General features: G+C 68.1%; 219 protein-coding genes, 2 tRNA genes and 5 pseudogenes (2 of these 226 only partly in view). 109 read left to right on the top strand and 117 right to left on the bottom strand.

What is annotated here, in order from left to right:
- Window positions 1-1,502, top strand: partial view of an aldehyde dehydrogenase family protein gene (locus tag B5V46_RS02000; protein WP_080615035.1) — the 3' portion only. It extends 7 nt beyond the left edge of the window; the window shows 1,502 of its 1,509 coding nt (coding positions 8-1,509); its start codon lies off the left edge, out of view; its stop codon occupies window positions 1,500-1,502.
- Between the two features lie 27 nt (window positions 1,503-1,529).
- On the opposite strand, the gene B5V46_RS01995 is transcribed toward B5V46_RS02000, so the two are convergent.
- From B5V46_RS01995 to B5V46_RS01960, 8 genes are all read right to left on the bottom strand, one after another.
- Window positions 1,530-2,570: an HlyD family secretion protein gene (locus B5V46_RS01995; RefSeq protein WP_080615034.1), complete on the bottom strand. Its 1,041-nt coding sequence runs from the start codon at window positions 2,568-2,570 to the stop codon at window positions 1,530-1,532.
- A gap of 10 nt (window positions 2,571-2,580) precedes the next feature.
- On the bottom strand, window positions 2,581-4,212 hold the full coding sequence (locus tag B5V46_RS01990; protein ID WP_231119198.1) for an MFS transporter: 1,632 nt from the start codon (window positions 4,210-4,212) through the stop codon (window positions 2,581-2,583).
- The gene (locus tag B5V46_RS01985; RefSeq protein ID WP_080615033.1) at window positions 4,212-4,646 is read right to left on the bottom strand and encodes a MarR family winged helix-turn-helix transcriptional regulator; all 435 of its coding nucleotides are present in this window, start codon (window positions 4,644-4,646) and stop codon (window positions 4,212-4,214) included. Before B5V46_RS01985 ends, B5V46_RS01990 begins: the two co-directional genes overlap by 1 nt.
- 104 nt (window positions 4,647-4,750) lie before the next feature.
- Window positions 4,751-5,026 carry a DUF6525 family protein gene (locus B5V46_RS01980; RefSeq protein ID WP_369822803.1) on the bottom strand — a complete coding sequence of 92 codons (276 nt, stop codon included), beginning with the start codon at window positions 5,024-5,026 and terminating at the stop codon, window positions 4,751-4,753.
- Window positions 5,008-6,204 carry a GTP-binding protein gene (locus tag B5V46_RS01975; RefSeq protein WP_080615031.1) on the bottom strand — a complete coding sequence of 399 codons (1,197 nt, stop codon included), beginning with the start codon at window positions 6,202-6,204 and terminating at the stop codon, window positions 5,008-5,010. The genes B5V46_RS01980 and B5V46_RS01975 overlap by 19 nt, the downstream gene beginning before the upstream one ends.
- 131 nt (window positions 6,205-6,335) lie before the next feature.
- Window positions 6,336-6,989, bottom strand: a complete 654-nt coding sequence (locus B5V46_RS01970; protein ID WP_080615030.1) for a YggS family pyridoxal phosphate-dependent enzyme — start codon at window positions 6,987-6,989, stop codon at window positions 6,336-6,338.
- Window positions 6,979-9,162, bottom strand: a complete 2,184-nt coding sequence (locus B5V46_RS01965; RefSeq protein WP_080615029.1) for a tetratricopeptide repeat-containing sulfotransferase family protein — start codon at window positions 9,160-9,162, stop codon at window positions 6,979-6,981. Before B5V46_RS01965 ends, B5V46_RS01970 begins: the two co-directional genes overlap by 11 nt.
- Window positions 9,163-9,337: 175 nt before the next feature.
- Window positions 9,338-10,411 (bottom strand): porin, encoded by a 1,074-nt coding sequence (locus B5V46_RS01960; RefSeq protein WP_080615028.1) that lies wholly within the window; start codon window positions 10,409-10,411, stop codon window positions 9,338-9,340.
- Between the two features lie 270 nt (window positions 10,412-10,681).
- Between B5V46_RS01960 and B5V46_RS01955 the strand changes: the two genes are divergently transcribed.
- The 5 genes from B5V46_RS01955 (at window position 10,682) to B5V46_RS01935 (ending at window position 16,091) form a co-directional block, all read left to right on the top strand.
- Window positions 10,682-11,197 carry a DUF3576 domain-containing protein gene (locus tag B5V46_RS01955; RefSeq protein ID WP_080617912.1) on the top strand — a complete coding sequence of 172 codons (516 nt, stop codon included), beginning with the start codon at window positions 10,682-10,684 and terminating at the stop codon, window positions 11,195-11,197.
- Between the two features lie 116 nt (window positions 11,198-11,313).
- Window positions 11,314-13,935, top strand: a complete 2,622-nt coding sequence (gene leuS, locus B5V46_RS01950; RefSeq protein WP_080615027.1) for a leucine--tRNA ligase — start codon at window positions 11,314-11,316, stop codon at window positions 13,933-13,935.
- The gene (gene lptE, locus B5V46_RS01945) at window positions 13,922-14,425 is read left to right on the top strand and encodes an LPS assembly lipoprotein LptE (RefSeq protein WP_080615026.1); all 504 of its coding nucleotides are present in this window, start codon (window positions 13,922-13,924) and stop codon (window positions 14,423-14,425) included. Before leuS ends, lptE begins: the two co-directional genes overlap by 14 nt.
- Entirely contained in the window at window positions 14,422-15,450 is a 1,029-nt protein-coding gene (gene holA / locus B5V46_RS01940) for a DNA polymerase III subunit delta (RefSeq protein ID WP_080615025.1), read from the top strand. Before lptE ends, holA begins: the two co-directional genes overlap by 4 nt.
- A gap of 53 nt (window positions 15,451-15,503) precedes the next feature.
- Window positions 15,504-16,091, top strand: a complete 588-nt coding sequence (locus B5V46_RS01935; RefSeq protein WP_080617911.1) for a glutathione S-transferase family protein — start codon at window positions 15,504-15,506, stop codon at window positions 16,089-16,091.
- A gap of 67 nt (window positions 16,092-16,158) precedes the next feature.
- Here B5V46_RS01935 and B5V46_RS01930 read toward each other — a convergent pair whose 3' ends face one another.
- Window positions 16,159-17,391, bottom strand: a complete 1,233-nt coding sequence (locus B5V46_RS01930; protein ID WP_080615024.1) for a TIGR03862 family flavoprotein — start codon at window positions 17,389-17,391, stop codon at window positions 16,159-16,161.
- Between B5V46_RS01930 and B5V46_RS01925 the strand changes: the two genes are divergently transcribed.
- On the top strand, window positions 17,390-17,686 hold the full coding sequence (locus B5V46_RS01925; RefSeq protein ID WP_080615023.1) for an HNH endonuclease: 297 nt from the start codon (window positions 17,390-17,392) through the stop codon (window positions 17,684-17,686). The two genes, B5V46_RS01930 and B5V46_RS01925, sit on opposite strands and share 2 nt — an antisense overlap.
- Here the strand turns inward: B5V46_RS01925 and B5V46_RS01920 are convergent.
- The gene (locus tag B5V46_RS01920; protein WP_080615022.1) at window positions 17,683-18,315 is read right to left on the bottom strand and encodes an enoyl-CoA hydratase/isomerase family protein; all 633 of its coding nucleotides are present in this window, start codon (window positions 18,313-18,315) and stop codon (window positions 17,683-17,685) included. The genes B5V46_RS01925 and B5V46_RS01920 overlap by 4 nt on opposite strands.
- Window positions 18,312-19,076 carry an SDR family oxidoreductase gene (locus B5V46_RS01915; protein WP_080615021.1) on the bottom strand — a complete coding sequence of 255 codons (765 nt, stop codon included), beginning with the start codon at window positions 19,074-19,076 and terminating at the stop codon, window positions 18,312-18,314. The genes B5V46_RS01920 and B5V46_RS01915 overlap by 4 nt, the downstream gene beginning before the upstream one ends.
- Before the next feature lie 134 nt (window positions 19,077-19,210).
- Here B5V46_RS01915 and B5V46_RS01910 point away from each other — a divergent pair, with 134 nt between their 5' ends.
- The 6 genes from B5V46_RS01910 (at window position 19,211) to lpxK (ending at window position 25,589) form a co-directional block, all read left to right on the top strand.
- Window positions 19,211-20,728, top strand: coding sequence for a DUF2125 domain-containing protein (locus B5V46_RS01910; RefSeq protein WP_080615020.1), 1,518 nt, complete (start codon window positions 19,211-19,213; stop codon window positions 20,726-20,728).
- Window positions 20,729-20,890: 162 nt separating this feature from the next.
- The gene (locus B5V46_RS01905) at window positions 20,891-22,240 is read left to right on the top strand and encodes a TldD/PmbA family protein (protein WP_080615019.1); all 1,350 of its coding nucleotides are present in this window, start codon (window positions 20,891-20,893) and stop codon (window positions 22,238-22,240) included.
- Window positions 22,227-23,000 carry a 3'(2'),5'-bisphosphate nucleotidase CysQ gene (locus B5V46_RS01900; RefSeq protein ID WP_080615018.1) on the top strand — a complete coding sequence of 258 codons (774 nt, stop codon included), beginning with the start codon at window positions 22,227-22,229 and terminating at the stop codon, window positions 22,998-23,000. The genes B5V46_RS01905 and B5V46_RS01900 overlap by 14 nt, the downstream gene beginning before the upstream one ends.
- 93 nt (window positions 23,001-23,093) lie before the next feature.
- On the top strand, window positions 23,094-23,339 hold the full coding sequence (locus B5V46_RS01895) for a DUF4170 domain-containing protein (protein WP_080615017.1): 246 nt from the start codon (window positions 23,094-23,096) through the stop codon (window positions 23,337-23,339).
- A 43-nt stretch (window positions 23,340-23,382) separates the two neighbouring features.
- A complete protein-coding gene (locus B5V46_RS01890; protein ID WP_080615016.1) occupies window positions 23,383-24,585 on the top strand; it encodes a 3-deoxy-D-manno-octulosonic acid transferase in 1,203 nt (400 codons plus the stop codon).
- Entirely contained in the window at window positions 24,585-25,589 is a 1,005-nt protein-coding gene (gene lpxK / locus B5V46_RS01885) for a tetraacyldisaccharide 4'-kinase (RefSeq protein ID WP_080615015.1), read from the top strand. The genes B5V46_RS01890 and lpxK overlap by 1 nt, the downstream gene beginning before the upstream one ends.
- On the opposite strand, the gene B5V46_RS01880 is transcribed toward lpxK, so the two are convergent.
- The 3 genes from B5V46_RS01880 to B5V46_RS01870 are packed head-to-tail and all read right to left on the bottom strand — an operon-like array spanning window position 25,543 to window position 27,881.
- Complete coding sequence (locus tag B5V46_RS01880; RefSeq protein WP_080615014.1) at window positions 25,543-26,733, bottom strand: CaiB/BaiF CoA-transferase family protein; 1,191 nt, start codon at window positions 26,731-26,733, stop codon at window positions 25,543-25,545. The two genes, lpxK and B5V46_RS01880, sit on opposite strands and share 47 nt — an antisense overlap.
- Before the next feature lie 4 nt (window positions 26,734-26,737).
- Window positions 26,738-27,379, bottom strand: coding sequence for a DsbA family protein (locus tag B5V46_RS01875; RefSeq protein ID WP_080615013.1), 642 nt, complete (start codon window positions 27,377-27,379; stop codon window positions 26,738-26,740).
- Window positions 27,380-27,392: 13 nt separating this feature from the next.
- Window positions 27,393-27,881, bottom strand: coding sequence for a DUF721 domain-containing protein (locus B5V46_RS01870; protein ID WP_080617910.1), 489 nt, complete (start codon window positions 27,879-27,881; stop codon window positions 27,393-27,395).
- Window positions 27,882-27,998: 117 nt separating this feature from the next.
- Here B5V46_RS01870 and mutY point away from each other — a divergent pair, with 117 nt between their 5' ends.
- The gene (mutY, locus tag B5V46_RS01865) at window positions 27,999-29,060 is read left to right on the top strand and encodes an A/G-specific adenine glycosylase (protein ID WP_080615012.1); all 1,062 of its coding nucleotides are present in this window, start codon (window positions 27,999-28,001) and stop codon (window positions 29,058-29,060) included.
- A 27-nt stretch (window positions 29,061-29,087) separates the two neighbouring features.
- On the opposite strand, the gene B5V46_RS01860 is transcribed toward mutY, so the two are convergent.
- From B5V46_RS01860 to B5V46_RS20110, 4 genes and pseudogenes are all read right to left on the bottom strand, one after another.
- Complete coding sequence (locus tag B5V46_RS01860) at window positions 29,088-29,726, bottom strand: NAD(P)-dependent oxidoreductase (RefSeq protein WP_080615011.1); 639 nt, start codon at window positions 29,724-29,726, stop codon at window positions 29,088-29,090.
- 191 nt (window positions 29,727-29,917) lie between these two features.
- Window positions 29,918-31,012, bottom strand: coding sequence for a site-specific DNA-methyltransferase (locus B5V46_RS01855; RefSeq protein ID WP_080615010.1), 1,095 nt, complete (start codon window positions 31,010-31,012; stop codon window positions 29,918-29,920).
- 96 nt (window positions 31,013-31,108) lie between these two features.
- Window positions 31,109-31,747 (bottom strand): ribonuclease HII, encoded by a 639-nt coding sequence (locus B5V46_RS01850; protein ID WP_080617909.1) that lies wholly within the window; start codon window positions 31,745-31,747, stop codon window positions 31,109-31,111.
- A gap of 465 nt (window positions 31,748-32,212) precedes the next feature.
- Window positions 32,213-32,425: pseudogene (locus tag B5V46_RS20110) on the bottom strand (transposase); the annotation flags it as partial.
- Between the two features lie 471 nt (window positions 32,426-32,896).
- On the opposite strand from B5V46_RS20110, the gene B5V46_RS01840 reads away from it, so the two are divergent.
- Together B5V46_RS01840 and B5V46_RS01835 are read left to right on the top strand one after the other, a co-directional pair.
- On the top strand, window positions 32,897-33,184 hold the full coding sequence (locus tag B5V46_RS01840) for a hypothetical protein (RefSeq protein WP_080617908.1): 288 nt from the start codon (window positions 32,897-32,899) through the stop codon (window positions 33,182-33,184).
- 384 nt (window positions 33,185-33,568) lie between these two features.
- The gene (locus tag B5V46_RS01835; protein WP_080615008.1) at window positions 33,569-35,113 is read left to right on the top strand and encodes a hypothetical protein; all 1,545 of its coding nucleotides are present in this window, start codon (window positions 33,569-33,571) and stop codon (window positions 35,111-35,113) included.
- A gap of 9 nt (window positions 35,114-35,122) precedes the next feature.
- On the opposite strand, the gene B5V46_RS01830 is transcribed toward B5V46_RS01835, so the two are convergent.
- Genes B5V46_RS01830 through B5V46_RS01815 form a run of 4 tightly spaced genes read right to left on the bottom strand, consistent with a single transcriptional unit; the run spans window position 35,123 to window position 38,695 of the window.
- The gene (locus B5V46_RS01830) at window positions 35,123-36,574 is read right to left on the bottom strand and encodes a glycosyltransferase family 39 protein (protein WP_080615007.1); all 1,452 of its coding nucleotides are present in this window, start codon (window positions 36,572-36,574) and stop codon (window positions 35,123-35,125) included.
- Window positions 36,549-36,860 (bottom strand): lipid-A-disaccharide synthase N-terminal domain-containing protein, encoded by a 312-nt coding sequence (locus B5V46_RS01825; protein WP_080615006.1) that lies wholly within the window; start codon window positions 36,858-36,860, stop codon window positions 36,549-36,551. The genes B5V46_RS01830 and B5V46_RS01825 overlap by 26 nt, the downstream gene beginning before the upstream one ends.
- Window positions 36,850-37,584: a glycosyltransferase family 2 protein gene (locus tag B5V46_RS01820; RefSeq protein WP_080615005.1), complete on the bottom strand. Its 735-nt coding sequence runs from the start codon at window positions 37,582-37,584 to the stop codon at window positions 36,850-36,852. The genes B5V46_RS01825 and B5V46_RS01820 overlap by 11 nt, the downstream gene beginning before the upstream one ends.
- A gap of 37 nt (window positions 37,585-37,621) precedes the next feature.
- Window positions 37,622-38,695: a LacI family DNA-binding transcriptional regulator gene (locus B5V46_RS01815; RefSeq protein ID WP_155773889.1), complete on the bottom strand. Its 1,074-nt coding sequence runs from the start codon at window positions 38,693-38,695 to the stop codon at window positions 37,622-37,624.
- A 248-nt stretch (window positions 38,696-38,943) separates the two neighbouring features.
- On the opposite strand from B5V46_RS01815, the gene B5V46_RS01810 reads away from it, so the two are divergent.
- Window positions 38,944-39,020, top strand: a tRNA-Arg gene (locus B5V46_RS01810).
- A 5-nt stretch (window positions 39,021-39,025) separates the two neighbouring features.
- Here the strand turns inward: B5V46_RS01810 and B5V46_RS20345 are convergent.
- Together B5V46_RS20345 and B5V46_RS20105 are read right to left on the bottom strand one after the other, a co-directional pair.
- Window positions 39,026-39,316 (bottom strand): tyrosine-type recombinase/integrase, encoded by a 291-nt coding sequence (locus B5V46_RS20345; protein WP_231119197.1) that lies wholly within the window; start codon window positions 39,314-39,316, stop codon window positions 39,026-39,028.
- Window positions 39,317-39,570: 254 nt separating this feature from the next.
- The gene (locus tag B5V46_RS20105; protein WP_196774312.1) at window positions 39,571-39,741 is read right to left on the bottom strand and encodes a hypothetical protein; all 171 of its coding nucleotides are present in this window, start codon (window positions 39,739-39,741) and stop codon (window positions 39,571-39,573) included.
- A 352-nt stretch (window positions 39,742-40,093) separates the two neighbouring features.
- Here B5V46_RS20105 and B5V46_RS01800 point away from each other — a divergent pair, with 352 nt between their 5' ends.
- On the top strand, window positions 40,094-40,369 hold the full coding sequence (locus tag B5V46_RS01800) for a hypothetical protein (RefSeq protein WP_080615002.1): 276 nt from the start codon (window positions 40,094-40,096) through the stop codon (window positions 40,367-40,369).
- Here the strand turns inward: B5V46_RS01800 and B5V46_RS01795 are convergent.
- Window positions 40,366-41,667, bottom strand: a complete 1,302-nt coding sequence (locus tag B5V46_RS01795) for an Nramp family divalent metal transporter (RefSeq protein WP_080615001.1) — start codon at window positions 41,665-41,667, stop codon at window positions 40,366-40,368. The genes B5V46_RS01800 and B5V46_RS01795 overlap by 4 nt on opposite strands.
- A 204-nt stretch (window positions 41,668-41,871) precedes the next feature.
- On the opposite strand from B5V46_RS01795, the gene mntR reads away from it, so the two are divergent.
- Window positions 41,872-42,291 (top strand): manganese-binding transcriptional regulator MntR, encoded by a 420-nt coding sequence (gene mntR, locus B5V46_RS01790; RefSeq protein WP_080615000.1) that lies wholly within the window; start codon window positions 41,872-41,874, stop codon window positions 42,289-42,291.
- A 9-nt stretch (window positions 42,292-42,300) separates the two neighbouring features.
- Here mntR and cobU read toward each other — a convergent pair whose 3' ends face one another.
- The gene (gene cobU, locus B5V46_RS01785) at window positions 42,301-42,807 is read right to left on the bottom strand and encodes a bifunctional adenosylcobinamide kinase/adenosylcobinamide-phosphate guanylyltransferase (protein ID WP_080614999.1); all 507 of its coding nucleotides are present in this window, start codon (window positions 42,805-42,807) and stop codon (window positions 42,301-42,303) included.
- A 186-nt stretch (window positions 42,808-42,993) separates the two neighbouring features.
- Here cobU and B5V46_RS01780 point away from each other — a divergent pair, with 186 nt between their 5' ends.
- From B5V46_RS01780 to B5V46_RS01760, 5 genes are all read left to right on the top strand, one after another.
- On the top strand, window positions 42,994-43,287 hold the full coding sequence (locus B5V46_RS01780; protein ID WP_080614998.1) for a ribbon-helix-helix domain-containing protein: 294 nt from the start codon (window positions 42,994-42,996) through the stop codon (window positions 43,285-43,287).
- A 105-nt stretch (window positions 43,288-43,392) separates the two neighbouring features.
- A complete protein-coding gene (locus tag B5V46_RS01775) occupies window positions 43,393-43,788 on the top strand; it encodes a VOC family protein (protein ID WP_042457259.1) in 396 nt (131 codons plus the stop codon).
- 78 nt (window positions 43,789-43,866) lie between these two features.
- The gene (locus B5V46_RS01770) at window positions 43,867-44,391 is read left to right on the top strand and encodes a twin-arginine translocation signal domain-containing protein (protein WP_080614997.1); all 525 of its coding nucleotides are present in this window, start codon (window positions 43,867-43,869) and stop codon (window positions 44,389-44,391) included.
- 27 nt (window positions 44,392-44,418) lie between these two features.
- Window positions 44,419-45,990 (top strand): GMC family oxidoreductase, encoded by a 1,572-nt coding sequence (locus B5V46_RS01765; RefSeq protein WP_080614996.1) that lies wholly within the window; start codon window positions 44,419-44,421, stop codon window positions 45,988-45,990.
- Between the two features lie 229 nt (window positions 45,991-46,219).
- The gene (locus tag B5V46_RS01760) at window positions 46,220-47,836 is read left to right on the top strand and encodes a glucan biosynthesis protein (RefSeq protein ID WP_231119196.1); all 1,617 of its coding nucleotides are present in this window, start codon (window positions 46,220-46,222) and stop codon (window positions 47,834-47,836) included.
- Between the two features lie 18 nt (window positions 47,837-47,854).
- On the opposite strand, the pseudogene B5V46_RS01755 reads toward B5V46_RS01760, so the two are convergent.
- The 5 genes and pseudogenes from B5V46_RS01755 to B5V46_RS01740 form a co-directional block, all read right to left on the bottom strand.
- A pseudogene (locus B5V46_RS01755) lies at window positions 47,855-48,181 on the bottom strand (peptidase); the annotation flags it as partial.
- The gene (locus B5V46_RS20760) at window positions 48,112-48,300 is read right to left on the bottom strand and encodes a hypothetical protein (RefSeq protein ID WP_080614993.1); all 189 of its coding nucleotides are present in this window, start codon (window positions 48,298-48,300) and stop codon (window positions 48,112-48,114) included. The pseudogene B5V46_RS01755 and the gene B5V46_RS20760, both read right to left, overlap by 70 nt.
- Window positions 48,301-48,518: 218 nt before the next feature.
- Window positions 48,519-48,611, bottom strand: a pseudogene (locus tag B5V46_RS20755) (calcium-binding protein); the annotation flags it as partial.
- A gap of 121 nt (window positions 48,612-48,732) precedes the next feature.
- A pseudogene (locus tag B5V46_RS20750) lies at window positions 48,733-48,927 on the bottom strand (glycosyl hydrolase); the annotation flags it as partial.
- Complete coding sequence (locus B5V46_RS01740; protein ID WP_080614991.1) at window positions 48,924-49,418, bottom strand: glycosyl hydrolase; 495 nt, start codon at window positions 49,416-49,418, stop codon at window positions 48,924-48,926. The pseudogene B5V46_RS20750 and the gene B5V46_RS01740, both read right to left, overlap by 4 nt.
- 232 nt (window positions 49,419-49,650) lie before the next feature.
- Between B5V46_RS01740 and B5V46_RS20325 the strand changes: the two genes are divergently transcribed.
- Complete coding sequence (locus B5V46_RS20325) at window positions 49,651-50,928, top strand: threonine/serine exporter family protein (RefSeq protein WP_080614990.1); 1,278 nt, start codon at window positions 49,651-49,653, stop codon at window positions 50,926-50,928.
- A 9-nt stretch (window positions 50,929-50,937) separates the two neighbouring features.
- Here the strand turns inward: B5V46_RS20325 and B5V46_RS01730 are convergent, their stop codons facing one another.
- Window positions 50,938-51,795, bottom strand: a complete 858-nt coding sequence (locus tag B5V46_RS01730; RefSeq protein ID WP_231119195.1) for an N-formylglutamate amidohydrolase — start codon at window positions 51,793-51,795, stop codon at window positions 50,938-50,940.
- A 152-nt stretch (window positions 51,796-51,947) separates the two neighbouring features.
- Here B5V46_RS01730 and B5V46_RS01725 point away from each other — a divergent pair.
- The 4 genes from B5V46_RS01725 to B5V46_RS01710 all read left to right on the top strand — a co-directional run bounded on the left by B5V46_RS01725 (window position 51,948) and on the right by B5V46_RS01710 (window position 55,417).
- Window positions 51,948-52,022, top strand: a tRNA-Val gene (locus B5V46_RS01725).
- A 90-nt stretch (window positions 52,023-52,112) separates the two neighbouring features.
- A complete protein-coding gene (gene ykgO / locus B5V46_RS01720; protein ID WP_010141322.1) occupies window positions 52,113-52,238 on the top strand; it encodes a type B 50S ribosomal protein L36 in 126 nt (41 codons plus the stop codon).
- Between the two features lie 166 nt (window positions 52,239-52,404).
- Complete coding sequence (locus B5V46_RS01715; RefSeq protein ID WP_231119194.1) at window positions 52,405-54,147, top strand: alpha/beta hydrolase; 1,743 nt, start codon at window positions 52,405-52,407, stop codon at window positions 54,145-54,147.
- Window positions 54,148-54,265: 118 nt separating this feature from the next.
- Window positions 54,266-55,417: a hypothetical protein gene (locus tag B5V46_RS01710; protein ID WP_080614987.1), complete on the top strand. Its 1,152-nt coding sequence runs from the start codon at window positions 54,266-54,268 to the stop codon at window positions 55,415-55,417.
- A 46-nt stretch (window positions 55,418-55,463) separates the two neighbouring features.
- On the opposite strand, the gene B5V46_RS01705 is transcribed toward B5V46_RS01710, so the two are convergent.
- The 16 genes from B5V46_RS01705 to B5V46_RS01630 all read right to left on the bottom strand — a co-directional run bounded on the left by B5V46_RS01705 (window position 55,464) and on the right by B5V46_RS01630 (window position 70,312).
- Complete coding sequence (locus B5V46_RS01705) at window positions 55,464-56,687, bottom strand: phenylacetate--CoA ligase family protein (protein ID WP_080614986.1); 1,224 nt, start codon at window positions 56,685-56,687, stop codon at window positions 55,464-55,466.
- A gap of 33 nt (window positions 56,688-56,720) precedes the next feature.
- Window positions 56,721-57,545 (bottom strand): ABC transporter ATP-binding protein, encoded by an 825-nt coding sequence (locus tag B5V46_RS01700; protein ID WP_080614985.1) that lies wholly within the window; start codon window positions 57,543-57,545, stop codon window positions 56,721-56,723.
- A gap of 58 nt (window positions 57,546-57,603) precedes the next feature.
- The gene (locus B5V46_RS01695) at window positions 57,604-58,884 is read right to left on the bottom strand and encodes an ABC transporter substrate-binding protein (protein ID WP_080614984.1); all 1,281 of its coding nucleotides are present in this window, start codon (window positions 58,882-58,884) and stop codon (window positions 57,604-57,606) included.
- A gap of 64 nt (window positions 58,885-58,948) precedes the next feature.
- Window positions 58,949-60,025: a branched-chain amino acid ABC transporter permease gene (locus B5V46_RS01690; RefSeq protein ID WP_080614983.1), complete on the bottom strand. Its 1,077-nt coding sequence runs from the start codon at window positions 60,023-60,025 to the stop codon at window positions 58,949-58,951.
- Window positions 60,026-60,397 carry a VOC family protein gene (locus B5V46_RS01685; protein ID WP_080614982.1) on the bottom strand — a complete coding sequence of 124 codons (372 nt, stop codon included), beginning with the start codon at window positions 60,395-60,397 and terminating at the stop codon, window positions 60,026-60,028.
- Window positions 60,394-60,627 (bottom strand): hypothetical protein, encoded by a 234-nt coding sequence (locus B5V46_RS01680; protein WP_080614981.1) that lies wholly within the window; start codon window positions 60,625-60,627, stop codon window positions 60,394-60,396. Before B5V46_RS01680 ends, B5V46_RS01685 begins: the two co-directional genes overlap by 4 nt.
- Before the next feature lies 1 nt (window position 60,628).
- Window positions 60,629-61,621 (bottom strand): branched-chain amino acid ABC transporter permease, encoded by a 993-nt coding sequence (locus tag B5V46_RS01675; RefSeq protein ID WP_080614980.1) that lies wholly within the window; start codon window positions 61,619-61,621, stop codon window positions 60,629-60,631.
- Window positions 61,614-62,438 (bottom strand): ABC transporter ATP-binding protein, encoded by an 825-nt coding sequence (locus tag B5V46_RS01670; protein ID WP_155773885.1) that lies wholly within the window; start codon window positions 62,436-62,438, stop codon window positions 61,614-61,616. Before B5V46_RS01670 ends, B5V46_RS01675 begins: the two co-directional genes overlap by 8 nt.
- A gap of 5 nt (window positions 62,439-62,443) precedes the next feature.
- Complete coding sequence (locus B5V46_RS01665; protein ID WP_080614978.1) at window positions 62,444-62,797, bottom strand: hypothetical protein; 354 nt, start codon at window positions 62,795-62,797, stop codon at window positions 62,444-62,446.
- Complete coding sequence (locus tag B5V46_RS01660; protein ID WP_080614977.1) at window positions 62,794-64,959, bottom strand: AMP-binding protein; 2,166 nt, start codon at window positions 64,957-64,959, stop codon at window positions 62,794-62,796. The genes B5V46_RS01665 and B5V46_RS01660 overlap by 4 nt, the downstream gene beginning before the upstream one ends.
- A 371-nt stretch (window positions 64,960-65,330) precedes the next feature.
- A complete protein-coding gene (locus tag B5V46_RS01655) occupies window positions 65,331-65,663 on the bottom strand; it encodes a DUF3775 domain-containing protein (protein ID WP_080614976.1) in 333 nt (110 codons plus the stop codon).
- 69 nt (window positions 65,664-65,732) lie between these two features.
- Complete coding sequence (locus B5V46_RS01650) at window positions 65,733-66,476, bottom strand: SDR family oxidoreductase (RefSeq protein ID WP_231119193.1); 744 nt, start codon at window positions 66,474-66,476, stop codon at window positions 65,733-65,735.
- The gene (locus B5V46_RS01645) at window positions 66,473-67,027 is read right to left on the bottom strand and encodes a DUF3833 domain-containing protein (protein ID WP_080614975.1); all 555 of its coding nucleotides are present in this window, start codon (window positions 67,025-67,027) and stop codon (window positions 66,473-66,475) included. The genes B5V46_RS01650 and B5V46_RS01645 overlap by 4 nt, the downstream gene beginning before the upstream one ends.
- A complete protein-coding gene (locus B5V46_RS01640; RefSeq protein WP_080614974.1) occupies window positions 67,024-68,259 on the bottom strand; it encodes an MFS transporter in 1,236 nt (411 codons plus the stop codon). The genes B5V46_RS01645 and B5V46_RS01640 overlap by 4 nt, the downstream gene beginning before the upstream one ends.
- Complete coding sequence (locus B5V46_RS01635) at window positions 68,259-69,023, bottom strand: DUF1365 domain-containing protein (protein ID WP_080614973.1); 765 nt, start codon at window positions 69,021-69,023, stop codon at window positions 68,259-68,261. The genes B5V46_RS01640 and B5V46_RS01635 overlap by 1 nt, the downstream gene beginning before the upstream one ends.
- The gene (locus tag B5V46_RS01630; RefSeq protein ID WP_080614972.1) at window positions 69,020-70,312 is read right to left on the bottom strand and encodes an NAD(P)/FAD-dependent oxidoreductase; all 1,293 of its coding nucleotides are present in this window, start codon (window positions 70,310-70,312) and stop codon (window positions 69,020-69,022) included. Before B5V46_RS01630 ends, B5V46_RS01635 begins: the two co-directional genes overlap by 4 nt.
- A gap of 179 nt (window positions 70,313-70,491) precedes the next feature.
- Between B5V46_RS01630 and B5V46_RS01625 the strand changes: the two genes are divergently transcribed.
- Window positions 70,492-71,145, top strand: a complete 654-nt coding sequence (locus B5V46_RS01625; RefSeq protein ID WP_080614971.1) for a sigma-70 family RNA polymerase sigma factor — start codon at window positions 70,492-70,494, stop codon at window positions 71,143-71,145.
- Between the two features lie 17 nt (window positions 71,146-71,162).
- Window positions 71,163-71,828: a ChrR family anti-sigma-E factor gene (locus tag B5V46_RS01620; protein ID WP_080614970.1), complete on the top strand. Its 666-nt coding sequence runs from the start codon at window positions 71,163-71,165 to the stop codon at window positions 71,826-71,828.
- A 13-nt stretch (window positions 71,829-71,841) separates the two neighbouring features.
- Here the strand turns inward: B5V46_RS01620 and B5V46_RS01615 are convergent, their stop codons facing one another.
- The 9 genes from B5V46_RS01615 to B5V46_RS01575 form a co-directional block, all read right to left on the bottom strand.
- Entirely contained in the window at window positions 71,842-73,014 is a 1,173-nt protein-coding gene (locus B5V46_RS01615) for a DNA recombination protein RmuC (protein ID WP_080614969.1), read from the bottom strand.
- Window positions 73,011-74,882, bottom strand: a complete 1,872-nt coding sequence (gene mutL / locus B5V46_RS01610) for a DNA mismatch repair endonuclease MutL (RefSeq protein ID WP_080614968.1) — start codon at window positions 74,880-74,882, stop codon at window positions 73,011-73,013. The genes B5V46_RS01615 and mutL overlap by 4 nt, the downstream gene beginning before the upstream one ends.
- 54 nt (window positions 74,883-74,936) lie before the next feature.
- A complete protein-coding gene (locus B5V46_RS01605; RefSeq protein WP_080614967.1) occupies window positions 74,937-76,253 on the bottom strand; it encodes a pitrilysin family protein in 1,317 nt (438 codons plus the stop codon).
- A complete protein-coding gene (locus tag B5V46_RS01600; RefSeq protein WP_080617906.1) occupies window positions 76,250-77,629 on the bottom strand; it encodes a pitrilysin family protein in 1,380 nt (459 codons plus the stop codon). Before B5V46_RS01600 ends, B5V46_RS01605 begins: the two co-directional genes overlap by 4 nt.
- A 137-nt stretch (window positions 77,630-77,766) precedes the next feature.
- Window positions 77,767-78,282: a DUF3035 domain-containing protein gene (locus B5V46_RS01595; RefSeq protein ID WP_080614966.1), complete on the bottom strand. Its 516-nt coding sequence runs from the start codon at window positions 78,280-78,282 to the stop codon at window positions 77,767-77,769.
- A 53-nt stretch (window positions 78,283-78,335) separates the two neighbouring features.
- A complete protein-coding gene (lspA, locus tag B5V46_RS01590; RefSeq protein WP_080614965.1) occupies window positions 78,336-78,806 on the bottom strand; it encodes a signal peptidase II in 471 nt (156 codons plus the stop codon).
- 3 nt (window positions 78,807-78,809) lie between these two features.
- Complete coding sequence (purH, locus tag B5V46_RS01585; protein ID WP_080614964.1) at window positions 78,810-80,399, bottom strand: bifunctional phosphoribosylaminoimidazolecarboxamide formyltransferase/IMP cyclohydrolase; 1,590 nt, start codon at window positions 80,397-80,399, stop codon at window positions 78,810-78,812.
- A gap of 4 nt (window positions 80,400-80,403) precedes the next feature.
- Complete coding sequence (locus B5V46_RS01580) at window positions 80,404-82,191, bottom strand: heparinase II/III family protein (protein ID WP_080614963.1); 1,788 nt, start codon at window positions 82,189-82,191, stop codon at window positions 80,404-80,406.
- A gap of 98 nt (window positions 82,192-82,289) precedes the next feature.
- Window positions 82,290-83,582, bottom strand: a complete 1,293-nt coding sequence (locus tag B5V46_RS01575) for an RsmB/NOP family class I SAM-dependent RNA methyltransferase (protein ID WP_080614962.1) — start codon at window positions 83,580-83,582, stop codon at window positions 82,290-82,292.
- Between the two features lie 70 nt (window positions 83,583-83,652).
- Here B5V46_RS01575 and B5V46_RS01570 point away from each other — a divergent pair, with 70 nt between their 5' ends.
- A complete protein-coding gene (locus tag B5V46_RS01570; protein WP_080614961.1) occupies window positions 83,653-83,850 on the top strand; it encodes a DUF1674 domain-containing protein in 198 nt (65 codons plus the stop codon).
- A gap of 143 nt (window positions 83,851-83,993) precedes the next feature.
- Here B5V46_RS01570 and B5V46_RS01565 read toward each other — a convergent pair whose 3' ends face one another.
- The 4 genes and pseudogenes from B5V46_RS01565 to dapB all read right to left on the bottom strand — a co-directional run bounded on the left by B5V46_RS01565 (window position 83,994) and on the right by dapB (window position 87,092).
- Entirely contained in the window at window positions 83,994-84,224 is a 231-nt protein-coding gene (locus B5V46_RS01565; protein ID WP_080614960.1) for a YrhK family protein, read from the bottom strand.
- Window positions 84,225-84,586: 362 nt separating this feature from the next.
- A pseudogene (locus B5V46_RS01560) lies at window positions 84,587-85,344 on the bottom strand (Stf0 family sulfotransferase).
- A gap of 294 nt (window positions 85,345-85,638) precedes the next feature.
- Window positions 85,639-86,181, bottom strand: a complete 543-nt coding sequence (locus B5V46_RS01555; protein ID WP_231119191.1) for an isochorismatase family protein — start codon at window positions 86,179-86,181, stop codon at window positions 85,639-85,641.
- Window positions 86,182-86,279: 98 nt separating this feature from the next.
- Window positions 86,280-87,092 (bottom strand): 4-hydroxy-tetrahydrodipicolinate reductase, encoded by an 813-nt coding sequence (gene dapB / locus B5V46_RS01550; protein WP_080614959.1) that lies wholly within the window; start codon window positions 87,090-87,092, stop codon window positions 86,280-86,282.
- Between the two features lie 90 nt (window positions 87,093-87,182).
- Here dapB and rbfA point away from each other — a divergent pair, with 90 nt between their 5' ends.
- The 3 genes from rbfA (at window position 87,183) to truB (ending at window position 89,611) form a co-directional block, all read left to right on the top strand.
- Complete coding sequence (rbfA, locus tag B5V46_RS01545; RefSeq protein ID WP_155773884.1) at window positions 87,183-87,626, top strand: 30S ribosome-binding factor RbfA; 444 nt, start codon at window positions 87,183-87,185, stop codon at window positions 87,624-87,626.
- Window positions 87,616-88,359, top strand: a complete 744-nt coding sequence (locus tag B5V46_RS01540) for a phosphodiester glycosidase family protein (protein WP_080614958.1) — start codon at window positions 87,616-87,618, stop codon at window positions 88,357-88,359. Before rbfA ends, B5V46_RS01540 begins: the two co-directional genes overlap by 11 nt.
- A 343-nt stretch (window positions 88,360-88,702) precedes the next feature.
- Window positions 88,703-89,611: a tRNA pseudouridine(55) synthase TruB gene (truB, locus tag B5V46_RS01535; protein WP_080614957.1), complete on the top strand. Its 909-nt coding sequence runs from the start codon at window positions 88,703-88,705 to the stop codon at window positions 89,609-89,611.
- A 9-nt stretch (window positions 89,612-89,620) separates the two neighbouring features.
- Here truB and B5V46_RS01530 read toward each other — a convergent pair whose 3' ends face one another.
- Complete coding sequence (locus B5V46_RS01530; RefSeq protein ID WP_080614956.1) at window positions 89,621-90,943, bottom strand: AarF/ABC1/UbiB kinase family protein; 1,323 nt, start codon at window positions 90,941-90,943, stop codon at window positions 89,621-89,623.
- 262 nt (window positions 90,944-91,205) lie between these two features.
- Here B5V46_RS01530 and B5V46_RS01525 point away from each other — a divergent pair, with 262 nt between their 5' ends.
- Entirely contained in the window at window positions 91,206-92,321 is a 1,116-nt protein-coding gene (locus B5V46_RS01525) for a MoxR family ATPase (RefSeq protein ID WP_080614955.1), read from the top strand.
- Between the two features lies 1 nt (window position 92,322).
- On the top strand, window positions 92,323-93,705 hold the full coding sequence (locus B5V46_RS01520) for a VWA-like domain-containing protein (protein ID WP_080614954.1): 1,383 nt from the start codon (window positions 92,323-92,325) through the stop codon (window positions 93,703-93,705).
- Window positions 93,706-93,708: 3 nt separating this feature from the next.
- On the opposite strand, the gene B5V46_RS01515 is transcribed toward B5V46_RS01520, so the two are convergent.
- The 4 genes from B5V46_RS01515 to B5V46_RS01500 all read right to left on the bottom strand — a co-directional run bounded on the left by B5V46_RS01515 (window position 93,709) and on the right by B5V46_RS01500 (window position 98,034).
- Complete coding sequence (locus B5V46_RS01515) at window positions 93,709-94,266, bottom strand: DUF1643 domain-containing protein (protein ID WP_080614953.1); 558 nt, start codon at window positions 94,264-94,266, stop codon at window positions 93,709-93,711.
- Between the two features lie 97 nt (window positions 94,267-94,363).
- Complete coding sequence (locus B5V46_RS01510; RefSeq protein ID WP_080614952.1) at window positions 94,364-95,131, bottom strand: metallophosphoesterase; 768 nt, start codon at window positions 95,129-95,131, stop codon at window positions 94,364-94,366.
- 75 nt (window positions 95,132-95,206) lie between these two features.
- Window positions 95,207-96,802 (bottom strand): phosphoglycerate dehydrogenase, encoded by a 1,596-nt coding sequence (gene serA, locus B5V46_RS01505; protein ID WP_080614951.1) that lies wholly within the window; start codon window positions 96,800-96,802, stop codon window positions 95,207-95,209.
- Between the two features lie 77 nt (window positions 96,803-96,879).
- Window positions 96,880-98,034: a phosphoserine transaminase gene (locus tag B5V46_RS01500; protein ID WP_080614950.1), complete on the bottom strand. Its 1,155-nt coding sequence runs from the start codon at window positions 98,032-98,034 to the stop codon at window positions 96,880-96,882.
- A gap of 132 nt (window positions 98,035-98,166) precedes the next feature.
- Between B5V46_RS01500 and B5V46_RS19450 the strand changes: the two genes are divergently transcribed.
- From B5V46_RS19450 to B5V46_RS01465, 7 genes are all read left to right on the top strand, one after another.
- Window positions 98,167-98,724 carry a hypothetical protein gene (locus B5V46_RS19450; RefSeq protein ID WP_155773883.1) on the top strand — a complete coding sequence of 186 codons (558 nt, stop codon included), beginning with the start codon at window positions 98,167-98,169 and terminating at the stop codon, window positions 98,722-98,724.
- Between the two features lie 88 nt (window positions 98,725-98,812).
- Window positions 98,813-99,415 carry a head maturation protease, ClpP-related gene (locus tag B5V46_RS01490; RefSeq protein WP_080614948.1) on the top strand — a complete coding sequence of 201 codons (603 nt, stop codon included), beginning with the start codon at window positions 98,813-98,815 and terminating at the stop codon, window positions 99,413-99,415.
- 25 nt (window positions 99,416-99,440) lie between these two features.
- Window positions 99,441-100,565, top strand: a complete 1,125-nt coding sequence (locus B5V46_RS01485) for a helicase RepA family protein (protein ID WP_196774311.1) — start codon at window positions 99,441-99,443, stop codon at window positions 100,563-100,565.
- Window positions 100,566-100,854: 289 nt separating this feature from the next.
- Window positions 100,855-101,073: a hypothetical protein gene (locus B5V46_RS01480; protein ID WP_080614946.1), complete on the top strand. Its 219-nt coding sequence runs from the start codon at window positions 100,855-100,857 to the stop codon at window positions 101,071-101,073.
- A complete protein-coding gene (locus B5V46_RS01475; RefSeq protein ID WP_196774310.1) occupies window positions 101,073-102,824 on the top strand; it encodes a Mu-like prophage major head subunit gpT family protein in 1,752 nt (583 codons plus the stop codon). Before B5V46_RS01480 ends, B5V46_RS01475 begins: the two co-directional genes overlap by 1 nt.
- Window positions 102,825-103,319: 495 nt before the next feature.
- Window positions 103,320-104,015: a hypothetical protein gene (locus B5V46_RS01470; protein ID WP_080614944.1), complete on the top strand. Its 696-nt coding sequence runs from the start codon at window positions 103,320-103,322 to the stop codon at window positions 104,013-104,015.
- A gap of 51 nt (window positions 104,016-104,066) precedes the next feature.
- The gene (locus B5V46_RS01465) at window positions 104,067-104,927 is read left to right on the top strand and encodes an abortive infection family protein (RefSeq protein ID WP_196774309.1); all 861 of its coding nucleotides are present in this window, start codon (window positions 104,067-104,069) and stop codon (window positions 104,925-104,927) included.
- A gap of 105 nt (window positions 104,928-105,032) precedes the next feature.
- Here B5V46_RS01465 and B5V46_RS01460 read toward each other — a convergent pair whose 3' ends face one another.
- Window positions 105,033-105,233, bottom strand: coding sequence for a helix-turn-helix transcriptional regulator (locus B5V46_RS01460; RefSeq protein WP_075781133.1), 201 nt, complete (start codon window positions 105,231-105,233; stop codon window positions 105,033-105,035).
- 308 nt (window positions 105,234-105,541) lie between these two features.
- Here B5V46_RS01460 and B5V46_RS01450 point away from each other — a divergent pair, with 308 nt between their 5' ends.
- The 4 genes from B5V46_RS01450 (at window position 105,542) to B5V46_RS01440 (ending at window position 107,960) form a co-directional block, all read left to right on the top strand.
- A complete protein-coding gene (locus tag B5V46_RS01450) occupies window positions 105,542-105,904 on the top strand; it encodes a hypothetical protein (protein WP_080614941.1) in 363 nt (120 codons plus the stop codon).
- Window positions 105,905-106,009: 105 nt separating this feature from the next.
- Window positions 106,010-106,516, top strand: a complete 507-nt coding sequence (locus tag B5V46_RS01445) for a hypothetical protein (protein WP_196774307.1) — start codon at window positions 106,010-106,012, stop codon at window positions 106,514-106,516.
- Between the two features lie 49 nt (window positions 106,517-106,565).
- Window positions 106,566-106,715 carry a hypothetical protein gene (locus B5V46_RS19445; protein ID WP_155773881.1) on the top strand — a complete coding sequence of 50 codons (150 nt, stop codon included), beginning with the start codon at window positions 106,566-106,568 and terminating at the stop codon, window positions 106,713-106,715.
- A 240-nt stretch (window positions 106,716-106,955) separates the two neighbouring features.
- Window positions 106,956-107,960: a site-specific integrase gene (locus tag B5V46_RS01440; RefSeq protein WP_080614939.1), complete on the top strand. Its 1,005-nt coding sequence runs from the start codon at window positions 106,956-106,958 to the stop codon at window positions 107,958-107,960.
- A gap of 104 nt (window positions 107,961-108,064) precedes the next feature.
- On the opposite strand, the gene B5V46_RS19440 is transcribed toward B5V46_RS01440, so the two are convergent.
- From B5V46_RS19440 to B5V46_RS01430, 3 genes are all read right to left on the bottom strand, one after another.
- A complete protein-coding gene (locus tag B5V46_RS19440; RefSeq protein WP_155773880.1) occupies window positions 108,065-108,283 on the bottom strand; it encodes a hypothetical protein in 219 nt (72 codons plus the stop codon).
- A gap of 480 nt (window positions 108,284-108,763) precedes the next feature.
- Complete coding sequence (rnk, locus tag B5V46_RS01435) at window positions 108,764-109,207, bottom strand: nucleoside diphosphate kinase regulator (RefSeq protein ID WP_080614938.1); 444 nt, start codon at window positions 109,205-109,207, stop codon at window positions 108,764-108,766.
- Window positions 109,208-109,287: 80 nt separating this feature from the next.
- On the bottom strand, window positions 109,288-109,755 hold the full coding sequence (locus B5V46_RS01430) for a hypothetical protein (RefSeq protein WP_080614937.1): 468 nt from the start codon (window positions 109,753-109,755) through the stop codon (window positions 109,288-109,290).
- Window positions 109,756-110,225: 470 nt separating this feature from the next.
- Between B5V46_RS01430 and B5V46_RS01425 the strand changes: the two genes are divergently transcribed.
- The 4 genes from B5V46_RS01425 (at window position 110,226) to B5V46_RS01410 (ending at window position 117,093) form a co-directional block, all read left to right on the top strand.
- Window positions 110,226-111,404: a hypothetical protein gene (locus tag B5V46_RS01425; protein WP_080614936.1), complete on the top strand. Its 1,179-nt coding sequence runs from the start codon at window positions 110,226-110,228 to the stop codon at window positions 111,402-111,404.
- A gap of 133 nt (window positions 111,405-111,537) precedes the next feature.
- Window positions 111,538-113,331 carry an ABC transporter transmembrane domain-containing protein gene (locus tag B5V46_RS01420; RefSeq protein ID WP_080614935.1) on the top strand — a complete coding sequence of 598 codons (1,794 nt, stop codon included), beginning with the start codon at window positions 111,538-111,540 and terminating at the stop codon, window positions 113,329-113,331.
- 242 nt (window positions 113,332-113,573) lie between these two features.
- Entirely contained in the window at window positions 113,574-115,472 is a 1,899-nt protein-coding gene (locus B5V46_RS01415) for an acyl-CoA synthetase (RefSeq protein ID WP_080614934.1), read from the top strand.
- Between the two features lie 559 nt (window positions 115,473-116,031).
- The gene (locus tag B5V46_RS01410; protein WP_196774306.1) at window positions 116,032-117,093 is read left to right on the top strand and encodes a glycerophosphodiester phosphodiesterase family protein; all 1,062 of its coding nucleotides are present in this window, start codon (window positions 116,032-116,034) and stop codon (window positions 117,091-117,093) included.
- 50 nt (window positions 117,094-117,143) lie between these two features.
- Here the strand turns inward: B5V46_RS01410 and B5V46_RS01405 are convergent, their stop codons facing one another.
- Window positions 117,144-118,247 carry an alkene reductase gene (locus tag B5V46_RS01405; RefSeq protein ID WP_080614933.1) on the bottom strand — a complete coding sequence of 368 codons (1,104 nt, stop codon included), beginning with the start codon at window positions 118,245-118,247 and terminating at the stop codon, window positions 117,144-117,146.
- 112 nt (window positions 118,248-118,359) lie between these two features.
- Window positions 118,360-119,313: a class I SAM-dependent methyltransferase gene (locus B5V46_RS01400; RefSeq protein ID WP_231119190.1), complete on the bottom strand. Its 954-nt coding sequence runs from the start codon at window positions 119,311-119,313 to the stop codon at window positions 118,360-118,362.
- Between the two features lie 573 nt (window positions 119,314-119,886).
- Between B5V46_RS01400 and acpS the strand changes: the two genes are divergently transcribed.
- The 5 genes from acpS to era all read left to right on the top strand — a co-directional run bounded on the left by acpS (window position 119,887) and on the right by era (window position 123,869).
- Window positions 119,887-120,306: a holo-ACP synthase gene (gene acpS / locus B5V46_RS01395; protein ID WP_080614932.1), complete on the top strand. Its 420-nt coding sequence runs from the start codon at window positions 119,887-119,889 to the stop codon at window positions 120,304-120,306.
- 392 nt (window positions 120,307-120,698) lie between these two features.
- A complete protein-coding gene (gene lepB / locus B5V46_RS01390) occupies window positions 120,699-121,490 on the top strand; it encodes a signal peptidase I (protein WP_080614931.1) in 792 nt (263 codons plus the stop codon).
- Between the two features lie 3 nt (window positions 121,491-121,493).
- Window positions 121,494-122,183, top strand: coding sequence for a ribonuclease III (gene rnc / locus B5V46_RS01385; protein WP_080614930.1), 690 nt, complete (start codon window positions 121,494-121,496; stop codon window positions 122,181-122,183).
- A 213-nt stretch (window positions 122,184-122,396) separates the two neighbouring features.
- Window positions 122,397-122,882, top strand: a complete 486-nt coding sequence (locus B5V46_RS01380) for a bacterioferritin (protein WP_080614929.1) — start codon at window positions 122,397-122,399, stop codon at window positions 122,880-122,882.
- 78 nt (window positions 122,883-122,960) lie between these two features.
- Window positions 122,961-123,869 carry a GTPase Era gene (gene era / locus B5V46_RS01375; RefSeq protein WP_080614928.1) on the top strand — a complete coding sequence of 303 codons (909 nt, stop codon included), beginning with the start codon at window positions 122,961-122,963 and terminating at the stop codon, window positions 123,867-123,869.
- Between the two features lie 304 nt (window positions 123,870-124,173).
- Here the strand turns inward: era and B5V46_RS01370 are convergent, their stop codons facing one another.
- The 5 genes from B5V46_RS01370 to folK all read right to left on the bottom strand — a co-directional run bounded on the left by B5V46_RS01370 (window position 124,174) and on the right by folK (window position 128,906).
- A complete protein-coding gene (locus B5V46_RS01370) occupies window positions 124,174-124,926 on the bottom strand; it encodes a pyridoxine 5'-phosphate synthase (protein ID WP_080614927.1) in 753 nt (250 codons plus the stop codon).
- An 85-nt stretch (window positions 124,927-125,011) separates the two neighbouring features.
- Complete coding sequence (locus tag B5V46_RS01365) at window positions 125,012-125,656, bottom strand: DUF2062 domain-containing protein (RefSeq protein WP_369822851.1); 645 nt, start codon at window positions 125,654-125,656, stop codon at window positions 125,012-125,014.
- Between the two features lie 32 nt (window positions 125,657-125,688).
- A complete protein-coding gene (locus B5V46_RS01360) occupies window positions 125,689-127,806 on the bottom strand; it encodes a bifunctional (p)ppGpp synthetase/guanosine-3',5'-bis(diphosphate) 3'-pyrophosphohydrolase (RefSeq protein WP_080614925.1) in 2,118 nt (705 codons plus the stop codon).
- Between the two features lie 61 nt (window positions 127,807-127,867).
- Window positions 127,868-128,230: a DNA-directed RNA polymerase subunit omega gene (rpoZ, locus tag B5V46_RS01355; RefSeq protein WP_080614924.1), complete on the bottom strand. Its 363-nt coding sequence runs from the start codon at window positions 128,228-128,230 to the stop codon at window positions 127,868-127,870.
- 37 nt (window positions 128,231-128,267) lie between these two features.
- Entirely contained in the window at window positions 128,268-128,906 is a 639-nt protein-coding gene (folK, locus tag B5V46_RS01350; protein ID WP_080614923.1) for a 2-amino-4-hydroxy-6-hydroxymethyldihydropteridine diphosphokinase, read from the bottom strand.
- 118 nt (window positions 128,907-129,024) lie between these two features.
- On the opposite strand from folK, the gene B5V46_RS01345 reads away from it, so the two are divergent.
- The 7 genes from B5V46_RS01345 to rnhA all read left to right on the top strand — a co-directional run bounded on the left by B5V46_RS01345 (window position 129,025) and on the right by rnhA (window position 133,419).
- Window positions 129,025-129,597, top strand: coding sequence for an NYN domain-containing protein (locus B5V46_RS01345; RefSeq protein ID WP_080614922.1), 573 nt, complete (start codon window positions 129,025-129,027; stop codon window positions 129,595-129,597).
- 106 nt (window positions 129,598-129,703) lie between these two features.
- Window positions 129,704-130,150, top strand: a complete 447-nt coding sequence (locus B5V46_RS01340; RefSeq protein WP_080614921.1) for a YqaA family protein — start codon at window positions 129,704-129,706, stop codon at window positions 130,148-130,150.
- A gap of 64 nt (window positions 130,151-130,214) precedes the next feature.
- Window positions 130,215-131,165, top strand: coding sequence for a 4-hydroxy-3-methylbut-2-enyl diphosphate reductase (gene ispH / locus B5V46_RS01335; RefSeq protein WP_080614920.1), 951 nt, complete (start codon window positions 130,215-130,217; stop codon window positions 131,163-131,165).
- Entirely contained in the window at window positions 131,165-131,779 is a 615-nt protein-coding gene (locus B5V46_RS01330) for a LysE family translocator (protein ID WP_080614919.1), read from the top strand. Before ispH ends, B5V46_RS01330 begins: the two co-directional genes overlap by 1 nt.
- Window positions 131,776-132,228 (top strand): DUF3429 domain-containing protein, encoded by a 453-nt coding sequence (locus tag B5V46_RS01325; protein WP_080614918.1) that lies wholly within the window; start codon window positions 131,776-131,778, stop codon window positions 132,226-132,228. Before B5V46_RS01330 ends, B5V46_RS01325 begins: the two co-directional genes overlap by 4 nt.
- On the top strand, window positions 132,225-132,821 hold the full coding sequence (locus B5V46_RS01320; RefSeq protein WP_080614917.1) for a class I SAM-dependent methyltransferase: 597 nt from the start codon (window positions 132,225-132,227) through the stop codon (window positions 132,819-132,821). Before B5V46_RS01325 ends, B5V46_RS01320 begins: the two co-directional genes overlap by 4 nt.
- Window positions 132,822-132,966: 145 nt before the next feature.
- Window positions 132,967-133,419 (top strand): ribonuclease HI, encoded by a 453-nt coding sequence (gene rnhA / locus B5V46_RS01315; protein WP_080614916.1) that lies wholly within the window; start codon window positions 132,967-132,969, stop codon window positions 133,417-133,419.
- Window positions 133,420-133,494: 75 nt separating this feature from the next.
- Here the strand turns inward: rnhA and B5V46_RS01310 are convergent, their stop codons facing one another.
- Together B5V46_RS01310 and B5V46_RS01305 are read right to left on the bottom strand one after the other, a co-directional pair.
- A complete protein-coding gene (locus B5V46_RS01310) occupies window positions 133,495-134,361 on the bottom strand; it encodes an acyl dehydratase (RefSeq protein WP_231119189.1) in 867 nt (288 codons plus the stop codon).
- An 86-nt stretch (window positions 134,362-134,447) separates the two neighbouring features.
- Window positions 134,448-134,990 (bottom strand): NADPH-dependent FMN reductase, encoded by a 543-nt coding sequence (locus B5V46_RS01305; protein ID WP_080614915.1) that lies wholly within the window; start codon window positions 134,988-134,990, stop codon window positions 134,448-134,450.
- Between the two features lie 124 nt (window positions 134,991-135,114).
- Here B5V46_RS01305 and B5V46_RS01300 point away from each other — a divergent pair, with 124 nt between their 5' ends.
- A complete protein-coding gene (locus B5V46_RS01300) occupies window positions 135,115-136,788 on the top strand; it encodes a thiamine pyrophosphate-binding protein (RefSeq protein ID WP_080614914.1) in 1,674 nt (557 codons plus the stop codon).
- Between the two features lie 21 nt (window positions 136,789-136,809).
- Here the strand turns inward: B5V46_RS01300 and B5V46_RS01295 are convergent, their stop codons facing one another.
- On the bottom strand, window positions 136,810-137,502 hold the full coding sequence (locus tag B5V46_RS01295) for an aspartate/glutamate racemase family protein (RefSeq protein ID WP_080614913.1): 693 nt from the start codon (window positions 137,500-137,502) through the stop codon (window positions 136,810-136,812).
- Between the two features lie 158 nt (window positions 137,503-137,660).
- Here B5V46_RS01295 and B5V46_RS01290 point away from each other — a divergent pair, with 158 nt between their 5' ends.
- The 3 genes from B5V46_RS01290 to B5V46_RS01280 all read left to right on the top strand — a co-directional run bounded on the left by B5V46_RS01290 (window position 137,661) and on the right by B5V46_RS01280 (window position 142,672).
- A complete protein-coding gene (locus B5V46_RS01290; RefSeq protein WP_080614912.1) occupies window positions 137,661-137,954 on the top strand; it encodes a hypothetical protein in 294 nt (97 codons plus the stop codon).
- 639 nt (window positions 137,955-138,593) lie between these two features.
- Complete coding sequence (gene smc, locus B5V46_RS01285; protein WP_080614911.1) at window positions 138,594-142,052, top strand: chromosome segregation protein SMC; 3,459 nt, start codon at window positions 138,594-138,596, stop codon at window positions 142,050-142,052.
- A 149-nt stretch (window positions 142,053-142,201) separates the two neighbouring features.
- Window positions 142,202-142,672 (top strand): YbjN domain-containing protein, encoded by a 471-nt coding sequence (locus tag B5V46_RS01280; protein ID WP_080614910.1) that lies wholly within the window; start codon window positions 142,202-142,204, stop codon window positions 142,670-142,672.
- A 35-nt stretch (window positions 142,673-142,707) separates the two neighbouring features.
- On the opposite strand, the gene B5V46_RS01275 is transcribed toward B5V46_RS01280, so the two are convergent.
- From B5V46_RS01275 to B5V46_RS01265, 3 genes are all read right to left on the bottom strand, one after another.
- Window positions 142,708-143,901 (bottom strand): lytic murein transglycosylase, encoded by a 1,194-nt coding sequence (locus tag B5V46_RS01275; protein ID WP_080614909.1) that lies wholly within the window; start codon window positions 143,899-143,901, stop codon window positions 142,708-142,710.
- Window positions 143,902-143,980: 79 nt separating this feature from the next.
- Window positions 143,981-144,970, bottom strand: a complete 990-nt coding sequence (locus tag B5V46_RS01270) for a glutathione S-transferase family protein (protein WP_080614908.1) — start codon at window positions 144,968-144,970, stop codon at window positions 143,981-143,983.
- A 91-nt stretch (window positions 144,971-145,061) separates the two neighbouring features.
- Window positions 145,062-146,234, bottom strand: a complete 1,173-nt coding sequence (locus B5V46_RS01265) for a MalY/PatB family protein (protein WP_080614907.1) — start codon at window positions 146,232-146,234, stop codon at window positions 145,062-145,064.
- A gap of 102 nt (window positions 146,235-146,336) precedes the next feature.
- On the opposite strand from B5V46_RS01265, the gene def (B5V46_RS01260) reads away from it, so the two are divergent.
- From def (B5V46_RS01260) to fmt, 4 genes are read left to right on the top strand one after another with little or no spacing between them, the layout of a single operon-like run.
- Window positions 146,337-146,858 carry a peptide deformylase gene (gene def, locus B5V46_RS01260; RefSeq protein WP_080614906.1) on the top strand — a complete coding sequence of 174 codons (522 nt, stop codon included), beginning with the start codon at window positions 146,337-146,339 and terminating at the stop codon, window positions 146,856-146,858.
- Window positions 146,855-147,349 carry a peptide deformylase gene (gene def / locus B5V46_RS01255; RefSeq protein ID WP_080614905.1) on the top strand — a complete coding sequence of 165 codons (495 nt, stop codon included), beginning with the start codon at window positions 146,855-146,857 and terminating at the stop codon, window positions 147,347-147,349. The genes def (B5V46_RS01260) and def (B5V46_RS01255) overlap by 4 nt, the downstream gene beginning before the upstream one ends.
- Window positions 147,346-147,858, top strand: coding sequence for a peptide deformylase (def, locus tag B5V46_RS01250; protein WP_080614904.1), 513 nt, complete (start codon window positions 147,346-147,348; stop codon window positions 147,856-147,858). Before def (B5V46_RS01255) ends, def (B5V46_RS01250) begins: the two co-directional genes overlap by 4 nt.
- Entirely contained in the window at window positions 147,849-148,763 is a 915-nt protein-coding gene (fmt, locus tag B5V46_RS01245; protein ID WP_080614903.1) for a methionyl-tRNA formyltransferase, read from the top strand. Before def (B5V46_RS01250) ends, fmt begins: the two co-directional genes overlap by 10 nt.
- Window positions 148,764-149,118: 355 nt before the next feature.
- Here the strand turns inward: fmt and B5V46_RS01240 are convergent, their stop codons facing one another.
- A complete protein-coding gene (locus B5V46_RS01240; protein ID WP_080614902.1) occupies window positions 149,119-149,892 on the bottom strand; it encodes a DeoR/GlpR family DNA-binding transcription regulator in 774 nt (257 codons plus the stop codon).
- A gap of 133 nt (window positions 149,893-150,025) precedes the next feature.
- Between B5V46_RS01240 and phnD the strand changes: the two genes are divergently transcribed.
- From phnD to B5V46_RS01210, 6 genes are all read left to right on the top strand, one after another.
- A complete protein-coding gene (gene phnD, locus B5V46_RS01235) occupies window positions 150,026-150,997 on the top strand; it encodes a phosphate/phosphite/phosphonate ABC transporter substrate-binding protein (RefSeq protein ID WP_080614901.1) in 972 nt (323 codons plus the stop codon).
- Window positions 150,998-151,073: 76 nt separating this feature from the next.
- The gene (gene phnC / locus B5V46_RS01230) at window positions 151,074-151,880 is read left to right on the top strand and encodes a phosphonate ABC transporter ATP-binding protein (protein ID WP_080614900.1); all 807 of its coding nucleotides are present in this window, start codon (window positions 151,074-151,076) and stop codon (window positions 151,878-151,880) included.
- Complete coding sequence (gene phnE / locus B5V46_RS01225; RefSeq protein WP_080614899.1) at window positions 151,877-152,686, top strand: phosphonate ABC transporter, permease protein PhnE; 810 nt, start codon at window positions 151,877-151,879, stop codon at window positions 152,684-152,686. Before phnC ends, phnE (B5V46_RS01225) begins: the two co-directional genes overlap by 4 nt.
- The gene (phnE, locus tag B5V46_RS01220) at window positions 152,683-153,513 is read left to right on the top strand and encodes a phosphonate ABC transporter, permease protein PhnE (RefSeq protein ID WP_196774305.1); all 831 of its coding nucleotides are present in this window, start codon (window positions 152,683-152,685) and stop codon (window positions 153,511-153,513) included. Before phnE (B5V46_RS01225) ends, phnE (B5V46_RS01220) begins: the two co-directional genes overlap by 4 nt.
- Window positions 153,513-154,454 carry an HAD-IIA family hydrolase gene (locus tag B5V46_RS01215; RefSeq protein WP_080614898.1) on the top strand — a complete coding sequence of 314 codons (942 nt, stop codon included), beginning with the start codon at window positions 153,513-153,515 and terminating at the stop codon, window positions 154,452-154,454. The genes phnE (B5V46_RS01220) and B5V46_RS01215 overlap by 1 nt, the downstream gene beginning before the upstream one ends.
- 810 nt (window positions 154,455-155,264) lie before the next feature.
- A complete protein-coding gene (locus B5V46_RS01210; RefSeq protein ID WP_080614897.1) occupies window positions 155,265-155,504 on the top strand; it encodes a hypothetical protein in 240 nt (79 codons plus the stop codon).
- Between the two features lie 3 nt (window positions 155,505-155,507).
- On the opposite strand, the gene B5V46_RS01205 is transcribed toward B5V46_RS01210, so the two are convergent.
- Window positions 155,508-156,554: an FAD-binding oxidoreductase gene (locus B5V46_RS01205; protein ID WP_080614896.1), complete on the bottom strand. Its 1,047-nt coding sequence runs from the start codon at window positions 156,552-156,554 to the stop codon at window positions 155,508-155,510.
- 50 nt (window positions 156,555-156,604) lie between these two features.
- Here B5V46_RS01205 and mnmD point away from each other — a divergent pair, with 50 nt between their 5' ends.
- A complete protein-coding gene (gene mnmD, locus B5V46_RS01200) occupies window positions 156,605-157,279 on the top strand; it encodes a tRNA (5-methylaminomethyl-2-thiouridine)(34)-methyltransferase MnmD (protein ID WP_231119327.1) in 675 nt (224 codons plus the stop codon).
- Window positions 157,276-158,169 carry a DMT family transporter gene (locus B5V46_RS01195; RefSeq protein WP_080614895.1) on the top strand — a complete coding sequence of 298 codons (894 nt, stop codon included), beginning with the start codon at window positions 157,276-157,278 and terminating at the stop codon, window positions 158,167-158,169. Before mnmD ends, B5V46_RS01195 begins: the two co-directional genes overlap by 4 nt.
- A gap of 273 nt (window positions 158,170-158,442) precedes the next feature.
- Here the strand turns inward: B5V46_RS01195 and B5V46_RS01190 are convergent, their stop codons facing one another.
- Window positions 158,443-160,368, bottom strand: a complete 1,926-nt coding sequence (locus tag B5V46_RS01190; RefSeq protein ID WP_080614894.1) for a lytic transglycosylase domain-containing protein — start codon at window positions 160,366-160,368, stop codon at window positions 158,443-158,445.
- Window positions 160,369-160,532: 164 nt separating this feature from the next.
- On the opposite strand from B5V46_RS01190, the gene dapA reads away from it, so the two are divergent.
- Together dapA and B5V46_RS01180 are read left to right on the top strand one after the other, a co-directional pair.
- Window positions 160,533-161,408, top strand: a complete 876-nt coding sequence (gene dapA / locus B5V46_RS01185; RefSeq protein WP_080614893.1) for a 4-hydroxy-tetrahydrodipicolinate synthase — start codon at window positions 160,533-160,535, stop codon at window positions 161,406-161,408.
- A 30-nt stretch (window positions 161,409-161,438) separates the two neighbouring features.
- Window positions 161,439-161,909, top strand: coding sequence for a TrmO family methyltransferase (locus tag B5V46_RS01180; protein ID WP_231119188.1), 471 nt, complete (start codon window positions 161,439-161,441; stop codon window positions 161,907-161,909).
- A 3-nt stretch (window positions 161,910-161,912) separates the two neighbouring features.
- Here B5V46_RS01180 and B5V46_RS01175 read toward each other — a convergent pair whose 3' ends face one another.
- Window positions 161,913-162,365: a DUF4399 domain-containing protein gene (locus B5V46_RS01175; RefSeq protein ID WP_080614891.1), complete on the bottom strand. Its 453-nt coding sequence runs from the start codon at window positions 162,363-162,365 to the stop codon at window positions 161,913-161,915.
- 585 nt (window positions 162,366-162,950) lie between these two features.
- Between B5V46_RS01175 and smpB the strand changes: the two genes are divergently transcribed.
- The 3 genes from smpB to B5V46_RS01160 all read left to right on the top strand — a co-directional run bounded on the left by smpB (window position 162,951) and on the right by B5V46_RS01160 (window position 165,536).
- Entirely contained in the window at window positions 162,951-163,427 is a 477-nt protein-coding gene (smpB, locus tag B5V46_RS01170; RefSeq protein ID WP_080617898.1) for an SsrA-binding protein SmpB, read from the top strand.
- Window positions 163,428-163,494: 67 nt separating this feature from the next.
- Window positions 163,495-164,358, top strand: coding sequence for a 3-mercaptopyruvate sulfurtransferase (gene sseA / locus B5V46_RS01165; RefSeq protein WP_080614890.1), 864 nt, complete (start codon window positions 163,495-163,497; stop codon window positions 164,356-164,358).
- Entirely contained in the window at window positions 164,352-165,536 is a 1,185-nt protein-coding gene (locus B5V46_RS01160) for an amino acid aminotransferase (protein WP_080614889.1), read from the top strand. Before sseA ends, B5V46_RS01160 begins: the two co-directional genes overlap by 7 nt.
- A gap of 94 nt (window positions 165,537-165,630) precedes the next feature.
- On the opposite strand, the gene B5V46_RS01155 is transcribed toward B5V46_RS01160, so the two are convergent.
- Window positions 165,631-166,962, bottom strand: coding sequence for an ammonium transporter (locus B5V46_RS01155; RefSeq protein WP_080614888.1), 1,332 nt, complete (start codon window positions 166,960-166,962; stop codon window positions 165,631-165,633).
- Between the two features lie 33 nt (window positions 166,963-166,995).
- On the bottom strand, window positions 166,996-167,334 hold the full coding sequence (locus tag B5V46_RS01150; RefSeq protein WP_075784302.1) for a P-II family nitrogen regulator: 339 nt from the start codon (window positions 167,332-167,334) through the stop codon (window positions 166,996-166,998).
- 261 nt (window positions 167,335-167,595) lie between these two features.
- Here B5V46_RS01150 and B5V46_RS01145 point away from each other — a divergent pair, with 261 nt between their 5' ends.
- Window positions 167,596-169,758 (top strand): transglycosylase domain-containing protein, encoded by a 2,163-nt coding sequence (locus B5V46_RS01145; protein WP_080614887.1) that lies wholly within the window; start codon window positions 167,596-167,598, stop codon window positions 169,756-169,758.
- A 121-nt stretch (window positions 169,759-169,879) separates the two neighbouring features.
- Here the strand turns inward: B5V46_RS01145 and B5V46_RS01140 are convergent, their stop codons facing one another.
- Window positions 169,880-170,464 carry a phospholipid-binding protein MlaC gene (locus tag B5V46_RS01140; protein WP_231119187.1) on the bottom strand — a complete coding sequence of 195 codons (585 nt, stop codon included), beginning with the start codon at window positions 170,462-170,464 and terminating at the stop codon, window positions 169,880-169,882.
- Window positions 170,465-170,495: 31 nt separating this feature from the next.
- Entirely contained in the window at window positions 170,496-171,263 is a 768-nt protein-coding gene (locus B5V46_RS01135; protein WP_231119186.1) for a VacJ family lipoprotein, read from the bottom strand.
- Between the two features lie 205 nt (window positions 171,264-171,468).
- On the opposite strand from B5V46_RS01135, the gene B5V46_RS01130 reads away from it, so the two are divergent.
- The 4 genes from B5V46_RS01130 to B5V46_RS01115 are packed head-to-tail and all read left to right on the top strand — an operon-like array spanning window position 171,469 to window position 174,247.
- A complete protein-coding gene (locus B5V46_RS01130) occupies window positions 171,469-171,933 on the top strand; it encodes a RidA family protein (protein ID WP_080614885.1) in 465 nt (154 codons plus the stop codon).
- Window positions 171,930-172,697, top strand: coding sequence for a glycerophosphodiester phosphodiesterase family protein (locus B5V46_RS01125; protein WP_080614884.1), 768 nt, complete (start codon window positions 171,930-171,932; stop codon window positions 172,695-172,697). Before B5V46_RS01130 ends, B5V46_RS01125 begins: the two co-directional genes overlap by 4 nt.
- 48 nt (window positions 172,698-172,745) lie before the next feature.
- Entirely contained in the window at window positions 172,746-173,957 is a 1,212-nt protein-coding gene (locus B5V46_RS01120) for a GNAT family N-acetyltransferase (RefSeq protein WP_080614883.1), read from the top strand.
- Entirely contained in the window at window positions 173,954-174,247 is a 294-nt protein-coding gene (locus tag B5V46_RS01115; RefSeq protein WP_080614882.1) for a 4a-hydroxytetrahydrobiopterin dehydratase, read from the top strand. Before B5V46_RS01120 ends, B5V46_RS01115 begins: the two co-directional genes overlap by 4 nt.
- 921 nt (window positions 174,248-175,168) lie before the next feature.
- Here B5V46_RS01115 and B5V46_RS01110 read toward each other — a convergent pair.
- Window positions 175,169-175,657, bottom strand: a complete 489-nt coding sequence (locus tag B5V46_RS01110) for a peroxiredoxin (protein WP_080614881.1) — start codon at window positions 175,655-175,657, stop codon at window positions 175,169-175,171.
- A gap of 94 nt (window positions 175,658-175,751) precedes the next feature.
- On the opposite strand from B5V46_RS01110, the gene B5V46_RS01105 reads away from it, so the two are divergent.
- From B5V46_RS01105 to B5V46_RS01095, 3 genes are read left to right on the top strand one after another with little or no spacing between them, the layout of a single operon-like run.
- Complete coding sequence (locus tag B5V46_RS01105) at window positions 175,752-176,957, top strand: NAD(P)/FAD-dependent oxidoreductase (RefSeq protein WP_080614880.1); 1,206 nt, start codon at window positions 175,752-175,754, stop codon at window positions 176,955-176,957.
- Window positions 176,954-177,514 (top strand): 16S rRNA (guanine(966)-N(2))-methyltransferase RsmD, encoded by a 561-nt coding sequence (gene rsmD, locus B5V46_RS01100; RefSeq protein ID WP_080614879.1) that lies wholly within the window; start codon window positions 176,954-176,956, stop codon window positions 177,512-177,514. Before B5V46_RS01105 ends, rsmD begins: the two co-directional genes overlap by 4 nt.
- Before the next feature lie 41 nt (window positions 177,515-177,555).
- Window positions 177,556-178,500 carry a DUF6635 family protein gene (locus tag B5V46_RS01095; RefSeq protein WP_080614878.1) on the top strand — a complete coding sequence of 315 codons (945 nt, stop codon included), beginning with the start codon at window positions 177,556-177,558 and terminating at the stop codon, window positions 178,498-178,500.
- A 129-nt stretch (window positions 178,501-178,629) separates the two neighbouring features.
- Here the strand turns inward: B5V46_RS01095 and B5V46_RS01090 are convergent, their stop codons facing one another.
- The gene (locus B5V46_RS01090) at window positions 178,630-180,162 is read right to left on the bottom strand and encodes a dienelactone hydrolase family protein (RefSeq protein ID WP_080614877.1); all 1,533 of its coding nucleotides are present in this window, start codon (window positions 180,160-180,162) and stop codon (window positions 178,630-178,632) included.
- 81 nt (window positions 180,163-180,243) lie between these two features.
- Entirely contained in the window at window positions 180,244-181,107 is an 864-nt protein-coding gene (gene map, locus B5V46_RS01085) for a type I methionyl aminopeptidase (protein WP_155773878.1), read from the bottom strand.
- A 174-nt stretch (window positions 181,108-181,281) separates the two neighbouring features.
- Here map and B5V46_RS01080 point away from each other — a divergent pair, with 174 nt between their 5' ends.
- Genes B5V46_RS01080 through B5V46_RS01065 form a run of 4 tightly spaced genes read left to right on the top strand, consistent with a single transcriptional unit; the run spans window position 181,282 to window position 184,282 of the window.
- Window positions 181,282-182,013, top strand: a complete 732-nt coding sequence (locus B5V46_RS01080) for a molybdopterin-binding protein (RefSeq protein ID WP_080614875.1) — start codon at window positions 181,282-181,284, stop codon at window positions 182,011-182,013.
- Window positions 182,010-182,735 carry an N-acetyltransferase gene (locus B5V46_RS01075; protein WP_231119185.1) on the top strand — a complete coding sequence of 242 codons (726 nt, stop codon included), beginning with the start codon at window positions 182,010-182,012 and terminating at the stop codon, window positions 182,733-182,735. Before B5V46_RS01080 ends, B5V46_RS01075 begins: the two co-directional genes overlap by 4 nt.
- A 15-nt stretch (window positions 182,736-182,750) precedes the next feature.
- Complete coding sequence (locus B5V46_RS01070) at window positions 182,751-183,314, top strand: peroxidase-related enzyme (RefSeq protein WP_080614874.1); 564 nt, start codon at window positions 182,751-182,753, stop codon at window positions 183,312-183,314.
- Entirely contained in the window at window positions 183,311-184,282 is a 972-nt protein-coding gene (locus B5V46_RS01065; protein ID WP_080614873.1) for an OmpA family protein, read from the top strand. The genes B5V46_RS01070 and B5V46_RS01065 overlap by 4 nt, the downstream gene beginning before the upstream one ends.
- 39 nt (window positions 184,283-184,321) lie before the next feature.
- Here the strand turns inward: B5V46_RS01065 and B5V46_RS01060 are convergent, their stop codons facing one another.
- The 3 genes from B5V46_RS01060 to B5V46_RS01050 form a co-directional block, all read right to left on the bottom strand.
- Complete coding sequence (locus B5V46_RS01060) at window positions 184,322-185,224, bottom strand: LysR family transcriptional regulator (protein ID WP_080614872.1); 903 nt, start codon at window positions 185,222-185,224, stop codon at window positions 184,322-184,324.
- 143 nt (window positions 185,225-185,367) lie between these two features.
- Window positions 185,368-187,392, bottom strand: a complete 2,025-nt coding sequence (locus B5V46_RS01055) for an NADPH-dependent 2,4-dienoyl-CoA reductase (protein WP_080614871.1) — start codon at window positions 187,390-187,392, stop codon at window positions 185,368-185,370.
- A 795-nt stretch (window positions 187,393-188,187) separates the two neighbouring features.
- Complete coding sequence (locus tag B5V46_RS01050; protein ID WP_080614870.1) at window positions 188,188-188,979, bottom strand: DUF6478 family protein; 792 nt, start codon at window positions 188,977-188,979, stop codon at window positions 188,188-188,190.
- A 727-nt stretch (window positions 188,980-189,706) separates the two neighbouring features.
- Between B5V46_RS01050 and B5V46_RS01040 the strand changes: the two genes are divergently transcribed.
- Window positions 189,707-189,940 carry a hypothetical protein gene (locus B5V46_RS01040; protein ID WP_080614868.1) on the top strand — a complete coding sequence of 78 codons (234 nt, stop codon included), beginning with the start codon at window positions 189,707-189,709 and terminating at the stop codon, window positions 189,938-189,940.
- 71 nt (window positions 189,941-190,011) lie between these two features.
- On the opposite strand, the gene B5V46_RS01035 is transcribed toward B5V46_RS01040, so the two are convergent.
- Entirely contained in the window at window positions 190,012-190,764 is a 753-nt protein-coding gene (locus tag B5V46_RS01035) for a hypothetical protein (protein ID WP_080614867.1), read from the bottom strand.
- A gap of 109 nt (window positions 190,765-190,873) precedes the next feature.
- On the opposite strand from B5V46_RS01035, the gene B5V46_RS01030 reads away from it, so the two are divergent.
- The 4 genes from B5V46_RS01030 to B5V46_RS01015 all read left to right on the top strand — a co-directional run bounded on the left by B5V46_RS01030 (window position 190,874) and on the right by B5V46_RS01015 (window position 195,107).
- Window positions 190,874-191,758 (top strand): CPBP family intramembrane glutamic endopeptidase, encoded by an 885-nt coding sequence (locus tag B5V46_RS01030; protein ID WP_080614866.1) that lies wholly within the window; start codon window positions 190,874-190,876, stop codon window positions 191,756-191,758.
- Window positions 191,759-191,874: 116 nt separating this feature from the next.
- Window positions 191,875-192,750, top strand: coding sequence for a CPBP family intramembrane glutamic endopeptidase (locus tag B5V46_RS01025; protein WP_080614865.1), 876 nt, complete (start codon window positions 191,875-191,877; stop codon window positions 192,748-192,750).
- Window positions 192,751-192,831: 81 nt separating this feature from the next.
- Window positions 192,832-193,836: an acetyl-CoA carboxylase, carboxyltransferase subunit beta gene (gene accD, locus B5V46_RS01020; RefSeq protein ID WP_080614864.1), complete on the top strand. Its 1,005-nt coding sequence runs from the start codon at window positions 192,832-192,834 to the stop codon at window positions 193,834-193,836.
- A 32-nt stretch (window positions 193,837-193,868) separates the two neighbouring features.
- Window positions 193,869-195,107 carry a folylpolyglutamate synthase/dihydrofolate synthase family protein gene (locus B5V46_RS01015; RefSeq protein ID WP_369822850.1) on the top strand — a complete coding sequence of 413 codons (1,239 nt, stop codon included), beginning with the start codon at window positions 193,869-193,871 and terminating at the stop codon, window positions 195,105-195,107.
- Between the two features lie 40 nt (window positions 195,108-195,147).
- Here the strand turns inward: B5V46_RS01015 and zapE are convergent, their stop codons facing one another.
- The 7 genes from zapE to mbfA form a co-directional block, all read right to left on the bottom strand.
- Window positions 195,148-196,227, bottom strand: coding sequence for a cell division protein ZapE (gene zapE / locus B5V46_RS01010; RefSeq protein ID WP_080614862.1), 1,080 nt, complete (start codon window positions 196,225-196,227; stop codon window positions 195,148-195,150).
- Between the two features lie 50 nt (window positions 196,228-196,277).
- Window positions 196,278-197,195, bottom strand: coding sequence for an alpha/beta fold hydrolase (locus tag B5V46_RS01005; RefSeq protein WP_080614861.1), 918 nt, complete (start codon window positions 197,193-197,195; stop codon window positions 196,278-196,280).
- Window positions 197,192-198,106 carry an ornithine cyclodeaminase family protein gene (locus tag B5V46_RS01000; protein WP_080614860.1) on the bottom strand — a complete coding sequence of 305 codons (915 nt, stop codon included), beginning with the start codon at window positions 198,104-198,106 and terminating at the stop codon, window positions 197,192-197,194. The genes B5V46_RS01005 and B5V46_RS01000 overlap by 4 nt, the downstream gene beginning before the upstream one ends.
- Window positions 198,099-198,740 carry an HAD-IA family hydrolase gene (locus B5V46_RS00995; RefSeq protein WP_080614859.1) on the bottom strand — a complete coding sequence of 214 codons (642 nt, stop codon included), beginning with the start codon at window positions 198,738-198,740 and terminating at the stop codon, window positions 198,099-198,101. Before B5V46_RS00995 ends, B5V46_RS01000 begins: the two co-directional genes overlap by 8 nt.
- Window positions 198,741-198,815: 75 nt before the next feature.
- On the bottom strand, window positions 198,816-199,265 hold the full coding sequence (locus B5V46_RS00990; RefSeq protein WP_080614858.1) for a YaiI/YqxD family protein: 450 nt from the start codon (window positions 199,263-199,265) through the stop codon (window positions 198,816-198,818).
- Window positions 199,266-199,283: 18 nt separating this feature from the next.
- Entirely contained in the window at window positions 199,284-200,114 is an 831-nt protein-coding gene (gene fghA, locus B5V46_RS00985; protein WP_080614857.1) for an S-formylglutathione hydrolase, read from the bottom strand.
- Between the two features lie 128 nt (window positions 200,115-200,242).
- Window positions 200,243-201,220: an iron exporter MbfA gene (mbfA, locus tag B5V46_RS00980; protein WP_080614856.1), complete on the bottom strand. Its 978-nt coding sequence runs from the start codon at window positions 201,218-201,220 to the stop codon at window positions 200,243-200,245.
- 393 nt (window positions 201,221-201,613) lie between these two features.
- On the opposite strand from mbfA, the gene B5V46_RS00975 reads away from it, so the two are divergent.
- Window positions 201,614-201,808, top strand: a complete 195-nt coding sequence (locus B5V46_RS00975) for a hypothetical protein (RefSeq protein ID WP_080614855.1) — start codon at window positions 201,614-201,616, stop codon at window positions 201,806-201,808.
- A 45-nt stretch (window positions 201,809-201,853) separates the two neighbouring features.
- Here B5V46_RS00975 and B5V46_RS00970 read toward each other — a convergent pair whose 3' ends face one another.
- Together B5V46_RS00970 and B5V46_RS00965 are read right to left on the bottom strand one after the other, a co-directional pair.
- The gene (locus tag B5V46_RS00970) at window positions 201,854-202,582 is read right to left on the bottom strand and encodes an NYN domain-containing protein (RefSeq protein WP_080614854.1); all 729 of its coding nucleotides are present in this window, start codon (window positions 202,580-202,582) and stop codon (window positions 201,854-201,856) included.
- Between the two features lie 111 nt (window positions 202,583-202,693).
- Complete coding sequence (locus B5V46_RS00965; RefSeq protein WP_080614853.1) at window positions 202,694-203,140, bottom strand: cytochrome c; 447 nt, start codon at window positions 203,138-203,140, stop codon at window positions 202,694-202,696.
- A gap of 536 nt (window positions 203,141-203,676) precedes the next feature.
- Between B5V46_RS00965 and B5V46_RS00960 the strand changes: the two genes are divergently transcribed.
- Window positions 203,677-204,021: a DUF2794 domain-containing protein gene (locus B5V46_RS00960; protein ID WP_080614852.1), complete on the top strand. Its 345-nt coding sequence runs from the start codon at window positions 203,677-203,679 to the stop codon at window positions 204,019-204,021.
- On the opposite strand, the gene B5V46_RS00955 is transcribed toward B5V46_RS00960, so the two are convergent.
- The 3 genes from B5V46_RS00955 to B5V46_RS00945 all read right to left on the bottom strand — a co-directional run bounded on the left by B5V46_RS00955 (window position 204,018) and on the right by B5V46_RS00945 (window position 206,792).
- The gene (locus B5V46_RS00955) at window positions 204,018-204,878 is read right to left on the bottom strand and encodes an NlpC/P60 family protein (RefSeq protein ID WP_080614851.1); all 861 of its coding nucleotides are present in this window, start codon (window positions 204,876-204,878) and stop codon (window positions 204,018-204,020) included. The genes B5V46_RS00960 and B5V46_RS00955 overlap by 4 nt on opposite strands.
- Window positions 204,875-206,284 carry a M17 family metallopeptidase gene (locus B5V46_RS00950; RefSeq protein ID WP_080614850.1) on the bottom strand — a complete coding sequence of 470 codons (1,410 nt, stop codon included), beginning with the start codon at window positions 206,282-206,284 and terminating at the stop codon, window positions 204,875-204,877. The genes B5V46_RS00955 and B5V46_RS00950 overlap by 4 nt, the downstream gene beginning before the upstream one ends.
- 70 nt (window positions 206,285-206,354) lie before the next feature.
- Complete coding sequence (locus B5V46_RS00945) at window positions 206,355-206,792, bottom strand: hypothetical protein (RefSeq protein WP_155773875.1); 438 nt, start codon at window positions 206,790-206,792, stop codon at window positions 206,355-206,357.
- Between the two features lie 91 nt (window positions 206,793-206,883).
- On the opposite strand from B5V46_RS00945, the gene B5V46_RS00940 reads away from it, so the two are divergent.
- Window positions 206,884-207,534 (top strand): carbonic anhydrase, encoded by a 651-nt coding sequence (locus B5V46_RS00940; protein WP_080614848.1) that lies wholly within the window; start codon window positions 206,884-206,886, stop codon window positions 207,532-207,534.
- Between the two features lie 46 nt (window positions 207,535-207,580).
- On the opposite strand, the gene B5V46_RS00935 is transcribed toward B5V46_RS00940, so the two are convergent.
- The 7 genes from B5V46_RS00935 to B5V46_RS00900 form a co-directional block, all read right to left on the bottom strand.
- Window positions 207,581-209,233 carry a DUF4139 domain-containing protein gene (locus tag B5V46_RS00935; RefSeq protein ID WP_080614847.1) on the bottom strand — a complete coding sequence of 551 codons (1,653 nt, stop codon included), beginning with the start codon at window positions 209,231-209,233 and terminating at the stop codon, window positions 207,581-207,583.
- Window positions 209,234-209,649: 416 nt separating this feature from the next.
- Window positions 209,650-210,672, bottom strand: coding sequence for an aspartate-semialdehyde dehydrogenase (locus B5V46_RS00930; protein ID WP_080614846.1), 1,023 nt, complete (start codon window positions 210,670-210,672; stop codon window positions 209,650-209,652).
- A gap of 78 nt (window positions 210,673-210,750) precedes the next feature.
- Window positions 210,751-211,881 (bottom strand): capsular biosynthesis protein, encoded by a 1,131-nt coding sequence (locus B5V46_RS00925; RefSeq protein WP_080614845.1) that lies wholly within the window; start codon window positions 211,879-211,881, stop codon window positions 210,751-210,753.
- Window positions 211,882-212,752: 871 nt separating this feature from the next.
- Window positions 212,753-213,523, bottom strand: coding sequence for a glycoside hydrolase family 26 protein (locus tag B5V46_RS00915; protein WP_231119184.1), 771 nt, complete (start codon window positions 213,521-213,523; stop codon window positions 212,753-212,755).
- Window positions 213,524-213,822: 299 nt separating this feature from the next.
- Window positions 213,823-214,806 carry an NAD-dependent epimerase/dehydratase family protein gene (locus B5V46_RS00910; protein ID WP_080614843.1) on the bottom strand — a complete coding sequence of 328 codons (984 nt, stop codon included), beginning with the start codon at window positions 214,804-214,806 and terminating at the stop codon, window positions 213,823-213,825.
- A 372-nt stretch (window positions 214,807-215,178) separates the two neighbouring features.
- The gene (locus B5V46_RS00905; RefSeq protein WP_080614842.1) at window positions 215,179-215,985 is read right to left on the bottom strand and encodes an alpha/beta fold hydrolase; all 807 of its coding nucleotides are present in this window, start codon (window positions 215,983-215,985) and stop codon (window positions 215,179-215,181) included.
- A 23-nt stretch (window positions 215,986-216,008) separates the two neighbouring features.
- Window positions 216,009-217,169 carry an MFS transporter gene (locus tag B5V46_RS00900; protein WP_196774304.1) on the bottom strand — a complete coding sequence of 387 codons (1,161 nt, stop codon included), beginning with the start codon at window positions 217,167-217,169 and terminating at the stop codon, window positions 216,009-216,011.
- Window positions 217,170-217,264: 95 nt separating this feature from the next.
- Here B5V46_RS00900 and B5V46_RS00895 point away from each other — a divergent pair, with 95 nt between their 5' ends.
- From B5V46_RS00895 to nikC, 4 genes are all read left to right on the top strand, one after another.
- Window positions 217,265-217,753 carry a MarR family winged helix-turn-helix transcriptional regulator gene (locus B5V46_RS00895; protein ID WP_080614841.1) on the top strand — a complete coding sequence of 163 codons (489 nt, stop codon included), beginning with the start codon at window positions 217,265-217,267 and terminating at the stop codon, window positions 217,751-217,753.
- A 912-nt stretch (window positions 217,754-218,665) separates the two neighbouring features.
- The gene (gene nikA / locus B5V46_RS00890) at window positions 218,666-220,255 is read left to right on the top strand and encodes a nickel ABC transporter substrate-binding protein (RefSeq protein WP_080614840.1); all 1,590 of its coding nucleotides are present in this window, start codon (window positions 218,666-218,668) and stop codon (window positions 220,253-220,255) included.
- 4 nt (window positions 220,256-220,259) lie between these two features.
- Window positions 220,260-221,204 carry a nickel ABC transporter permease subunit NikB gene (gene nikB, locus B5V46_RS00885; RefSeq protein ID WP_080614839.1) on the top strand — a complete coding sequence of 315 codons (945 nt, stop codon included), beginning with the start codon at window positions 220,260-220,262 and terminating at the stop codon, window positions 221,202-221,204.
- Window positions 221,201-222,037, top strand: the 5' portion of a protein-coding gene (gene nikC / locus B5V46_RS00880; protein WP_080614838.1) for a nickel ABC transporter permease subunit NikC. Its footprint extends 21 nt past the window's final position; 837 of the gene's 858 nt are visible here — the first part of the coding sequence; its start codon is at window positions 221,201-221,203; its stop codon lies off the right edge, out of view. Before nikB ends, nikC begins: the two co-directional genes overlap by 4 nt.

The following is a 222,037-nucleotide window of genomic DNA, read 5'->3' as shown; positions in this document are numbered from 1 at the left end:
TCCGTTCCGAGACCGAACGCCTGATGGCGCGCCTTGGCGTCGCTGCCGACACGCTGAGCGGCGGCGACATGGCCTGCCTCTCGCCGCTCACCGGCGCGCGGATCGCCGAGATCTCTGCGGCCAGCCCCGCCGATGCGGCCGCCGCCATCGCCGCCGCAAAGGCGGCATTCCGCGACTGGCGGATGGTTCCGGCCCCGAGGCGGGGCGAGCTGGTGCGGCTCCTCGGCGAGGAATTGCGCGCGGCCAAGGCCGATCTCGGCCGGCTGGTCTCGGTCGAGGCGGGCAAGAGCCCCTCCGAGGGCGCGGGCGAGGTGCAGGAGATGATCGACATCTGCGATTTCGCGGTCGGCCTCTCGCGCCAGCTCTACGGGCTGACCATCGCGACCGAGCGCCCCGGTCACCGGATGATGGAGACCTGGCACCCGCTGGGCCCGGTGGGCGTGATCACCGCCTTCAACTTCCCCGTCGCGGTCTGGGCCTGGAATGCGGCGCTGGCGCTGGTCTGCGGCGACCCGGTGATCTGGAAGCCCTCGGAAAAGACCCCGCTGACGGCGCTGGCCTGCCGCGCGGTCCTTGGCCGGGCGCTGGAGCGCTTCGGCACCGCCCCCGAGGCGCTGGTACAGGTGCTGCCGGGCGGCCCCGACATCGGAGCGGCGCTGGTCGACAGCCCCGATGTGCCGCTGATCTCGGCCACCGGATCGACCCGGATGGGGCGGATCGTCGGGCCCGGGGTCGCGGCGCGCTTCGGCCGCTCGATCCTGGAACTGGGCGGCAACAATGCCGGCATCGTCTGCCCTTCGGCCGATCCCGCGATGACGCTGCGCGCGGTCGCCTTCGGCGCCATGGGCACCGCAGGGCAGCGCTGCACCACGATGCGCAGGCTGTTCGTGCATGACGACATCTACGAAGCGCTGGTGCCGGGGCTGATCCGGGCCTATGCCTCGGTCAGCGTGGGCAACCCGCTGGATACCGACGCGCTGGTCGGGCCGCTGGTCGACGGCGCCGCCTATCGGGCGATGCAGGCGGCGCTGGAGGCCGCGCGCGCGGCGGGCGGCACCGTGCATGGCGGCACGCGCGAGGCCATCGGCCCCGACACCGCCTATTACGCGCGCCCGGCCCTGGTCGAAATGCCCGCCCAGACCGGCCCGGTTCTGGAAGAGACCTTCGCCCCCATCCTCTACGTGATGAGATACAGCGATTTCGATGCCGTGCTCGAGGCCCATAACGCGGTCGGCGCGGGGCTGTCCTCGTCGATCTTCACCACGGATCTGCGCGAGACGGAGCTGTTCTTGTCGGCGCGCGGCTCGGATTGCGGCATCGCCAATGTCAATATCGGCACCTCGGGCGCCGAGATCGGCGGGGCCTTCGGCGGCGAGAAGGAGACCGGCGGCGGCCGCGAAAGCGGCTCGGACGCCTGGAAGAGCTACATGCGGCGCGCCACCAACACCATCAACTATTCGCGCGAGCTGCCGCTGGCACAGGGCGTCGTCTTTGACATCTGACCCGGTGCCACGGCACGTCCCCCGGGCTCAGCCCCGATCGCGCGGGATATGGACCACAACCGACATGCCCGGCGCCAGGCGGTCCCGGCCGTCCTGCCCCGGATCGACCTCGATCCGCACGGGCAGTCGCTGGGCGATCTTGGTGAAATTGCCTGTCGCGGTCGAATTGCCGAGAATGCTGAATTCCGAGGCGGTGGCCGGAGACAGCAGCGCAACCTTGCCCGTAAACGGCTGCCCGCCCAGCGCATCGACCGCAAAGCGCACCGTCTGGCCGGAATGAAGCCCGGCGAGATCGGTCTCCTTGATATTGGCGATCACCCAGACCCGCGACGAGACCAGCGACACCAGCGCGGTGCCTGCCGTCACATACTGACCGACCCGGACATTGACCTGGCCCAGCCGCCCGTTCTGCGGCGCACGGATGACGGTATGTTCAAGCTCGATCCGGGCCAGCTCGACCGCTGCCAGCGCGGCGGTCACGCTTGCGCTCAGCGTATCGGTGCGAACCTTCGCGGTGGCCAGATCCTCGCGCGCGACGGCAACGTCGCTCAGCGCCTCGGTCAGCGCGGCCTCGGCCTGACGCAGGCGCAGCTCGGCATCCTCGGCATCGGCGGCCGAAATCACCCCCTTCCGGCGCAGCCGGTCATGCCGGTCCCATTCCGCCCGGGCGGTATCGACCGCCGAGCGCGCAGCCGCGGCCGCGGCCCGGCGCGATTCGAGCGTGGCGCCGGCGGAATTGATGTCCTGATCGTTGGCCTTCAACGCGGCGCGGGCACTGTCGAGCTCGGCCTCGGCCCGCGCCACGGTCTGGCGCGCGATCCTGTCATCGAGCCGGACCAGGATGTCGCCCGTGGCCACCGTCTGGAAATCCGTGACCCGGACCTCGGTCACATAGCCCGCGATCTGCGGCGACAGCGTCGCCACATTGCCCCTGACATAGGCGTTCTCGGTCCGGATCTCGGCGCCGCCGAAGGGAGGCAGATGCCAGGCAAAAAGCACGACGAGGACACCGAGCACCCCGATCAGGACGATCAGAACAGTGGGGACATGGTGTTTCAGAAGATGCATTTCGGGGTCCTTATCCGGCGTCCGGGACGTGGCGGGCCATCCGCGCCCGCAGCCAGTCCCGCGCAATATGCCCCAGAAGCGCGGCCAGGGCACACAGAGCCAGTGCCGAGATCAGGGCGAAAACATCGTTATAGGCCGAAACGGTGGCCTGGCGCGCAGTGTCGGCCGCCAGTTGCGCGACCGCCTGCGCCCTGAGCCGGACCGGATCGGTCACCGTCGAGGAAAGCTGCGCCGCGATCCCGGCCAGCCGCGCCGAGACCAGCGGGTCGCCGGTCTGCAGCCCCTCGGCCAGCGCCTGACCATGTGCCGTGGTCCTGACCGCGACGAAGGTCCTGAACAGCCCCGCGCCGACGGTGCCGCCGAGGATCTGGCTCGACAGGAACACGATGACGAAGCTCAGAAGGTATTGCGGCCCCTTGCTCAGCGCCTTGACCAGCCCCGCCGCCATCGCCGAGGGCAGGAACATCGCCGCGGCAAAGCCCACCATGGCCTGGCTCGTGATCATCAGGGTCGGGCTCACATCGGTATTGGCATGGGCATCCATCGCCGAGCCCAGCGCGATCAGGAGCAGCGCGACGACATGGATCGTGGGCACCCTGTCCAGCTTCATCACCAGCGCGCAGGCGGCGCCGCCGGCAAGCGTGGCCAGCGAGATCGCCCAGAACAGCGGCGCGATCTGCTCGGGCGCGAAGCCCAGGGTCTGGAACAGGCCGGGCGCCCCGGCGGTCTGCTCCGACAGGATCACGCGAAAGATCAGGAGCGCCGCGGTCAGGTGCAGCATCTCGGGCGTCGCCAGCCAGCGCACGTCGAGCAGCGGCGCCGTCCGGTGCAGCTCGATCACCAGCGCCAGGACCAGACCGGCGATCGACAGCGCCAGCACCGGCCCGATCCAGGCCGCCGCGGTCCACCAGTAGATGTAGCCGGTCGTGAAGCAGGCCACGAGCCCGCCGAAGGAGGCAGCAATCAGCGAAAAGGAGATCAGGTCGAGCCCGCGGATCGTCCGGGTCCGCTCGCCATGCGGCAGCGGCAGCCGGAACACCAGGAACAGGCAGACCATCGCCATGCCGAGCTTGAGCAGGAGGATATCGGTCCAGCTACCATCGGTCAGGACGGCCGGGCTGAGCGCACGGGCCAGCGGCATGCCCAGCGCGATGAAGCTGAGCGCGAAGGGCAGGCCCACGGTAAGCTTCAGCCGCTGCGGCAGCGGTTCGAGCGCATAGAGGAAGGCCAGCGTCGCGAGCGGCGCGGCCGAGATCCCGGACAGAAGCTCGACCAGAAGCGCCGAGCGCAGGTCGCGGGTCAGCAGGCTGAGCAGCGCCACGGCGGCGTAAAGCGCGATCGAGACTTCGGCGAAGCGGCGCAGCCCGTACTGGCTGCGGATCTTGATCAGCATCAGCGGCAGCGAGGCGCGCGGCGCCATGAACGCGACCATCAGCCAGGCGGTCTGGCTCTGGGTCGCGCCGAGTTCGCCCGCCAGCGTCGGAATATTGGCCGCGAGAAATCCCTGCCCCAGCGATTGCGACAGGGCAATGAACATCGAGGCCAGCATATAGGCGGCGGCCAGCGACAAAGGACGGGTCAGGCCCGGCGATTCGGGTTGGGGCGCCGGGAGCGGCGCATCGGACGGCGCGGCAGGGGGCATCACTGCCCCATCGCGGCAAGATTGGCCTGAATCCTGCGGATCGTTGCCAGCGCCCGCTCAAGCTCGTCCGGGTCGATTCCGCGATAGACCTCGGCCCGAAGCTCATCGGTGAAATCGACCACGGCCTCGGCCCGCGCCCGCGCTTCCGGGGTCAGATAGAGACGACGGACCCGCTTGTCCTCGGCCGAGGCGCGGCGCTCGATCAGGCCGGCCGCCTCGAGATGATCGAGGGTGCGGTTCATCGAGGGGGTCCGGATATCGAGCCGCTCGGCCAGATCGACCTGGGTCAGCCCTTCGCAATTGGCGATGTTCACCAGCGCCTGGGCACGGGCATAGGTCATGTCGATCGAGGTGGCACGGGCATCGAAACGCTTGCGGATCGTCCGCACGAGCCCGAACACCTCGGGCAGGAACGTCTTGTACACGTCATGCATTGCCGGACCGCGATTCCATTACCAAGCTAATGATTAGCCAGATAACATACGCGGCAGGGACCGCAAGCGGGCCCTGTTCACAAAAGCTCGACAGCCTGACCGTCTCAGCCCGTCCTGCCCCGGCCAGACGTCGTCGCCTCGCGCGCAAGCGTCGCGCGTTCGGCCGCGGCGAGCCGGGCCAGAGCCGCAGCCTCCGAACCGGTCTCGGCCATCGCCCGGGTCCAGATCCGGGCGACCGAGGTCGCGCTCCAAGGCAACACCGCCCGCGCGACCCAGGCCCGGGCCGGGGCGGGCAGCCGGTCATGCGCGGCCATCGGACAGCTCCGGCGCCGTCGCCGCAGCCTGCTCGATGCGTTGCCGGTCACGCCGCTTCGCCCCATTGCGGAAACGGATCGGGCAGGCCCGACCAGAGCTCGGGACAAAATCGCGTCTCGGGCACAAGGCAGCGGTCGAGCATGGCCGAGATCCGGTGACGGTTCATGCTGCCGAGCGTGCCGATGAAGACCATCTCCTGGCGGCGGTCGCCGAATTCCCCGGCCACACGCCCGGCCATCCGCTGGCGCGCCTCGGGCGGCCAATGCGCCTCGGGCACGGCGGCCCACCAAAGCCCCAGCCCGCGGACCTCGACCATCGGCCCCGCCATCGAGACCTCGCCCGCCCAATGCGGCCGGGTCGCGATCCAGAAATGCCCTTTGGCACGGATCACGCCGGGCAACGGAGTTTCGAAGAACCCGGCCAGCCGGGCTGGATCGAACGGCCGCTCGGCGCGGTAGACGAAGCTGGTGATGCCGTATTCGGCATCTTCCGGCACATGGTCGGCAAAGCCGTAAAGCTCCTTCACCCAGGTCGGGTGGCGATGCGCGGCCTCGAAGCTGAAAAGCCCGGTATCGAGAAGCCCAGAGGCGTCGACGCGACCGTAATCGGTCTCGACGATCCGGGCATCGGTATTCAGCGCACGCAAGATCCTGCGGGCGGCGGCAAGATCGGCCGGAGAGGCTGCGGAGACCTTGTTCAGGATTATCACATCGGCGAATTCGATCTGGTCGGTCAACAGGTCGACCAGGCTGCGCTCGTCCCCGGGGCCGATTTCCTCGCCGCGATCGGCCAGGAAATCGCGGGACGAGAAGTCGCGCAGCAGGTTGGCGGCATCGACCACGGTGACCATGGTGTCGAGGCGGGCGATATCCGACAGCGACCGGCCCTCATCGTCGCGAAACTCGAAGGTCGCGGCAACCGGCAGCGGCTCGGACACGCCGGTACTTTCTATCAGCAGGCTGTCGAAACGGCCCTCTTCCGCGAGCCGCCGCACCTCGACCAGCAGATCGTCGCGCAGCGTGCAGCAGATGCAGCCATTGGTCATTTCGACCAGACGCTCTTCGCCGCGGGCAAGCGTGCTGCCCGCCCGAACCAGATCGGCGTCGATATTCACCTCGGACATGTCGTTCACGATCACCGCCACCCGGCGACCCTCGCGGTTGTTCAGGACATGGTTGAGGACGGTCGTCTTTCCGGCCCCGAGAAAGCCGGACAGAACTGTGACGGGAAGTCGGGCGGACATAAAACACCTGTTATGTTATCATATAACGTCATTTTTAGAATAAAATCCTCTGCGTGGCAAGAGCCCTTCCGATCCCTGCCTCCCCGAGCGGGCTGCGCGTCGATTTTTCGCCGAAAAATCGGAACCTAGGGTCAGCCGACGCCACGCGTGCCGAAAATCGCGCTGCCGACCCGAACATGGGTCGCCCCCAGGGCAACCGCCTGTTCGAAATCGTCGCTCATCCCCATGGACAACCCGGCCAGGCCGTTTCGCGCCGCGATCTTCGCCAACAGCGCGAAATGCAGGGATGGCGTCTCCTCGACCGGCGGAATGCACATCAGCCCCCGGATCGGCAAATCCATCCCGCGGCATTCGGCAATGAAGGCATCCGTCTCGGTGGGCAGCACGCCCGCCTTCTGCGGCTCCTCGCCGGTATTCACCTGGATGAAGAGATCCGGGCAGGCCCCGCGCTCCTGCGCATGATCGGCGAGCCGCCGCGCCAGCTTCGGCCGGTCGAGCGAATGGATCGCATCGAAGAGCTCCACCGCCTGGCGCGACTTGTTGCTTTGCAGCGGTCCGATCAGATGCAGCTCGACCCCGTCGAAGCGCTCGCGGAAGGCGGGCCACTTGCCCGCCGCCTCCTGCACCTTGTTCTCGCCGAAAATGCGTTGCCCCTGCTCCAGCACCGCTTCGACCCGCGCCAGCGGCTGCACTTTCGAGACCGCGACCAATGTCACCGAACCCGGCGCACGCCCTGCCTCCCGCTCCGCCTTCGCCAGCCGCGCGCGAATATCCTCAAGCCCCATTTTCGCCTCCGATCGTATCGCCCAGCGCCTCGGTCAACTCGGCCAGCTCCCCGGCATGCCGCTGCCAGGCCTGCATCGAGCTGGCATAGATCGGCTGTCGCACCTGTGCCAGGCTGAGCGTCGCCACCCGCCGCTCGGTCTTGTGAAAATTCAGGCAGGTGTCCTGCCAGTCGAGACCGCAGGCCGCGACCAGCGCCCGGGCCTCGGCCTCCGGATCGGCAATCAGATCCTCATAGCGGATCTCGTGGAAGCCGCCGGGCAGCTTCCCGCGCCAGAACGCGATCATCTCGAGGAACATCCGGTAGTAAAGCCCCAGATCGCGCAGATTGGTCGAATAGCGATGGGTGCCCTCGGCAAACATGTTCTTGTAGATCGACAGGCAGATGTCGCGCGGATCGCGATGCACCACCACGATCTTCGCCTGCGGAAGCGCCAGCCGCACCAGCCCGGCCACCATATAGGTCTGGATCGACTTGTCGCTGACAAGATCCGAGCCCGGAAACCGCCGGGCGAATTCGTCCGCGATGCGGCCGCCCAGCGCAGCGATCTCGGCATCGCCGACCCGTTCGAGTGACCGAAGACCGCCCGATCCGTCCTGCAGCAGGGCCATCGCCTCGCCCGCGACATAGCCGATCTCGCCGCCACCGGTGACCCGCGAATGGCTGGCCACGATCTGCTCGACCAGCGTCGTGCCCGAGCGTGGCATGCCGGTGACGAAGATCGGCGCGTAATCCGGGACGCCCTCGATTTTTCGCACCGAAAAATCGGTGTCCGCGAAGGCCGTCATCACCGCGTCGATCTCGGCCCGGCGCTCGGAGATGTCATAGGGATGGCGCGCGCGCATCAGGTCGTTGGCCGGACGCAGATAGGTGAAGACCCGATCATGCGCCTTGATCTGCTCCATCGCGCGCGACAGCGCAAAGCCAAGATGCATCCGGCTCTCATCCCCCAGCGCCGGGTCCGCGAACAGGGCCTCCATCCCGGCCAGCAGCGGATCGTCGGCGGTCACCTTGTAGGTCGCCAGCATGGTCCGGTAATGCTCGCCGTTCCGGGGCTCCAGCGCGATGGCCTGCCGGAAATCGGCCTCGGCCGCCGCAAACTCGCCCAGGGTCTGCAGCAGCATGCCGCGCAGGCTGTAGGCCATGGCCAGCCCCGGCTCGGCCGCGATCGCGGCATCGTAATTCGCCTTCGCAGCCCCGGTCCTGCCCTGCTTGGCCTGCGCCTCGGCCAGACGGACGCGGATGATGGCGCGGTCATGGCCTGCACCAAGCGCGGCCTCCAGGGTCTCTTCCGCCGCTGCGGGCGCGCCCGTTTCCATCAGGTGATGCGCCAGCGCCAGACGCGCCTCGAGATAGCGTCCGTCCGCCGCCACCGCCCGGCGGAAGGCCGCCTCGGCCGCGTCCTGCCGGCCCAGCCGCGCCAGCCCCTTGCCCAGCGCCACCTGTGCGGGCGGATGCGCGGGCAGGCGCGCCAGCGCCGCCTCCAGATGGCGCACCCCCGCCGCGGTCTCGCCGGTCTCGACCAGAAGCCGCCCGAGCCCGGCCCGCAACTCGGCATAATCCGGCGCCAGCGCCAGCCCCGCCTCGAAGCTCTGACGCGCCTCGGCGGTCCGGCCCAGCTCGACCCGGGCGGTGGCCAGAAGGTTGAAGGCCAGCGCCGAATCGGGATGCGCCCGGGTCAGCGCCAGCGCCCTCGCCTCGGCCGCCGCGCTGCGCCCGGCCCGAAGCTCGGCCAGAACCGCCTCTGCCGCCTGCGGCGAGGCAGAGCCAAGCGGCGCGCGCCGGGCGCCCCTGGCCGGGGCCTTTGCGGCACCAAGCCGCGCCTCGAGCGCCGCGAGCAGGGCCGCGGGCAACCCCGCCTTGCGGGCCGCCTTCAGAAAGCGGGTAGTCCGGGGCGCATCGCCCAGCCGGGCCAGCGCCTCGGCCTCCATCTGCCAGATCGGGGCCTCGTCGGGCCTTGCCTTGCGCGCGGCTTCGAACCGGGCGGCGGCCTCTTCGACGGCGCCCCGTCCCAGCGCGATCCGGCCAAGCTGGAAGGCCGCCGCCGCAAGGCCGGGCTGGCCGTCCAGCAGGCTGCGATAGGCGGCTTCGGCGGCCTCGGTCCGGCCCGCGCGCTGAAGGCGCTGCGCCGCGTCAAGCCGACGCCTCGTCTCGGTCTGGCTGAGCGGCAGCATGGTCTTGCTCCTTCCGGGTCGGTGTCGGGTCGTCGGTATCGGGCCCGGGGTAGCATGCCGCCCCGGCCTTGTCGATTTCGCGCCGGTGGCAGGACGGCGGCGACCGCGACGCCCCCCATAAATGAAAAGAGCGGACCCAAAGGCCCGCCCTTCCCAATTCCAGGTCCGGTTGGACTTAGAAGTTCATCACGACACCCAGCGAGTAGGTTTCGTAGTCGTTGCCATCGTAGGCAGCGCCGTCGATGTCCGAGTCGCTGTAGGCCGCGACGACCGAGGCACCACCGCCCAGATCGTAGGCCGCGGTCACGGCCCAACCGTCGGCATCGGCACCCGAGGTGTCGAACTTGCCATAGCTGGCGCCCAGCGACAGGGCGTTCACGCTGTAGCCCAGGCCGATCGCGTAGTGGTCAACATCCGAGTAGCCGGAATTCGGGTCGAAGTTGGTGTATTCGAAACCAGCTTTGAAACCGTTGTTGAAGTCGGCCGAGACGGTCGCGGCAATGATGTCGACTTCGGTACCGGCCGCCCATTTATCGCCAGCGGCAAGGAATGTATTCAGGTTGCCCGGCGCCCAGGCATCGCTGGTTTCCAGGTACTGGTAGCCGAGGCCGAAGCCGAGGCCCACGCCGCTCATGTCGGTTTTGTAGCTGATCGCCAGGGCGTAGCCGTTGTCGTAGTCATCCGCACCGGCAAGGCGACCTTTGCCGTCGTCGAGTTCAATCGACGCCGAGAAGCCGAAATCGCCGAAGGCGTAGTCATAGCGCAGGATCTGGTTGTCGTAGGCACCGTCACCATAGGAGCCCTGGAAACCGGCATGCACGGTTTCGTCATCGCCGATCGAGTATTGGCCGATGGCGTTGTTGACTTCGGTCAGCTGCTTGTCGACGGCGCCGTCGATCTCACCCAGGGTCAGGGTGCCGAAGTCGCCCGAGATGAAGACCGCTTCGTTGTCGAGCGCGACGTTGCCGTTGGCGTCCGGCTCGGCGTCGGTCGAGAAGTCGACCGAGATGCCGAAGGACAGGCCGCTGTCGGTCTGGCCCGAACCGACGACGGTCAGGGTGAAGTCGTTGTTGAACACGGTGTCGGAGGCGTAGCCGCCCGCGTTTTGACCGGTGTAGGAGCTGACGCCGGGGACGTCTTTGCCGCCGCCGACGATACCCATTTCAGCTTGACCGGAGAAGGTGATGTCAGCCGCAGCGAAGCCGGCCGAGGCAACCAGCGCGGTGGTCGCGAAGAGAACCTTTTTCATGGTTTTCCCTCATTCGTTTCTAGATGCACCTCAGACCGGAGCCCCGAACTGAGTATGATGGTGGTGTCGCTCCTCCCCCCCCGAATTGCAAGGAACACGGCCCGGGGCCTCGAACGCTTCGCCCGATTGATGCAGCGATGCCACACAGGGGGCGGCCCCGGCCCGAAGACTCGCGCGCGAGTCTCAAAGGAGCGCGGGCAAAGGGAAAAACCTTGTCGGCTTTCCATGGCTCCGGTAAAGACCCGGAAAGGACCGAAGGGGATAATGCGCATGACCATTTCGAGCTTCTCGCGCGTGGCGCTGATCGCCGTGGCAACGGCCGGGCTTTCGGGCTGCGGCGGCGGCTGGTTCGGCGGCAGCTCGGACCCCGACGCACGGCAGGCCAATCTGGACGCGCAGTACCAGAACACGCCCATGGCAGAGATGCAGCAGAAACGCCGGTCGAAATCGACGGTGTGGGACCTGTTCGACGGCGACGACCCCAATGTGAAGGTCGAGGTCAACAAGTATCTCTGGCAGGCCTCGCTGGAAGTGCTGAACTTCCTGCCGGTGCGCTCGGTCGATCCCTTCACCGGCGTCATCGTCACCGATTACGGCACGCCTCCGGGCGGCGGTCGCGCCTATCGCGCCACCGTCTATGTGCAGGACCCCGCGCTGGACGCGCGCTCGCTCAAGGTGTCGCTGCAGTCCAAGGGCGGCGCGGTCAGCCAGGAGACGGTGCGCGCCGTCGAGGATGCGATCCTGACCCGCGCCCGCCAGATCCGGGTCCGCGACAACAGGCTCTGACCCTTTCATCCCCGGCGTGACGGCGCGGCGCAGGCGACACTGGACGCCCTGCGCGCGGGCGACTATTGACATCGCCGTGCCCCGAAACGACCGCCCCGAACGAAGGACCGCAAGACATGGCGCGCTATACCCCGGCAGAGATCGAGCCGAAATGGCAATCCGCGTGGGAGGAGGGCGGCACCTTCACCGCCACCCGCGACGAGAGCCGGCCGAAATATTACGTGCTCGAGATGTTCCCCTACCCGTCTGGGCGCATCCATATGGGCCATGTCCGCAACTACACCATGGGCGACGTGGTGGCGCGCTACAAGATGTCCTGCGGCTTCAGCGTGCTGCATCCGATGGGCTGGGACGCCTTCGGCATGCCCGCCGAGAACGCGGCGATGGAGCGGGGCGGCCATCCCAAGGACTGGACCTATGGCAACATCGCCGACATGCGCGCGCAGATGAAGCCGCTGGGCCTGTCGATCGACTGGTCGCGCGAATTCGCCACCTGCGATCCGGAATATTACGGCCAGCAACAGGCGATGTTCCTCGACATGCTGGGCGCGGGGCTGGTCTATCGCAAGAACGCGACCGTCAACTGGGACCCGGTCGACATGACAGTGCTGGCCAATGAACAGGTGATCGAGGGCAAGGGCTGGCGCTCGGGCGCGCCGGTCGAGCGGCGCGAGCTGACGCAATGGTTCTTCAGGATCTCGGATTTCGCCGAGGAGCTGCTGGAGGCGCTGGACGGGCTCGACAACTGGCCCGAGAAGGTCAAGCTGATGCAGCGCAACTGGATCGGCAAGAGCCGCGGGCTGCAGATGGGGTTCGATCTGGTCGAGGCACCCGAGGGGTTCGGGCGGATCGAGGTCTATACCACCCGGCCCGACACGCTGATGGGGGCGAGTTTTCTGGGCATCTCGCCCGATCACCCGCTGGCAAAGGCGCTCGAGGCCGACAATCCCGGGCTTGCCGCCTTCTGCGCCGAGTGCCGCCGCACCGGCACCAGCGAGGAAGATCTGGAAAAGGCCGAGAAGAAGGGATTCGATACCGGGCTGCGTGTCCGCCATCCCTTTGACGAGACATGGGAACTTCCGGTCTACATCGCCAATTTCATCCTGATGGATTACGGCACCGGCGCGATCTTCGGCTGCCCGGCGCACGACCAGCGCGACCTCGATTTCGCGCGGAAATACGGGTTGCCGGTGACCGATACCTTCGTGGCTCTGGACGGCGGCGCCCCGGTCGGAACCGAGGCCTTCACCCCGCCGAAGACCGAAAAGGTGCGCTGGCTGAAGGCCTATGCCTGGGACGAGACCGCCACCGGCGACGAGGCCGTCGAGGCCGCGATCCGGCATTGCGAGGCCAGGGGCCTGGGCGAAGGCGTGACCAAGTTCCGCCTGCGCGACTGGGGGCTGTCGCGGCAACGCTACTGGGGCTGCCCGATTCCGGTGGTGCATTGCCCCGATTGCGGCGTGGTGCCCGAGAAGAAGGAAAACCTGCCGGTCCGCCTGCCCGATGACGTGACATTCGATCAGCCCGGCAACCCGCTGGACCGGCACCCGACCTGGCGCGATTGTGCCTGCCCTTCCTGCGGCAAGCCGGCGAAGCGCGAAACCGACACGATGGACACCTTCGTCGATTCGTCCTGGTATTATGCGCGGTTCACCGCACCCCATGCGGCGACGCCGACCGAGCTGGCCGATGCCGGGTACTGGATGAATGTCGACCAGTATATCGGCGGGATCGAGCATGCGATCCTGCACCTGCTCTATTCGCGATTCTTCGCCCGGGCGATGCAGATCACCGGCCACCTGCCGAAGAAGGCGATCGAGCCCTTCGACGCGCTCTTCACCCAGGGCATGGTCACGCATGAGATCTACATGACCCGCGACGCCAGGGGCCGTCCGGTCTATCACCTGCCCGAAGAGGTCGAGAACGGCAAACTCAAGGCCAGCGGCGGGGCGGTCGAGATCGTGCCTTCGGCCAAGATGTCGAAATCGAAGAAGAACGTCGTCGACCCGGTCAATATCATCCAGGCCTTCGGGGCAGATACCGCGCGCTGGTTCGTGCTGTCCGACAGCCCGCCCGAACGCGATGTCGAATGGACGGCGGCGGGCGCCGAGGCGGCGTTCCGGCATCTGGGCCGGGTCTGGCGCCTTGCCGAGGCCATTGCCGAAGAGATGAATGGCGGCGGAATCGCGGCTTACGAGGAAGAGGCTCCGGCCGAGGCGGCGCGGTCAGCGAACGGTCCGGGCGCGGCCGAAGGGGGGGGAGACGACCTGGCCCTCCGCCGCGCCCTGCATAAAACCATCCACGATGTGACAATGGGTATCGAGAGCTTCGGCTTCAATAGCTCGGTGGCAAAACTTTATGCCTTCACCAATACCCTGGCGAAATCCAGTGCCAGCCTTGCCGCGCGGCGAGACGCCGCGATGGCGATGGCGCAGCTGATGGCGCCGATGACGCCCCACCTCGCCGAGGAGATCTGGGAGATGCTGGGCGGCGACGGGCTGGTGGCCGACAGCCCCTGGCCCGAGGCCGATCCGGCGATGCTGGTCGAGGACAGCGTGACGCTGCCGATCCAGATCAACGGCAAGCGCCGGTCCGAGATCCGGGTGGCCAAGGACCTGCCCAAGGAAGAGGTTGAAAAGCTGGTTCTGGCCGACGATGCTGTGATCAAGGCGCTGGAGGGCGGCGCCCCCAAGAAGCTGATCGTCGTACCGGGCCGCATCGTCAATGTCGTCGTCTGACCGCCGTACCTTCCTCGTTTCGGGGCTGAGCGCAGCCGGGCTGTCGCTGGCAGGCTGCGGCTTCCGCCCGGCCTACGGGCCCGGCGGCCCGGCCGAGGGGCTGCGCGGCCGGATCGCGGTCGACGCCCCGGACAGTGTCGACGACTTCACCTTGGTCGAGCAGCTCGAAACCCGGCTCGGCCGCGCCTCGGCGCCGCGCTGGCGGCTGTCCTACCGGATCAAGACCGAGAGCGAGGGGCTCGGCGTCACCGCAGGGCAGGACACGACGCGCTACCACATCACCGGCCGCGCCGGCTTCCAGCTGCGCGACATCGACAGCGGCAGCGTGGTGCAGTCGGGCGAGGTCGCCTCCTTCACTGCCTATTCCGCCACCGGCAGCACGGTCGCGACCCGCACTGCCAAGCGGGACGCCTATCGCCGGCTGATGGTGATTCTGGCCGACGAGATGATGACGCGGCTTCTGGCCGGCTCGGGCGCCTGGGCGGAATGAAGCTCTCTCCGCGCGATGCCGCGGGATATTTCGCCCGCCCCGACCCCAACCGCCCCGGACTTCTGATCTATGGCAATGACGCGATGCGGGTGGCGCTGAAGCGCCAGCAGGTCATCGCCGCCCTGCTGGGCCCGAATGCCGAGGAAGAGATGCGGCTGACCCGGCTTTCGGCCGCCGATCTGCGCGCCGACCCGGCGGCCCTGACCGATGCGGTCAAGGCGCGCGGCTTCTTTCCCGGCCCCCGCGTGGTCTTTCTCGAGGACGCGACCGACGCGCTTTCCGACAAGATCCTCGGGGCGCTGGCCGACTGGCAGAAGGGCGATGCGCAGATCGTTCTGACCGCGCGCCAGCTGGCGCCGAAATCGGCGATGAGAAAGGCGTTCGAGGCCCATCCCGAGGCCTATGCCGTCGGCATCTACGACGACCCGCCCGGCCGGCCCGAAATCGAATCGATGCTGGCGCAGGCCGGGCTGGGCCAGGCCGACCGGGCCGCGATGGGCACGCTTCTCGATCTGGCAACCGCGCTCGATCCCGGCGATTTCCGCCAGACCGTCGAGAAGATCTCGCTTTACAAGCTGAACGATCCCGACCCGCTGAGCCCCGAGGACATCCTGGCCTGCGCGCCCCGCTCGACCGAGGCCGAGGCGGATGCGCTGATCCATGCGGTGGCCGAGGCGAAGACCGTCGAGATCGGGCCGCTGATGCAACGCCTGCAGGCGCAGGGGATGACGCCGGTGACGCTCTGCATCTCCGCGACCCGGCATTTCCGTCAGTTGCACGCTGCCGCTGCCGATGCCGACGGCGCCGCCTCGGGCATCAACCGGCTGCGCCCGCCGGTGCATTTCAAGGCCCGCGACCGGATGGTGCGCCAGGCCCAGAGCTGGGGCATGCACCGGCTGGAACAGGCGCTGGGGATCCTGATCGACACCGACCTGAAGCTGCGCTCGGCGCAGCGCGCGCCGCAGATGGCCCTGATCGAACGCAGCTTCATCCGGCTTGCGGTGATGGCATCGCGCCGCACTTGACCCTGCCGCAATTTGCTGGAACCCCTGAGGCACGTATCTGGGGGGATATGGCGATGTACCGGGTCATCGGCAGCGGCAACAGCCGTGCATGGCGGGTTCTGTGGATGCTGGAAGAGCTTGGGCTTGCCTATGATCACGTCCCGGCCCTGCCGCACACGGAGGATGTGGTGGCGTTCACTCCCGGCGGCAAGGTGCCGGTTCTGATCGCCGAGGGTGTGCCCCTTCCCGATTCGACCGCGATCCTGAGCTTTCTGGCCGACCGCCACGACCGCCTCACCCATCCCGCAGGCTCGATCGAGCGGGCGCTGCAGGACAGCATGACCCAGTTCCTGCTGGACGAATTCGATTCGGCCCTGTGGATGGCCGCGCGGCACAGTTTCGTGCTGCCCGAAGAGCTGCGCCAGTCGGCGATCAAGGACAGCCTGAAATGGGAGTTCATCCGCAGCCAGGAGGTGCTGGTCGGGCGGATGGGAACCGGTCCCTTCCTGATGGGCGCCGAGATGACGGTGCCCGACATCATCCTAACCCATTGCGGTGACTGGGCGGAAACCGCGCATTTCCCGATCTCGCAGCCGCGGCTGGCCGAGTATCTGGCCCGGATGCGTGCCCGCCCCGCCTACCGGCGCGCGCAGGCAGCCTGAACGCCGGGCAACCCAAGACCCGCCTGACCCCGAAGGCCCAGCGGCCGGGCCCGGGCGGCATCGGGGCTCAGTGGCCCAGCCGCGCCGCCGCCTGACGACCCGCCCAAAGCCCGGTCGCAAGGCAGGCGGTCAGCAGATAGCCCCCGGTGGGGGCCTCCCAGTCGAGCATCTCGCCTGCGGCATAGGTGCCGGGCCGCGCGGTCAGCATCAGCCCTGCATCGAGCGCCTCCCAGCCCAGCCCGCCCGCGGTCGAGATCGCCTCGTCCAGCGGACGCGGCCCGGCATGGGCGATGGGCAGCGCCTTGATCAGCGCCGCCAGCGCAGGGCCCTCGGGCAACGGGCGGCCGAATTCCATCAAGAGCGCCAGCCGCGCCGGATCGAGCCCCAGCGCCTTGCGCAGATGGTTCGAGAGGCTCGCCTTGCCGCGCGGCCGGGCCAGCCGTCCGGCGATCCAGGCCGCGTCGCGGTCGGGCAGCAGGTCGGCGAGAAGCGGCGCCCCCTCGCGCAGCGGCCGCGACAGCGCATAGATGCCGCCGCCCTCGAGCCCCCGCGCCGAGATCACGAATTCGCCGCGATGCCAGGGCCCGGCGCCCGCCCGCAGCGCCACGCCCTTGACCGGCGCACCGTGATGGCGCGCCATCGGCGCCGACCAGTCGACGCGAAGCCCGACATTGGCGGGCCGGAACGGCGCCAGCGGCAGCCCGGCATCGGCCAGCGGCCCGGCCCAGGCCCCGTCCGAGCCCAGCCGCGACCAGCTTGCGCCGCCGAAGGCCAGGATGGTGACACCAGCCTCGACCCGGCGCGGGCCTTCGGGGGTCTGAAAGACCGAGGCGCCGCCCTCCCATCCGGCCCAACGCCAGCGGCGCCTGAGATGCGCCCCCTGCCCCGCAAGCCGCTCCAGCCAGACCCGGAGCAGCGGCGAGGCCTTCATCGCCCTCGGAAAGACCCGGCCGGTGCTGCCGGTGAAGACCGGCTGGCCAAGCCCCCCGGCCCAGCGACAGACCTCATCCGGGCCGAAATCCGCCAGCATCGGGCGCAGGCGCGGCGCAGCCTCGGCATAGGCGGCAAGAAAGCTCTCGAACGGCTCGTCCCGGGTCAGGTTCAGCCCCGACTTGCCCGCCATCAGGAACTTGCGTGCGGGGGCTGCCATCGCCTCTGCGATCGCGACCGGCACGCCCGCCGCACCCAGCGCCTCGGCCGCCATCAGCCCGGCCGGTCCCGCGCCCACGACCAGCGCCGGCAACCGCTCGGGCGCGGTCCCTTGATTGCGGGCGTCCCCCGCCCCATTCTCACCGCCCATGACCGAGCCTCCGATCTGTCCGCTCTGCGGCCGCCCTATCCCGCCCGGGGCGCGGCAAAGCCTGCATCACCTGACGCCGAAACTGCGCGGCGGCAAGGGCGGAGCGACGGTGCGGCTGCACCAGATCTGCCATGACGCGATCCATGCCCGGCTGACCGAGACCGAACTGGCCCGCGATCATGCCAGCATCGAGGCACTGCAGGCCCATCCGGGACTCGCGAAATTCCTGGCCTGGGTGGCGAAGCGCCCGCCCGGTTTCCATGCGCGCACGCCCGGGCCGCGCCGCCGCCGCTAGAACGCCACCCGGCGACCGAGGCAGAGCGACTTGATCGCCACGCGGTGCACGGGCGCGGCCGCCAGCGCATCGGCCGTCAGTTCGGCGGTCATCGTCGCCAGATCCTCGCGCGGGACCACCCGGTCGATCAGCCCGAAGGCCAGCGCCTCGGCAGCGTCGAGCTTCGCGCCCCCCATCAGGATCAGCTTCGCCCGCGACGGCCCCACCAGCGCCGCAAGCCGCCCCGGATCCGAGGGCTGCGGCAGGAAGCCGAGCTTCATCACCGGATAGAAGAATTTCGCCTCGGGCACCGCGATCCGGAAATCGCAGGCCAGCGCCATGCCGAAGGCGCCGCCCGCCAGCGTGCCGTTCAGCACAGCCACCGTCAGCGCGTCGAGCCCGGCAATGGCCGCCGAAAGCCGTTCCCACACAGCGTCGGTCGCGAGCCCGGCCCGCGCCTCGTCGAGGTCGGCCCCGGCCGAGAACACCCTGCCCTCGCCGGTCAGAACCAGCGCGGCAACGCCCTCGGCCTGGGCCTCGAGCGCGATTTCCTCAAGCCGGACCAGCATGTCGCGGGTCAGAGAATTGGCCTTCTCGGGCCGGGTCAGGGTCACGGTCCAGAGCCCGCCCTCGCGCCGGAGCCCGATCATGTCGGCAATCCCGCCCGGCGCCGGATCGCGCGTTCGCGCAGCGATACCTGCTGGCCCAGAAACTCGTCGGCATCGGCGCTGCACATCCAGAGCAGGGCCTGCGCCGGCCAGGCCGGCGGGACATGCTCGGACCAGTCGAGCCGGCTGACCGGGTTCACGCCGCTGTCGCGGATGGTCTTCTGCATGTCGGTCGCCACCGTGCCGGGCGACAGCGCCAGCGCCCGCACGCCCTGGGCGCGCCCCTCGTGATCGGCGCATTTCGTCAGCATCGCCACCGCCGCCTTCGAGGTGCAATAGGCGCTCCAGCCCTCCTGCGGGCTGGTCGCCGCGCCCGAGCCGATGTTGAGGATGGTGCCGCCGCCCATCGCCGCCATCACCGGCAGTGCCGCGCGGATGCCATGGAAGACGCCCTTGACGTTGATGTCGATGGCCGTCGACCAATCCTCGGGATCGACCGCGTCGAGCCGCCCGATGGGCTCGATCACGGCGGCATTGTTGACCAGCACGTCGATGCGCCCGAAGGCCTGCACGGTGGCGCGCACCGCATCGGCAACCTGGGCGAATTCGGCCACGTCGCAGCCGATCGCGATGGCGCGGCGACCGGTATCGGCAATTTCCCGCGCAATGGTGGCGATCGCTTCTTCGCTCCGCGCGGCCAGCGCCACATGCGCCCCGGCCTCGGCGAAGGCCCATGCCGCGGCCGCACCAATACCGCGGCTGGCGCCTGTTATAAGCACGCTCTTGCCTGTCATTCCGGTCATCGTCCCCTCCGTCGAACGGGTCTGCGGCCTCAAGATCTAGCCCGACAGGCCGATACAGGCCAGTGGAACGTGCCGTTGACTTGCCCCGACCCAGCACCGATGTATGCCCCAGTTACGCAGACGAAAGGTTCGCCATGACGCTTCTGAAATCGGCCTCCGCCCTGGCCATCGCCACATCGTTCGGCATTGCCCTGCCTGCAGCGGCAGATGTGACAGCCGACGAGGTCTGGTCCTCGTGGCAGGCCCTCGCGGAAGGATCGGGCCAGAGCATGTCCGGCACCGAAAACCGCAGCGGCGACCGGCTGATCGTCGAAAACCTTCAGTTGAGCGCCGCGGATAATGACGGCGGCTCGGTCCGGATCGGGTTCGACCGCGTCGTCTTCGTCGAGCGGGGCGACGGCAGCGTCGCCATCGAATTCCCCAAGAGCTATCCGATGACGGTCGAGATCCGCTCGGCCGAGCCCGGCAGGCCGGAGGACAAGGTCACCGAGCTCGACTTCACCGTGACCCAACGCGACTTCGAGATGATCGCCAGCGGCACCCCGAAGGCGCTGGTCCAGGAATTCGAGAGCCCCGAAGTCACGCTGACCCTCGACCGCGTGTCGGGGGAACAGCCGGCCGATATCGAGGCCAGCATGACGCTTGACGGGATGTCCGGCCGCTACACCCAGACCCAGGCCGAGACCCGGCTTTTCGAAAGCGACCTGGCGATCGACCGGGTGCGGTTCGATCTCGCGATGGACGGGCGGGCCGAAGACACGCAGGTGAAACTGGTCGGCACCGTGCATGACGTGACCTCGAATTCGGACAGCCGGATGCCGACCGGCATCGACCCGAACGAGTTCGCCAGGATGCTGCGCGCCGGGTTCAATTCGCAGGGCGAACTCAAGCATGGCGCGATGGCCTACGCCTTCGACCTCGTCGAGGATGGCAACAAGACCCATGCCGAGCTTTCCGTCAATTCGGGCCGGATCGGCTTCAATCTCGGCGGCACCGGCGTGAGCTACGAGACCTCGGGCGAGGACACCCGCTTCTCGCTGTACGATCCGCAGCTCCCGGTGCCCCGGATCGAGGCGCAGATGGCCGAAAGCGGGATGCGTTTCGAGATGCCGCTGATCAAGGCCGATGAACCGTCCGATTTCGGGCTGGGGATCCGTCTCAGGGATCTGACCGTCAATGACGAGGTCTGGGCCCTGTTCGACCCGAAAGAACAGCTGCCGCGCGACCCGGCGACGCTGCTGGTCGATCTGGAGGGCAAGGCGCAGTTGCTGGCCGACTTCACCGATGCCGACATGACCCAAAGCGACGGCATTCCGGCCGAGCTGGAGGCGCTGAACGTCAAGGAGATGCAGCTGAAGCTGGCGGGCGCCGATCTGGCCGGCTCGGGCGAATTCACCTTCGACAATTCCGACAAGGTGACCTTCGACGGCATGCCGCGCCCCGAGGGCAACCTGTCGCTGCGGCTGGCCGGGGCCAATTCGCTGATGGACAAGCTGGTCGCGATGGGGCTGGTGCCCGAGGATCAGGCCATGGGGCTGCGGATGATGATGGGCATGTTCGCGCGGCCCGGCGACGGCCCCGACACCATGGTCTCGGACATCACCGTGACCGAAGAGGGCCAGGTCCTGGCGAACGGCCAGCGCCTGCGCTGAACCGGCCAGGCGGGTCGCCCCGGGAGCCTTTCCCGGGGGGGCCGGTCCTGAAGTGCCCTCCCTGGGACACCGTCCCGCAGAGACATGGCACCGCCCCCTTGCAACCTTGCGCAGGGGGGCGGTCCGTATTAGCTCAACCGACAGGCAAGCTCCGGAGGCCGCATGTCCGATGATCCGATCCCGTCGCTGACCGAAGCCCTGCTGGACGCGGCGCGACAGGCCGGGGCCGAGGCGGCCGACGTGCTGGTCACCTCGGGCACATCGCTGTCGATCGACGTCCGCAACGGACGGCTGGAACAGGCCGAACGCTCGGAAGGGATCGAGCTGGGACTGCGGGTCCTCATGGGTCAGCGCCAGGCCTGCGTCTCGGCCTCGGACAGCCGCCCCGAAACCCTGGCCGAAATGGCGATCCGGGCCGTGGCCATGGCGCGCGAGGCACCCGAGGATGCCACCGTGGGTCTGGCCGATCCGTCGGAGTTGGCACGGGACCGCGATGCCGCGGCTCTCGAACTGGCCGATCCCGCGCCCGAACCCGACCCGGCCGCGCTCGAGGAGGACGCCCGCCGCGCCGAGGCCGCCGCCCTTGCGGTGCCGGGCGTCGCCCAGGTTCAGTCGGCCAGCGCGGGCTATGGCCTCCGGCGGATGATGCTGGCCGCCTCGAACGGCTTTTCCGGCAGCTATGCCCGCACCAGCCGCTCGATTTCCTGCGTCGCGATCAGCGGCGAGGGCAGCGGGATGGAGCGCGACTGGTGCGCCGAGAGCCGGACCTTCCAGGCCGAACTGCCCCCTGCCGACGAGATCGGCCGGATCGCAGGCGCGCGCGCCGCAGCGCTTGCGGGGGCGCGCCGACCGAAAAGCGGCGCCTTTCCCGTGCTTTTCGACGAACGCATCGCCGCCTCGCTGATCGGGCATCTGCTGTCGGCGATCAACGGCACCGCCATCGTGCGCGGCGCGTCCTGGGCGCGCGATCTGATCGGCCGCGAGGTGCTGCCCGCCGAACTGTCGCTGATCGAGGACCCGCACCGCCCGCGGATCGCCGGGTCGCGCCCGTTCGATTCCGAAGGGCTGCCCACGACCCGCCGCGCCCTGGTCGAGAATGGCGTGCTGACCGGCTGGGTGCTCGACCTCGCCTCGGCCCGCAAGCTGGGGCTGAGCAGCACCGGCAATGCGGTGCGCCCGGTCTCGGCCCCCCCCTCTCCGGCGGCGGGCAACGTCACGCTGAGCCCCGGCGCGCTGGACCGCGACGCGCTGATCGCCGAGATGGGCACCGGGCTTCTCGTGACCTCGCTGATCGGCAGCACCATCAACCCGACGACCGGCGATTATTCGCGCGGCGCCTCGGGCTTCTGGGTCGAGAACGGCCGGATCGCCTATCCGGTCAATGAATGCACCATCGCCGGCCATCTGCCCGAGATGTTGCGCCGCCTGCAGCCCGCGAACGATGCCCGGGATCACCTGTCGCGCCGGGTGCCCAGCCTTCTGGTCGAGGGGATGACGCTTGCCGGCGCGTGATCTCGCGCTGCTGACCACGGCAGCTCTCGAGGCCGGGCAGCTCGCCCGCCGCTACTGGCGCTGCGATCCGGAAACCTGGGAAAAGCCCGGCCATCAGGGGCCGGTCTCGGAAGCCGACATCGCCATCGACCGGATGCTGCGGCATATGCTGACCGCCGCGCGACCGGGCTATGGCTGGCTTTCGGAAGAGACCGAGGACGACCCGGCCCGGCTCGGCGCCGAGCGGGTCTTCATCGTCGACCCGATCGACGGCACGCGGGCCTTTCTGCAGGGCGACCCCAGCTTCGCCCATGCGCTGGCGGTGGCCGAGGCCGGGCGGATCTTCGCCGCCGTGGTGTACCTGCCGCTGCGCGACAAGCTCTATTCGGCAATCCGTGGCAATGGCGCCTATCTCAACGGCGCAGCGATCCACGCCAGCACACGCGACAAGCTGGACGGTGCCGCGATGCTGGCGGCGCGCCCCGCGCTCGAGCCCCGGCACTGGTCAGGGCCGGTGCCGCGCCTGAACCAGGGGCTGCGGGCCTCGCTGGCCTATCGGCTGTGCCTGGTCGCCGAGGGACGCTACGACGCGATGCTGGCGCTGCGCGACAGCTGGGACTGGGACACCGCCGCGGGCAGCCTGATCCTCGAGGAAGCGGGCGCCCGCATCAGCGACCGGCTGGGCGATCCGCTGGCGTTCAACACCCCGGTGCCGCTGTCGCGCGGGGTCGTGGCCGGCGCGCCACTCCTGCATGCCGAGATCCTGTCCCGGCTGGCCTGACCCGGGCCGGGCCTGCACCCGATGTGCCCTTCCGCCGCGCCCGGGCTTGGTCTAGGCTGCGCGCGGACCGAAGCGCATCATCCGGAGGCCTACATGACCCAACGCCTGCACCTCGTCTTCGGCGGGGAACTGGTCGATCCGACCCATACCGTGTTCAAGGACGTCAACGACATCCATATCGTCGGCATGTTTCCCAATTACGAAACCGCCTACAACGCCTGGAAAGCCGAGGCCCACCGCACCGTCGACAACGCGCATATGCGTTATTTCATCGCCCATATCCATCGCCTGCGCGACGAGGAGGTCGAGGCCGGCCCGACCGAAGAGCTGGGCGCCTGACCCCGCCCTGCCCCGATGACAGCGCTTCGATGACGCCGAGCAGATGACAGCGAACCGGGCAGAGCGCGATGGCGCGCCGGAGAAGGCTTCGGACAAGGCTTCGGACGGGGGGGGGCCGCTGCTCTGGCTGCACAACCCGCCGCCGGACGAGCGGGCCGCCGCCGCCGAGCTCATCCGCGAACTGGCCCTGGAACGGCCGGATCTGCGGGTCCTTGTCACCGGCCGCGATGCGCTGCCCGGCTGGCCCGCCCATGCCACCGGCCTGTCCGGGGTGAGTGTCGATCTCGTCCCCTCTGACGGGCATCGCGCAAGCGTGGCCTTTCTCGACCGCTGGCGGCCCGAGCTGGCGCTGTTCTATCCCGACCATCTGCCCTCGACCCTGATCTCGCTGGCCGATACCCGGGGCACCGCATTGTTCCTGATCTCCCGCGACCTGCCGCGGTCCTGGCGCAGCCGCTGGCGCGTCGGCATCGCGGGCACCGGGCGGCTTTTGCGCCGGTTCGACCGGATCTTCGCCCAGACCCCCGGCACCGCCGGCGAGCTGCGCGCGCTGGGGCTGCCGCGCTGGCAGATCAGCCCCTGCGGCCCGCTGTCGGAAGGCAGCGCCGCGCTGAGCTGCAGCGAGGCCGAGCGCGAGGCCCTGGCCGAGGTGATCGGCGGGCGGCCGGCCTGGCTGGCGGCCGCGACCCGGCCCGAGGAAGACGCGGCGGTGATCGCCGCACATGCCTGGACCACACGCCATGCCCATCGCCTGCTGCTGATCCTCTGCCCCGAGCCCTTCGGGCGCGGCCGGGCCCTGGCCGCGCGGCTGCGCGCCGATGGCTGGGACGTGGCCCTGCGCTCGGACGACGAGGAACCCTCGACCGAAACCCAGATCTATGTCGCCGATACCGAAGACGAGTTCGGGCTCTGGCTGCGGCTCGCACCGGTCTGCTTCATCGGCGGCACCCTCGCCGCCAATGCCGGGCCCGACCCCTACCGGGCGGCGGCGCTCGGCTCGGCGATCCTGCATGGCCCCGCGACCGGCGCCCATCCCGAGCATTACCGGCGGCTGTCGAACGCGCTGGCGACCCGCACCGTGCAGGACGGCCCCTCGTTGTCCGAGGTCCTGGCCGATGTGCTGGCGCCCGACCGTGCCGCCGCCATGGCCCGCGCCGCCTGGGAGGTCTCGACCCAGGGCACGATGGCGACCGAGCGCGTGGTGCGCCGGATGATCGAGGCGCTCGACATGAAGGAGACGGTCTGATGCAGGCTCCGGCCTTCTGGTATGCCCCGCCCGAGCGGCCCGGCCTGATCGCCCGCGCGCTGAGCCCGCTGGGGCGGCTCTATGCCCGGGCCACGGCGCGGCGGCTGGCGAAGGGCGAGGGGGCGCGGGTGGGCGTGCCGGTGATCTGCATCGGCAACATCAATGCCGGCGGGACCGGCAAGACCCCCACGGTGATCGCGCTGGCAATGCGCCTGATCGCACGCGGCGTCGCGGTGCATGTCGTCAGCCGCGGCCATGGCGGTCGGCTGACCGGGCCCAACCGGGTCGAGGAGCGCCGCCACAGTGCCGCCGATGTCGGCGACGAGCCGTTGCTGATCGCGGCCTTCGCCCCGGTCTGGGTGGCCCGCGACCGCGCCGGGGGGGCCCGCGCCGCGGTCGCGGCCGGGGCAGAGGCGATCCTACTCGATGACGGGTTCCAGAACCCCGCGCTGGCCCCCGACCTGTCGCTGGTGGTGGTCGATGCCGCCAAGGGCTTCGGCAATGGCCGCACGATCCCGGCCGGGCCGCTGCGCGAGCCGGTCGCTTCGGGGATGCGCCGGGCCGATCTGCTGCTGTCGATCGGCCCCGGACCCGCCCAGCGCCAGTTCACCGAAAGCTGGGGCGGCGCCGTGACCGTGCCGCGGATCGCAGGCGCGCTGCAGCCGCTGCCCACCGGCATGGACTGGCAGGGGCTCCGGTCCCTGGCCTTTGCCGGGATCGGCCATCCCGAGAAGTTCTTCGCAACGCTGCGCGGCCTCGGTGCCGATCTGCTGCGGGCCGAGGCGCTGGACGATCACCAGCCGCTGAGCCCCGCGCTGATGACCCGGCTCGAGACCGAGGCGAAACTGCTGGGTGCGCAGCTTGTCACCACCGAGAAGGACGCGGTGCGCCTGCCCGCCGGGTTCCGCCAGAAGGTGCTGACCCTGCCGGTGCGGCTGGAGCTGGACGACTGGGCCGCTATCGACGCGGCACTCGACCGGCTGGGGCTGGGGTCGGGTCGCTGACCCCGGCCCCGATCTCGTTCCTGATCTTTGCGCCATCCTGATCGAGCCGGGGCGCGGGCCGGTCCAGCGTCAGCTCGGCCTCGGAAAAGCGGATCGGGGTGCGCACCCCCGGCAGGCCGTCATTCTCGACCACAAGACCGCGATGGCGGATCTGCGGATCGGCAAAGACCTCATCCATGCGGTTGATGGGCCCGGCGGGCACACCCCGAGCCTCGCAGGCGGCCAGCAGATCGGCCTTGCTGCGCCTCCGCGTCGCCCGGGTCAGCGCCTCGGTCAGCGCCTCGCGATGCGCCAGCCGGTCGGCATTGCTGGCAAAGCGCGGATCCGCGGCCAGCTCGGGCAGGCCCAGAAGCCCGCAAAGCCTGCCGAATTGCGCGTCATTTCCCACCGCGACGATGGCATGGCCATCGGCACAGTCGAAGACCTGATAGGGCGCGAGATTGGGATGGGTATTGCCCTGGCGGCCGGGCGGCGTGCCGGTGGTCAGGTAGTTCATCGCCTGATTGGCGGTGATCGCGGTTGCCACATCGAACAGCGCCATGTCGACCTGCTGGCCACGGCCGGTCTCGGCCCGCTGATGCACGGCGGCGAGAATCGCGGTCGCGGCATAGATGCCGGTGAAGACATCGGCGACCGCGACGCCGACCCTTTGCGGCTGGCCATCGGCCTCGCCGGTGACCGACATCAGCCCCGACATGCCCTGGATGATGTAGTCATAACCCGCGCGATGGGCATAGGGCCCGTCCTGCCCGAAGCCGGTGATCGAGCAATAGATTAGCCGCGGATTGACCGCCGACAGCCCGGCATAGTCGAGACCGTATTTCGCAAGACCGCCGACCTTGAAATTCTCGATGACGATATCGGCCTCTGCGACCAGCCCGCGCACCAGGGCCTGGCCCTCGGGGGTGCGGAAATCGGCCGTCACCGAGCGCTTGCCGCGGTTGCAGGCGTGGAAATAGGCGGCCTCGCTGGCGCCATCCTCGCGGGTGACGAAGGGCGGACCCCAGCGGCGGGTGTCGTCGCCCTCCGGGGCCTCGACCTTGACCACCTCGGCGCCGAGATCGGCAAGGATCTGGCCCGCCCAGGGGCCGGCCAGAATCCGTGCCAGTTCGACGACCTTCAGACCCGACAGGGGCGCAGGCATCGGCTCAGCCGGCCAGCTTCTCGTCGAGGATTTCCTTCAGGCTCTTGTAGCTCATGTTCTTGTAGAGCTGGCCGTCGATCACCAGCGAGGGCGTGCCGGTGACCCCGGCCGCATCGACCGTCTTGTCCGAGTTCTCGCTCAGCGCCTTGGCCAGCGCGGCATCGCTGAGACACTGGTTCATGGCGTCCTCGCTCAGCCCCGCGGTCTGGCCGATCCGGCGCAGGTTTTCCGAGGTCTTCTGCGGATCCTTCGGGTCGATCCAGTCCTTCTGCTTCTCGTACAGCATCGAGACGATGCCGAAGAAGCGCATCTCGCCGCCGCAGCGCGCCAGCAGGCCGGCCCAGACCGCGTAAGGGTCCCAGTAGACCTCGCGATAGGTGAAATGAACCTTGCCGGTATCGATGTAATCGGCCTTGAGGCGCTTGAAGACGTCATGGTGGAAATTGGCGCAGTGGCCGCAGGTGAAGGAGGCGAATTCCTCCACCTCGACCGGCGCGTTCGGGTCGCCCATGGTGAAGGGCGCCACATCCGGCGTCTCATCGGCCCAGGCGGCAGAGGAAAGCAGCGGCGCCGAGGCCGGGGCAAGGCCCAGACCCAGCGTCGAGAGCGCGGCCAGGCCGAGCGACAGCGTCAGTTTGCGGATCATCGAAGCGGTCTCCTTAACGTTTCGAGCGGGACAGAACCCGTGTCCCGAGATCTTGCAGGGCGGCCCTCAGCCCCTCGTCATGGACCTCGACCGTCAGGTCCGAGGCCACGGCGACGGTGCCGGGATCGGGCGGGGGCGCGACCGGGCGCGGCGCCGGGGCGAAGGCAGCCTGGCCTTCGGCAAAGCCGGTCGGCGCGGTCTGGGTCAGGCGGATGCGGGCTATGGCGCCGTAGCCGTAGCAGGCATTCACCTTCTCGCGGATCTCTTCCTTCTGCATCTCGAGCATCGGCGCATGGGCGCCGGTCGTCAGCAGGCTGAGCGTGGCGCCGAAGCCCTCCTTGCGGCCATAGCGCACCTCGACCGGGCGGCAGATCCGCGCGATCTCGTCGCCGACCACCTCGGGCCAGTGCGTCAGCAGCCGCGCGACCGCGAAGCCGCGCTTTTCGCCGACCCGCCGGATCCGTCCCGAAAGCAGCATCGAGGCCCTTTCGAACCCACGCATGCGCCGGCTGTCCTTCTCGGCTTTTCGCTGCATCCCTGTCATTTCCCTGGCCCTCGCCTACCTTATGCGGCAGCAGGGCGGCCAGCCAGCCAAATGACCGGGGCAGGAGCATAAAGATTGCGTGACGAGACGTTGAGTGCCGAGCTTCTGACCTGGTATGACCGCCATGCCCGCGACCTGCCCTGGCGGGTCGGACCGGCCGCACGAGCCACAGGCGCCCGGCCCGATCCCTACCGGGTCTGGCTGTCCGAGGTGATGCTGCAACAGACCACCGTCGCCGCGGTGAAGGACTATTTCCACCGCTTCACGACGCGCTGGCCCGATGTGGGGGCACTGGCCGCGGCCGAGGATGCCGATGTCATGGGCGAATGGGCGGGGCTTGGCTATTACGCCCGGGCGCGGAACCTTCTGAAATGCGCCCGCACCGTGGCCTCGGAGCATGGCGGGCGGTTCCCCGACACTCACGCCGCCCTTCTCGGCCTGCCCGGGATCGGTCCCTATACCGCGGCGGCCATCGCCGCGATTGCCTTCGACCGGCCCGAAACCGTGGTCGACGGCAATGTCGAACGGGTGATGTCGCGACTCTACGCGGTCGAGACGCCGCTGCCCACCGCCAAGCCCGAGCTGACCGCCCATGCCGCCCGGCTGACGCCCTCCGGGCGGCCGGGCGATCATGCCCAGGCGGTGATGGATCTCGGCGCCACCATCTGCACGCCCCGGAGCCCGGCCTGCGGGATCTGCCCGTGGCAGGCGCCCTGCAAGGCGCGCGCCGCAGGGATCGCGCCCGATCTGCCCCGGAAACTGCCGAAAAAGCCCAAGCCCGTCCGCCTCGGCATCGCCTATCTCGGCCGCCGCAGCGATGGCGCATGGCTGCTGGAACGCCGGCCGGACTCGGGGCTGCTGGGCGGCATGCTGGGCTGGCCCGGCACCGACTGGGCCGAGACCGCGCCCGCGCCCGCCCCGCCGGTCGCGGCCGACTGGCATCCGCTGGGGGCCGAAGTGCGCCATACCTTCACCCATTTCCACCTGCGCCTCGCACTTTGCGTGGCCGAGCTGAGCCCCGACTGCGCGCCCGGGCGCGGTCAGTTCCTTCCGCCCGAAGCCTTCCGCCCTTCGGACCTGCCGACGGTGATGCGCAAGGCCTTCGACCTGGCCCGGACCGCCTTCGCCGCCGCCTGACCCAGCCTGACCCCTCCGGGCCCGCGATCAGCGGGTCAGCACCGGCGCGTCGCGCAGATAGCTGCCATCCTCGGCGGCATGGACGAGGAAATGCGCGACATCGCCGCGCGAAATCAGCCCGTTATGCCAGGTCTCTGGCTCGACATTCACATCATAGGCATGGCTGGGCGCGGTCGAGGTCAGGATACCGGGCCGGACGATGGTCCAGTCGAGCCCGGAGGCACGGATCAGCCCTTCCTGCGCGGTCTTGTCGGCATAGGCCCGCGCCAGCAGCGCATTGAAGCCCAGCTTCTCGACGGTGCTCATCTTCGTCCTGCTCTCGCCCGCACCGAATCCCGTCACCGCCAGCAGACGCTGCACCCCGGCCGCCTTCATCGCGGAAAGCAGCACCCGGGTCGTGTCCGAGAACAGCGTCGTCTTCTGCATCATCGCGGGCAGGGTCTTCGGCAGGCCCAGCGCGACGATCACCGCATCGACCCCGTCGACCGCCGGCCCGACCTCGGCCGCGTTGCGCGCGTCGCCGGTCCGCTTGTCCAGCTTCGCATCGTCGATCGCGATTCTATCGGCGCTCCGCGCGAAGGCGCGGACCTCATGGCCACGGCCGAGCGCATAGCGCACGGTCTCGAGGCCGATCCCCTTGCTTGCTCCGATCACCAACAGTTTCATGCGTCACCTCCTGACCTACGAGATAGGCCCGGCAGGCCGGCTTCGACAGGAGGGTGGGGAAGGAACAGCGGCAATCCGCCGTCAAACGCCACAGACCGGGGGCGCAGAACGGGATCGCGCAAGCCGGTCGCGGCGGCGCCCGCCCCGATGCCCGACCCGATGAGCGGGCCGGGCGCCGGAACGGCTGTTCGTCAGTCGTGCATCTGGGCGCGGACCTGCTGGCGCAGCACGTCGATCGGCACCATCTGGCCCTCGCGGCGGTAATGCCAGTAGGTCCAGCCATTGCAACTGGGCGCGCCCTCGAAGGCGGCGCCGACCTGATGGATCGAGCCGGTCACCGCCTCGCCCACCAGCGTGCCATCGGCCCGGACCTTGGCGGTCTTGCCGCGCGGCGACATCAGCACCTCGCCCGGGCGCAGCAGCCCGCGCTCGACCAGCTGGCCGAAGGGCACCCGCGGCTCGGCGCGTTTCGAGGCCGAGACGACCAGCGCCTCACGGTCGAACTTGCGCACCTTGGCCAGGCGCCGCTCGGCAACCTTGCGATAGGCCGCCTCGCGCTCGATGCCGATGAAGTCGCGCCCCAGCATCTTGGCGACGGCGCCGGTGGTGCCGGTGCCGAAGAACGGATCGAGCACCACATCGCCGGGATTGGTCGTGGCCAGCAGCACCCGGTGCAGAAGCGATTCGGGCTTCTGGGTCGGATGCGCCTTGTCGCCCTTGTCATCCTTCAGTCGCTCATGCCCGGTGCAGATCGGCAGCACCCAGTCCGAGCGCATCTGCACGCCCTCGTTCAGCGCCTTCAGGGCCTCGTAGTTGAAGGTGTATTTCGCGCCTTCCGATTTCGAGGCCCAGATCAGCGTCTCATGGGCATTGGTCAGACGCTTGCCGCGGAAATTCGGCATCGGGTTCGACTTGCGCCAGACCACGTCATTGAGAATCCAGAAGCCCAGATTCTGCAGCTCGGCCCCCATCCGGAACACGTTGTGATAGCTGCCGATCACCCAGATCGCGCCCGTGGGTTTCAGCACCCGGCGCGCGGCCGCCAGCCAGTCATGGGTGAAGCGGTCATAGGCGGCGAAGCTGTCGAACTGGTCCCAGTGGTCGTCGACCGCATCGACCTTGGAATTGTCGGGGCGGTGGAGATCGCCCCGGAGCTGCAGGTTATAGGGCGGGTCGGCAAAGATCAGGTCGACGGAGCCTTCGGGAAGGCTGTTCATCTCCGCGATGCAATCGCCGGACAAAATCGTGTTGAGCGGGAGCTCGGGCGCCCCCTTGGTCCTGGTCATCGGTGTCACACTGCCTCTGTTCGCGCCGTTCTTCGGCGTCGTTTATGGAGATCCAATGTGAGTCAAAGGCGATTCGCCGTCAATTTCTTTTTTGAATCAGGGGTTTACGCTTTTTCCTTGCCACAAGATGTTGTGCACGGGCTTGAACGAACGCCTATGGTGTGGGCTGACACCAATATCTCGGAGCGCCTGCAGATGCTGCCTGGTGGGATAACCCGCATTCCGCTCCCAGCCATAGCCCGGCCAGTGTTGCGCAAGCTCCGCCATCACCGCGTCGCGGGCGACCTTGGCGACGATCGAAGCGGCGGCGATCGACAGGCAGCCCGCATCGCCCTTGACCACGCGCAGGCCCTGGCAGGGCAGCGCCTTCGGCAGGCTGTTGCCATCGATCAGCGCGAGATCGGGCATGGCGGGCAGCGCGGCCAGCGCCCGGCACATCGCCAGATGGCTGGCCTGCAGGATGTTCATCTCCTCGATCTCGCCGGTGCTGGCCTCGCCCAGCCCGACCATGGCGCGTTCGCGAATCTCGGCGGCCAGCACCTCGCGGCGGCGCGCGCTCAGCGCCTTCGAATCGCGCAGCCCCTCCGGGATGTCCTCGGCGACAAGACAGACGGCGGCGGCCATGACCGGCCCTGCCAGCGGACCGCGGCCGACCTCGTCCACCCCGGCGACAAGGCGCACCCCGCGGGCGAAGGCTTCGGTTTCCAGTGTGAAATCGGGACGAATGACAGTCATGGCCGCATCATCAAGCGCCAATTGCCTGCGCGGGCAAGCCCGAATCCGGACAGCCGGAACGGGCGGAGGCCTCTTGCCGCCCCCTGCCCGGGCCCGGACCGGCTGACGCTCCGCCCGGGCGAGGTCCGGGCCATGTGGCAACGCTGACGCAGGCCCCGGCCCTGCCCGAGACCGCTTGCCGGAGACCGGCGCGACGGCCCCTGACGGGCGCGCCTGACCACGCTGACGACGATGCGAAATGACGGCATGACGGCCGAGCCCCCGGATATCGATGAGAACGCCATCTCCCCCGGCCGAGCCCCCGCAAGGTGCGAGCCATGTCGGTCCCGTCCGCGACATGGCCGGGCAGCGCGCAATGCCGCGGCCTGGGCTGCCGGCATTCTTGCGGACGTCGTCTGCGCGACGCGCTTCGGGCTTGCCCCCGGACCCTCAGGCAACGCGTTCGATCCCGACCCGACCGAGCGCGCTGTTCCACTCAGTTTCGCCCTCGCCCTTTAGGCCAGTGTCCTCGCTCAGCAGGTGCCGTCGTCCCTTGAATCGCCGGGAGGGGATGTTCACCGCCAGGGTCTTCTGCCGGCGGGACAGCATGCAGAAGTCGCGCACCGTCCCGTCGGGGCCGACCAGCCGCAACAGGCTTTCGAAGGCCCCGGTCCTCTGCCGGAGCGCCCTGCCGACCAGCTTGCCCCATAAAGCTCCGGGCACGAACAGGCAGAGAATGAAGCCCCCGAAGATGGTATCCGATCGGGAACGAGCCGTCGGACCTTGCCGGGTCAGAGAACGGGATGGACGCTCAACAGACGTTTGCCCTCGGCCGCCGCCACTTCGGCAATAAGAGGTGGCCCCGAAAACCGGACATCCTGCCACGTTTGCCGTCAACAAAGACGAGGAAGAACGGCGCGGCTGTCAAACGAAAGACTGACGGGGCCGAGGTCAAGGCGATGGTGACGCTTGAAGCCATTCGTGGCGAGATGACAGTCCCGAACGGGTGGCGACGCACAGGCGTGCAGTCGCGCCTCCCGAGCATGCCACAGTGGCGAGAGATTTCAGTCTCCGCTGCCCTGCGGGCAGTACACAATTGGAGCGCTCAACGACCGCAATCTGCAAAGGTTGCCATTGAATAGCGGCGCCCGCTCGACCATGCTCCGGGCCATGATGCTGCGTCCTGTCCTCGCCTGTCTCGTCCTGGCCGCGCTGAGCGGTCCCGCCGCCGCCTGCTATGCCGATTACAAGGCAAAGCAGGACAATCCGCTGAAGCTGCATTACGGCGTGATCGAATTGCCCGACAGCGCCTGCGGCAGCCGCGACGCCGCCACCCGCGAGATCGACCGCCGGATCCGCCGGGGCGGCTGGCAGCTTCTGAATGTGATGTCGATCTTCGGCGCCAGCGGACTTGACGAGCGCAAGGCCAGCGCCGGAGGCTATTTCCTGAAGTTCTGACAACGGGCGCAGGGTCGTGGCAGAGCTTCCGGCGCGTGTCGCGAATCTGCCCCAAGGGCGGCCCCGCTCTGTCTGAACCCGACCGTGCCCGAGCCCTCACTCCCAGAACCCAGAAGCTCTCCGTCGCGCTTTGCCCCGAGACAGGGCTCTGGGCCGGGCTCTGGCGGCGCGACCTCCCGCCGGGCACCGGGTTTCGAGGCCACGGCCGCGGATGCCCCCGGATCGGGCGGCTCTGCGGGTCGCGCAACACGCGGATCGTCAGCATGCCTCTGCTCCGGCCCCCGCAAGGCAAACCGCCCGGTCGCGACGGGGGCGGGATCGGGATGTGCCGGCCCCATGCGCTTGGCACTGGACCCGCGCGCCGGGCTTGGGCAGGATCGGCCCATGCATATCCGGCCAGGTCTTCTCTGTCTTCTGCTCTGTCTCGTCCCGCTGCGGGGGGGCGCCGAGGATGTGCTGCTGCGCAGTTCGTCGCTGCTGCCTGCCGCATATGACAGCTATCTGGCGCTGAACCTCAAGCTGCCGCCCCAGGACGAGACGCTGCCGCTTGTCGGCGACCAGGGGCTGCGCTCGGGCGGGCAGGTTCTGCGCCATCTGGCCGGGCAGCAGGCGGTGAACGGTTTCGAGGGCGTGATCTACGACAATCGCGACCGCGGCCATTCCAGCCTGCCTCAGGAGCTTTTCCCCCGGCTCGACCGGCTGGTCTATGACAAGACGCTGCGCAAGGCGCGGGCCGATTACGGGCTCGCGGGCAAGATCCTGCTGCCTGCGGTGGTGTTCGGCAATTCCTCGACCTCGGTGACCACGGGCGCGGCCAAGCGCAGCCTGCCCCGGCTGGCGATGACCACGCCGGGCGGCCCCGAACGAAGCGCACAGCTTTACGAGAACAACCACCTTTACGTCTATCCCGAGCATCGCGACCATGACGAGACCGACCGCTTTCCCGCAAACTGGCCCTATATGCTGATCAGCCAGGGCTCGTCGGGCTCGGACCAGCCGTTTCTCGCCGCGCTGGCGATGACGCTGGCGGCATTCCCGCCCGAGACCTTCGCGGCCCTGCGCGACAATCGCCTGATCGCGCCGACGCTGCAGATGATCCTGCGCCGCGGTTATGCCCCGGTACGCAGCCGCGCGGCCTATTTCACCGCCGCCGCGCATCCGGTCGTGTTCGAGGGCGATGCGCTGCGCCCCGGGCGGATGATGGGCGAGGCGGCGGCAATGCGGCCCGACGCCATTCCGCCGATGGTGCGGCTGCGGGTCGAGGAGGACGGCTTCGGCGAGGCCGAGGGGCTGGCGCGGCTGTCCGAGCGGCTGTTCGACACCGAGGGCGCGATTGCGAGGATCTGGCGCAATTTCGACTGGTCGCGCGAAATCACGGTCAGTGCCGCCGCGACCCGAGACCCGAACGGCCGGCCACTGAGCTTTACCTGGGCGCTCCTGCAGGGCGATCCGGCCCGGGTCCGGATCGAGCCTCTGGACCCGGAGGGCAGCCGGGCCCGCATCAGGCTGGCCTGGCACGATCCCAGGACCGTGCTGGTCCGGGACCGGAGCGGCTATCGCAACCGCAGCCTGTCGCGGGTCGAGATCGGCGTCTTCGCCTCGAACGGGGTCCATGACAGCGCGCCCGCCTTCGTGACGGTGTTCTTCCCCGATCACCAGAAGCGGGTCTATGCGACCTCGGGGGCGGGCGGCATGCGGCTGGTGTCGGTCGATTACGACGCCATCGGGCGCGACGCCTATTATGACCCGATGCTATTCTGGTCGGCGCCCTGGACCGACCGCGCCGAGTATGACGGCGCCGGTGCCCGGACCGGCTGGACCCGGATCGGCCATGACGGCAACACCCGGACGCTTCCGCCCGACATCGGCGAGGGGGTCTACCAGATCGAACGGCTCCAGCCCGAGCGGCCCTACCTGATCATGCCCTGAGAGGGCGGCTCAACCATTCCAGCAGCTGGCCGGAAGCCGGAAGATGCGGATGCGCTTGCCGCGATAGGCGCCGGTCTGGGGGGCGAGATCGGCCAGCGGCGTCACCCCCTCGGCACAGGCAGGCGGGCTTCCCCCCGCGACATAGAGCACCTCTCCCCCGAGGTCGTCCGGCAGCGCATGGCGCAGCGCGTAATGGTTGGGCGCGCGCCCGACCGGCGGCGGCGCATAGATCGAGACATCCCGATCGCGCCCGGTATAGAAGAGATCGGCCAGCAGGTCGCGATTGTCGGCCAGGATCACGCCCTGCCCCTCGGCCGCGGCGATGTCGAGGATCGTGGTGCTCATATCGGCGCGGCCGAGATAGCGTTCCAGCAGCGGATGACCGCCGAGGCTCGCCACCGGGGCGAAGACCCCCAGCACCGGCAGCGCCAGCGCCACCGTTCCGTTGATCGCGAAAGAACTGATCCGCCAGCCCCGGCCGAGGCCCGGCAGCACCGCCAGCGTTCCCGCCAGGTAGGCCGCCGCGGCCCAGTTTGCATAGGCCCCGGCGAGCAGCGCCTCGACCGAGACGATGGCCACGACCGGCAAGGCGAAGACCAGCATCAGCCGGCTCGGCGCATCCTGCCGCGCCCAGCGCAGAGCGTTCCATAGCAGCGCCGCGAACAGCACCGGTCCGAAGACCGCGAACTGGCTGCCCAGAAACTCGGTCAGGCCCGAAATGTCGAAGCCCGCCCGTTCAGAGGGCGCGCGCACCCAGTCGGCATTGTCGAGCGTATGCTCGAGCGTGGTCATGCCGTTCTGCAGGTTCCAGATCACATTGGGCGAGATCGTCGCCGCAAAGGCCAGAAGCGCCAGCCCCGCATCGCGCAGCCGGGGCCGCGCGGGCGGGATCAACAATGCCGCGAGCGCCGCGCAGAGCGGATAATAGATCGCCGCGTATTTCGAGAGAAAGGCCAGCCCCAGCGCCAGGCCCGCCGCCAGCGCCCAGCCCGGTCCCGGCCGCGACAGCAGCCTCAGCCAGAAACCCAGCGCCAGCGCCAGAAACGGGAACATGATCGTGTCGGTCGAGATCAGGATAGAGCCCACCGCCACCATCGGCAGCGTGACATAGCCCAGCGCCACCCAGATAGCCGCCCGCGCGCCCCAGAGCCCGGCCGCGATCCGGCCGAGAATGAGCGCCGTCGCGGCATGAAACAGCGGCGCCGGCAAGCGCACCCAGAACGGCGCATCGCTGCCGGCAAGCCCGGTCGTGGCCCGGATCACCCAGCCGATCATCGGCGGCTTCGAATAATAGCCGAAGGCCAGCTCGCGCCCCCAGAGCCAGTACTGGGCCTCGTCGACGAAAAGATCCATCCGGTTCAGCCAGAGCAGCCAGACCCGGAGCGCGGTCACGGCCAGAACGACGGCCGCAGCCGGTCCCAGCCATCCGTGACGATCAGGTGTTGCGGCGCCGGTGTGCATGGATCAGCCAGAGATTGCGGGTATAGATGAAGACGCCGGTCACCTGCCCTAGGATGAAGACCGGGTCCTTGCGGTAGATCGCATAGGCCAGAAGGATCAGCCCGCCCGCCATCGAGAAATACCAGAAGGCCACAGGCACCACCGAGTTGCGGGCACGTTCCGAGGCGATCCACTGCACGAGGAAGCGCGCAGTGAACATGAGCTGGCCGCCCAGTCCGACCGCCACCCACCAGAACTCGGCCCAGCTGTCGACATGCAGCCAGCCGAACAGCGTCTCAATCTGCATGCCGCGGCTCCTCGGCGGCCCGCGCCTTCTTGCGGCGGCGGATCAGCCAGGACACCCCGATCAGGTCATAGGCACCGACCAGCGCACGCTGAAGATTGCTGTAATTCGACGCCCCGGCATGGCGCTCGCGATGGCTGACATCGACCAGAGCGATCTCCCAGCCGTCGCGCCGGAACAGCGCGGGCAGATAGCGGTGCATGTGGTCGAAATAGGGCAGCGTCAGGAACAGGTCGCGCCGGAAGCCCTTGAGCCCGCAGCCGGTGTCGCGGGTGCCGTCCTTCAGCAGCCGGCCCCGGATCGCATTGGCCGCGCGCGAGGCCCATTTCTTCGAGGCCGTATCCTGCCGCCCGACGCGCTGGCCCGCCACCAGACCCAGCCGACCGGTCTCGTCGGCCAAGAGCGGCGCCCAGAGCTTCGGCAGCTCGGCGGGCGGGTTCTGGCCGTCGCCATCGAGCGTGCAGACCACCGGCGCGCGGGCAGCCAGCACACCGCTATGGACGGCCGCGCTCTGCCCGCCCGAACTCGGGTGGCGCAGCAGGCGCAGCGACGGGTCGGTCTTCATCCGCTCGGCGACGATGGCCGCGGTGGCATCGGTCGAGCCGTCATCGACGACGATCACCTCATGGCTGTCGAGCACCGCGCAGGCCTCGGCGATTTCCCCGAGAAGGAAGGCCACGTTCTCGGCCTCGTTCTTCATGGGGATGACGATGGAAACGGCTGGCATGCAGGCCTCTTTGCGGCACCGGGGCGGTTTGCCGCGCTTAAACCTGATCGCGGACGGCTTGTCCACATCTGGCAAGGTCGGCGCGCAGCGTGTCGCCCGGATCGATCCGCGGGCTCAGCGCCACCCGCTCGCCCTTGCCGGGCAGGCCCTTCCCGACGCAATCGGCGATGATCTGCGCCGCGCGACGACCGATCTCGCGGCGCTGGATGTCCATCGTGGCCGGGCGCAGCGGCAGCCCGTTCAGAAGCTCGATGCCATTGAAGCCCGCCAGCCCCAGCTTGCCCGGCACGTCGAAACCGCGCTCCAGACAGTAAAGCAGCCCGCCCGCGGCGATCATGTCGTTGGAGAAATACAGAAAATCCAAGTCGGGGTGACGGTCCAGAAGCGCCCGCGTCATCTCGCGCCCCTTCTCGAGCCCAGAGCCGCCCGAATAGAATTCCTGGTCGACGACCTCGAGCCCCGCCCGGCCGAGCGCCCCGGTGAAGCCCTCGAAGCGTTTGCGCGCCCGGTGATCCATCGGCATCTTGGTGCCGAGAAAGCCGATCCGGCGATAGCCCGCCGCGGCGATGGCCCGCGCCATCTCGGCCCCGGCCCGGCGATGGGAGATGCCGACGACCGAGTCGATGGGCTCGCCATCGAGATCGAGGATCTCGACCACCGGAATACCCGCGGCCCGCAGCATCGCCCGGGTCGCCTCGGAATGCTCGAGCCCGGTCACGATCAGCCCCGACGGCCGCCAGGACAGCATCTCGAACAGCACCTTCTCCTCATGCGGCGGATCATAGCGCGACAGGCCGAAGACGGGCTGCAACGGCGTGTCCTCGAACACCTCGTTGATGCCCGCCAGCACCTCGGGAAAGACCATGTTCGACAACGACGGGATGATCACGCCGACGAGGTTCACCCGCTGGCTGGCCAGCCCGCCCGCGATGCGGTTCGGCACATATCCCAACCGCTTGGCGGCCTCCAGCACCCGGGCACGGGTCTTTTCCGAGACATCGCCGCTTTGCCGCAGCACGCGGCTGACCGTCATCTCGCTGACGCCCGAGGCTTCGGACACGTCGCGCAGCGTCAACGGTCGGCGCGGTCTGTCGGGCGGGTCTGCGGTCACGGCGCGGCGGGTCCTTCGAGGGCTGGTCGCATCAGTTAAGCGGGAATGCCCCGGAAGTCCAAGCCGAAGCGGTCTTGCAACCGCAGCGTTTTCCGGGGAAAAGACGGGACATGGTCCCGTTGCCCGACCGGATGGGCACGCCTTTCTCAGGCGGGTGGTCGGGGCCGGAAGACGTTGAGGAGACCGACGGTCAGGAGAAGGGCAGCCTCGCGCACCCCATGTTCCGAACCGTTCGAAGGTTAAAGACAGGCCCCGTGGCTCAACTGGATAGAGCAATCCCCTCCTAAGGGATAGGTTGCAGGTTCGAGTCCTGCCGGGGTCACCATAAAATCAAATACTTACGCGACCTTTTGGTGTTTGCACTCTGGTTCGTTGAACCAGTTTCGGAGCTCCGAACTCCAAAGACCCGGCAGCGCGGCGCAAATGTTCCGGACTGAACCTGGCATAGGTCGAGCGCGTGATGTTCGGATTCGTGTGCCCGAGGTACTCCGCAATCTCCTCGATCGGCACCCCGGCCTCCGCCATGAAGCGGCCAGCGGTCCGGCGCAGATCGTGCGGCGTGCAGTGATCAATTCCGGCACGGGCAACGGCAGCATTGAAACCGGTCTTGATCGATCGCACAGATCCGCGTCCGCGTCCGCGCCCGCGGCAAGCGGGTGCACGATCCGCGCGAATGGATCTCGACCCCGTTGGCGCAGGCCAGGGCCGCGCGCCCCATTCCGGTCTGGGCGGGCAAAAATGACGGAGCCATCGGCAAAACGGCGGGTGGCAGCTATCCGCGGGGCGAAACCGCCGCGCCCTGGAACGGCGGGGCCATCGCCGCGCGATTCTACTTCGACCGGCGCTATCCCGGCGGCCTCGACCCCGAGGCCGGGCTAAGCCCTGACCTGACCGCAACGGATGGCGACATCCTCGAATATCAAGAGATGCAAGGGTTCGACGATCTCTTTGCAGCCTTCGATGTCACCTTGCGGATCGTGACGTTCCACCGTCAGCGCGCCCGCATCGGCATAGGCCGAGAGCAGCTCTGTCAGGATCTCGACCACGGTCTTGTTGTGAAAGATCAGCTGGTTACGCCTCAGGTTGGCAAGAAAGGCCTAGGGCCGAAGCCGCAGCCGGTAGCGATGGCCATTGTCGCCCGAGCACAGCCAGCGCGCCTCGGTGACGATGCCGTCGAAGGGGCGCGCGCCGTCGCGGGTGGTGAGGGTGATCTGCCGCTCAGCCTCCTAGGTGTTCTGGCTTCGACACTCAATGGGTCTGAAGCCCGAAGGCGGGTTGCGGCAGCGCTGCTGGCAGCGTACCGGAATGCGGGCGGGGGGAGGCCGCGCCGTCGCGGCGCCGTGATCCGGTTTCCGCCAAGACCGCCAGACGATGCGACCGCCGAGGAGACCGCCCGCGATGCCGATGCCCGACAGGACCGAACCTTCCTGCCGCAGCCTTTGTGCCCTGCCGCCGGCCCTTGCGTTGCCGATCCTCTCGGTGGCCCTGGCGGCCTCGGTCTTCCTCTGGATCGGGCTTGGCGCCGGCCTGTTCTGGCTGGGCTCGGGCGGTGGCGGCCATCCGGTCCTGCCCGAACTCTGCGGGCTCGGATTGCACGGTCTGGCGATCTCGGGATCGGCGCTTGCGGCTCTGATCCTGCTCTGCCGGCGGCCGCAGGGCCGGGCCCGAGACTAGCCCCCCACGATCAGAGATCCGAGAAACGGCAGGTCGAGCCCGAAGGCCCCGGCCAGCAGAACCGCGTTCAGGCTGAGCACCATCGCCGCCCCGGCAATGGCCAGCGCGCGCAGCAGCGGCCCAGTGGCATAGGCCCCCATGACGTCACGCCGCCCGGCAAAGACGATCAGCGCGATCATCGGCACCGGCAGCGCGATCGACAGGATCACCTGGCTGACGACCAGCGCCTGGGTGGCGTTGACCCCGGCTGCGACCACCGCGAAGGCGGGCAGCATCGTCACCAGCCGCCGCAGCCAGATCGGGATACGGATCCTGAGAAAGCCCTGCATGATCATCTGCCCCGCCATCGTGCCGACGACCGAACTGGAAATGCCCGAGGCGATCAGCGACAGCAGGAACACACCCGCCGCCGCCGCGCCCAGAAGCGGGGTCAGGGTGTGATAGGCGGTCTCGATCTCCGAGACCTCGCTATGGCCGCTGTGAAAGGCACTGGCCGCCATCATCACCATCGCGATGTTGACGATCCCGGCCACGGCCAGCGCCGCCACCACCTCGATATCAGAATAGCGCAGCACCTTGGCGCGCTCGGCCTCGCTGTGGATGACGGCGCGGGTCTGGGTCAGGCCCGAATGCAGGTAGATCGCATGCGGCATGACGGTGGCGCCGATGATACCGACGGCGATGGTCAGAGCGGCGGCATCGGGCATGGCGGGCGTCACGAGGCCCAGCCCCGCCGCGCCCCAGTCGACCGGCGCGATCAGGATCTCGGCCAGGTAGCAAAGCCCGATCACGCCCACCAGCGCGCCGATGATCAGCTCGATCGGCCGGAAACCCCGGCCCTGGACCAGCAGGATCGCATAGGTGACGATGGCGGTGATCGCCATGCCGACGATCAGCGGCAGCTCGAGCAGCAAGGACAGCCCGATGGCCCCGCCCAGGAACTCGGCCAGATCGGTGGCCATGGCCGCGACCTCGCTGACCGCCCACATCACCCCCACCAGCGGTCGCGGAAAGTGGTCGCGGCACAGCTCGGCCAGGTTCTTGCCGGTGACGATGCCAAGCCGCGCCGACAGCCCCTGAAACAGCATCGCGATCAGGTTCGCCAGCAGCACCACCCAGAGCAGCGTATAGCCGTAGCCTGCGCCGGCCTGGATATTGGTCGCGTAATTGCCCGGGTCCATATAGGCGACCGAGGCGATCACGGCCGGCCCCACGAACAGCAGCCGGGCCCGAAGACCATGCCGCTTGCCCGAAAGAAAGTCGGACATTTCCAGGCGGGTACGGTCGCTGGGGCTCATGATATCGTCCTGAGGCAGGGTGGAAACGGATGACGAACAAACTTAGCCAAGGCTTCATTTCGTGCAAGTGTCTTTATCGTGATGTTCTATCTTCTCTTTCATCCAGAGGCATCATCCGGCTCTGGCCTAGGCGAACCGTCCCGGCTATATATCCGGTCCTGACAGTCCGGCCGGCCGCGGCGCCGGTTCGGGAAAGGAGGCCCGATGCCGCCCGACATGCCCCCGCCCGCCGACCGCTTCCTCCGCGCCCGCGAGGCGCAGGCCGTCGCGCTGCTTGAGGATTATGTCGAGATGATCGGCGATCTGATCGCCGAACATGGCGAGGCGCGGGTGGCCGACATCGCCCAGCGCATGGGCGTTGCGCATCCGACCGCGACCAAGGCGGTCTCGCGGCTCAAGCGCGAGGGGCTGGCGGTCTCGCGGCCCTATCGGGGCGTGTTCCTGACCGAAGATGGCGCGGCGCTGGCCGACCGGGTGCGCCAGCGTCACCGCGTGGTGGTCGATATGCTGGTGGCGGTGGGCGTACCGCGCGAGGCGGCCGAGATTGACGCCGAGGGCATCGAGCACCATGTCTCGGAGACCACGCTGCACGCCTTCGAACGCTATCTCACGAAAAGCGGCTGAGCGGGCCGCTCACTTCACCCGCAAGGGCAGGCCCGACACCACGAATTCGACCTCGTCGGCAACCTTGGCCACGCGCTGGTTGACCCAGCCCTGGGCATCGCGGAAGGCCCGGGCCAAGGCGTTTTCGGGCACGATGCCCATGCCGACCTCGTTCGAGACCAGCACCACCGGCGATTGCTGGCGCGCGAGCGCCGCGGTCAGCGCCCCGGCCTCTGGCTCCCAGTCGCGCCCTGCGAACATGTGATTGGACAGCCAGAGCGTCAGGCAATCGACCAGCCGCGGCCCGGCGCCATCGCTGCGCTCAAGCGCACCGACCAGATCGAGCGGTTCCTCGATCAATGTCCAGCCCGGCCCGCGCGCCGCCCGGTGCCGGGCCACGCGGTCGCGCATCTCGTCATCCTGCGGCTCGGAAGTGGCGATATAGACCGGCGCGCCCGGCATCGAACGGACCCGCGCTTCGGCATGGCTGCTCTTGCCCGACCGCGCCCCGCCGGTCACCAGAATGATCCGTCCCATCGCGCTCTCCTTCGGTCCCCGGCGCTGCATAGCCCGCAGGGCGCCGCGCTGCAATCGCCAGGGTAGAGAAGACCCGGCACGGTTCTTGCTTGGGGTCGCCCCTGGAATTGGTATAAACTTCAGACCGGACAGGACGGCGACGACAGACACCGCCTGAAGACCGCGCCGCAGGGAAGGAGACATGCGATGTGCCAGATCTTTGCCGGACAGGACCCCGAACGCTACCAGTCGACCACAAGGCGGCTGCGGCTCAACGGACAAAGCACCAGCATCCGACTGGAAAACAGCTTCTGGGCCATCCTCGACGAGATCGCAGCCTCGGAAGGCGCAACGACGCCCGCCTTCATCTCCAAGCTTCATGCCGAGGTGCTGGAACGGCATGGCGAGCCGTCGAATTTCACCTCGCTCCTGCGCTGCACCTGCCTGATCTTCCGCGAGACCGCCCCGGCAGGAGGCCCGATGGCGATGGCCGCCGAATAGCCCCCGGCGCAAAGCCCGCATGGTAGTATCGCGCTACTACCCCGGCCCTCCCCGTCCCGCGCTAGGCTCTTTCCGAACGGAAGACCCAGCAAGAAGGGGACCATCTTGGCCAAGGCGATCCACAGCATGATCCGGGTGCTCGACGAAGAGCGGTCGGTGGCGTTCTACGACAAGGCCTTCGGGCTCAAGGTCGCGGAGCGGCTCGATTTCCCGGATTTCACGCTGATCTACATGAGCAACCCGGAAACCGAATTCGAACTCGAACTGACCGTGAACAAGGGTCGGACCGAGCCCTATGACCTGGGCGACGGCTACGGCCATCTGGCGGTATCGGTCGAGGATCTCGATGCCGAACATGCGCGCTTCGAGGCGGAGGGCCTCGCGCCGCGCAAGCTGGTGGAATTCGCCCCGGCGGGCGAACTGGTCGGGCGGTTCTTCTTCGTCGCCGATCCGGACGGCTACCAGATCGAGGTGCTGGAACGCAGCGGCCGCTTCAAATGACCCGATAAAGAGAAAAGACCGATAACGACAAGAGACAGGGCGGCTGGACCCCGCCCGTCTGTCAAGGGAGGAGATCAGATGACAGACCAGCAAGCCGTCCGGGCACTGACCCGGCGCCAGCTTCTTGCGCGCGCCAGCGCGGCAGGGGCGACTTTGGTGGTGGGGGCAGGCTTCGTCGCAGCCCCCGACGCCGCCTGGGCCCATGAGACCGCGGCGCTGAAACCCGAAACCTTCGCGACCCTCGTGCAGATGGCGCGCGACATCTATCCCCATGACCGGATCGGCACCGAATATTACGTCGTCGCGGTCAAGGGCTACGATACGGCCGAGGCCGCCCCGGCGATCGAGGCGGGCATCGCCGCGCTGGACGAACTGGCGCGCGGTCACGGCTTTCCGACCTACCTTGGCACCGGCTGGGAACGGGACCGCGCCGAGATCCTGCGCGAGATCGAGGACAGCGTCTTCTTCCAGACCATCCGCGGCGGGCTCGTGACCGGGCTTTACAACCAGAAAGCCGTCTGGCCGCTCTTCGGCTACGAGGGCGAGAGCTATTCGAAGGGCGGCTATCTGCATCGCGGCTTCGACGACATCGCCTGGCTCTGAGCCATAGCCAGTCAGGGAGGAACGGATATGGCTGCAAAATTCGACAAGACCGACGACAGCGTGGTCGTCATCATCGGCACCGGCGCGGGCGGCGGGGTGCTGGCCAACGAACTGGCCCAGAAGGGCATCAAGGTCGTGGCGCTCGAGGCCGGCGGGCGCTACCTGCCCGAGGATTACATCAACGACGAATGGGAAAGCTTCGGCCAGCTCGCCTGGACCGACCCGCGCACCACCTCGGGCGACTGGCGGGTGGCGCGCGACTTCCCGGCCCTGCCCGCCTGGATCGTCAAGGCGGTGGGCGGCACCACCACTCACTGGGCCGGCGCTTCGCTGAGGTTCCAGGAGCATGAGTGGAAGGGCAAGACCACCTACGGTCCGGTGCAGGGCGCGAACCTTCTCGACTGGCCGATCGACGCGGCCGAGATGGAGAAATGGTACGACCTGGCCGAGAAGAAGCTGGGCGTAACCCGCACCAATGGCCTGCCCGGCCTGCCGGGGAACAACAATTACAAGGTCTTCGAGGCGGGCGCGCGGGCGCTCGGCTACAAGGAGGTCAGCACCGGCCGGATGGCGATCAACTCGGTCGAGCGCGACGGGCGGCTCAGCTGCCAGCAGACGGGCTTCTGCTTCCAGGGCTGCAAATGGGGCGCCAAATGGTCCACCGCCTATACCGAGATCCCGCATGGCGAAGAGACCGGCAATCTCGAGGTCCGCGAAAAAGCCCATGCCGCGCGCATACTGCATGACGCCAAGGGCAAGGTGACCGGAGTCGAATATTTCGACGCCGAGGGCAATCTGCAGATGCAGAAGGCGCGGATCGTCTGCGTCGCCGGCAACTCGTTCGAAAGCCCGCGGCTTCTGCTCAATTCCGCCTCGTCGATGTTCCCAGACGGGCTGGCCAATTCCTCGGGCCAGGTCGGGCGCAACTACATGCGGCACATGACCGGATCGGTCTATGCCAGCTTCGAGCAGCCGGTCCGGATGTGGCGCGGCACCACCATGGCCGGCATCATCCGCGACGAGGTTAGGCACGATCCCTCGCGGGGCTTCGTCGGGGGCTACGAGTTCGAGACCATCAGCCTCGGGCTGCCCTTCATGGCGGCCTTCCTCGATCCGGGCGGCTGGGGGCGCGAATTCACCTCGGCGCTCGATGCCTACGAGACCATGGCGGGCATGTGGATCGTCGGCGAGGACATGCCGCAGGAAACCAACCGCGTGACGCTGAACCACGATGTGACCGACCAGCATGGCCTGCCGGTGGTCGACGTCCATTTCGACGACCATCCGAACGACCGCGCGATGCGCGCCCATGCCTATGAGCGGGGCCGCGCGATCTACGAGGCGGTGGGCGCGACCCGGACTTTCCCGACGCCGCCCTATCCCTCGACCCACAATCTCGGGACCAACCGGATGTCGGAAAACCCGCGCGACGGCGTCGTGAACCGCTGGGGCCAGAGCCATGACGTAGCGAACCTCTTCGTCTCGGACGGCTCGCAATTCACCACCGGCGCGGCCGAGAACCCGACCCTGACGATCGTGGCGCTGGCCATTCGTCAGGCCGACCACATCGCCCGCGAGATGTCGGCCCGGACCATCTGATGCCACGCTGACTGCCGACCGGACAGGGCCTCCGGGCGGGCCCTGCCGGAACCGGCGGGCCGGGGCGCACATCCCGGCCCGTCTCGTCATGGCACAAGGCGCCTTTCATGGCGCCGTGCTCCGACGGCATGGCCCCGCCGATGAACCGATCTTCAGCTTGATTTGGCCAGCAAATCCACCAAATTCCTCGGACGTCGCCCCAGCCGGGGCCGCCGCCAAGGAGCCCAACGTGCCGACTGTCCGTCCGACCGACCACCGCCTTGTCAAGAGTACCCTCTTCGCCGCCGCCACCTGTATTGCCGCCGTTTTTGCCGCCGCCCCCTTCGCCGCGGCCGATCCGGCTTCGGTCCCGCCCGCACCGGGCCTTTCAGGTCCCGAACTCGGCGCTCCCAGAGCTTTCAGCTTCGACATGCTGGCCTCCCGCGCCGCCGCGCTGGCCGCCCGACCCTATGCGCCGACGCCGGTGCATCAGCCCGAGGTTCTGGAAAAGATCGACTATGACGCGCATTGGAAGATCTTCTTCCGGCCCGAGACCTCGCTGATGATCGGCGACACCGCGGCGCAGTTCTTCCATCTCGGCACCTATTTCCGCCAGCCGGTGAAGATCTTCGCGGTAGAGGACGGCACCGCCCGCGAGCTGGTCTACAGCACCGGTTATTTCGACATGCCGGAAGACAGCCCGGCCCATGCGCTGCAACCCGATGCGGGCTTTGCCGGGTTCCGCCTGATGCGGCCCGACATGAAGACCGACTGGATCTCGTTTCTGGGCGCGGCCTATTTCCGCTCGGACGGCGCGCTGAAGCAATACGGGCTGTCGGCACGCGGCATCGCGCTCAATACCGGCATGTCGGTGCCCGAGGAATTCCCGCGCTTCACCGAATTCTACCTCGAGCCGGGTCCGGACGGCCGCACCATCGTCAACGCGCTGCTGGACGGGCCAAGCGTCGCGGGCGCCTACCGGATGGTGCTTGGCGACCAACCCGGCCAGGGCCAGATCATGGACATCACCGCGCGGCTTTTCTTCCGCGCTCCGGTCGAGCGGCTGGGGATCGCGCCCCTGACCTCGATGTTCTGGTATTCCGAAAGCAACCGCTTCCAGTCGGCGGACTGGCGGCCCGAGGTGCATGACACCGACGGGCTGATGATCGAGACCGGCGCGGGCGAGCATATCTGGCGGCCGCTGAACAACCCCGACCGGGTCGTGACTTCCAGCTATTTCGACCAGGACATCAAGGGTTTCGGACTGATCCAGCGGGACCGCGATTTCGAGAACTACCAGGATGACGGCGTGTTCTACGACAAGCGCCCCGCAGTCTGGGTAGAGCCGACCTCGCCCTGGGGCGCGGGCGCGGTCCAGTTGATCGAGATCCCGACCGATGACGAGATCTTCGACAATATCGTCGCGTTCTGGAACCCCGAGACCAAGCCCCAGGCAGGCGACGAGATGACGTTTTCCTACCGGCTGCACTGGACCGCGACCCCGCCGGTCGAGATGAAGCTGGCCCATACCGTCGCCACCCGGATCGGCAATGGCGGCGTGCCCGGCCAGCCGCGTCCCAAGGACCAGATCAAGGTCGTCGTCGATTTCGAGGGGCCCGCGCTGAAGGGGCTGACCCGCAAGGACGGGATCCTGCCCAAGGTCTCGGCGCCCCAGGGGGTCGTGATCATCAACCCCTTCGTGCTGCCGGTGGTGGGCACCGACCGCTGGCGGATGGTGTTCGACCTCAAAGCCCCGCCCGGAACCGAGACGGTCGACCTGCGTGCCTTCCTGACCCGGAAGGGCAAGCCCCTGACCGAAACCTGGCTCGGCCAGATCCATCCCGACCAGATCGAGCGGCTGCGATAGGCCCCTGCGGCGGGGCGCTCAGACGATCTGCAGATCGTCGATCAGCGCCCCGACCGCGCTAAGCCCCTCGATCAGGATGCCATTGCCGTCGCCGAAATCGAGAAACACGCCCGCCTCCGTCGCATAGGCCAGATCCGCCACCGCGTCGGGGCCGGGCGCGGCCCCGGCCCAAAGCGCGGCGTCCAGCCGGAGCGTGTCGATATCCTCCCCGAAATCGGCGATCCGGTCCCGGCCGCCGCCGAAGATGAAAAGATCCGCCCCGGCGCCGCCGATCATCAGGTCGGAGCCCGCGCCCCCGTCGAGAATATCCTCGCCCTCCGCGCCGTCCAGCCAGTCATTGCCATCGCCGCCCCAGAGCCGATCCTCTCCCGCCCCCCCAGAAGCCCGTCATCCCCGGCCGCCCCCAGCAGCGTATCGTCGCCGCCCAGACCGTAAAGCAGGTTCTGCCCGGCATTGCCCGACACAACCCGTTGCCAGTGCCGTCAAGCGCGGTCGTCCCGGTCACGGTAAGATGTTCGAGATTGTCCCCCAGCGTCCAGTCGACCGTGGCGTGAACCCGGTCCCGCCCCGCGCACGCCTTTTCCAGAACGGCACTTGCGGTCGAGACCACCACATAAAGATCGTCGCCCGTCCTGTCCTTCAGCAGATCACCCGCAACGCTGCCCTGCAGCTTGTCATTGCGCGCGCCGCCGCAAAGTGTATCCGAGCCGCCGCCGGTCAGATGACCGTCGCCCGCCCCGCCCAGCATCAGCTCGGCCCCGGCGCCGCCGCTCAGCAGGTCGTCGCCATCGCTGCCCGCAATCGTCGGGGGCGCAACGGGCCGCGGTCAGATCGGCGAAGACACGGCCAACCTCGGTCAGATTGCCCGCCGCGTCGCAAAGGCCGCCGTTCAGATACCAGCCATCGCCGCCCTCATAGGCCGTGAACCAGGCGTGACGCTCGACGAAATCGAGAGCATCCATCATCTCGGCCCCGGTCCGGGCGAAGGCGGCCTGTTCGGCGGCGCTGAAGCTGCGCCCGCCGGTCCAGTCGGCCAGCACCCATTCGGTGACCCAAACCGGCTTGCCATACTGGTCATGGACCGCGTTCAGCCAGGCCTCGAAATCGCGAGATCGCCAGTGTCGGAATAGTAATGGACGGCCACGACATCGACCCCCAGCCCCTGCACCGCGGCGCCGTCCATGAAGCGGCCGAGCCAGCTTTCGGCCCCCAGGGCCTGTTCCTGCGGGGCGGCCGGCGAGACGAGCCGGAGCCCGGTCGCCTCGAGCGCGCCCCAGAGCGCGAGCGCCTCCGCAACCTCCCTAGCCGCCTGGCGGGCCAGATCGGGTTCGTTGAAGCCCAGAAGCGTGTCGGCCCCGGCGGCAAGGATGCGGTCGAGCGCGGCCTGACCGACCATCCGCTCGTCCCGGGCCATGCCGACGAACTCGGCCGGATCGGGACTCGGGCCGGCGTCGTAAAGGGGCCGGTCGCTCCAGGTGTAGTACCACTCGAAGCCCAGCTTACCCAGATCGCCCAGCGCTGTGCCGCGCGAGTCGCGATCCCAGGTTCCAAGCCCGATCTTTTCGGGATGCGCGATGCTCATGGTTGCCTGTCACCCGGGTTGCCACCTCTCCTTGCAGCCGCGCGACTAGTAGTGCACGACGCCAAGCCGCCACTGAAAATGCACCCAAACCATCGAAATCCCTTCCATTTTTAACAGATCCTGCGGGCAACCTCGTCACCGGCGGGGGCGGCATCGCCACAGATTGGCCTTGTCCTTCGCGGCAGGGGAGACAATTGGGAGGGCAAATCGACGACGACCAGGCAGGCTAGCCATGACTGAAAGCACCGACCCCGTGGTGTTGCGCCACCGCCACCTCGAACAGATCGCGATGACCGCGTTGCAGGCGGGCGTTCTTCTGACCGAGACCGGCGGCAAGTCGCTGGTGGTGAGGGACGGCATGCGCAAGATCGCCCTCGGGCTCGGCGCCGAGGACGTGCATGTGCGGGTCGGCTTCGCCTCTCTGGCGCTGACCGTGACCCATGGCGGGAACAGCATCACCCGGATGACCGGCACCGGCGCGCATGGGGTCAACATGCGCCTGAACCACGCCATCCGCGATCTCTGCGTCGCGGTCGAACGCGACGGTGCCACTACCGGAGAGGTCAGCGACGCGCTGGCCCGGCTCCGCGCGCAGACCCCGCATCACCCGCGGCTGCTGATCGCATTTGCCGCCGGCATCGCCTGCGCCGCCTTCGGGCGGCTTCTGGGGGTCGACTGGGCCGCCTTCGGGCCGGTGCTGGCGGCCGGCACGGCCGGGCAATGGGTCCGCGTGAGCCTGATGCGCCACGGCGCCAACCCCTTCGTCCTGACCGCAATCGTCGCCTGCCTCGCAGCGACGCTGGCCGGGCTCATGGCGATACCTGCGGGCAGCCACATGGTCGAGACGGCGATGACGGCGGCGGTCCTCCTGCTGGTGCCGGGGGTGCCGGCGATGAATGCCCAGACCGACATCATGGAAGGCCACCCGACCACCGGCAGCGCCCGCTTCGTGACGGTGGGGATGATCCTCATCTTCATCACCGTCGGCATCTCGGCGGCACGGCTTCTGGTGCCCGAGATGCCCGACGCGGTGTTCGAGCCGCAGCGCTCGGTCCTGCATCAGGCGGTGTTCGGCGCTGTCGCGGCGGCGGGCTTCGGCGTCTTGTTCAACTTCGACTGGCTGCGGCTGGCCTGGGCGGCGGCGGCCGGTGCGCTGGCGCTGGCGGTACGCACCCTCGGGCTGGATATGGGCTGGAGCCTCGAGGCCGCCTCCTTCGCAGCCGCGGCCGCGGTCGCGCTGGGGGTCGAGCTCCTGTCGCTGCCCCGGCTCAGGGTGGCGCGGATGGGAACCGCGCTGGCGGTGGCGGGCTGCATCCCGATGATCCCGGGCGGCGCGGCCACGCAATGCATCATCGGCCTGCTGAACCTGACCTCGCAGGATCCGGCCACCGCCGCACAGACGCTGGGCATGACCGCCTCGGCCGGACTTCGCGTGGCTTTCACCATCGGGGCCATCGGCGCCGGGCTGACCATCGTGCGCAGCCTGTTCCGGCGGTCGGATTTCGTCTGAACGCCGGGCCTATTCGGCCGCCAGCGGCACGTCGTCGGGACGGCCGATCGCGCTCAGCGACGCCACCACCTCGCCCAGCACGCGCCGCAGCGGGTCGAAACCGGCATTGGGACGGATCTCGGCCTCGTCCATGTAAAGCGAGCGGTCGATTTCGACCTGCACCGCATGGCGTCGCCGCGCGGGCAGGCCGTAGCGCTGGGTGATATAGGCCCCGGCGAAGGGCGCGTTGCGCACGACCCGAAGCCCCGCAGCGGAAAAGGCCTGTTCGATCCGGTCGACGATCGCGGCACCGGCCGAGGTGCCGAAACGGTCGCCAAGCACCACCTCGGGGCGCGGCCGCCCACCCGACCGCGCGGTTTCGATCGCCTCGCGCGGCATCGAATGGCAATCGATCAGGATCGACTGGCCGAATCGGGCCATCGCCTCCTCGAGCAACGCTTCGAGCTGGCGGTGATAGGGTCGCCAGCAGGTCTCGATCCGCGTTTCGGCCTCGGCCAGGGCGATCTTGCCGCGATAGATGCCGCGACCGTTTGCCACAACGCGGGGAATCACTCCGAGCCCCGAGCTGATCCGCGGATTGTGCCCGGTCATCCGGGCCCCCGAGATCACCGCCGGATCGAGTTCCTCGGCGGCCCGGTTGAGATCGACGAAGGCGCGCGGCACCGAAGCCGCGAGCAGCGGCGCGCCCTGCCCGGGCGCATCGGAAAACAGGATATCGATGAAGGCATCCTCGGAAGAGCGGATGGTGCGTTCGTCGAGCACCGTCTGGCGCAGGAACGAACTCGGGTAATCCCGCCCGCTATGGGGCGAGGAAAACACAATGCTGGTGGCCGGCCCGTCAGGCCGGAAAAGCTTGAACGCCTGCACGCCGCCAGGTCCTCCTCCGGACATTTATAATGGCATAATAGAGAAGACCAAAAGCCCTTGCACCCTCCTCCGACTCCTTTTATAGACCTGCGGACCGACGCGGTCCTGCCCGCGTCCGTTTTCTTTCGGAAGGGCAGGATGGTTTCGGAAACGGGCGGTTAGCTCAGCGGTAGAGCACTACGTTGACATCGTAGGGGTCACTGGTTCGATCCCAGTACCGCCCACCATCGAATTTCTGTCCCCGCGGCGCAAGGCCCGGGGACAGCCCTTGAAACCCACGAGGCGCACGGACGCGCCGCGACATGAGGAGAAGGCCGATGAAGGTCCGCAACTCGCTCCGCTCGCTCAAGCAGCGTCATCGTGACTGCCGCGTTGTGCGCCGCAAGGGCCGGGTCTATGTGATCAACAAGACCCAGCGCCGCTTCAAAGCCCGCCAGGGCTGAGCGCCGCAACAGGATCAGGTCACGTCGTGACCCGAAACGCTCCGGATCTCGGTCCGGAGCGTTTTTACGTTGCGGCAGGATTGTCGCGCCATGGCCCGATTGTTATCGCGGTTCTGACAGGCCGTTGCATCAGACCGGCCAGGGCAGAACGATGAAGAGGCAGGCCATGACCGCACCGAACGGCCATCCGGAATCCGACCATCCCTACGAGACCGCCGACCGGGCGGGCCGCGCGATCCTGGCGCGGATGACCTCGGGCACCTCGCCCAACGCGGCCGTTGCCGCCTGGGCAGACTGGGCCAGCCATCTCGCCCGCGCCCCTGGCCGCCAGATGGAACTGGCCGAGCGCGCGCTTCACAACGGTGCGAAACTGGCCGCCCATGCCGCGGGCTGGTCGGCCGGGGCCCCGCCGTTCCGGCCGCGCGCCGAGGATCACCGCTTTACCCATCCCGCTTGGTCGCGCCCGCCCTTCTCGCTGTGGCAGCAGGCCTTTCTGGCCGCGCAGGACTGGTGGGACGCCGCCGCCGAACCGGCCCGCGGCACCGACCCGCATAGCAGCGACCGGGTCGCCTTCATGGCGCGGCAGATGCTCGATATGCTGTCGCCCTCGAACATGCTGCTGACCAATCCCGAAATCCTGCAGGAAACGCTGCGCACCGGCGGGGCCAGCCTGATGCAGGGGCTGAAACACCTGACCGAGGATCTGGGCGCACAAGCCAAGGGCGATCCCGCCCCCGCCCCGGAGGGCTATGCGGTCGGCCGCAACCTCGCCGTCACCGAAGGCGAGGTGGTGTTCCGCAACGATCTGTTCGAGCTGATCCAATACGCGCCCCGGACCGCCACCGTGCATCCCGAGCCGGTGCTGATCGTGCCGGCCTGGATCATGAAATACTACATCCTCGACCTCAGCCCGGAAAACTCGCTGATCGCCTATCTGGTCGGGCAGGGCTTCACCGTCTTCGCGATGTCCTGGGTGAACCCGACCGCCGATTACCGCGAGGTGTCGCTTGACGATTACCGCCGCGACGGCGTGATGGCCGCGCTCGAGGCGGTGGGCCGGATCGTGCCCGAACAGAAGATCCATGCCTGCGGCTACTGCCTCGGCGGCACCATCCTGTCGATCGCCGCCGCCACCATGGCGCGCGACGGCGACGACCGGCTGGGCTCGATCACGCTGCTGGCGGCCCAGACCGACTTCACCGAAGCCGGCGAGCTGATGCTGTTTCTCGATGAAAGCCAGGTGGCCTTCCTCGAGGACATGATGTGGGATCAGGGCTATCTGGCGCAGGAACAGATGGCGGGCGCCTTCCGGGCGCTGCGCGACGAGGATCTGGTCTGGACCCGCGCGGTCCGGCGCTACCTGATGGGCAAGGAGGACGAGGGTTTCGACATCTCGGCCTGGAACGCCGATGCGACGCGGATGCCCGCGCGGATGCATTCCGACTATCTGCGGGCGCTGTTTCTCGACAACCGCCTGACCTCGGGCCGGTTCGCGGTCGACGGCAGGGTGATCGCGCTCAAGGACATCCGGGCGCCGATGTTCGTGATCGGCACCGAGAAGGACCATATCGCGCCCTGGCATTCGGTCTACAAGGTCGCGCTCTTCACCCAGAACGAGCTGACCTTCGTGCTGACCAAGGGCGGCCATAACGGCGGCATCCTGTCCGAGCCGGGTCACAAGGGCCGCTATTACCGCATCGGCTGCCGGACGCCCGACACCCGCTACATGGACCCCGACAGCTGGTATGCGCGCCACCCGGCGCAGGAGGGATCGTGGTGGCAGGAATGGGCGGGCTGGCTGGCCGCAAGGACCGGCCCGGCCGAGGCGGCCCCTCCCGCGATGGGCGCGCCCGATGCCGGCCTGCCGCCGCTTTGCCCCGCGCCCGGCACCTATGTCTTCATGACCTGAAGCCATTGTTCCGGTCAGGCCTTCCGCCTAAAAGAGCCATCGACGCGGACAAGCCGTGCGCCCGGAGCCGGACAGGACGCCGCCGGGCAGGCGCGGTACAGAGGACAGGCAGACCGATTTGAACACTCTTGGAAACGCACGCGCCCTGAAACTGGCCGGACTTGCCTACCTGGCGGTTCTCTCGTTGTTCTTCGTCCTGAACTCCTACGCCCGCAGTCATCACAACTGGGATGTCATCGGTTACACCGCCGTCGCCTACAGGCTGATGGGAGAAACCGGCACCGACCACCTTTCGACCCGGACCTATGAAGATATCCGCCGCGCGACCGCACCCGAGACCTTCGAGAAGCTGACCACCGGAGGCTATCGGGCGGCCGTCTACCAGGATCCCGAGGCGCTCCGCCAGCAGCTGCCGTTCTATTCCATCCGGCCGCTCTATGTGGCTCTGTCCATCGCGGGCTCGAAGCTCACCGGGACGATCGCAGACGGAACGGCGCTGGTCTCGGCCCTGTGCGGCGGGCTTCTCCTGATCCTCGGATGGGTCGCCGTCTCTCCCAGATCGATCGCGGTCGCCGCGCTTCTCCCCTTTGCCCTGTACGAGACCGGGCTTGGCTCCCTGGCGCGGCTCTCGACCCCCGACGGGCTGGCCGCACTGATCGCGCTTGCGGCGCTGCTGCTCTGTCAAAGGCACCCGCGCCCGGCAATGCTGCTTTTCGCGCTTCTTCCGCTGGCAAGGACCGATTTCGTCATCCTGCTGCCCTTCGCGGCGCTTCTGCTTCATGGTCGGGTTCCGCGCCTGTGGATCGCCGCCATGCTGGGCGCCGGAGCCGCGACCGTTGTCGGCCTGAACGCCGTCTCGGGCAATTACGGCTATCTTCGCGTCTTCGACTTCACCCTTGTCTCGGGACCTCAACCCTATCCCGCGGAGATGGAGCGGACGCTCGGGATGACCGACATCCTGGGGGCCTATGCCAGGGGCTTGCAGCGTCTCGTCTCGAAAGATACGGGAATGGTCGCGCTGATCCTCGGAACGGCAGCCTTTCTCGCCGCGAAGGCGATGCGGGGCCGCCTCGTCCCATTCGACAAGGCGGTCCTTGCCTCCATAGGTTTCGCGCTGCTGCACTTCCTAGCCTTCCCGTCCGGCTTTGCCAGGCACTACGTCCTGGCGGCTTGCCTCTGCCTGATCCTATGGGCGCGGCTGATCGACAGATGGTCGGTACAAAGGCAGCGTCGCAGCCCGGACAACGGAGGACAGCAGGCCGCAAGCTGACAGCCCGGGGCAGGCGAGACAAGGCGGGCGGGACAGGGCTGCGGCCTCAATCGTAGCGTCGGGTATCCTCGATCATCAGACCGTCATTGGGCAGGCTGCCCGGCGCGACCAGCTCGACCGTTCCTTTCAGCTTCAGCACCTCGGCGACGCTGGCCGCGAAAGGCGCGGGGTCGGTTGCCTCGGTCTCGAGCAGCACCGTCATCGTGTCGCGCTCGCCCGCGCGACCGACCACGACCCGTGCCTTCGTCACGTCGGGATGGCGTGCGACGAGATCGGCCACCTGCTCGGGGCGGACGAACATGCCCTTGATCTTGGCGGTCTGGTCGGCCCGGCCCATCCAGCCCCGGATGCGCATGTTTGTGCGCCCGCAGGGCGATTGCCCCGGCATCACCGCGGACAGATCTCCGGTCGCGAAGCGGATCAGCGGATAGTCGGGGTTGAGCGTCGTCACCACGACCTCGCCCACCTCGCCATCGGGCAGCGGATCGCCGGTGCCGGGGCGCACGATCTCGACGATCACGCCCTCATCGACGATCATCCCCTCCATCGCCGGACTTTCATAAGCGATATTGCCGAGATCGGCGGTGGCATAGCATTGCAGGCAGGCGATGCCCCGATCGGCATAGTCCTGACGCAGCGACGGGAACAACGCGCCTCCCGACACGACGGCGCGCCGGATGCGCGACAGATCCATCCCCAATGCGTCGGCCCGGTCGAGCAGCACCTTGAGGAAATCGGGCGTCCCGGCATAGGCGGTCACGCCAACATCGCGGGCGGCGCGCACCTGCAGCTCGGTCTGGCCGGTGCCAGCGGGCAGGACCGCAGCCCCGACGGCACGCGCGCCGTTCTCGAACATCATGCCGGCGGGCGTCAGGTGATAGCCGAAGCAGTTCTGCACGATGTCGCCCTCGCCGATTCCGGCGGCATGCAGGAAGCGGCCCAGCCGCCACCAGTTGGTGCTGACACAGCCCGGTTCGTAGATCGGTCCGGGCGACTGGAAGACATGATCGAACTGACGCGCCTCCCAGGCGGTATAGCCGCCGAAGGGCGCATCGGCCGATTGCGCGGCGACGAGGCCCGACTTGCGCAGGACGGGCAGCGTCGCCAGGGCCTCGCGCGTGGTCAGGCTCAGCGGGTTCACCTCGGCCAGCGCCCCGGCATAGCCCGGCAGCGCACGGGCGGCCGCGACCAGCGCGGGCAGACATTCGGCCAGAGAGGCAGCGCGCTCGCCTTCCGAGCGGGTCTCGAGAGCGTCGAAAGGAACGGACATCGGTACTCCTTCGGTCACAGATGACAGGCAGCGTCAGCTCAGCCAGCGCTTGCGGCGGCGGTAGGACCGCACATCGCGAAAGCTCTTGCGGCCCTGATCGGACATGCCGAGATAGAACTCCTTCACATCCGGGTTCTCGCGCAGATCGGCAGCCGGGCCGTCCATCACGATCCGGCCGGATTCGAGGATATAGCCGTAATGGGCATAGCGGAGCGCGACATTGGTGTTCTGCTCGGCCAGAAGGAAGGTCACGCCCTCGTTCTCGTTGACCGATTTCACGATCTCGAAGATCTGTTCGACAAGCTGCGGCGCGAGCCCCATCGAGGGCTCGTCCAGCAGGATCATCTGCGGCCGGCTCATCAGCGCGCGGCCGATGGCGACCATCTGCTGCTCGCCGCCCGAGGTATAGCCCGCCTGGGACTTCCGCCGCTCCTTCAGGCGCGGGAAATAACCATAGACCATCTCGAGATCGGCCTGGATCGCGGCGCGGCCATCGGTGCGGGTATAGGCGCCGGTCAGAAGGTTCTCCTCGACGGTCAGATGCTCGAAGCAATGCCGCCCCTCCATCACCTGGATCACGCCCGCCTTGACCAGATCGGCGGGGTTCAGATCCTGCACCCGCGTCCCGCGATAGAGGATAGAGCCCTTGGTGACCTCGCCGCGTTCCGACCGCAAAAGGTTCGAGATGGCCTTGAGCGTCGTCGTCTTGCCCGCGCCGTTGCCGCCCAGAAGGGCTGTAATGCCGCCCTTCGGCACCGACAGCGACACGCCCTTCAGCACCAGGATGACGTGATTGTAGATCACCTCGATATTGTTGAGCTCAAGCAGGGCCTCGTCCTGCGGCGCGGTATCGAACATGGGCGTTTTCCTCGAAGGCAAGGCCCCCGGCCGGGTCGTGGCCGGGGACGACGGGACGTCAGTCGCAGCGCGGCGTGATGCCGTTCTCGGCCGCGAAGGCCGTGGAATCGGCCTCGATGAGCGGCGCGATCACCTCGGCATCGGGGGCGATGAAATCGGTCAGCGGCACCCATTCCTTGTCGCCCGCGTTCCACTGCTGGACGATGGCCATGCCCGAACCGCCGTGATCGGCGCAGCTCACGGTGAATTCGGGGCCGATCCCCGGCATGCCCAGCGCCTCCATCCTGGCGGCGGTCATCTCCAGATGCTCCATCCCCTCGCGCATCATCGCCGCGTCGATCTGGGCGGTGCCGGTCATCTCCTGCGCCGTCTTCGCCGCCTCGACCGCCAGCATCGCCGCATACATGCCGCGGGTGTAAAGCACCGAGCCCACATTCGAGCCGTCGCCCGCCGCCAGCCCCTTCTCGACGACATGAGTGCGGATATCGGCGAAGACCGGGTAATCGACCACCCGGTTCATGTTCAGCGCCTTGTAGCCATCGGCGGCCATGCCCGCGGAGGCCACGTCATGCTCGGCCCCGGCCCACCAGTTGCCGATGAAATGGTCCATCGGGAAACCGATATTGGCGGCCTCCTGGATCGCGACCTGGTTCATCACGCCCCAACCCCACATCACCACCACATCGGGCCGCTCGCGCCGGATCTGCAGCCATTGCGACTTCTGTTCCTGGCCGGGGCTGTCGACCGGGATCAGCGTCAGCCTGAAGCCGTGCTTCTTCGACAGCGCCTCGAGCGTCGGGATCGGCTCCTTGCCATAGGCCGAATTGTGATAGAGCAGCGTGATCTTCTTGCCCTCGAGGCTGCCGCCGTTCTCGTCCATCAGGTACTTGATGACGACCGAGGCCCCGTCCCAGTAATTGGCGGGATAGTTGAACACCCATTCGAAGACCTTGCCATTGGCGGCCGAGGTGCGGCCATAGCCCATGGTGTGCAGCGGGATGTGATCGGCCTCGACCTTCGGGATCAGCTGATAGGTGATGCCGGTCGAGAGCGGCTGGTAGATCAGCGCGCCATCGCCCTTGGTGGCCTCGTAGCACTCGACCCCCTTCTCGGTGTTGTAGGCGGTCTCGCATTCCGGCACCCGGGCCTTGACCCCGCCGATGCCGCCATCGCGTTCGTTCACCAGGGTGAAATAGTCCTGATAGCCGTCCGAGAACGGCACGCCGCCCGCGGCAAAAGGCCCTGTGCGGTAGCTGAGATCGGGGAATACCAGATCGGCCGCGGCAGGGCCCGCGGCCAGCAGGACACCCAGTGCAAGCGGGGCCAGTCGGTTGGTCATGTCGTCACTCCTCCCTTGAAAATGCGTGCCGGGTTGACCCGGTCGGTCGCGCCTGCCCTGCCCGTCAATGCGGGAATGGCCAGAGCCTCAGCTTTTCCTTGCCGACCCGCCAGAGCTGGGCGAGCCCGTGCGGCTCGGCGATCAAAAAGCCGATGATCAGAGCCCCCAGGATCATCAGCTGGACATGGGCGGTCAGGTCGGTGGGCCAGCCGAGGCTGCCCACCAGCACGTTCTTCAGAAGGACCGGCAGCAGCACCAGGAAGGCCGCGCCCGCGAAGCTGCCGAAGATCGAGCCGAGCCCGCCGATGATGATCATGAAGAGGATGAGAAAGCTCTTCTGGATGCCGAAGGCCTCACCCACCTCGACCGCGCCCAGATAGACCGCGAAGAACAGCGCCCCCGCGATGCCGATATAGAAGGACGAGACCGCGAAGGCCGTCAGCTTGGCCCTGAGCGGGTTCACCCCGATGATCTCGGCCGCGATATCCATGTCGCGGATCGCCATCCAGGACCGCCCCACCGTGCCCCGCGTCAGGTTGCGCGCGGCCCAGGCCAGAACCACGGCGAAGACGAGGCAGATCATGTATTGCGCCCAGGCCTCGACCCCGGCGCCGGTGACCGGCTGGCCGAAGACGCTGCGCGCGGGCGCCGAGATCTGCCCCGAGGCCGAGTAGTTGTAGAACCACGGCACCTTGTTGAAGAGCCAGACCAGGAAGAACTGCGCCGCAAGCGTCGCGACCGCGAGATAGAAGCCCTTGATCCGAAGCGAGGGCAGCCCGAACAGCACCCCCACCGCCGCCGTCACCAGCCCGCCGCCCAGGATGCAGAAGACGATGTTGAGATCGGGAAAGGCGGTCATCAGCTTGTAGCAGGCATAGGCGCCCACCGCCATGAAGCCGCCGGTGCCAAGCGAGAGCTGTCCGCAATAGCCAACGAGGATGTTCAGCCCGATGGCGGCGATGGCATAGATCAGGAAGGGCACGAAGATCGCGCTGGCCCAGTAATCGTCGATGACGAAGGGCACGACCGCGAAGGCCAGCACCAGCACCGCGTAATAGCGGTAGCGGTCGAAGCCTATCGGGAAGGTCTGGCTGTCATCCCGGTAGGAGGTCTTGAAATCGCCGGCCTCGCGGTAGAACATTCAGTCGACCTCCATGGCATCTTTCGGAAAATCCCCTTCGGGCGGCACCAGACAGAAGCGGTGCCCGGTGGGGGCCTGCATCACCACCCAGTCCTTGATCCGCGTGACCTCGACCGCGCCGAGGCCGGTCAGCCGGGCGCATTCGGCCTCGATATCGTCGGTCTCGATATCGAGATGCACGCGCGGGTCGTGACCGACCGCCTGCAGGATCACCTGCGGCGCGGCGGGCGGACCGCTCAGCCGGGCATAGCGCCCGTCCTCGACCAGGGCGCCCTCGCGCCCCAGCGCCGCCGACCAGAAGGCCAGCGCCGGCCCCAGATCGTCGGTCCGGCAGTCGATGCAGAGCCCGCCGATCCGGGTGCGGTGGCTCATAGCGGCCTCCGGACCCGGGCGGCCCCCTTCGGCACGGTCCGGATCACCGGCCGCTTGCCGCGCACAAGCCGCACCCAAGACAGCATCCCGGCAACGAAGCCCGCGAAGGCCAGAAGCCCGTAGGCCACCGACATCCATTCGGCGTCGTTGACCGAGGCCAGCGCGAGATAGGCAAACACATAGAAGACCCCCCAACCGATCACACAGGTAATGGCATAGAGCTTTTGCATGTCAGACCCTTTCGATGATCCTCTCTCCGAACAGGCCCTGCGGCCGGAACACCAGAAACACCAGCGCCAGGACATAGGCGAACCAGTTCTCGGTCGCGCCGCCGATCATCGGACCGATGGTGTATTCGAACAGCTTCTCGCCGACCCCTATGATCAGCCCGCCGACGATGGCGCCCGGGATCGAGGTGAAACCGCCCAGCATCAGGACCGGCAGCGCCTTCAGCGCGATCAGCGACAGGCTGAACTGCACGCCGGACTTGGCGCCCCACATGATCCCCGCGACCAGCGCCACGATGCCCGCGATGGACCAGACCAGCACCCAGATGAAGCGCAGCGAGATGCCGACCGACAGCGCCGCCTGATGGTCGTCGGCCACCGCCCGCAGCGCCCGGCCCTGCTTGGAATATTGCGAGAACAGCGTCAGCGAGATCACCAGCACCGCCGCGACCAGCGTCGCCACGATATCGAGCCTGTCGATGAAGAAGCCGTAGAACTCCTCGCTGCCCCAGCCCGCGGTGGCCTGTTCGAGCCAGGCGCTGCCCCCTTGCGGCAGCCCCACATCCAGCGTCTTGATGTCGGCGCCCCACATGATGTCGCCGAACCCCTCGAGGAAATAGGCCAGGCCGATCGTGGCCATGAACAGGATGATCGGCGCCTGGTTGACCAGATGCTTGAGGATCAGCCGCTCGATGGCGATGGCCAACAGCACCATCACCCCGACCGTCAGAACGATGGCCACAACCGCCGGAAGCTGCCAGCCGAACCGGTGCAGATCGGTGCCGAAGGCCGCGTTGATCAGATGGGCGAAGGGCACCTGCCCCTCCTGCAGCCCGACCAGCGTCAGCGCCGCGAAGAGCGCCAGCACCCCTTGGGCGTAGTTGAAGATGCCGGATGCCTTGAAGATCAGGACGAAGCCCAGCGCCACCAGCGCATAAAGCACGCCTGCCATCAGCCCGTTGATCATCACCTCGACGGCGTAAAGCAGATCAGTCATGGGCCACCCCCAGATAGGCGTCGATCACGTCCTGGCTGGCGCGCACCTCCTCGGGCGGGCCGTCGCCGATCTTGCGGCCGTAATCCATCACCACCACCCGGTCGGAAAGGTCCATGACCACGCCCATGTCATGCTCGATCAGGACGATGGTGGTGCCGAATTCGTCGTTCACATCGAGGATGAAGCGCGACATGTCCTCCTTCTCCTCGACATTCATCCCGGCCATCGGCTCGTCCAGCAGCAGAAGCTGCGGCTCGGCCGCCAGGGCCCGGCCCAGCTCCACCCGCTTCTGCAAGCCGTAGGGCAGACGGCCCACGGGCGTCTTGCGGATATGCTGGATCTCGAGGAAATCGATGATCTTCTCGACTGCGGCGCGGTGCTCGCTTTCCTCGCGCTCGGCCGGCCCCCACCACAGCGCCTGCGCCAGCAGCGAGGACCTCATCCGGGTGATCCGGCCTGTCATGATATTGTCGAGCGTCGACATGCCGGAAAACAGCGCGATGTTCTGGAAGGTCCGGGCGATGCCCTGCCGCGCGACCCTGTAGGGCCGCATCGGCGGACGGCGCGCGCCCTCAAACCAGACCTCGCCTTCCGAGGGCCGGTAGAAGCCCGAAATCACGTTCAGCATCGAGGACTTGCCCGCGCCGTTCGGGCCGATGATGGCGCGGATCTCGCCCTCGCGGATGTCGAAGGAGATGTCCTTGATCGCGACCACGCCGCCAAAGCGCAGGGTGATGTTCCTCAGCTCCATCAGCACCGGACCGATGGCACGGCCATCCTCGGTAAGCTGACCCTCGTCCGGCTTCGGAGGTGCCATCCGGTTCATACCGCGGCCAGAAGTTTCGTCACCGCCATGCGCAGCCCCGAGCCCAGCACGGTCGCGGCGCCATAGACGAAGACCATGGTGACGAGATTGGCCAGCCCGTAGCGCAGCGCATGCGACAGCGGCGCAAGCCGGCTGCCTTCGGGCATTGCCGGTTCCTGCGGCACCCGGATCTGGGCAAAGACCGCCAGCGCCAGCGAAAAGACCGCGGCCAGCGCCCAGAACCCGGCGCCGAAGGCCACCATCGCGGTCAGCACGGCGAAGCTGATCCAGAGCACATCCTTCTGGGCCCGTCCGAACGGGATCTGCCAGTCGAGCGAGGGCATCGGGATCGTGGGTCGGTTCTCGGTCATTCCGCGGCCACCTTGTCATGGGATTGCACCGGGAAGCAGCGCGCGTCCCGGATCTTGAGGGTGGCCCGGATGCGCCCCTTGCGCCCGTCCTCGTAGGTCACCTCGGTTTCGGTGTGTTTCTCGGCCGAGCCGTCATAGAGCGCGGTCACCAGATCGGCATATTTCTCCTCGATGATGCGGCGGCGGACCTTGCGGGTGCGGGTCAGTTCGCCGTCATCGGCGTCAAGCTCCTTGTGCAGCACCAGAAACCGGCGGACCTGACAGCCCGACAGCATCTCGTCCCCGGCAAGCGAGCGGTTGACCTCCTCGACATGCGACTTGATCGTCTCAAGCACGCGCGGATGCCCGGCCAGTTCCTGGTAGGAGGCATAGGCGATGTTGTTGCGCTCGGCCCAGTTGCCGACCGCGGTGAGGTCGATGTTGATGAAGGCGGTGCAGATCTTGCGCCCGGCGCCGAACACCACCGCCTCGAGGATGTCGGGAAAGAATTTCAGCTTGTTCTCGACATATTTCGGCGCAAACAGCGCGCCATCGGCCATCCGGCCCACATCCTTGGCGCGGTCGATGATCCTGAGATGCCCGCTGGCCTCTTCGAAGAAGCCGGCATCGCCCGTCGCGACCCAGCCTTCGGCATCCTTGGTCGTGGCGGTGCTTTCGGGGTTCTTGTAATATTCGACGAAGGTGCCGGGGCTGCGATAGAACACCTCGCCATTCTCGCCGATCCTGACCTCGACACCGGGGCTCGGCACGCCCACCGTGTCCGAGCGCACCTGCCCGTCGGGCTGCTGGGTGATGAAGACCGACGCTTCGGTCTGGCCGTAAAGCTGTTTGAGGTTGATGCCGAGCGAGCGGTAGAATTCGAAGATCTCGGGGCCGATGGCCTCGCCCGCGGTATAGGCCACCCGGATGCGCGACAGGCCCAGCGTGTTCTTGAGCGGCCCGTAGATCAGAACCTCGCCGGTGCGGTAGTCGAAATAATCGCGCAGCGGCTTGGGATAGAGGTTCAGCAAAGGCCCCCGCGCCCTGTAATGCTTGCGTGCCTCCAGCGGATGGCGCAGCCGCACGAGGAAGCCCCGCACCGCGTTCTCGGCCAGCGTCTCGATCGCGAAGCCGATGCCCATCGCATAGCGATAGACCCAGCGGACGCGGCGGCGCAGCGTCGGGCGCGACTGCCTGCGGCGATAGCGCGGCATCCCGAAGCGTTCGCCGGTGCCCTTGGCGAACTCCATGAAATGCCTGAAAAGCGCGTGTTTCAGATCGCCCGCATCCTCCATCCGGATCATCACGCTGGTCAGCATGGTCTCGAAGATCCGGGGCGGCGCGAAGAAATAGGTGGGCCCGATCTCGCGCAGGTCGGTCATCATCGTGTCCGGGCTTTCGGGGCAGTTGACGCAGAAGCCCGCCACCATGGCCTGACCGATGGAGAAGATGAAATCGCCGACCCAGGCCATCGGCAGATAGGCCAACACCTCCTCGTCCTGGCCCAGATGGTCGAAGGCGACCGAGGCCTTCGCGGTCTCGATGATGTTGCGGTTCGACAGCACCACGCCCTTGGGCTTGCCGGTGGTGCCCGAGGTGTAGAGCATGACGCAGGTCGTGTCCCAGCCCTGTTCGGCGATGCGGGCGTCAAGCTCGGGTTCAAGACGGCGATGGGCCGCGCGGCCCTCGTCGCCGATATCGTGCAGCCAGTTCAGATGGCTGTGGTCGTATTTCCGCATGCCGCGCTTGTCGTTGTAAAGCACATGCTCGACGCCTGGCGCGCGGTCGCGGATCTCGATGACCTTGTCGACCTGTTCCTGATCGCCGCAGACGACGAAACGGGCGCCGCAATGGTCCAGCACATAGGCCATCTCTTCGGCCACCGCGTCCTGGTAAAGCGGCACCGGCACCGCGCCGCACATCTGGGCGGCCACCATCGCCCAGTAATGCGCAGGCCGGTTGCGGCCGATCACGGCGACATGGTCGCCCCGCGCCATTCCCAGCGCCAGAAAACCCAGCGCCATCGCCCGGATCTCGTCCGCCGCCTCGGCCCAGGTCCAGGCCTGCCAGATCCCGAATTCCTTCTCGCGATACGCGGGACGGTCGCCGTAGCGCGACACGTTGCGGGCAAGCAGCGCGGGAATGGAGCATAATTCATCCGTCGACGCGCCGCGTGTTGCCAAATTTCATCCTCCCCTGCGTCGGCGGCCGGTCACGCCCGCGTTGATCGCGGATCGGACCGTCTCCGGAGAGGCGGGCCCGGATCGACCGGAGCCCGCGGACCGGGCCGGATATTCCGGCCGCCTCGGCGGCGTATCATGCGCCAGGTTTCCTCATCGCGCTTCGGATAAACGGCCCCTCGGGGCCTCCTCCACACCGAAGCGTCAACGCAGAGTTGCGCATGCCCAAAGGCCGGTCAAGGGAAAGGTTATATAATTGCGCAATGTCCCGCTGCGGAGGAAATTATTCCATAGGCCGCAGCAAGATACGCAAAGGCGGCGCGCTGAGGATTCGGCGCGCCGCGTGACGGATGCCGACAGGCTCCGTCACGCCGTCAGCGGTCGAAGAACTCTTCCTCGACATCGGCCGGGCTGATCCCGATGGCTTCGAGACCGGCTTCGAGATAATCGGCAAAGAGCGGCATGTTGACGAGGTAATCCTCTGTCGGCGAGGTCGCCTCGGCCTTGGCGGTGGTGATCGCTTCTTCAAGCTCGTCCGCCTCGAAGGTCTCGCGGCCGATCCAGGTCAGCGCCACCAGGCTTGCCTTCTCGTCATCGTTCATGGCCGCGATGAAGCCGCGCAGCTCAGCCTCGCCCAGACGTTTCTCGCGGGCCTGAAAGATCACCTGCACCACCTTGCTGGGGCTGATTTCCAAGAGCTCTTGCATGGGTCGTCATACTCCTACGGCACGGGCGCTCAGTGTCGCCCGGGCCCGTCGCAGAGGCAAGGGCAAGTCTCAGCTCCTGCGCCCAAAAAGCGGAAAATACAGCCAGTCGGGCAGAAGCTGGGCCAGACGCAGAATCCACGAGAACAGGGTCGGGAAGCTGCGCGACATCGCATCCGACATCATCAGCTCGACATATTCATGCGCGGCATCCTCGGGCGACATGATGAAGGGCATCTTGAAGTCGTTCTTGTCGGTCAGCCGGGTCTTGACGAAGCCCGGATTCGCGACCTGGACCTTGACCCCGGTGCCGCGCAGATCGACCTGCAGGCTTTCGCCCAGCGACATCAGGCCGGCCTTGGAGGCGCCATAGCCGATCGCCCCGGGCAGGCCGCGAAAACCCGCGAGACTGCCGGTCAGAACGATATGGCCGCGATCGCGCGCCACGAACCAGGGCACGACATGGCCAAGCACCCGGGCCGCACCCATCAGGTTGACGTCAAGCATGGTCTCGACCTGCTCGGCATTCCAGTCCCCGGCCGTCATCGGCCAGTAGGCGCCCGAGACATAGATCACGCCGTCGATCTCTCCGACCGCCTCGACCGCGGCCTTGACCGCCGCCGCATCGGTCACGTCAAGCGGCACCACATCGGCCTTGCGCGGCAGCGATGCGGCCAGCTCCTTCAACCGGTCCTCGCTGCGGGCGCTGAGCACGAGAGTGACCCCGAGCGCCCCCAGCCGTTCTGCCAGAGCGCGGCCGATGCCCTCGCTCGCCCCGATGATCCAGTAGCGTTTTCCGATCCAGTCCGTCGTCACGCGGCCTCCTTCGGGCGCATCGTCGCCACCAGCTCGGCAACCAGGAAGCCGAACTTGCGGAACTGGCTGCGATTAATGATCGCCCCGTTTTCCATCAGATACATCCAGTCGGTCACCGCCAGCACATGCCCGCCCGAATCCTCGGGCAGACGGATGCGGTAGCGGAGGTGTACCCCCGATCCCTGCTGCATTCCATGCCCGGAGCCAACCAGATCGGGAGCATCGGCGGCAATCGTGCCATCATTTGCAAGTTTGAAGGACCATCTGCGACTCTGGGTAGCACCGCTGTCATACCGGAACTCCTCGGTCATCGTTCCCGAATTGCCCTCCCATCGGGCAAGGAAATCTCCGGTGAAGCGCGACACCACCCGGCCGGTCGGCCCGTAGATCACGCCCTCGCAGAGGATCGGCCCGTCCAGATGGCGGCGCAGGTCGAATTCGGGTCCCTCATCCCGGTAATCGGCGGGTTTCTGCCCCGGAAATCCGAGATAGCGGGCCTTGGCAGCGACCAGGGCCAGCGCCAGGGCCAGCCCGAGAACGAATGCGATCATCCGATCGTCTCCCTGTTGAGCGGCGTCGCGACCAGAAGCGCGACCGCCACGAGTTTGAGGACGCAGGGCAGGGCTGCGTAAAGCAGGCTCAGAAGCACCAGCGCCCGCTCCGGAGAGCTCTCCCCTCCGGACTCGAACCCCGCCGCCTGCAGCAGCGGCAACACCGCTACCGCCGCAAGCGCGAGGGTGAATTTCGACACGAAGGACCACAGCCCGAAGGCCTGCCCGGCATTGGGCGCGATCCGCGCCATACGCCCGGCGAAGATCGCGGGCAGAAGGGTCATGTCGGCGCCGAGCGCCGCGCCCGAGGCGACGCAGATCGCGGCGAAGGCCAGCCCGTCGCCGGTGCCCAGGAGCGTCGCGAAGCCGAAAGCCAGGATCGACAGCCCCATCCCCGCCAGCAACGCGGGCTTCTCGCCGAACCGCCGCGCCGCCCGCCCCCAGCCGGGCGCCGAGGCCGCGGCCGAGAGGAAGAACAGCACCAGAAGCGGCCCCTCCCATCCGGGCAGGCCAAGACGGCTTTCGACGAAGAACAGGAACAGCGTCGAAGTCACGGCGACGGGCGTGGCATTGATCAGCGCCAGAAGCAGAAGCCGCCGCGCCACCGGATCGGCCAGAACCTCGCGCCAGCCCGATGTCTCGGGCGCGGCGGGCAGGGACCAGTCCCGCCACATCGCGACCGTGGCGATTGCCGCGAGCCCGGCAAAGCCCAGCGCGAAGCCGGCAAAGGGCGCGCCGGTCGCCGACATCAGCAGCGTCGGCGCGACGGCGGCGGCCGAAACGCCCAGAAGCCCGCCGGTCTCGCGCCAGGCCGCCAGCCGGACATGGCCGCCCGGCCCCATGCGGCCCGCCCGCGCCACGCCCTGGGCGTAGAAGGTGATGGTGAGAAAACTGAAGGCGGTGAAGAGCCCGGTCAGGCAGAGCGCGAACCACAGGAGCGGCGCGACCGGCGGCACGACCGCGAACAGCGCGCCCATCGAGGCCACCAGCAGCGCCACCGCCGCCAGCACCGCGAGCGACCGCCAGCGGTGCAGACGTTCCGACAGCCAGCCCAGCGCCGGGTCCTGCACCACGTCAAGCAGCCGGAGCCCGAACAGCACGCTGCCCAGCGCCGCAAGGCTCACCCCGTACTGATCGACATAGAATTTCGGCGCGTGGATATAGATCGGCAGACCCGCCGCAGCCAGCATCGCGGCAAAGACCGCATAGCCCGGCAGCGGCGCTGCCCGCATCAGCTCAACTCTTCTGCGGGCGGTTCGGGCCGGGTCCGGTATTTCGCGCCCTTCAGGAACAGCACAAGCGCATGCCAGTGGATCAGCACCAGCACCCGGCGCGAGCCGAACGGCCGGCGCAGCGCGCTTTTCAGCATCGACCAGCGGCTGAGCGGCCGACGCGGGCCGGTCAGGGTGGCGTAGAGCCCCTCTTCGGCATCGGCGGAATAGTCGATCCAGATCCCCACCCGGTCGGGCCGGATATCGAAGCGGAAGCGGTAGCCTCCGGCAATCGGCAGGAATGGCGAGACATGCAGGATCTTGGTCGCGGTCAGGATGTCCGAGGGCGCGATCGGGCGCTGGTCGGGATGGCAGCACAGATAGCAATGCCGGTCGCCGAAGGTGTTGTTGACCTCGGCGATCACCGCGCGCAGCTGGCCCTCGGTGTCGTGACAGAGCCAGAAGCTGACCGGGTTGAATTCATGGCCCAGCACCCGCGGCAAGGTCATCAGCTCGATCTTTCCGCGGATCGCGAACAGATCGCGCGCCTTCAGCACCTCGCGCACCCAGGCCGCGCCACGGCCCTGCCCCTTGGGCCCGCCATGATCGCTGTCGAGCACCGCCATCGGCTTGCCGGGCCCCCGCCCGAACCAGCCCGGCGCCTTCAGCTCCTGCGCCTCGGCGTCGAACAGCACGTAATCGACCGTATGGCTCAGCTTGTGCCCGACCCGGCCGCGCCGCTGGTGAAAGGTCTTGCCCCGAATATGCTCTACAATTGCCGTCATGCCGCCACCGCCTCGGGCCGCCCGCCAAGCATGGCCTCGGCCACATCCACAGCGCTGGCCAGCCCGTCCTCATGAAATCCGTTCCGCATCCAGGCGCCGCAGAACCAGGTGCGGTTGGTCCCGTTCATCCGCCGCACCGCCTGCTGCGCCTCGAGCGCGCCCCGGTCATAGACCGGATGCCGGAAGGTCGCCGTGTCATAGATCAACTCGTCGCGGATCGGCCGCCGGCTGTTCAGCGTCACGAAGAGCGGATCGTCCTTCGGGATCGGCTGCAGCGAATTCATCCAGTAGGTCAGGTCGATCCGGCCGGCCCGGGCGCCGGACGCCTCGGCATAGTTCCAGCTCGACCAGACCGCGCGGCGTTTCGGCATCAGCGCCGGATCGGCATGCAGCACCGCCTCATTGGGCTGGTAGCGCACCGCCGACAACGCCGCGCGTTCCTCGGGCGTGGCATCGGACAGCATCGCCAGACTGTCATCGGAATGGGTCGCGAAGACCACCTCGTCGAACCGGTCCCATTCCCCGCCCCGGGCCCGGATCTCGGCGCCCTCGGCATCGCGGCGCACCGCCTCGACCGGCGCGGCCTTGCGGATCTCGACATCGGCTGCGGCCAGCGCCGCCTCGAGCCTGCGCACATATTCGACCGAGCCACCCTCGACGGTGTACCACTGATGCTGCCCCGAAGTGCTGAGCAGCGCGTGATTGTCGAAGAAGCGGATCAGCGCCTGGGCCGGAAAATCGAGAATGCCCTGGCTGGGCGTCGACCAGATCGCCCCCGAGAGCGGCAGCAGATAGCGGTCGCGGAACCAATCGCCGGTGCCGAGCGCGGCCAGGAAATCGCCCAGGGAGACCGACGGGTCGCGGGCCTCGTCCATGGCGCGGGCATTGAAGCGGGTGACATCGCGCAGCATGCCCCAGAAGCGCGGGTTCAGCGCATTGGCGGGCTGGGCGAAGACCGCGCGCAGGTTCTTCAGCCCGTATTCGAAGGCCCCGCCATCGAAGGAGGCGCCAAAGCTCATGTCGGATTTCGCAACCGGCACGCCGAGCTTTTCGAACAGCCGCACCATATGCGGGTAATTCACCCGGTTGAAGACGATGAAGCCGGTATCGACCGCCCGGTCGCCATGGCGCCCGGCCAGAACCGTGCGGGCATGGCCGCCCAGCCGCCCCTCGGCCTCGAACAGCGTCACCCGGGCCGTCCCGGCCAGAAGATGTGCGGCGCCCATCCCCGAGATGCCGCCTCCGATCACGGCGATCCGCCGCCGCCCGCCCGCGCTGTCGATTGGCATGTGACTGTTGCTCCTGTCTGTCCCGTCGGTCGGATATGGGCTTTGGGGCGCCCCTGTCCAGAACCTGTCCGGAACCTGGGCGGCTTTGTCCGACCCGGGGCCGGGCAAGGTGATTTCTGCGACCGGGCATTTTTCCCGCCGAAAGTGATCCGGATCGCCGCCTGCCGCGTAACAATGACATGTTGCACGGCTCGCATGCCAGCCAGAAACCGGATGAAGCCGGGGCGCTACCGCCCTATCCTGGCTTCGATGAGGGACCTGTCAGCATTGCCGAGGCAAGAGTCGTGACCGAAAGACAGACCGCCGACACCCAATGGGTGACATGTGTGGAGAGGATCGGGGCGTCGGGGGATCAGACCGCCTTTTCCCGCCTGTTCGCGCATTTCGCCCCCCGGGTGAAAGCGTTTTTGATGAAATCCGGGGCAGACGAGGCCCTGGCCGAGGAATGCGCGCAGGAGGTGATGGCCACGGTCTGGCACAAGGCGCATCTGTTCGATCCCGAACGGGCCAGCGTGGCGACATGGATCTTCACCATCGCCCGCAACCGCCGGATCGACGTGCTGCGCAAGCAGCGGCGCCCCGAGCCCGAGGATCTTACCTGGGGGCCGGATCACGCCCCCGACCAGGCCGAGACGGTCGCGCTGCAACAGGAGACGGAACAGCTCGGAGAAGCGCTGAAGGCGCTTCCCGAGGCCCAGAGGGTGCTGATCGAACGGGCCTATTTCGGCGAGCTCTCGCATCGCGAGATCGCGGCCGAGACCGGCCTGCCGCTTGGCACGATCAAATCGCGGATCCGGCTGGCGCTGGAGCGCCTGCGCCACGAAATGACATGAGGAAGACGACCCGAGCCATGACCACGCGCATCACCCATCACCTGAACGACGACCTGCTGATGTCCTATGCCGCGGGCAGCCTGCCCGAGGCCTTCTCGCTGGTCGTCGCGACCCATGTCTCGCTCTGCGACGAGTGCCGCGCGCGGCTGGCCGGATTCGAGGCAGTGGGCGGCGCGGTGCTGGAGGCCGAGGAACCGGCCGCCGCCATGGCCGGGAACAGCCTTGCCGCCACGCTCCGGCGGATCGCGGCCATGCCCGAGGACGCGCGCATCGAGGCCCCCGCACCCGCTGCGGCGGCCGGCTCCGTCTTCCCGATGCCTCTGCGCGACTATGTCGGCGGCGATGCCGGCGACGTCAACTGGCGGGCCCTCGGCGGCGGCGTGCGTCAGGCGGTGCTGCCCACCGGGAAGGACGCGACTGTCCGGCTGCTCTACATTCCCGCCGGAATGGCGATGCCCGATCACGGCCATGGCGGGATGGAGCTGACGCTGGTGCTGCAGGGCGCCTTCGAGGATGCGGGCGGGCGCTACGGGCGCGGCGATGTCGAGGTCGCGGGCGAAGAGCTTGACCATACCCCGGTCGCGGCGCCGGGCCCCGACTGCATCTGCCTTGCCGCCACCGATGCGCCGCTGAAATTCCGCGGCATCCTGCCGCGCCTGGCCCAGCCCTTCATCGGGATCTGAGGCGAGAGCGGCGCTATTCCGCCGCGCCGGGCAGACGGGGCATCATCTCGTCCTGATCGGCGCCGAGTTCCTCGAAATCGAGATTGTCCAGCCGGGCCGCGCGCTTGCCCGCGCGCTCGGCGGCAAGCCCGATGCCTTCCAGATCGGCGCGGGCCTGTCCGAAATGGGTGGTCAGCCGGTCGACCCGCTCGGCCACCAGCTCGACATCGCGGTGCAGCAGTTTCAGCGTCTTGCGGATCGCCCCGGCCTGATCGCGCATCCGTGCATCCTTGAGGATCGCCCGCATCGTGTTCAGCGTCGCCATGCAGGTGGTCGGCGACACGATCCAGACCCGCGCCTCGAAGCTCTCGCGCACCAGATCGGGGAAATTGGCGTGGAGTTCGGCATAGACCGCCTCGGAGGGCAGGAACATCAGCGCCCCGTCGGCGGTCTCTTCGGCGATGATGTATTTCTGCGAGATCGCCCGGATATGCGCCCGGACCGAGGTCTTGAAGGCGCGCACGGCCTCCTGCCGGTCCCATTGGGTCTCGGCCCGGCGCAAGGCCTCATAGGCTTCCAGCGGAAATTTCGAATCGACCACGATCGGCCCGGGCGGCTTCGGCAGCCGGATCAGGCAATCGGCGCGGCGCCCGTTCGACAGCGTCGCCTGCAGCACATAGCTGTCCTTTGGCAGCGCCTTGCCGACGATATCGGCAAGCTGGATCTCGCCGAAGGCGCCCCTTGTCTGCTTGTTCGACAGGATATCCTGCAAGGACAGCACATTGCCCGAGAGCTTCTCGATATTCTCCTGCGCGCGGTCGATGGTGGCCAGCCGCTGCTGCAACTCGCCCAGCGACAGCGCGGTGCGGCGCGAGGCGCCCTCGAGATTGCGGTTCATCTGCTCGGTGACCGCGGCCAGACGGCTTTCCATCAGCCTAAGCATGTTGGCCTGCGCCGCCGCCTGCGCCTCGGAAACATGGGTCAGCCCGCCCGCCAGCCGCTGCTGCCCCTCGCCCAGCTGATCGACCCGCCGCGTCAGCCGGTCCATCTGGTAGATCAGCGGTGCGGCCATCTCGGCCGAGCGCCCGGCGCGGCGCACCGCCGAGATCAGAAGCCCCAGTACCAGCAGGATCAGCGCCGCCGCCCCGGCCGCCGCCAGCACGACGGGGTCATCCCAGGCATAGGCCGTGCCGAACACCTCGATCATGTGCGCCCGAACAGCCGCTCGATATCGGACAGCTTCAGCTCGACATAGGTCGGGCGGCCATGGTTGCACTGGCCCGAGAGCGGCGTCGCCTCCATCTCGCGCAGCAGCGCGTTCATCTCGTCCGCGCGCATCCGCCGCCCCGAGCGGATCGAGCCATGGCAGGCCACCCGGCTGAGGATCGCGTCGAGCCGCGCCTGCAGGGTCTGGCTGTCGCCCTGATCGGCCAGCTCGTCGAGGATGTCGCGGATCAGCGCCCCGGCATCGACCTCGCCCAGCAGAGCGGGCGTCTCGCGCACCGCGATGGCGCCGGGGCCGAAGGGCTCGACCGCCAGGCCCATGCGGGTCAGATCGGCCTCGTGCTCCATCAGCCGGGCGATGTCGCCCTCGGACAGCTCGACGATCTCGGGGATCAGCAGCGCCTGCGCGGCGACGCCCCGCTCGGCCATCTGGCGTTTCAGCTTCTCGTAAACCAGTCGCTCATGGGCGGCATGCTGATCGACGATGACCATGCCACGCTCGGTCTGGGCGATGATGTAGTTCTCATGCAGCTGCGCCCGGGCGGCGCCAAGGGGCAGAGCCTCGGCCTCGGGCGCGGGCGCGACGGTCTCGAACCGGGCCGAGGGATCGGCGAAGCCCTGGGTCAATGGCGCCTCGGACGGGGCTCCGGACAGGGCGGGCGGCGTGAGCGGCGCCTGTGCGGCATAAGACATGTTCAGCGCGCGGGGCGAGGGCCGGTCCATCTGGTAGACCCGCGGCGGGCCGGACGGCTCGGGCCGCATCGCGCCCAGCGTGGCGCCCGCCACCGTGCTGGATGCCCGGTGCCCGGCCCCGGCCAGCGCATGGCGCAGCGCCGAGACGATCAGCCCGCGCACGATGCCCGGCTCGCGGAAGCGGACCTCGGCCTTGGCGGGGTGGACGTTGACATCGACCAGATGCGGATCGCAATCGATGAACAGTGCCGCCGCCGGATGCCGGTCGCGGCTGAGCACGTCCATATAGGCCGCCCTCAGCGCGCCCAGAAGCTGCTTGTCGCGGACCGGACGGCCGTTGACGAAGAAGAACTGCGCCACCGCGGCGCCGCGCGAATAGGTCGGCAGGGCGGCAAAGCCGGTCAGGCCGAAACCCTCGCGCTCGGCCTCGATCTTCAGGGCATTCTCGGCAAAGTCGCGCCCCAGGACCGAGACCACACGGCCGTAAAGCGCATCGAACAGATCGCCTGTCTGCGCATCGGCGCGGAACAGCACCCGCCCCTCGCCGCCATCGCTGACATCGCGCAGGGTGAAGCCCACCAGCGGCTCTGCCAGAGCCAGCCGTTTCACAACATCGCCGATGGCCAGGGACTCGGCGCGGTCGCTGCGCAGGAACTTGAGCCGCGCGGGCGTCGCGAAGAACAGATCTCGCAGCTCGACCACGGTGCCGCGGTTCAGCGCCGCCGGCGTCACGGGCCCGGGCGCACCGCCCGTCACCGCGATCCGCACGGCCTCGGCGCCCTCGCGGCGCGAGGTGATGGTCAGCCGCCCCACCGCCCCCAGCGAGGGCAGCGCCTCGCCGCGAAACCCGAAGCTGCGGATATCGAGAAGATCCGAGCCGTCGATCTTCGAGGTCGCATGGCGCGACAGCGCCAGCGGCAGATCCTCGGCCGCCATGCCCCAGCCATCGTCGGTGACGCGGATCAGCCCCTTGCCGCCCTGGGCATAGGCGACCTCGATCCGCCGTGCGCCGGCATCGATGGCGTTCTCGACCAGCTCCTTGACGGCCGAGGCCGGACGCTCGACCACCTCGCCCGCAGCGATGCGGTTGATGGCGGCCTCGTCAAGCTGACGAATTCTGGGGATATCACGGTGAATGTTGGGGGCGGGGGAAGTCATGCCACAATTTCTAGCACGCCCCCCGCCGATTCGACCATGGGGTCAGTTGGGGGCTCAGTTGGTGGTTTCCAGCCCCTGCGGCTGCCCAACCACGACGAATTGCAGATGCGCGGGATCGAGCAATTCGGCCGCCACCCGCCGCACATCCTCGAGCGTCACCGCCCGGATCCTGTCATTGCGGGTCCTCACGTAATCGGGCGTCAGCCCCTCCATCTGCATGCCGACGAGGATGCGCGCGATCGGGGCATTGCCGTCGAAGCGCAGCGGATAGGCGCCGGTCAGGTAGGTCTTGACCTTCTCAAGCTCCTCTTCGGTCGCACCCGCCTCGGCCATGCGCGCCCATTCGTCCCGGATCACCTCGACCGCCTCGGCGATCTTGTCATTGCCCGAGGCGACCCCGCCCATGATCAGCGCGGCGTGATCCATCGGCATCAGGTAGGAATAGACGCCATAGGTCAGCCCGCGCTTGACCCGGACCTCTTCCATCAGCCGGGCACCGAAGCCGCCGCCGCCGAGGATCTGGTTCATCACGAAGGCCGCGAAGAAATCGGGATCGTCGCGCTCGAGCCCGCGCTGGCCGAACACCGCCACCGATTGCGGCGTCTCGAAGGGCACCACCTTCACCCCGCCCGCAAGGTTCAGGGGCGCGGGCCCCGGCATCGGCGCGCCGGTCTCGGGAAGGCCCTCGAACAGCCTGTCGAGCAGCCGGCCCAGATCCTCGGCCGAGATGTCGCCCGCCGCAGCCACGAACAGCCGGTCGCGGGCCATCACCCGGTCGCGGGCGGCGATCAGATCGTCGCGGGTCAGGGCGCCCACGCTCTTTTCGGTGCCGCTGATCGGGGTGGCATAGGGATGGTCGCCATAGGCGATGCGGTCGAAGGTCTCGCCCGCGATGGCATTGGGATCGGTCGCGTCCGAGCGGATGCCCGAGATCACCTGCGCCCGTACCCGATCGATGGCATCAGCGTCGAAGCGCGGCGCGACCAGCGCCTGGCGCAGCAGACCGACCGCCTGATCGCGGTTCTCGGTCAGCATCCGGGCGGAAATCGCCAGCGAATCCGCGCCGACATCGAAGCGGTAACTGGCCGCCAGCGCGTCGCGTTCGCGGGCGAAGGCACGGGCATCCATCTCGCCCGCCCCTTCATCGAGCAGACCGGTCATCAGGTTGATGGCACCGCGCTTGCCCGGGGCATCGAGGCTCGCCCCGCCCTGGAAGCGGATCTCGAGCGAGACGAAGGGCACCTCGTGGCTTTCGACCAGCCAGGCATGGAGGCCGCCGGTCGATGTCACCTCCTGGATCTCGACCTCGGCCCGCAGCGGGAGGGCGGCGAGAAGGACGAAGGCAAGGCTGCTGAAGACGGCGCGGATCATTGGGTCACCTCCTGCGAGCCCGTGGGAATCGCCCTGGGCGCGTCGGAAGGCGCGACGCCGGGCGGGGTTTCGAGCCAGCCGGTGACCGAGCTGCGCGGGTCGAGCACGGCGCGCGCGGCCGCCATCACGTCCTCGGGCGTGACCTCTTGCAGGATCTCGGGCCAGGATTGCACATCCTCGACGCTCATGCCCACCGCCAGCGCCGCGCCATAGCGCCGGGCCAGCCCCTGGATATTGTCGCGGGCATAGATTTCCGAGGCGCGCAGCTGGGTCTTGATGCTGTCGAACAGGGTCGGATCGACGCCCTGATCGAGAAACTCGGCCAGGGCCTTGTCGAGCCCGGCCTCGGCCTCGCCCAGCGAGACGCCCTCGGCCGGCATCACGACGAAGCCGAAGGTGGTCTTGTCGAGCGACAGCCCGTCATAGAAGGCCGAGCTGTAGATCGCGGTGCGGCTGTCGAATTGCAGCTTGTCGCTGAGCACCGAATTGGTGCCGGAGCCGCCGAGGATCTCGGCCAGATATGTCAGCGCGGCGGCCTGTTTCTGATCGCCCGGGTCGCGCTCGGGCGCCAGATAGGTGCGGATCACATAGGGCTGGGCGACGCGCGGGTCCTGATAGGTCAGATGCCGGGCGGCCAGTTGCGGCGGCTCCTGCGGGCGCAGCCGCGGCGGCAGGGTCTCGGAGGGCACCAGCGGGCCGTAATGGGCCTCGGCCATCGCCTTCACCGCCTCGGGATCGACATCGCCCGCGACCACCAGCACCGCGTTGTTCGGCGCGTAATAGGTGCGGTAATAGGCCAGCGCATCGGCCCGGCTCAGCCCCTCCATCTCATGGCGCCAGCCGATGATCGGAATGCCGTAAGGGTGGTTGAGATATTGCGCGGCTTTGCGCTGTTCGGAAAACAGCGCGCCGGGGTCGTTCTCGGTGCGCTGGTTGCGTTCCTCGAGGATCACGTTCCGTTCCGTCGCGACATCGTCCTCGGAAAGCTTGAGGCCGGTCATCCGGTCGGCCTCGATCTGCATCATCAGATCCAGCCGGTCGGCGGCGACGCGCTGGAAATAGGCGGTGTAATCCCAGGAGGTGAAGGCATTGTCGGACCCGCCATTCTCCTCGACGATCTTCGAGAACTCGCCGGGGCCGACCGCATCTGTGCCCTTGAACATCAGATGTTCGAGGAAATGCGCGATCCCGGATTTGCCGGGCGGTTCGTCGGCGGCACCGACCCTGTACCAGACCATCTGCACCACGACCGGGGCGCGGTGGTCCTCGATCACCACCACCTCCATGCCGTTCTGCAGCGTGAAATCGGTCACCTTCTCGGCACGGGCAATCCCGGCCGTCGCGATCAGGGCCAGGACGGCCAGCCGGATCGGCATCATTCGCTTGTCTCTCCTCGGGTCAGCGGTTCGAGGCAAGCTACTGCGGCGCGCCGGGTTTGCAACCGGCGCCACGCAGATGTGAGCGGGCGGGATCGCCAGTCCCTGGCCCCGGTCTTCAGGCCGGGTCCGTCGGCCTAGTCCTTCGGCGGCGCGCTGACATTGCGCACGCCGCGCGCACGCCAGCGTTCAAGCTCGGCATACTGGTCGAGCGACTGGCGGCTGTAGGCGTTGTAATAGACGGTCACGTTGAACCAGCGTTCCAGCAGCCGACCGTCATGCTTGCGGCGATAGTCGAGATCCTCCTGCGCCAGCGTCTGGCGGATCGAGGGATCGACACCGAAGCGGGTGACCTGGGCCATCAGCCCGGGATCGCCGGGCACGCCGCGGGCGATATTGCCGCCCAGCGCGGCCACGGCATCGGCCTCGGGCGTCGGATCGACGAGATTCGAGCCCCCCGGCCTCGGCGCCGGCAGCGAAGCCATGTCCTTGGGCATTTCCAGCGGCTTGTTCGGAACGACCGAGAATTCGTCGGGGCCGCGCTCGGAACCGCGCAGGTGCATCAGTTTCGGCTGATAGTCGTCCCCACGGCTGCAGCCCGACAGCGCCGCCGTCACAGCCACCCCAAGAACCAGTATCCGTGCCGATCGCATGCGCAGTCCCCTTCGTCCGGTCTGGCCCTCTTTAACGCAGCTTGCAGGGCGCGTCACGGGGTCTTGTCCTTCCCGGTGAAAAGCACGAGCCCCAGCGCGCCCGCGAAGATCGCCACATCGGCGACATTGAAGGCATAGGGGTTGTCGATGCCGCAACAGGACATGTTCAGAAAGTCGGCCACCGCGCCGTAACGCACCCGGTCCAGAACATTTCCCAGCGCGCCCCCGATCAGAAGCCCGGCCGAGACCAGCGCCGCCGGGCGGTGCCGCCCGCGCGCCATCCAGATGGCGACGCCGGCCGAGATCGCCAGCGACACCCCGATCAGCAGCCAGCGGGCCAGATCGGCGTCATGCGCGAACAGCCCGAAATTGACGCCCCGGTTCCAGGCCATCCGGAAGGTCAGATAGGGCGGCCAGACATCGATGCGCTGATCGAGCGCAAGGCCCATGTGGTGGACCACATAGACCTTGCTGAACTGGTCGAGCAGGAAGACCAGCGCCGCGACAAGCCCGAGCCGCCGCATCGCTCAGTGCCGGAAGTGGCGCATGCCGGTCATGACCATGGCCAGCCCCGCCTCGTCGGCCGCCGCGATCACATCCTCGTCGCGGATCGAGCCGCCGGGCTGGATTACCGCCGTCGCCCCCGCCTCGACCGCGGCCAGAAGCCCGTCGGCGAAGGGGAAGAAGGCGTCCGAAGCCACCGCGCAGCCTTTGGTCAGCGGCTCGGAAAGGCCCAGCGCCTCGGCCATGTCCTCGGCCTTGCGCGCCGCGATGCGGCAGGAATCGACACGGCTCATCTGGCCCGCACCGACGCCGACGGTGGCGCCGTCCCTGACATAGACGATGGCGTTCGACTTGACATGCTTGGCCACGGTCCAGGCGAACAGCATGTCGGCGATCTCGGCCTCGGTCGGCGCACGTTTCGTCACCACCTTCAGGTCCGGGGCCTCGATCCGGCCATTGTCCTTGTCCTGCACCAGCAGCCCGCCCGAGACCTGGCGATAGGTCAGCCCGGCCGCCGCCGGATTGGCCAGCCCGCCGGTGGTCAGCAGCCGCAGGTTCTTCTTGGCGGCGAAGACCTCCTTGGCGGCATCGTCGGCGCCGGGCGCGATCACGACCTCGGTGAAGATCTCGCTAATCGCCTTGGCGGTCGGCTCGTCGAGCTTCATGTTCAGCGCGACGATGCCGCCGAAGGCCGAGGTGCGGTCGCAGTCGAAGGCGCGCCGATAGGCCTGTTCAAGGGTCTCGCCACGAGCCACGCCGCAGGGATTGGCATGCTTGATGATGGCGCAGGCCGGGCCGGTCGCGGGCAGGAACTCGCTGACCAGCTCGAAGGCGGCATCGGTGTCGTTGATGTTGTTGTAGGACAGCTCCTTGCCCTGCCACTGCCTGGCAGTGGCAACGCCGGGCCGTTCCGATCCGTCGATGTAGAAGGCCGCCTGCTGGTGCGGGTTCTCGCCATAGCGCAGCCCCTGGGCCAGCGCGCCCGCGAAGACGCGGCGGCGCGGCTGGGCATCGCCCAGCGCCTTCGCCATCCAGGTCGAGACGGCGGCATCATAGGCGCCGGTCCGGGCATAGGCGATCTGTGCCAGCTTCTTGCGGAATTTCAGGCAGGTCGCGCCGTCATGGCGGTCGAGCTCGCCCAGCAGCCGGGTGTAATCCTCGGTATCGACGACGACGTTGACGAAGGCGTGGTTCTTGGCCGCCGCGCGGATCATCGCCGGGCCGCCGATATCGATATTCTCGATGCAATCGTCATATTCGGCGCCCTTCGCGACGGTCGCCTCGAACGGATAGAGGTTCACGACCAGCAGATCGATCGGGCCGATGCCGTGCTCCTCCATGGCCATCACATGGGCCTCGTTGTCGCGCAGCGCCAGAAGCCCGCCATGCACCATCGGATGCAGCGTCTTGACCCGGCCGTCCATCATCTCGGGAAAGCCGGTGACCTCGGACACGTCCTTGACCTCTAGCCCCGCCTCGCGGAGCGCCTTGGCGGTGCCGCCGGTCGACAGCAGTTCGACCCCCCGGGCAGCCAGCGACCGGCCAAGATCGGCAAGCCCGGTCTTGTCGGATACGGAAAGGAGCGCGCGGCGCACGGGCACGAGATCGGTCATAGGATCAGTCCTTCGTCATTGAATGGGGGCGAGTCCAGGGGGCTGCTGTATCGTCGAATTCGTCTTCGCGCTCAAGGTCCCGCGGGGCCTGCGCGCCTTCATGGGCCTTGGCCAGCGTCCAGCCGACGACGCTGGCATGATCGGTCACCCGCGCCGACAGCACGATGGCCTGACTGGCGCGGGGCGCGGCGCGGCCGGTTTCCAGATAGACGCTGGGCACCAGCGACAGGCTGGCCGCGCCATCATGGCGAAACACCCAGATCTCGCCGCTTTTCGGCGCCAGCGAGACCGCCGAGCCGCCAAGGTCGAGCGCCGCGTCGATCTCGGGATGCAGGTGGAAGCGGATCGAGAAGGCAATGCCCTCGCCGCCCAAGCGCTCCACGGCACGCTCGAAGGCCGCGCGTTCCTCGGGGGTGAAGGCCGCCAGCGTGTCCTCGCCCGACAGCGCCCGGCCGTCATAGGCCAGGTTCAGCTGGCGCACATGGATCAGCCCATGGGTGGTCGCATAGCCGTCATGCCAGGCGGTCAGCGCATGGCCGCCCTGCCCGGTCTCGGCCCGCCAGTCGACGGCGTCCGGGATCTCGGCCAGCAATTGCGGCCGCCCGCGCCGCCGGGGCGCCAGGCGCGACGAGGAAAAGCCCTCGATCGCCAGAGTCGAATGCGACGAGCTCGCCCGTCCGGCCAGCCGCCAGTCCGGCCCGAAGGCGCCGCCCGCGCCGCAATTGACGATCAACGGCCGCCGTCCCGAGGTCAGCTCGAAGGCCAGCGTCGAGGCATGCGCCTCGGCCGAGGCCGGCCCCGAGGGCGGCCGGGCCGCATCGACGATCACCGTGGTGCGCCCCGAGGCCAGCCGGGCATAGCCCATGGCGAGCCCCCTCAGCGGGCGCGGCTTGACCCCGGCCGCCGCCAGCGCCTGATCGAGCCGCCCCTCGGCCCCGTGCCCGCCGCCATGGAACCGCGCCAGCCCGCCATCGGCATGGCGCAGCGCCCGCAGCACCGGCGCGATCCGCTGGATCGCCGCGCGATGCCCCTGCCAGGCGGGCTGCCTGGCCGCTGCCAGCGCCGACTCGGCCCATCCCAGAAGGGTCAGCACATCCAGCAGTTCTTCGGGATTGCGCGAGCTCAGCGCCCCGTCATCGGCGATCTCGGTGTCGCAGACCCGCTCGAGCGCGGTCTGGGCCCCTTGCAGATGACGCCCCATCCCCTCGAGGCAGAGCGCGCCATAGATCAGCCCGGCCAGCGCCTCGAAGCGCGCCAGCCCCGGCGGCGCGTTGCGCCAGCGCCGGGCCAGAAACGCCGTCTGCCGGGCCAGCGACAGATGCAGCCGGTCACAGCCGGCAGCGTCGAGCCCGGCCTCGATGAAGCGTGCATGATGGATCATCCGGATCGTCCGGCGCCCGGCCAGTTCGGGCGTCCAGCCCGGCCCACCGCCGCGCCCGAAGCGCTCGATCCAGCCCAGAACCCAGTCCTGGGCCGCCCTCCGCGCCTTGCCATCGGCGGCGGCCGCCAGATCGTCGAGCCAGCCGAATCCCTGCCGCGCCGCCTCGAAGCGGAGGCCCGGGCTTTCGATATCCCAGATCGGGGTGCCGGGCGCCTCGACCGCGCCGCCATCGAACAGGAATCGGCCTGCGCAAAGCTGCCGTCCCCGCGCGAAACTGCCGACCGAGCGCGGCTCTGGCTGCAGCACCAGACGCAGGGCGGGCCGGCCGAGCGCACTCAGCCGGGCATGGAGACGGTTTCTCCATGCACCGCGCCGCAAGGGCGGGAACTCGATGTCGGTCGGGCCTGCCATGGTCGGGCTTCGTTCTGTCGGACTCTTGCCTGCCGCCGGACCATACCGGGCCGACTGAGGGGTGTCACCGGAGAATTGCGTCCGAAACGGGGCAGACGTCAGGCAGGTTTGCGAAGCCCGGCGATGAAGAACCCGTCCATGCCGCCGCTTTCGGGCCAGAGATCGGGCCGAAGCCGCAAGGCGCCATGGGCCGCGCGCCAGCCGGGTTCGATCCAGGGCGCATCGAAGGCGATGGCGGACAGATCCGGGTGACGCTCGAGCGCCGCCGCCAGTTGCGCCTCGCCCTCCTCGGGCAGAAGCGAACAGGTGCAGTAGATCAGCCGTCCGCCGGGGGCCAGCAGGCCGAGCGCGCGGTCGATCAGTGCCGATTGCAGCGGGAAGAGCGGCTTGACCGACGCGCCGTCCTTGGCGAGGGGCAGGTCGGGATGGCGCCGGATCGTGCCGGTCGCCGAACAGGGCGCATCCAGCAGGATCGCGTCGAAACGGGCGTCGCCGCCCCAGTCCAGCGCATCCGCGACGACCAGCTCGGCCTCAAGCTCGGTGCGGGCCAAGTTCTCCTCGACGCGCGCCATCCGCTGTTCCGAGATATCGAGCGCCGTGACCTTGGCGCCCGCCGCGGCCAGCTGCATGGTCTTGCCGCCCGGCGCGGCGCAAAGATCCAGAACCCGCTCGCCCGGCCGCGCCGCCAGCAGCCGCGCGGGCAGGGCCGCCGCCGCGTCCTGCACCCACCACGTGCCCTCGCCATAGCCCGGCAGCGCCGAGACCTGCACCGGCCCCGCGATCCGGACCGAGCCGGTCGACAGCGCCACGCCGCCGGTGGCCTCGGCCAGCGCCACGGCATCGCCATCCTTCGGCGTCAGATCGAGCGGCGCGCCCGCGGCATGGGCGGCCTCGATCCCGACCACGGCCGCCCGGCCCCAGGCGCTGTCGAGCCGGCCGCGCAGCCAGCCCGGCAGCCGCGGCGGCGGCAGTGCCTGCCAGTCGCTGGCGGGCAGATCGGCCACCTTGCGCAGGACGGCATTCACCAGCCCCGCCAGCGCCTCGGTCTTGCGATCGGCCCGGGCCAGCGCGACGGCGGCATTGACCGCGCCATGGGCCGCGGCCCCGCCCTCGAGCATCTCGACCGTCGCGAGCCTGAGGATGGCGCGGACCGGCGGCGGCGGCGGCCGGCGCAGGAAGGGTTTCAGCACCGCATCGGCGCGGCCCATATGGCGCAGCGTCGACACCGCCAGCCGCCGGGCACGGGCCCGCTCCGAGGGCTCGAGCGGTTCCAGAGGCCCCTCGGGCCCGGCCAGTTCGGCGATCAGCCGCCGCTCTTCCAGCACCGCGCGGATCAGCTCCAGCGCCGCTGCCCGCGTGCGCTCGGTCCCGCGTTCCCGTGGCTCGTCCATTCCGGCCCCCGCTTGCTCCATGCCGCGCCCCCGGTATATCACCGGATCGCAACCGGCAAGGAGGCGCCCGATGTCCGACGACGCTGAAGACACCCCCCGCAAGGATCTGCCGCCCGCTGCCCGGCGCGCGCTGGCCGAGGCCGCGGAGCGCCGCAAGGCCGCCGAAGCCGCCGCGGCGGCCCGGCCCGTCGAGCTGGGCGGCCGCGACGGCCCCGACCCGGTCCGCTATGGCGACTGGGAAAAGAAGGGCATCGCCATCGATTTCTGAGCCGCGGACCGCGCGACGAGAGCCGATCCGACCGCTCGGAAGCGAAGGGGCGGCGACGGATCCGATCCCGGTTCCGGCCTCTCGCATCGTCCTTTCGGCAGGCCCGGCAAGCGGGACAGGGCCGTCATTCGCGGCCGTGCCGCCTACATTCTGTCGCGCTCCTGTTTCTCGTAGATGGCTTTCGCGACTTCGCCGAAGGCACCTATCAGCATCAGGAACGATCCGACGATGAACATCCATACCGCCACGGTTTCCCAGTTCGAGAGCGTCGGCAGGAAGAGAACGGAGCCGACCAGAAACAGGACATTCCCTGCCACGGCGACACTGAGATGCCAGTGGCGGTAGGCCCGTACGATCCGCTCGAGTCCTGTCATTCCAACTCCGTCACATCAAGGATACCGGCACATGGCCCAGGACAGGCCCGTGCAGGGGCTCTGGCGGTTCTATCCGACTGGGGCCGGTTGAACAAAGCGTATGTCGGGACGGGACATCCGGGGGCAGGTCCGCGTCGCGCCTCGGGGGCGGTGATGCCCTTCGCCTTGCCCGAATGGGGGTCTCGGCGACCGCCACGGCCAGCGCGGCCGATGAACATCCGGCCGCTCCGGCATTGCAATGCGATCGGGCCATCGGCCTCGGGCGGCCTGTGCCCCGCTCAGGGCGAGGACGCCCCCGAAAACGGTGCGAGGGCCCGAGGCCCCGGAACATCGCGCCCGTCGCTGTCGCCGGGCGTCGGTCTTCAGGTCTCGCTCTCGAACCGGCAACGCCACTCCCGGCTCAGGGCATCGGCAAGCTTTGCCGTCGGCGACACGACGGACCGGGCTTGCGCCGGATCGAGGCCCAGCGCCGACAGCACCTGCGCCAGGACCTGTTGCGGGCCTGTCGACAGCGCGTCATAGGTGATGCGCAGGGGGTTCAGCCCCTCCTGCCGGAACCATCCTTCCCAGGCCGCATCGAGTGCCTCCTGCGCGGCCATATGGCGCCTGATCGCGGCGGCATCGTATCGCGCCTCCTGCGGAGGGGCGAGGCGTTCCAGTTCCGAGCCGTCGGCATTGCGATGCCACAGGCCGGTCTGTTCGGCCCGCAGGCGCGAGATTGCCTGATCCAGCCGGTCGGGGCGGGACAGATGGATGAACAAGGTTGGGCCGAAGGCCGCTTCGATCCGCTCCGCATCGCTCATGTTGCCCGGCACGAGCCGTTTCAATTGCTGCATGAAGTGGTCGAAACTGCCGCGCTGCAGTCGCAAACCGAACATACCGGTGTCGCCTGTGCCCCGCCTCAGGGCAGCCTCGAAGACGGCACGAACCGTGTCACCGTCGGACGCGAAATCGGCCCGTTTCAGGTCATGATCCTTAAGCCAGCCCTCGAGCGACGACGCGTGAAAATGCGAGCCGGGTCTCCCGCCACTCCTGTCGCCGCAAGCAATCCGCAGAGCAGCGTGCTTCCACTGCGCGGGACGGTGCAGATGATGCAGGATCGAAACGGCCTGCCTGTCATGGCTCGATCACGCCTCAAGCGCTGCCATGTCATATCTGCGGGGCCTCTGCCCGTCAAAAGCGACGCAACATCGGCACGAGGGGCGCGCAGATGCCGGAAACGCGCCCCTGGCCGGGCGGCACCCGCGCCGAGGCCGGGGAGCGGAGGAAGCCACAGAAAAGGCCCGACCCGTCCTGGCGAACGGCAGAAGAAGGGCACCCCCACCGCTTTCGGAGCGGGCGGGCAGGGGAACACCAAGCTCGGCAGGCCTTTGGCGGCCCGCCGCCAGTCCGGCCCGTCAGACAGTCCAGCCGGTCAGCCGAGCGTCGCGAGAATGCCGGACGTGTCGGTCAGCCTTGCGAAATCGGCCTCGAGATGGGCCATCGTGACATCGAAGATCACCCGGGCCGAGAGCCCGGAACCGGGAAGGTCGAAGCCGATGACCGCATCGCGAACGACGGTCATGTCGAAGCCCAGATCGGCGCCGTTCCGGACCATGCTGTCGACGCAGAAACCGGCCACGGCTCCGGTCACGACCAGTTTCGAAATGCGGTTCTCGTGCAGCCAGGCCGCCAGATCGGTCGAGGCGAAGGCCGATGAGGTCCGCTTGACGAAGACCGGCTCGCCGCCCTGCGCCTCGGCGCAAGGCATCGGGCGAGATCCCCCGGCCTCGGCGGCAAGCGGCGATCCGGGGTCGGCGTCGACGTGGCGGATGTGAACGACCGGCAGGCCTTTCCCGCGGAAGGCCGCGACAAGCGCGGCGATCCGCTCGGGCGCATCGGCGTTCACGCAGTCGCGGCCGGCCCCGATGCGATGCTGCATCTCCATCTGCATGTCGATTATGACCAGGGCTTTCAATCGTCTCTCCTGTCCCGGGGGACTGCCAGCCGCCGAAAGGATGTCGAAACGGATGTCCCGGGCAGAGCGGCAGATGCCTCCCTAGGACCGGGCATGGCCTAAAGCCCCAGCACGTCGAGCATGTCATATTCGCCGGGCTTCTGGTCCTGCCCCCAGAGCGCGGCCTTCAGTGCCCCGCGGGCGAAGATCCGGCGGTCGGTCGCGACATGGCGCAGCACGATCCGCTCGCCCTCACCGGCGAAGATCACGTCATGCTCGCCGACGATGTCGCCGCCGCGAATGGCCGAGAAGCCGATCGCGCCCTTCGCCCGTTCGCCGGTGATGCCGTCGCGGCCGCGCTCGGAGGCCTCGTCCAGCACGATCCGCCGGCCTTCCGCCGCCGCCTCGCCCAGCATCAGCGCGGTGCCCGAGGGGGCGTCGACCTTGTGGCGGTGATGCGCCTCGACGATCTCGATGTCGAAATCGTCGTCGAGCGCGGCCGCGACCCGGCGCGTCAGCTGCATCAGCAGATTGACGCCGAGGCTCATGTTGCCGGCCCGCACGATCACCGCGTGCCGGGCGGCGGCCTTGATCTTCTGCAGATGCTCGGGCGCAAGGCCGGTGGTGCCGATCACATGCACGGCACGGGCCTGCGCGGTAAGGGTCGCGGTCGCGACCGTGGCCTCCGGCGTGGTGAAGTCGATCACCGCCTGGGCCCCGGCGATCACCGCCAGCGCATCGTCGGTGACCTTCACGCCCACGGCCGCGCCCCCCATCGCCTCGCCCACGTCGCGGCCGATCCAGGGATGGCCGGGCCGTTCGACACAGCCCGCGAGCCGGGCCTTGCCGCCTTGCAGCACGGCCCCGATCAGCATCTGACCCATGCGCCCCGAAGCGCCCATCACCACGATGCCCGGCAGGCTGTCCGTCATAACTCTCTCCTTCGACCCGACTGGGCCCGATGTAGCCCATGGACAGGCGGGCGCAAAGCCCCGCTTGGCAAAGACCGTCAGGTGGCCTAGATGCAGCCCATGTCCAGATCCTCCGCCCCGTCCCAAAGACAGCTTCGCGTCGGCGAGCTTATCCGCCGCAGCCTCTCGGAAGTGCTGGCGCGCGGCGACGTGCACGACCCCGAGCTGAACACGATGTCGATCACCGTGGGCGAGGTCCGCGCCTCGCCCGACCTGAAGATCGCGACCGCCTTCGTGCTGCCGCTGGGCGGGCATCATGCCGAGGAGGCGCTGGCCGCGCTGCGCCGCAACCGCGGCGAGCTGCGCCGGGCCGTCGGCAAGAAGACCCAGCTCAAGTTCACGCCCGAGCTGCGCTTCACCCTCGACGAGACCTTCGACCGGATGGACGAGACCCGGCGGCTTCTGGCCGACGAGACCGTGCGCCGCGACCTGGCCGCCCCCGACGCCACCCCCGACGCCGCCCCCGACGCCGCCCCCGACGGCGATGAGGATTAGGGCCGCCCTCCTCCTGCTGGCCGTCCTTCTTCCCCTGCCCGCCGCGGCAGAGCCCTCCTGCCATCGCCAGAGCCATGAGGGCCGCGGCTATGTCATCTGCAGCGCCGATCCGGCGCGCGACGAGCTGCGGCTGTTTCTCAGGACCGGCCAGGGCGGGATCTATGGCAGCTTCGGCCGGGTGAACCAGGCGCTGGCGGCCGGGGGCGAGACCCTGGCCTTCGCGATGAATGCCGGGATGTACCATGCCGACCGCCGCCCCGTCGGGCTTTATGTCGAGGATGGCAGGCAGGAGATGCGCGCCGTGGCCCCGGCAGGACCGGGCAATTTCGGGATGCTGCCGAACGGGGTGCTGTGCCTTGAAGACGGCCGGGCCGAGGTGATCGAGACCCGCGCCTATCTGGCCGACCCGCCCGACTGCCGCTATGCGACGCAATCCGGACCGATGCTGGTGATCGACGGCGCACTGCATCCGCGGTTCCTGCCCGACAGCTCGTCGCGCCATATCCGCAACGGCGTCGGGGTCGATGCCGGGGGGCGGCTTCACTTCGCGATTTCCGACGCGCCGGTCACCTTCCACGAATTCGCCCGGCTCTTCCGCGACGTGCTGAAGACCCCGAACGCGCTTTATTTCGACGGCAAGGTGTCGAAGCTCTATGCTCCGGATCTCGGCCGCAACGATGCCGGGCTGCCGATGGGGCCGATCGTGGGCACGGTCGTGCCCGCCCCCGACTAAGCTCTGCCTCCTAAACGGGATTCCCTGACCGGGCTGTCGATGCTTCATTCCCGAAAACGGAAGTGAGCATGTCACATCATGATCTGACCGGCGTCGACCGGCAGGCGATCCGGCCCCTTCTCCCGAACAAGCCGCGGGGGGGCGAAACGCGCTCGCCGCCACCCTCGTCGCCTGTTCACGCCTCATGGCTCGGGTTTCATGAGGCCGCGTCCTGCCCCCCGACACCCGCCGGCCAACCCGCCCGGCCCCTGCCCCGCATTGACGGAACGCCCCGGCTTCGCTAGCAGGCGGACCTCGTACAAGCATCCGGGTCGTTCGGACCGCATCGCAGGAGCCAAGGCATATGGGACGCAGCCGCAAGGGACGCGACATTTCGGGCTGGCTGGTGGTGGACAAGCCCGCCGGCCTGACCTCGACCGCCGTCGTCAACAAGGTCCGCTGGGCCTTCAACGCGAAGAAGGCCGGCCATGCCGGCACGCTCGACCCGGCGGCGACCGGGGTTCTGGCGGTGGCGCTGGGCGAGGCCACGAAGACCGTGCCCTTCGTCACCGATGCGCTGAAAGCCTATCGCTTCACCATGCGCTTCGGCGCGGCGACCAATACCGACGATGCCGAGGGCGAGGTGATCGCGACCTCGGAAAGGCGGCCCTCGGATGACGAGATCCATGCCGCCCTGCCCGCCTTCGTCGGCGATATCGAGCAGGTGCCGCCGCAATTCTCGGCGGTCAAGATCGACGGCGAGCGCGCCTATGCGCTGGCCCGCGCGGGCGAGGAGGTCGAGATCGCGGCCCGCCCGCTTTATGTCGAGAGCCTCGAGATGGTCGAGCGCCCCGATACCGATCACGCGGTCCTCGAGATGATCTGCGGCAAGGGCGGCTATGTGCGTTCGATCGCCCGCGATCTGGGGCAGGCGCTGGGCTGCCATGGCCATGTGCTCAGCCTGCGCCGGGTCTGGGCCGGGCCGTTCGAGGTCGAGGACGGCGTCAGCTTCGATCTGGTCGAGGAACTGGCCCGCAGCCCCGAGCTCGACGCCTATCTGCGCCCGCTCGAAGAGGGTCTGGCCGATCTGCCCGAGCTGCGCACCACGCCCGACGGCGCGACCAAGCTGCGCAACGGCAATCCCGGCATCGTGCTGGCCTCGGATGTGGAATATGGCGACGAGGCCTGGGCCTCGCTCGATGGCGAGGCGGTGGCGGTCGGCATCTACAAGGCGGGCGAGCTGCACCCGAGCCGGGTCTTCGTCAAGGGCTGAGCCGGGCCGCTAGAGATAGCGGCCGACGATCTCGCGCAGGTCGATCCGCGCCCGAAGCCGGCTGGCCAGCAGATACATGCCGCCGAACTTGCGCTGCATGAACAGCGTATCCATCGGCGGCACATGCCAGAAATCGCGGTCCTGGCCCAGCGCCATCCCGGCATCCCGCATCCGGAGCGCGACATCGTTCTCGGCGAAATCGAAGGCGCCGGGACGGTTGAGCGGCTCCATCGACATCTCGAACATGTCGATCATCAGCTGCTGGTGGCGGGGCGCTGTGTCCTCGGCGAAGAACCCGATCTCGAGGATCGCCTGCCGGATCGCGGCACGGTCGCCCGCAAGCCCCGCACGCATCAGGCCCCGGAAGGCCTCGGTCATCTCGGCCGGAAATTCGCGCGACGCTCCGAAATCCAGCAGCACCACGCGGCCGGTATCGGGTTGATAGCGGTAATTGGCGAAATTCGGATCGGTCTGCATCAGCCGGAACTCGAACAGCTCGCGGAACAGGAGCGAGACCAGAAGCCCCATCACCCGGTCGCGTTCGGCCTGCGGGGCGTCGGTCAGGGTCTCGATGCCGACGCCCTCGACGAAATCCATCGCCAGCACGTTCTCGGTGGTCAGATCCCCGTGCCGCCCCGGGACCACGAAATCGGGCGCCCCGGCCAGCAGGTCGGCGAAACGGCCCAGATAATGGCCCTCGCGCGCGTAATCGGCCTCTTCATGCAGCTGCCGCTTGGCCTCGTCCAGAAGCGGCGCGATGTCCATCTCCTTCGGCATCGCCCCCGACAGCCTCAGCAGCGCCGCCACATTGTCGACATCGCTGTCGATCGAGCGGCGCACGCCGGGATATTGCACCTTGATCGCCAGGTCGCGACCGTCCTTGGTCTGGGCCCGGTGCACCTGCCCGATCGAGGCCGCCGCGACCGGGCGCACGTCGAAGCGGGCAAAGCGTTTCAGCCAGCCCTCGCCCCAATTGGCATTGAGCACCTGCTTGAGCTGGCCGCCCGGCATGTAATGGGCATCGGCCCGAAGCCGGGCCATGATCTCGGCCAGTTCGGGCGGCAGCATGTCGCCGGCATCCATCGAGACGAGCTGGCCGACCTTCATCGCGGCCCCGCGCATATGCGCGAGCCGGTCGGCGACCTTGCGCATGTTGGCGGGTGTCAGGAACAGATCGCGCGCCTTCGGCCGATGCCCCTGCGCAAGCTGCTGCATGCCGTTGAGCGCCGCCGTTCCCGCCAGGTTGGAGGCCAGCCCGCCGAACCGGGCAAGCCGGGCAATGCGGCCTGCGGGCACGGGCAGAGGGCGGGATTCGAACTTGGACTCGGACATGCGGGCAATCCTTTGCAAAACGCTTGCAGATCGCATAGCGACCCGGCCCCCGCCTGGATGTGACATAGGCACAGAGCCCGGCCCGGCAAGCCGCACAACCGCGTGATGAGCCCCCGTGCCCCGAGCCACCGTGCCCCGAGCCCGCAGGCCCATTGGTCCGGCCCGATGCCCCGCCCCCATGATCAGGCCCCGTGATCCCACCACGTGATCCGGCCGCATGCCGCGCTAGGTTGAACAGGGCGGGGACAACACAGGAGGCAGTATGAGCGTAAATGCGATGACCGTGCCGGCCGGCGAGGCACTCGATGTACTGCGTGCCGGATGGGAGGCGCAGAAGGCCGGGCATATCACGGCCTCCTACATGCTGCACGGGCGGCCCGGCGTGGGCAAGACCCAGGTGGTCGAGCAGCTCGCGCGCGAGATCGGCGCCCGGCTCTTCGATCTGCGGCTGACCACCATCGAGCCGCAGGACCTGCGCGGCCTGCCCTATTACGACCACGAGACCCGCAAGACCCGCTGGTATCGTCCCGAGGACCTGCCCGACGACCCGGCCGAGCCCTCGATCCTGTTTCTCGACGAGTTGACCGCGGCCTCGCCGATGCTGCAGCCCACGGTCTACGGGCTGTTGCAGGAACGCCGGGTCGGGCGGCATGTGCTGCCCGGGACCGTGTTCATCGTGGCGGCCGGCAATACCGTCGAGGATGGCGCCATCGCCTATCAGATGAACACCGCGCTCTCCGACCGGCTGATCCATCTGCATGTGCAGGCCGCCGCCGGCGACTGGCTTGACAACTACGCGGTGCCGAGGGGGCTCGATGCCAGTGTCGTGGCCTTCATCAAGACAAGGCCCGACCTTCTGGACACCACCGAGCGCGCGGTGGCCGAGGGCCATCTGATCGCCACCACGCCCCGCAGCTGGGAACGGGTGAGCCAGATCATGGGCGCCGTCGCCGAGCGGCGGCTGCGCAACGTGCTGATCGCGGGCACGGTCGGCGAGGCGGTCGCGGCCGAATTCGCGCTGATCGCCGATGACATCGCGGCGACGGTGCAGGTGCAGGAGATGCTCGAGGCCGACCGCAAGGCGCGGATCGCGCTCTATCCGGCCTCGATGCACGGGCTGAACGCGCTGATCTACGGGCTGATCGGGGTGCTCGATGCGCGCAATGTCCAGCAAGTGATCGACTGCATGGCCGAGATCCGGAACCTGGCCCGCCACCGCCCCGACGAGGCCTTCGCGCGGATGCCTCTGGGCGAGCTTTGCACCTATGGCTTCGAGGGGCTGATCCGGAAGGGGCTCGAGATCGGGCTGGGCGAGCATTTCCTCGGCAACGAGGCCTATCGCGCCTATGCCGCCGAGCGGAAGGCGGCGGGGCTCTGAGATGGAGCCATCGGGCCATTCCCGCCGCGCCACCCGCGCGCTGCAGAAGCTGGCCGAGCAGGACCCGGCCTTCGCCGCGCTGGCGCTGTGGTGCAGCCATCGCGACAGCGACGCGCGCGCCGACGCGGCCTGGACCGACGGCCAGGCGATCCGCTATGGGCCCGGCTTCGAGGCGCTGAGCCTGCCCGAGCAGATCGGGCTCGCGGCCCATCACATCCTGCATGTCGCCTTCCGTCATGCCGCCCGGTCGCAGGCCATGCAGGCGCGGTTCGGCGACCGCTTCGATGCCGAGCTGTTCAACCTCGCGACCGATTCCATCGTCAACGAGACGCTGATGCTGACCGGCTTTATCCTGCCGCGCCCGGCGGTCAGACTGACCGGGCTGCTGAAGACCGCCGCCCGCGAGGAGATGGGCGGCGAAGAGGCGGTGACGCGCTACGATGCCGAACGGCTTTATCTGCGGCTCTTCGAGGCCGAGGCGCCGCCGCCGCGCAGCCGTCTGCGCCTTGTCGACCGGTCGCCGCCGGGCGACACCGGCCGGGGCGCGGGCGAAGCCGAGGGCAAGGGCCGGGGCACGGCCGGAGACAGCCGCCCCCGGCCCGGCGGCGCGGTGGCCGAGGCGGCGCGCGACTATGCCCGGCAGCAGGGCTTTGCCCCCGATATCGAGACCGCGGGCGACGAGGGCGATCAGGGCGGGGGCAGCGAGGAAGAGGCTGAATGGCGCCAGCGCGTGGCCCGGGCGATGGAGGCCGGGCGGGTCGCGGGCTTCGGGCTCGGCATGCTCGGCCACCGTCTGGCCGATCTGCCCGAGGTCCACACCCCCTGGGAGCGGCATCTGCGGGCGCTGGTCAGCCGCGCCGTGATGATCCGGCCGGCGCCGCAGACCACCCGCCCGGCCCGGCGCTGGATCGCCCGCGACAGCGATGCCCGCGCGACCGGCGCCCCCGAACCCGCCTTCGAATTCGCCTGGTCCCGCGCCCGCGAGATCCCGCGGATCGTGGTCGGCATCGACAGCTCTGGTTCGGTCGAGCCGGTGCTGCTGGCCAAGTTCGCGGCCGAGGTGGCGGCGATTTCCAAGCGCAGCGGCGCCGAGACCCATGTGCTGGTCTTCGACACCAGGGTCCATGGCCGCCATGTCATGGGCGGCGGCATCTGGGAGGGGCGGATCACCGATGTGCTGTTCTCGCGCGCGGGCGGCACCTCCTTCATCCAGGTCATGGAAGAGGCACTGGCGCTCGGCCCGTCGGCGGTGGTGATGCTGACCGACCTGATGGGCCCGTTCGGGCCGCCCCCGCCCCGGCGGCTGCCGGTGATCTGGGCGGTACCGGGCGAGCCCCCGCCCTCGGGGGCGCCCTTCGGCCGGGTGCTGTCGCTGGCGCGCTGAGGCTCAGAACGGCAGAAGCGGCGCGTCGTTGCGCAGGTAAAGCGGGTGCTTGGCCGAGCCGTCCTGATTGAGACCGAAGCAGTAAAGCGGCTTTCCGGTCTCGCGCAGCGCGGCGATGATGCCCCCGACCACCCCGGCATAGCGCTTGTGAAGCCGGCCATAAGCCATCACCACCAGCTCGGCCTCGCGGGCCATGGACAGGATCGCGGGCAGGTTCTCGGCGCTGCAGGCAAGGCCCGGGTCCTTCGGCAGGTCCTTCGGGTTGGTGACGCGATAATCCAGCACATTGCCCTTGAGATAGCGGGTGAAGCCCAGCGCCGCGGCGCGCCTTGTCTCCTTGGCGCAGGTATTGTCCTGCACCAGCGCATCGGCGGTCGAGGGGTTCATGCCGCAGAACAGGATGGTGCGGGGGGTCTGGCCCGCCGCCGTCCAGTCGCGCTCGAGCCGGGTCCGGTAGCGCCCGCAGGGCGAAAAGACGGCGCTGCCGCGCATGCCCGGGGGCAACGACCAGCGGGTCTTGCCGCCGGGATCGTGCAGGGTGGAAGGGTCGATCTGGGTCATGGCGCCGGTCTTAGCCGATCCGTCCCGGCAGGGGGAGCGGGTTTTCCCGGAACCGGCTTGCCCCGGCTCGGTTTTCCCAAGGGCGGGCCGCCGGGCCTCACCCGGCCTGGCAGCGCGCCTCGGGCGGCATCTCCGGCGGCACGGCCACCCGCCCGCCGGGGGTCAGCAGATACGCCTTGCGGCCCTCTATCGCCACGACAGAGAGCGGCCGGCCATAGCCCGCACCGGTATCGAGATTGACCCGGTTGCCGAAATGGGTGACCCGGTCGACCGGCGTATGGCCATGCACGACCAATGCGCCATGCTCGCGGGTATCGCGGTGAAACTCGCCACGGATCCAGATCAGGTCGGTGACGTTCTGTGCCTCGAGCGGCACGCCGGGCCGGATGCCGGCATGGCAGAAGAACGCCTCGCCATGGCGGAAGCAGGGCAGAAGCCCCGCGAGAAACTCCAGATGCGCAGAGGGCACCGCCGCCCGGGCCTCGGCATGGATCGCATCGAGCGCGCGATGCGGATCCGCCTCGACACCGTAGGAGGCCAGCGTCGCCCGCCCGCCGACCGCATCCTCGAGCCAGAGCATATCGGGCCGCGCCGGTTCGGGCTCGCAGCCGGGGCGCAGGAAATGCTGCATCCAGCGATCGTGGTTGCCCAGCAGGCAGATCCAGGGGCGCCCCGCGGCCCGGCCCTCGATCAGCAGATCGAGCACGCCGCGGCTGTCGGGTCCGCGATCGACATAATCGCCGAGATGGATCACCGGCGCCCGGGCATCGCCGACCCGCTCCCGGTCCTCGGCGATCAGCGCATGCGCCGCCTCGAGCCGCGCCCGCTGGCCATGGATATCGCCGATGGCATAGCTGAGTGACATGAAAGCTCTCCTGAAAAGGCAAGGGGCCCGCCGCAGGGTCTGCGGCAGGCCCCCGGACTGTCAATCCGGCGCGGGTCAGCCGATCTCGAATTCCAGCGGGCGCACCTGCTGGAACAGGCCGGTCTTCTCGAGCTCCTCGACCACATGGGCGGGCATCGGCTGGTCGAGATACATCAGCGCGATGGCATCCTCGCCGACCTTGGTGCGGCCGAGCGTGAAGTTCGCGATATTGACCCCATGCGCGCCCATCGCCGCGCCCAGCGCACCGATGATGCCCGGCACGTCGCGGTTGGTGGTGTAGAGCATGTGCTCGCCGATCTCGGCATCGATATTGATGCCCTTGATCTGGATGAAGCGCGGCTTGCCGTCCGAGAACACGGTGCCGGCGATCGAACGTTCGCGCTTGGCGGTGACGACGGTCATCTTGACATAGCCGTCGAAGGTGCCCGACTTGCCCTGGGTCGTGGTCGAGATCGCGATGCCACGCTCCTTGGCGACGATCGGGGCCGAGACCATGTTCACGGTCGGATTGGCCTGCTTCATCACCCCGGCAATGGCGGCGGCATTCAGGGCGGCGGTGTTCATCTCGGCGGCGAAGCCGTCATAGAGCACGTTGATCGCCTTGACCGGTTCGTCGGTCATCTGGCCGATGAAGGCGCCGATATGGCCCGCGAGCTTGATCCAGGGGCCCATGACCTTCGCCTCTTCGGCGGTGATCGAGGGCATGTTGATCGCATTGGTGACCGCGCCGGTCAGCAGATAGTCGGACATCTGCTCGGCGACCTGCAGGGCCACGTTTTCCTGGGCCTCGGTGGTCGAGGCGCCCAGATGCGGGGTGCAGACCACGTTGGGCAGGTTGAACAGCACGTTGTCCTTGGCCGGCTCCACGGCGAAGACGTCGAAGGCCGCGCCCGCGACATGACCCGATTGCAGCAGCTCGGCCAGCGCCGTCTCGTCGACGAGACCGCCGCGGGCACAGTTGACGATGCGCACGCCCTTCTTGGTCTTGCCGAGGTTCTCGGCCGAGAGGATGTTGGCCGTCTTCTCGGTCATCGGCACGTGCAGCGTGATGAAATCGGCCTTCGGCAACAGGTCCTCCAGCTCGACCTTAGTCACGCCCAGCTTGTCGGCGCGCTCTTCCGACAGGAAGGGGTCATAGGCCAGAACCTTCATCTTCAGGCCGACGGCGCGGTCGGCCACGATCGAGCCGATATTGCCGCAGCCGATCAGGCCGAGCGTCTTGCCGGTGAGCTCGACGCCCATGAAGCGGGATTTCTCCCATTTGCCGGCATGGGTCGAGGCATTGGCCTCGGGGATCTGCCGGGCGACGGCCATCATCATAGAGATGGCATGTTCGGCCGTGGTGATCGAGTTGCCGAAAGGCGTGTTCATCACGATCACGCCCTTCTTCGAGGCGGCCGGGATGTCGACATTGTCGACGCCGATGCCGGCACGGCCGACCACCTTGAGATTGGTGGCGGCTTCGAGGATCTTCTCGGTCACCTTGGTGGCAGAGCGGATGGCGAGGCCGTCATACTGGCCGATCACCTCGAGCAGCTTGTCCTTATCCTTGCCGAGATCGGGCTGGAAGTCGACCTCGATGCCGCGGTCGCGGAAGATCTGGACGGCGGTTTCGGAAAGCTTGTCGGAAACGAGAACCTTGGGGGCCATCTCGGGCACTCCTCGTGGGAATGGGGGAAGGGCCGGGCGCGTCTCGCCCGGCCTCGAATTTTCGACGAAAATTCGCGTCAGGCGGCGGCGGTCTGCGCCTCGATCTCGGCCTCGAAGGCCCATTCGATCCAGGGCATCAGCGCCGCGACATCCGCCGTCTCGACAGTGGCACCGCACCAGATCCGCAGACCCGCAGGCGCGTCGCGATAGGACCCGATGTCGAAGGCCACGCCTTCCTTGTCCAGCCGCTTGACGATGGCCTTGGCAAAGGCAGCACCGTCCCTGATCCGCGCGTCGGTGAATTTCAGGCAGACGCTGGTGTTCGAGCGGGTCGCGGGGTCAGATGCAAGGTTCTCGATCCAGGGCTTCGTGTCGACGAAATCCTGCACCGCCTTGAAGTTCGCGGTCGAGCGTTCGATCAGCTTCGGCAGACCGCCGATCGACTTCGCCCAGTCGAGCGCGACGAGGTAATCCTCGACCGCCAGCATCGAGGGGGTGTTGATCGTCTCGCCGACGAAGATGCCCTCGTTCAGCTTGCCGCCCTTGGTCATGCGGAAGATCTTGGGCAGCGGCCAGGCGGGGCTGTAGCTTTCCAGCCGCTCCACGGCGCGGGGGCCGAGGATCAGCATCCCGTGCGCGCCCTCGCCGCCCATCACCTTCTGCCAGGAGAAGGTCACGACATCGAGCTTGTCCCAGGGCAGATCCATCGCGAAGGCGGCCGAGGTGGCGTCGCAGATCGTGAGACCCGCGCGCTCCGCCGGGATCGCATCGCCATCGGCCACGCGCACGCCCGAGGTGGTGCCGTTCCAGGTGAAGACCACGTCCTTGTCGAAATCGACCTGCGTGAAATCGACGATCTCACCATAGGGCGCCTCGCGCACGGTGGCGTCGAGCTTGAGCTGCTTGACCACATCGGTGACCCAGCCGGAGCCGAAGCTTTCCCAGGCCAGCATCTCGACGCCGCGGGCGCCCAGCATCGACCACATCACCATCTCGACGGCGCCGGTATCCGAGGCAGGCACGATGCCGATCCGGTAATCGGCGGGCACGCCGAGGATCTCTCGCGTGGTCTCGATGGCGGCCTTCAGCTTGGCCTTGCCGATGTCGGCACGGTGCGAGCGGCCGAGCGCGGCATCGGCGAGCATGTCGAGAGAGAAATCGGGGAGTTTGGCACAGGGGCCAGAGGAAAAACGCGGATTGACCGGGCGCGTTGCCGGGGTAGCGGTGACCATCGCTGGTATCCTTCCAGATATTCGCCCCTCGTTGGGGAGGGGTGTCCCACCGCCGGACATACGCTTCCCCAGAAAAAACAGCAAGTATCAAAAGGGTCTGCCATTCAGATTCTTACGGCTTGCAGCGGAACGATGCGTGAACGGATGCCGATTGCACGTGCAAATTCGGTGCAGTTTGTTCCCCATCCGTCCCGAGACAGCGCCAAAGAAAACGCCGCTGCGGATGGTCCCCGCAACGGCGCTGAAAATGCATGTGAAGGCTTCCGACTTCCCTGCCATTCTAGCTTGAAAGCCGGTGTCTCGGCAACGCTGAAATACGCCTCTGACGCGCACGACCGCGCCTCTCGGATGCTGGCGGCGGCGCTGACGCTGGAAGACTTCGACGCCTGGGCAGCGGCTTCGGCAGTATGGGCCGCAAGGCTCACGGCGCGCGAGCGGGCCTCGCTGGCCTATGCGGCGTTGCGGTCGCTGGAGCCCGAGCAGGCCGAAATGACGGCGGCCACGGTGCTGCGCGCGGCCGGGGCGCCCATGCCTCCGTTCCTGCGCGGGATGGAGGAAGCCCGGTTCTGGGCCTCGCTCGCCAATCGGGCCGAGCTGAAAGCCTTCGCGCTGGCCTCCTTCGAGGCGATGGCGCCGCGCGATCAGACCGCGTTCCTTCGGCATATCTCGGAAATCGAGGTGGCGGCATGAGACGGCTTGCCGATCCGGAACGCCTGCGGTCGAGCCCCGCCGCTCCCTCGGCGCAACCGCAACAGCCCCCCGAAGCTCAGGTGTCAGAATGACCGAAACCCTTCATATCTACGGGCCGATTGGCGAGGGCGAGAATACCCCGCCCCGGATCGGCGCCTTCCTGGACGACAATGCGGGCGTGCCGGTGGTGATCGCCGTCAACTCCTATGGCGGGATTGCCTCGGATGGGGCCGCGATCCTGGCGCAGCTCGAACAGCATGGGCAGGTGCGGGTGGAAGTCTTGGGCGTGGCGGCGTCTGCCGCGTCGCTCCTGGTGATGGGGGCGGCCGAGATCGCCATGCACCGCGCGGCGCATCTGATGATCCATGAGCCGTCCAATCTCGCCTGGGGAACCGCAGACGACCTGCGCCGCGAGGCGGGCATGCTGGACAAGATTTCCGAGACCTATGCGCAAGCCTACGCCCGGGCCACGGGCCATCCGGTCGAGCGTATCCGCGCCTGGATGGCGGCGGAAACCTGGATGACCGCCGACGAGGCTTTGGCGCTCAACTTCTGCGACCGCCTCTTTGGCGACGAGGAGGCTTTCCAATCCGAGCCGGTGGCGGCGTTCGACTACACGCGCTTCAAGGCCCCGCCGCCCGAGCTGGTGCGGCTCGCGGTGCGGAATGGCTGGACTGGAAACGCGGCCTGAGGCCGTCGCAGAGGAACGAGCGGCCATGACCAAAGATCCGACAAAAGGGACCGAAGGCGCTTCCGAGGGCGCGGTCAGCCATCTTTATGGCAATCGTGCGCGCTTGAAGCCCCGCGCCCTGTCCTTGCTGGGGGCCACGACCTGGGCGGCGGATCTGTCGCCCTGCCTGGCCCGCCCGTATCTGGTCAAGGGCTGGCTCGACCAGTCGGCCCTGTCCGTCCTCTACGGCCCGTCCAACAGCGGAAAGTCGTTCCTGGCCCTGGATCTGGCGCACCATGTCGCCAAGGGGCGCAGCTGGGGAGACCGGCGGGTGAACAAGGGCCGCGTCCTCTATATCGCGGCCGAGGGCGGCGGCGGCTTCGCGAACCGGGTGGCGGCGCTCGATGATCCCGAATTCTTCGTGCTGTCGGTCCCGATCACGCTGACCGGAACTGACAGCGCGGCCGGGCCGCTGACCGAAGTGCTGCAACACCTCTCGGCCGTGGGCGGCGCTGGTTTCGACATGATCGTCATCGACACGATGGCGCGGGTGATGGGGGGCCGGGATGAGAACGCGGCGCCCGATATTGCCGACCTGGTGCGCAATCTCGACCTGATCCGGCGCGTCACCGGGGCGCATGTCATGCTGGTGCACCATACCGGCAAGGACACCGGGCGCGGGGCGCGGGGGCATTCGTCCCTTCGTGCCGCAATCGACACCGAAATCGAACTGTCCCGGGACGACCTGGGGCAGATCACCGCCGAAGTGACAAAGCAGCGCGACGGGCCGACCGGCTATCGCTTCTGCTATCAGCTCCGGCAGGTCGAGCTTGGCCTCGACCAGGACGGCGATCCCGTCACGACCTGTCTGGTTGACCCGGCGGTGCCCGCAGAGGCGGGACGCGCGGGCGTGAGCGAAGCGGCGCGAAAGGCCCTGTCGCTCCTCAACAGGCTGATCGAGGACCGTGGCGAGATTCACCGCAAGCCGCAGTATCCGAGCCACGCTGGCGTGAGCTTCGATCTGTGGCGCGATGCCTGCATGGCCGAAGGCGAGCTGTCCGCCTCCGAGAACCGGGACACGCGCAAGCGGGCGTTCAACCGGTGCAGGGAAGAGCTTGAAACCGCGCGGGAAATCGTCGTGCGGGACGACCTGGTGTGGGTGGTGCAATGACCGGGACAACGTCTCTTGTCCCGGCATGTCCCGCCTTGTCCCGGTGTGGTGGGACAATGGGCTTTGTCCCGGCTTGTCCCGCTTGTCCCGACTTCCGCCAAGACAATGAAAATGCAGGACAATACGCCAACCAATCTCTTGTCCCGGTTGGTCGGGGCAAAGGCCGCACGGCGTATGGTGGGACGGGACAGGAGGGGGAAAGGTATATATATAAATATATATACCTTCCCTCCCCGGACCACGCCCGGACCCGGACTGTTTGTCCCGGTCAGTCTCGGGGGGGCGCGTGATGGTGGATCAATATCCCATCCAGTTCGATGAGGCGCCGTCGCTTGGAACGACGATCCGGTACTACCGGGGACGCCTGCTCAAGCTTGTGGCGATCGCGCCCTACACGCGGGTCGATGGCAGAGAAAGCGCGGTGCTGACCTGGGAAACACCCAAAGGCAGGCGCTGCACCAGTGGCCTCCGCTGCAAAGCGGTCAGATGGCCGGACGGTGCGATCTGATGACCGTCGGTTTCACCCTTCTTCACTTCAAAAGCCGGTGGCGGGTCCTTCCCGGCACGGGTCTGCACGGGGGTAATTCGCACCCCGATGCCTTCAAGTCACTGAAAAACCAGAACCTTGACGGTTCGGGTTGTTGTTGTCCCGAGGGGACCGGCTGGGCGACCGTCTCGCCCGCATCGAAAGCGAGGATCACCATGATCGCTGAAGAAATCCGGGGCGCCGTCGCCCTCAACCCCGCGCAGCATCCCAAGCGGATCGGTCTGCGCGGCGCTGGCATTGCACGGGCCGAAGGCGCCCCCTCGGGTGCGCCCGCCAGCGGGTCGGCCGGGGCCGTCCCGAATGGCCAGCCCTCTGCCCGCCACTTGGCGCAGATGCGTGGCGTGGCGTTCAAGGCGGGGCTCTCGGCCGAGTTCGCGGACCTGATGGCCGAAACCGGCGTCGGCGCGGCGCAGGCCGAGGCCGTCGCCGCCGGTCTGGCCAGCTTCCGGGAGGCGTCCGTGCCGTTCGTCCGGGGGGAGCTGCTGAACCAGGCCGCGCTGATGTCGATCGCGAAACGCGCGGTGATGGCCGGTATTGCCGTTCCGGGAACGGACCCGGCGGCGATCACGCAGGAAATCGCACGGGTCGCCGGGGAAGAGGCGATGGCCCTCATGGCCCGCAATGAGCCGCCGGTTCGCCCCAGCGCATTGGCCTTTGTTGAGGATACCCCGTCTCGGGCCGACGCGATGGCGGACGGCCTCCTGGCGCGGATGCAAGCCGGGCATGTGCCGACCCATGGTCGGGAGTTCGTGGCCATGCGGCTGGACGACATTGCCAAGATTTCGGCCGGCGGCGGCTACGTCCGGGGGCGGCGCCATGCCATGATGTGGGGCGGTGCGATGGGCACCGACGATTTCAGGGCCGCCCTGGCGATTGCCTCGAACAAGGTATTGCTGACGGCCTACGAGGCTGCCGAGTCGCAAATCAAGAAAGCGTCCCGCGAAGTTTCGGCCCCGGACTTCCGCCCGATCAACACCGTCCGCGTCTCGGGCGGTGTCGAGCTGGCGAAGGTGCTGGAAAACGGCGAGTTCGGGCAGGGCCAGATCACCGACGCGGGCGAGGCCTTCGTTCTGGAGACCTATGGCAAGATCTTCACCCTGACCCGGCAGGCCATCGTGAACGACGACCTCGGCGCGTTCGAGCAGAGCGCCCGCATGTTCGGTCAGGGCGCGGCGCTCACCGAAGCGCGCATCTTCGCCGGGCTCCTCGAGGCGAATGGCGGCACGGGTCCGGCTATGTCGGACGGCAAGGCCCTCTTCCATGCCGATCACGGCAACCTGGCCGAGACCGGCGCGACCCTCTCCATTGCCTCGCTGTCCCTCGCGCGCACGGCGATGCGCCGTCAGAAGGGGCTGGCGGGCGAGGCGATCCGGGTGGACCCCGCGCTGTTGATCGTGCCGCCCGAGCTGGAAACGCAGGCCGAACGGCTGGTGGCCGAAATCTCGGCCGCGTCGGCCGACGATGTGAACCCGTTCCAGCAGAAGCTGACGGTTCTGGCCGATGCCAACCTGACGGACCCGGCGGCCTGGTACATCGCCGCCTTGCCGGGCCGTCCCGATGCGCTGCAGCACGCCTATCTGGATGGGGCTTCGGGACCGCAGATCTTCACCCGCGACGGCTTCGAGACCGATGCCAGCGAGTTCAAGGTGCGCCTCGATTTCGGGGCCGGGTTCGTCGATCACCGCGCCTGGTACAAGAACCCCGGCGCGTGATCCGGCAATCGGCCCAAAAGGATGCTCAGAGCCGCGTGCGGCGGCTCTGACGCGGCAGGGGGGATCGCACCTGGCGGGAGGGGTCCGCAAACGCGATTGGGGCAAGTCGGCGAGTGTCCCGCATGGTGGGCGAAGAACCCCGACAGCCCGCGGCCTGGGTTTTCGTCAGGGCGCGGCGGGCATCGGGCCGGGGTGCGGAAACGCCCCGGCCTGTCTTCGATCAGCCGATGTGAAAATCGGACACTGCGATCAGGCCGTCGCGCCTCGCGCCGACGATACACCTCGGCCCTGAGCAGACCTTGAGGCAGAGAGTAGATGCCGCAGTTGCAGCAAGCCTAAATGTGGGTATTATCTGTCTATTCAAAAGGCAGGGTTAATTGCCCCTGAGTGTCGCCCGAGCCTTTGCCATTTTCGGATCTCGGTAGGGCATGCTGCCCAATCAGCGCCTCCGCAAGGCGACCTTGCCGCGAATTGAGAGCTTGTGTGCGAGGAAACATGCGGAAGATTGATCCTGAAGGCGTCTGGAGTGACTTTGCAGACCAACTCGCTGAGCAGGCTCGGTTCTACAATAGCTCTTGGGGCGCTCTGACTGCCGTCCAGGACCGCAAAATCGCCACGGAGAACTACGCACTCACTCTGGGTGTGCTGTTCGAAGGGTTCGCCAACGACTTGATTTTCGCATATGCAAACCGCGACTGCTCACGGGTCATGCAGCACTTGGAAACGAGCGTTCGAGAGGCCCTGCAATCAAATCAAAAGGCTGCCGCTGCTTTCGACAGCTTCGCTGAGTTTAAGTCGCAACGCCACCTCACCAAAGATGAACTGAAAACCGTGCTCGACCCCTCGGGACGAAACACCTCCTTCCCGACCTATGCTGCTATCGAAGGCAGAGCGAAACAATGGCTTATTGCTGCCCATGTCGAACGCTTCACTCGCCTAATTGCTCAGCAAAAAGCGATCATTGATCTAACAATCGCCTTCAGGAACAATCTTGCTCATAGGAGCAAAAGCTCGCTTGATCGGCTCAATGACGTCCTCGCGCTTGGGGCGCTGCATCCCACGGGGCTGCGCCGCGGTGTCAATCGTGTGCAGCAAGCTGGACACTATCTCAAATCCCAGATGAACGGGGGGACTCGCGCAACTGTGCTTGCTGGTCTGCTCCGAGCCGCTGCATACGAAATCGTCCGGTAGAATAGCCACAGAAACATGTCCTTCCCGTTGTCACCCCAAAGCATAGACGCCTTGGCCGATGTCATCAGCGGCGGGGCTGCTTATGCGGATGCTCCGCCACCTATTGGGCTTTATCGTAGTGGCCCGCAGATCGAGAAGTTCATGCGCGCCTGCAACGTCGATTTCAGCGTGGACGGCTCCCGCCTGCCATCCCTGGTCCAGTGCCTCATCAAAATCAACAATAGTTTCCAGCCCGAGGATGTGCTCCCGCGTATCATTGAGGCAGCGGCCGATCCTCGCGACTTCATCCATGAGCCAGAACGCCATACAGCCGTACTCGACCACCTTAACCGCGCATTGCGCTTTGACGGCTTCGAGATTCAGCAGCAGGGAGGGCGGATGCGCCTGGTCGAAGCAGGCAAAGGCGTGCCGGTTCTCTCAGAGCTTGCCGGGCTATCCGAGGTGATCGACTTCGACACGGTGAGCCGTGATCTGGAACGCGCCCTCGCAAGTGCTGCCACCGATCCGGAGGATGCTGTCACCGCCGCGTGCAGCACGGTCGAAAGCGTGTGCCGGTCGATTTTGGTCGAACTTGGCGAGCCGCTTCCTGCCAAGAAGGATGTGCAGGGGCTCTATAATGCCGTGAAGCAGCCTCTTGGACTGTCGCCTGATCGTTCAGATATTGATCCCCTAATCGCAAATGATGTGAGGCAGGTTCTTTCCGGACTGACCACGGTGGTATGCGGTGTAGGGGCTCTCCGAACACATGGCGGCGATGCCCATGGTCGCGAAAAGGGCTTCGCGCGTGTCGACGCGCGGATCGCCCGTTTGTCGATCCATGCGGCGAGCACTGCCGCGCTCTTTCTCATTGAGACATGGCAACGTAAATTTCCAGCGCGTCAGCTACCGAAGGCCGACGATCTTCAAAGGTAAGCGACGGCCTTTGAGGGTGTGCAGCGAATGACCACTTTCCGCCCGTACCAACGGCCGCCAAGTAAGACGGAAGGGGGAAGCGGTCGTCTGCTTCGGGCTGATTGTTCACTTCTTAAGCCGAACTCCTGGCCCGCCGCCGTTCTCGGGAATGAACTCGACACCGGCGGCCTCAAACGCAGATTGAATCGCTTCAAGCGTCCGCGGTTTCAGCGCCTCGCCCTTCTCTAGGCGCGTAATCGTGTTGGTTGAGACGCCTGCGGCCTCTGCCAACTCGCGCACTCCCATAGACAAACCAGACCGGGCCATTCGGCACTGCGCAGGTGTCATTTTCGCGTCACCGTGTAGAATTCGCTTTACAGTAGCGATTTGGTTGTTATCGTGAGGACACTGTAGCGAAACCGCCACCGCATATCAATGGAGCCCAGAATGCCGAACCCGTTTCCGGCAGCCGTCACGGCTTTGCCTGCTGCACGCCTGTATGAAATCCACGACTGCTTGGCCCTCGCTCTCGATGCGACGGAGCGGCCGGGCCGATACTCTCAGAGCGAGCGCGAGGCCCGCAGCTATCTGCGCACGGCCCTGCGGCACACCCTCCGCCTGATGGAGGCGAGGGCATGAAACGTCGGACTTTCTTCTCCGCCGCAACGCTGGCTGTGCCCACGATGACGAAGGCCGAAGCCGACCAATCGCAGATCCTGAGGCTCTTCCATCGGCATCGTGCGATCCTCGATGCCGCCAGGCGGCATGTCTGCAATGCGACTGGAAGCGGCGAAGACGCAGAGCTGGACCTGCTCTTCTACCGGCATTCGAACAAGATCGAGGATGAGATGATGTCTCTTCCAAGCACCTGTGCTGCCGACTTCGCAGCCAAGGTGATCGTCGAAACCGTGTGCGGAAAGTGCGGCGCAGACTGGGAGACCAGCATGATCTGGAAGGAAGCGCGCCTGTTGGTCGGGGTCGCGCCGTCGGCGTGGTGAGGAACGTTTGGTCATTGGCGCTGCCCGTATGGGTAAATCATGTGCGGTAACACACATCTTGACTGCGAGTCCTTAGACGGGTATCGAAATCATGTACCTGGATACATGTATCGAGATCTGGAGATCAAAAAAATGGAATTCACCAATCAGCGCTTCACGGTTTCCGAAGTCGCCTCACTGACCGAAACCAACCTCAACACCGTGCAGAGCTGGCGTCGCAAGGGGTTCTTCGACCTCGGGGCAAGCGAGGGCTGGCACCGCTTCACGCTGTCCGAGCTGTTTTCGGTAGCGGTCTTCGCCGAGGTCTCGGGCGGGACAGGAAATCAGGACGTTGCCTCTTCGGCCTGTTCCTTTGCCGTCCAGATGCTGGCGGAGATCATCGAAAGCAACGCCGCGCCCTACTTCGTTGGCGCCAGCCGAAAAGGGAACGATCTCGTCATGGAAATCGCCTACGGGTCGCTCAATGTGGGCGCCACGCTTGGCAAGCTGATTTCGGAAGGGGCCGACGCCGGAGCCTACATCGTCGTTGATTATAGCGCGATCTTCTCGCGCCTGCTCAAGCGCCTTCATGCGGGCGGCTACGCGATGGAAAACCCGAACAGCAACGTCTGACCGGCGCACTCTTCGCTCCGCCATAGAAACGCAGCAAGGAGAACTGCACATGGCCTGCAAACCGACCAGCTTCACCCAAGCAGACGTGGCGCGCGTGCTCAAAGCCTGCTGCGGCGCCGAAATCCCGATGGGTTGGGGCGAGATCGACCCGCGCACGGGCAAGATTGCCGTAATCGCGCTCGATTTGGGGGAGGCATGACGATGGTACGCCGCCCCGCCACAATCCGCAAATATCTCGCTGAAAGCGGGGAGAGCGACGATTGATGACTTCGCCCGTGCTCTTCCCTGACTACACCACGCCCGCCGATTTGGCGGCGCATTTCGGTGTGTCGGAGAGGACCATGAAGGGCGAGGCGCGGGCGCTTGGCGCGTTTGCCAAGCTGGGCCAAAAGATGATCCTCTTTCCGGAGCATGTCGAAAAGATCACGGAGGCCATGAAATGTCGCTCAAGCTGTTCCAGCGCAACGGCGCCTGGTACGTCCGAGGGACTGTTGCCGGAAGGAAGTTTTATCAGTCTACAAAAACGACTGACCGAAAAATCGCGGAGCGGATCAAAGCGGAAACCGAAGCCCAAGCGTGGCAACGTCGTTTCGATGGGCCGGGGGCCGGGTTGACCATGGCGCAAGTCTTCACGGCATATTTGGACGCGGATAAGCCCGCACGGTTTCTTCTCAAGCTGGCGGAGCACTGGAAAGACACTCTCGTTGAAGACGTGACACCGGAGTTGATCAGGCAAGCGGCCAAGAAAATATACCCAAATGCGAACGAGCCGACTTGGAACCGGCAGGTGATCAAGCCAACGCAGGCTGCAATAAACCACGCGGCGGGGTTCGGATGGTGCCAGCGCATTTCGGTGAAACGCTACACCGAAACGCCCGAGGTGAAGACGCCAGCAACGTTGGAGTGGGTGCGCGCCTTCTCGTCACAAGCCGAGGAAGACGGGCTCGCGCATCTTGGCGCGCTCTGCCTGTTCATGTTCGGCACGGCGGCGAGGGTTGGGGAGGCATGCAACCTGACTTGGCGCTATGTTGACCTCAGCGCGGCAAGGGTCGAGTTGCACCTGTTCAAGCCGACACCTTGGAAGCGCATCGCACATCTGCCGCCCGAAGTTGTGGTCTCGCTAGCGAATATTCCTAGCAACCGGAATCCGGATGAGCCCGTGTTCGGCTACGCCGGGAGGGGCAGCGTTCGGGGGCCTTGGAACAATGTTTGCAAGCGGGCGAAGATCGAGCGCCTTACACCGCACTGCTGTCGGCACGGCTTTGCCACTTCCATGCTGCAGGCCGGTATCGACGTGAAGACCGTGGCGGATATGGGCGGATGGAAGGACGCAACAACGGTGCTGCGCACCTACGCTCACGCGATGAAAGACCCGAGCGTCACCAATGTGCTTTTCGGTGCAAAAACGGTGCAAGAAACGAGCAAGAAGCTATCAGCCATTTGAAAAAGAAGGAGAAAATAGAAATGACAGCGCCCCTCGTTGGGAGGGGTGTCCCACCGCCGGACATACGCTTCCCCAGAGAAAACAGCAAGCCTCATTGAAGCGGATCATGCAGGATGGGGCCGCTTGCCGCGGAACGAGGCGCGGCGCGTGTCGGAAGACTGGCTCATATCCGGCACGATCCGCTCCATGCAGGGCCACCCCAGGACCACGCCGAAAGACGCCCGGGAATACCCGTCGGGCAAAGGAAAGCGCCGCTGCGACTCACCGCGCAACAGCGCTCCGATGCCATTTCGAGCCCCGGAATTCCGCATGAAGCCAATCATCCAGGACAGGCCGAAACATACCGCGCCGCCCTGCAATCGGGCGGCGCGAATGGCGTGCCGGCCAGCCCGCCGACGGCCGGAGCGGCCGCCGGAAAACCGGCCGGCCCCCTCTGGTCAGCCCTGTTGCAGAAGCCGGGAGGGACGCGTGGACCGGCATCGGAGGCAGGTCGCTGAGGCGCCGGCGCGGCGCTCGACGGCCGCGCCGCAGCGGCGGCAGGAAACCCGGATGAGAAAGGGCCCGCCGTCAAGGACGTGCCGGCAGCTGGGGCAGCGATGTGCGGCCGCGCGGGGAAGCGGTGCCTTGCAGGACGGGCAGACAGGAGGAAGGGGACGGTTCATGAGAGCCTCTTTCGATGGGAGGTAAGGACGCCAGAGCATTGGCAGTCGATGTCCCGGAAGGAGCCTCCTGGCGTCGTCAACGCATCGCGCGACCCCTTCCGGGCCGGTCATGGGCCTCGGCCAGCCCTCGGGAACAGCGGATCATCCTGCCGCCAGCCCCTCGGCGACCTCTTCCGGCGCGACCCGGAGCACCGTCAGCACCCGCCGCTTTCCGTCCCTGGTATCCCAGGGCAGCGATGCCCCCTCGGCCAGGCCGATCAGCGCGATCCCGATCGGCGTCAGGACCGAGACCCGGCCACTGGAGATGTCGGCCGCCTCGGGAAAGACCGGCGTGACCGTCTTCTCCTGACCGGTCGATTCGTCGCGATAGGTGACCGCGCGGCCGATCGCCACCACGTCCGGGGGCAGTTTCGCGACGGGAACGATACGGGCCCGGCCAAGCTCGCCGAGCAGCCGGTCGGCCAGCTCGGGGTTGCGCTGGATCGCGCCCTGCGCAAGAGCTTCGAGCCTGTCCAGGCTGTCGGCAGAGATGACGACCCTGGGCCGCCGCCCGGTGCCGCGTGAGGGGGTATGTTGCTCGGTCATTGAGCTTTCCTTTCCGCCACTGAGGGCGCTGATATGTCGTGAAACGGCGATTACTCGGTACGCCGGTGGCGGAAGGGCGCTCAGGCCGCGTGGCGACCCGGCGGCAGGCCGACATCCAGCACGACGACCGTCTCGATCCGGCCGTCATCCCGCAAGAGCGGAACCTTCTGCAGCTTCCGCATCCCCATCAGGGTCGCGCCGAGAAGCGACGCAATGGAAAGATGCCCCGGCCCCGGCACCGGGCTGATGGTCAGCAGGCCCGAGCGTGCGCCCTCGCCGCTGATCATGTAGGTGACATGGCAACCGGCGACGACAAGCCCGGGCGGTGCCGGCTCGGGAGCCGCGCGCGAGATCCTCAGCTTGTGGCGCAGGAACCCGTTCAGAAGCGCGGGATTTGCCGCATTCCTGGTGCCGTCATGGCGAAGCAGGCGTTCGATGCCCAGCCGGTCTGCAGCCATGAGAAGAAAACCGGTCTCGACAGAGGAGCGCGGGAACAGCTCCCGAAAGTCACTGCCAGGAGGCAGATGCGTGATCCTGGTGATGGTCATGATGTGTCTCCGAGGGCGGCGAAGGCCGCATTCTCAATTCAAGGATGTGAGAAAGCCCCGGAAGGTCGAAGACGCGCCTAAGCGCAGACCGCCCGGGGACCCGGGCGGTTCAGAAGCAGAAACCGGAAAAAGAGCTCATGCGTGACCATGAGGAGAACCTAGCCATGGAATGCAAACTGTCAATCCTGGAGGCCGGACCCGATCCCGAACGGTGGCCTTTATGCAGCAACCGCCCGCCTGCGGCCTTAAGGCGCCGGGGCGGGGATCGCAACGCCCGGCACCCGAAGGCAACCCTGTCGCGGCGTCCGGGCCTGCTCCGGCCCGATGCTGGCGGCGACGGTCCTCGTCCCGGGCCCCGGACCGAGACACTGCCGCGCACCGGCGAAGGATGCGCGGCCGGGCGATCCGTGCTAGGCTGTATCTTCCGTCCGACCGTGCGGATCCCGGGTCCGCCCTCCGAAAGCGCGCGCATGACCGTCCCCTTCCTCCGCCCGATCGTCGCCCTGGCCTGCCTCGTCGCCATCGCGGGGCAACCGGCTGCCGCCTGGACGCTCTGGGAGGCCAAGCCCCCCGGCACCCCGCTCGAACAGCATCTCGACCGGCTGATCGAGGGCGGCGAGAACCTCACCGAGTTGCATGACCGCATCGAGGACAGCCGCGCGCAAGGCGGCTTCCGGCTGCTGGGCCGCTCGACCAAGGGCCTCGAACGCGATGTCGACGCGCTGGTGCTCGAGATCGAGAAGGCGCTTCTGCAGGACGGCAATGTCGGCGCCATCGAGGAGATCCGGCGGCTGAGGGCCGAGATCGCCGGCCTCGGGCGCGAGATCGAGGTGCTGCGCCGCGATCTCTATCTCGCCCGGAAGGCCCCCGCCCCCGATCCCGACGAGACCGACCGGATCGAGGAGCGGATCGCCAGCCGCGAGGCCGAGGCCACCGCGCTCGACGGCGAGGTCGCCGCGCGCAAGCAGGCGCTGCAGCAGAGCTTTGCCGAGGCGGGCGCCGCCCTTGGCCCCGACGAGATCGACAGCCTGACCTCGCGCGCCGATGGCGACGATCTGCTGCGGATGTTCGCGGTCTTCGACATCACCCGCAAGATCACCGACGAGCTGAAGGCGCTGATGGCCGAGACCTCGCCCTCGCCGGCGATGCAGATCCAGTATTACGGGGTCTTCGTGGTGATGGCCGAGCTGCAGGTGATGGTGCATCGCGAATACATGCGCCGGCTCGACGAGGAATATCTGCCCGCGCTCGGGACCATCAAGGGCGAGATCGACGCCACCGTCGCCTTTGCCCGCGAGCGGATGGCCACGGCCACGCCCGAACAGCAGGACATCTACGCCAAGAACATCGCCGCCAACGCGCTCTCGCTCGATGTGATCGCACGCTACGAACGGATCCTCGACCGCCAGAAGGCACGCTCGGCCGAGGCGATGGAGAAGGCCCGGTCCTGGCTCGACGTCACCTATTCGACCTATGACACCGCGGTGAACTCGATGAACGTACTCAACTTCATCGACGAGACCGACCGGTTGTTCGGCGAGATCATGACCCGGCAACTGCCCGACCTCGAACCCTTCGACGACACGGTCCTGCGCCAGCGCTTCGAGGAAATCTCGGACCGTGTGGCGGAAATCGTCGGAAATTCCTGAACACGGAACCTGAGGGCAGGCGCGGCCCGACCGCAGGGCGGCGGCACCCCTCGGCCGATCCGGCGGGGCAGCGCTGGCCGGTTGACCGCCCCCCCTTCGCCCACTACCTGCGCAGGGAGCCAAGGAGTGCCCCATGCCGCCAGCCCCCCAGCCACAGGACGACCGCGCAAGATCGAAACGGATCGGCGCGCTTGCCGCGCTCTGGCCCTTCGTCGCGCCCTATCGGCGGATGCTGGCGGCCGCGCTTGCCGCGCTGGTCCTGACCGCCATCGTCTATCTGGCGATGCCGGTGGCGGTGCGCCAAGTGGTCGACGCCTTCGACACCGACACCGCGGCGCTGCTTGACCGCTATTTCGGGCTGGCGCTCGCGATCGTGGTGCTGCTGGCCGTCGGCACCGCGCTGCGCTACTACCTTGTCACCCGGCTGGGCGAGCGGGTCGTGGCCGATATCCGCAGCGCCGTCTTCGACCGCATGATCGGCATGAGCCCGGCCTTCTACGAAAAGACCATGACCGGCGAGGTGCTGAGCCGGATCACCACCGACACAACGCTGATCCTGTCGGTGCTGTCCTCCTCGGCCTCCTTCGCGCTGCGCAACATCCTCGTCTTCTTCGGCGCGCTGGTGCTGATGCTGGCGACCGCGACCAAGCTGTCGGGGCTGGTGCTGCTGCTGGTGCCCGCGGTGATCGTGCCGATCGTGCTTCTGGGGCGCCGGCTGAGACGGCTCAGCCGCGAGAACCAGGACTGGATCGCGGCCTCGTCGGGCAATGCCTCCGAGGCGCTCTTGTCGGTGCAGACGGTGCAGGCCTTCACCAACGAGGCACGGGCGCGGGCGCAGTTCCGGGGCGTGACCGAGCAGAGCTTCATCGCGGCCCGCCAGCGGATCGGCACCCGGGCGGTGATGACGGTGATCGTGATCTTCCTCGTCTTCGCGGGCATCGTCGGCGTGCTCTGGGTCGGGGCCCATGACGTCCGGGCGGGCGAGATGAGCGTGGGCGAGCTGGTGCAGTTCGTGATCTATTCGGTGATGGTCGCGGGCGCGGTCGCGGCGATGACCGAGATCTGGGGCGAATTGCAGCGCGCCGCGGGCGCCACCGAGCGGCTGGTCGAGCTGCTGACCGCGCAGGACAGCGTGACCGATCCCGAGGCCCCGGCGCCCCTGCCCGAACCCGCGCAGGGCGAGATCCGCTTCGAGAATGTGCGCTTCTCCTATCCGACCCGGCCCGACAGCCCGGCGCTGAACGGCATAGACCTGACCGTCCGCCCCGGCGAGACGGTGGCGCTGGTCGGGCCCTCGGGGGCGGGCAAGACCACGGTCATGCAGATGATCCTGCGCTTCTACGACCCGCAGCAGGGCCGCGTGCTGTTCGACGGCGCCGATCTGCGCAGCCTGGGCCGCGAGGCCTTCCGCAGCCGTCTGGCGCTGGTGCCGCAGGACCCGGCGATCTTCGCTGCCAGCGCCCGCGAGAACATCCGTTTCGGCCGTCCCGGCGCCTCCGATGCCGAGGTCGAGGCCGCCGCCCGCGCTGCCGCCGCGCATGATTTCCTGAGCGCGCTGCCGCAGGGCTACGACACCGAGGTGGGCGAGCGCGGGCTGATGCTGTCGGGCGGACAAAAACAGCGCATCGCCATCGCCCGCGCCATCCTGCGCGACGCGCCGGTGCTGCTTCTGGACGAGGCGACCTCGGCGCTCGACGCGGAATCCGAACGCGCGGTGCAGGAAGCCGTGGACCGGATGGCCGCGACCCGGACCACGATCATCATCGCCCACCGGCTGGCCACGGTGAAGAAGGCCGACCGGATCGTCGTGCTGGACCGCGGCCGGATCGTGGCCGAGGGCACCCATGACGCGCTGGTGGCCGAGGGCGGGCTTTACGCGCGCCTTGCAAGGCTTCAGTTCACCGCCGGGGTCGAGACCGCCGCCTGAGCCGGATCTCGCCGGCCCGTCCGACCCGGGGCCGCACCTTCGGCAAGGCACCGGAGACAAGGAACAGAGCGTCGCGGACAGGCAGAATGAGGCTGCTGCCGGTCGGACGGCCCCGGATCGGACGCCGAGTTGCCGCAGCACGGGCATCTTGCGGAGGGCGGCATTTCGCCCCATCCTTCCGCGCCATGGGAGAGCAGGCCCGATCACAACGGGCCGCATGGGAGGACGACATCTTGAACAGCATGAGCATGGAGGCCGCCAGGAGCGACTGGCTGGCCATTGCCGCCGAGGCGCCGTGGAACGAACGCGACCGGCCGAAGACCATCTATTCCTTCGTCACGCGCACCGCGGCGGCCTTTCCCGACCGCCCGGCAGTGTCCTTCCAGATCCTGTCCGGCCCGAAGGATCCGGCCGAGACGCTGACCTGGACCGAGTTCCGGGGCCGCATCACCCAGGCCGCGAACCTGTTCCGCCGCCTCGGGATCGGCCCGGATGACGTGGTGGCCTATATCCTGCCCAACTGCAACGAAACCGCGGTCTGCTTCCTGGGCGGCGCAGTGGCGGGGATCGTCAACCCGATCAACCCGCTGCTCGAGGCCGAGCAGATCGCCGCGATCCTGCGCGAGACCGGGGCCAAGGTCGTGGTCACGCTGAAATCCTTCCCCAAGACCGATGTCGCAGAGAAGGTCTCCGAGGCGGTGCGGCACGCTCCCAGGGTACAGACCGTGCTGGAGGTCGATCTGGTCCGCTACCTGACCGGGGTCAAGCGGCTGATCGTGCCGCTGATCCGCAGGAAATCGCCCGGCCACTACCATGCCGACGTGCTGGATTTTCACCGCGCGCTGGCGGCCGAACCCGCCGACCGGCTGAGCTTCGACGACCCCGAGGAGGACCGCTTCGCCGCCTATTTCCATACCGGCGGCACCACCGGCATGCCCAAGGTCGCCCAGCACCGCGTGTCGGGCATGATCTACAATGGCTGGCTGGGCCACAGGCTTCTGTTCCGCGAGAATGACACGCTGATCTGTCCTTTGCCGCTGTTTCACGTCTTCGCCGCGTATCCGGTGCTGATGTCGGTTGTCGCGGCCGGGGCGCATTTCGTGATGCCGACGCCTGCGGGCTATCGCGGCGAGGGCGTGTTCGACAATTTCTGGAAGCTGATCGAGCGTTGGGGCGTGACCTTCGTCATCACCGTGCCCACCGCCATCGCCGCGCTGATGCAGCGCAAGGTCGATGCCGATGTCTCGACGCTCCGCTATGCCTTCTCGGGCTCGGCACCGCTGCCGGTCGAGCTTTACAACCGCTTCGAGGCCGCGACCGGCGTCACCATCTGCGAGGGCTACGGGCTGACCGAGGCCACCTGCCTCGTCTCGATCAACCCGCCGGATTCGCAAAAGAAGATCGGCTCGGTCGGGCTGCCCTTCCCCTATACCGAGATCCGCATCCTGAAATGCGACGGCGACGGGACTGTGCAGCGCGAATGCGAGACCGACGAGGTCGGCGAGATCTGCATCTCCAACCCCGGGGTGGTGCCGGGCTCGACCTATACCGAAGAGGCGAAGAATCTCGGCCTGTTCGCCGATGGCTACTTCCTGCGCACCGGCGATCTGGGCCGGATCGACGAGGATGGCTATCTGTTCATCACCGGCCGCGCCAAGGACGTGATCATCCGGGGCGGGCACAATATCGACCCGGCCGAGATCGAGGAGGCGCTGCTGTCCCATCACGACGTGGCCTTCGCCGGCGCCATCGGCCAGCCCGACAGCTTTTCGGGCGAGCTGCCCTGCGCCTATGTCGAGCTCGTCGACGGAGCCAGCGTCACGCCCGAGGATCTGATGGCCCATGCCCGCGTACATATCCACGAGCGCGCCGCGATCCCGAAGCATATCGAGATCCTCGACGAATTGCCCAAGACCGCCGTCGGCAAGGTGTTCAAGCCCGGGCTGCGCAAGCGGGCGATCCAGCGGGTCTATGACGCGGCGCTGGCCGAGGCGGGCCATATGGTGCGGGTGCGCGAGGTGGTCGAGGACCGCAAGCGCGGCCTCGTCGCCCGGCTGGAACGCCAGGGACCGGTGGAGGACGAGGCGGTCGTGCATCTTCTGGGCAATTTCACCCGCCCCTGGGAATGGACAGACGACTGAGCCCCGGGGCCCCGGCCTCGCCGTCTCCTCGGGTGCCACGCGCCGTCCGCTCCGGATTGTGTTGAAAAACTCTGCGAACCGAAAAATGACTCGAAATCTTGGAATATTGCCCCTGCAGACCGCCCCTTGGCAAAACGCATTTGCTCAGGAGGGGCTTCGCGGGAGGTTGTTCTGCTGATCTGCCCGGTCTCGCCCGTTCAGAGACTTTTTCAACAGTATCTCCGCCCTGCGGCAACAGGATATCCGGGAGCCCGAAACCGGCCGCGCCAGTCGCCCCCGGAAAGCGCCGCGCCCGACTGGACACGGCCTCGGAGAGGGACACGGGATCCCATGCGACATGACAGATACATGGGGGCAAGATCGACCCGCAGCGCGCCCGAGTCGGGGGCCGGAGAGCCTCCCGCATTGGCCGGCGCCAATCGCCCCCCTCAACCGCCCCGGCGCATTTTCATCCGGCTGTCGCAAGACGGTGACCCGGGCGTTTCAATCTCCGCATAAGGCCGGAGCCACATCCAAATCACACCCGAAGTCATTCAACGCGACGAACAGGATCTTCGACATGAAACGCATTCTCGCGACCCTCTCCCTGGGGCTGATCTCGACCGTGCCCGCCGGGGCCGCCAGCCTTTACAACACCCTCGACGGAAACGCGCCGCTGATCATCGCCCATCGCGGCGCCAGCGGCTACCTGCCCGAACATACGCTTGGCGGCTATGAACTCGCCCTCGAAATGGGCGCCGACGTGATCGAACCCGACCTGCAGATGACCGCCGACGGCGTTCTGGTCGCCATGCATGATGCGACGCTGGCCCGCACCACCAATGTCGAAGCGCTGTTCTCTCCGCGGAACGGCGATTACCGGGTGTCGGATTTCACCCTGGCCGAAATCAAGTCGCTGACGGTCGAGCCCACCGGCGCCACCGCCTCGACCGACTATCCGGGTTTCGCGCCCTCGATGGCCGATCCCTACAAGGTGCCGACCTTTCAGGAGGTGATGGATCTGGTCGCCGCGCATAACGCCGCGACGGGCGCCCAGATCGGCATCTATCCCGAGGCCAAGACCCCCAACAGCCTGGCGATGAACCGGCAGATCCTTCAGGAGATGAAGTCCAACGGCTTCGACGGCTCGGTGCCGAACACCTTCGTGCAGACCTTCAGCCATGAGGGCGCGCGCCAGCTCGCCGCGCTTCAGACCGAGGCCGGCATGGACAATGCGATCGCCGCGCTCGGCTATGCGCTGGATCTGGGCGACGGCTTCGGTGTCTATGACGCGACCACCGGCGAGGTCACCGCGCTCGAGGATCTCGCCGGGTTCGCGGACGGGCTGGGGCTTTATCTCGGCTACGATCTCGATGCCGCCTTCATCGCCGCCGCGCATGAGCTTGGGCTGAGCGTGCATGGCTGGACCTTCCGGCCCAGGACGGACGAGGCCGCCTGGGAGATGTTCCTGCCCTGGATCGAGGCCGGGATGGACGGCTTCTTCACCGATTACCCCCTGCGGGGCGTCGAAGTGCTGCAACGCTACGAAGCCGCCGAGGTGCCGGTTCCGGCGACGCTGCCGCTGATGCTGGCGGGTCTGGGCGGGCTCGCCGCCCTGCGCCGCCGCCGCGCCGCCGCCTGATCGGCGATATGTCGGGGGCCGTGCCGGACGCGGCCCCCTGCCAGACCCGGTCAGGCCGGGCGGGCCGCGTCGAGCGCGGGATAATCGATCAGCCCCTCGGCGCCGCCGCCATACATGGTCTCCCGGTTCGGCTCGGCCAGCCCGGCGCCCTGCCGCAGCCGCGCGACCAGATCGGGGTTCGAGATGAACGGACGGCCGAAGGCCACCATGTCGGCCGCACCGCTTTCGACCGCGTCGATCGCCGAGGCCCGGTCATAGCCGTTATTGGCGATATAGGGGCCTTCGAACAGCGCCCGCAGCTCGGGGATGCCGCGGCCCTCGGGCCAGTCGCGCGGCCCGCCGGTCTGGCCCTCGACCATGTGCAGGAAGGCGAGGCCAAAGCGGTTCAGGTCCGAAATCGCCTGCGAGAACACCGCGAAGGGGTCGCTGTCGGAAATGCCGTTCGCGTTCGAGAACGGGCTCAGCCGCAGCCCGGTACGGCCCGCGCCGATCTCGTCCGCCACGGTCTCGACCACCTCGAACAGGAACCTGCAGCGATTCTCGATCGGGCCGCCATAACCGTCGGTCCGGCGGTTGGTGCCGTCGCGCAGGAACTGGTCGATCAGATAGCCGTTGGCGCCGTGGATCTCGACCCCGTCAAATCCCGCCGCCATCGCATTCGCGGCGGCCTTGCGGTAATCGCCGAGGATGCGGGAAATCTCGGAGGTCTCGAGCGCACGCGGCGCCGACACCCCGGTAAAGCCCTCGGCGGTGAAGGTCTTGACCCCGTCGGCCGGGACCGCGGAGGGCGCGACCGGGGCCTGACCGCCGGGCAGAAGCGAGACATGCGACACCCGCCCGACATGCCAGAGCTGGATCACGATGCGTCCGCCCGCCGCATGCACGGCGTCGGTGACCTTGCGCCAGCGCTCGACCTGCAGATCGGAATAGATGCCGGGCGTGTCGAGATAGCCCTGCCCCTCGGGCGAGATCTGCGCGCCCTCGGTCACGATCAGCCCGGCCCCGGCCCGCTGGCTGTAATAGGTGACATGAAGATCGGTCGGCGCCAGCGTCTCGCGTTCGGCACGGTTGCGGGTCAGAGGCGCCATCACGACACGGTTCGCCAGCGCGATGTCGCCGGCGGCGAAGGAAGTAAAGAGCTTGGGCTGGGTCATTGAAAATGTCCTTTGACATTCGAAGGGGTTGGCTCGGACGTAGGCATCGGCCGCGACCGGGCAAGAGGGCGATGCGGGAACAGAGCCCTGCGCGCTCATGCACAGTCCCGCCTCAGGCCAGCGCCACATCCTCGCCGTCGCCCTGCCGGTCGGGGGTTCGCACCAGATCGGTGGCGATGACGACGAAGCCCTCGATCACGGCGCCGCGATCGCTGCGCAGGGCCGCCCGGTCGAGCCGGACCGCCCCGAACCCCGCCGCGGCCAGCACCGGCCGCAGATGATCGGGCGCATGGGCGAAGCGGCGGCTTTCGCGCAGCGCCAGCGGCCCCTCGCCCGGCGCCGCCGCCTCGACGGTGAAGGCCAGCACGCCCCCGGGCGCCAGCGAGCCCGCGCACCAGCCGAGGATACGCTCGAGAGCGCCGAGATAGACGAAGACATCGGCGGCAATGATCAGGTCGTAGCGCTCGGGACCGATCTCGAGCGCGGCGAGATCGCCTTTCGTAAGCCGGTCATAGAGCCCCTTGGCCTCGGCCTGCGCCAGCATGCCGGCCGAGATGTCGATGCCTTCGAGACGCTCGCAGATGTCGCGGAACGCCGCCCCCGCCAGCCCGGTGCCGCAGCCCAGATCCATCGCCCGGCCGAAACGCCGCCCGTCCAGCGCCCGGCGCAGGAGTTCGGGCGCGCAATAATCGAGCCGCTCGACCAGCGCCCGGTCGAAGCGCGGCGCGTAATCGTCGAACAGCGCCTCGACGAAGGCCGCCGGCATGGTCTCGGCCACCGGCGCCGCCCGCACCAGGTCGCGCTTGAGCCCGGCGCCCAGCAGGTCCTGCGGATCGGCCGCGAGCGCGCGGTCCCAGGCCTCGGCCGCCCGCTCGGGCGCGCCCGCCGCCTCATGCCATTCCCCCAGTCGAAACCAGCCGGCCGCCCAGCCGGGCACCCGCTCCATCGCCTCGCCCAGCACCTCGATCGCCGCCGACAGATCGCCGCCGAGGGCCAGCCCCTCGGCGAAATCGAACCGCCGATCCACGATCAGGTCGCCGGAGGAAAGACCTCTCGCCGCCATCATCTGCAAAGTCCAAAAAGGGGCCGTATCGCCGGGGGCAGCCATTGTGCCTCCCTCGGTTTCGGGCTCGGATTTCGGCCGGGCCGAGGCGCTTTCGGGAGGCTCTGTCCCGAAGGCGGCGCCGACCCTGCCCGCCGCTGCATTTAGGGCCGCACCCGCCCTGCGTCAACGGGCGCGTGCAGACCCGCCAACGACGCCCCGTGCGAGCTTTGCGCCGCATGGCTTCAGGGGAGCCCTCGGCACGCATTGGCGGGGGGCCGGCCCGGCCCCCGCGGGGGCGGAACGGGGGACCGGCTGGAGGCCACCTTCCCGACCCGCGCCCGGCGCCACCCGGCCCGGAGAGGCCAGCGCCGGGGTGACAGGGCGGCATTTGCCTGACCGGGCCGGGTGGCGTACATCCGGGCAGAGCAACCGATCCGGAGGCCCCATGCGCTGCGTTCCGCCCGTTCCGAAAGCCCGTTCCGCCGGTGGCGGGGGCGCTCCCGCCCGTCCTTGCCGCTGCCGCGGCGCCTCCGGTTGGGCCGGGCCGCGCAGCCTGCGGCCGCGCGGCGTCCGCGCGGAGCGGAGGCCGACGCGATGATCCTCGGCATCGGCACCGATCTGGCCAATATCGACCGCATCGCCGCGACGCTTGAACGATTCGGCGACCGGTTCCGGACCCGCGTCTTCACCGAGGCCGAGCAGGCCAAGGCCGAGCACCGGGCCGACGCTGCCGGAACCTATGCCAAGCGCTGGGCCGCCAAGGAGGCCTGCTCGAAGGCGCTGGGCACCGGGCTGAGAATGGGCATTTCCTGGAAGGACATGGCAGTCACCAACCTGCCGACCGGCCAGCCGGTGATGGCACTGACCGGCTGGGCGGCCGAGCGTCTGGCCGAGCTGACCCCGCCAGGCCATGAGGCGATCGTTCATGTCTCGCTGACCGACGACCACCCCTGGGCGCAGGCCTTCGTGGTGATCGAGGCGCGCGCAAAACCGCCGGCCTCCCGCAGGCGATAATCCGCCAGCGCACCGCCACCTGTGCACCGCCACTCCTGGACTGCCGCATCCGGCAGGGTCGGCGCAACAGGACCGGGCCCCGGCCTGGCGCTGACAGGGAGGTTCGAACCCCGCTCCCGGCCGGCCTCGCACTGGCGCGACCATGGCAGATGTCATCGGGCGTTCGACAGAAGGCTTCCACCGTTTTTCCGAAGCCTCCGGGCGGCAGCGGCATCGAGGTTTCCTCTGCATCCGCCGGAGCGACGGCGCCTGCATCTTGCCGGCGGTCATGGCCGGATCCGCGCGCAAGCCCTCCGGCCCCGCTGCCTTGACAGCCCGCAGCCGCGCGCCCATGAAGCGGGGGCATTTTCCGGCGCCGTCTGGCGGCGCAGCTACAAGGCAGGACCGGGCATATGGCGAAGACGGACGAAAAGGCGGGCGGCGGTCTCTGGGAGACGGTCAAGACGATCTTCTGGGCATTGCTGATCGCGGGCCTGTTCCGGACGCTGTTCTTCCAGCCGTTCTGGATTCCGTCGGGCAGCATGAAGGACACGCTGCTGATCGGCGATTTCCTCTTCGTCAACAAGATGGCCTATGGCTATTCGCGCTATTCCTGCCCCTTCGGCCTGTGTCCCTTCTCGGGCCGGCTCCTGAGCTCGGAGCCCGAGCGCGGCGATGTCGTCGTGTTCCGCCACCCGGTCAGCAATTCGGACTATATCAAGCGGCTTGTCGGCCTGCCCGGCGACACCGTGCAGATGCGCGAGGGCGTGCTTTACATCAACGGCTCCCCGGTCGAGGTCGAACCCGCCGGGATCTTCAAGGAGCCCTACGAGAAGCAGGGGCCGATGGGCTATTATCCGGAATGCGAGAACGCGCCGGTCGGCATCGGCGGCACCTGCATGAAGGCACGCTCGATCGAGACCCTGCCCAATGGCGTCAGCCATGGCATCCTGAACATCACCGACCGCGGCGCGCGCGACACCACGCCGGTCTATACCGTGCCCGAGGGCGAATATTTCGTGCTGGGCGACAACCGCGACAACAGCCGCGACAGCCGCTATGCCCAGGCCAATGGCGGCGTCGGCTTCGTGCCCGCCGAAAACCTGATCGGCCGGGCCGACCGGATCATGTTCTCGTCGGCCGGGCGGTCGCTGTTCTTCATCTGGACCTGGCGCGCCGACCGGTTCTTCAAGGCAATCGACTGAACCGTGAGACTTGCTGCAGATCTGATCGCCTTCTCGCAGCGGCTGGGCCATGACTTCGCCCGGCCCGAGCTTCTGCTGCGCGCCGTCACCCATTCCTCGCTGTCGAGCCCGACCCGGCCCGACAACCAGCGGCTGGAATTCCTCGGCGACCGGGTGCTGGGCCTCGTCATGGCCGAGGCGCTGCTGAAGGCCGACAAGGCGGCCTCGGAGGGCCAGCTCGCGCCCCGCTTCAACGCGCTGGTGCGCCGCGAGGCCTGCGCCGATGTGGCCCGCGAGATCGGGCTTGGCGACGTGCTCAAGCTCGGCCGCTCCGAGATGATGTCGGGCGGACGGCGCAAGGAGGCGCTTCTGGCCGATGCGATGGAGGCGGTGATCGCCGCGGTCTATCGCGATGCCGGTTTCGAGACCGCGCGGGACATGGTGCTGCGGCTCTGGGGCGCGCGGATCGAGCAGGTCGAGCCCGATGCCCGCGATGCCAAGACCGCGCTGCAGGAATGGGCCCAGGCCCGTGGTCAGCAGCCGCCGCGCTATGTCGAGATCGCCCGCGAAGGCCCCGATCACGCGCCCGTCTTCACCATCGCCGCGCGGCTTGAAACCGGCGAGGAAGCCACCGCCACCGCCGGCGCCAAGCGCCAGGCCGAACAGACCGCCGCGGCCGCGCTGCTGGCGTCACTGCGCCGCGCGCCGTCCTGACCCTTCCCTCATGCCGCTGCCGCACGAAAACCGGGCAGCAGACCGGGCGACTGCCTGCCATCTGAGCGCTCGGACCGGTTCGGCCACGGTTCGAGCGGCCCTAAGCCCTGCTGCGACAACCTGCACGGCTGCGGGCGCGCCGATCCGTCCTACATGCGTCTCGAAGGCGGGGCGCGCCCAGCCCCGGCAACCATGACAGGAAAGGCTGACCTCATGTCGAATGACCAGACCATCAAGGACCTTCAGACCGCGCTCGAGATGGAGATGACCGCAGGCCATCAGTACCAGCTGCATGCGCAGGTGCTCGACGATTGGGGGCTCGATCTGCTGGCCGCCAAGATGCGCGAGGAGATGCAGGAGGAAATCGGCCATTCCGACCTCTTCATGGAACGGATCATCTTCCTCGGCGGCACGCCCGAGATCCGGTTTCAGAAACAGCCGGTGCGGGCCGAGAGCCTCGAACAGATGTTCGAGATGGATGCCGCCGACGAGCAGGAGGCGATCGACGTCTACAGAAAGGCCGCCCAGCGTGCGATGGAGGTGGGCGATATCGGCAGCCGGACGCTGTTCGAGAAGATCGTGCTGGACGAAGAGGGCCACAAGGGCTGGCTCGACACCCAGCTGGCGCTGCTCGGGCGTCTGGGTGAACCGGCCTACAGCGCCAAGCAGGTCTCGGGACCGGGCGCCGGCGAGGACTGACGCCCCCTTGCCCGCATCCGGCTGGCGCCGGGAGCACTTATCGCGTAAAGCCCGGGCCTGAGCCGGAGGTTTACACGCATGAGCACACGCAGCGGATTCGTCGCCCTGATCGGAGAACCGAATGCGGGCAAGTCCACCCTGCTGAACCGGATGGTCGGGGCCAAGGTCTCGATCGTCACCCACAAGGTGCAGACCACCCGCGCCCGGATCCGTGGCGTGGCGATGGAGGGCGAGGCACAGATCGTCTTCGTCGACACGCCAGGCCTGTTCCGCCCGCGGCGGCGGCTCGACCGGGCGATGGTCGCCGCCGCCTGGGGCGGCGCCGCCGATGCCGATATCGTGGTGCTGCTGATCGAGGCCCATCGCGGCCGCACCGAAGGCGTCGACGCCATTCTCGAGGCGCTGCACGAGCGCGCCGCCGGGGGCCAGACCGTGGCGCTCGCCATCAACAAGATCGACCGGGTCAAGGCCGAGGCGCTGCTGGCGCTGTCGGCCGATCTGAACGCGGCCTATCCCTTCGCGCGCACCTTCATGATCTCGGCCGAGAAGGGCCACGGGGTCGACGACCTGCGCGGCTGGCTGGCCGAGACCCTGCCCGAGGGGCCGTGGCTCTACCCCGAGGACCAGATCGCCGATCTGCCGATGCGGATGATCGCGGCCGAGATGACCCGCGAGAAGCTGACGCTGAGGCTGCATCAGGAACTTCCCTACGAGCTGACCGTCGAGACCGAGAACTGGGAGGACCGCAAGGACGGCTCGACCCGGATCGACCAGGTGATCTATGTCGCGCGCGACGGCCACAAGGGGATCGTGCTGGGCCACAAGGGCGAGACCGCGAAGGCCGTCGGTCAGGCCGCCCGGGCCGAGATCGCCGAATTCCTCGGCCGTCCCGTGCATCTGTTCCTGCATGTGAAGGTGCGCCCGAACTGGCTTGAGGAATCCGAACGTTATTCCGAGATGGGCCTCGATTTCCGCGACGGCGACTGAGCGCTGCGAGACGACCGGGCCGGGCAGAAGGACCGCCGGCCATGACCAGGGACGCCCGGGCAGGCCCCGGGTCGCGCCGACGATCTTCGGAGCTGCGGGCGGCAGGGAGGGGACATCCCGGCTCTCGTCATCGCCGTGGGAACCTTATCGCCGCACGGACCGACGCCCTCGGGCGCCGGGTTCGGCGGCTCCGGACGCCCGGGTCCAGGCGTCGCGCCTTCCGGCCAACGCCTTATGGCCGGAGCCCCCCGGCCGGGGGGGGCACGGAACGCCGGGCAGCAACGCGGGTGCGGGGGCCGCAGATCTAGCCGCGCGCGGCCTCCATCCGGCGGCGCATCTCCGCGATCGAGGCGCCGAGCCCGAGGAAGACCGCCTCGCCGATCAGGAAATGCCCGATATTGAGCTCGCGGATCTCGGGCAGGGCCGCCACCGGGGCCACCGTCTCATAGGTCAGCCCATGGCCCGCATGCACCTCGAGGCCCAGCCCCTGCGCATGCCGCGCCATCGCCGTCAGCCGGGCAAGCTCGGCATCGCGCTCGGCCAGCCTGCCCTCGTGGTGGAAATCGCAATAGGCGCCGGTATGCAGCTCGACCACCGCCGCGCCGACCTCTGCCGCGGCCTCGACCTGGGCCGGATCGGCGGCAATGAACAGCGAGACCCGGCAGCCGGCCCCGGCCAGGGGCGCGATGAAACGCGCCAGCCGCGCGGCGTCGCCTGCCACGTCGAGCCCGCCTTCGGTGGTGCGTTCCTCGCGCCGTTCAGGCACAAGGCACACCGCATGCGGGCGATGCCGAAGCGCAATCGCCTGCATCTCGTCGGTCGCCGCCATCTCGAGATTGAGCGGCACCCTCAGCCCCGCCATCAGCGCGTCGATATCGGCATCCCGGATATGCCGCCGGTCCTCGCGCAGATGCGCGGTGATGCCATCGGCCCCCGCCGCCTCGGCCAGCAAGGCCGCGCGCAGCGGATCGGGATAGGCCGTGCCGCGGGCGTTGCGCAGCGTGGCCACATGGTCGATGTTCACGCCGAGCCGAAGCCCGTTTCCGGTCGCTGTCATTCTCTCTCCTCCCAGCCCCCCCCCGGAGACCTCTCCGTCCCGGTTCCCTGCCACGGTCTTCAGCCCCAGCCCTGAGCCGCAGTCTTCAGCCCCGGTCCTCGGCCTTGGCCGCGGCACTGGCCCGCAGCTCGCTCAGCTTCTTCTTCAGCCGCCCGCGGCGGCGGTTCTGATAGGCGGTCAGCACCGGCACGCTGGCATAATAAGAGATCAGCCCGGCAACGATACCGAGAATGCAACCGCCCACCATATAGGGCAGGAACACCTCGTGATAGAAGACCGACAGCCGCGCCCAGTGCGGCACCGCATCGGTGAACAGCGCAATCAGGTTGTTCTTGAGATCCGAGGCCGCCCCGGCGAATTTCGCCACCAGCGTCTCGTCGACATTCTCGTCGAAGCGCGTCCCCAGCAGGAAGTGCCCCAGCTTGAGCGAGGCCACCCCGATCGGCACATAGGTCAGCGGATTGCCGACCAGCGTCGACAGCAGCGCGGCCAGGATATTGCCGCGCATCGCCTTGGCCAGCAGCCCCGCGATCAGGAAATGCAGGCCGTAGAACGGGGTAAAGACCGTGAAGACACCGGCGAAGATGCCACGCCCGATCTTGCGCGGCGTGTCCGGCAGGCGGCGCAGGCGGTGCGATATGTAATAGGCCGCCCGCCCCCATCCGCCGCGCGGATAGACGCTGTCGAGCAAGATCTTGCCGACGCTTCTCTTGTCGCGGCGCTTGAACACCAAGCCTTGGGTCCTTTCCAGCGGGTGGCCCCTTACATCGTGCGCGCGGGGTCTCGGTATCTCTCCAACTCGGCCACGTCGCTTTCAGCCTCAAGAGCTGTCATCACGGTGTGAAGATGCTCGACGTCCCGCAAATCCACTTGAACCAGCAAGCGGTAAAAATCGGGCTTCTTGTCGACGAATTCCATATCGGAAATATTGGCCTTCTGTTCGCCGATCAAGGTGCAGATCCGGCCGAGCACGCCGGCATCGTTCCGGATCGTCAGCAGGAAGCCGACATTATGCACCGCCGGATGCTTGCCCGAATGCCAGTGCAGATCGACCCAGCGCTCGGGCTGTTCCTCGAACTTCTCCAGCACCGGGCAGTCGATCGCATGCACGATCACGCCCCGGCCGCGATAGGTGATGCCGACAATGCGCTCGCCGGGCACCGGCTGGCAGCAGGGCGCCCGGGTGAAGGATTCGTCGGGCGAGAGACCGATCACCGCGCGGGTCGCGTCGATCTCGTCGCCGGTGGTGTTGGCCAGCTCGGGATAGAGCGCCTCGACCACGTCCTGGGCCCGCATCTCGGCCGAGCCGAGCCGGGCCAGCAATTCGTTCGCGCCGGCCAGGCCGAAGGTCTTGGCGGCAGTGCGCAGCGCCTTGTCGGTCGCCTTCTTGCCCAGATGCTCGAACGCCACCCGTGCCAGTTCGCGGCCGAGCTTGATATAGCGTTCGCGGTCTTCCTCGCGCAGCGACTTGCGGATCGCGGCCTTGGCGCGGCCGGTGACGACGATGTCGATCCAGGTCGCCTGCGGGCGCTGGCCCTCGGCGGTGATGATCTCGACCGACTGGCCGTTCTTGAGCCGCGTCCAGAGCGGCACGCGGATGCCGTCGACCTTGGCACCGACGCAGCTGTCGCCTATCCGGGTGTGGATCGCATAGGCATAATCCAGCGGCGTCGCGCCCCGGGGCAGCTTGATCACATCGCCCTTGGGCGTGAAGCAGAACACCTGGTCGGAATACATCTCGAGCTTCACATGCTCGAGGAACTCGTCATGGTCCTCGGTCTCGAACCGCTCGGTCAGCGAGGCCAGCCATTTCGCCGGATCGACCGCGAACGGGTTCGAGGCCCTGACGCCATCGCGATAGGACCAGTGCGCGGCGACGCCCGATTCGGCCACCTCATGCATCTGCCGGGTGCGGATCTGCACCTCGACCCGCTTGCCGTCGCGCCCCGACACCGTGGTCTGGATCGAGCGGTAGCCGTTCGACTTGGGCTGGCTGATATAGTCCTTGAACCGGCCCGGTACCGCCCGCCAGCGCTGGTGGATCGCACCCAGAACCCGGTAGCAGTCGCCCTCGCTCTGGGTGATGACGCGAAAGCCGTAGATGTCCGACAGCCGCGAGAAGCCCTGCCCCTTCTCCTCCATCTTGCGCCAGATCGAATAGGGCTTCTTGGCCCGGCCGAAGACATCGGCCTCGATCTCCTCGCGGTCCAGCTCCTTTCGGATGTCCTGGGTGATCTTCTGGATCACGTCGCCCGATTCGCGCTGCAGCGTGATGAAGCGGCGGATGATCGAGTTGCGCGCCTCGGGATTGAGCACCCGGAAGGCCAGGTCTTCCAGCTCCTCGCGCATCCACTGCATGCCCATCCGGCCCGCAAGCGGCGCGTAGATATCCATGGTCTCGTGGCTCTTGCGCACCTGCTTCTCGATCGGCAGCGACTTGATCGTGCGCATGTTGTGCAGCCGGTCCGCGAGCTTGACGAGGATCACCCGCAGATCCTTCGACATCGCCATGAAGAGCTTGCGGAAATTCTCGGCCTGCTTGGTCTCGTTCGAAGTCAGCTGCAGATTGGTCAGCTTGGTCACGCCATCGACCAGTTCGGCCACCTCGCGACCGAACAGCCGCTCGATCTCGGAGAAGGTCGACTTGGTGTCCTCGACCGTGTCATGCAAAAGCGCCGTGACGATGGCCGCATCGTCCAGCCGCTGCTCGGTCAGGATCGCGGCGACCGCGACCGGATGCATGAAATATTCCTCGCCCGACCGGCGCCGCTGCCCGGCATGCATCTCGCGCCCATAGGCATAGGCGCGGCGGATGAGATCTTCGTCCGTGCGGGGATTATAGTTGCGGACCAGCGAGATCAGGTCTTCGACGTCGATCATCTGGCCGCCATCTTGAAGGGGGGCGCCACGAGCCGACAGGCCCGCCCGCGCCCCGGCCGTCCTACCTTTGACCCTGGGCTTCCATCAGCGCGCGCAGGAGCTTCTCTTCCGACATGTCGTCATCCGACGGACGGTCGGGTTCGCTGGCCGCACCGCCCATCAGCAGCGCCATCGAATCCTCTTCGGGCTCGTCGACCTCGATCTGGGTCTGATGCGCCTCGATCATCCGCTCGCGCAGATCGTCGGCCGACTGGCTCTCCTCGGCGATCTCGCGCAGGGCGACGACCGGGTTCTTGTCGTTGTCGCGATCCACGGTAAGGCTGGCACCCGAAGCCACCTCACGGGCGCGATGGGCGGCAAGCATCACCAGCTCGAACCGGTTCGGTACCTTGTCGACACAATCTTCGACCGTCACGCGGGCCATGGGTCTCTCCGCTCCATTGGAAAGTTGAACCCCCTATCTATTGGCTTGGATAGGTCTTGACAAGAGCGGATACACCTGACCATGGCCCCGAAAACGGCGAAATGCCCGCGATTTCGGCCGCAGGCAGGGCCGCCAGCATCTCCTGCGCGGTCTGTCCCGACACCGGATGGCGCCAGTCCGGCGCGATCTCGGCCAGGGGGACCAGCACGAAGGCGCGATCCTGTATCCGCGGATGCGGCAGGATCGTGCGGTCGGGGACCTCGCGGGCCTGCGCCTCCGGCGCCAGCCCCATCCAGCGCGCCTGCACGGCGGCATCGGGCAGCACCGCGCCATCCAGATCGAGCAGATCGAGATCGAGCGTGCGCGGCGCCCAGCGGATACGGCGTTCGCGGCCGAATCGCGCCTCGATCCCGTGCAGGCGAGCCAGCAAGGCCGTGGCGGAAAGATCGGTCGCGATCTCGACCACCGCGTTCACAAATTCGGGTCCCGACCCTTCCGGCATGCTCGGCGTATGATAAAATCTGCTGATTTTCACGATTCGGACCGATTCGGCCTCGAGCGCGGCAAGCCCCGCCGCCAGGGTCGCTTCAGGCGCGCCGGCTCCGGATCCCATATTCCCGCCGAGGGCAATCAGGCCTTTTGGCCATGCTGGTATTGATTTTTCAGGTTGCGGCATATGGCGCGATCCTTACATGTTCATTTGACGGCCCGCAGGACTAAGTTTTTCAAGAATGCCCCCCTCATCAAACCACTCTCGGCGTTCATCCGGCGGGCGCTGACCAGAAGGACCAACGATGTTTTACAGAGACGAGCGCTTGGCGCTGTTCATAGACGGATCGAATCTCTATGCCGCCGCGAAGGCGCTGGGCTTCGACATCGACTACAAGCTCCTCCGACAGGAATTCATGCGCAGAGGCAAGCTGCTCCGGGCTTTCTACTACACTGCGCTGCTCGAGAATGACGACTACTCTCCGATCCGTCCGCTTGTCGACTGGCTGAACTACAACGGCTTCACCATGGTGACGAAGCCCGCGAAGGAATACACCGACAGCCAGGGCCGCCGGAAGGTCAAGGGCAACATGGATATCGAACTGGCCGTCGATGCCATGGAGTTGGCGCCCCGCGTCGATCATGTCGTGCTGTTCTCGGGCGATGGCGACTTCAAGCCGCTGATCGAAAGCCTCCAGCGTCAGGGAGTCCGGGTCTCGGTGGTGTCGACCATCCGCAGCCAGCCCCCGATGATCGCCGACGAGCTGCGCCGCCAGGCCGACAACTTCATCGAGCTCGACGAGCTGAAAGAGGTGATCGGCCGCCCCCCGCGCGAGCCCCGCGCCGAACCGCGCTCGGAAACCGCCCAGAACGACTGAGCCCGACAAGCGCCGAGACCGGCACGGCCCGCCCCCCCCCCTGCGTGCCTGAAAGCCGGTCCGACATGCTTGAAACCCGGGCATCGCACCGCATCTCAAGGAAGCGATGCCCGTCTCGCCCCTCGTTCTTCAGCTGTTCGCGCTCTTTGCCGCCGCCTTCGGCGCGGCCACCATCCTGCCGTTCCAGTCCGAACTGGTCTTTGTCGGGCTGCAGCTGGCCGGGCAGATCGGCATCGGCTGGCTGATCCTGGTGGCCAGCATCGGCAACGTGCTGGGCGCGGTCGTGAACTACCTGCTCGGCCGCGGCATCGAGCGGTTCCGCCACCGCCGCTGGTTCCCCGCCAGCGAGGCCCAGCTCGACCGGGCCCAGCACTGGTACGGGCGCTGGGGCGTCTGGACGCTCTTGCTGAGCTGGGCGCCCTTCGGCGATGCCTTCACCGTGGTCGCGGGCATGATGCGCACGCCGGTCTGGCTGTTCGTGCTTCTGGTCACGCTGGCCAAGACCGGGCGATATGCCGCGCTCGCCTGGGCCACTGCGGCGGCCTCTGGCTGAGCCCCGGACTTTACGCGCGGCCCGGCCGGGTTTACCTCTGACAGTCGAACAGGAGACAGAGCCCATGACCAAGCCGCCGCTGACTCTCTTTCTCGCCGCCCCCCGGGGCTTCTGTGCCGGCGTCGACCGCGCGATCAAGATCGTCGAGGCCGCCCTCGCGAAATGGGGTGCCCCGGTCTATGTCCGCCACGAGATCGTCCACAACAAGTTCGTGGTCGACCGGCTGCGCGACATGGGCGCCGTCTTCGTCGAGGAGCTGGAGGACTGTCCGCCCGACCGGCCGGTGATCTTCTCGGCCCATGGCGTGCCGAAAGCGGTGCCCGCCGAGGCCCGTCGCCGCGAGATGGTCTTCGTCGACGCCACCTGCCCGCTTGTGTCCAAGGTCCATCTCGAGGCCCAGCGCCATCACGAGAACGGCAAGCAGATGGTCATGATCGGCCATCGCGGCCATCCCGAGACCATCGGCACCATGGGCCAGCTGCCCGAGGGCGAGGTGCTGCTGATCGAGACCGCCGACGAGGTCGCGGGGCTCGAGGTGCGCGATCCCGACCGGCTGGCCTATATCACCCAGACCACGCTGTCGATCGACGACACCCAGGGCGTCGTCGCGGCACTGAAGGCGCGCTTCCCGAATATCGAGGGGCCCCACAAGGAAGACATCTGCTACGCCACCACCAACCGCCAGGGCGCGGTCAAGACCGTGGCGCCGAAGGTGCAGGCGCTGCTGGTGGTCGGGGCGCCGAACTCGTCGAATTCGCGCCGTCTGGTCGAGGTCGCCGCCAATGCGGGCTGCGACTATGCCCAGCTGGTGCAGCGCGCCGCCGATATCGACTGGCGCGCGCTCGAGGGGGCCTCGGCCATCGGGCTGACCGCCGGGGCCTCGGCCCCCGATGTGCTGATCGAGGAAGTGATGCAGGCCTTCCGCGACCGCTTCGATCTGACCGTCGAGGAGGTCGTGACCGCCGACGAGAGCATCGAGTTCCGCCTGCCGCGCATCGTGCGCGAACTGGCCTGATGCTGTCGACGCAGTTCCTGCTGACCGCGCTGGTGGTGGTTCTGGCCCCGGGCACCGGCGTCGTCTACACGCTGATGATGTCGCTGGGGCAGGGACGCCGGGCCGTGCTGCCCGCCGCGCTCGGCTGCACCCTCGGGATCCTGCCGCATCTGGCCGCCGCCATGCTGGGGCTCGCGGCCCTTCTGCATTCCTCGGCACTGCTTTTCCAGATCGTCAAATTCGCGGGCGTCGCCTATCTGATCTATCTGGCCTGGCAGGCGGTCCGGCAGGGCGGCGCGCTGCAGATCGGCGAACGGACGGGGCGCGACGGGGTCTTCCGGATCGCCCTGCGCGGCGCGCTGATCAACATCCTCAATCCCAAGCTCTCGCTCTTCTTCCTGGCGCTCCTGCCGCCCTTCCTGTCGGGCGACCCGGCCACCGCGACGGCCGAGATGATGACCCTTGGCGGGGTGTTCATGGGCCTGACCCTTGCAGTCTTTCTCGGCTACGGGCTGTTCGCCGCCGCCGCCCGCGACCGCCTTCTGGCCAGCGCCCGCGCCATGGCCTGGCTCAACCGGGGCTTTGCCGCGGTCTTCGCCGGGCTGGGGCTGAAACTGGCCTTCGAGACAACATGACCGACATTCCCCGCACACCGCTTCTTCTGGGCCTGACCGCGCTTCTGCCGCTTATCTGGGGCACGCTCAGCGCGACCGTGCCGGGCCTGTTCGACATCGGCATCCAGACCGTCGGACCCCGCTTCATGGGGATCTACCTGCTGAACTTCTACGGCACCGTGCTGCTGGTCTTCATGTCGGGCATTCTCTGGGGCTTTGCCGGCCGGGCCGACGGGCCGGTCGCGGGCCCGGCCTGCGGGCTGTCGGTACTGCCCGCGATCTGGGCTTTCCTGATGGTGGGGGGCGGCCCCGAAGGCAGCCTCGTCGCGCTGATCGCGGGCTATCTGGGTCTCTTGCTGCTCGATTTCTTCTTCTGGAAGCTCGGGCTTGCCCCGGGCTGGTGGCTGCGGCTGCGCCTGCCGCTGGCCGCCGTGGCGACCGGCTGCCTCGCACTGCCGCTGCTGCTGTGAGCGACGCCGGAACGCTGGCCGTCTATGCGGCCCGGGCCGAGGCCTATTCGGCGATCCATCACGGCCGGGTCGCGCAGGACCGGCTGGCCGCCTTCATCGCCCGCCTGCCCGCGGGCGGTGCGGCACTCGATCTCGGCTGCGGGCCGGGCTGGGCTGCGGCCGGGATGGCGGCTGCGGGGTTGCGCGTGACGGCGCTCGATGCCTGCCCGGAAATGGCCGCCGTCGCCCGGGCCCGCCACGGGATACATGTCGAGGTCGCGGGCTTTGCCGATCTCGAGGCCGAGGCCGCCTTCGACGGGATCTGGGCGCATTTCAGCCTGCTGCACGCCCCGCGCGCCGCCCTGCCCACCCATCTGGGCGCCATCGCCCGGGCGCTCCGGCCCGGGGGCGTCTTCGCGGTCGCGATGAAACAGGGCGAGGGCGAGGCGCGGGACCGGCTCGGGCGGTTTTACACCTATGTCACACCAGGAGGCTTCGGCGCCGCGCTAGAGCGCGCGGGCCTCGCGGTAGAGACCGAAGAGACAGAGCCCGGCACCGGCTTCGACGGCAGGCCCTTCGCCAGCCTCTATCTGCTGGCCCGCCGCCCCGACTGAGCAGACCGGCCAGTGACCCGGGCCCGATTGACCCGGCGCGCGACGCGCCCTAAACCCGCCCGACCCTGACCTCTCCGTGGCCAGGAGATCGCCAGACGGCAGCCCAACGGAGGCCAGACGGGACCAGACCGGGAAGGACAGCATCATGACCGAGCTTTTCGCCTATACCGACGGCGCCTGCAGCGGAAACCCGGGACCGGGCGGCTGGGGCGCGCTGTTGCAGGCTCGCGAGGGCGACAGCGTGCTCAAGCAGCGCGAGCTTTCGGGCGGCGAGGCAGCGACCACCAACAACCGGATGGAGCTTCTGGCCGCGATCAACGCGCTGGAAAGCCTGAGCCGTCCCTCGGAAATCACCGTCGTCACCGACAGCGCCTATGTGAAGAACGGCGTCACCGGCTGGATTCACGGCTGGAAGAAGAATGGCTGGAAGACGGCGGCGAAGAAACCCGTGAAGAATGTCGAGCTCTGGCAAAGGCTCGATGCGGCACAGGCCCGCCACAAGGTGACCTGGACCTGGGTCAAGGGCCATGCCGGCCATCCCGAGAACGAACGCGCCGACGAACTGGCCCGCGCCGGCATGGCTCCCTACAAGCGCTAGGTTCTGTCTGCATTCACCTCGGCAAGTCGAGAGTTGAGGCGAGACAGAGGCCACCCAAGAAGGCGGCGGGACGGATCAAAGCGCGCTGGGTGCGAAGACGGCCTCGCCCATCACTGCCAGGCGGCCATCCTCGCCCCGGATCCAGTAGCGGTCGCCCGCCCGGCAAAGCTGCACCGTCTCGAAATCGAAGACCGGTGCATAGGCGCGCATGCTGAAATGCCGGATCGTGCCATGGGCATTGGCCCTCAGCATCAGGAACTGCGCCAGCAGCTGGCCCTGCACCACCAGCCCCGGATAGCCCTCGACCCGCTGGCAATAGTCGCGGTCGTAATGGATGCGGTGACCGTTCAGCGTCAGCGCCGAATAGCGGAAGAGAAGCGTCGGCGTGAAGGTCATCTCGACCGCGTCTTCCCAGGTTTCGGGCGCGGCGGGCGCGGGCGGGCGCGGCCGGGCGGGGTCGGGATCGGGCAGATAGACCAGATCCTCGTATTCCGTGAGCCGCAGCATGCCGCCCTCGACGATATCGTGGCGCAGCGTGACGAAGGCCAGCGGCCCCGACCGGCCCTTCTTGATCTGAACCTTCTCGATGGTCGAGGTCTTCTGTGCCGGCAGCCCCTGGCGCAGCGGGCCGTAGAAGGTCAGCCGCCCCCCGGCCCACATCCGCCGCGGCAGGCCCAGATCGGGAATGAACCCGTTGCCGCCGACATGCGGAAGACCGTCCCGGCCAAGCTGGTCGGGACGGTGCACATCCCAGAAATAGACCTGGTGGAAATAGGGCGGCAGCGGATCGTAATGGCCCGGCGGCTTGCCCTCGAGACCGAGGGCGACGAACAGCGCCACGATCCGGGTGGGATCGAGCACATCCGTGGCGACCTGTGACTTCCCGACGGCCTCTTTCGGGGCGTCCGTACCTGGGCCGCTGATGTCGGCGGGCTCTGGCATTCTTCGCGGTCTCTCTTCCGGCCTCTGGACTGACAGGGGCGGTCACGACGACAGCCCGCCTGCGCAGGGACTATGCACGAGACCGATTAACGAGATATTTCCGCCTTCAGAGCCTGCATCAGCGCCTCGAGCGCCTTGAGGTTGATCTCGTTGGTCAGCCGCCCGGCCGCGTCGAACTGCTCCGGGGCCAGCCCCACCAGGACCTCGGGACCGGCCAGCACCCGCGCCCGGAACGGCACCAGACACAGCCTGAGCGCGAATTGCGTCCGTTCGCCCCCGGCCCGGCCGCCCGTCGCCGAGACGATGGCCACCGGCTTGTCGGCCCAGGGCGTGCCTCCGGTCCGGCTGACCCAGTCGAGCGCGTTCTTCAGGACGCCGGTGATGCTCTTGTTGTATTCGGGCCCCGCGATCACCACCGCATCGGCCGCGGCGATCTGATCGGCAAGGCACTGAACCCCGGGCGGAATGCCAGACGCGTCCTCCAGATCCTGATCGAACAGCGGCAGCCTGAGATCGGCCTCGACGAATTCGGCCGGGTCGAAGATCCGCGCCGCCTCGCGCAGCAGCATCCGGTTATAGGACCCCTTGCGCAGAGCCCCCGCGATTCCCAACAGCTTGTGATCGGACATCTTCTTTCTCCGTTCCGGTTCCGCCCGACAGTCCTCCGACGCAGTCCTGCACGCGGCGCGCCTTGCTCCTGCCGCAGGCTTGGCGCAGGCTGCTCCCGATGGGGATCGGAGGAAAGGGAAAAACATGCGGCGTCATGGCGGAAAGATCCTGGCCGACCAACTGGCGATCCAGGGGGTCGAGCGGGTGTTCTCGGTACCCGGCGAAAGCTTTCTGGCCGCGCTCGACGGGCTTTACGATGCCGGCATCCCGAATGTGGTCTGCCGTCACGAGGGCGGCGCGGCAATGATGGCCGAGGCCCATGCCAAGCTGACCGGCCGGCCCGGCGTACTGTTCGTCACCCGCGGGCCCGGGTCCTGCAACGCGGCCAGCGGACTGCATGTCGCACGGCAGGATTCGACGCCGATGGTGGTCTTCGTCGGCCAGATCGCGCGCAGCGACCGCGACCGCGAAGCCTTTCAGGAACTCGACTACCGGCGCTTCTTCGGGCCATTGGTCAAGTGGGTGGCCGAGGTCGACGAGACCCGTCGGCTGCCCGAATACATCTCGCGCGCCTTCCATACCGCACAATCGGGGCGCCCGGGGCCGGTGGTGCTGGCCCTGCCCGAGGACATGCTGAGCGGCATTGCCGAGGTGCCCGACATTCCGGCCCGGATCTGGCCCGAACCCGACCCGACCCCGGCACAGGTGGCCGCCGTCCTGACCGCGCTGGACGAGGCCGAACGGCCGCTGGTCGTGGTGGGCGGGCCGCACTGGTCGGCGCAGGCGGCAACCGATCTGGCGCGCTTCGCCGAAAGCCATGACCTGCCGGTCGCGGTCAGCTTCCGCCGTCAGGACCGGCTCGACAACCGCCACCCGAACTATGTCGGCGATCTCGGTGTCGGCATGAACCCGGTGCTGGGCCAGCGCCTGCGGGATTGCGATCTGGTGATCGCGCTGGGCACCCGGCTGGGCGATACCGCGACCGCGGGCTATTCGCTGATGGACCCGGCCGTGCAGGACAAGCGCGTGGTCCATGTCCATCCAGACCCGGACGAGCTTGGCCGGATCTGGCGTCCCGATCCCGGCATCGCGCTGAGCGCGCCCGACGTGGTCGCGGCCCTGGCCCGGGCCGGCGCGCCCGCAACGCCGCCGCGCTGGTCGGCCTGGACCCGGGCCGCCCGCGCCGATTACGAGGCCTGGACCACGCCCAAACCGACCCCGGGGGCGGTCCGGATGGAAGAGGTCGTCACCCACCTGTCGGAGGCGTTGCCCGAGACCGCGGTGCTGACCAACGGCGCTGGCAATTACGCCGCCTTCCTGCACCGTTATTTCCGCTATCGCGGCCCCGGCACCCAGCTGGCGCCGACCTCGGGCTCGATGGGCTACGGCTTTCCCGCCGCGATCGCGGCCAAGCTGGCCCGCCCCGGGCTGCCGGTGATCTGCCTCGCGGGCGACGGCTGTTTCCAGATGACCCTCAACGAGATGTCGACGGCGGTGCAAAACGGCGCCAATGTGGTGGTGATCGTCGCCAATAACGGCCGCTACGGCACCATCCGCATGCATCAGGAGCGGAAATATCCCGGCCGGGTCAGCGGCACCGATCTGGTCAATCCCGATTACGCGGCGCTGGCGCGGGCGTATGGCGGCGAGGGCGAGACCGTGACCGATCAGGCCGCCTTCGCCCCCGCGCTCGAGCGGGCGCTGGCCTCCGACCGGCCCTTCGTGATCGAACTGCGACTGGACCCCGAGGCGCTGGCCACGGGGCTGACCCTGTCCGAGGCGCGGGCGCTGGGCGAGGCGGCGCAGTCGAAGGACTGAACAACCGCCCGGCGCCGGGTCTCAGGCGGCCAGCGCCAGGTCCAGCGCGGCCGCGCAGTGAATTTCGGTCGTGTCGAAGACCGGCAGCGGCGCGTTCGCGGCATTGAGCAGAAGCCCGACCTCGGTGCAGCCGAGGATGACGCAATCGGCCCCGCGCTTGGCCAGCCGCCCGGCGATCTCGACATAGCTCTGGCGGCTCTCCTCGCGGATGGTGCCGATGCAGAGCTCGTCATAGATGATGCGATGGGTCTCGGCCCGGTCCTCGGGGCCGGGCAGCATCGGCGCGAGCCCGGCGGCGCGCAGCCGGTCGGTATAGAAGCTCTGCTCCATCGTGTAGGCCGTCGCCATCAGCCCCGGCCGCTTCAGCCCCGCCGCACCGATCTGATGCGCGGTGGCGTCGGCGATATGCAAAAACGGGATCGACACCCCTTCCAGCATCGGCTCGACCAGCTTGTGCATGGTGTTGGTGGCCAGCATCAGGAAATCGGCACCGCCCGCCTCCAGCCGCCTGGCCTCGCGATTGAGAAGCGCGCTCGCCGCCTCCCAGTCGCCCGCCGCCTGCATTTCCTCGACCAAAGCGAAATCGAGCGAGCGGATCAGCAGATCCGCCGAATGCAGCCCGCCCAGCCGCGCCCGCGCGCCCCGGTTCAGGACCTCGTAATACAGCGCCGTCGAGGCAGCCGACATGCCGCCAAGTATGCCAATGGTCTTCATCTGCCCGCTCCTCGGTCTTTTCTCGCATGCTCGCGCCGGGCAGGCCGCGGCGCAAGACGACAGCGGGTCCGGGGCCGCGCTGGCCCGGGGACTTGGCCCGACTGTGGCGCCAATCGCACGTTTACCTTTCGTAAAGGATGTTCGGATGGGATGGGGCGATGCTTCGTATCCTGGCACTTGCCCTGAGTCTCGCCATATCGGCCTGCGACTCGCCCGGACCGGATTATGCCGGCATTCCGCCGGTCAGGGTCGAGGTCGACGGCTCGACCTTCGCCGTCCGGCGCAAGGGCCTTGAGGCTCAGGCCATCCGGCTCAATCGCGAATACCGGAAGGGCGCGATGCTGCGGGCCTTCCGCGCGATCGAGACCGCCACCGGCTGCGCGATCCGGCCCGATACGCTCAGCGGCGATCCGGCGATGGCCTATGCCAGGCTCACCTGCTCCGGGCCCTGACGCGACAACCGCTTTTCCATGAAGAGAGCCGACGCGATGTCGGGCGAACCGCCGAAGGCGCCGCACCCGGCAGAGCCGCATCGCGACAGCCAGGTCGGGGCCGGTTCGGGACCAGGTCGGCGCCGGTTTCCAGCCGCAGCCAGGTCAGCCCCCGTGCCGCCGCCTCGGTCTCGAACGCGCCCATCAGCGCGCGCCCCACGCCCCGCGACCGCGCGCCCTCCCGTCCCCACGCAAAACCGCCTGATCTCGCCATCCCCGTCCCGCTTCAGCAGCGCCGTGCATCCGACAGCCCGGCCGCGCCACGAAGCACGACATCCCCCGGGGCCGGCCAGATCCCCGGCCGTCATGGGACAGCATTCTTCGGGCGGACGGACCTCCGGAAGCGTCGCCGCGCTGCCCGCGATCCGCGCGCGCCTCGGCCGAGGCCGGTTTCGGATTGCGATGCTCAGCCACATGCCCGCATTCCGCTGTCGACCCTGCCCTCTGTGCGAAGCCCGCGCCCGGCGCGTCAAGGCGCGTGGCGATCACGCAATATCTTGTGGACAACCCTTGGCCTGCCTCGATATCAGGGGCACCCGGCTTGACAGGCTCGGCCCTTGGCCGAAGGATCGCGGAACCACGCGGAATCAGGAGACCCGTTTGCATTTCACCCGGCTCAGGCTGAACGGCTTCAAGAGCTTCGTCGACCCGACCGATCTGGTGATCGCCGGCGGCCTGACCGGCGTCGTCGGGCCGAACGGGTGCGGCAAGTCGAACCTGCTCGAGGCGCTGCGCTGGGTGATGGGCGAGAGCCGTCCGACCGCGATGCGGGGCGGCGGCATGGAAGACGTGATCTTCGCCGGCACCTCGACCCGCTCGGCACGCAACTTCGCCGAGGTCAGCCTGCAGATCGACAATGCCGACCGGCTGGCGCCCGCGGGCTTCAACGACAGCGACCTGATCGAGGTGATCCGCCGCATCACCCGCGATGCGGGCTCGGCCTACAAGCTGAACGGCAAGGACGTGCGCGCCCGCGATGTGCAGATGCTGTTCGCCGATGCCTCGACCGGCGCGACCTCGCCCGCGCTGGTCAGGCAGGGTCAGATCTCGGAACTGATCAACGCCAAGCCGCGGGCCCGGCGACGTATCCTCGAGGATGCGGCCGGGATCGCCGGGCTCTATCAGCGCCGCCACGAGGCCGAGTTGCGGCTGAACGCGGCCGAACAGAACCTCGCCCGGGTCGATGACGTGCTGGAACAGCTGGCCCAGCAACTGGCGCAACTGGCGCGGCAGGCGAAACAGGCCGCGCGCTACCGCGCCATCGCCGGCGATCTGCGCCGCGCCGAGGGCATGCTGCTGTTCCGCCGCTGGCAGGAGGCCGATACCGGCCGGGCCGAGGCCGAGGCCGCGCTGACCGGACATGCCCGCGAGGCCGGCCGGGCCGAGACCGCCGCGCGCGAGGCCGACCGGCTGCGGACCGAGACCGAGACCGCCCTGCCCGCGCTTCGCGAGGAAGAGGCCATCGCCGCCGCCGTGCTGCAGCGGCTGAGCGTGCAGCGCGACGCGCTGGTGCAGGAGGAAGAACGCGCGCGCCAGTCGATCCGCGCCCTGACCGGCCGCATCGAGCAGATGAGCCGCGATATCGAGCGCGAGGCGGCGCTGAACCGCGACGCGGGCGACACGCTGGAGCGTCTCGAGGCGGAGGCCTCCGAACTTTCAGCCGAGCATGAGGGCCATGATGCCGCGCTCGACGAGGCGGCCGAGGCCGCCCATGCCGCGGCCGACGTGCTGCGCGACCGCGAAGAGGCGCAAAGCCAGATGACCGAGGATCTGGCCCGGCTGGTCGCCCGCCACCAGTCCGCCCAGCGCCTGCGCGAGGATGCCGCCCGCACGTTGCAGCGCAACGAGGACGAGGCCGCCAAGGCGCGCGCCACCGTCTCGGCGGCCGAGGCGAACCTGTCTGCTGCCCGGTCCGCGATGGAGGAGGCCGAGGCCCGGCAGGACGCGGCCCAGGACAGCGCCGAGGAGGCCGAGGCGCGGCTGATCGCGGCCGATGAGGCCCGGGCCGAGATCCAGTCCCGCGAGGCCGAGGCGCGGGCGCAGAAATCCTCGGCCGAGGGCGAGGCCGGGGCATTGCGCGCCGAGGTCGCGGCGCTGGCCCGGCTCGTCGAACGCGACACCACCGAGAGCGGCCAGATCCTCGATCTTCTGGGCGTCGACAAGGGCTATGAAAAGGCGCTGGGGGCCGCGCTGGCCGACGATCTGCGCGCGCCGGTGGTCCGGGACGGGACCGCCTCGGGCTGGCTCGCGCTGCCGCCCTACCCGGCCGAGCCGCCCCTGCCCGAAGGCGCCGCGCCGCTTTCGGACCATGTCGCGGTGCCCGAGGCTCTGATCCGGCGGATCGGTCAGATCGGGCTGGTACCCGATGCCGGGACCGGCGCCCGGCTGCAGCCGGCACTCGGGCCCGGCCAGCGGCTGGTCAGCCCTGATGGCGATCTCTGGCGCTGGGACGGCTTGCGTGCCTCCGCCGCCGACGCGCCCAGCGCCGCCGCGCTCCGGCTGCAACAGCTCAACCGGCTGGCCGAGCTGCGCCGCGATCTCGATGAGGCCGAGGTCCGGGCCGAGACCGCCTCCGAGGCCCATGAGGCGCTGTCGCGCGAGCTGCAGGCCGCGACCGAGGCCGACCGCGCCGCCCGCGAGGCCCGGCGCGAGGCCGACCGCGCCCTGGCCGAGCTGGGTCGCGCCCTGTCGCGCGCCGAAGCCGACCGCGAGATGGCCGAAAGCCGGCTTGAAACCGCGCGGATGGCCGTCGCCCGCCACGAGGACGAGGCGACCGGCGCCCGGCTGCGGCTGAGCGAAGCCGATGGCCAGTTGGCATCGCTGGGCGATCTCGACGCGGCGCGGGCCCGGCTCGACGACGTGCGCACCACCGTCGAGGCCGCGCGGATGACCATGATCGCGCGCCGCGCCGCCCATGAAGAACTGAAGCGCGACGGCGAGGCACGGACCAAGCGGCTGACCCAGATCGCCCGCGACGCCCAGACCTGGCGCCAGCGGCTCGACACCGCCGGAACCCGGGTGGCCGAGCTCGAGGACCGCAAGGCCGCCTCGGAGGAAGAACTCGACCGCGCCGCCGCCCTGCCCGAGGAGATCGCCGAGCAACGCGAAGCGCTGGCCGCCCGGATCGAGACCGCCGAGACCCGGCGCGCCACCGCCGCCGAGACGCTGGCCGCGGCCGAGAGCCGGGCCCGCGAGGCCGATCATGCCGCCCGCGAGGCCGAGCGCCGGGCGGGCGAGCTCCGCGAGGCCCGCGCCGCCGCCCAGGCCCGGGCCGAGGCCGCGCGCGACACCGTGGCCCAGGCCGCCGCCCGCATCGCCGAAGAGCTGGAAACGACGCCCGCCGACCTGCTGGAAAAGCTCGGCGACGATCCCGACCGGATGCCCCCGGCCGAGGCGATCGAGCATGAGGTGACACGGCTCAAGCGTCAGCGCGAGGCGCTGGGCGCGGTCAACCTGCGCGCCGAGGAGGATGCCCGCGCGGTGCAGGAGGAACATGACACGCTGGTGGTCGAGAAGAGCGATCTCGACGAGGCGATTCGCACGCTGCGCGCCGGCATTGCCGGCCTCAACCGCGAGGGCCGCGACCGGCTGTTGACCGCCTTCGAGCAGGTGAACGCGAATTTCGCGCTGCTTTTCACCAATCTCTTCCGCGGCGGCGAGGCCCGGCTGGTGCTGGTCGAATCCGACGATCCGCTGGAGGCGGGGCTCGAGATCATGTGCCAGCCGCCGGGCAAGAAGCTCTCGACGCTGTCGCTGCTGTCGGGGGGCGAACAGACCCTGACCGCGCTGGCGCTGATCTTCGGTGTGTTCCTGGCCAATCCGGCGCCGATCTGCGTGCTCGACGAGGTCGACGCGCCGCTCGACGACGCCAATGTCACCCGGATGTGCGACATGCTGGACGAGATGACCCGGCGCACCGATACCCGCTTTCTCATCATCACCCACCATGCGCTGACCATGAGCCGGATGGACCGGCTGTTCGGCGTCACCATGGCCGAGCAGGGGGTGAGCCAGCTGGTGTCGGTCGACCTGAAGAAGGCAGAGGCCCTGGTCGCCTGATCGGTGCCGCCCGATCCGCCCAGCCCGATCCGCGTTCCCTGATCCGCCGCCTGTCTCGGCAGGAGATCGCCGGCCGCAAGCCCCCGGCTTGACACTCCCGGCCTGCCCCCTCACTCCCCGGCGCGTGCGAACGAACAAGGAGAGAACCGATGAAGCGCCTCGTCCATGCCCTCTGGGCCCTTCCCCTCGCCGCCCAGGCAGCCTCGGCCGATGTGATCGCGTCGGATCCCGACAGCGTGCTGAAGGCGCTTCAGTCCAAGGGGCTTGCGGCGACGATGGAGACCGACGATCTCGGCGACCCCAAGATCGTCAGCCACCTGACCGGCGACTCGAATACCGAATTCATCGTTCTGTTCTATGGCTGCACCGACAATGTCGACTGCAGTTCGGTGCAGTTCTATGTCGCCTACGACATGAAGGATCCGGTGACCGCGCTGAAGATGAACCAGTGGAACCGCGAATGGCTGTTCACCAAGGCCACGCTTGACGACGAGGGCGATCCGGGGCTGGAAATGGACGTGATCCTGGCCAAGCCCGGCATCGACAAGAAGCTCTTCATGACCACGATCGACATCTGGCAGCAATCGATCGACGCTTTCGAAGACTATATCGACTGGTAACGCCCCGGCGGCCCCGGAGGCTCCGGGGCGCGCGGTCAGAGCCGGTCGAGAAGCGCCCGGGTCGGCCAGGAATCTGCGGGAAAGCCAAGCCGGATCTGTTCTTTCTGAACGGCTTCGCGGGTTTTCTCGCCGAGAATGCCATCGACGCCCCCGACATCATGGCCGCGCCGCACCAGCTTTTGCTGCAAGGCCTTCATCTCGGCCCCCGCAAGCCCCGGCTCGGGCGCACGCGGATCGAAGATCGGGGCGCCCTCGAAGCGGGTCGCCAGATAGGCGGCGGTGGTGACGTAGACGAGGCTCTGGTTCCACTCGAACAGAACCCGGAAATTCGGATAGGCTAGGAAGGCCGGGCCGTTCCGGCCCATCGGCAGCAACACCGAAGCGCGCAGGCTGGCCGGGCCCAGATTGCCGCTGCGCGCCCGCACCCCCAGCCGCGCCCAGTCCGAGACGCGCTTGCCATGATCGAGCCCGGTCTCGGCCCAGTCGAGATTTCCGGGAATGACGATTTCCTGCAACCAGGGCTCGTTCGCGCGCCAGCCAAGCCCCTTCAGCATCTTCCCGGCCGACATCAGCGCATCGGGCGCCGAGCTCTTCAGCCGGACATGCCCGTCGCCGTCGCCGTCGACGCCGTTTTCCAGGATGTCGGCGGGCAGCATCTGGACCTGGCCGATCTCGCCCGCCCAGGCGCCGGTGGTGGTGGCCGGGTCGAAATCGCCGCGTTCGTAAAGGCTCAGGGCCGAGAAGACCTGCGGCCGGAACAGCTCGGGCCTGCGGCAATCATGGGCCAGCGTCACCAGCGCGTTCAGCGTGTTGAAGTCGCCCTGAACCGCCCCGAAATCGGTCTCCAACGCCCAGAAGGCCAGCAGCACACCACGCGAGACGCCATATCTGCGCTCGACCTCGTCGAAAACGGCGGCGTAACGGTCGGCATTGCGCTGCCCGTTATCGAGCCGCGAACGGCTGATCAGGCGCCGCGCGAAATCGATGAAATCCCGCTGGAACACGCCTTGCGCCCGGTCGGCCCGGATCACCGCCGGGTCCTGCCGGACGCCCGCGAAAAAGCTTCGCGCCGCGCCCGCGTCATGGCCCCGGCGCACCGCCTCGTCGCGCAGCCCGGCGACGAAACCGCCGAAATTCCCGCCGCAGGCCGCCCAGGCCCCGCCGGGCACCCCGGAGACGAGGGCCAGCGACAGCAGACAGAGGGCAGGGAGGGACGGCGAAGGGCGCATGAAGGGCTCCGGGACCATTTCAGACAAAAACGATTTACGGCCGCCACCTTACCAAGCCCCAACCGGCAGGCAAGCTGGCTCAGGCGGCTTTCAGCCGGTCGCGCCCATGCGGCCCGGTCCAGTCGATCCGCGGGTTGATCGGGATGATCCGGTTCGGATTGATGGTGTCGTGGCTGTAATGGTAGTGCCGCACGATATGGTCGAAATGCACGGTCTCGGCCACGCCCGGCCATTGATAGAGCTCGCGCGCATAGCCCCAGAGATTGGGCATGTCGATCAGCCGGTTGCGGTTGCACTTGAAATGCAGGTGATAGACCGGATCGAAGCGCAAGAGCGTGGTGAAGAGGCGCCAGTCGGCCTCGGTGAGGCGCTCGCCCATCAGGTAGCGCCGCGTCGCAAGCCGCTCTTCCAGCCAGTCGAAACTGTCGAACAGCGCCCGGACCGCCTCGTCATAGGCTTTCTGCGAGGTGGCGAACCCGGCCTTGTAGACGCCGTTGTTGACGGTGTCATAGACCCGCGCATTGACCTCGTCGATGCCCTCGCGCAGCTCTTCGGGCCAGTAATCGTCGCGATTGCCGGTGATGCCGTCGAAGGCCGAATTGAACATCCGGATGATCTCGGAGGATTCGTTCGAGACGATGGTCTCGCGCTGCCTGTCCCACAGGACCGGCACCGTGACCCGGCCCGACACGTCGGGTTTTGCCTTGGTGTAGATGTCGCGCAGGAAAGGCAGGCCGTAAAGGCCGTCGCCGGTCGTGCCGGGGAAGTCGGTGGCAAAGCTCCAGCCATCCTCGAGCATGTCGGGATGCACCACCGAGAGGCCGATATGCGGCGCGAGCCCCTTGATGGCGCGGAAGATCAGCGCCCGGTGCGCCCAGGGGCAAGCATAGGAGACGTAAAGGTGATAGCGCCCGCTTTCGGCCCTGAACCCGCCCTCGCCCTCGGGGCCGGGCGCGCCGTCTGCCGTGATCCAGTTGCGGAACCCGGAGGTCGAGCGGACGAAGCGGCCGCCATGGCTTTCGGTGTCGTACCAGCCGCTGTCCCAGCGGCCATCGATCAGTTGTCCCATGAACTCCTCCATGTGTTTGATGGAAGAGATAGCGGGATGAGCGGCGGGCGCATCGCCTCTGACCGCGCATCCCCCCTGCGTCAACGCACCGCTATTGCAGATCGGCGAAGGCCGCCTGCAGCCGCTCGACCGCCTCGACGATCCGCGCCCGCGGGGTGGCGATGTTGAAGCGCAGGAAGCTCTCGCCGCCGGTGCCGAAGCTGGCGCCGTGGTTGACCGCGATCTTCGCCTGCTTCTCGACCCGGCGGGTGAACTCGTCGGCGGCCATGCCGGTGCCCGAGAAATCGACCCAAGACAGGTAGGTTGCCTCGAGCGGCATCGAGCGCACCCCGGGGATCGCGGCGATGCCCTCGTCCAGGAGCTTCCGGTTGCCGTCGAGATAGCGCATCAGCGCATCGATCCATTCGGCGCCGTCGGACGAATAGGCGGCGGTCGCCATGATCATACCGAAGGAATTGGGCGACATGCCCATGGCCGCGAAACGCCCCGCGAAACGCGCCCGGAGCCCCGGATCGGGGATGATGACATTGCCGTTATGGATACCCGCGATGTTGAAGCTCTTCGTGGTGGCCGAAAGGATCACCAGCCGGTCGCGGATATTGTCATCGACCAGATCCATGACGATATGGCGGTGGCCCGGATAGACCAGGTCGTGATGGATCTCGTCCGAGATCAGCACCAGATCGTGGCGCCTGGCGAAATCGGCGACGGCCTGAAGCTCGTCGCGGGTCCAGACCCGGCCGCCGGGATTATGCGGCGAGCAAAGGATCACGACCTTCTCGCGGCCGGTCATCTGTGCGTCATAGGCCGCGAAATCCATCTCGTAGCGGCCATCGCGCGTGACCAGCGGGCATTCCGCCACCTCGCGGCCCGCGGCACGGATCACCCGGGCGAAGGCGTGATAGACCGGCGTGAACAGAACCACCCCGTCGCCCGGCGCGGTGAAGGCCTCGATGCAGAGCGCGGTTGCGTTCACAAGCCCGTGCGTGGTGAAGATCGCGGCCGGGTCCACCTCCCAGCCATGGCGGGTCTTCATCCACCAGCCGATCGCCGCCTTGTAGGCGGCGTCGTCGCCGAAATAGCCGTAGATGCCATGATCGACCATCGACTGCAGCGCCTTCGAAACGCAGGCCGGCGGGCGGAAATCCATGTCCGCCACCCACATCGCCAGCCCCTCTTCGGGAGAGACGCCATAGATCGGCTCCATCATGTCCCATTTCGAGGAATGGGTGCCGCGGCGGTCGATGATCTCGTCGAAATTCATGGCGGGTCTCCTGTGATGCGCGCGCCAAGCTAGCGTCTTGGCCGCCGGGTGCAAGACACGCCGCATTGCGCGGGCCCCCGGCTTCGCCTAAATCCATCGATCATGAGCATTCGACCGATCCTGATCCATCCCGACCCGCGCCTGAAAACGGTGGCAGATGCCGTGCCCGATATCTCGGACATGCTGCAGAAGCTTGCCGAGGACATGCTGGAAACCATGTATGACGCGCCGGGCATCGGGCTTGCGGCGCCGCAGATCGGCGTGCTCTCGCGGCTGATCGTGATGGATTGCGCCAAGGACGAGGGCGCCCGGCCCCAGCCCTATGCGATGTTCAACCCCGAGGTCGTCTGGGCCTCGGAGGACAGGAACATCCACGAGGAAGGCTGCCTGTCGATCCCCGAGACCTATGCCGAGGTCACCCGTCCCGCCGAGGTGATCGTGCGCTGGACCGACCCGTCGGGCGATCCGAAGGAGGACAGGTTCACCGGGCTCTGGGCGACCTGCGTCCAGCACGAGATCGACCATCTCGACGGCAAGCTCTTCATCGACTACCTCAAGCCGCTCAAGCGCCAGTTCATCACCCGCAAGATGGTCAAGCTGAAACGCGAACGGAGCCGGTCGTGAGCGAGCTGCCGATCCTGCGCTGGCCCGATCCGCGGCTGGCGACCCGTTGCGAGCCCATCGGCCATGTGACGCCCGAGATCGCGCGGCTGGCGCAGGAAATGCTCGACACCATGTATGGGGCGCCCGGGCGCGGGCTGGCCGCGCCGCAGGTGGGCGTGCTGAAACGGCTGTTCGTGATGGATGTGAACGGCGCCGCCGGGCCGCGCAACCCGCGTATCTTCATCGATCCGGTGATAGAGGAACGCGGACCCGAAACCATGACCGGCCCCGAGGGCTGCCTGTCGCTGCCCGGGATCGTCGCCGAGGTCGAGCGCGCGATCGAGATCACGCTGCGCTGGACCGATCTCGACGGCACCCGCCGGCGCGAGGTGTTGTCGGGCATCTCGGCGGTCTGCGCCCAGCACGAGATCGACCATCTCGACGGCATCGTCACCCTGAACCGGGTCGATGCCGACCAGCGCAGCGAACTGGAAGCGGCCTACGGCGCATGATCCGGCCGATCCTGCCCTGGCCCGACCCGCACCTTGCCACCCCGGCCGTGCCGGTCGAAACCGTCACCGACGAGATCCGCGCGATCTGGGCCGACATGATCGACACCATGGAGGCGATGCCCGGCCATGGCGTGGGCCTGGCCGCCAACCAGATCGGGGTGCTGCTGCGCCTTGCCGTGCTCGACTGCAACGAGACCCGCGGCGCGGCCATCCGGCTGGCCAATCCCGAGATCGTGACGGTCTCGGACGATCTCTCGGCCCATGACGAGGCCAGCCCCTGCCTGCCCGGGGTCGATGCCACCATCACCCGACCCGCCCGGGTCACGCTGCGCTTCCTGAATGAGCAGGGCGAACCCGCGACGCGCGAATTTTCCGGTCTCTGGGCGACCTCGGCCCAGCACCAGCTCGACCATCTTGCGGGCCGGATGTATTTCGACAATCTTTCGAAGCTGAAACGCGACCGCCTTCTGAAGAAGGCCCGGAAACTGGGGGCAGGCCGATGCGGGTGATCTTCATGGGAACCCCCGATTTCTCGGTGCCGGTGCTCGACGCGCTGGTCGCAGCGGGTCACGAGATCGCCTGCGTCTACACGCAGCCCCCTCGCCCCGCCGGGCGCGGCAAGAAGGACCGCCCGACCCCCGTCCATGCCCGCGCCGAAGAGCTGGGACTGATGGTCCGCCACCCGAAATCGCTGCGCGCGGCGCCGGAACAGACGGCCTTCGCGGCACTCGACCCCGATGTCGCCGTCGTGGTGGCCTACGGGCTGATCCTGCCGCGCGAGGTGCTCGAGGCGCCCTGCCGGGGCTGTCTCAACATCCATGCCTCGCTCTTGCCGCGCTGGCGCGGTGCCGCGCCCATTCACCGTGCGATCATGGCGGGCGACCCCGAGACCGGCGTCTGCATCATGGAGATGGAGGAAGGCCTCGATACCGGGCCGGTGCTGTTGCGCGAGAGCACCGCCATCGGCCCCGAAGACACCACGGGCGGTCTGCATGACCGGCTTTCGGACATGGGCGCTCGGCTGATTGTCGATGCGCTCGAGCGGCTGCGCGAGCAGCCCCGCGAGCCGCAAGCCGCCGAGGGCGTGACCTATGCCGCCAAGATCGACAAGGCCGAGGCCAGGGTGGACTGGACCCGTCCCGCCGCCGAGGTCGCACGCCATATCAACGGCCTCTCGCCCTTCCCCGGCGCCTGGTGCGATGTGGCCGGAGAACGGCTGAAACTCCTGCGCGCCCGCGCAGTGACGGACAACGCAGTGAACGGCAGCGCCGCCCCCGGCACGGTTCTGGACGGGCTGACCATTGCCTGCGGCGAGGGCGCCGTCGAGATCCTCGAGGCCCAGCGCCAGGGCAAGCGCCCGATGGGCGCCGCCGAGATCCTGCGCGGCTTTCCCCTGCCCGAACGGCTGAGCTGACGCCGCCCTGGCGCAGCCTGACCTGCCCCTAGCTCCGGGGACACTTTCGCCCGCCCGCCCCACGCCCCTTTTCGAGACACCGCCCGGGCCGCGCGCCTGTCCCTGCCAGGAGCCCTCCCTTCGACGGCGCGGCGTCGGGCGGGATCTCTTTCAGCTCCTGAACATGTTTCCCCGGCCATGCTTCCCCGGGGCCGGCCGGGCGCGAAAGCGCGGCAATCCGATCCGGCCAGAGGCGGGGTGTTTCTCGACGGCCCCTCCCGCCCCGGACCGTCTTCCGGCCGGCACGCCGCCCCCTGCAAGACAGCCCCCTGCAAGGCTGGACCCAGTAAGACAGGCCCCAGCAAGACAGACCGCGTCAGAGCACCCGCGCACCGCCTCGGGCGATCACGCCCCCAAGCTCTGCCGGCAGCGAGGCGTCGGTGACCAGCGTCACGCCCGGACGGAACGGCGTGACCAGATCGCAATCGGTGTGGCCGATCTTGCTTTGATCGGCCATCACCACCAGCTCGTCGCTCTGCGCCATCATCGCGCGCTTGATCGCGGCAAAGCCCGGCACCGCCTCGGTCACGCCGTTGCAACTGACCGCCGAGGCGCCGATGAAGGCGCGCCCGACATGAAAGCGGCGCAGGAAATCGACCGTGTCCGGGCCGATCACCGCCGCCTCGCGGGCCAGGAAATCGCCCGGACACAGCCGCACCGTCGCGGCCGCGCTGCGGCCGAGGATCATCGCGACATTCAGGCTGTTGGTCAGCACGGTGACCGGGGCGCCACCAAGCGACAGCCGCCGCGCCAGCTCCTGGGTGGTGGAGCCGGCATCGAGCATGATCGTGTCGCCGGGCGCCACCAGCGTGGCGGCCTGTCGGGCGATCTCGGCGCGCTCCTGCTGACGGTCGCGGCTGCGCGCATCCACATCCGGGCGCTGCCCCGGCCCGACCGGGATGACGCCACCGAAGGCCTTCGTGACCTGTCCGGCCGCCTGAAGCTCGGCCACGTCGCGCCGGATGGTCTCGGTCGCGACATGGAAATCCCGGGCCAGATCGCTGATCCGAAGATGCGATCTCAGCTTGAGCTCCATGAGGATTCTCTCGTGCCGGTCGGCTTTGCGCAGGCGCGGGTTCGGGTCGGTCATGGTCTGTCCTCTTGCGCGAGGTTATCACAGTTTGGCAACAAACATATTGCAGTTGCCACAAATTAATGCTGATCATGTGGGAGATGCCACATTTCTCCGGAGGAGCGGAGGGATGAGGACAAGGGAGGAAAACATGTTCGACATCACGTTCCGCGGCCTCGCCGCGGCATCCGCCATCGCCATGCTCGCCGGAGCGGCCCAGGCCCAGGACTGCCCGCGCGGCGATCTCGACCCGATGTATTGCGACCGGGACGGCGATCTGGTCGCCGACGCGCCCGCCGAGGGGCTGCAGGATCCGGGCACGCTGGTCTTTGCCTATACGCCGGTCGAGGACCCGGCAATCTATGCCGATATCTGGGAACCCTTCATCGAGCATCTCGAGGAGGCGACCGGCCGGGACGTCAGGTTCTTCGCCGTGCAGTCGAATTCGGCCGAGGTCGAGGCCATGCGCTCGGGGCGGTTGCATATCGCGGGCTTCTCGACCGGCCCCACGCCCTTCGCCGTCAACCTCGCGGGCGCCGTGCCCTTCGCGATCATGGGCTCGGACGAGGGCGAATTCGGCTACAAGCTGCAGGTCTATACCCGCAAGGACAGCGGCATCGACAGCATGGAGGACCTTGCCGGCAAGCGCGTCGCGCATACCTCGCCCACGTCGAATTCGGGCAATCTGGCGCCCCGCGCGCTGTTCCCCAATCTCGGGGTGACTCCGGACGAGGATTACGAGGTGGTCTATTCCGGCTCGCATGACCAGTCGATGCTGGGCGTCGTCGCCGGGGATTACGATGCCGCCCCGGTCGCCTCCGAAGTGGTCGACCGCATGGCCGAACGCGGGCTCTACGACCCCGAAGAGGTCAAGATCATCTGGGAATCGAAACCCTTCCCGACCACCTCCTTCACCTATGCCCATGATCTCGACCCGGCGCTGGTCGAGAAGATCAGGCAGGCCTTCTTCGATTTCGACTTCTCGGGCACCGCGCTTGGCGAGGAATTCGCCGGGGTCTCGAAATTCGTGCCGGTGACCTATCAGGAGGACTGGGCGGTGATCCGCGAGATCCAGGCCGCGAACGGGGTCCGCTACACCCCCGAGGGCCTTGCCGCCGAATGAGGGCATCAGCCCCCGGGCGGGCCCGCGCGGCCCGCCCGCCGTTTCCCGACCCCCGCCGTCCCGACGGAGCGCATGCATGCTGAAGATCACCGATCTCGTCAAACGATACGGCACCGGCGACCCGGTGCTGAAGAACCTCAACCTGACCATCGAGGGCGAGACCGTCGTCTCGGTGATCGGCTCCTCGGGCGCGGGCAAGAGCACGCTTCTGCGCTGCATCAACAAGCTGGTCGTGCCGAGCTCGGGCAGCATCGTGCTGAACGGCACCGAGCTGACCGGGCTGCATGGCCGCAGGCTGCGCGAGGCGCGGCGCAAGATCGGCATGGTGTTCCAGGGCTTCAACCTCGTCGACCGGCTGACGGTGATGGAGAATGTGCAGTCGGGCCGGCTGGGTTACCTCTCGACCTGGGCGGCGCTGACCCGGCGCTACCCGCGCGAGGAAATCCGCCACGCCTATGAACTGATGGAGCGCGTCGGCATCGCCCATTACGCCGACAAGCGCGCCGACGAGCTGTCGGGCGGCGAGCGCCAGCGCGTGGGCGTGGTGCGCGCGCTGATGCAGCGCCCCGAGATCCTGCTGGCCGACGAACCGACCGCCTCGCTCGATCCCAAGACCTCGGAACAGATCATGCAGCTTTTGCGCGATCTGGCGGGCGAGCTGAAGCTGCCGGTGCTGATCAACATCCACAATGTCAACGAGGCCAAGGCCTATACCGACCGCATTGTCGGCATGCGCTATGGCCGGATCATCTTCGACAGCGTGCCGGCCGATCTGACCGATGACGCGATGGACGAGATCTATTCCGGTATCCCGTCGCAAGACCGGGCGCAGGACCGGGCCGCGGAGGCCGCGCCCGCCGCAGACGCGAGGCTTGCCACATGAGCGCGCCCGCCGATCCCGCATCCCTGCCCGACCGCTGGTCGAAACCACGGATGATCCGCAACCCGCTGCTGCGCTGGGCGCTGTGGCTGGCGGTCGCCGCCTATATCCTGGGCACCATCGCCACGCTGCCGATCGACTGGGCGCGCGTGTCACAGGGCTTCGGCCGGGCCGCGCGGATCTTCGGCGGGTCGATCCCGCCGAATTTCGAGCGCAGCGGGCTGCTGATCGACGGTTTTCTCGAGAGCCTCAAGATCGCGGTTCTGGCCTCCTTCGGCGGGGTCCTGATCTCGGTTCCCGCCGCCTTCATGGCCGCGCGCAACATCGCGCCGCTGCCGGTCTTCTATCTCGGTCGGGCGCTGATCATCGTCGCGCGCAGCTTTCATCCGGTGATCGTGGCCATCCTCTTCGTCAAGGCGGTGGGCTTCGGGCCGCTGGCGGGCGTGCTGACGCTGATCGTCTATTCCATCGGCTTCGTCGCCAAGATGCTGGCCGAGCGGATCGAGGAGATCGATTTCGGCCAGGTCGAGGCGCTGCGTGCCACCGGGGCGCCCTATCTGTCGGTGCTGTTCTACGCCATCTTCCCGCAGATCCTGCCACGGCTGATCGGGCTGTCGATCTACCAGCTCGACAGCAACCTGCGCGCCTCGGCCATGATCGGCATCGTCGGCGCGGGCGGCATCGGCGCGACCCTGGCCAATGCCTTCGGACGCTACGACTACGATTTCGCCCTCGCCATCACCATCGTCATCGTCGGCGCGATCCTCCTCAGCGAGGCAATCAGCGGACAGATCAGGAAGCGGATATGACCGATCAGGACATGACCCGGCCCGCGCCGCTGCGCGAGGCCTTCCCCGAGGACTGGCACCGCTACACGCCGCGCCAGCAGATCGCGCGCTATCTCGGCCTGCTTTTCGCCGCGCTGGTGATCGGCTGGTCCATCACCTCGATCGACGTGATCTGGGAATGGGTCTGGGATGCGCCGGTGCAGATGGCCGATCTCTTCGGCCGCATGGTCCCGCCCGATGCCACCAATCTCGGCACCATCCTGCTTGTGCTCTGGGAGACGGTGAACATCGCCACCATCGCCACCATCTTTGCCGTCCTGATCTCGCTGCCGGTGGCCTGGCTCGCGGCGCAGAACACCACGCCGAACCGCGCCACGCTGTGGCTCGGCCGGATCATCCTGGTGTCGTCGCGCTCGATCAACACCATCATCTGGGCGCTGCTCTTCGTGGCGATCTTCGGCCCCGGCATCGTGGCCGGCATCGTCGCGATCATGCTGCGGTCGGTCGGGTTCGTCGGCAAGCTTCTGGGCGAGGCGATCGAAGAGATCGACCCGCGCCCGGTCGAGGCGCTGGAAGCCACCGGCGCCTCGCGCGCCAAGGTGATCCTCTATGCCATCGTGCCCCAGGTCATGCCCACCTTCTGGGCGGTGGCGATCCTGCGCTGGGACATCAACCTGCGCGAATCGACCGTGCTGGGGCTGGTGGGCGCGGGCGGCATCGGCCTCATCCTGCAATCGGCCATCGACACCTTCAAATGGCAGGAGGCGGCGACGGTGCTGCTGTGCATCCTCGGGCTGGTCCTGCTGGGCGAGATCGTCTCGGCCTGGCTGCGGCGGCGCATCCTCTGATGCGGGCCGCGAACCGCCTGCTGACCGATACGCCGGAAACGGACGGCCGCGATGCGGCCTGGGCCTTCGCCGCCTATCAGGCGATCCGGCCCCGGCTGCCCCAAGCCCGGGACGCGGGCGCCGCACAGCCGGTCGCCTCGCTCTCCGAGGCGGTCGGCGAGGTCGACCTGGTCCTGCTCGATGCCTATGGCATGCTGAATGTGGGCGAGACGCCGATCCCCGGCGCCGCGGACCGGATCGGGGCCCTCAGGGCCGCGGGCAAACGCGTCGCCGTGGTCTCGAATTCGGCCGGCTACCCCAAGCGCCACATGATGGCCCGCTGGCAGCGGCTCGGCTTCGATTTCACCGCCGCCGAGGTCTCCTCGAGCCGCGAGGCGCTGCTGGCCACCCTTGCGGGCGACCGGCGGCACTGGGGCATCATGCTGGATGACGGGCATGGCCGCGAGGATCTCGGCGATCTGACGGTCAGCTTTCTCGGCGACGATCCCGAGACCTATGCCGGAGTCGACGGCTTCCTGCTGATCGGTGCCTCGGGCTGGAACGAGACGCGCCAGAGCCTTCTGGCACAAGCCCTTGCCGCCCGGCCGCGCCCGGTCTTCTGCGGCAATCCCGATCTGGTGGCCCCGCGCGAGACCGGGCTGTCGCTCGAACCGGGCTATTGGGCTCACCGGCTGGCCGATGCCACGGGGCAGCTGCCCGTCTTCTGCGGCAAGCCCTTCCCCTCGGTCTTCGATCTGGCCCGGCTGCGCGCCGGAGCGGGCATTCCGCCGGACCGGGTGCTGATGGTGGGCGACACGCTGCATACCGATATCCTGGGCGGCCGGGCGCTTGGCTATCGCAGCGCCCTAGTGACCGATCACGGCGCGCTGAAATCCCTGTCCTGCCAGTCCTGCTGTCGCGCGGCGGGCATCCATCCGGATTTCGTGATGGCCTCGATCTAAGGCGGGACGGCACCGCTCGCGCGCGCGGTTTCGGGTGTCGGCAGCCGGAGCCTGCCAGCCTCTCTCTTATTCGGGCGGAAAGCCCCCCCGCGTCGGTTCTTGCGCGGGGGCGCCCCTGTAAATTGTGGCAGGCCTTCCGGAAAGTCCCGTGACGGTGGCATGATGCAGTGTGGCGATCAAAGCCGTCCGGATCTTCCCCTGCCGCAGGGCGGCGCGGTCGAAGGGAATGGCGGGCAGATCCGTCTTCGCCGCGCGTCCCGCCGCACCGCTCCCGGATCTGCGCAAGGGCTCCGGGTCTGTGGCCGGGACAGTGGGCCAGCTCAGCGCCGACAGCCCCGGCGCAGGGACCGGCGGAGGGGATCGGCGGACCGGGGGGCGCGGCCGAGAGACGAAGCGGAAAACGGCAACGCCCGCCACCCGGATGACGACAAGGCCCGGGCAGAGGCCCGATCCCTGCGGATCTTCCCGCGCTTGCGCGACGAGCGAGGGGCGAGGATGGTCTGGACCCCGGGATGGCCGCGGTTTTGCCGCCACACCTGGCCCATGCCGCAGAGCCAGAACCCCGTCTCGCCGCCCGCCTCGGACCCGGGACCGGACGCGCCATGGCCCGAACAGGGCACGTGTCCGGCCACGCGTCCCGAGGCGCCGTTCGGCGTTCTCAGGAACCGAGGCCGGGGCAGGACGGAATGCGGCCGACCGGGCCAATGTGTCCGATCCGGGGCGGCCGAAATCCCGCGGGTCCCTGTCCCGGGACACGGATCGCAACGAACCGCTCTGGCAAACGCCTGGCGCGCGCCCCATATTCAGGCCATGGGCATGGTCTTTCTTCTCATCATCGGGGCTGCGGCCGGTTTCCTCGCCACCCGGATCATGCGGGTCGAGGCCGATATGCTGACGACCGTCGCGCTGGGCGTTTTCGGCGCTTTGATCGGCGGACTGCTGATCCGCCTCCTGCTGGCCATCACCGGCGCGCTGGCCGGTCTTGTCGGGGCGGTGCTGGGCGCGATGGCCCTGATCTGGGCCTACCAGACCTATATCGGCCGGCGCTGAGGCTCAAAGACTCGCCTCGATCCGGAAGCCTTCGGGGATGTCGTCCCGACCCTCCAGAACCAGCGCTGCCATCAGCTCGCCCACCTTTGGCGCCAGCCCGATCCCGATCTTGAAGCCGCCATTGGCCACGAAATGCCCCGGCCGCCCGGGCCAGGGACCCAGCATCGGCGCGATGGTCTTCGCGCGCGGGCGCACGCCCGCCCAGCGCTCGATCACCTCGGCGCCCGCAAGCGCCGGACAGACCGCCCGCGCCCGGTCGATCACCGCGTCGAGCCGCGCATCGGTGCTGTAGGGATCGTCGAACTCGCGTTCCGAGGTCGAGCCCACGGCGACCGTGCCATCGGCATGGGGCACGATCAGCACACCATCGGCATAGACCTGCGGCACCGCGCCCGCATCATGCGCAAGGATCGCCGCCTGTCCCTTGACGCCGCTGCCGACCTGACGGTCGAGATCGGCCGAGAGCGCAGCCAGCCCCGGATAGCCCGTGGCCCAGATCACTCGCCCCTCAATCGGACCCTCGGCACCGCAGGACACCTCGCCTCCCCGCACGCGGATGGCCTCGGCCAGAGCCGCGCAAGCGGCGCGCGGCGCGATCCGGGCCGACAGCGTGTCATGGACCAGCCAGCCCGAGGCCGTCTCGGGCACAAGACCCCCAGCCTCGGCCGCCCGGATCACCCGCCAGGCCGCGCGCCCCTGCCAAAGCGTTTCGGCCTCGACGGCACGGTCCCGGGCGCGGGCCAGCGCTTTTTCATCCGCGAGCGGCTGATAGCGCCCGACCCGGCCATAGCCGGTCTTCAGGCCGCTTTCGGCCTCGACCTCCGCCCAGAATGCCTCGGAGGCGATCAGGCTTTCGAACTGGAACTGCTTCTTGGGGTTCCATTGCTCGGGCACATGCGGGCTGAGTGCGCCGACCGGCGTGCCGCTCGCCCCCGCGCCGGGATGCGACCATTCGACGACGCGCACCCTTGCGCCGCGCCGCGCGCAGGCATAGGCCGAAGAGAGCCCGAACACCCCTGCCCCCATCACAGTTACATCGACCCGTGCCATCCGTTCCGCCCCCTTGCCCCGAAGAATCCGCCAGCGGTCTAGGCGATCCGCTGCCCCGTGACCAGCGCGCCGGGATCGAATGGCGCGAGGGTGGGGTGCCGGTCTCGACCCGCTTCGACGATCCCTATTTTTCGATCGCCGACGGGCTGGCCGAGACCCGCCATGTGTTTCTAGACGGCAACGGCCTGCCCGGCCGCTTCGCCCCGGGCTTTCACATCGCCGAGCTGGGCTTCGGCACCGGGCTGAACCTGCTGGCGGCGCTGATCGCCTGGCGGGCGGCCGGAACGGAAGGCCCCTTGCGCTTTACCAGCTTCGAGGCCTTCCCGATGAGCGCCGAAGAGATGGAGCGCGCGCTGTCGGCCTTCCCCGAGGCCCGTGCCGTGGCCGACCCGCTGATCGCCGCCTGGGCGGAGGGTGCGCGCCGGATCGAGACCGACGGGCTGATCGCCGAGATCGTCGAAGGCGACGCGCGCGAGACCCTGCCCGCCTGGGAGGGCCGGGCCGATGCCTGGTTTCTCGACGGCTTCTCGCCCGCCAGGAACCCCGAACTCTGGTCGCCCGGGCTGATGGCCGAGGTCGCCCGCCACACCGCCCCCGGCGGCACCGCCGCCACCTATACCGCGGCGGGCTTCGTCCGGCGCGGCCTGGCCGCGGCGGGCTTCGAGGTCAGCCGCCGCCCGGGCTTCGGGCGCAAGCGCCACATGAGCGTGGGACACCTGTCATGACCCGGCAGAACACCCGGCTGGGGATCCTTCTGATGATCGCCACGACCTTCGTCTTCTCGGCGCAGGACGTGCTCTCGCGCCATCTGGCGGATCACTACAACATCCCGATGGTGGTGATGATCCGCTACTGGTTCTTCGCGGCCTTCGTGATGGTGCTGGCGCGGCGCAACGCGGGCAGCCTGTCGGCGGCGGCACGCACCCGGATGCCGGTGCTGCAGACCCTGCGCGGGCTGGTGCTGGTGGCCGAGATCTGGGTGATGATCGCGGCCTTCACCCATCTCGGCCTGATCGAGAGCCATTCGGTCTTCGCCTCCTATCCGCTGATGATCGCGGCGCTGTCCGGCCCGGTCCTGGGCGAGAAGGTCGGCTGGCGGCGCTGGTGCGCGATCGGCGTGGGCTTCGCTGGCGTTCTGGTGATCCTCGCGCCGGGCGTGCGGGTGTTCTCGCCGCTGGCGCTGATCCCGCTGGCCGCCGCGACGCTGTTCGCCATCTACGGGCTTCTCACCCGCTATGTCGCCCGCGAGGACAGCGCCGCGACCAGCTTCTTCTGGACCGGCACCACCGGTGCGGTCGCCGCCACCCTCGTCGGGCTCTGGAGCTGGGAGCCGATGACGGCAGCCGACTGGGGCTTCATGGCCGGGCTCTGCGTCTCGGGCGCGCTGGGACATTTCCTGCTGATCAAGACCTATGAGGTGGCCGAGGCCAGCGCCGTGCAGCCCTTCGCCTATCTGCAGCTCGTCTTCGCCTCGGCCTTCGGGCTCGCGGTCTTCCACGAGACGCTGCACGCCAATGTCGTGGTGGGCGGGACCATCGTCGTGGCGGCGGGGCTTTTCACCGCCTGGCGCGAGCGGGTGCGGGCAGGTCGGGCGGGCGGAGCCGGGCCGGTCTGAGCGCCTGAACAGATCCGGGGCAGCTCCGGGGCAGCACGAAAAACGGAACGGCGCCAGCGGGCCGCCCGGCGCGATTCACGGGCGATCCAGGCGGGTCCGGCCCTTGCAGCGGACGGACGCCCCCATGAGGCCATAGTCCCGGCAACTGCGCCCGGGGGCGGCAGCGCGGACCGGGCGCGCGTCAGGCTTTCACGCGTCAGGGCTGGGCAGGGATGCAAAGCCAGCCGGGCAGGAGCGACAGCCCCGCCCGGCACCGCGCCAGACGACCGGCGCTCAGTTCGACTTCAGCTCTTTCGAGAGGCTGAGCGCTCCGGTCCGGCCCGCCAGCCGCGCCCGGTAGATCGGCAGCGATTCCGTGACCCGCATCACGTAATTGCGGGTCTCGGTGAAGGGGATCAGCTCGATCCAGTCGATCACGTCGACCCCGGCCGCGCGCGGATCGCCCTGTTCGGCGACCCAGCGATGCGCCCGGCTGGGCCCGGCATTATAGGCCGCGGCGACCAGTACCGGATTGGACCCGAACTCTTCGACCAGATGCGCCAGATAGGCCGCGCCGAGACGCGCGTTATAGGCCGGATCGGCGGTCAGGGCCGAGCTGGAATAGCGCACCGACAGCTTGTCGGCCATCGCCTTGGCCGTGGTCGGCATCAGCTGCATCAGCCCCAGAGCCCCGGCGCCGCTGGCCACCGTCGGGTCGAACTCGCTTTCGCGGCGCACGATCGACAACACCAGCTCGGTCGGGACCGGATGGCGGCTGCGGGCGATCGTGGTGACCGGGAAATAGGCCTCGACCATGACATTGCCGGTCTCGGCCGCGGTCTTGGCGATGCGCAGCGCGACATGGTGGTCGTTCAGCTCCAGCGCCAGCCCGGCCAGCGCGCGCTGCCCGGCCGGATCGGCGGTTTCGGCAAGATGGGTCAGGAACATCTCGACGAGGTTCTGCTCGCCCGCCTCATGCAGCAGCAAGGCGGCCGCGATCACCGAGCCGCGGGCAAAGGGCTGGGCGCGCCAGTCGGGGTAATGGTCTTTGCCGGTCAGCGAGGGGTCCATGGCGATGCCGCCCCGCTCGGCCGACAGAAGCCCGTAGAAGCTGGTCTGGAACTGCGCCCCCGTCGCATAGGCGGCGCGGGCCTCCTGCGGATGGCCCATCGCCTCGAGCGCGCGCCCCTCCCAGTAGCCCGCCCGACCAAGGCTGATCGGGGTCCGGACCGCCGCCTCGAAGGCGCGGAAGTGCTTCAGCGCGGTCTCAGGCCTGTCGAGGAAGCGCAGCGCGATGAAGCCCGACAGCCATTCCAGCTCGGCATAGCTTGCCCCCGCGCTCAGATGGTGGCGCGCGGCAAGCCGATAGGCGAGCTTCGGGTTGCCCTCGCGCAGCACCTGATGGGCATAATAACGCCGCCACCCGGCCCAGCGCGCCGGACGGCCGAGGCTTTCGGCCGATCCGCTGCGCTCGTCCAGAAGCGCGATCGCATCCTCGCCCCGGCCCTTGCGGGTGCGCCACATGAAGCGCTCATAGGCCAGCCCCGGATCGTCGCGCAGCGCGGCGGGCACCGCCGCGATCAGAGCATCGACGCCGGGGCTCTGGTTGCGCAGCGCGATCCGTGCCGCGGCAAGCTTCTGCCAGCCCTCGGGCACGAGGCCCAGCATCCGACCGGCCGAAATGTCATGCCCGTCCCAGAGCAGCGTATCGAGCCGGGCCCTGTGATGGCCCGCAAGCGCCGCGCCATAGCGCGCCAGAAGCGCCGCCTGCACCGGCTCGGCAAGCGGCAGCCTGCGCCAGGCCGACACCGCGACCTCCTCGGCCTTGCCCCTGCGGCCCAGCGCGGCCTCGGCCTCGGCCAGCCGCAGCGCGCCCTCGCCGGTCACCGGATCGCGGGAGCCGAAAAAGGCCACCACCGCGGCCGGATCGTCGCTGGCCGCGATGACGCCCTCGGCCGCGCTCCGGACCTTGCCGAGCCCCGGCCAGTCGGGATTGCGGGCCAGAAAGGCGCGGTAGTCGTCAAGCCGGCCCTCGCCCGCGCGCAGCCGCCGCCACTCGACGATGTCGAGCGCGACCTGACCGGCCGGGCGTGCCAGCTGACGGGCCTCGGCCCAGCGGTCGGCGCGCACCGCGACCATGGCCTTGGACAGCGGGCCCGGATCGGCCGCGAGGACGGGAGAGGCCAGCAAGATCAGGACGGTCAGGATCAGGGCGCGCATGTCGGAACCGGTTCGGCAAGAAGGGAGGGGAAAGGTCTCACACGGTGCTCCATGCAGGCGATTCACAAACTTGGCAACGGCCCGCCGACGCTATAGGGTCCGGCGCGCTGCGCGGGCGCGCGACTCGCGCCCCGATGAAACACACAAGTGATAAGGAGCGTGTCATGATACAAGGGTCCCTTCCAGCCCTGGTGACGCCGTTCAAGGACGGCGCGGTGGATTTCGACACGCTCAAGCGTCTTGTCGACTGGCAGCTGGCCGAAGGCAGCCACGGCTTCGTGCCCGTCGGCACCACCGGCGAAAGCCCGACCCTGACCCATGCCGAACACGAGGCGGTGATCGCGGCAGTGGTGAAGACCGTCGACGGCCGGGTGCCGGTGGTGGCCGGCGCGGGCTCGAACAACACCGCCGAGGCGGTGCGCTTCATGCAATATGCCGAAGAGGTCGGGGCCGATGCCGCGCTGGTGGTCACGCCCTACTACAACAAGCCGACCCAGGCCGGCATGATCCGGCATTTCACCGAGCTGCATGATTGCTGCACCCTGCCGATCATCATCTACAACATCCCCGGCCGCTCGGTCGTCGACATGACCCCCGAGACCATGGGCGAGCTGGCGAAACTGCCGCGCATCATCGGCGTCAAGGACGCGACCGGCGATCTGGCCCGGGTGCCGAAACAGCGGATCACCTGCGGCCCCGATTTCGTGCAGATTTCGGGCGAGGACGGCACCGCGCTGGGCTTCAACGCCCATGGCGGGCGGGGCTGCATCTCGGTCACCGCGAATGTGGCGCCGCGGCTTTGCGCCGAGTTCCAGGAGGCGACGCTTGCGGGCGACTACGCGAAGGCACTGGAGCTGCAGGACCGTCTGATGCCGCTGCATATCGCGATCTTCCTCGAACCCGGCGTTGCCGCGGCGAAATACGCGCTGTCGCGGCTCGGCAAGTGCAGCGACGAGGTCCGCTCGCCGCTGGTCGGGCTGACCCAGGGCACGAAGGATCGGATCGACGCCGCAATGCGCCATGCCGGCCTGCTGAACTGAAGGCCTGCTGAACTGAAGGGGCCGGACGAGTTGCGCCCGGGCGAGGTGGTGGCCGGGGATCTTGGCCCCGCCGAGGGCCCGGCGCTGCGCGTCATCGGCCGGGCCCGGACCCCCTGGGGGCCAGAGGATTGCCCGAGGAATATCTGCCGGGCGCGCGAACGGGGCGCGCCCGCCACCCTCGAGATCGACCCGGCCTTCGCCCCGGCGCTGAAGGGGCTTTCTGTCGGCCAACCGGTTATCCTGCTGTACTGGATGGACCGGGCGCGGCGTGATCTTCTGGTGCAGGCGCCCCGCCATGTCGACGGTCCGCGCGGCAGCTTCGCCCTGCGCTCGCCGAACCGGCCCAACACGATCAGCCAGTCGACGGTCAGGATCACCGCGCTCGACGCCGGGGCCGGTCGGGTAGAGGTCGATGCGCTCGACTGTTACGACGGCACGCCTCTGCTCGACATCAAGCCCTGGCTGGCCTCGATCGACCTGCCGCCCGGCGAAACCGGCTGAGCCCTATTCGACCGTCACCTCGATCGGCTCGGACATCACCGGCGGGTCATGCGGCACATGGTTCGCGTCGCCCAGAAGCAGCCAGAGGCGATGCTTGCCGGGCGCGAGCTCGACCGTGGTCTCGGTCTGGCCGCCGCCGAAATGGATGTGATGATCGTCGGCGGGGATCGCATGCGCGACATCGACCTCGTCCTGCGGCAGATCGACGATCAGGTGGTGATGGCCGCTGGCGGGGGCGTCGGTGCCGGCCGGCACGACCTCCATGCCCTCGATGCCGAAGACCACCGTCACCGGCGACGAGACCGTGGCACCGTCTTCGGGGCTGATGATGAACACCCGTGCCCCCTCGGGCGAAGGCGTGCGGGGATCCTCTGCCAGCGCGGGCAGCGCAAATGCCGTCAGCGCGGCGAATGCCAGAGACGGGACAACGAATGAAACGGCGGGGCGAGCGTGCATGGGGTCCTCCCTTCCAGTGCATTCCGACGGACGATCCGGTTGGCCGGACCGGCCTCCGGACTCGAGCTAGCCCGGAACGGGAGCGGATCAATCCGAGGCGCGATTCGGAAAGGCGGGAGGAAACCCTTGGGGCGCGCCGGTCACACCAACCGTCTGCCACCATTCACATGGCGCGCCCCAAGTAACATTGCACCCGTTACAGGGCCAGATACGCGGCCCTCTACACAGGATCGGCAACACCACGTCGATCCATGACCGCCATATGGCACGTCGATTCGGACTTTGATCGGGAATAATTATGATCAAATTTGAGATGCCTTCTAAGAACCGACGGCCATGACCTTGCGTCACGTCCGGCAGCCATGCCTGCGGCTGGAGAGCCGCGCGGGCCGGGGCGCCCTGTCCGGGAGGCCGGCACGCGTCGGCCCCGGAAGCGGCGCGCCCGGCCGGGATGCGGTGCCGTTCCAGCAGCGAAAGACCGCCGCCGATAGCCCCGTCCCGCCCCTTCGCGAAATGCGACAGCCGCCTTGAGGACGGATGCGCGCCCTTTCAAGCCGGACCGCGATAGCCTATATCGCCTCCACCATGGCCAAAGCGAAGACAGATCCGAATTACAAGGTGATCGCCGAGAACCGGCGGGCCCGCTACGATTACGCCATCGAGGACGACCTCGAATGCGGGATCGTGCTGCAGGGTTCCGAGGTCAAGTCGCTGCGCGAGAACGGCGCCAACATCGCCGAGAGCTATGCCTCGGTCGAGGATGGCGAGCTGTGGCTGGTCAACGGCTATGTCCCGCCTTTCGAGCAGGCCCGGACCTGGGGCCATGAGGAACGCCGCAAGCGCAAGCTTCTGGTCAGCCGCAAGGATCTGGCCAGGCTCTGGTCCGATACCCAGCGCAAGGGGTTCACGCTGGTGCCGCTGGTGCTGTATTTCAACCACAAGGGGCTGGTGAAGCTGAAGATCGGCATCGCCAAGGGCAAGAAGACCCAGGACAAGCGCGAGACCGAGGCCAAGCGCGACTGGCAGCGGCAGAAGGCCCGGCTTTTGAAGGATCACGGCTGACCCGCCTTGCCTCGGCTCTGGCGCCGTTCTAAGGAAAACGGTGTCTGCGCAGCCGGAGGGGGAGGTCATGAGCTACGACGATCCGAAAACGCTGGTCTCGACCGACTGGCTTGCGGCGCATCTGAACGATCCCGATCTCAGGATCCTCGATGCCTCCTGGTATCTTCCCGGCTCGGGCCGCGATCCTCGTGCCGAGTATCAGGAGGCCCATATCCCCGGCGCGCGCTTCTTCGATATCGACGAGATTTCCGACCAGCGCTCGGACCTGCCGCATATGGTGCCGCCGCCCGAGAAGTTCATCAGCCGGATGCGCGCCATGGGCGTGGGCGATGGCCATCAGGTCGTGGTCTATGACGGCGCCGGGCTGTTCTCTGCCGCCCGGGTCTGGTGGACCTTCCGGCTGATGGGCAAGACCGACATCGCGGTGCTGGACGGGGGCCTGCCGAAATGGCGGGCCGAGGAGCGCCCGGTCGAGGACATGCCGCCGGTCGTGCGCGACCGCCACATGACGGTGCAGCGCCAGGCCGGGCTGGTCAAGGACGTGACCCAGGTCGCCGCCGCCTCGAAGCTCGGCGATTACGAGATCATCGATGCCCGCGGGCCCTCGCGCTTCGAGGGGACCGATCCCGAGCCGCGGCCGGGGCTGCGCCCGGGCCATATTCCGGGCTCGAAGAACGTCCCCTTCGCCAGCTTGCTGAATGCCGATGGCACGATGAAAAGCCCCGAGGCACTGCGTGCGGTCTTCGAGGCCGCCGGGGTGGACCTGCGAAAGCCGGTCATCACCTCCTGCGGCTCGGGCGTGACCGCCGCCATCCTCAGCCTCGCGCTCGAGGTGATCGGGCATCGCACCCATTCGCTCTATGACGGCTCGTGGTCGGAATGGGGCATGTATGGCGATCTTCCGGTCGAGACGGGACCTGCACGATGCTGACCCGCCTTTCTCCGCAAAGCCCCGACAAGATCATCGGGCTGATGCAGCAGTTCCGCGCCGATCCGCGCGCCGAGAAGATCGACCTTGGCGTCGGCGTCTATCGCGATGCCCAGGGCCGGACCCCGGTGATGCGGGCGGTCAAGGCCGCCGAGGAAACCCTGTGGCGGACCCAGGACAGCAAGGCCTATGTGGGCATCGAGGGCGATCCGGCCTTTCTCGACGCGATCCGGACGCTGGTCCTGGGCGAGGCCCTGCCTGCGGACCGCGTCGCCGCGGTGGCGACGCCGGGCGGCACCGGCGCGGTGCGGCAGGCGCTGGAGCTGGTGCGCCTCGCCGATCGCAAGGCGCGGGTCTTCATCCCGGCGCCCTCCTGGCCCAACCATGCCGCCATCGTCAATTTCCTGGGGCTCGGCGAGGCGGCCTACCGCTATTACGATGCCGAGGCCCATGCGCTCGACATCACGGGCCTGCTGGCCGATCTCGAGACCACCGGCCCGGGCGATGTGGTGATCCTGCATGGCTGCTGCCACAACCCCACCGGGGCCGAGCTGACGCCGGCGGACTGGGCCGCGATTGCCGAGATCCTCGGCCGCACCGGCGCGCTGCCGCTGGTCGATCTGGCCTATCTGGGCTTCGGGGACGGGCTAGAGGCCGATGCCGCCGGGCTGCGGCTGCTGGCAGGGGCCCTGCCCGAGATGCTGATCTCGGTCAGCTGCTCGAAGAATTTCGGGCTGTACCGCGAACGCGTGGGAGCGGTACTGGCGCTGACGCCCGATCAGACGGCGCGCGATCTGGTGCGGGGGAACCTCTCGAACCTCAACCGCCAGAATTTCGCTTTCCCCCCCGATCACGGCGCCCGCGTGGTGACCGCGATCCTCGGCGATGCCGCTTTGCGGGCCGACTGGGCGGCCGAGCTCGAGACCATGCGCAGCCGGATCGACACCCTGCGCCGGACGCTGGCCGACAGGTTGCGCGAAACCAGCGGGTCGGACCGCTTTGCCTTCCTTGCCGGTCAGAAGGGGCTGTTCTCGCTGATCGGTGCGACCCCTGATCAGGTCGCAATGATGCGCGAGACCCATGGCGTCTATGTGATCGGCGACGGGCGGATCAACCTCGCCGGACTGTCGGAAACCAACATCCCGAAAGTCGCCGGGGCGATGCTGGCCGCCGGGCTCTGACAGGCCCCAGAACACAGGCACCGGGCAGCAAAGGCACAAAAGGAAACGGCGGGGAACTCCCCGCCGTTCGCATTTCCACCCCAGGGCGTCCGGCTCAGCTGTGATAGGCCGCCTCGCCGTGGCTGGTGAGATCGAGGCCCTGACGTTCGCTGTCGGTATCGACCCGCAGGCCCACGATCATGTCGACGATCTTGTAGGCGATCAGCGAGACGACGGCGCACCAGACGATGGTCACGAGCACGGCCTCGGCCTGGATGATGGTCTGGCCGATCGTGCCGACACCCTCGGCAAAGCCCTGGCCGCCCAGCGCCTCGCTGCCCAGCAGACCGGTGCCCAGGGCACCGACGATACCGCCCACGCCATGCACGCCGAAGACGTCGAGGCTGTCGTCATAGCCGAACTTGGTCTTCACAGTCGACACGAAGAAGTAGCAGATCGGCGACACGGCGAAGCCGAGGATGATGGCGCCGACCGGGCCGAGCTGGCCACAGGCGGGCGTAATGGCGACGAGGCCCGCGACCATGCCCGAGGCGGCCCCCAGCATCGAGGCCTTGCCGCGGGTCAGGCCCTCGACGGCGGACCAGGACAGGATGGCGGCGGCGGTCGCCACGAAAGTGTTGATGAAGGGCAGGCCGGTGAAGGCATTGGCTTCGAGATTCGACCCGGCATTGAAGCCGAACCAGCCGATCCACAGCATCGAGGCACCGACCATGGTCAGGGTCATCGAATGGGGCGCCATGTTTTCCTTGCCGAGGCCGATGCGCGGCCCGATCAGGATCGCGCCGACCAGGGCCGCGATACCGGCATTGATGTGCACCACGGTGCCGCCCGCGAAATCGAGAGCGCCGAGGTTGTACAAGAGGCCCGCGCCGTCCCAGACCATGTGGGCGATCGGGAAATAGCAGAAGGTCGTCCACAGAGCGACGAACAGCAGCACGGCCGAGAATTTCATGCGTTCCGCGAAGGCACCGACGATCAGCGCGGGCGTGATGACGGCGAAGGTCATCTGGAACGCGATGAAGACATATTCGGGGATGACGACGCCATCGGTGAAGGTCGCGGCAGTCGAATCGACGGTGACGCCCGACAGGAACAGCTTGCCGAAGCCGCCCCAGAACGGCGAGGTGCCGCCGCCGAAGGCGAAGGAATAGCCCCAGAACACCCAGATCACCATCATCATGCCGGCGATCAGCGTGCTCTGCATCAGTACCGACAGCATGTTCTTCTGGCGCACGAGGCCGCCGTAGAACAGCGCGATGCCCGGCATGGTCATGAACAGGACGAGGATGGTCGCAGTCATCATCCAGGCGGTGTCGCCCTTGTCCATGATCGGTGCGGCCTCGGCGACCTCCTGAGCCAGCGCCGGAAGCGCCGCGGCCGTCGCGGTCAGCGCCGAAAGGCCGAGAATATGTTTGATATTCGCCATTTTCGTTGTCTCTCTATCCCTGATACGTCCGCGTCACACCGCGTCTTCGTTGGTTTCTCCGGTCCGGACCCGCACCGCCTGGTTCACGTCCAGAACGAAGATCTTGCCGTCGCCGATCTTGTCGGTCTTGGCGGTCTTGGCGATGGTCTCGACGACCTGATCGGCCATGGCCGAGGTCACCACGATTTCGAGCTTCACCTTGGGAACGAAATTCACGGCATATTCCGCACCGCGATAGATCTCGGTATGTCCGGACTGCGATCCGAACCCCTTTATCTCGGTCACCATCATGCCGCGCACGCCGATTGCGGTGAGAGCTTCCCTCACCTCCTCCAGCTTGAACGGCTTGATTGCAGCAATGATGAGTTTCACGTTGTGCCCCTTCCGTTGAGCAGGTCGCCCCTGCGGGTTTCCACAGAGGCAAGGAAGGGCCGCGAAACCGCCGTGAGACAAGCGGATCGAGGCCGCAAACCGGTCGCAAAACGAGAGTTGTTGCACAACTTTTGCACAGATCAGGGTAAGTGCACTTTTTTAAGGCAATTCGCGGACCGGTCACATGACGCCTTCGACCTCCACAATCCGGCGCGGCCGGGATAAGGTGCCGCGAAAAGGCAAATGAGGCAGTCGACAGTTATGGGCAGCACGGGACGCAGGCCGCCGCCCCTGGTGGCGGATCGGCGCTATCCGAAGAAGACGAAACGCAAGCCGCAGCAGCCGCGCAGCCGCAAGCCCCGATCCCGCAATGGCAGCGGGGGCGGGCGGCGCGGCGGGGCCGGGCGCGGCAATCCGATCCTGCGCGCAATCCGGGCCTTCTTTCGCGGACTGTTCCGCTCGCTCCTCGGGACCGGGATCCGGCTTGCGGTTCTGGGCGCGCTCGCGCTTGGCTGCGCGGTCTTCTATTTCTACCAGCAACTGCCCGAGATGACGGCACTTCTGGACGGGCGCAACCGCGGCTCGGTGACCCTGCTCGACCGCGACGGCAAGGTCTTCGCCTGGCGCGGCGAGCAGTTCGGCGGCCAGATCACCGCCACGACCGTCGCCCCGGTGCTGAAGAATGCCGTGGTCGCAACCGAGGACCGGCGCTTCTACGGCCATTTCGGCCTCAGCCCGCGCGGCATCGCCAGCGCGATCCGCATCAACCTCTCCGAGGGCCGCGGCCCGCTTTCGGGCAATGGCGGCTCGACCATCACCCAGCAGACCGCCAAGCTGCTCTGTCTCGGCGTGCCCTATGATTCGACGACCTGGAAGAACGAGACCGCCTACGAGGCCGACTGCCGCCGCACCACGCTGGGGCGGAAGGTCAAGGAGGCGCTCTATGCAATGGCGATGGAGGCCAAGTATACCAAGGACGAGATCCTGACGATCTACCTCAACCGCGCCTATCTGGGCGCGGGCACCCGCGGCTTCGAGGCCGCCGCCCAGCGCTATTTCGGCAAATCCGCGAACCAGGTGAACATCTCCGAGGCGGCGATGCTGGCGGGGCTGTTGAAGGCGCCCACCACCTATGCCCCGACCAACAACCTCAAGCGCTCGCGCGACCGGGCCAATCTCATCGTCGGCCTGATGCAGGAGCAGGGCTATATCACGCCCAAGCAGGCGGCCCTTGCCAGGGCCAACCCGGCGCAGCTCTCCGAAGCCGCCGAAGCCCGCGCGGGCGGATATTTCGCCGACTGGGTGATGGGGGCGGGACCCGACTTCCTGACCCGCGACACCACCGAGGATGTCATCATCCGCACCACTTTCGACCCGCGCATCCAGAAAGCCGCCGAGAGCGCGCTGAAGGAGGTGTTCGAGACCAAGGTCAAGGAGGGCTCGAAGGCCGAGGCGGCCATCATCGTGATGTCGGCCGACGGCGCGGTCCGTGCCATGGTCGGCGGCCGCCAGACGGCGATCGGCGGGTTCAACCGGGCAACGATGGCGCTCCGGCAGACCGGGTCGGCCTTCAAGCCCTTCGTCTATGCCGCCGCGCTCGATCTCGGCTACACGCCCAATGCGACCGTGGTGGACGAGCCCTATACCATCAACGTGCCGGGTTCGGGGCCCTATTCACCCGAAAACTACGACCGCCGCTTCCGCGGCCGGGTGACCCTGACCGAGGGGTTGCAGCATTCGCTGAACATTCCGGCGGTCAAGGTTTCCGAGGCCGTGGGCCGCGAGAACGTGCGCCGGATCGCGCATGATTTCGGGCTGCAGGCCGATCTGGCCGAAGGGCCGGCCCTGGCATTGGGCGCCTCGGAATCGACGCTGATCAACATGACCGGCGCCTATGCGGGCATCCTCAACGGCGGCTCGAGCGTCACCCCCTACGGGTTGACCGAACTGAAGCTGAAAGGCGACCGCGAGCCGCTGATGGGCCAGGAGGGCGGCATGGGCGAGCGGGTGATCTCGGAGCGCGCGGCCCGCAGCCTTGTCTACATGATGTGGCGCGCCGTCGAGGCGGGGACCGGACACCGCGCCAAGCTGGCCGACCGGCAGGTCGCGGGCAAGACCGGCACCACCTCGGCCGCCCGCGACGCCTGGTTCATCGGTTTTTCGGCCGATTACGTGGCCGGGGTCTGGATGGGCTATGACGACAACACCCCGTTGCGGGGCGTGACCGGAGGCGGGCTTCCGGCCGAGATCTGGCACGAGACCATGCAGCGCGTCGAGGACGGCGTGCCGCCGCATCCCCTGCCGATGCTGGTCCCGGAAGAGCCGTCTTCGGCGGTCGCAGCAAGGGGCGACAGCGATCAGGGCGGCAATGTCGCCGAGAACATCCTGCGCAGCGTGCTGGGCGCCTTCACCGGGCGCAACTGACCCCGGTGAAGGCCGGGGAAGGCCACAAGGGTGGGGGGCAGAAGATGCTCCCTGGCAGAACGGAAAAGGCCCCGGCGCACAAGCCGGGGCCTTTCCTGTCTTTCGGAAGCGGAAAGACGCGTCAGCCCGCCGAAGCCAGGTCGCGGGTCAGCGCACCGATATCGCCGCGCCGCTTGTCCAGCATGGCGCCGATCTCGGTCCGCTCGCTGGCCAGCATGTTCACGCCTTCGATGAAGATGTTGAAGAACTTGTCCTTGCCCGAACGGTCGGAGACCAGGAAGACGACCTCGACCGGCGACCGGCCGCGCAGCAGCGCGGTCGTTTTCACCTCGTAGAAGTTCTTCACCTGGCGGGCCTCGTTCACCTTGATCTCGCCGCCGATGAACTCGCGGAAACGACGGCCGTATTTGCGGGCGATATAGCCCTGGAAGGCCTGGGTGAAGGCGTTCAGCTCCGACTGGCTGGCCTGCCGGGCCGCCACGCCCAGCACGGAACGGGCAATCACCGGCACATCGGCATAGCGCGAAAAGATACGTTCGAATTCCGGGAACATCTGGGCTTCGGACTTGCCGGAATTGATCACGCGATTGATATCGCCGATCACGCGGTCGATCAGCTGCGACGCCTCGCCGGTGGTCAGCGCAAGCGCGCGTCCGGATGTCAGGCCGGTCACGGTCAGAGCAGCCCCGGCAGCCAGACCGGTCATCAGAAGACGGCGGCGGGTCGGGGCGGAGGCCTTACTCGGCGTTGGGATCTGCATAGGGGTCCTCGTAGGGGTCGAAATACTCGGTCTCTTGGTTACGGTTCAGCTTGTGCCGCCGGGAATCCAGATAGATCTGGCGCGACTGGGCGTAGCTGTCCGCGCTGTCATATAGGACCGAATCTACGAGATCCGAGTTTTCATAACGTGCATTTGCGCCGCGCAGCACACCGGTGCCCGCCATCACGTTGCGTTCTTCGGAATTGGCCAGCGGCCTGAGCGGGTTCATCGCGAAGTCGACGGCACGGCCGATCATCGCCCGTTCCGTCATCGGGCCGAGCACCGGGAACTCGACATAGGCGCCTTCGCGCATGCCCCAGACATAAAGCGTTTCGCCGAAATCGGTATTGACCTTGGTCGCCCCCATCCGCGAGGCCGGATCGAAGATCCCGCCCAGACCGATGGTGGTATTGATCAGGAACCGCGTGGTGTTCTGCGCCGCGTCGCCCGGGCGGAACTGCAACAGGCTGTTGATCACGGCGCCGGGCAGCGACAGGTTCGAGGCGAAATTGCTGACACCGCTCCGGACCGGGTGCGGCACGGATTGGCCATAGGCGGTCGAGACCGGCCGGAACACACCACGGTCGAGCGCCTTGTTCGCCTCGTGAATCTGGCGGTTGCGCGCCTCATAGGGATCGCGGATCGTCCCGGGCGCCTCGGGGCGCGCACAGGCGGTCAGAAGAATAAATGAGGAAAGAACCGCGAGACGGCCCGTCCACAGGGTGGCTTTCCGCAAAGACGACACGAGCAGGATCCTGTCTGATATCGAGACTCTGCCAAGGAACCACGCCCGGGCCCGGATCACAAGGGCCCACGGGCCCGGAGCCTCCCGGCCATGGCCCGAATTTTACGGTCTCCGCCCGGCTTTTACGGCTTCCGCCCGGCGCGGCGGGGCGCTAGCCTCGGCCCGAACCCCTGATCCGCACCATATTTTCCTTCGGAGAGACCCAATGAGCGGCAAATACGAGGCCAGACTGGCCGAGCTTGGCGTGACCCTGCCCGACGCCCCTGCCCCTGCGGCAAATTATGTGCCCTATGTGATTTCGGGCAATCTCGTCTTCGTTTCGGGCCAGGTTTCAGCGGCGGATGGCGCGCTGATTCTGGGCAAGCTCGGGGCCGATCTCGACGTCGGGGCCGGTGCCGCGGCAGCCCGGGCCTGCGCGATCTCGCTGCTGGCCCAGCTTCGGGCGGCCTGCGGCGGCGATCTCGACCGGCTGGTCCGTGTCGTCAAGCTGACCGGCTTCGTGAATTCGACGCCCGAATTCGGCGATCAGCCCAAGGTAATCAACGGCGCGTCGGACTTTCTCGTCGAGGCCCTGGGCGATGCCGGACGGCATTCGCGCTCGGCGGTCAGCGCGGCCTCGCTGCCCTTCGGCGTCGCGGTCGAGATCGAAGGCATCTTCGAGATCGCATGAACCCGCTGCCCCCGGCCTTCCTGACGGCCCCCCTCGCCCATCGCGCGCTGCATGACCGCAGCGCCGGGCGACCCGAGAACTCGGTCGAGGCGGTCCGCGCCGCCATTGCCGGGGGCTACGGCATCGAGATCGACATCCAGCCCTCGGCCGACGGCGTGCCGATGGTGTTTCACGATTACGACCTCGCCCGGCTGACGGGCGAGGCCGGCCCGGTCGCGGGCCGGAGCGCCGCCGAGCTGGGCGCGATCCCGCTGAGGGGCGGCAACTTCGGCATCCCGACGCTCGCGCAGATCCTCGAAGAGGTCGCGGGCCGGGTGCCGCTGCTGATCGAGATCAAGGATCAGGACGGGGCGATGGGCGCCGCCGTCGGCCCGCTGGAACGGGCGGTGGCCAGGGTGCTCAGGGGCTATGACGGCCCGGTCGCGCTGATGTCCTTCAACCCGCACAGCGTGGCCGTTCTGGCCGAGGCCGCACCCGAGCGGCCGCGTGGCCTGACCACCTGCGCCTACGAGGCCAAGGACTGGCCGAGCCTGCATGCGCCGGTGCGCGAGACCCTGCGCGAGATCCCCGATTACGACCGGGTCGGCGCCTCGTTCATCTCGCATCTGTGGCGCGATCTGGCCCGGCCCCGGGTGGCCGAGCTCAGGGCCGGTGGCGCCGCGATCCTGTGCTGGACGGTGCGCAGCCCGGCCGAGGAGCGTATCGCCCGCAGCGTCGCCGCGAATGTCACCTTCGAGGGCTATGCCGCAACCCGGCCCGCTTGACCCCGGTCCCGGCCGCCCCACCTCAAGGGGAAAGCCGGGGCAGGAGCGATGCGCGCGGATCACGTCGAGGCAGAGCAGGTCGAAATCGCGGTACTGAGATCGATCGACCGGATCGGGGCAACCGAATGGGATGCCTGTGCCTGCCCCGAGGCGGCCGATGGCGGGCGCCCGAAAGACCCGTTCACCACCCACCGCTTTCTCGCCGCGCTCGAAGACAGCGGCTCGGTCGGGGCCGGCACCGGCTGGCAGCCGCATCATCTGGTGGCCCGCGACGAAAGCGGCATCTTCGCCGTCGCCCCGCTTTATGCCAAGTCGCACAGCCAGGGCGAATATATCTTCGACCATGGCTGGGCCGATGGCTACGAGCGCGCGGGCGGGCGCTATTATCCCAAGCTGCAGATCGCGGTGCCTTTCACCCCGGCCACCGGCCGCCGCTTCCTGACCCGCCCGGGGCAGGAGATGCGCGGGCGGGCGGCCCTGCTCGAAGGCGCGGTGCGGCTCGCCGCCGAAAACGATCTCTCTTCGGCCCATGTCACCTTCTGCACCGAGGCCGAGGCTGAGTCGGGCCGCGAGATGGGGCTCTTGCACCGCGTCACCCAGCAGTTCCACTGGGAAAACCGCGGCTATCCCGATTTCGAGACCTTCCTCGCCACGCTGTCCTCGCGCAAGCGCAAGAACATCCGCAAGGAACGCGCCACCGCCCGGACCTTCGGCGGCACCATCCGGGCGCTGAGCGGCGACGAAATCCGGCCCGGCCACTGGGACGCCTTCTGGCGCTTCTACCAGGATACCGGCGCGCGCAAATGGGGCAGGCCCTACCTGACCCGCGCCTGCTTCGACCGGCTGCACGAGACCATGCGCGACGACATGCTGCTGGTGCTGGCCGAGCGCGACGGCCGCCCCGTAGCGGGGGCTCTGAACTTCATCGGCCGGTCGCGGCTTTACGGGCGCTACTGGGGCTGCGTCGAGGACCATCCCTGCCTGCATTTCGAGCTGTGCTATTATCGCGCCATCGACTTTGCCATCGCCCATGGGCTCGACACCGTCGAGGCCGGCGCGCAGGGCATGCACAAGCTCTCGCGCGGGTATCTGCCGATGCCCACGCATTCGCTGCACTGGATCGCCGATCCGGGGCTCCGCGCCGCCGTCGATCATTTCCTGCGGGCCGAGCGCGAGGCCGTGGCCGAAGAGATCGAGGTGATCACCGCCTACGGGCCGTTCCGCAAGACCGCGAAAGACCAGGAGGAGGAACAGGAATGACCGGAAAACTGACCGAGGACGAACGCAGGCTCGAACTGTCGTCGCTGTTCGCCCATGGCTGGGCCAAGACCGAAGGCCGCGACGCCATCGTCAAGACCTATGAATTCGGCGACTTCGTCTCGGCCTTCGGCTTCATGACCCGTGCCGCGCTCTGCGCCGAGAAGATGGATCACCATCCCGACTGGACGAATGTCTACAAGACCGTCGAGGTCACGCTCTCGACCCATGATGCCGGCGGGCTGACGATGAAGGATGTCGAACTGGCGCGGAAGATGGATGCGCTGGCCTGAAGGCATTGGCCTGGGATGCGGCCTCATGATGCCTCGGCCACAGGCAGGAACAGGCGATGAGCCCGGCAGCGAGGTGGTTTCGCGCAGGTCTCTCGTCGCGCGGGTCGATCTTTCCGAAATGCCTGAGCCTGTTGAAGGCCCTATCGACCAGATTGCGCTGACGACAAAGCGCAGGAATGGCCGAGCTTCCGGCCGGCCGTACCGGATGGGGATATGGCCGCGGGCGTGGTCGCGCCTCATCGCCTGGCGCGGGATCGACCGACAGATCTGCCCCCGCCGCCCTGCCCAAGGCCTGGCCCGGCAACGGTGTGATCTCCAAGGGCAGGCCGCGATGATCGGGCGTGGCGTTGATCCTGATGCTCACCCCCGAGAATGGCCAGGGGTGTGATCCGCCCCGCCCTTTCGAGCCGCCGCCTGTCGGTGGGCGCGGATGACCGCGCCGTCGATCAACGACATGTTATCCGGTTGATTTTCTGAAAGAGCTTCAAAGACACTGGCCCAGCCCCTCGCTTTGGTCCGACGGTTGAGGCGGTAACAGATGGTGGTGTGGGGAAACATGCAGTCCCCGGAAATGCCGTTCGGCAGGCGCCGGTCATCCATCCGCGCCATCCCGCGCCGCTTGCTTGGAAGAAACGCCGGATCCGCCCCCATTCGAAGCCGGTCCGAGCAGACCCCTGTCATGGCGGCCTCTTGCGCTGGAGGCCGTGAAGCGCGCGCCCCGCATTACACGAAACCCATTCAGGGGGACAGACCCCGGGTGCATTGGCCCCGATGTGCCGATCCGAGCGCAGGGGCCTGACTATGCCGGATTGAGGACAGCGGGCTGCGTACCGGACCGGGGCCGTTAAAACGCCCGCCCCTGATCGGGGACGGGCGTCATGCCGCGGGCGCGGGCCCGCCGGCCCCGGTCTCAGATCTGGCTCAGATCTGCTCCAGCAGGGTCTCGCCGGCCGAGATCGAGCACTCGCCCGGGCTCGCCTCGACATTGAGCTTCTTCACCACGCCGTCCTCGACCAGCATGGCGTAGCGCTTCGAGCGCGAGATCAGCCCGGCCGGCGGGGCGTCGAACTCCATGCCGATGGCCTTGGTGAAGCTCGCATCGGCATCGGCCAGCATGGAGATGCCCGCCGCATGCGCGCCGGTCGCCTCGCCCCAGGCCTTCATCACGAAGGGGTCGTTCACGGCCACGCAGACGATCTCGTCGACGCCTTTCGCGGCCAGCTTGTCCTTCGCCTTGATGAAGCTCGGCATATGCGCCGAATGGCAGGTCGGCGTGAACGCGCCGGGCACTGCGAAGATCACCACCTTGCGGCCCTTCAGCTTGTCCGACAGGGACACCGCGCCGGGTCCGTCCGCGCCCATTTCGGTAAAGCTCGCCTCGGGCAGCCGGTCGCCTTCGGAAATCGCCATGACTTCTTCCTCCTGATCCATTGCATTGCGTTTCGGGGCTCAGATAGTGTGAAGGCCGCATCGTGCCAGAGCGGAACCCCAAAGCGGAACCCCCATGTCCCACATCGTCATCATCGGCGCCGGCCAGGCAGGCGCGGCGCTGGCAGCGAAACTCAGGGCGCTCGGCCATGACGGCCCCCTGACCCTGATCGGCAACGAAACCGTGCCGCCCTATCAGCGACCGCCGCTCTCGAAGAAATACCTGCTGGGCGCGATGCCGGTCGACCGGCTCTACCTGCGCCCCCCGGCATTCTATGCCGAGGCCGGGATCGATCTGCGGCTGGGCGAGCGGGTGACCGGCATCGACCGTACCCGCCGCCGCTTGCACCTTGGCAAGCACGAGATCGCCTATGACATGCTGGCGCTCGCCACCGGCGCCGCGCCCCGACGCCTGCCCGCCGGCATCGGCGGCGCGCTCGAGGGCGTCCACGTCGTGCGCAGCCTCGCCGATGTCGATGCGATGGCCCCCGACTTCAGGCCCGGCGCCCGGGCGCTGATCGTCGGCGGCGGCTATATCGGGCTTGAGGCCGCGGCAGTGGCGGCCACCCAGGGGCTGCAGGTCACCCTGATCGAGGCCGCGCCGCGCATCCTGCAGCGCGTGGCCGCGCCCCAGACCTCGGACTGGTTCCGCGCGCTCCATGCCGCCCATGGCGTCAAGATCCGCGAGGCGACGGGGCTCGTCCGCCTGCTGGGCAAGACCCGCGTCACCGGCGCCGAGCTGGCCGATGGACGCGTGATCGAGGCCGATTTCGTCATCCTCGGGATCGGCGTCGCGCCAGAGACCGCGCTGGCCGAAGCCGCCGGGCTGGCGATCGAGGCGGGCATCGCGGTCGATGCGATGGGCCGGACCGCGGATCCGGCGATCTGGGCCGCGGGCGACTGTACCAGCCTGCCCTATCGCGGCAGCCGGATCCGGCTTGAAAGCGTGCAGAACGCCATCGATCAGGCCGAGGCGGTCGCGGCCAACATGCTGGGGGCCGAGGCGCCCTATGTCCCGAAACCGTGGTTCTGGTCGGATCAGTATGACGTCAAGCTGCAGATCGCGGGGCTGAACTCGGGCTATGACCGCGTGGTGGTGCGCCCCGGCGACCGCGAGGGCAGCGCCAGCCACTGGTATTATCGCGGCAGCGAACTGCTGGCGCTCGACGCGATGAACGACCCCCGCGCCTACATGACCGCCAAGCGCCTGATCGAGGCCGGGCGCTCGCCCGCCCCCGAGACGGTCGCCGCCGGCGATCTCAAGGCGCTGATGGCGGCATGAGGATCGTCGCGGGCCGGTTCCGTGGCCGGGCGCTGGCCTCGGTCGGCAAGGGCGATCCGGCAGCACATCTGCGCCCGACCACCGACCGGGTGCGCGAAAGCCTGTTCAACCTTCTCATGAACGGCGGCTATGGCGATCCGGTCGAGGGCGCGCGGGTGCTCGATCTTTTCGCGGGCACCGGTGCGCTGGGGCTCGAGGCGCTGTCGCGCGGTGCCGCGCATGTCTGCTTCGTCGAGGATGGCAGGAAGGCGCTGGCGCTGATCCACGAGAATGTGGGCCTCTGCCGGGCCGGGGCCGAGTGCACGGTCCTGCGCCGGAACGCGACCCGGCCCGGCCCCGCCCCCGATGCGCCCGCGACGCTGGTCTTTCTCGACCCGCCCTATGGCAAGGGCCTCGGCGAGAAGGCGCTGGCCGCGATGCTCGCGAATGGCTGGATCGCGCCGGGCGCGCTGATCGTCTGGGAAGAAGGCGCGGCCATCGATCCGCCCGAGGGGCTCGCGCTGCTCGACAGCCGCCGCTACGGCGAAACCGCAATTTCCATTCTCGAGGCTCTCTGAGCGGCTTGCCGAACGGATCGTTTCGCCCCATCTGATCGGCCATGACCGACGCTTTGTCCCGCGATGCCGATGCCGCGCTTGTCGAGGCCGCCCGCAGCTATTTCGCGGCGCGGCGCGCCCGCGTGCACGACTTTGCCCGCCGCCGGTTCGGTCTGGCGGGCACGCTCGCGCTGCACCGCCACGCGCTTGGCTGGGATGTGCTGAAGGCACCGGTCAACGTGCTGCTCTCGCCGGTGCTGATCCTGACCCGGCTTGCCGCCGCGGCCGCCGCAGGAAGCCGCGCACCCAGGCTTGCCGCCTGGCTGCGCGCGCGCCGGATCCTGCTGCCGACCGATGTTGCCACCGCGGCCGAACGCGCCGTGGTGGTGGATCTGCTCGAACTGCCCTGGGAGGGCCCCGGCGGCACCAGCGGCAAGGACGCGCTGGCCCGCGCGATCCTTACCCATCCCGATCTCGCGGCCCTGGTCGAGGCCCGCAGCGATGCCCCCGCGCTCAGCGCCCGCGCTTTGGGCGATTATGGCGGGACCCGCTCGGCCGTGGCCGAAATGACCACGGCCTTCGGCACGATGGGCGCGGGCGCGCTCGCCTTCCAGTCGCTGACACCGGGCATGGTCTCCTTCGCGCCCGGGCTTGCCGCCATCGTCGCGCATCAGGCGGCGATCGCCGCCTTTCCGCTGGGCGGGCTTCTCGGCACCGCCTGGTACGGGATCTTCCCCACCGCCGCGCCCGCCTGGATGACCCTGACGATCACGCTGCCGCTGATCGGGCTCGGCGCGCTGGTGGCAGCCTTCGCGGGGGTCATCGCCGACCCGGCGCAGGTCGCACTGGGAATGCATCAGCGCCGCCTCACACGGCTGATCGACGCGATGGAGGATGCCTTCACCGGCAGCGGCCGCCGCGGCTTCGCCGCACGCGAGCATTATTTCGCACGGCTGCTCGATCTGTCCGATGCCGGGCTCGCCGCGATCCGGCTGATGCGGGGCTGAGCCGCTCCGGGGTCCGCGCCCCGTGACAGCTGTTGCGTCATGGGTATTTGAGCCAGGAAGAAGCACGAACGTCTCTTCTTCTTGGTAAAAATACCCCCGGCACGCTCTCCGTCCCGCGATACGGCCGGATCAGACCGCCTGGAACATCGGGAAGGTCACGCCCAGCGCCCATGCCAGGAACAGTCCAAGCCCCAGTCCGACGCCCGCGGGCCGGTTGGTGGCGCGGCCGATCCAGCCGCCCATGGTGCCGAAGAGCAGATAGAAGATCAGGATGATCGGCAGGATCAGCAACAGGAAGAACAGCCTGTGGAAGTCGAGCGCGGTGGCGATCCCGAGCGAGACCAGGAAGGCGCCGCGCGACACAAGGCTGCGCCAGGCCGGCGCGCGGCCGCCTTCGACCATCAGCGCGTCCGACAGCATGTAGGGCACCGCCCCCACCGCCATCGCCGCGATGATGAGGCCGCGGATCGGGATCGGGTAGAACGAGGTCACGTAGCGATCCATGGCGAAGCCGAAGACCCCGATGGTGTAAAGCGCCACCAGCGCCGCCAGCGCCAGGATCCGGCCGGTCTCACGCCAGCCCGCCCAGCGCAGTTCGCCCCACCAGGCCAGAAGCGCCAGCACCATCGCGCCGTAAAGCGCGAAATGGACGGCGAGGTAATCGGCCACCAGCACCGGCAGGAACTGGGTCCGGAACGGCGCCAGGATCAGCGGCACCGCCACCGCCGGAAGCAGCGCCACGATCAGGAAGCGGCCGCGTGGCAGCGGCGCGGGCCGGGGCGCCCCGGTCTGGCCGCGCATCCGCGCCAGAGGCCAGGCCAGCGCCACGATGCCAACGAGCAGAAGCGCGATCCAGCCGCCGATCCCGACCACCGGCCCGCCGCTTGTCCGCCCGAAGGTGGCGTCGAGCCAGGCCCGCGTCTCGCGAAGCGCCGTCGGCGACCAGATCACGCCGATATGCTCGACATCCGGCGCCAGCAGCGCCCGCCGCCCGGTGCCCTTCGCCGGGTCGCCCAGGGTTTCGCCCAGCTGCGCCGAAGGATCGGCCAGTCGCAGCGCCTCGAGCGGGGCGTCGGCCAGCCGGGTTTCCCATTCACCATTGATCATCAGCAGGTTCGGCGGCTCGGTCGCGGTGATCGAGTCATTCGCCGCCGCGATCCCGATCGTGGCGGCAATGCGCGGGTCCTCGCGCGCCTCGCGGACAGCGATATAGCTGCCCATGGAATGGCCGAGGATCGCGACCCGCCCGTCGGCCCAGGGCCGGGCCAGCGCGGCATCGGTCACCCGCCGGGTCTCGGCCATCAGCAGAAGCGCCGTGCCCTCGGGACTGTCGAGATCGCCCGACATCGGCACCGGGTTGCGGCCATGCCCCTCGTAATCGAAGGCAACCGCGGCATAGCCCGCACGCGCCAGCGTCAGCGACCAGGCCTGCATCAGCTGGCGCGATCCGGCGAAGCCATGCGAGACGATCACCACCGGGGCGGGCGGGGCGTCCTTCAGCCGATAGACCGTGGCGGGCGTCGTCCCGGTGCCCGGGACCGGCGCGATGACCACGCCCCGGCGTTCGGCCTCGAGCTGCCAGACAGAAACCGCGATCGCCAGAAGCGCCGCGATGCCGACAATCCAGCGCATCGGCGTCAGACGTGCGAAGAGTTCGATCATGATCCGCCTCCCTCGCCGCCCTTCCGGCAGCAGATGTTCCGGGGTTGTGGTGCGCCGCGCCGCGCCCCGGAAGGGGGCGGCTCAGCCGAAGGTAGGGTGGAACAGCCCGCCCGGCGAGAGCGTGAAGATCTCGCAGCCATCGGCGGTGACACCGATCGAATGCTCGAACTGGGCCGAGAGCGACTTGTCGCGGGTCACGGCGGTCCAGTCATCGGCGAGGATCTTGGTCTCGGGGCGGCCCAGATTGACCATCGGCTCGATGGTGAAGAACATGCCCTCTTCGAGAACCGGGGTCGGGTCGCGGGTCGGGTTGCCCGAGATCGTGATCTTCCGGCCCTCCTCGTTCAGCCGGAACGGCGCGTAATGCAGCACGTTCGGCGGTGCGTGGAACACCCGGCCCAGCCCATGGCCGCAGAAATCGCGCACCACGCTCATGCGGTGGGATTCCACGAAGGACTGGATGGCCGCGCCGATATCGCCGAAGGTGTTGCCGGGCCGGACCGCCTCGATCCCCTTGAACAGCGAATCATGCGTGACCTGGATCAGCCGCTCGGCCTTGCGCGAGAGCTTGCCCGCCACATACATCCGGCTGGTATCGCCATACCAGCCATCGACGATCACCGTCACGTCGACATTGAGGATGTCGCCATCCTTCAGCACCTTGGGTCCCGGGATCCCGTGGCAGACCACATGGTTCACCGAGATGCAGCTGGCATGCTTGTAGCCCTTGTAGCCGATGGTGGCGGACACTGCGCCCTTGGCCTCGACCAGATCGGTGATGACGCGGTCGATCTCGGCCGTTGTCTGGCCGGGGAAGACCAGAGGCGCGATCTCGTCGAGGATCTCGGCCGCGACACGTCCGGCGGCATGCATGCCGGCGAAATCCTCGGGGTCGTAGATGCGAATATTGTCTTTCGTCCGCCTGCCGCGGGTCTTCTCGTCCAATGCCCACTCCTTCATGGTCTGGCCCAGAGATACGCCCCAAGCCCGGCAAAGGCCAGAGGGCGAAGGGACGCGCGGCCAGCCCCCCGCCGCCGGACGCATGAGAGGGCTTTGAAAGCCGCAGGCAGGCTCCTATACCCTGTCCGGGGACAGGACAATCCGGGCAAGGAGAGAGCCATGAGCAATCCCACCGCGGCAATGCTGGTGATCGGCGACGAGATCCTGGCGGGGCGCACCCGCGATGCCAACATGCATTACCTCGCCGGCGAAGCCATCAAGCACGGCATCCGGCTGTCCGAGGTCCGGATCGTTCCCGACCGGCAGGACCGGATCGTGGCCGCGCTGAACGCGCTTCGGACCGATTACGACATCGTCTTCACCTCGGGCGGGATCGGACCGACCCATGACGACATCACCGCCGATGCGGTGGCGGCGGCCTTCGGCGTCGGCATCGGGGTGCGCGAGGATGCCCGCGCGATTCTCGCCGATTACTGCGCGCGGATGGGGCGCGATCTGAACGAGGCGCGGCTTCGCATGGTGCGCATCCCGGACGGCGCCACTCTGATCGAGAACCCGATCTCGGCCGCTCCCGGCTTCGTGCTCGACAATGTGCATGTCATGGCCGGGGTGCCTAGCGTGTTCCAGGCGATGGTGGCCGTGGTGCTGCCCCGGCTGGCGGGGGGTGATCCGCTGATGTCGCAGACGCTTTGCGTCGAGCGGCCCGAGGGCGATATCGCGGGCGAGCTGCGCGGGCTGGCCGGGCGCTTTCCCGAGCTTTCGATCGGGTCCTACCCGTTCAGCCGCGACGGCGTCTACGGCACCAATATCGTCGTGCGCGGCACCGAGGCCCGCCGGATCGACGCTGCCATGGCCGCGCTTTGCGAGCTCTTTCCCGAGACGATGGCGTGACGGCCGACCGGCTGTTCGCGGGCCAGGAGACGACCTGGCCGCCGGCCTTCCGTCACATGACCGGGCCCTGGTGCCTGCGCGACGGACAGGGCGGCGGCAAGCGGGTCTCGGCCGCGACGCTCGAGGGCGCCTTCACCCCCGAGGCGATCCCCGAGGCCGAGACCGGCATGGTCGGGCTTGGCCAGACGCCGCTTTTCATGGTGAAACCGGGAGAGGACGCGCTGGACGCCGCGCTGGACGCGCGCGGCTATCTCAGGGTCGATCCGGTGAAGATCCTGTCGGGGTCGGCCGCCGCCATCGCCGCCGAGCCGCCCCCGCCGCTTGCGGCCTTCACGGTCTGGAAGCCGCTCGCGATCATGACCGAGCTCTGGGCCGAGAACGGCATCGGCCCGGCGCGGATGGCGGTGATGGACCGCGTGCAGGGGCCGAAAACCGCCGTGCTGGGCCGCCGCAAGGACCGCGCCGCGGGCACCGCCTTCGTGGCGCTGGAGCGCGACATGGCCTTCGTGCATGCGGTCGCGGTCTCGCCCGGGCATCGTCGGCAAGGAACCGCCGTCAACATGATGCGGGCCGCCGCCCAATGGGCCCTAGATCACGGCGCCAGCACGCTTAACGTGCTGGTCACAGAAGACAATCACGCGGCACTTGCGCTCTATGCTTCCCTGAACATGACCAATGTGGGACAGTATCATTACCGAATGATTGCGCCGCAAAAGGCCTGAGCAGTGACCCATGACATGCCGCGCCCGACGGCGCTCGATCTGCCGATGGTCGACCCGTTGCCGCCCGAGACGCAGAAATATTTCGACCTCTGTGCCGAACGGCTCGGGCTGCTGCCGAATGTGCTGGCGGCCTATGCCTTCGATATCGGCAAGCTGAACGCCTTCACGGCGATGTATAACGACCTGATGCTGGGCGAGAGCGGGCTGTCGAGGCTCGAGCGCGAGATGATCGCGGTCGTGGTCTCGTCGATCAACCGCTGCTGGTATTGCCAGGTCGCCCATGGCGCCGCTGTGCGCGCGCTGTCGGGCGATCCGGCGCTGGGCGAGGCGCTGGTAATGAATTACCGGGTCGCGCAGCTCGAGCCGCGCCAGCGCGCGATGCTTGATTTCGCGGCGAAGCTGACCGAGGCCAGCCACCGGATCGAGGAGCCCGACCGCCAGGCGCTGCGCGAGGCGGGCTTTTCCGAGCGCGAGATCTGGGACATCGCCGCCGTGACCGGGTTCTTCAACATGACCAACCGCGTCGCCTCGGCCTCGGGGATGGAGCCGAACCCCGACTATCACGGGTCGCATAGATGAGGGCCGGACCCCGGCTGCTGGCGCTGGCGCTGCTCTGGCCGGGGCTCGCCGGGGCGATGGTGCCGCAACTGCCCGAGACGGCGACCGTCGTGGCCGATGAAACCGAGGCCGCGTCGAGCCTGCGCATTCCGACCGGCCCCTATGACGGCCGGATCGTGCCGAGCGAACGGGCCGAGGGCGCGATCCGGCGGCTGGTCTGGCAGGCGCCGCTCGAGGGGCGGAGCACGCTGCAGGTGATCGAGCCGCTCAAGGCCGAACTGATCGCGGGCGGCTACCGGATCGCCTTCCAATGCGCGGCAGCGGGCTGCGGCGGGTTCGAGTTCCGCTTTGCCACCGACACCCTGCCAGAGCCCGCCATGCATGTGGATCTGGGCGATTTCCGCTTTCTCGCCGCCGAAAAGACCCGGCCCGACGGCACCGATCACGTCACGCTGATGGTCAGCCGCTCCGAAGAGCGCGCCTTCGTGCAGATCACCCGGGTCGGCCGGGCCGAGCCCGCGCCCGCGGTACAGTCGACCAAATCGCCCGAAGCGGACGCCCCTCTGGGCATCGAGGCCGGGAACGGGCAGGACACCCCCGCCGAGGACGAGGCGGGGCTTGCCGAGCGTCTCGCCCGGGACGGGCATGCGGTGCTGGCCGGGATCGACTTCGCGACAGCCGAGACGACCCTCGGCACCGGCCCCTTCCCCGCGCTTGAGGCCCTCGCCGACTATCTGCGCGCCCATCCCGGCAGCAAGGTCGTGCTGGTCGGCCATACCGACACCCAGGGGGGACTGGCCGGCAATATCGCACTGTCGAGGAAACGGGCCGAAGCGGTGCGCGACCATCTCGTGGGCAGGCTGGGCATTCCGGCCGCGCAGGTGGCGGCCGAGGGCGTGGGCTTTCTGGCCCCGCTTGCCAGCAACGCGACCGACCGGGGCCGGACCGAGAACCGCCGCGTCGAGGCGGTGCTCGACACGCCCCGATAAGGCCGGAAACGCCGGTGGGAGCGGGCCTCCGGGCCCGGCTCAGATCATGATGTCGTCGCCTTGGAAATGCGTCAGCAGGAAGTCGATGAAGGCGCGCACCTTGGGCTGGGTGAACCGTCCCGGCGGATAGACCGCATAGATGCCCAGCCGTTCCAGCGGCAGGCCCGGGATCGCCTCCTCGACCAGCCCCTTTTCCAGCGCGTCCCGGAACAGGAAGCTCGGCAGATAGGCGATGCCGAGCCCGGAAATGGCGGCATTCAGCAGCGACTGGCCGTCATTCACCGTCAGCCAGCCCGCCGTGCGCACCTGCCGCTTTTCGCCCGAAGGCGCGGTGATCTTCCAGACATTGCCGCTGGCCTGGTTGGAATAATGCAGGAGCTTGTGTTCGTTCAGATCGTCGATCTTCTGCGGACGGCCGAATTTCTCGAAATAGGCGGGTGCGCCGATCATCCGCCTGGTGGTATCGGCCAGCTTGCGGGCGCGCAGCGTGCTGTCTTCCAGCTCGCCCACCCGGATCGCCATGTCGAAGCCTTCCGAGATCAGCTCGACGAAGCGGTTGTTGAGCACCATGTTGACGGTGATGTCGGGATATTCATGCAGGAACGCGCCCAATAGCGGCGACAGGTGATTGACCCCGAAATCGGTCGCGACCGAAATGCGCAAGAGCCCCGAGGGCGCCGATTGCATCGCCGAGACCAGCGCATCGGCCTCGCCCGCATCGTTCAGCACCCGCCGCGCGCGGTCGTAATAGGCGAGACCGATCTCGGTCGGGCTGACGCGCCGGGTAGTGCGGTTCAGAAGCCGCGCGCCCAGCCGCGCCTCGAGCGACGAGACATGCTTGGAGACGGCCGATTTCGAAATGCCCATCTTCCTGGCGGCATCGGTAAAGCCGCCTTGATCCACGACGGTGGCAAAGGCCTCCATCTCGGTCAGTCTGTCCATGCTTTCTTCCTTGCTCGCGGGCCCCTCTCACCACCGTTTCGCAAGTTGCCGCCGGAATAGGGCAGGATTGGGGAAGGCCCCAGACAATACTTTGATAACAGACCGAATCGTCATCCCAATGGAAACAGGCGCCCGGGCCCTGATCAGAGCGTGGCGGCAAGCCGCGCGCCCTGGTCGATGGCCCGCTTGGCGTCAAGCTCGGCCGCCACATCCGCACCCCCGATCACATGATGCGCGATGCCCGCCGCCCCGAGTGCCGACGCAAGGCCACGCTCGGGCTCCTGTCCGGCGCAAAGCACCACGGTATCGGCCGCCACCAGCCGCCGCTCGCGCCGTTCGGGGCCGAGGCTGATCTCGATGCCCTCGGAGGTGATCCGCTCGTAGGTGACGCCCGACAGCATCGTCACCCCCTTCATCGCCAGCGCGGCACGGTGAATCCAGCCCGTGGTCTTGCCCAGCCGACGCCCCGGCTTCTCGGCCTTGCGCTGCAACAGCGTGACCACGCGGCGCGGCGGCGCGGGCCGGGGGCCTTCGGGCGCAAGCCCGCCGCGATGGAGGGCCGGATCGGCCACACCCCATTCGGCGCGCCAGAGCGCGGGATCGCAGGTCGGACTTTCGCCCGTCACCAGATATTCGGCAACGTCGAAGCCGATGCCGCCCGCGCCGACCACCGCGACGCGGGCCCCGGCCTCGGCCCCGCCCGCCAGCAGATCGACATAGGACAGGACATGCGGCAAATCCTGACCCTCGATGCCCGGATCGCGCGGCGAAACGCCGGTCGCCAGCACCACCGCGTCGAAGTTCCGCAGGTCCTCGGGGCCGGGGGCCGTGCCCAGCTTCAGCGCGATGCCTTGCCGCGCGACCATGGTCGCGAACCAGTCGACCAGCCCGTCGAACTCTTCCTTGCCGGGAATGCGCCGCGCCATGTTGAGCTGCCCGCCCAGCGCCCCGGCCCTGTCATAGAGTGTCACCGCATGGCCGCGTCCGGCCGCGACCAGCGCCGCCGACAGCCCCGCAGGCCCCGCGCCCACCACCGCGATGCGGCGCGGAGTCCGGGCAGGATCGTAGCGCAGTTCCGTCTCGAAACAGGCCCGCGGATTGACGAGGCAGGTCGAGACCTTGCCGCTGAAAGTATGGTCGAGACAGGCCTGGTTGCAGGCGATGCAGGGCGCGATCTCGCGGGCTCGTCCCGTCCGCGCCTTGACCACGAAATCGGGGTCGGCAAGCAACGGGCGCGCCATCGACACCATGTCGGCCGCGCCCTCGGCCAGCAGGCGCTCGGCCGTCCCGGGGCTGTTGATCCGGTTCGAAGTCACGACCGGGATACCGACCTTGCCCATCAGCTTTTGCGTGACCCAGGCGAACCCCGCGCGCGGCACCGAGGTCGCGATGGTCGGCACCCGCGCCTCGTGCCAGCCGATGCCGGTATTGAGAATCGTGGCGCCCGCCGCCTCGACCCGCTGCGCCAGCTCGACCACCTCGTCGAAACTGGAGCCATCGGGCACGAGATCGATCATCGACAGCCGGTAGATCAGTATGAAATCGGCGCCGACCGCGGCCCGGACCCGGGCCACGACCTCCAGCGGCAGGCGCATCCGGTTCTCGTAGCTGCCGCCCCAGCCATCCTCGCGGCGATTGGTGCGGCGCACGAGGAACTGGTTCAGGAAATAACCTTCCGAGCCCATCACCTCGACGCCGTCATAGCCCGCCTCGCGGGCACGGGCGGCGGCGGTGGCGATATCGGCGATCTGCTTCTCGATGCCCGCCGCATCGAGCGCCTTCGGCGGAAAGGGCGAGATCGGCGATTTGAGCGCGCTCGGCGCGACGCAATCGGGGCTGTAGGCATAGCGCCCGGCATGCAGGATCTGCATCGCGATCCGCCCGCCCTCGGCATGGACGCGGTCCGTCACCCGGCGGTGACTGGCGATGTCGCCGGGCGAATAAAGCCCGGCCGCGCCCGGAAACACGCCCCCCTCGGGGTTCGGCGCCATGCCGCCGGTCACGATCAGCCCGACGCCGCCCCGCGCCCGCAGCCCGTAGAATTCGGCCACCCGGTCCCAGTCGCCGCGCTCTTCGAGCCCGGTATGCATGGACCCCATCAGCACCCGGTTCGGCAAGGTCGCGCATCCGAGATCGAGCGGCGCAAGAAGATGCGGATAGTCGGTCATGTCCTCGGTCCTCCCCAAAGCCTGTCGCGGGCCGTCTTTCCGGGCCTTCTGCGGGCCTGTCGCGAAGCTGTCCCGTGCCACCGCCAGAACGCAGCCTGTCGCGCCGCAGGACCGCTGTCACCGGGGACGCGACGTAAGGCCGGCCGGGCGCGGGAGGACCCCTGCCCAAGCCGCACCCGCATCATTCTAGCCCTGTCGATCCCGGCAGGCGAGCGGCGGTCTCCCCTCTAGCGCCGCGCGCCTTCCCACGCGAAACGGAACCAGCGCGCCAACATCTCGCGGCGCGCTGAAAGGCCGTGTGTTGCCGAAGCGAAAAGCCCACGCGCCCGCGGAGAAGGGTCCCGCAAGGCCGCGTCATGGCAACGCGACAGCCCGGCGCGGGGGGCCGGGCCTCTCGACGGTCCGGCCCTTCAGGCAGGCTTCGGCCATTCGAGCGGGAGGAACCCGGGCCGCTGCACCCCGGCACGGCATCGATCACGGAAGATCCCTCCGAGCGGCCCTATCCCCGCCCGCATCCGGTCGAGCCGCGCGCACCTATCCCCCACCCTGCAGAGATCGCGCCCTGTGCAGGTCCGGGACCGCTGCCAGGGTCTAATGCTGCGGCCCCTGTCCGCGCCGAGCTCCGGGCATGACCGGCACCGATAAACGACAAGGGCTGTCGGCCTCATCCGGGACGGTCCGGGTCCGACATGCGCCCGGCAGAACCGGGCCGCGATGCGGCGGCTCAGGCCAAGGCGGCGGTCCCCCGGGCGACGGATCCCCGCAACCCGGCCTGCAACCGCTCTCCGGGCGGTTTCACGCCTCGGCCCGAGGGCGGCGGCTCAGCACGATGTCGGACAACAGGATGCGGTTCATACCGGGCCCGTCGAAGAGCAGATCAAGCCACATCCTGTCGGCGCGATGGCCGTGCAGGTCGCTGGCGGCAAGATCGAAATCCAGCGCGATCCGGCCTGCGTCCGGCGGCACCGCGCGCACCAGCTGGGCGAGGTTGGGTCCATGGCGGATGCTGATACGGGCGAAGACATCGACCGGCGCCTCGGTTTCAAGCGCGGCATCCAGCCGGATCAGATGATGCCGCCCAAGCCCCTCGACCGAATGCGACGGCAGTTCGAACACGACCGAAAGAAAGCCGCCGTCGAAACCGGATACCTCCAGTGCCAGGCCGAAGGGGGCACCCTCCCCGCCATGGCTGTTGGCGACCTGGCGAAACGCGATCCCGGCCCGGGCGGCATCGTGGAGCAACGTGACCTGCGGCCCGAGCCGAAACGCGGTGCCGATATCGGTCGCCGCACAGGGCGTGACGCGCTCGGCGAAGGGCGCGGGCCGGAACCCCCAGTCGGACCCGAGCGGCAGTCGCGCCGTCGCGGCCGCGGCATGGAAGGCCGCGCGCCGCGCATCGGCGCCGTGGATTGCCCGGTCGCGCCGGTGCCGCAACCGCCAGGCGCGGCCGGGCAAGGCGGCGAGATCGGGGATATCGAGCCGTTCGGCGCCCCCGGCCCGGCCCCAGGCGGCCAGGGCTGGCCGGAACAGCAGACGGCCGGCAAGAGAACGGTCGGCAAGGGAATCGCGCTTGAGCAATATCGGCATCGGTCCACTTCGCTGGTTGTGACTGCGACAGCCTAGTCGCGGGCTTCATTCCGCTAGGTTAACGCAACGCCGATTCGCTGCGGAGCGCCCCCGGCTGTCTGAGCCCAGGGTTTGATGCTGCGATCCATTCGGGGGGGGATGGAAGGAAGCCCCATGGGGCAAGTTCGTCGCGGCTGCGCCACGATCACGCAGGCCGTCAGAGCCGCAATATGAGCCGATGGCAAGCATCGACCGTGGCCGAGAGCCGGAAGTTCGAGATCAATCGGAGGACGGTCGCCAGGTGACGGAAACACGGGACAGACGGAGCCGCAGGAACAGCGCTCCACCCTGCCCGGCGAAGCTGAAGAAGCGATGGTCGTTGCTTTTCGGCGCCAAATGTTGCCGCCCCCCCCGACGACCGTCCTTATGCCTTGCAGCAGACAGCCCCGCGCCTGCCCGAGGACGGGGACGGGGACGGGGACGGGGACGGGGACGGGGACGGGGACGGGGACGGGGACGGGGACGGGGACGGGGACGGGGACGGGGACGGGGACGACAAGCCAAAACGGCAGCGCTTCAAGCGCTATCCCATCGGCCCCCGCCTGTCTCCGAGTGACAATGGCGAGGGGCATCCGCCGAGCAGGCTCGCAACCGCAACACCGGCTATACCCGACGGATGCGCTTCGACTTGATCTGTGAGGCCAACGGGATCGGGCATCGACCACCCGAACCCAACCATCCGTGGTGTTTGGAGGATCAGAAGAAGCCCGGGGGGCTTTTCCTGAGCGGCAGCCATGTCGAACGGATGAACCGCACAATCAAGAACGGTGACGCGGATCAGGAGAGGCGCCAGTGGCGCGCCTCGCCGCCGAATGCCAGGCGCATCCATGACGACAGCAACCGCCAGCTCCGCCCCCGCGCAGCAGATTACAGCTTCGCGCGCAGGCTCAAGACCTTCAGCGGTCTCGCTCCCCGCGAGTAGCATTGCAAAGTCCGGACTTCAGAGCCGGACAGATTGATCGCCGATCCGCCCCGCCAGATGCCGGGACGCCCCTAGTCGCTGCGGCCGCCAGGCACCGGAGCCGCACCGGAGGCGGCAGACGGCGCCATCGTCGGATCGGGCAGGCTTGCGGTTGCGGCACGGCTGCGCCCGGCCAGATCCTGCAGGAGGGCGCGGGCGGACTGATCGCCGATCGGACGCGACGCGAAGCCGGTGGCGGCCGCGGTCACGATCCGCCCGTTGGCCTCGAAGACCGCGCGCCAGCTATCGGGGCGCAGCCCCTCGGCCAGACCCGGCCCCCGGTCTACGGAATGCACCAGGAAAACTGCGCCGCGCGTGTCCGTCCCGAGCAGTTCGACATCGGCAGGGTCGCCGCTTCGCGCCAGCACGGCGCGGCCGAGTTCGGAGGCGAAATAGCGGCGCAGCACCAGGGCGCGATCTTCGGGACTGCCGCCCGGACCGGGGCTCGGCGCAACGGAAACCGTCAGAATCGCGTCCTCGGCCGGCACGGCGGCCTCTGCCCCCCGGGTCAGCGCGGCGCAGCTTGCCAACAGCACGAAAGCGCCATCCTCGTCGTCACGGCTGGCGCTTTCATCGACGCAGAAGCCGTAAGGCGCGACAATCGCGACACGCCCATCGGCCACGATGGTGCGATGCACGCCGCCGCCCTCGGTCACACAGCCCGGCAAGGCCAGCAACACCGCCGCACAAAGCCCGCGCCGCAGGGCCCGCGCGACGGTCCGGCGCGGGCGGAGGATCTCGCGGAAGATCTCGCGGAAGATCTCGGGGGTCTGCTCTGGCATCATCTCCTCGGCGGCTTGCTTGCGCCCCGGGATAGAGATGGGCAGACCGCGAGACAAGCCATTGAAGGACAGCCTCCGGCCGGTCTAGGGTCGCGACGGAAAGGGCCGCCCGATGCGTTACGACCCGCATGAAACGCTTGTCTCGACCGCACGCGGCCAGTCTGGCCTGTGGCGGCTCGCCGCTGGGCTGGCGGTGATCGCGGCGGTGCAGATCGGGCTGACCTACACCGTCTACGGGCTGATCTCGGCGCTGCGCGGGCCGGGCATCGCCGAAGCGGCGTTCCGCGGGGTCTTCGTCACCACCGCCACCGCCTCGGACACGCTCTGGCTGCTGGCGTCCTTCCTCTGCCTGATCTGCGGCACCGCGGTCGCAGCGCAGCTGATGCAGGGCCGCAGCTTCCGGTCGCTGACCGGCCCGCCCGGCGCGGCAATCGGCCAGTTCGTCCGGGTGCTGCGCGCGGTGGCGCTGCTTTACCTGGTGCTCTGGGCGGTTCTGCCCTCCGGCCACGAACCGGTCCCGCATCGCCCCTTCGATGCCTGGCTGGCGCTGCTGCCGCTGGCGCTGCCGGCGCTGGCGATCCAGACCTTCGCCGAAGAGCTGCTGTTTCGCGGCTATCTCCAGCAGCAGCTCGCCGCCCGGTTCCGAAGCCCCGTGCTCTGGATCGGGCTGCCCGCCCTGCTCTTCGCGCTGGCCCATTACAGCCCCGACACCGCGGGCGGCAATGCCCTGCCCGCCGCGCTCTGGGCCGCGGCCTTCTCGGTCGCGGCCTCGGATCTGACCGCGCGGACCGGGACGCTGGGCCCGGCGGTGGCGCTGCACTTCGTCAACAACGCCATGGCCGTGCTGATCCTCGCCCTGCCCGGACCGGTCTCGGGGCTTGCGCTTTACACTTACGGCTTCGGCGCCGACGACCCGGCGCTCGGGCCGCTGATCGCGGTCGATCTCGCCGTGCTGGGCCTATCCTGGCTGGCGGCGCGGGTGGCGCTGCGGGTCTGAGTTGAAGCCGCTGCCGCAAGGCACTAGCTTGAGCCCCGAAGCGGACATTGCCGACGCACCGCCCACCTTCACGAAAAAGAAATTACCGAAAAGACATAAAGACGAGAGAGAAAGCGATGCGGTCCCCCCTGTTCGAGGCCTATATCGAGCCCGCCCGGCTCTATCCCGAAACCTGGCGCCTGATCGTCGGCCTGCTGGTGGTCCTGCTGGTCTATGTCGGAGTGTTCTCGACCATGCTGGTCGCGGCTTATCCCGCGCTTGGGCCGATGGCCTATTTCGGCTGGATCATGGGCCTTGCCGCGCCCGCGACCCCGGGCCAGACCCTGTTCGTGCTGACCAGCTTTCTCGGCATGGGCCTTGGCGTCCTGATCGCGACGCCCGCGCTTCATTACCGCGAGCCGGGCTCGCTGTTCGGACCGGCGCGCGACTGGGCGCGGGGCTTCTTCGGCGCGCTGAAGGTGCTGGTTCCGGCCTATGCGCTTCTGTTCGGGCTGGCCTTTGCGACGATGCCGCTCGAGGCCAATCTCGACCCGGCCACGTGGGCGCGGGTGCTGCCGCTGGCGCTTGTGCTGATCCTGATCCAGACCGGATCCGAGGAGCTTCTGTTCCGCGGCTATCTGCAACAGCAGCTGGCCGCCCGCTTTGCCTGGCGCGCGGTCTGGATGGGTCTGCCCGCGCTGATCTTCACCGCGCTGCATTACAACCCGGCGGCGGGGCTGAACAACGCGATCAACCTGATCGGCATCCTCGCCTTCGCCCTGGCCGCGGCCGATCTGACAGAGCGCTCGGGCAGCCTCGGCACCGCGATGGGCTGGCATTTCGTCAACAATGTCAACGCGCTTCTGTTCACCTCACTCAAGGGCACGATCACCGGGCTGGCGCTGTTCGTCACCCCCTTCGACGTCACCGATACCACGACCGCGCCCTGGGCCATGGCGCTCGACCTGATCGCGATCCTGCTGCTCTGGCGGCTGCTGCGCGCGCTGATCTGACCGGGCAGCCCGCGCGCCCCCGCGATTGCAATTCCGCCCCGCGCGGCTTATCTGACGGCCCATCCGTGCGAGAGGCCCCCGATGAACTGGATCAACAACTACGTCCGGCCCAAGATCAACTCGCTTTTCTCGCGTCGCGAGATGCCCGAGAACCTTTGGTCGAAATGCGATGCCTGCGGAACGATGCTGTTCCACCGGGAAATGTCGGACAATCTGAATGTCTGCACCTCCTGCGGCCATCACATGGCGATCCTGCCGCGCGACCGCTTCACCACCCTGTTCGATGGCGGTGTGTTCACCGAGGTCGAGGTGCCGGTGCCGGTTGCCGACCCGCTGCAGTTCCGCGACCAGAAGCGCTATCCCGACCGGATGCGCGGCGCCCAGCGGATGACCGGCGAGAAAGAGGCGATGCTGGTCGCCGAGGGCGAGATCGGCCGCACCCCGGTCGTCGCCGCGGCGCAGGATTTCAGCTTCATGGCCGGGTCGATGGGCATGTATGTCGGCAATGCTATCGTCGCGGGGGCCGAGCGCGCCGTGGCGCTGGGACGGCCCTTCATCCTGTTCTCGGCCGCGGGCGGCGCGCGGATGCAGGAGGGCATCCTAAGCCTGATGCAGATGCCGCGCACGACCGTCGCGGTGCAGATGCTGAAAGAGGCCGGCCTGCCCTATATCGTGGTGCTGACCCATCCCACCACCGGTGGCGTCACTGCCTCCTATGCCATGCTGGGCGATGTGCAGATCGCCGAGCCGAACGCGCTGATCTGCTTTGCCGGCCCGCGGGTGATCGAACAGACGATCCGCGAGAAACTGCCCGAGGGCTTCCAGCGCGCCGAGTTCCTGCTCGAGCATGGCATGCTCGACCGGGTGACGCCGCGTGGCAAGCTGCGCGAAGAACTGGTCACCATCATCCGCATGCTGATGGGGCTGCCGCCCGCTGTGATCGCCGATTTGCCGCCGCCTGCCAGCTTCTCGCACGGGCCCACGCGGGACGATGCCGATAGCGGCGCCGAGACCCAGCCCGATCTGCCGCATCGCGCGCCCGCGCCGCCCGATGCCGTCGCTCCGGCCGGAGGCGCAAAAGCGTGACCCCGGCCTCCAGCGACGTCCTCCTCGAGCGGATGATGGCGCTGCATCCCAAGGTGATCGACCTGGTCCTGGACCGGGTCTGGCGCCTGCTGGCGGCGCTTGACCATCCCGAGAGCCGGCTTGCCCCGGTCATCCATGTCGCGGGCACCAACGGCAAGGGCTCGACTCTGGCGATGATCCGCGCCGGGCTCGAGGCCGGGGGCGCCCGGGTACAGGCCTATACCTCGCCGCATCTGGCGCGGTTCCATGAACGGGTCCGGATGGCAGACGGGCCGATCGCCGAAGCCGCGCTGGCTGCGGTGCTCGAGGAGTGCGAGCGCGCCAATGGCGGCGCCCCGATCACCTATTTCGAGATCACCACCTGCGCGGCCCTTCTGGCCTTCGCCCGGGAGGCGGCCGATTACTGCCTGCTCGAGGTGGGCCTCGGCGGGCGGCTCGACGCGACCAACGTGATCGAGACGCCTCGCCTGACGGTGATCGCGCCGGTCTCGATCGACCATCAGCAATACCTGGGCGAGACCCTGGCCGAGATCGCCGGTGAAAAGGCCGGGATCCTCAAGCGCGGCGTGCCCTGCGTGGTCGGCCCGCAGGAGGAGGCGGCGATGGAGGTGATCGAGGCCCGCGCCGCCCGGCTGGGCGCGCCCCTGATCGCCCATGGCCAGCACTGGCATGTCTGGGAGGAACGCGGGCGGCTGATCTTCCAGGACGAACGCGGCTTGCTGGACCTGCCGATGCCCCGGCTCATCGGGGCGCATCAGGTCGCGAATGCGGGGGCCGCGCTGGCCGCGCTGCGCGCGCTCGGCCGGGACGAGACCGCCTGCGAGGCCGCGATGACCCGCGCCGACTGGCCCGCCCGGCTGCAGCGGCTTCGTCACGGGCCGCTGGTCGACGCCGCGGGCCGGGCCGAGCTTTGGCTCGACGGAGGTCATAACCCGGCCGCCGGAAAAGCGCTGGCAGAGGCCGTGACGCGGCTTTCACCAAGGCCGCTGCATCTCGTCTGCGGGATGCTGAACACCAAGGATGTGGCGGGCTTCCTGAAACCGCTCGCGGCTGTTTCCGACAGCCTGACGGCCGTGTCGATCCCGGGCGAAACCGCCACCCTGCCCGCCGAGGCGACCCGTGCAGCGGCCGATGCCTCAGGGTTCCGGGCCGATACCGCCGCGGACGTGGCCGACGCGGTCGCCCGGATCGCCGCTGCCACGCCCGAAGCGCGCATCCTGATCTGCGGCTCTCTTTATCTCGCGGGCCGGGTCCTGCGCGAAAACGGCTGACCCCGACCCCGAATTTTCGTTGAAAATTCGCGCCCCGCCCTTAGCCGCGCGCCCAGTCCGCGCCTTGCATCTCGCGCAGACGGCTCGCCGTTCGCTCGAACTCGAAGGTCCCCTCGCCTTCGAGATAAAGCATCTCGGGCGCCGCCGCTGCCGAGGCGATCAGCCTCACCTTCCCCTCGTAAAGCGCATCGATCAGTGTCACGAAGCGCCGCGCCTCGTTGTAATTCTCCGACGACAGCCGCGGGATGTCCTCGAGGATCAAGACCCGCACCGCCTGCGCTATGGCCAGATAGTCGGCAGGCCCCAGCGGCCTTGCGCAAAGATCCCAGAAGGTCGCCCGCGCCACCCCGTTATGAAACAGCGGCAGTTCGACCGGACGCCCCTGCACCCGCAGTACCAAGGACCGACCCTCGCCATGGGTGAAATCCTCCCAGATCGCCGCCATCCGCGCCCGTGCGGCCCGGTCGGACGGGGTGAAATAGACTTCTTCCCCGGTCAGCCGGTTCTGCCGATAATCGGTGGCCGAGCCAAGCTCCATGACCTCCAGCCGCTCTTCCAGCATCCGGATGAAGGGCAGGAACCGCTCGCGCTGCAGCCCGTCCTTGTAAAGCTCTGCAGGCACCCGGTTCGAGGTAGTCACGACCGTCACCCCGGCCGCGAAGAGCAGCTCGAACAGCCGGCCCACGATCATCGCATCGGTGATGTCGACGATCTGCATCTCGTCGAAGCAAAGCAGCGTCAGGCCCTCGGCGATTCCGGCCGCGACAGGCTTCAGCGCATCGTCCGCCCCCTTGGACCGCGCCGCATGCAGCCCGCGATGCACCTCCTGCATGAAGGCGTGGAAATGAACCCGCCGCTTGCCCCCGATCGCGACCGCCTCGAAGAACAGATCCATCAGCATCGACTTGCCACGCCCGACGCCGCCCCAGAGATAAAGCCCGCGCACCGGCTCGGGCGGAGGCGCCTTGCGGAAGAACCCGCCCCGGGGCGCCGGCGGCGGGTTTTCAAGCGCCTGCCGGATCCGCTCGAGCGGCGCCAGCGCCGCGATCTGGGCCGGGTCGGGGCGCAGATCGCCACGGACCGCGCGCGCATCGTAAAGGTTTCTCAGTGTCTCGCTCATGGCCCGGATCTAGAATGCCGCAACATGGAAGGAAAGCGGAACGCATCGCCTCAATGCGTGCAGGCGGCAGGAATTTCATCCAGGATCGCGGCAACATGGGTGACCGGCAGGCCATGGCCAGCCTCCGGCAACAACAGCTGACGGGCGCCGGGATTGAGCGCGGCCAGCCGCGCGCGCGCCCCCGGCGCGATGACCTCGTCCTGCCCGCCCCAGATCGCCTGGACCGGCATGGTCGCCTCCGCCAGAGCTCGATGCGCGCCCGACAGGTCCTCGGCCAGCATGTGTCGCAGGCTCGACAACACCGCAGGCAGGAAGCCGCGAAACCGGGTCTCGGCACTCTGGGCCGCGCTCAGGGTCCCGGGCAGGCCATAGGCCCTGTCGGCCGCCCGCGCCATCCGCCGCAGCACGACCCCGCCGATCACCGCCATCAGCCAGTCGCCGATCCCGGGCAGCCGCACCGCCAGATCGGCAAGCCGGGGCGGGGTCTGGCCCAGACCGGCCGGCGCCAACAGCACCAGTCGCCGCACCCGGCCGGGATGGGCCGCGGCAAAGGCGGTCAGGATCGCGCCGCCCATCGAATAGCCGACAAGCGTCAGATCGCCGCCGAGCCCGCGCGCCTCGAGAAGCGCCTCGAGCTGGGACAGGAAAAACGCCCGGTCCTGCGCTCCGCGCGGCCGGTCGGAAAAGCCCCGCCCGTAAAGATCGTAGCGCAGCACGCGGTAGCCCCTGGCAGCGAGCCCCCCGGCCAGCCGGTCTAGCATATGGCTGCCGATGGTCAGCCCGTGCAGCAGGACCGCGACCGGCCCGTCTGCCGGGCCGTCCCACACAAGATGGGTCCGCCCCTCCGGCAGAGAGCAGAACTCTCCCGGGGCCTCCGAGCCGTCGCGCGCCGCGATCGGGCGGCGCAGCGCCTCGGCCAACGGCCAGGCCGCCACCAGCAGAACAGCCGTCAGAAGCCCCCAGATCATGCGCCGTACCAGCTGTCGAGGATATGCCGCGCCGTCATCAGGTCGAGATGGGCACCGCCGCCATTCTTGAACAGCGTAATCTCGTCCCTGTCCTCGCGCCGGAACCGGCCCGCAGCCAGATCGTAGTAATCGGCCAGCACATCTTCCGGCCCGATCGCCCCCGAGGCCAGCGGGATCTTCAGCTCGCCGATATGCCCCAGCACGGTCTCGCGGCTGTCGACAAAGACCCGCGCCCGTTGCAGCGCCCGGTCGTCGGCTTCGCGCATGTCGGGCCGGAATGCGCCGATCAGATCGATATGCTGGCCCGGCCGCAGCCAGTCGCCGCGGATCAGCGGCTCGGTCGCCATCGTCGCCGAGGTCACGATATCGGCCTCCCGCACCGCCGCCTCGAGATCGGTCGCGACGGCCGCACCGAGCCGCCCGGCCAGATGCCGGGCGCGCGCCTCGGTGCGGCTCCAGATCGCGAAATCCGCCTCGGGAAAGGCGCTCCGATAGGCCTCGACCAGAGACCGCGCCACATTGCCCGCACCCAGCACCAGAATCCGGCGGCTGTCGTGCCGGGCCAGCCGGGTGGCAGCCAGCAGGCTGTCGCCCGCGGTCTTCCATTTCGTCACCAGATGGAAGTCGACCATGGCCTCAAGCCTGCCATCGGCATCGGAATAAAGACAGACCCCGCCATTGACCGCAGGAATGCCACGGGCGTCGTTGCCCGGAAAGATCGTGGCCGTCTTCACCGCAAGCCCCAGCCCGTCGATCCAGGCCGCACGGTTCAAAAGCGTATCCGCTCCGCGATAAAGAAAGCTGTCGGCGATTTCGGCCCGGGGCAGGGCATGGCCCCGCGCGAGCGCGTCGCAAAGCCCCGGCCAGGTCAGGACCCGCTCCCCCTCTTCGAAGCCGATGGTATCAGGCATCGGCCAGCACCCCCTCGGCCAGAACGGCGGCATCCAGCACGCCTTCCGAAACCAGCCGCGCGGCCCAGCCCCGCGCGCCCTCGAAAAGATGCGTCTTCCAGCCCCGGGCAGCGGCCGCGGCGATGTTCTCGGCCTTGTCATCGGTGAAGATCAGCCGCCCGGGCGCGACACCGCTGTCGGTTTCGAGGATCTCGTAGATCCGGGGAGCGGGCTTCATCGCCCGCAGCCGGGCCGAGACATAGGCCCGGTCGAAAAGATCGAAGAACGGATAGGCGGCGCGCGCGATGTCATAGGTGGCATCGCCGAAATTGGTCAGCGCAAAGACCGGCAGGCCCCCGGCCTTCACCGCCTTCAGAACGGCAACGGCGTCCGGGAAGGCCGGGCTGGCCATCTCGAGCCAGTCATCCTGCCACATCCGGATCTCGGCCTCCCAGGCAGGGTGACGCGCCGCCAGCGCCGCGACCGCTTCCCCGAGATCGTCGCCCCGGTCGACGCCCTCGTTCATGCCGTAGAGATCGACCTCGGCGAACAGGGCACGGCGGCGATCCGGGCCGATGCGGTGGTCGTAGAAGGCTTCGGGCTGCCAGTCGATCAGCACACGACCGATATCGAAAACGACGGCGTCGATGGGCATGATGTCTCCTGTCGGCGGGATCTTGGCGGGCAGCCTAGCCCCGGAGCCCGGATTGTTGAAGCCAGCCGCCGCCGTCTAGCGCCGCGCCGCCGCTGTCAGCTCGCGTTCCAGCGCATCGAGAAAACGCGAGCGGTCGGCCTTGCCGAAGCCCTTGCCGCCGCCCTGCCGGAACGGATCGGCGGCGCGCAGATCGGCCATCAGGTCGCGGGTGGCAAGCTTCTGGCCGATATTGGCCGGGGTGAAGGCCTCGCCCGTATGGTTCAGCACCCGCGCCCCCGCCGCCACGGCCTTCGCGGCCAGCGGGATATCGGCGGTGATCACCACATCGCCGGGCCCGGCGCGCTCGGCGATCCACTTGTCGGCCTCGTCGGGCCCCTCGGGCACATAGACCATGCGCGCCAGCGGGTGATCGAGGGGCCGCAGCCCGCCATTGGCGACATATAGCACCTCGGCGCCATGGCGCTCGGCCACGCGCAGCACCTCGGCCTTGACCGGGCAGGCATCGGCATCGACATAGACCGTCACAGCCGCCCCTCCGCTCCCTCAGCGATACAGCGCCTCGGCATGGAAGGCGACATGGTCCTCCATGAAGGTCGAGATGAAGAAATAGCTGTGATCATAGCCCTTCTGCATCCGGAAGACGCCCGGATGCCGGGTCTCGGTCATGGCCGCGGCAAGCGCCTCGGGCATCAGTGCATCGATGAACTGATCGCCGGTGCCCTGGTCGATCAGCATCGGACCGGCAAAGCCGTTGGCGCGCAGGGACAGGCAGGCATCGTGGCGGGTCCAGTCGACCCTGCCCTCGCCCAGATAGGCATAGATCGGCTTCTTCGCCCAGTCGGACTGGCTGGGATGGGTGATGGGGGCAAAGGCCGAGACGGCGGCATAGCGCTCGGGATAGGCCATCGCCAGGGTCAGCGCGCCATGGCCGCCCATCGAATGGCCGCAGATCGACTGGCGTTCGGCGTCAATGGCGAAATTCGCGGTCAGGAGACGGGGCAGTTCCTCGGCGATGTAATCCCACATCCGGTAATTCGCGGCCCAGGGCTCTTCGGTCGCGTTGACGTAAAAGCCCGCACCGGTTCCGAGATTGTACATCGGGTCGTCGGCGATGCCCTCGCCACGCGGCGAGGTATCGGGAAAGACCAGCCCGATCCCCTGCTCGGCCGCCCATTGCTGGGCCCCGGCCTTGGTCATCGCGTTCTCATGGGTGCAGGTCAGCCCCGAAAGATACCACAAAAGCGGCACCGGACCGGTCCCGGCCTCTTCCGGCAGGAACAGCCCGAAGGTCATGTCGCAGCCACAGGCCTCGGACGCATGGCGATAGACGCCCTGCACCCCGTTGTAACATCTGTTCTCGGAAACGGTTTCCATTCGTCATACTCCCCAGGCTCGCTGCCAACAGGGCTAGCGCGGCAGGCCATGCAGGGCAAGCGCGCCGCCGCCCTGCGGGCAAAACGCGCATCGCGGGGCCCGACTTTTCGCAGAAAAGTCGCCTGCGCTCAGCCCGAGCCGATCAGCACCCCGGCGGCGAAGACCAGCGCACCGCCCAGCACCACCTGGAAGGCCGCGCGGAAGAACGGCGTATCCATGTATTTCTTCTGGATCCAGGCGATTGCCCAGAGTTCGCAGAACACCACCGCCATGGCGATGCCGGTCGCGGTCCAGAAATGCGGAATGAGATAGGGCAGCGCATGGCCGAGCCCGCCGACCGCCGTCATCACCCCCGAGGCGATCCCGCGCTTCAGCGGCGAGCCCCGCCCCGAGATCGCGCCGTCATCCGAGGCGGCCTCGGTGAAACCCATCGAGATCCCGGCCCCGACCGAGGCCGCCAGCCCGACAAGGAAGGTCGTGCCGGTATCCTGGGTCGCGAAGGCGGTGGCGAAGATCGGCGCGAGCGTCGAGACCGAACCGTCCATCAGCCCGGCCAGCCCGGGCTGGACCCAGGTCAGCACGAACTGGCGATGGGCGGTCCGGCGCTCGCGCTCGACTGCATCGCTATCGAGCCGGGTGGCGACCAGCCGGTCGGCAACCGCCTCGTGCCCGGCCTCGGCGGCGGCCAGATCGCCCAGCAGCTTGCGCGTCACCGCATCCGTCGCCCGCCCGGCCGCGCGCAGATAGAAGTCATGCGCCTCGCGCTCCATCCTCTCGGCCTCTTCGCGGATGCGCTCGATGCCGAGATTGCGCATCAGCCAGACCGGTCGGCGCGCATAATAGCCCGCGACATGCTCGCGCCGCAAAAGCGGGATCGCCTCGCCGAACCGGGCGCGGTGGGTGTCGATCAGGCGGCGGCGGTGGTTGTCCTCCTCCCTGGCCATGGCCTCGAAGACCTGCGCGGAGTCGGGATAATCGCTGCGCAGCTGCTCGGCATAGCTGCGGTAGATGCGGGCATCATCCTCTTCGGAGGAAATCGCGAGCGCCAGGATTTCCTGTTCGTTCAGGTCTGAAAAGCGGCGGCGCTGGGAAAAGCCGGGGATCATCGGAAGGCTCCAGTTTATAATAGTTCTAATCTATAGCAGCAATCCGAGCCCCCGCAAGAGCGGGAATGCCGCAGCCCGTCCATGGGGAACCAGAGCCGCACAGTCCGGCACGCGCCCGAAGGCCCAGGGCCCCATGACCGCCAGAACGGACCGGATCGGCAAGGGACGCAAAGCAGACCAGGGGCGCGAAGGCGTCCGGGAGGGGGCTGCGCGACAGCGTCGCACGCGTCCCGGCAAGGGACCATCGCGGGCAGGGACACTGTCTTGAACGCCACGCTTTACAGTGACGTCCCCGACAAGCAGTGCCTGTTCTTCACGATGCTGCGGACTTAATGCGACCGCTCGGCCGGAGCTGCGCCAGACCTGATCGAGCCGACCTCCCCGGCCGAGACCATGCTGAAGGCGGCGCCCCGGCATATCGTCCCGAACCTGCTCTCCGAGATCAGCCAGTCAGTGTTCCGGATCTGTCTGCTCGAATCGGATCGCCCCCAGGATCTGGGCATGGCCTACCGCTGCTCCGATGCGCTTGCGCAGCGGGAGCGCGTTCGACGCGGCGGGGCGGGGCGGGTGAAGGCAGGGTGGCGATGATCCCCCTGCGCGCTCCGGGCACAGACCGACGCTGACGGCCGGATCTCAGTCCAGCCGACGGACCAGAAGCTGGTTGCCGACCTGTCTGGTCTCGAAGCGTTTGAGCTCGCGCACCAGGTCTGACAGCTTGCGCTTTCCATAGGTCCGGGTATCGAAATCGGGATTGTCCGCCGTGATGAACTGGCCGATCTGACCCAGCGTGAACCAGTCGTCCTCCTGGTTGATCTTGTCCATGGCGCGGACGATCAGCTCTGACACTTCATGCGGCGGCCGTTTGCCTGCGGGCGTCGGTGCCGGTTGCGCCTTGTCGCGGGGGGCGGCGGGCGCGGGCTCTTCGACGATATTCTCGATCAGCACGAAGCGGTTGCAGACATTGCGCAGCGAAACCGGCGTCTTGGCCTCGCCGATCCCGATCACGTCCAGCCCGTGTTCCCGGATCCGGCTGGCCAGGCGGGTGAAGTCGCTGTCGGACGAGACCAGCACGAACCCGTCGAAGCGGCCCGAATGCAGAATGTCCATCGCATCGATGACCAGCCCGATATCGGAAGCGTTCTTGCCCTTGGTATTGGCGGTTTCCTGATGCGCGACCAGCCCGAGGGTCAGGACCTTGTCGGCCCAGGGCTTGAGCCGGTCCGAGGACCAGTCGCCATAGACCCGGCGCAGCGCAGGCTCTCCGAAACCGGTGATCTCCTTGAGAATCGGCTCGGCATGGCGGGCAGGGATATTGTCGGCGTCGATCAGGACGGCCAGAAGCGGCGGCTTGGTCTCGGGCATGGCTGTCTCTGGGTCGGGGTTGCGGTCCGGGCGACATATCGCCCGGACCGACCTATAGCCCAACCGGCCCGGAGACGAAAGCAGGGACCGGGTCGGTCCCGGTGCCGGCGGTCAGTTCTTGACGCGGTAATCGTCGTGGCAGGATTTGCAGGTCCTGCCGATCTCGCCGACCGAGTTCCGCAACGCGTCCAGCGAGGCCATATCGGCCGATCCGGCCGCCGCCTGCAATGCTTCGGCCTTGTCGGTGAAATCGCCGAAATCTTTCCAGATCGCGGGCTTGGCTTCCGATTCCGGATCTTCGGCCTGCGTCTCGAACAGGCCGGGCACCTTGTCGGCGGTCTCGGCAATGACCGCTGCGGCCGCCCCGGCCGCCTGGGCGTCGAAGGCAGCCTTTCCCTTGGCCATGTCGGCGATGGACTTCATGTTCTTGCCGATGGTCTCCATGGCTTCCTGCCGGGCCTTCACGGTCGGGTCGGTGGCATCGGCCGCATGGGCCAGCGTGGCCGCCGCGGCAGCCAGCGCGAAGATCGTCACTCGGGTCATACGCCTTGTGGTCATTCGGGTCCTCCTGATTGACCTGCCCAGCCTAAGCCGGAATTGCGACAAAATCCGGTCACAACGCCGTGGGGTCGGCCCGAAGAAGGAGGGAGAGCGCGGCGGAAGAGGCCCGAGCCTCGGGAGCCCCGACCATTCCGACCCGGCAGGGTGTCACCGCGCAGATCAAGGGAGGAGCACGAAGGGACCGAAAATTCTTGCAAGGAATTTTCTGCCCGCGGATCGCTATCCGGGACCTGCAAGGCGGATGCGAGGCAGCGCCCGGGATCTGACCGCATGAGGAAGAGAAGCGGTCGACCAGAGGACAAAATTCTTTGCAAGAATTTTGACTTGGCCGACCGGAGTGGGAGGTATTCCCCGGTGCCGCAGGCTGGGTGGGGGCTGTATCGCCGCGGCACCGGGTCTAGCTTTTCGCTATGCCCCTTTATGGACAGGGTTCCGGGCACCGACAGGATGCAGAGAGGCCGAAGCCCGGGTCTTTTCGGGGCAAAACCCGGGCGGCTCTTGATTTGCGCGCCGGGGGGCGGCACCTTCGGGACATGAGCGCCATTCCTCCCATGCCGGCCCCAACCGAACGTCCCGCCGAACAGGTTGCCTTCCACCGCAGCGAACTGGGGGTCATCCTTCCCCTTTACGGCCGGATGGTTGCCGCGGGCGAATGGCGCGATTACGGCATTTCCTGCCTGCGCGACGCCGCCATCTTCTCGATCTTCCGGCGCACTGCCGAACATCCGCTCTACCGCATCGAGAAGCGCCCGCGCCTGCGCGCGCGACAGGGGATGTATTCGGTGATCGCGATGGACGGCCGGATCCTCAAGCGCGGCCATGACCTGCCCGGCGTGCTGCGGGTGCTCGAACGCAAGCTGATCCGGCCTGTCGACTAGTCCCCGCCAAAGGGCATGCGGCGATGCGCGGTCGGGCGGCCTTCGCCCTGGGCCTCGATCCGGACCACGGCATCGGCGATCCGCTCATAGGCCACCGACATCGTGTGCCCATTGGCATGGATCAGCACCTCGGCATCGACGGCCAGCGCGACATGACCGCGCCAGAACAGCAGATCGCCGCGCTGAAACGGCGTGCCTTCCGGCAAAGCCTCGCCCAATCCGCGCTCCTGCTGATCGCTGTCGCCCGGACAGTCCAGCCCGGCGGCGCGCCAGGCAGCCTGGACGAGCCCCGAGCAGTCGATCCCCCAGACCGAATTGCCGCCCCAGAGATAGGGCACGCCGAAAAAGAGCTGCGCCACCGTCACCGGATCGCGGAACGGCACGTTCAGCGGCCGCAAATGGACCTTGGGCACGAACCAGCCTTGCGCAGTCTCGAAGAACCCGCCCGCGGCCGAGACCACGCGCAGCTCGGAACCGAAGGACAGCCCCATCAGTTCGGGCCGCTTTAGATCGGGCGCGGAATAGGCGTGGCTGGCCGGCACCGCCACCCGGTGGGTGGGCGCCGGAGCATCGGCGGCCAGCGCCCCGGCCGCGACATAGCCCACGAACCCGTCGCGCGCGGCCCAGCCGAACCCGACCCCGTCATGAACATCGAGCAGCTCGAAGGCCTCGCCCAGCACAAGCTGGCGCTCGCGCGGGCCATTGGGCGCACGCAGCAGATCGATCACCGGCCGGATGACCCGCCAGCGCTCGGGCTCTGCATAGCGCGGCGCCTCGACCACGCCCCTCAGCCGGGACGCCGCGACCCGGTCATTCGCGGGCGTCTCGCGCCGGTCGCGGTCCGCCGGACCGCTCACAGCCCCGGACCCTCGGCCCGCCCCCCGGGCAGAATGCCGGGCAGCGCCCCGAGGATCGCGCGCGCGCCCTGCCCGACACCCCCCTTGGGGCGGGCCGGGGCATCGGAAGGCTGCCAGCCATAGATGTCGAAATGGGTGTAGCGCGTCTCGCCGACAAAGCGGCGCAGGAACAGCGCGGCGGTGATCGACCCGGCAAAGCCGCCCTTGGGCGCATTGTCGAGATCGGCGATGCCCGGCTCGATCATCGCCTCATAGGGGGCATGAAACGGCATCCGCCAGACCGGATCGGCCCAAAGCCCCCCCGCCTGGGCAAGCGCCCCGGCCACGGTCTCGTCGCCGGTATAGAAGGGCGCGATATCAGGCCCCACGGCCACCCGCGCGGCCCCGGTCAGCGTCGCCATCGAGATCAGGGCGTCGGTCTCTTCCTCGGCGGCATAGGCCAGCGCATCGGCCAGTACCAGCCGCCCCTCGGCATCGGTATTGTTGATCTCGACCGTCAGCCCGTTGCGCGCGGTCAGGATGTCCTGCGGCCGCATCGCATTGCCCGCGATGCTGTTCTCGACCGCCGGGATCAGCACCCTCAGCCGCAGCGGCAGGCCCAGCGTCATGATCGTCGAGGCCAGACCCAGCACCGTGGCCGCGCCGCCCATGTCCTTCTTCATCAGCCCCATCGAGCTGCCGGGTTTGACGTTCAGCCCGCCGGTATCGAAACAGACCCCCTTGCCGACCAGCGTCAGCCGCGGCCCGGCCGTGCCCCAGTGCAGATCGAGCAATCGCGGTAGCTGGGCGGCGGCGCGGCCCACGGCATGGATCATCGGGAAGTTCCGCGCCAGAAGTGCCTCGCCCCGGATCGCCTCGAGCGTCGCGCCATGGGCTGCGGCCAGCGCGGCCACCGCCTCTTCCAGCGCCTCGGGGCCCATATCCGAAGCCGGGGTATTGATCAGATCGCGGGTCAGCACCTCGCCCGCCGCCATCGCCTCGAGCCGGGCCGGATCAACGCCCGCAGGCGCCTTGAAGCTGGCGCGGGGCGCGGCGGATTGCGCCCGGTAGCGGTCGAAGCGATAGCCCGAGAGCAGAAGTCCCAGCGCCTCGGCCTCGAGATCGGCGCCGGTCAGCGCCGTGTCGAGATGCCAGGCGCCCTCGGGCAGGCGCCCCGCGACCGCGGCAAGGTGGAACCGGCCGCGCGCCCGGGCCGCTGCCGTGCCATGGCCCGCGACCGCCCCCGCGACGGTACCGTCCGGACCGGGCAAGAGCTGGAACTCGCCCAGACCGGCCGCGAACCCCGTGGCGTCGAGCCAGGCCATTTCGGCCTCGGTCCGGCCGGATCGCCAGGTCTCGAGAGCCTCCTCATCGACGACGAAAAGCGGGCGCGACGGCGCGGCGGAGTCGGCAAAGCGGGGGCACATGGAGCGGTCCTTCGGGTCTGGTCGGAATGTGCCCAGAGCCTAGTCTCTTCCGCGCGGCCCGCAAGCCGGTTCAGCCCGAGCGGTGCTGAAGCGCTTCGGCCAGCCGGAACGACCGCACCGCGACCCGCTTGAGCCGGGCCAGCGTGGCGTCGATGGCGACCGGATCGCCCGACTGCGCCGCGCGCGCGACATTTCGCGCGGCCGAGGAAAGACTGATCATCCCCATCGTGTCGCCAAGGGCGCGAATTTGTCCGGTCAGATCGATGCAATCCTTCGGGCATATCTGGCCGACCGCCAGATCGAGCCCCTCGATCAGCGTCTCGAGCCGATCGATCGACAGGACGATCAGATGAGACGCCCTTACCTCGCCCAAATCGACGAACATGTCAGCCAGGCGCTCGGAATCCAGCCGCAAGGGCTCCTCCTGGCGCATCGTTACGACGTTGGACACCTTGCGCACCCTCCGGTCACCACACCTCTGGCGGGCACCCTCGCCCAGCAGCGTCAAGAAAGCGTTGCCAGCGGCGCGGGAAATAGCTCGAATTCCCGCCAATTGCAGCTTATGCAGCCGGGTAGGAAATCGGGGAGAAGCCGCAGAGATGAAGAACGCACGCCCGCTGCCCAGCTATCTAGTCCAGCGCTATCACGGCTGGAAAGCCACCACCCATGCCGAGAACAAGGCCTGGTACCGTCGCCTCGCCGAGGACGGTCAGCGCCCGCGCGCGATGATCATCTCCTGTTGCGACTCGCGCATCCATGTCACCTCGATCTTCGGGGCCGACGAGGGCGAATTCTTCATTCACCGCAACATCGCCGGTCTGGTGCCGCCCTGTGCGCCCGATGGCGACCATCACGGGACCTCGGCCGCGGTCGAATATGCGGTGACGGTGCTCAAGGTCGCCAACCTGCTGGTGGTCGGCCATTCCAATTGCGGCGGCGTCCGCGGCTGCCATGACATGTGCGCGGGGCTCGCGCCGCAGCTTGAGGAAAAGACCAGCTTCATCGGCCGCTGGATGGACCTTCTGCGCCCCAGCTACGAGCGTCAGGCCGGTATCGCCGACGAGGCCGAGCGGCTGCGCGCCATGGAGAAGGAAGCGGTGCTGGTCTCGATCGAGAACCTGATGACCTTCCCCTTCGTCAAGGCTGCGGTCGAGGCCGAATCGCTGACCCTGCACGGGCTCTGGAACGATATCGGCGAGGGCGCGGTGGAATGCTACGACCCCGAGTCCGGGCGGTTCCTGCCGGTCTGAGCCCGGCGGAACCGGCCCTGCGGGCCTGCCTCGGTGCGGGCCTGTCCTAGTCGAGAACCTTGCCCTCGGGCCAGACCATCCGGTGGCTCAGCGTCACCTCGCGGGTCGCGCCGGGGGCAAGCTCGAAACGCCATTCCAGAATGCCGCGCCGCCCGTCGCGATCAGTCGCCGCAGGTGCCGGATCGGCCTGCCAGGTGATTTTCAGATCCTCCTGTTCCGAATAGGGCACCCGGTCGAGAAGCCGCACCGGCCAGGTCTCGCCGGTCAGGTTCTCGACCGCGATCCGCACCGCCTCGGACTGTTCGTTCGACTTCTTCAGAACGCCCCGGTCGCCCTCGTTGCGCTCGCTCACGGTGCGGGTCAGCCGAAGCCCGTCGATCGGGCCGAAGGGCAGGTCGGCCTTGCCGCCCGCCGGTATCAGCCCGGTCGGATGCTGGCCGACGAAGCGACCGTCTAGATAGAACATCGCCTGCGCGCTCGGCAACACGATCTCGTCCGTGCCATTGACGATGGAGGCCACCAGATAGGCGCTTTCATCGCGTTCGGGCACCGCCTCGGCCAGCAGCTCGGCGGGCATCTCCAGATCGTCCAGCGCAAGCCGCAGAGTATCGGCCCCGGTCGCGATATCGACAGCCACCGGATAGTCGTAATGGACCGCGAGCCCGTCGAAGGCAGTCGCCTGGCCCCGCACCGGCGCCGACGCTGCTGCGATCGCCCCCCTGGCCGGTGCCAAGCGCATGATGTCGCCGCCCCGAACGACCGACGCTTCGGCCTCGGCCGGATCCGAGATCCGGCGCAAGAGCGGCCAGAGTTCGCTCGGCGCGGTCCTTCCGCCGGGACGCGCGGTCGACAGGCCCAGCGCGACACCTGTCCAGTTCTCGCCGGTCTCCTGCGCCACCAGCGCCCCGCGCTCGATCCTGACCCGGCTTTCCGCGCGGTCGAGCCGGATATCGTAGACCGGGGCCCAGCGCGCCGTGTTGACGGTATAGCCGACCGTGACCCTGCCCCCCGTCAGACCCCCGGCCGGGTCATCGCCCAGTCCTTCTGCGGCCGTCACCGTGATCGCCAGCATCGCCCGCGCCCCATCCTCGGGCACCAGCGCGGCCAGCGCCTGCCGGGCCTCGTCCAGCGCCTCGCGCAGCGGCTGAAGCCCCCGCTCGGCCGCATCGGCGCGGCCCCGGGCGGCGATGGAGTCGGTCAGCGCCGTCTGGGTCTCGGACCCGATCATCCGCGCCAGCGCCTCCAGATCGCCGACGGTCATCGCCGCGGCGCCCTCGCCCTGGCCGAGCCGTCCGAGGAAGGCCGCGCGCGCCTCGGCGCCCTGCGCCTCTGCCCGGATCCGCGCCACCCCGGCCTCGGCCGCCTCGAGGGCCTGACGCCGGCGCTCGACCTCGGCCTCGGCCTCCGAGATCTCGGGCGGCGTTGCCGCACCGCGCGGCATCACGAAATCGCGCCGGGCCGAAACGCTGCCCAGCCTGGCGCCCTCGACCGAGACCCGGACCGTGCCCAGCGGCGTGGTTCTGGGCAGATCCGCCAGGATCAGGCGGTGGGTCCCGGCCGGAAGCTCGAAATCCGCGCTGCGCGTCACCGCCGCGCCGTCTGGAAAGAGCGTGACCGCCTCGACCCGGCTGGAAACGAGGATGTCATCGGCCCAGCTCGGAAAGGGGATGAGGATCAGGCAAAGGGCAAGGGCTCGCATCTTGTCGCTCCGAAGGCTTGGGAATCCGAAAGCTGAGGATCTTGGAGGAAGATTGCGGACCGGCGGGCGCGCGCGCAAGCGAAACCCAGGCATCGGCAACGCGCCGCCGGCAAGACGGGCCGGATCACGGCCGCGTCGCGCGCAAGACGCGCCCTCTGTCTGACGCGAGCCCCCTCACGGATGAGACCGGAGGCCTGGCCGCACCACAGGGAAAAGGGATGACACTGTAAGGCGTGGCCGGGCGAGGGCGCGGTATTGCCGGGGCTGCCACCCCGTCTCCGCCCAAGGGCACCATCCCACCAGAGCGGTTGCCGGGGCTCGCGCGCCCCGGATCACTTCCTGGCCGGGGCTCCGCCCGTTCGCAGCTCAAACGCTCCACTAGAGCGGTTGCCGGGGCTTTCGCCCCGGATCGCTGCTCACCCCTTCTTCAGCACCCGCTGGCCGAGGACTTCGGCGATCTGAACCGCGTTCAGCGCCGCGCCCTTGCGCAGGTTGTCCGAGACGCACCACAGGTTCAGACCGTTCTCGATGGTCGAATCCTGCCGGATCCGGCTGATGAAGGTGGCGAAATCGCCCACGCATTCGACCGGGGTCACGTAGCCGCCATCCTCGCGCTTGTCGACGACCATGATCCCGGGCGCCTCGCGCAGGATGTCGCGCGCCTCGTCCTCGTCGAGGAACTCCTCGAACTCGATATTGATCGCCTCGGCATGGCCGACGAAGACCGGCACCCGGACGCAGGTCGCGGTGACCTTGATCGCGGTATCGACGATCTTCTTGGTCTCGGCGACCATCTTCCACTCTTCCTTGGTCGAGCCGTCATCGAGGAAGACGTCGATATGCGGGATCACGTTGAAGGCGATCTGCTTGGGATAAACCGAGGGCACAACCTCCTGGCCCGGCACATACATGCCCTTGGTCTGCAGCCACAGCTCGTCCATCGCCTCCTTGCCCGAGCCCGACACCGACTGGTAGGTCGAGACCACGACACGCTTGATCTTCGCGCGGTCATGCAGGGGCTTCAGCGCCACCACCATCTGCGCGGTCGAGCAGTTGGGGTTGGCGATGATGTTCTTCTTCGAATAGCCATGGATCGCGTCGGCATTCACCTCGGGCACGATCAGCGGCACGTCCGGATCGTAGCGGTAGAGCGAGCTGTTATCGATCACGACACAGCCGGCCTTGGCGGCCTTGGGCGCGTATTCCTTCGTCGCATCCGAACCGATGGCGAACAGCGCGATATCCCAGCCGGTGAAGTCGAAGGTGGCCAGATCCTGGGTGGTGATCGTCTTGTCGCCAAAGCTGCATTCGGTGCCGAGCGAGCGGCGCGAGGCAAGTGCGGCGATCTCGTCCACCGGAAACTCGCGCTCGGCGAGGATGTTCAGCATTTCGCGGCCCACGTTCCCCGTGGCGCCGACGACAGCGACCTTGTAGCCCATCTCTGGCTCCCTTCAGGCAAGTCCTGATTTCAGTGCGTGGGAGCCATACAGGAAAGCCGGATGAGGCGAAAGGCCCGTTCAGGGACGCGCTGCGGCAAGGATGCGGGCCAGCGCGGCCGCCTCGATGCGGACGCCCCCCCCGGGCGTCTCCTCGAGTTTCGGATAATAGACCCGGTCGAGATAGCTCATGAAGGCGGCCCGCAGCGCCGGGTCGAACCCGAGATCCCCGGGCGCGGCCAGCAGGGCAGTCAGCGCGGCCTCGCTTTCGGCCGGCGTGGTCAGCCCGGGAATGGCGAAGAAGGCCTCGCCCAGCACGATCACCGGCTTGTCGTGGAAGAAGGCCTGCAGCCCCATCGAGGAATTGATCGTGATGACGGCTTGCGCGGCGGCAAGCTGGGCGAAGCTGTCGGTGGCATTGTCGATCACCAGCCTCCCCCCGGCCGCAGCCACCGCCTCGGCCAGCAGCCGGGCCAGCGAGGTCTTCGCCGAGGGATGCTCCTTCAGCCGGATATGCCAGCCGCCGGGCAGCGCCGCCGACGCGCGGGCAAGCGCCGCGATCATGCCCTCGACGCTTTGCACCCAGCCCGCGAACATCGTGATCTGGCTGTCATTGGGCACCTGCAGCGGGCAGAACAGGAACGGCCCCGCCGCGCTCAGGGCTTCGGCGCCCGCCTGCCCGACATCGGCCCGGCGCGAGGCCCGCGCCACCAGCCCCTGCCCCAGCGCGCGCCACGCCTCGCCCTGCCGCGACGGGTCGGCCGCGGCCCAGTCGAGATAGAAGCCGGGATCGCGCGGCAGGCCATTGCGCGCATTGACCCCCACCGGGTCCAGCGTCACCCGCCCCGGAAACGGCGCCAGTTCCGCGAAGATCCGCCCGGCACCGGCATCGGCCGCGCCCTCCATGAACGCCCGGCGCGAGCCGGTCAGCCCGTTCCAGCAGACCGCGAGCCGGTCGGGATGGCGGGTGAAATAGCGCCGCGACCAGTTGTATTGCGCCGCGATAAGGGCCCGCTTCAGCGCGCGGCCCAGACGGCCCTTCGGCTGGCGCTTGGCGACGGCCAGTGCCTCTCTGGTGCGGGCGCGGGTTTCGGGAAAGCCGCGAAACGACAGCCCGATCAGCGGCAGCCGGTGGCCGCCCCCGGCGGCAGCGGCAATGGCGCGGAAGATCGCGTCCTTGCGCCGGGTCCAGCCGGCCAGATAGGCGATCATCGGCACGGCTCCGGACCTGCGCGTCTGTCGGCTGTCATCGGGGGCCCCCTTTCAGATCCTCGCGCCCCGGGCATAGACCAGCTCTGGCACGGCAGCAAAGGGTTGCGCGCCGGGAGGACGGCTCCGGCGGGACCTGGCGGGCGACGATCCGTCGAAAACGGTCGGTGGGGAATAATCGGGACAGACGATCAGCGGGAGACGCAGCGCGGACGCTGGCCGAAGCCCGCGGGCGAACAGATATGCGAGCCCCGCCCCTGCCGACGATCCAAGGCCAGAACGGCGGCCTTGCGCGCAGCCTTGCCCGACCGCGGCGGTTCCGGTTTCGATCCCGGTTTCGGCGCGAGCCAGTGCAGGACCGACGTGCCGGGAATGGCCTTTTCCGAACGGAAGCCCTCGGCCGAAGCCGCACCGCCAGGGCCTGAGACCGCCATCCCGACCGAAACCGCCATCCCGATCAGAAGGACCGCGCAAACCGTGAGCCAACCCGCCCTCGACCAGCCCGCCGGGCGCAGGAAAGAAGCCTATTCGCAATGCGACATGACTCGTCCCCCTTGCCGTCTCGACACCCCTGCCCCGTGGCTTGCCCTTGCCCCCCTGCCCCGTGCCCCCTCCGGCCCCTTGACCTTCTCCTCCGGAACAGACAGGCACGCAGCGCGCCGGACCCGACTCAAGGCCCAATTGAGAATCCACGGACGCGACAAAGACTATCCGGCAAGCGGTTCCTTTCCGTGGCATCGCGAGGGCAAAGAGCGGATCCCGACCGCATCCGCGCCTGCCCGGTCGGGTGCGGCGCAACGGGGCCGAACCCAACAAGGACCGACCCCGTCAGATCTTGCCGAAAACGGTGCCTGAACAGGCGGCTGACAGCAATTCAGGGCGCGATGATGCGGTCGCCGACCTTCCAGTCGGGCAGGCCATAGCCATCGGGCCAGGGATAGACCTCGATCTGATTGAAATAGATCACCGCCACCAGATTGGGGAATTCGGGAAAGATCTGGCGAACCTCCGAGGTCCATGTCGCGACATAGTCCTCACGCCCCGGATAGCCGAGTTCGGCCACCACCACCGGTTGACCGAAAGGTGCGACACGGGCATGGCGCGGCGCCAGGATCGACCTAAACGACTGTTCCTCGCCGAGGATCGCGGTCTCCCAGGGCTGAAGCCCGAAGACCGAGAGCCCGACGATATCGACATAGTCATCGCCCAGCGGCGACCACATATGGGCCACCTCGGGCGCGGTCTCGCGGCAGATGTCGACCATCCGGCGATAGGCGGCCTTGTATGTCCCGGGATCCCAGCCCGCCCAGATGAACTGGCCGCTCGCGTCTTCCATCTCCTGCGCCCAGCGCACGGTGACCGGGCTTTCGAACAGGTTCAGAACCGCGCAGATCGAGGCCATGTAGCTGTCGTACTCGCCCGAGGCGATCCCTTCTTGCAGCATCCCGGGGGTGCTGCGCTCGGACCGGTTCCAGGTCCAGGGCTCTATCGTGGCCAGAACCGACCGGCCACGGGCCCGGGCATAGGCATCGGCATCGATCAGGCTGGGCAGGTACACGTCCTCCCAGGGCAGGAACAGATGCTCGATCGACACTTCGGGATCGTCGGCAAAGGCACCGTCGGGATCGTAGACCCCGAAGGGCATCTCGCCGGGAGGCGCCTCGACCGAGTCGGCCGGCCGGCCCGGCCGACGCCGCGACGGCAAGGCCCAGGGCGGCGATCGGGCCGCAGAAGGCGATGACCGGGTCAGGTCTCATGGATGCTGCTCCTCATGGTCGGCGGGCTTTGAAGCTGCGCCCGAAATCCACAACATAATGCAGCCTCTTGCGTCTCCCCTGCCCCGCCCCCGAGACGACATGCTGGGCCGAGGTGACCTGAAACCGGCCGAGACCGACAGTCAGGAAATGCAGACTCTCCCCCCCCGCGCCCAGACTGCGCCCGCATTCAGCACCACCCATATGCCGGCATGGGGGCCATAGAGCCGCCATCACCTGGCCGGCCCCGGTTCTCGGCCAGGTGATGGCGGCGGATGGCGGCAACGAGGACGACATAGATCCCGCCATTGAGCAGCGACAGGAGATAGAAGCCCGCGGCCTCCTGGACATGCGGCCGCGCAAGCACCGGCGCCAGCGCCCCTAGCAGGAAATAAGGAGCGATCAGCCGCAGCGGCAGCCTTGCCTCGGCCGCCGTCCCCTTGGGCGTGATCCGGCAATCGACGAAGCCGCCCCATAACCGGTCGCGCAGCGCCATCAGCGCGCCCCAGGCCGCCCAGGGCCATTGCGCGCAGGGAAACAGGATCCTCTCCCATCCCAGCACCGGGGCATCGGCGGGCCGGGAATGCCCGTCGCGGCGCAGCATCGCGGCGATGCCGAGGAAGGTGACCAGGATCGGCAGGCTGTGGCCGAGAAAGGAGGGATAGGTCACGCCGACGAAGCGCATGTCTAAGGCCAGCGTCGCGGCCGGGATCAGGCTTCCGGCCAGCATGAAGGCGACGAGCCCCGGATAGATGCTCTGGGTGAAGAGGAATTGCAGCTTCAGCCGCGGCGGCAGGCCCGACAGGCAACGCGGCGTATGGCGCAGGAGGATCGTCACCAGGCTGCGCGACCACTGGAATTCCTGGGTCAGCATGTCGGCGAAACTGGCCGGCCCCGCGCCAATGGCGATGGCGTCGATGGCATGGCCGACATAGGCGGCGGCCGCGAAATGGATGACCGCGACCGGCGCATGGGCCCGGATCGCCCGCACCAGCGCCGCGCGGTCGCGGGTATCGCCCTCGACCAGCGGCCTCCAGCGCACCGCATCGGCATGGCCGGTGCTGAGATTGTCGAAGACGACAGGAAGGTATCCGGCCCCCGACAGGCACCGACAGGTGTGACTGCCGATATATCCCGCCCCACCCGTGACGAGAACGGGTATCGCCTTCGACACAGCGCGTCAGGCTCCGGCAATGGTCAGCATCATCGCTTCTGCGAAGCAGGGTATCGTGCGGTCGAGCCCCGCGTCGAGAAAAATCCTCGGCCCGCCGGTCGACGGCCGCCGACCCGACCCGAGCCTGCCCTCAGCCGCACCGGACCGCCGACCGTATCCCCGGCATGGCAGAAGGCCCGGCTCGGGCGTCCCGCTTCGGCGACAGCACCTGCGCCGCCGATGGGGATCGACCGGCCGGATGCAGACCATCGGAAGGTGCTTGCCACGGACAGATCCTGGAAGCGGCACGGCGATGGGCCGCTTTCGCCTGGGGCACAGGGGGGCGCCCGCCCGCGCGGCGGGCGGGCGATTGCAGGGATCAGGGCCAGCCCTTCATCCGGGCTGCGACGACAGAAATCCCAGCAGCCGGGCCGTGAATTCATCCGCGGAATCCGCATTGGAGATATGGGCGGCCCCCTCGATGACGCAGAGCGTCGCCTGCGGCGTCTTTTCCGCCATGCGCCGGCTCAGATCCGGCGGAGACATCCTGTCGAGCGCTCCGGCGATGAAGAACACCGGCATGGCAAGCCCGGCCATCCGTCCGGAGACGTCGAAACCGGCGATGCCACGCGCGACATGCGCGAGCGAGGGGCCATGCGAGGTCGCGGCGATGCCGTGCCAGACCTGACAGGTCCGCATCCCCTCCGGGCTCTCCCGGAAGGCCTCCGAGACCGAGACCTGCCAGTTCTGCTCGAAACGCATCACCGGGCCATGCGGCTCTTCGAAGAGGCGGGCCCAGCCCTCGCTCATCGCCTTGAATTCCTCGGTGGCAGTGTTTTCGAAACTGTTGGCGACCACGAGGCGCCCTATCCTGGCCGGGTGCCGCAGCGCCAGCTCGAGCGCGACCATCCCGCCGAGCGAAAGCCCCACCACATCGAGCGTCCCGATGCCAAGCCGGGAAAGCAGGTGTTCGGTATCGTCGGCAATATCCGCGACCCCGAAGGGCGCGGTCAGGGGAGCGGAGGCCCCATGACCGGCATGATCCGGGACGATGACGCGATATCCCGCCGCGACCAGTGCCGGAATTTGCGGCCCCCAGGCACGGCCGGAATTGCTGATCCCGTGCAACAGAAGGATCGGCCGACCTTGCCCGAACTCCATGTAGTAGTTGCTCCGCCCCTGAACCTCATAATAGGCCATAGGAAGCCTCCTCGTGGATTGTTTCAGAATGTGATGCGTTGGCCGGGCCGAAGCCGGGCAGCAATCAGCCAGAGCACGAGGCAGAGCCCTGCCATCAGGCCCCAGGCCAGGGTGAGATCGGACAGGTATTCGCGCAGAAGACCCGCGATGAGCGGAAGCGCGGCCGCGACCAGGTAGCCGCCGCCCTGGACGAAGCCTGCAATGGCCCCGGCAGCGCTTGCATCGTCTCCGTGATCCATGGCCACGATCAGGCTCAGGGGGAAAAGCGCGCCGATCCCGAGGCCTGCGAAGACCGCAGACGGCCAGGCGAGCGCAAGCGGAGCGAAGATCAGTCCGAGCAGGCCCGCGAACAATGCACCTATGGCGGTGAAGATGGCCGGGCGGCGGTCGGGGGAGCGGCCGACCCAGTAGGAGACGGCAATCCCGGCCACGACCTCGGAAAGCGTGACCACACCCAGCATCAGCCCGGCCATTTCCGCCGACCGGCCCAGGCCGGTATAGAAGGGGGGCAACCATGCCAGCACCAGCGTATAGGCCCCTGTCCCCAGCCCGAAGAATGCCAGCAGCAGCCATGCGCGCGGCGCCCGCGAGACCGGAAGACGCGCCCGGTCCTCCGGAACGGTCTCGGCCGGGTCGGTTGCGCGCCACCAGATCAGGCATCCGATCAGGGAGGGGATAGACCAGATCCCCAAGGCCACTTGCCAGTGAGAGGCCTGGGCGATCCAGGGGCCGAAGGTTCCCGACAGGAAGGCGCCTCCCATGATCGCCGTCGAATAGACCCCCATCAGCCCGGCGGCCGCCGCGCCCGAGCGATGCTTGATCATGATCGGCAGCAAGGCCTGCACGATGGCGATGCCGATCCCGCCGAGAATGGCGGTCATCAGCAGCAGGGCGGCGCTCGACCAGTGCCAACGCAGCAGGTTGCTCAGCAGGATGAACAACAAGCCGAGGATGATGCCGTTTCGCGTGCCCAGAATGCTTTTCAGCCGGGAGGTGAAAAGCAGGCAGACCCCCATCAGGGCGACCGGCAGGGTGGTCAGCAGGCTGGCCCCCGTATCGCTCAGGCCGGTATCGCGCTGGATGGCATCAAGCATCGGCCCGATGGCGGCCATCGTCGGCCGCAGATTGGCCCCGACGACGACGATGGCGGCCGAGAACAGGAGCGTCTCTGAGAATTTGGACAAGTTACCTCCTTCCGTGGCCGCTTGCCACGGAACAGAATGCCGGATATATCTCTACGTAGAGATATTATTATCTTGATGTCAAGACAGGTGCCGGAATGGACAGAGCAAGGAAGGCTGCCGAGCAATGGGCCCGGGAGAAGCCGCATCTCGATATCGGACCGATGGTCCTGCTTGGCCGGCTGGCAGAGGCAGCACTGGTCATATCCCGCGACCGGCTCAACCCGGTCTTTGCCGAGTTCGGCCTTCAGCCGGGAGAGTTCGATGTCCTGGCGACGTTACGGCGAAGCGGGGCGCCCTATGCCGTCACGCCGACCCGTCTTTACGAAGCGGCGATGATCTCGTCCGGAAGCATGACCAACCGGCTGAACCGGCTCGAAGAGGCCGGCCTGGTTAAACGGCAGCCAAATCCCGGGGACAGGCGGGGAACGCTTGTCGCGCTGACACCGGAGGGCCTTGCCCTGATCGAGACGGCGGTCGACATCCATGTCGCCAATCTGCACGCCATCCTGTCCGGTCTGACGGAGCGAGAGCAGGACCAGCTCTCCGATCTGCTGGAAAAGCTTCTGGCGTCCCAGGGCGCCTGACGGGTCGGTCCCGGCAGTGGGCGGAACGGCCGGGCAGCGAAGCTGTGCCGAGGGGCCTGGCCCTGCGGGCGAGGGCGGACCAAGGCGACCGCTCCGTGGAGGACTGCACCGACACAAGGCGAGCTGCGCAGGATGGGGACGAAGCCGGCCATGGCCGCGGTTGTGGAAATGCCCGGCGAAGGCCGTCTCGATCCTCTGCCGGATCCGCTCGGCCGCCGCCCGGTCCCGTGTCAGCCGACGTCGGAAACGACCCCCGATCGGCGCGGGAAGACACCCCTTGCTCACGGTGGTGCACGGCCTCTGACGTGCAGGCTTTCATCTCCGGTCCCGATAATCTCGCGGCGACGGCTTGGGCTGTCGGCAGCCCGACCCGACGGCAAAGGCAGCGGCCGCAGGACGGTTGCACCCGAACCGAAGGCGGCGGGACCCCGAGACCGCGGAGGGCACGGCAGCTCCCCAGAGACCGGGCAGACATAGGTGACGGGCCCGGGCGCGCACCGCCTCGAACGTCCTTCGGATCGGCCCCGGCCGGAACGCGGGCGGGGCCCCTGCCGCCATGGCCGGTCCTGTCGCAGGTAAACACGGCAGCCCGGCCGGGGATGTCGCCGGTTGGCCCTACCCGGCACCGCGACACAGCCGCCGCCGGGTCTTCGCGACCGACTGAAAAGCCCCGTTGCCTGCCCGCCGCCGCAGGGACGACAGACGGCCCGCATGGTCGGCCGTCCTCGATGCGGCATCCGGCGCGGTGCGGGCCTGCCCGCAACCGCGCTGAGGCTCGGCCGCGATGGCTGCGGCATCGACCTGCCCCTCAGGCAGGAAGGCCGGGACCATGGCGCCAGATAATTGACATGACCGCATCGCGGTGAAAAGAAAGTATGAAAATATTTGTCGTTTGTCATACCGGAGAAGGCCGTGCCGTCCCGTCGCTCCCTTCTGGCCTTGCCCCTTTACGGCGCCTGCCTGACCTCTCCGCTGACGGCCCTGGCCGCAGGGCGCGCCACAGATCCCGTGCTGCGCTTTGCCTGGCCGCTGAATGCCGGACCGCTGAACCCGCATCTTTATTCGCCGAACCAGATGTTCGCGCAGAACATGCTCTACGACCCGCTCGTGCGCTACAGGGCCGACGGGCGCATCATGCCCTGGCTGGCCAGCTCATGGATGGTCTCGGAGGATGGCCGGGACTATACCTTTGCGCTGCGCGAGGATGTCGTCTTCTCGAATGGCGAGCCCTTCGACGCGGCCGCGGCAAAGGCCAATTTCGACGCAGTGCTGGCCAACCGGTCTCGCCATGCCTGGCTGGAACTGGCCAACCAGATCGTCGCGACCGAGGTGCGCGCGCCCTTCACGCTGAGGCTGCGGCTGAAGGATGCCTATTACCCCACGCTGCAGGAACTGGCCCTGCCCCGCCCCTTCCGATTCATCGCGCCCTCGCAATTCCGGGACGGCGGCACGAAGGACGGCATCCTGGCCCCGATCGGCACCGGGCCCTGGGTCCTGACCGAAACCTCGCTGGGCGAACGGGACATCTTCCGCCGCAACGACCGCTACTGGGGCCCGCGCCCGGCCTGTGCCGGGGTCGAGGTCAAGGTCATCCCCGACCCCAATACCCGCGCCATCGCGCTCCGCACCGGGCAGATCGACATGGTCTACGGCACCGACGGACCGCTCTCGCCCGACATGTTCGAGGACCTCGCCCGCTCGGGAGATTTCAGCGCCGGCCTCTCGGCGCCGATGGAGACCAGCTCGCTGGCGCTGAACACCGCGCGGGGCGCGACGCGGGATCTGTCCGTGCGCCGGGCCATCAACCATGCCGTTGACAAGGACGCCCTGATCGCGGCCGTCCTGCACGGCACCGAACAGCGCGCCGATGCGCTGTTCGCGCCCAACGTGCCCTATGCCGATATCGGGCTTTCCCCCTACCGCTTCGACCCCGCCGCTGCCGCCGGGCTGCTGGAGGCCGATGGCTGGATCGCGCGCCGCGCCGGGCAGCCCCGGCAGAAGGAGGGCCGGCCGCTGATGCTGGATCTGTGCTTCGTCGGCACCGATGCCGTGGCCAAGGCCAAGGCCGAGATCCTGCAGGCCGCCCTGGCCGCCGTGGGCATCGGCGTCAGCCTGATCGGCGAGGAGGAAAGCAGCGTCTATGCCCGCCAGCGCGACGGCCGCTTCCACATGATCTTCAACCGGACCTGGGGCGCGCCCTACGACCCGCATGCCTTCCTCAGCTCGATGCGGGTGCCCGCGCATGCCGATTACCAGGCGCAGTCGGGCCTGCCCGACAAGGCCGAGATCGACCGCCGGATCGGCGAGGTGCTGGTCTCGACCGACGAGGACCGGCGGCAGGCGCTCTATCGCGACCTGCTGGGACGGTTCCATGAGGCGGCGGTCTATCTGCCCCTGACCCATACCACGGCGATGGCCGTGGCCCGGCCCCGCGTCGGGCCGCTGCGCTTCGGGGCGATGTCGAGCGAGATCCCCTTCGAGATGCTGACCCCGGACGCCTGAGCCCATGAAAGCCTTCATCCTGCGACGATTGCTCTTGCTGATCCCGATGCTGTTCGGGGCCTCGCTGGTGATCTTCCTGATGCTCAGGCTGGGCCCGAGCGACCCGGCGCTGGACTATCTGCGCCTGTCGAAGGTGCCGCCGACGCCGCAGGCACTGGCCGATGCGCGCGAGATGCTGGGGCTCGACCGGCCGCTGGCGGCACAATATCTCGACTGGATCGGCCGCGCGTTCAGGGGCGATTTCGGGATCTCCTATGCCCTGCAGCGTCCCGTGCTGCCGGATATCCTGCATTTCCTGCCGGCGACGATGCAGCTGGCCGGGACGGCACTGGCCTTCACCTTGCTGGTCTCGGTCCCCTTGGGGATCTGGGCCGCGCGCTACCGCGACCGCTGGCCCGACCATGCGGTGCGGCTGGTCGCCTTCCTGGGCGTCTCGGTGCCGAATTTCTGGCTGGGCTTCCTGCTGGTGCTGGTCTTCTCGGTCCATCTGGGCTGGCTGCCGCCGATGGGCCGCGAGGGTCCGGCCAGCCTGGTCCTGCCGGTCGTTGCCGTGGCGCTGATGTCGCTGGCCGTGAATGCCCGGCTGCTGCGCGCCAGCATGCTCGAGGTCGCGGGCCAGCGCCATGTCCGCTATGCTCTGTTGCGCGGGCTGCCGCCACGCATGGTCGAACGCCGCCATGTCCTGCGCAATGCCTGGCTGCCGGTCATCACCGCGACCGGCATGCATATCGGCGAGCTTCTGGGCGGCACCCTGGTGATCGAGAGCATCTTCGGCTGGCCCGGGCTCGGGCGCTATGCGGTCACGGCAATCCTGAACCGGGACTATCCGGTGATCCAGTGCTTCACCCTGCTGATGGTGGTCATCTTCGTGTTCTGCAACCTCGTCGTCGACATCCTTTACGCCCTGGCCGATCCGCGCATCCGTCAGGCCACGGAGGCGCCGCAATGAGCCTCGCGCTGCGCCGCCGACAGGCCGGGCCGGTCTGGCGCAGGCTGCGTCTGGGCGCGGCCTGCCTGATCGTCGCGCTGCTGGTTCTGGCCGCGCTGATCGGCCCCGCGCTCGCCCCGTTCCAGCCCGACGCGGTCGACATCGCCCACCGCCTGCAACCGCCCGGCGACGGTCACCTGCTGGGGACCGACCATCTCGGGCGGGATATCTTCTCGCGGCTGATCGCGGGCACGCGGACATCGCTTGGCTGCGTCGCCGCGACGCTCGCGCTGATCCTGGTCATGGGGCTCGGACTGGGCGGGCTGGCGGGCTATGCCGGCGGGCGGATCGACCAGGCGATCATGCGTGTCGCCGACATCTTCATGACCTTCCCGACGCTGATCCTGGCGCTGTTCATGATCGGCATGCTGGGCACCGGGCTGGTCAATGTCATCATCGCCATCGCCCTGTCGCACTGGGCCTGGTATGCGCGGATCGCCCGCGGCATCGTCATGTCGATGCGCCACCGCGATTTCCTGCTGGCGGCGCGCCTGGCCGGGGCGAGCCGCGCCCGCATCTTCGCCGAGCACCTGCTGCCCGCGACCTTCTCGCAGATGATCGTCCTGGCCACGCTCGATGTCGGGCACATGATGCTGCATGTCTCGGGGCTGTCCTTCCTCGGGCTGGGCGTTCAGGCGCCGACCGCGGAATGGGGGGTGATGATCGCCGATGCCCGCCAGTTCGTATGGACCGCGCCGATGCTGATCTTCTGGCCCGGGCTCGCGCTGTTCCTCACCGTCATGGCCTTCAACATGCTGGGCGACGCGCTGCGCGACCGGCTGGACCCCGGCCTG

This window comes from Rhodovulum sp. MB263, from assembly GCF_002073975.1.
Lineage (GTDB): Bacteria > Pseudomonadota > Alphaproteobacteria > Rhodobacterales > Rhodobacteraceae > Rhodovulum.
This window is presented reverse-complemented; position numbering and strand designations above follow the sequence as displayed.

Bases quoted from the DNA above. Each gene is read 5' to 3' on its own strand.
- B5V46_RS01995 (WP_080615034.1), bottom strand. From the start codon at position 2,570: ATGCATCTTCTGAAACACCATGTCCCCACTGTTCTGATCGTCCTGATC.
- B5V46_RS01990 (WP_231119198.1), bottom strand. From the start codon at position 4,212: ATGCCCCCTGCCGCGCCGTCCGATGCGCCGCTCCCGGCGCCCCAACCC.
- B5V46_RS01985 (WP_080615033.1), bottom strand. From the start codon at position 4,646: ATGCATGACGTGTACAAGACGTTCCTGCCCGAGGTGTTCGGGCTCGTG.
- B5V46_RS01980 (WP_369822803.1), bottom strand. From the start codon at position 5,026: ATGGGGCGAAGCGGCGTGACCGGCAACGCATCGAGCAGGCTGCGGCGA.
- B5V46_RS01975 (WP_080615031.1), bottom strand. From the start codon at position 6,204: ATGTCCGCCCGACTTCCCGTCACAGTTCTGTCCGGCTTTCTCGGGGCC.
- B5V46_RS01970 (WP_080615030.1), bottom strand. From the start codon at position 6,989: ATGGGGCTTGAGGATATTCGCGCGCGGCTGGCGAAGGCGGAGCGGGAG.
- B5V46_RS01965 (WP_080615029.1), bottom strand. From the start codon at position 9,162: ATGCTGCCGCTCAGCCAGACCGAGACGAGGCGTCGGCTTGACGCGGCG.
- B5V46_RS01960 (WP_080615028.1), bottom strand. From the start codon at position 10,411: ATGAAAAAGGTTCTCTTCGCGACCACCGCGCTGGTTGCCTCGGCCGGC.
- B5V46_RS01955 (WP_080617912.1), top strand. From the start codon at position 10,682: ATGACCATTTCGAGCTTCTCGCGCGTGGCGCTGATCGCCGTGGCAACG.
- leuS (WP_080615027.1), top strand. From the start codon at position 11,314: ATGGCGCGCTATACCCCGGCAGAGATCGAGCCGAAATGGCAATCCGCG.
- lptE (WP_080615026.1), top strand. From the start codon at position 13,922: ATGTCGTCGTCTGACCGCCGTACCTTCCTCGTTTCGGGGCTGAGCGCA.
- holA (WP_080615025.1), top strand. From the start codon at position 14,422: ATGAAGCTCTCTCCGCGCGATGCCGCGGGATATTTCGCCCGCCCCGAC.
- B5V46_RS01935 (WP_080617911.1), top strand. From the start codon at position 15,504: ATGTACCGGGTCATCGGCAGCGGCAACAGCCGTGCATGGCGGGTTCTG.
- B5V46_RS01925 (WP_080615023.1), top strand. From the start codon at position 17,390: ATGACCGAGCCTCCGATCTGTCCGCTCTGCGGCCGCCCTATCCCGCCC.
- B5V46_RS01930 (WP_080615024.1), bottom strand. From the start codon at position 17,391: ATGGGCGGTGAGAATGGGGCGGGGGACGCCCGCAATCAAGGGACCGCG.
- B5V46_RS01920 (WP_080615022.1), bottom strand. From the start codon at position 18,315: ATGATCGGGCTCCGGCGCGAGGGCGGGCTCTGGACCGTGACCCTGACC.
- B5V46_RS01915 (WP_080615021.1), bottom strand. From the start codon at position 19,076: ATGACCGGAATGACAGGCAAGAGCGTGCTTATAACAGGCGCCAGCCGC.
- B5V46_RS01910 (WP_080615020.1), top strand. From the start codon at position 19,211: ATGACGCTTCTGAAATCGGCCTCCGCCCTGGCCATCGCCACATCGTTC.
- B5V46_RS01905 (WP_080615019.1), top strand. From the start codon at position 20,891: ATGTCCGATGATCCGATCCCGTCGCTGACCGAAGCCCTGCTGGACGCG.
- B5V46_RS01895 (WP_080615017.1), top strand. From the start codon at position 23,094: ATGACCCAACGCCTGCACCTCGTCTTCGGCGGGGAACTGGTCGATCCG.
- B5V46_RS01890 (WP_080615016.1), top strand. From the start codon at position 23,383: ATGACAGCGAACCGGGCAGAGCGCGATGGCGCGCCGGAGAAGGCTTCG.
- lpxK (WP_080615015.1), top strand. From the start codon at position 24,585: ATGCAGGCTCCGGCCTTCTGGTATGCCCCGCCCGAGCGGCCCGGCCTG.
- B5V46_RS01880 (WP_080615014.1), bottom strand. From the start codon at position 26,733: ATGCCTGCGCCCCTGTCGGGTCTGAAGGTCGTCGAACTGGCACGGATT.
- B5V46_RS01875 (WP_080615013.1), bottom strand. From the start codon at position 27,379: ATGATCCGCAAACTGACGCTGTCGCTCGGCCTGGCCGCGCTCTCGACG.
- B5V46_RS01870 (WP_080617910.1), bottom strand. From the start codon at position 27,881: ATGCGTGGGTTCGAAAGGGCCTCGATGCTGCTTTCGGGACGGATCCGG.
- B5V46_RS01860 (WP_080615011.1), bottom strand. From the start codon at position 29,726: ATGAAACTGTTGGTGATCGGAGCAAGCAAGGGGATCGGCCTCGAGACC.
- B5V46_RS01855 (WP_080615010.1), bottom strand. From the start codon at position 31,012: ATGACCAGGACCAAGGGGGCGCCCGAGCTCCCGCTCAACACGATTTTG.
- B5V46_RS01850 (WP_080617909.1), bottom strand. From the start codon at position 31,747: ATGACTGTCATTCGTCCCGATTTCACACTGGAAACCGAAGCCTTCGCC.
- B5V46_RS01840 (WP_080617908.1), top strand. From the start codon at position 32,897: ATGATGCTGCGTCCTGTCCTCGCCTGTCTCGTCCTGGCCGCGCTGAGC.
- B5V46_RS01835 (WP_080615008.1), top strand. From the start codon at position 33,569: ATGCATATCCGGCCAGGTCTTCTCTGTCTTCTGCTCTGTCTCGTCCCG.
- B5V46_RS01830 (WP_080615007.1), bottom strand. From the start codon at position 36,574: ATGCACACCGGCGCCGCAACACCTGATCGTCACGGATGGCTGGGACCG.
- B5V46_RS01825 (WP_080615006.1), bottom strand. From the start codon at position 36,860: ATGCAGATTGAGACGCTGTTCGGCTGGCTGCATGTCGACAGCTGGGCC.
- B5V46_RS01820 (WP_080615005.1), bottom strand. From the start codon at position 37,584: ATGCCAGCCGTTTCCATCGTCATCCCCATGAAGAACGAGGCCGAGAAC.
- B5V46_RS01800 (WP_080615002.1), top strand. From the start codon at position 40,094: ATGCCGATGCCCGACAGGACCGAACCTTCCTGCCGCAGCCTTTGTGCC.
- B5V46_RS01795 (WP_080615001.1), bottom strand. From the start codon at position 41,667: ATGAGCCCCAGCGACCGTACCCGCCTGGAAATGTCCGACTTTCTTTCG.
- mntR (WP_080615000.1), top strand. From the start codon at position 41,872: ATGCCGCCCGACATGCCCCCGCCCGCCGACCGCTTCCTCCGCGCCCGC.
- cobU (WP_080614999.1), bottom strand. From the start codon at position 42,807: ATGGGACGGATCATTCTGGTGACCGGCGGGGCGCGGTCGGGCAAGAGC.
- B5V46_RS01780 (WP_080614998.1), top strand. From the start codon at position 42,994: ATGTGCCAGATCTTTGCCGGACAGGACCCCGAACGCTACCAGTCGACC.
- B5V46_RS01770 (WP_080614997.1), top strand. From the start codon at position 43,867: ATGACAGACCAGCAAGCCGTCCGGGCACTGACCCGGCGCCAGCTTCTT.
- B5V46_RS01765 (WP_080614996.1), top strand. From the start codon at position 44,419: ATGGCTGCAAAATTCGACAAGACCGACGACAGCGTGGTCGTCATCATC.
- B5V46_RS01740 (WP_080614991.1), bottom strand. From the start codon at position 49,418: ATGAGCATCGCGCATCCCGAAAAGATCGGGCTTGGAACCTGGGATCGC.
- B5V46_RS20325 (WP_080614990.1), top strand. From the start codon at position 49,651: ATGACTGAAAGCACCGACCCCGTGGTGTTGCGCCACCGCCACCTCGAA.
- ykgO (WP_010141322.1), top strand. From the start codon at position 52,113: ATGAAGGTCCGCAACTCGCTCCGCTCGCTCAAGCAGCGTCATCGTGAC.
- B5V46_RS01715 (WP_231119194.1), top strand. From the start codon at position 52,405: ATGACCGCACCGAACGGCCATCCGGAATCCGACCATCCCTACGAGACC.
- B5V46_RS01705 (WP_080614986.1), bottom strand. From the start codon at position 56,687: ATGTCCGTTCCTTTCGACGCTCTCGAGACCCGCTCGGAAGGCGAGCGC.
- B5V46_RS01700 (WP_080614985.1), bottom strand. From the start codon at position 57,545: ATGTTCGATACCGCGCCGCAGGACGAGGCCCTGCTTGAGCTCAACAAT.
- B5V46_RS01695 (WP_080614984.1), bottom strand. From the start codon at position 58,884: ATGACCAACCGACTGGCCCCGCTTGCACTGGGTGTCCTGCTGGCCGCG.
- B5V46_RS01690 (WP_080614983.1), bottom strand. From the start codon at position 60,025: ATGTTCTACCGCGAGGCCGGCGATTTCAAGACCTCCTACCGGGATGAC.
- B5V46_RS01685 (WP_080614982.1), bottom strand. From the start codon at position 60,397: ATGAGCCACCGCACCCGGATCGGCGGGCTCTGCATCGACTGCCGGACC.
- B5V46_RS01680 (WP_080614981.1), bottom strand. From the start codon at position 60,627: ATGCAAAAGCTCTATGCCATTACCTGTGTGATCGGTTGGGGGGTCTTC.
- B5V46_RS01675 (WP_080614980.1), bottom strand. From the start codon at position 61,621: ATGACTGATCTGCTTTACGCCGTCGAGGTGATGATCAACGGGCTGATG.
- B5V46_RS01670 (WP_155773885.1), bottom strand. From the start codon at position 62,438: ATGGCACCTCCGAAGCCGGACGAGGGTCAGCTTACCGAGGATGGCCGT.
- B5V46_RS01665 (WP_080614978.1), bottom strand. From the start codon at position 62,797: ATGACCGAGAACCGACCCACGATCCCGATGCCCTCGCTCGACTGGCAG.
- B5V46_RS01655 (WP_080614976.1), bottom strand. From the start codon at position 65,663: ATGCAAGAGCTCTTGGAAATCAGCCCCAGCAAGGTGGTGCAGGTGATC.
- B5V46_RS01645 (WP_080614975.1), bottom strand. From the start codon at position 67,027: ATGATCGCATTCGTTCTCGGGCTGGCCCTGGCGCTGGCCCTGGTCGCT.
- B5V46_RS01640 (WP_080614974.1), bottom strand. From the start codon at position 68,259: ATGCGGGCAGCGCCGCTGCCGGGCTATGCGGTCTTTGCCGCGATGCTG.
- B5V46_RS01635 (WP_080614973.1), bottom strand. From the start codon at position 69,023: ATGACGGCAATTGTAGAGCATATTCGGGGCAAGACCTTTCACCAGCGG.
- B5V46_RS01630 (WP_080614972.1), bottom strand. From the start codon at position 70,312: ATGCCAATCGACAGCGCGGGCGGGCGGCGGCGGATCGCCGTGATCGGA.
- B5V46_RS01625 (WP_080614971.1), top strand. From the start codon at position 70,492: ATGTTGCACGGCTCGCATGCCAGCCAGAAACCGGATGAAGCCGGGGCG.
- B5V46_RS01620 (WP_080614970.1), top strand. From the start codon at position 71,163: ATGACCACGCGCATCACCCATCACCTGAACGACGACCTGCTGATGTCC.
- B5V46_RS01615 (WP_080614969.1), bottom strand. From the start codon at position 73,014: ATGATCGAGGTGTTCGGCACGGCCTATGCCTGGGATGACCCCGTCGTG.
- mutL (WP_080614968.1), bottom strand. From the start codon at position 74,882: ATGACTTCCCCCGCCCCCAACATTCACCGTGATATCCCCAGAATTCGT.
- B5V46_RS01605 (WP_080614967.1), bottom strand. From the start codon at position 76,253: ATGATCCGCGCCGTCTTCAGCAGCCTTGCCTTCGTCCTTCTCGCCGCC.
- B5V46_RS01600 (WP_080617906.1), bottom strand. From the start codon at position 77,629: ATGCCGATCCGGCTGGCCGTCCTGGCCCTGATCGCGACGGCCGGGATT.
- B5V46_RS01595 (WP_080614966.1), bottom strand. From the start codon at position 78,282: ATGCGATCGGCACGGATACTGGTTCTTGGGGTGGCTGTGACGGCGGCG.
- lspA (WP_080614965.1), bottom strand. From the start codon at position 78,806: ATGCGGCGGCTCGGGCTTGTCGCGGCGCTGGTCTTCCTGCTCGACCAG.
- purH (WP_080614964.1), bottom strand. From the start codon at position 80,399: ATGACCGATCTCGTGCCCGTGCGCCGCGCGCTCCTTTCCGTATCCGAC.
- B5V46_RS01580 (WP_080614963.1), bottom strand. From the start codon at position 82,191: ATGGCAGGCCCGACCGACATCGAGTTCCCGCCCTTGCGGCGCGGTGCA.
- B5V46_RS01575 (WP_080614962.1), bottom strand. From the start codon at position 83,582: ATGGACGAGCCACGGGAACGCGGGACCGAGCGCACGCGGGCAGCGGCG.
- B5V46_RS01570 (WP_080614961.1), top strand. From the start codon at position 83,653: ATGTCCGACGACGCTGAAGACACCCCCCGCAAGGATCTGCCGCCCGCT.
- B5V46_RS01565 (WP_080614960.1), bottom strand. From the start codon at position 84,224: ATGACAGGACTCGAGCGGATCGTACGGGCCTACCGCCACTGGCATCTC.
- dapB (WP_080614959.1), bottom strand. From the start codon at position 87,092: ATGACGGACAGCCTGCCGGGCATCGTGGTGATGGGCGCTTCGGGGCGC.
- rbfA (WP_155773884.1), top strand. From the start codon at position 87,183: ATGCAGCCCATGTCCAGATCCTCCGCCCCGTCCCAAAGACAGCTTCGC.
- B5V46_RS01540 (WP_080614958.1), top strand. From the start codon at position 87,616: ATGAGGATTAGGGCCGCCCTCCTCCTGCTGGCCGTCCTTCTTCCCCTG.
- truB (WP_080614957.1), top strand. From the start codon at position 88,703: ATGGGACGCAGCCGCAAGGGACGCGACATTTCGGGCTGGCTGGTGGTG.
- B5V46_RS01530 (WP_080614956.1), bottom strand. From the start codon at position 90,943: ATGTCCGAGTCCAAGTTCGAATCCCGCCCTCTGCCCGTGCCCGCAGGC.
- B5V46_RS01525 (WP_080614955.1), top strand. From the start codon at position 91,206: ATGAGCGTAAATGCGATGACCGTGCCGGCCGGCGAGGCACTCGATGTA.
- B5V46_RS01520 (WP_080614954.1), top strand. From the start codon at position 92,323: ATGGAGCCATCGGGCCATTCCCGCCGCGCCACCCGCGCGCTGCAGAAG.
- B5V46_RS01515 (WP_080614953.1), bottom strand. From the start codon at position 94,266: ATGACCCAGATCGACCCTTCCACCCTGCACGATCCCGGCGGCAAGACC.
- B5V46_RS01510 (WP_080614952.1), bottom strand. From the start codon at position 95,131: ATGTCACTCAGCTATGCCATCGGCGATATCCATGGCCAGCGGGCGCGG.
- serA (WP_080614951.1), bottom strand. From the start codon at position 96,802: ATGGCCCCCAAGGTTCTCGTTTCCGACAAGCTTTCCGAAACCGCCGTC.
- B5V46_RS01500 (WP_080614950.1), bottom strand. From the start codon at position 98,034: ATGGTCACCGCTACCCCGGCAACGCGCCCGGTCAATCCGCGTTTTTCC.
- B5V46_RS19450 (WP_155773883.1), top strand. From the start codon at position 98,167: ATGCGTGAACGGATGCCGATTGCACGTGCAAATTCGGTGCAGTTTGTT.
- B5V46_RS01490 (WP_080614948.1), top strand. From the start codon at position 98,813: ATGACCGAAACCCTTCATATCTACGGGCCGATTGGCGAGGGCGAGAAT.
- B5V46_RS01485 (WP_196774311.1), top strand. From the start codon at position 99,441: ATGACCAAAGATCCGACAAAAGGGACCGAAGGCGCTTCCGAGGGCGCG.
- B5V46_RS01480 (WP_080614946.1), top strand. From the start codon at position 100,855: ATGGTGGATCAATATCCCATCCAGTTCGATGAGGCGCCGTCGCTTGGA.
- B5V46_RS01475 (WP_196774310.1), top strand. From the start codon at position 101,073: ATGACCGTCGGTTTCACCCTTCTTCACTTCAAAAGCCGGTGGCGGGTC.
- B5V46_RS01470 (WP_080614944.1), top strand. From the start codon at position 103,320: ATGCGGAAGATTGATCCTGAAGGCGTCTGGAGTGACTTTGCAGACCAA.
- B5V46_RS01460 (WP_075781133.1), bottom strand. From the start codon at position 105,233: ATGGCCCGGTCTGGTTTGTCTATGGGAGTGCGCGAGTTGGCAGAGGCC.
- B5V46_RS01450 (WP_080614941.1), top strand. From the start codon at position 105,542: ATGAAACGTCGGACTTTCTTCTCCGCCGCAACGCTGGCTGTGCCCACG.
- B5V46_RS01445 (WP_196774307.1), top strand. From the start codon at position 106,010: ATGTATCGAGATCTGGAGATCAAAAAAATGGAATTCACCAATCAGCGC.
- B5V46_RS19445 (WP_155773881.1), top strand. From the start codon at position 106,566: ATGGCCTGCAAACCGACCAGCTTCACCCAAGCAGACGTGGCGCGCGTG.
- B5V46_RS01440 (WP_080614939.1), top strand. From the start codon at position 106,956: ATGTCGCTCAAGCTGTTCCAGCGCAACGGCGCCTGGTACGTCCGAGGG.
- B5V46_RS19440 (WP_155773880.1), bottom strand. From the start codon at position 108,283: ATGATTGGCTTCATGCGGAATTCCGGGGCTCGAAATGGCATCGGAGCG.
- rnk (WP_080614938.1), bottom strand. From the start codon at position 109,207: ATGACCGAGCAACATACCCCCTCACGCGGCACCGGGCGGCGGCCCAGG.
- B5V46_RS01430 (WP_080614937.1), bottom strand. From the start codon at position 109,755: ATGACCATCACCAGGATCACGCATCTGCCTCCTGGCAGTGACTTTCGG.
- B5V46_RS01425 (WP_080614936.1), top strand. From the start codon at position 110,226: ATGACCGTCCCCTTCCTCCGCCCGATCGTCGCCCTGGCCTGCCTCGTC.
- B5V46_RS01420 (WP_080614935.1), top strand. From the start codon at position 111,538: ATGCCGCCAGCCCCCCAGCCACAGGACGACCGCGCAAGATCGAAACGG.
- B5V46_RS01415 (WP_080614934.1), top strand. From the start codon at position 113,574: ATGAGCATGGAGGCCGCCAGGAGCGACTGGCTGGCCATTGCCGCCGAG.
- B5V46_RS01410 (WP_196774306.1), top strand. From the start codon at position 116,032: ATGAAACGCATTCTCGCGACCCTCTCCCTGGGGCTGATCTCGACCGTG.
- B5V46_RS01405 (WP_080614933.1), bottom strand. From the start codon at position 118,247: ATGACCCAGCCCAAGCTCTTTACTTCCTTCGCCGCCGGCGACATCGCG.
- B5V46_RS01400 (WP_231119190.1), bottom strand. From the start codon at position 119,313: ATGATGGCGGCGAGAGGTCTTTCCTCCGGCGACCTGATCGTGGATCGG.
- acpS (WP_080614932.1), top strand. From the start codon at position 119,887: ATGATCCTCGGCATCGGCACCGATCTGGCCAATATCGACCGCATCGCC.
- lepB (WP_080614931.1), top strand. From the start codon at position 120,699: ATGGCGAAGACGGACGAAAAGGCGGGCGGCGGTCTCTGGGAGACGGTC.
- B5V46_RS01380 (WP_080614929.1), top strand. From the start codon at position 122,397: ATGTCGAATGACCAGACCATCAAGGACCTTCAGACCGCGCTCGAGATG.
- era (WP_080614928.1), top strand. From the start codon at position 122,961: ATGAGCACACGCAGCGGATTCGTCGCCCTGATCGGAGAACCGAATGCG.
- B5V46_RS01370 (WP_080614927.1), bottom strand. From the start codon at position 124,926: ATGACAGCGACCGGAAACGGGCTTCGGCTCGGCGTGAACATCGACCAT.
- B5V46_RS01360 (WP_080614925.1), bottom strand. From the start codon at position 127,806: ATGATCGACGTCGAAGACCTGATCTCGCTGGTCCGCAACTATAATCCC.
- rpoZ (WP_080614924.1), bottom strand. From the start codon at position 128,230: ATGGCCCGCGTGACGGTCGAAGATTGTGTCGACAAGGTACCGAACCGG.
- folK (WP_080614923.1), bottom strand. From the start codon at position 128,906: ATGCCGCAACCTGAAAAATCAATACCAGCATGGCCAAAAGGCCTGATT.
- B5V46_RS01345 (WP_080614922.1), top strand. From the start codon at position 129,025: ATGTTTTACAGAGACGAGCGCTTGGCGCTGTTCATAGACGGATCGAAT.
- B5V46_RS01340 (WP_080614921.1), top strand. From the start codon at position 129,704: ATGCCCGTCTCGCCCCTCGTTCTTCAGCTGTTCGCGCTCTTTGCCGCC.
- ispH (WP_080614920.1), top strand. From the start codon at position 130,215: ATGACCAAGCCGCCGCTGACTCTCTTTCTCGCCGCCCCCCGGGGCTTC.
- B5V46_RS01330 (WP_080614919.1), top strand. From the start codon at position 131,165: ATGCTGTCGACGCAGTTCCTGCTGACCGCGCTGGTGGTGGTTCTGGCC.
- B5V46_RS01325 (WP_080614918.1), top strand. From the start codon at position 131,776: ATGACCGACATTCCCCGCACACCGCTTCTTCTGGGCCTGACCGCGCTT.
- rnhA (WP_080614916.1), top strand. From the start codon at position 132,967: ATGACCGAGCTTTTCGCCTATACCGACGGCGCCTGCAGCGGAAACCCG.
- B5V46_RS01310 (WP_231119189.1), bottom strand. From the start codon at position 134,361: ATGCCAGAGCCCGCCGACATCAGCGGCCCAGGTACGGACGCCCCGAAA.
- B5V46_RS01305 (WP_080614915.1), bottom strand. From the start codon at position 134,990: ATGTCCGATCACAAGCTGTTGGGAATCGCGGGGGCTCTGCGCAAGGGG.
- B5V46_RS01300 (WP_080614914.1), top strand. From the start codon at position 135,115: ATGCGGCGTCATGGCGGAAAGATCCTGGCCGACCAACTGGCGATCCAG.
- B5V46_RS01295 (WP_080614913.1), bottom strand. From the start codon at position 137,502: ATGAAGACCATTGGCATACTTGGCGGCATGTCGGCTGCCTCGACGGCG.
- B5V46_RS01290 (WP_080614912.1), top strand. From the start codon at position 137,661: ATGCTTCGTATCCTGGCACTTGCCCTGAGTCTCGCCATATCGGCCTGC.
- B5V46_RS01280 (WP_080614910.1), top strand. From the start codon at position 142,202: ATGAAGCGCCTCGTCCATGCCCTCTGGGCCCTTCCCCTCGCCGCCCAG.
- B5V46_RS01275 (WP_080614909.1), bottom strand. From the start codon at position 143,901: ATGCGCCCTTCGCCGTCCCTCCCTGCCCTCTGTCTGCTGTCGCTGGCC.
- B5V46_RS01270 (WP_080614908.1), bottom strand. From the start codon at position 144,970: ATGGGACAACTGATCGATGGCCGCTGGGACAGCGGCTGGTACGACACC.
- B5V46_RS01265 (WP_080614907.1), bottom strand. From the start codon at position 146,234: ATGAATTTCGACGAGATCATCGACCGCCGCGGCACCCATTCCTCGAAA.
- def (WP_080614906.1), top strand. From the start codon at position 146,337: ATGAGCATTCGACCGATCCTGATCCATCCCGACCCGCGCCTGAAAACG.
- def (WP_080614904.1), top strand. From the start codon at position 147,346: ATGATCCGGCCGATCCTGCCCTGGCCCGACCCGCACCTTGCCACCCCG.
- fmt (WP_080614903.1), top strand. From the start codon at position 147,849: ATGCGGGTGATCTTCATGGGAACCCCCGATTTCTCGGTGCCGGTGCTC.
- B5V46_RS01240 (WP_080614902.1), bottom strand. From the start codon at position 149,892: ATGACCGACCCGAACCCGCGCCTGCGCAAAGCCGACCGGCACGAGAGA.
- phnD (WP_080614901.1), top strand. From the start codon at position 150,026: ATGTTCGACATCACGTTCCGCGGCCTCGCCGCGGCATCCGCCATCGCC.
- phnC (WP_080614900.1), top strand. From the start codon at position 151,074: ATGCTGAAGATCACCGATCTCGTCAAACGATACGGCACCGGCGACCCG.
- phnE (WP_080614899.1), top strand. From the start codon at position 151,877: ATGAGCGCGCCCGCCGATCCCGCATCCCTGCCCGACCGCTGGTCGAAA.
- phnE (WP_196774305.1), top strand. From the start codon at position 152,683: ATGACCGATCAGGACATGACCCGGCCCGCGCCGCTGCGCGAGGCCTTC.
- B5V46_RS01215 (WP_080614898.1), top strand. From the start codon at position 153,513: ATGCGGGCCGCGAACCGCCTGCTGACCGATACGCCGGAAACGGACGGC.
- B5V46_RS01210 (WP_080614897.1), top strand. From the start codon at position 155,265: ATGGGCATGGTCTTTCTTCTCATCATCGGGGCTGCGGCCGGTTTCCTC.
- B5V46_RS01205 (WP_080614896.1), bottom strand. From the start codon at position 156,554: ATGGCACGGGTCGATGTAACTGTGATGGGGGCAGGGGTGTTCGGGCTC.
- B5V46_RS01195 (WP_080614895.1), top strand. From the start codon at position 157,276: ATGACCCGGCAGAACACCCGGCTGGGGATCCTTCTGATGATCGCCACG.
- B5V46_RS01190 (WP_080614894.1), bottom strand. From the start codon at position 160,368: ATGCGCGCCCTGATCCTGACCGTCCTGATCTTGCTGGCCTCTCCCGTC.
- dapA (WP_080614893.1), top strand. From the start codon at position 160,533: ATGATACAAGGGTCCCTTCCAGCCCTGGTGACGCCGTTCAAGGACGGC.
- B5V46_RS01175 (WP_080614891.1), bottom strand. From the start codon at position 162,365: ATGCACGCTCGCCCCGCCGTTTCATTCGTTGTCCCGTCTCTGGCATTC.
- smpB (WP_080617898.1), top strand. From the start codon at position 162,951: ATGGCCAAAGCGAAGACAGATCCGAATTACAAGGTGATCGCCGAGAAC.
- sseA (WP_080614890.1), top strand. From the start codon at position 163,495: ATGAGCTACGACGATCCGAAAACGCTGGTCTCGACCGACTGGCTTGCG.
- B5V46_RS01160 (WP_080614889.1), top strand. From the start codon at position 164,352: ATGCTGACCCGCCTTTCTCCGCAAAGCCCCGACAAGATCATCGGGCTG.
- B5V46_RS01155 (WP_080614888.1), bottom strand. From the start codon at position 166,962: ATGGCGAATATCAAACATATTCTCGGCCTTTCGGCGCTGACCGCGACG.
- B5V46_RS01145 (WP_080614887.1), top strand. From the start codon at position 167,596: ATGGGCAGCACGGGACGCAGGCCGCCGCCCCTGGTGGCGGATCGGCGC.
- B5V46_RS01140 (WP_231119187.1), bottom strand. From the start codon at position 170,464: ATGACCGGTCTGGCTGCCGGGGCTGCTCTGACCGTGACCGGCCTGACA.
- B5V46_RS01130 (WP_080614885.1), top strand. From the start codon at position 171,469: ATGAGCGGCAAATACGAGGCCAGACTGGCCGAGCTTGGCGTGACCCTG.
- B5V46_RS01125 (WP_080614884.1), top strand. From the start codon at position 171,930: ATGAACCCGCTGCCCCCGGCCTTCCTGACGGCCCCCCTCGCCCATCGC.
- B5V46_RS01120 (WP_080614883.1), top strand. From the start codon at position 172,746: ATGCGCGCGGATCACGTCGAGGCAGAGCAGGTCGAAATCGCGGTACTG.
- B5V46_RS01115 (WP_080614882.1), top strand. From the start codon at position 173,954: ATGACCGGAAAACTGACCGAGGACGAACGCAGGCTCGAACTGTCGTCG.
- B5V46_RS01110 (WP_080614881.1), bottom strand. From the start codon at position 175,657: ATGGCGATTTCCGAAGGCGACCGGCTGCCCGAGGCGAGCTTTACCGAA.
- B5V46_RS01105 (WP_080614880.1), top strand. From the start codon at position 175,752: ATGTCCCACATCGTCATCATCGGCGCCGGCCAGGCAGGCGCGGCGCTG.
- rsmD (WP_080614879.1), top strand. From the start codon at position 176,954: ATGAGGATCGTCGCGGGCCGGTTCCGTGGCCGGGCGCTGGCCTCGGTC.
- B5V46_RS01095 (WP_080614878.1), top strand. From the start codon at position 177,556: ATGACCGACGCTTTGTCCCGCGATGCCGATGCCGCGCTTGTCGAGGCC.
- B5V46_RS01090 (WP_080614877.1), bottom strand. From the start codon at position 180,162: ATGATCGAACTCTTCGCACGTCTGACGCCGATGCGCTGGATTGTCGGC.
- B5V46_RS01080 (WP_080614875.1), top strand. From the start codon at position 181,282: ATGAGCAATCCCACCGCGGCAATGCTGGTGATCGGCGACGAGATCCTG.
- B5V46_RS01070 (WP_080614874.1), top strand. From the start codon at position 182,751: ATGCCGCGCCCGACGGCGCTCGATCTGCCGATGGTCGACCCGTTGCCG.
- B5V46_RS01065 (WP_080614873.1), top strand. From the start codon at position 183,311: ATGAGGGCCGGACCCCGGCTGCTGGCGCTGGCGCTGCTCTGGCCGGGG.
- B5V46_RS01060 (WP_080614872.1), bottom strand. From the start codon at position 185,224: ATGGACAGACTGACCGAGATGGAGGCCTTTGCCACCGTCGTGGATCAA.
- B5V46_RS01055 (WP_080614871.1), bottom strand. From the start codon at position 187,392: ATGACCGACTATCCGCATCTTCTTGCGCCGCTCGATCTCGGATGCGCG.
- B5V46_RS01050 (WP_080614870.1), bottom strand. From the start codon at position 188,979: ATGCCGATATTGCTCAAGCGCGATTCCCTTGCCGACCGTTCTCTTGCC.
- B5V46_RS01035 (WP_080614867.1), bottom strand. From the start codon at position 190,764: ATGATGCCAGAGCAGACCCCCGAGATCTTCCGCGAGATCTTCCGCGAG.
- B5V46_RS01030 (WP_080614866.1), top strand. From the start codon at position 190,874: ATGCGTTACGACCCGCATGAAACGCTTGTCTCGACCGCACGCGGCCAG.
- B5V46_RS01025 (WP_080614865.1), top strand. From the start codon at position 191,875: ATGCGGTCCCCCCTGTTCGAGGCCTATATCGAGCCCGCCCGGCTCTAT.
- accD (WP_080614864.1), top strand. From the start codon at position 192,832: ATGAACTGGATCAACAACTACGTCCGGCCCAAGATCAACTCGCTTTTC.
- B5V46_RS01015 (WP_369822850.1), top strand. From the start codon at position 193,869: ATGATGGCGCTGCATCCCAAGGTGATCGACCTGGTCCTGGACCGGGTC.
- zapE (WP_080614862.1), bottom strand. From the start codon at position 196,227: ATGAGCGAGACACTGAGAAACCTTTACGATGCGCGCGCGGTCCGTGGC.
- B5V46_RS01005 (WP_080614861.1), bottom strand. From the start codon at position 197,195: ATGATCTGGGGGCTTCTGACGGCTGTTCTGCTGGTGGCGGCCTGGCCG.
- B5V46_RS01000 (WP_080614860.1), bottom strand. From the start codon at position 198,106: ATGCCTGATACCATCGGCTTCGAAGAGGGGGAGCGGGTCCTGACCTGG.
- B5V46_RS00995 (WP_080614859.1), bottom strand. From the start codon at position 198,740: ATGCCCATCGACGCCGTCGTTTTCGATATCGGTCGTGTGCTGATCGAC.
- fghA (WP_080614857.1), bottom strand. From the start codon at position 200,114: ATGGAAACCGTTTCCGAGAACAGATGTTACAACGGGGTGCAGGGCGTC.
- mbfA (WP_080614856.1), bottom strand. From the start codon at position 201,220: ATGATCCCCGGCTTTTCCCAGCGCCGCCGCTTTTCAGACCTGAACGAA.
- B5V46_RS00975 (WP_080614855.1), top strand. From the start codon at position 201,614: ATGCTGAAGGCGGCGCCCCGGCATATCGTCCCGAACCTGCTCTCCGAG.
- B5V46_RS00970 (WP_080614854.1), bottom strand. From the start codon at position 202,582: ATGCCCGAGACCAAGCCGCCGCTTCTGGCCGTCCTGATCGACGCCGAC.
- B5V46_RS00965 (WP_080614853.1), bottom strand. From the start codon at position 203,140: ATGACCACAAGGCGTATGACCCGAGTGACGATCTTCGCGCTGGCTGCC.
- B5V46_RS00960 (WP_080614852.1), top strand. From the start codon at position 203,677: ATGAGCGCCATTCCTCCCATGCCGGCCCCAACCGAACGTCCCGCCGAA.
- B5V46_RS00950 (WP_080614850.1), bottom strand. From the start codon at position 206,284: ATGTGCCCCCGCTTTGCCGACTCCGCCGCGCCGTCGCGCCCGCTTTTC.
- B5V46_RS00940 (WP_080614848.1), top strand. From the start codon at position 206,884: ATGAAGAACGCACGCCCGCTGCCCAGCTATCTAGTCCAGCGCTATCAC.
- B5V46_RS00935 (WP_080614847.1), bottom strand. From the start codon at position 209,233: ATGCGAGCCCTTGCCCTTTGCCTGATCCTCATCCCCTTTCCGAGCTGG.
- B5V46_RS00930 (WP_080614846.1), bottom strand. From the start codon at position 210,672: ATGGGCTACAAGGTCGCTGTCGTCGGCGCCACGGGGAACGTGGGCCGC.
- B5V46_RS00925 (WP_080614845.1), bottom strand. From the start codon at position 211,881: ATGATCGCCTATCTGGCCGGCTGGACCCGGCGCAAGGACGCGATCTTC.
- B5V46_RS00915 (WP_231119184.1), bottom strand. From the start codon at position 213,523: ATGCCCTTCGGGGTCTACGATCCCGACGGTGCCTTTGCCGACGATCCC.
- B5V46_RS00905 (WP_080614842.1), bottom strand. From the start codon at position 215,985: ATGGCCTATTATGAGGTTCAGGGGCGGAGCAACTACTACATGGAGTTC.
- B5V46_RS00895 (WP_080614841.1), top strand. From the start codon at position 217,265: ATGGACAGAGCAAGGAAGGCTGCCGAGCAATGGGCCCGGGAGAAGCCG.
- nikB (WP_080614839.1), top strand. From the start codon at position 220,260: ATGAAAGCCTTCATCCTGCGACGATTGCTCTTGCTGATCCCGATGCTG.